Annotated in this window: 167 protein-coding genes, 7 pseudogenes and 3 riboswitches; of the genes and pseudogenes, 133 read left to right on the top strand and 41 right to left on the bottom strand. The window is 39.0% G+C overall.

The annotated features are described in order from the left end of the window. Positions 1–651: 651 nt before the first annotated feature. Positions 652–1,824 carry an MFS transporter gene (locus ACFX4X_RS05010; RefSeq protein ID WP_377382148.1) on the bottom strand — a complete coding sequence of 391 codons (1,173 nt, stop codon included), beginning with the start codon at positions 1,822–1,824 and terminating at the stop codon, positions 652–654. A gap of 308 nt (positions 1,825–2,132) precedes the next feature. Here ACFX4X_RS05010 and ACFX4X_RS05005 point away from each other — a divergent pair, with 308 nt between their 5' ends. Beyond that, positions 2,133–2,630, top strand: a complete 498-nt coding sequence (locus tag ACFX4X_RS05005) for an ester cyclase (protein ID WP_377382134.1) — start codon at positions 2,133–2,135, stop codon at positions 2,628–2,630. A 44-nt stretch (positions 2,631–2,674) separates the two neighbouring features. Further along, complete coding sequence (locus ACFX4X_RS05000) at positions 2,675–3,256, top strand: TetR/AcrR family transcriptional regulator (protein WP_377382131.1); 582 nt, start codon at positions 2,675–2,677, stop codon at positions 3,254–3,256. Positions 3,257–4,025: 769 nt separating this feature from the next. Here the strand turns inward: ACFX4X_RS05000 and ACFX4X_RS04995 are convergent. Further along, positions 4,026–5,300: an IS110 family RNA-guided transposase gene (locus ACFX4X_RS04995; protein ID WP_377382128.1), complete on the bottom strand. Its 1,275-nt coding sequence runs from the start codon at positions 5,298–5,300 to the stop codon at positions 4,026–4,028. 858 nt (positions 5,301–6,158) lie between these two features. Here ACFX4X_RS04995 and ACFX4X_RS04990 point away from each other — a divergent pair. Next, the gene (locus tag ACFX4X_RS04990) at positions 6,159–6,539 is read left to right on the top strand and encodes a hypothetical protein (RefSeq protein WP_250211678.1); all 381 of its coding nucleotides are present in this window, start codon (positions 6,159–6,161) and stop codon (positions 6,537–6,539) included. Beyond that, positions 6,529–6,999, top strand: a complete 471-nt coding sequence (locus tag ACFX4X_RS04985) for a hypothetical protein (protein WP_377382124.1) — start codon at positions 6,529–6,531, stop codon at positions 6,997–6,999. The genes ACFX4X_RS04990 and ACFX4X_RS04985 overlap by 11 nt, the downstream gene beginning before the upstream one ends. Before the next feature lie 146 nt (positions 7,000–7,145). On the opposite strand, the gene ACFX4X_RS04980 is transcribed toward ACFX4X_RS04985, so the two are convergent. Further along, positions 7,146–7,721, bottom strand: a complete 576-nt coding sequence (locus ACFX4X_RS04980; RefSeq protein ID WP_061463799.1) for a DUF2238 domain-containing protein — start codon at positions 7,719–7,721, stop codon at positions 7,146–7,148. 4 nt (positions 7,722–7,725) lie between these two features. Beyond that, on the bottom strand, positions 7,726–8,304 hold the full coding sequence (locus ACFX4X_RS04975) for a DUF2238 domain-containing protein (protein ID WP_377382120.1): 579 nt from the start codon (positions 8,302–8,304) through the stop codon (positions 7,726–7,728). Positions 8,305–9,274: 970 nt separating this feature from the next. Between ACFX4X_RS04975 and ACFX4X_RS04970 the strand changes: the two genes are divergently transcribed. After that, a complete protein-coding gene (locus ACFX4X_RS04970; RefSeq protein WP_377382145.1) occupies positions 9,275–10,294 on the top strand; it encodes a M14 family zinc carboxypeptidase in 1,020 nt (339 codons plus the stop codon). Between the two features lie 199 nt (positions 10,295–10,493). Here the strand turns inward: ACFX4X_RS04970 and speB are convergent, their stop codons facing one another. Continuing rightward, entirely contained in the window at positions 10,494–11,462 is a 969-nt protein-coding gene (gene speB / locus ACFX4X_RS04965) for an agmatinase (RefSeq protein WP_377382115.1), read from the bottom strand. Positions 11,463–11,867: 405 nt separating this feature from the next. Here speB and ACFX4X_RS04960 point away from each other — a divergent pair, with 405 nt between their 5' ends. From ACFX4X_RS04960 to ACFX4X_RS25530, 3 genes and pseudogenes are all read left to right on the top strand, one after another. Beyond that, entirely contained in the window at positions 11,868–13,214 is a 1,347-nt protein-coding gene (locus ACFX4X_RS04960; protein WP_377382112.1) for an APC family permease, read from the top strand. Positions 13,215–13,530: 316 nt separating this feature from the next. Next, positions 13,531–13,749 (top strand): annotated as a pseudogene (locus ACFX4X_RS25535) (transposase); the annotation flags it as partial. A gap of 64 nt (positions 13,750–13,813) precedes the next feature. Next, positions 13,814–14,292: pseudogene (locus ACFX4X_RS25530) on the top strand (transposase); the annotation flags it as partial. A 368-nt stretch (positions 14,293–14,660) separates the two neighbouring features. Here the strand turns inward: ACFX4X_RS25530 and ACFX4X_RS04950 are convergent. Beyond that, entirely contained in the window at positions 14,661–15,512 is an 852-nt protein-coding gene (locus tag ACFX4X_RS04950; RefSeq protein WP_377382109.1) for a MurR/RpiR family transcriptional regulator, read from the bottom strand. Positions 15,513–15,734: 222 nt separating this feature from the next. On the opposite strand from ACFX4X_RS04950, the gene ACFX4X_RS04945 reads away from it, so the two are divergent. From ACFX4X_RS04945 to ACFX4X_RS04915, 7 genes are all read left to right on the top strand, one after another. Next, the gene (locus ACFX4X_RS04945; protein ID WP_377382106.1) at positions 15,735–16,145 is read left to right on the top strand and encodes a PTS sugar transporter subunit IIA; all 411 of its coding nucleotides are present in this window, start codon (positions 15,735–15,737) and stop codon (positions 16,143–16,145) included. Beyond that, positions 16,145–16,615, top strand: a complete 471-nt coding sequence (locus ACFX4X_RS04940) for a PTS sugar transporter subunit IIB (protein WP_377382103.1) — start codon at positions 16,145–16,147, stop codon at positions 16,613–16,615. Before ACFX4X_RS04945 ends, ACFX4X_RS04940 begins: the two co-directional genes overlap by 1 nt. Positions 16,616–16,654: 39 nt before the next feature. After that, the gene (locus ACFX4X_RS04935) at positions 16,655–18,241 is read left to right on the top strand and encodes a PTS system mannose/fructose/sorbose family transporter subunit IID (RefSeq protein WP_284470376.1); all 1,587 of its coding nucleotides are present in this window, start codon (positions 16,655–16,657) and stop codon (positions 18,239–18,241) included. Between the two features lie 9 nt (positions 18,242–18,250). Further along, on the top strand, positions 18,251–18,952 hold the full coding sequence (locus tag ACFX4X_RS04930; RefSeq protein WP_377382099.1) for an N-acetylmannosamine-6-phosphate 2-epimerase: 702 nt from the start codon (positions 18,251–18,253) through the stop codon (positions 18,950–18,952). Between the two features lie 552 nt (positions 18,953–19,504). Beyond that, positions 19,505–20,764, top strand: a complete 1,260-nt coding sequence (locus ACFX4X_RS04925) for a Glu/Leu/Phe/Val family dehydrogenase (protein WP_284470378.1) — start codon at positions 19,505–19,507, stop codon at positions 20,762–20,764. Positions 20,765–20,798: 34 nt separating this feature from the next. After that, on the top strand, positions 20,799–21,089 hold the full coding sequence (locus ACFX4X_RS04920) for an SAV0927 family protein (protein ID WP_061463788.1): 291 nt from the start codon (positions 20,799–20,801) through the stop codon (positions 21,087–21,089). Between the two features lie 17 nt (positions 21,090–21,106). Further along, the gene (locus ACFX4X_RS04915) at positions 21,107–21,355 is read left to right on the top strand and encodes a biotin/lipoyl attachment domain-containing protein (RefSeq protein ID WP_089363481.1); all 249 of its coding nucleotides are present in this window, start codon (positions 21,107–21,109) and stop codon (positions 21,353–21,355) included. 75 nt (positions 21,356–21,430) lie between these two features. Here ACFX4X_RS04915 and ACFX4X_RS04910 read toward each other — a convergent pair whose 3' ends face one another. Further along, a complete protein-coding gene (locus ACFX4X_RS04910; protein WP_377382094.1) occupies positions 21,431–22,171 on the bottom strand; it encodes an IclR family transcriptional regulator in 741 nt (246 codons plus the stop codon). Positions 22,172–22,348: 177 nt separating this feature from the next. On the opposite strand from ACFX4X_RS04910, the gene ACFX4X_RS04905 reads away from it, so the two are divergent. From ACFX4X_RS04905 to ACFX4X_RS04870, 8 genes are all read left to right on the top strand, one after another. Next, positions 22,349–23,224 (top strand): dimethylarginine dimethylaminohydrolase family protein, encoded by an 876-nt coding sequence (locus ACFX4X_RS04905; RefSeq protein ID WP_284472037.1) that lies wholly within the window; start codon positions 22,349–22,351, stop codon positions 23,222–23,224. Next, a complete protein-coding gene (locus ACFX4X_RS04900) occupies positions 23,221–24,837 on the top strand; it encodes a M20/M25/M40 family metallo-hydrolase (protein ID WP_377382091.1) in 1,617 nt (538 codons plus the stop codon). Before ACFX4X_RS04905 ends, ACFX4X_RS04900 begins: the two co-directional genes overlap by 4 nt. An 80-nt stretch (positions 24,838–24,917) precedes the next feature. Beyond that, positions 24,918–25,094 carry a hypothetical protein gene (locus tag ACFX4X_RS04895; protein ID WP_377382088.1) on the top strand — a complete coding sequence of 59 codons (177 nt, stop codon included), beginning with the start codon at positions 24,918–24,920 and terminating at the stop codon, positions 25,092–25,094. Positions 25,095–25,210: 116 nt separating this feature from the next. Next, positions 25,211–26,401: an amidohydrolase gene (locus ACFX4X_RS04890; RefSeq protein WP_377382085.1), complete on the top strand. Its 1,191-nt coding sequence runs from the start codon at positions 25,211–25,213 to the stop codon at positions 26,399–26,401. 210 nt (positions 26,402–26,611) lie between these two features. Next, positions 26,612–27,373: a dimethylarginine dimethylaminohydrolase family protein gene (locus ACFX4X_RS04885; protein ID WP_377382082.1), complete on the top strand. Its 762-nt coding sequence runs from the start codon at positions 26,612–26,614 to the stop codon at positions 27,371–27,373. Positions 27,374–27,424: 51 nt separating this feature from the next. After that, positions 27,425–28,840, top strand: coding sequence for an amino acid permease (locus ACFX4X_RS04880; protein ID WP_377382079.1), 1,416 nt, complete (start codon positions 27,425–27,427; stop codon positions 28,838–28,840). Positions 28,841–29,013: 173 nt separating this feature from the next. Continuing rightward, the gene (locus ACFX4X_RS04875) at positions 29,014–29,370 is read left to right on the top strand and encodes an SRPBCC family protein (RefSeq protein ID WP_377382077.1); all 357 of its coding nucleotides are present in this window, start codon (positions 29,014–29,016) and stop codon (positions 29,368–29,370) included. Positions 29,371–29,532: 162 nt separating this feature from the next. After that, complete coding sequence (locus ACFX4X_RS04870) at positions 29,533–29,871, top strand: VOC family protein (RefSeq protein ID WP_061463771.1); 339 nt, start codon at positions 29,533–29,535, stop codon at positions 29,869–29,871. 233 nt (positions 29,872–30,104) lie between these two features. On the opposite strand, the gene ACFX4X_RS04865 is transcribed toward ACFX4X_RS04870, so the two are convergent. Continuing rightward, positions 30,105–31,937: a sigma 54-interacting transcriptional regulator gene (locus ACFX4X_RS04865; RefSeq protein WP_284470385.1), complete on the bottom strand. Its 1,833-nt coding sequence runs from the start codon at positions 31,935–31,937 to the stop codon at positions 30,105–30,107. Between the two features lie 185 nt (positions 31,938–32,122). Between ACFX4X_RS04865 and ACFX4X_RS04860 the strand changes: the two genes are divergently transcribed. The 6 genes from ACFX4X_RS04860 (at position 32,123) to ACFX4X_RS04835 (ending at position 37,907) form a co-directional block, all read left to right on the top strand. Beyond that, on the top strand, positions 32,123–32,326 hold the full coding sequence (locus tag ACFX4X_RS04860) for a hypothetical protein (protein ID WP_284470386.1): 204 nt from the start codon (positions 32,123–32,125) through the stop codon (positions 32,324–32,326). Between the two features lie 87 nt (positions 32,327–32,413). Beyond that, positions 32,414–33,826 (top strand): purine-cytosine permease family protein, encoded by a 1,413-nt coding sequence (locus ACFX4X_RS04855; protein WP_377382072.1) that lies wholly within the window; start codon positions 32,414–32,416, stop codon positions 33,824–33,826. A gap of 47 nt (positions 33,827–33,873) precedes the next feature. After that, positions 33,874–34,863 carry a heme-dependent oxidative N-demethylase family protein gene (locus ACFX4X_RS04850; RefSeq protein WP_377382070.1) on the top strand — a complete coding sequence of 330 codons (990 nt, stop codon included), beginning with the start codon at positions 33,874–33,876 and terminating at the stop codon, positions 34,861–34,863. 11 nt (positions 34,864–34,874) lie between these two features. After that, complete coding sequence (locus ACFX4X_RS04845) at positions 34,875–35,393, top strand: hypothetical protein (protein ID WP_377382067.1); 519 nt, start codon at positions 34,875–34,877, stop codon at positions 35,391–35,393. Positions 35,394–35,398: 5 nt separating this feature from the next. Then, complete coding sequence (locus ACFX4X_RS04840) at positions 35,399–36,364, top strand: PDR/VanB family oxidoreductase (RefSeq protein WP_377382064.1); 966 nt, start codon at positions 35,399–35,401, stop codon at positions 36,362–36,364. Positions 36,365–36,413: 49 nt separating this feature from the next. Further along, positions 36,414–37,907 (top strand): aldehyde dehydrogenase family protein, encoded by a 1,494-nt coding sequence (locus ACFX4X_RS04835; protein ID WP_377382061.1) that lies wholly within the window; start codon positions 36,414–36,416, stop codon positions 37,905–37,907. A 546-nt stretch (positions 37,908–38,453) separates the two neighbouring features. On the opposite strand, the gene anmK is transcribed toward ACFX4X_RS04835, so the two are convergent. Both anmK and ACFX4X_RS04825 read right to left on the bottom strand, forming a co-directional pair. After that, positions 38,454–39,620 (bottom strand): anhydro-N-acetylmuramic acid kinase AnmK, encoded by a 1,167-nt coding sequence (anmK, locus tag ACFX4X_RS04830; protein WP_289337404.1) that lies wholly within the window; start codon positions 39,618–39,620, stop codon positions 38,454–38,456. A 159-nt stretch (positions 39,621–39,779) separates the two neighbouring features. Beyond that, the gene (locus tag ACFX4X_RS04825; protein WP_377382058.1) at positions 39,780–41,390 is read right to left on the bottom strand and encodes a glycoside hydrolase family 10-like protein; all 1,611 of its coding nucleotides are present in this window, start codon (positions 41,388–41,390) and stop codon (positions 39,780–39,782) included. Between the two features lie 321 nt (positions 41,391–41,711). Here ACFX4X_RS04825 and murQ point away from each other — a divergent pair, with 321 nt between their 5' ends. The 10 genes from murQ to ACFX4X_RS25525 all read left to right on the top strand — a co-directional run bounded on the left by murQ (position 41,712) and on the right by ACFX4X_RS25525 (position 49,714). Continuing rightward, on the top strand, positions 41,712–42,596 hold the full coding sequence (murQ, locus tag ACFX4X_RS04820) for an N-acetylmuramic acid 6-phosphate etherase (protein ID WP_284470393.1): 885 nt from the start codon (positions 41,712–41,714) through the stop codon (positions 42,594–42,596). 269 nt (positions 42,597–42,865) lie between these two features. Beyond that, positions 42,866–43,171 carry a PTS sugar transporter subunit IIB gene (locus tag ACFX4X_RS04815; RefSeq protein ID WP_061463755.1) on the top strand — a complete coding sequence of 102 codons (306 nt, stop codon included), beginning with the start codon at positions 42,866–42,868 and terminating at the stop codon, positions 43,169–43,171. Between the two features lie 49 nt (positions 43,172–43,220). Further along, positions 43,221–44,510: a PTS sugar transporter subunit IIC gene (locus ACFX4X_RS04810; RefSeq protein ID WP_377382054.1), complete on the top strand. Its 1,290-nt coding sequence runs from the start codon at positions 43,221–43,223 to the stop codon at positions 44,508–44,510. Between the two features lie 70 nt (positions 44,511–44,580). Beyond that, entirely contained in the window at positions 44,581–44,865 is a 285-nt protein-coding gene (locus ACFX4X_RS04805) for a hypothetical protein (protein WP_289320175.1), read from the top strand. A 39-nt stretch (positions 44,866–44,904) separates the two neighbouring features. Further along, positions 44,905–46,284, top strand: a complete 1,380-nt coding sequence (locus tag ACFX4X_RS04800; RefSeq protein WP_284470395.1) for a 6-phospho-beta-glucosidase — start codon at positions 44,905–44,907, stop codon at positions 46,282–46,284. Between the two features lie 27 nt (positions 46,285–46,311). Then, the gene (locus ACFX4X_RS04795; protein ID WP_089363461.1) at positions 46,312–46,641 is read left to right on the top strand and encodes a PTS lactose/cellobiose transporter subunit IIA; all 330 of its coding nucleotides are present in this window, start codon (positions 46,312–46,314) and stop codon (positions 46,639–46,641) included. 15 nt (positions 46,642–46,656) lie between these two features. Next, on the top strand, positions 46,657–47,742 hold the full coding sequence (locus ACFX4X_RS04790; protein ID WP_377382048.1) for a DUF871 domain-containing protein: 1,086 nt from the start codon (positions 46,657–46,659) through the stop codon (positions 47,740–47,742). 52 nt (positions 47,743–47,794) lie between these two features. Further along, positions 47,795–48,691 carry an N-acetylglucosamine kinase gene (locus ACFX4X_RS04785; RefSeq protein ID WP_377382045.1) on the top strand — a complete coding sequence of 299 codons (897 nt, stop codon included), beginning with the start codon at positions 47,795–47,797 and terminating at the stop codon, positions 48,689–48,691. A gap of 25 nt (positions 48,692–48,716) precedes the next feature. Beyond that, positions 48,717–49,583 (top strand): MurR/RpiR family transcriptional regulator, encoded by an 867-nt coding sequence (locus ACFX4X_RS04780; protein ID WP_061463748.1) that lies wholly within the window; start codon positions 48,717–48,719, stop codon positions 49,581–49,583. Positions 49,584–49,600: 17 nt separating this feature from the next. After that, positions 49,601–49,714, top strand: a complete 114-nt coding sequence (locus ACFX4X_RS25525; protein WP_483878235.1) for a hypothetical protein — start codon at positions 49,601–49,603, stop codon at positions 49,712–49,714. Between the two features lie 125 nt (positions 49,715–49,839). On the opposite strand, the gene ACFX4X_RS04775 is transcribed toward ACFX4X_RS25525, so the two are convergent. Then, the gene (locus ACFX4X_RS04775) at positions 49,840–50,460 is read right to left on the bottom strand and encodes an NAD(P)-dependent oxidoreductase (RefSeq protein ID WP_089363457.1); all 621 of its coding nucleotides are present in this window, start codon (positions 50,458–50,460) and stop codon (positions 49,840–49,842) included. Positions 50,461–50,692: 232 nt separating this feature from the next. Between ACFX4X_RS04775 and ACFX4X_RS04770 the strand changes: the two genes are divergently transcribed. Beyond that, a complete protein-coding gene (locus ACFX4X_RS04770) occupies positions 50,693–51,052 on the top strand; it encodes a DUF1129 domain-containing protein (protein WP_377382041.1) in 360 nt (119 codons plus the stop codon). 210 nt (positions 51,053–51,262) lie between these two features. Beyond that, positions 51,263–51,852: pseudogene (locus ACFX4X_RS04765) on the top strand (transposase); the annotation flags it as partial. Positions 51,853–52,078: 226 nt separating this feature from the next. Here ACFX4X_RS04765 and ACFX4X_RS04760 read toward each other — a convergent pair. Continuing rightward, on the bottom strand, positions 52,079–52,774 hold the full coding sequence (locus ACFX4X_RS04760; RefSeq protein ID WP_377382038.1) for an ArsR/SmtB family transcription factor: 696 nt from the start codon (positions 52,772–52,774) through the stop codon (positions 52,079–52,081). Positions 52,775–52,871: 97 nt separating this feature from the next. Between ACFX4X_RS04760 and ACFX4X_RS04755 the strand changes: the two genes are divergently transcribed. Further along, positions 52,872–53,063, top strand: coding sequence for a hypothetical protein (locus ACFX4X_RS04755; protein WP_377382035.1), 192 nt, complete (start codon positions 52,872–52,874; stop codon positions 53,061–53,063). A 1,005-nt stretch (positions 53,064–54,068) separates the two neighbouring features. Here ACFX4X_RS04755 and ACFX4X_RS04750 read toward each other — a convergent pair. From ACFX4X_RS04750 to ACFX4X_RS04740, 3 genes are all read right to left on the bottom strand, one after another. Continuing rightward, complete coding sequence (locus tag ACFX4X_RS04750) at positions 54,069–54,623, bottom strand: hypothetical protein (RefSeq protein WP_061466121.1); 555 nt, start codon at positions 54,621–54,623, stop codon at positions 54,069–54,071. A gap of 540 nt (positions 54,624–55,163) precedes the next feature. Further along, the gene (locus tag ACFX4X_RS04745; protein WP_377382141.1) at positions 55,164–55,307 is read right to left on the bottom strand and encodes an ATP-binding protein; all 144 of its coding nucleotides are present in this window, start codon (positions 55,305–55,307) and stop codon (positions 55,164–55,166) included. Between the two features lie 664 nt (positions 55,308–55,971). Further along, on the bottom strand, positions 55,972–56,175 hold the full coding sequence (locus ACFX4X_RS04740) for a hypothetical protein (RefSeq protein WP_377382032.1): 204 nt from the start codon (positions 56,173–56,175) through the stop codon (positions 55,972–55,974). A gap of 342 nt (positions 56,176–56,517) precedes the next feature. Between ACFX4X_RS04740 and ACFX4X_RS04735 the strand changes: the two genes are divergently transcribed. After that, on the top strand, positions 56,518–57,483 hold the full coding sequence (locus ACFX4X_RS04735; RefSeq protein ID WP_377382029.1) for an MBL fold metallo-hydrolase: 966 nt from the start codon (positions 56,518–56,520) through the stop codon (positions 57,481–57,483). Between the two features lie 381 nt (positions 57,484–57,864). Here ACFX4X_RS04735 and ACFX4X_RS04730 read toward each other — a convergent pair whose 3' ends face one another. Further along, positions 57,865–59,064: an MFS transporter gene (locus tag ACFX4X_RS04730; RefSeq protein WP_377382026.1), complete on the bottom strand. Its 1,200-nt coding sequence runs from the start codon at positions 59,062–59,064 to the stop codon at positions 57,865–57,867. Between the two features lie 25 nt (positions 59,065–59,089). Further along, complete coding sequence (locus ACFX4X_RS04725) at positions 59,090–59,680, bottom strand: TetR/AcrR family transcriptional regulator (RefSeq protein WP_349817573.1); 591 nt, start codon at positions 59,678–59,680, stop codon at positions 59,090–59,092. 457 nt (positions 59,681–60,137) lie between these two features. Between ACFX4X_RS04725 and ACFX4X_RS04720 the strand changes: the two genes are divergently transcribed. The 3 genes from ACFX4X_RS04720 (at position 60,138) to ACFX4X_RS04710 (ending at position 63,238) form a co-directional block, all read left to right on the top strand. Beyond that, entirely contained in the window at positions 60,138–60,488 is a 351-nt protein-coding gene (locus tag ACFX4X_RS04720; RefSeq protein WP_377382022.1) for a hypothetical protein, read from the top strand. 230 nt (positions 60,489–60,718) lie between these two features. Next, positions 60,719–61,033, top strand: a complete 315-nt coding sequence (locus tag ACFX4X_RS04715; RefSeq protein ID WP_377382019.1) for a hypothetical protein — start codon at positions 60,719–60,721, stop codon at positions 61,031–61,033. Between the two features lie 1,005 nt (positions 61,034–62,038). Beyond that, on the top strand, positions 62,039–63,238 hold the full coding sequence (locus tag ACFX4X_RS04710) for a C40 family peptidase (protein ID WP_377382017.1): 1,200 nt from the start codon (positions 62,039–62,041) through the stop codon (positions 63,236–63,238). A 356-nt stretch (positions 63,239–63,594) separates the two neighbouring features. On the opposite strand, the gene ACFX4X_RS04705 is transcribed toward ACFX4X_RS04710, so the two are convergent. Further along, a complete protein-coding gene (locus ACFX4X_RS04705; protein ID WP_284470408.1) occupies positions 63,595–64,431 on the bottom strand; it encodes an RMD1 family protein in 837 nt (278 codons plus the stop codon). Between the two features lie 733 nt (positions 64,432–65,164). Here ACFX4X_RS04705 and ACFX4X_RS04700 point away from each other — a divergent pair. The 4 genes from ACFX4X_RS04700 to ACFX4X_RS04685 all read left to right on the top strand — a co-directional run bounded on the left by ACFX4X_RS04700 (position 65,165) and on the right by ACFX4X_RS04685 (position 70,245). After that, positions 65,165–66,508, top strand: coding sequence for a 2-hydroxycarboxylate transporter family protein (locus tag ACFX4X_RS04700; RefSeq protein WP_377382014.1), 1,344 nt, complete (start codon positions 65,165–65,167; stop codon positions 66,506–66,508). Positions 66,509–67,152: 644 nt separating this feature from the next. Next, entirely contained in the window at positions 67,153–67,344 is a 192-nt protein-coding gene (locus tag ACFX4X_RS04695) for a YolD-like family protein (RefSeq protein ID WP_061463718.1), read from the top strand. Between the two features lie 595 nt (positions 67,345–67,939). Continuing rightward, positions 67,940–69,541 carry a DcuS/MalK family sensor histidine kinase gene (gene dcuS / locus ACFX4X_RS04690; RefSeq protein ID WP_377382010.1) on the top strand — a complete coding sequence of 534 codons (1,602 nt, stop codon included), beginning with the start codon at positions 67,940–67,942 and terminating at the stop codon, positions 69,539–69,541. After that, positions 69,538–70,245 (top strand): response regulator, encoded by a 708-nt coding sequence (locus tag ACFX4X_RS04685; protein ID WP_089363443.1) that lies wholly within the window; start codon positions 69,538–69,540, stop codon positions 70,243–70,245. The genes dcuS and ACFX4X_RS04685 overlap by 4 nt, the downstream gene beginning before the upstream one ends. Positions 70,246–71,161: 916 nt before the next feature. Here the strand turns inward: ACFX4X_RS04685 and ACFX4X_RS04680 are convergent. After that, entirely contained in the window at positions 71,162–72,595 is a 1,434-nt protein-coding gene (locus ACFX4X_RS04680; RefSeq protein WP_284472039.1) for a DHA2 family efflux MFS transporter permease subunit, read from the bottom strand. 290 nt (positions 72,596–72,885) lie between these two features. On the opposite strand from ACFX4X_RS04680, the gene ACFX4X_RS04675 reads away from it, so the two are divergent. The 3 genes from ACFX4X_RS04675 (at position 72,886) to ACFX4X_RS04665 (ending at position 75,892) form a co-directional block, all read left to right on the top strand. After that, a complete protein-coding gene (locus tag ACFX4X_RS04675) occupies positions 72,886–73,482 on the top strand; it encodes a TetR/AcrR family transcriptional regulator (protein ID WP_284470413.1) in 597 nt (198 codons plus the stop codon). A gap of 680 nt (positions 73,483–74,162) precedes the next feature. After that, a complete protein-coding gene (locus ACFX4X_RS04670; protein ID WP_284470415.1) occupies positions 74,163–74,786 on the top strand; it encodes a fumarylacetoacetate hydrolase family protein in 624 nt (207 codons plus the stop codon). 521 nt (positions 74,787–75,307) lie between these two features. Further along, positions 75,308–75,892: an NAD(P)H-dependent oxidoreductase gene (locus ACFX4X_RS04665; RefSeq protein WP_284470416.1), complete on the top strand. Its 585-nt coding sequence runs from the start codon at positions 75,308–75,310 to the stop codon at positions 75,890–75,892. A 433-nt stretch (positions 75,893–76,325) separates the two neighbouring features. On the opposite strand, the gene ACFX4X_RS04660 is transcribed toward ACFX4X_RS04665, so the two are convergent. After that, positions 76,326–76,811: a peptidoglycan-binding domain-containing protein gene (locus ACFX4X_RS04660; protein WP_061463678.1), complete on the bottom strand. Its 486-nt coding sequence runs from the start codon at positions 76,809–76,811 to the stop codon at positions 76,326–76,328. Positions 76,812–77,001: 190 nt separating this feature from the next. Between ACFX4X_RS04660 and ACFX4X_RS04655 the strand changes: the two are divergent. Then, positions 77,002–77,325 (top strand): annotated as a pseudogene (locus tag ACFX4X_RS04655) (amino acid permease); the annotation flags it as partial. A gap of 79 nt (positions 77,326–77,404) precedes the next feature. On the opposite strand, the gene ACFX4X_RS04650 reads toward ACFX4X_RS04655, so the two are convergent. Then, positions 77,405–77,761, bottom strand: a complete 357-nt coding sequence (locus ACFX4X_RS04650; protein ID WP_371748431.1) for a Na-translocating system protein MpsC family protein — start codon at positions 77,759–77,761, stop codon at positions 77,405–77,407. Positions 77,762–78,003: 242 nt separating this feature from the next. Beyond that, positions 78,004–78,145, top strand: a riboswitch (cyclic di-AMP (ydaO/yuaA leader). A 391-nt stretch (positions 78,146–78,536) separates the two neighbouring features. Between ACFX4X_RS04650 and ACFX4X_RS04645 the strand changes: the two genes are divergently transcribed. The 7 genes and pseudogenes from ACFX4X_RS04645 (at position 78,537) to ACFX4X_RS04615 (ending at position 86,515) form a co-directional block, all read left to right on the top strand. Further along, complete coding sequence (locus ACFX4X_RS04645; RefSeq protein WP_377382003.1) at positions 78,537–78,905, top strand: hypothetical protein; 369 nt, start codon at positions 78,537–78,539, stop codon at positions 78,903–78,905. A 191-nt stretch (positions 78,906–79,096) separates the two neighbouring features. After that, on the top strand, positions 79,097–79,171 hold the full coding sequence (locus tag ACFX4X_RS04640) for a potassium-transporting ATPase subunit F (RefSeq protein WP_081109011.1): 75 nt from the start codon (positions 79,097–79,099) through the stop codon (positions 79,169–79,171). 25 nt (positions 79,172–79,196) lie between these two features. After that, positions 79,197–80,870 (top strand): potassium-transporting ATPase subunit KdpA, encoded by a 1,674-nt coding sequence (gene kdpA, locus ACFX4X_RS04635; protein ID WP_377382000.1) that lies wholly within the window; start codon positions 79,197–79,199, stop codon positions 80,868–80,870. Between the two features lie 21 nt (positions 80,871–80,891). Then, a complete protein-coding gene (gene kdpB / locus ACFX4X_RS04630; RefSeq protein WP_377381997.1) occupies positions 80,892–82,931 on the top strand; it encodes a potassium-transporting ATPase subunit KdpB in 2,040 nt (679 codons plus the stop codon). Between the two features lie 24 nt (positions 82,932–82,955). Continuing rightward, on the top strand, positions 82,956–83,513 hold the full coding sequence (kdpC, locus tag ACFX4X_RS04625) for a potassium-transporting ATPase subunit KdpC (protein WP_061463672.1): 558 nt from the start codon (positions 82,956–82,958) through the stop codon (positions 83,511–83,513). A 64-nt stretch (positions 83,514–83,577) separates the two neighbouring features. Continuing rightward, a complete protein-coding gene (locus ACFX4X_RS04620; protein ID WP_061463671.1) occupies positions 83,578–85,902 on the top strand; it encodes a histidine kinase in 2,325 nt (774 codons plus the stop codon). A gap of 119 nt (positions 85,903–86,021) precedes the next feature. After that, positions 86,022–86,515 (top strand): annotated as a pseudogene (locus ACFX4X_RS04615) (recombinase family protein). Positions 86,516–86,815: 300 nt separating this feature from the next. Here the strand turns inward: ACFX4X_RS04615 and ACFX4X_RS04610 are convergent. The 3 genes from ACFX4X_RS04610 to ilvE all read right to left on the bottom strand — a co-directional run bounded on the left by ACFX4X_RS04610 (position 86,816) and on the right by ilvE (position 91,254). Then, a complete protein-coding gene (locus tag ACFX4X_RS04610) occupies positions 86,816–88,339 on the bottom strand; it encodes an L-lactate permease (protein WP_377381992.1) in 1,524 nt (507 codons plus the stop codon). 63 nt (positions 88,340–88,402) lie between these two features. Next, positions 88,403–90,340, bottom strand: a complete 1,938-nt coding sequence (locus ACFX4X_RS04605) for a putative PEP-binding protein (protein WP_377381989.1) — start codon at positions 90,338–90,340, stop codon at positions 88,403–88,405. Then, complete coding sequence (gene ilvE, locus ACFX4X_RS04600; RefSeq protein WP_061463668.1) at positions 90,340–91,254, bottom strand: branched-chain-amino-acid transaminase; 915 nt, start codon at positions 91,252–91,254, stop codon at positions 90,340–90,342. Before ilvE ends, ACFX4X_RS04605 begins: the two co-directional genes overlap by 1 nt. 232 nt (positions 91,255–91,486) lie before the next feature. Here ilvE and ACFX4X_RS04595 point away from each other — a divergent pair, with 232 nt between their 5' ends. The 5 genes from ACFX4X_RS04595 (at position 91,487) to ACFX4X_RS04575 (ending at position 97,107) form a co-directional block, all read left to right on the top strand. Next, the gene (locus ACFX4X_RS04595) at positions 91,487–92,047 is read left to right on the top strand and encodes a helix-turn-helix domain-containing protein (RefSeq protein WP_289320195.1); all 561 of its coding nucleotides are present in this window, start codon (positions 91,487–91,489) and stop codon (positions 92,045–92,047) included. 464 nt (positions 92,048–92,511) lie between these two features. Then, the gene (locus ACFX4X_RS04590) at positions 92,512–94,686 is read left to right on the top strand and encodes a DNA topoisomerase III (RefSeq protein WP_289337424.1); all 2,175 of its coding nucleotides are present in this window, start codon (positions 92,512–92,514) and stop codon (positions 94,684–94,686) included. Positions 94,687–94,788: 102 nt separating this feature from the next. After that, the gene (mntR, locus tag ACFX4X_RS04585; protein ID WP_061463662.1) at positions 94,789–95,217 is read left to right on the top strand and encodes a transcriptional regulator MntR; all 429 of its coding nucleotides are present in this window, start codon (positions 94,789–94,791) and stop codon (positions 95,215–95,217) included. A gap of 499 nt (positions 95,218–95,716) precedes the next feature. Then, on the top strand, positions 95,717–96,412 hold the full coding sequence (locus tag ACFX4X_RS04580; RefSeq protein ID WP_377381984.1) for a class I SAM-dependent methyltransferase: 696 nt from the start codon (positions 95,717–95,719) through the stop codon (positions 96,410–96,412). Next, positions 96,412–97,107 (top strand): AIM24 family protein, encoded by a 696-nt coding sequence (locus tag ACFX4X_RS04575; RefSeq protein WP_061463658.1) that lies wholly within the window; start codon positions 96,412–96,414, stop codon positions 97,105–97,107. Before ACFX4X_RS04580 ends, ACFX4X_RS04575 begins: the two co-directional genes overlap by 1 nt. Positions 97,108–97,216: 109 nt before the next feature. Here the strand turns inward: ACFX4X_RS04575 and metA are convergent, their stop codons facing one another. After that, positions 97,217–98,125 (bottom strand): homoserine O-acetyltransferase MetA, encoded by a 909-nt coding sequence (gene metA, locus ACFX4X_RS04570; protein ID WP_061463655.1) that lies wholly within the window; start codon positions 98,123–98,125, stop codon positions 97,217–97,219. Positions 98,126–98,294: 169 nt separating this feature from the next. Between metA and ACFX4X_RS04565 the strand changes: the two genes are divergently transcribed. The 9 genes from ACFX4X_RS04565 (at position 98,295) to ACFX4X_RS04525 (ending at position 107,712) form a co-directional block, all read left to right on the top strand. Beyond that, entirely contained in the window at positions 98,295–98,828 is a 534-nt protein-coding gene (locus ACFX4X_RS04565; RefSeq protein ID WP_061463653.1) for a hypothetical protein, read from the top strand. An 86-nt stretch (positions 98,829–98,914) separates the two neighbouring features. Further along, the gene (locus ACFX4X_RS04560) at positions 98,915–99,391 is read left to right on the top strand and encodes a glutathione peroxidase (protein WP_061463651.1); all 477 of its coding nucleotides are present in this window, start codon (positions 98,915–98,917) and stop codon (positions 99,389–99,391) included. 139 nt (positions 99,392–99,530) lie between these two features. Continuing rightward, positions 99,531–100,376, top strand: a complete 846-nt coding sequence (locus ACFX4X_RS04555) for a DegV family protein (RefSeq protein ID WP_377381979.1) — start codon at positions 99,531–99,533, stop codon at positions 100,374–100,376. Positions 100,377–100,429: 53 nt separating this feature from the next. Beyond that, complete coding sequence (locus tag ACFX4X_RS04550) at positions 100,430–101,074, top strand: HD domain-containing protein (protein WP_377381976.1); 645 nt, start codon at positions 100,430–100,432, stop codon at positions 101,072–101,074. Beyond that, positions 101,071–102,948 carry an ABC-F family ATP-binding cassette domain-containing protein gene (locus ACFX4X_RS04545; RefSeq protein ID WP_061463645.1) on the top strand — a complete coding sequence of 626 codons (1,878 nt, stop codon included), beginning with the start codon at positions 101,071–101,073 and terminating at the stop codon, positions 102,946–102,948. The genes ACFX4X_RS04550 and ACFX4X_RS04545 overlap by 4 nt, the downstream gene beginning before the upstream one ends. Before the next feature lie 129 nt (positions 102,949–103,077). Further along, positions 103,078–104,214 carry a conserved virulence factor C family protein gene (locus ACFX4X_RS04540; protein WP_377381974.1) on the top strand — a complete coding sequence of 379 codons (1,137 nt, stop codon included), beginning with the start codon at positions 103,078–103,080 and terminating at the stop codon, positions 104,212–104,214. A gap of 323 nt (positions 104,215–104,537) precedes the next feature. Beyond that, complete coding sequence (ilvD, locus tag ACFX4X_RS04535; protein WP_317777022.1) at positions 104,538–106,223, top strand: dihydroxy-acid dehydratase; 1,686 nt, start codon at positions 104,538–104,540, stop codon at positions 106,221–106,223. A gap of 204 nt (positions 106,224–106,427) precedes the next feature. After that, the gene (locus ACFX4X_RS04530; RefSeq protein ID WP_089363415.1) at positions 106,428–106,865 is read left to right on the top strand and encodes a BrxA/BrxB family bacilliredoxin; all 438 of its coding nucleotides are present in this window, start codon (positions 106,428–106,430) and stop codon (positions 106,863–106,865) included. 67 nt (positions 106,866–106,932) lie between these two features. Continuing rightward, positions 106,933–107,712, top strand: a complete 780-nt coding sequence (locus ACFX4X_RS04525) for a class I SAM-dependent methyltransferase (protein ID WP_377381970.1) — start codon at positions 106,933–106,935, stop codon at positions 107,710–107,712. Here ACFX4X_RS04525 and ggt read toward each other — a convergent pair whose 3' ends face one another. Beyond that, positions 107,713–109,401: a gamma-glutamyltransferase gene (gene ggt, locus ACFX4X_RS04520; protein ID WP_377381967.1), complete on the bottom strand. Its 1,689-nt coding sequence runs from the start codon at positions 109,399–109,401 to the stop codon at positions 107,713–107,715. A 431-nt stretch (positions 109,402–109,832) separates the two neighbouring features. On the opposite strand from ggt, the gene ACFX4X_RS04515 reads away from it, so the two are divergent. Both ACFX4X_RS04515 and ACFX4X_RS04510 read left to right on the top strand, forming a co-directional pair. Further along, positions 109,833–110,450, top strand: a complete 618-nt coding sequence (locus ACFX4X_RS04515) for a YpjP family protein (RefSeq protein WP_284470428.1) — start codon at positions 109,833–109,835, stop codon at positions 110,448–110,450. 197 nt (positions 110,451–110,647) lie between these two features. Continuing rightward, a complete protein-coding gene (locus ACFX4X_RS04510) occupies positions 110,648–111,418 on the top strand; it encodes a TerC family protein (protein WP_284470429.1) in 771 nt (256 codons plus the stop codon). Between the two features lie 22 nt (positions 111,419–111,440). Here ACFX4X_RS04510 and ACFX4X_RS04505 read toward each other — a convergent pair whose 3' ends face one another. Continuing rightward, entirely contained in the window at positions 111,441–111,695 is a 255-nt protein-coding gene (locus ACFX4X_RS04505; protein WP_061463633.1) for a hypothetical protein, read from the bottom strand. A gap of 222 nt (positions 111,696–111,917) precedes the next feature. Here ACFX4X_RS04505 and ACFX4X_RS04500 point away from each other — a divergent pair, with 222 nt between their 5' ends. The 11 genes from ACFX4X_RS04500 (at position 111,918) to ACFX4X_RS04450 (ending at position 121,696) form a co-directional block, all read left to right on the top strand. Further along, positions 111,918–112,628, top strand: a complete 711-nt coding sequence (locus ACFX4X_RS04500) for an anthrax toxin lethal factor-related metalloendopeptidase (protein WP_286141010.1) — start codon at positions 111,918–111,920, stop codon at positions 112,626–112,628. A gap of 57 nt (positions 112,629–112,685) precedes the next feature. Then, the gene (locus tag ACFX4X_RS04495) at positions 112,686–113,480 is read left to right on the top strand and encodes a thymidylate synthase (protein ID WP_061463631.1); all 795 of its coding nucleotides are present in this window, start codon (positions 112,686–112,688) and stop codon (positions 113,478–113,480) included. Continuing rightward, positions 113,477–113,962 carry a dihydrofolate reductase gene (locus ACFX4X_RS04490; RefSeq protein WP_284470432.1) on the top strand — a complete coding sequence of 162 codons (486 nt, stop codon included), beginning with the start codon at positions 113,477–113,479 and terminating at the stop codon, positions 113,960–113,962. Before ACFX4X_RS04495 ends, ACFX4X_RS04490 begins: the two co-directional genes overlap by 4 nt. 149 nt (positions 113,963–114,111) lie before the next feature. Next, complete coding sequence (gene ilvA, locus ACFX4X_RS04485; RefSeq protein WP_125163544.1) at positions 114,112–115,380, top strand: threonine ammonia-lyase IlvA; 1,269 nt, start codon at positions 114,112–114,114, stop codon at positions 115,378–115,380. 192 nt (positions 115,381–115,572) lie between these two features. After that, positions 115,573–115,764: a twin-arginine translocase TatA/TatE family subunit gene (locus tag ACFX4X_RS04480; protein ID WP_377381961.1), complete on the top strand. Its 192-nt coding sequence runs from the start codon at positions 115,573–115,575 to the stop codon at positions 115,762–115,764. Between the two features lie 85 nt (positions 115,765–115,849). Further along, a complete protein-coding gene (gene tatC / locus ACFX4X_RS04475) occupies positions 115,850–116,602 on the top strand; it encodes a twin-arginine translocase subunit TatC (protein WP_377381958.1) in 753 nt (250 codons plus the stop codon). Between the two features lie 1,249 nt (positions 116,603–117,851). Next, the gene (locus ACFX4X_RS04470) at positions 117,852–118,202 is read left to right on the top strand and encodes a DUF2535 family protein (RefSeq protein WP_317777016.1); all 351 of its coding nucleotides are present in this window, start codon (positions 117,852–117,854) and stop codon (positions 118,200–118,202) included. 213 nt (positions 118,203–118,415) lie between these two features. Then, complete coding sequence (locus tag ACFX4X_RS04465; protein WP_061463620.1) at positions 118,416–119,258, top strand: DegV family protein; 843 nt, start codon at positions 118,416–118,418, stop codon at positions 119,256–119,258. A 150-nt stretch (positions 119,259–119,408) separates the two neighbouring features. After that, the gene (locus ACFX4X_RS04460; protein ID WP_317777014.1) at positions 119,409–119,999 is read left to right on the top strand and encodes an SCO family protein; all 591 of its coding nucleotides are present in this window, start codon (positions 119,409–119,411) and stop codon (positions 119,997–119,999) included. 273 nt (positions 120,000–120,272) lie between these two features. Next, the gene (locus ACFX4X_RS04455) at positions 120,273–121,115 is read left to right on the top strand and encodes an SGNH/GDSL hydrolase family protein (RefSeq protein ID WP_377381954.1); all 843 of its coding nucleotides are present in this window, start codon (positions 120,273–120,275) and stop codon (positions 121,113–121,115) included. Next, on the top strand, positions 121,112–121,696 hold the full coding sequence (locus ACFX4X_RS04450; protein ID WP_284470436.1) for a YpmS family protein: 585 nt from the start codon (positions 121,112–121,114) through the stop codon (positions 121,694–121,696). The genes ACFX4X_RS04455 and ACFX4X_RS04450 overlap by 4 nt, the downstream gene beginning before the upstream one ends. 54 nt (positions 121,697–121,750) lie before the next feature. On the opposite strand, the gene ACFX4X_RS04445 is transcribed toward ACFX4X_RS04450, so the two are convergent. Beyond that, positions 121,751–122,491 (bottom strand): DUF4397 domain-containing protein, encoded by a 741-nt coding sequence (locus ACFX4X_RS04445; protein ID WP_377381951.1) that lies wholly within the window; start codon positions 122,489–122,491, stop codon positions 121,751–121,753. Positions 122,492–122,661: 170 nt separating this feature from the next. Between ACFX4X_RS04445 and msrB the strand changes: the two genes are divergently transcribed. Continuing rightward, the gene (gene msrB, locus ACFX4X_RS04440; protein WP_377381949.1) at positions 122,662–123,621 is read left to right on the top strand and encodes a peptide-methionine (R)-S-oxide reductase MsrB; all 960 of its coding nucleotides are present in this window, start codon (positions 122,662–122,664) and stop codon (positions 123,619–123,621) included. A gap of 53 nt (positions 123,622–123,674) precedes the next feature. Here msrB and ACFX4X_RS04435 read toward each other — a convergent pair whose 3' ends face one another. Further along, positions 123,675–124,763 (bottom strand): SGNH/GDSL hydrolase family protein, encoded by a 1,089-nt coding sequence (locus tag ACFX4X_RS04435; protein ID WP_176431996.1) that lies wholly within the window; start codon positions 124,761–124,763, stop codon positions 123,675–123,677. A gap of 305 nt (positions 124,764–125,068) precedes the next feature. On the opposite strand from ACFX4X_RS04435, the gene ACFX4X_RS04430 reads away from it, so the two are divergent. From ACFX4X_RS04430 to ACFX4X_RS04380, 11 genes are all read left to right on the top strand, one after another. Beyond that, complete coding sequence (locus ACFX4X_RS04430; protein WP_081108834.1) at positions 125,069–125,221, top strand: YjcZ family sporulation protein; 153 nt, start codon at positions 125,069–125,071, stop codon at positions 125,219–125,221. Between the two features lie 355 nt (positions 125,222–125,576). Then, positions 125,577–126,551 (top strand): S66 family peptidase, encoded by a 975-nt coding sequence (locus tag ACFX4X_RS04425; protein ID WP_284470440.1) that lies wholly within the window; start codon positions 125,577–125,579, stop codon positions 126,549–126,551. 220 nt (positions 126,552–126,771) lie between these two features. Continuing rightward, a complete protein-coding gene (locus ACFX4X_RS04420) occupies positions 126,772–127,101 on the top strand; it encodes a hypothetical protein (RefSeq protein ID WP_061463606.1) in 330 nt (109 codons plus the stop codon). Between the two features lie 178 nt (positions 127,102–127,279). Further along, entirely contained in the window at positions 127,280–128,644 is a 1,365-nt protein-coding gene (locus ACFX4X_RS04415; protein ID WP_377381943.1) for an aspartate aminotransferase family protein, read from the top strand. 23 nt (positions 128,645–128,667) lie between these two features. After that, complete coding sequence (locus ACFX4X_RS04410; RefSeq protein WP_284472040.1) at positions 128,668–129,357, top strand: CoA transferase subunit A; 690 nt, start codon at positions 128,668–128,670, stop codon at positions 129,355–129,357. Continuing rightward, entirely contained in the window at positions 129,324–129,989 is a 666-nt protein-coding gene (locus ACFX4X_RS04405; protein WP_089364044.1) for a 3-oxoacid CoA-transferase subunit B, read from the top strand. Before ACFX4X_RS04410 ends, ACFX4X_RS04405 begins: the two co-directional genes overlap by 34 nt. A 9-nt stretch (positions 129,990–129,998) precedes the next feature. Continuing rightward, positions 129,999–131,270, top strand: coding sequence for a peptidase (locus tag ACFX4X_RS04400; RefSeq protein ID WP_284470442.1), 1,272 nt, complete (start codon positions 129,999–130,001; stop codon positions 131,268–131,270). 80 nt (positions 131,271–131,350) lie between these two features. Continuing rightward, on the top strand, positions 131,351–132,199 hold the full coding sequence (gene ablB, locus ACFX4X_RS04395) for a putative beta-lysine N-acetyltransferase (RefSeq protein ID WP_377381939.1): 849 nt from the start codon (positions 131,351–131,353) through the stop codon (positions 132,197–132,199). A gap of 82 nt (positions 132,200–132,281) precedes the next feature. Continuing rightward, positions 132,282–133,667 (top strand): sigma-54 interaction domain-containing protein, encoded by a 1,386-nt coding sequence (locus ACFX4X_RS04390; protein ID WP_377381936.1) that lies wholly within the window; start codon positions 132,282–132,284, stop codon positions 133,665–133,667. Between the two features lie 121 nt (positions 133,668–133,788). Further along, positions 133,789–135,192 (top strand): lysine 2,3-aminomutase, encoded by a 1,404-nt coding sequence (kamA, locus tag ACFX4X_RS04385; protein ID WP_289337432.1) that lies wholly within the window; start codon positions 133,789–133,791, stop codon positions 135,190–135,192. A 1-nt stretch (position 135,193) separates the two neighbouring features. Further along, the gene (locus ACFX4X_RS04380) at positions 135,194–135,475 is read left to right on the top strand and encodes a YokU family protein (RefSeq protein WP_377381933.1); all 282 of its coding nucleotides are present in this window, start codon (positions 135,194–135,196) and stop codon (positions 135,473–135,475) included. A 216-nt stretch (positions 135,476–135,691) separates the two neighbouring features. Here the strand turns inward: ACFX4X_RS04380 and ACFX4X_RS04375 are convergent. Further along, positions 135,692–136,667: pseudogene (locus ACFX4X_RS04375) on the bottom strand (amino acid permease); the annotation flags it as partial. A gap of 224 nt (positions 136,668–136,891) precedes the next feature. Between ACFX4X_RS04375 and qoxA the strand changes: the two are divergent. The 12 genes and pseudogenes from qoxA (at position 136,892) to ACFX4X_RS04315 (ending at position 149,696) form a co-directional block, all read left to right on the top strand. Further along, entirely contained in the window at positions 136,892–137,833 is a 942-nt protein-coding gene (qoxA, locus tag ACFX4X_RS04370) for a cytochrome aa3 quinol oxidase subunit II (protein WP_377381930.1), read from the top strand. 50 nt (positions 137,834–137,883) lie between these two features. Next, positions 137,884–139,839 (top strand): cytochrome aa3 quinol oxidase subunit I, encoded by a 1,956-nt coding sequence (gene qoxB, locus ACFX4X_RS04365; RefSeq protein ID WP_377381927.1) that lies wholly within the window; start codon positions 137,884–137,886, stop codon positions 139,837–139,839. Next, complete coding sequence (gene qoxC, locus ACFX4X_RS04360; RefSeq protein ID WP_061463593.1) at positions 139,830–140,426, top strand: cytochrome aa3 quinol oxidase subunit III; 597 nt, start codon at positions 139,830–139,832, stop codon at positions 140,424–140,426. The genes qoxB and qoxC overlap by 10 nt, the downstream gene beginning before the upstream one ends. Before the next feature lie 2 nt (positions 140,427–140,428). Beyond that, complete coding sequence (qoxD, locus tag ACFX4X_RS04355; protein ID WP_061463592.1) at positions 140,429–140,716, top strand: cytochrome aa3 quinol oxidase subunit IV; 288 nt, start codon at positions 140,429–140,431, stop codon at positions 140,714–140,716. A gap of 795 nt (positions 140,717–141,511) precedes the next feature. After that, positions 141,512–141,992: pseudogene (locus tag ACFX4X_RS04350) on the top strand (hypothetical protein). Positions 141,993–142,749: 757 nt separating this feature from the next. After that, on the top strand, positions 142,750–142,992 hold the full coding sequence (locus tag ACFX4X_RS04345) for a YozE family protein (protein WP_061463589.1): 243 nt from the start codon (positions 142,750–142,752) through the stop codon (positions 142,990–142,992). Between the two features lie 14 nt (positions 142,993–143,006). Beyond that, the gene (locus ACFX4X_RS04340; protein WP_377381922.1) at positions 143,007–144,773 is read left to right on the top strand and encodes an ATP-binding protein; all 1,767 of its coding nucleotides are present in this window, start codon (positions 143,007–143,009) and stop codon (positions 144,771–144,773) included. A gap of 176 nt (positions 144,774–144,949) precedes the next feature. Further along, positions 144,950–145,657 (top strand): hypothetical protein, encoded by a 708-nt coding sequence (locus ACFX4X_RS04335; RefSeq protein WP_061463587.1) that lies wholly within the window; start codon positions 144,950–144,952, stop codon positions 145,655–145,657. 173 nt (positions 145,658–145,830) lie between these two features. After that, positions 145,831–146,001 (top strand): YozD family protein, encoded by a 171-nt coding sequence (locus ACFX4X_RS04330; protein WP_064505166.1) that lies wholly within the window; start codon positions 145,831–145,833, stop codon positions 145,999–146,001. A gap of 242 nt (positions 146,002–146,243) precedes the next feature. Then, positions 146,244–146,948 carry a purine-nucleoside phosphorylase gene (deoD, locus tag ACFX4X_RS04325; RefSeq protein ID WP_061463586.1) on the top strand — a complete coding sequence of 235 codons (705 nt, stop codon included), beginning with the start codon at positions 146,244–146,246 and terminating at the stop codon, positions 146,946–146,948. A 294-nt stretch (positions 146,949–147,242) separates the two neighbouring features. Beyond that, on the top strand, positions 147,243–148,700 hold the full coding sequence (locus ACFX4X_RS04320) for a lmo1851 family serine protease (protein ID WP_284470449.1): 1,458 nt from the start codon (positions 147,243–147,245) through the stop codon (positions 148,698–148,700). Positions 148,701–148,808: 108 nt separating this feature from the next. Further along, entirely contained in the window at positions 148,809–149,696 is an 888-nt protein-coding gene (locus ACFX4X_RS04315) for an LCP family protein (protein ID WP_377381917.1), read from the top strand. A 176-nt stretch (positions 149,697–149,872) separates the two neighbouring features. Here the strand turns inward: ACFX4X_RS04315 and mtnA are convergent, their stop codons facing one another. From mtnA to ACFX4X_RS04300, 3 genes are all read right to left on the bottom strand, one after another. Beyond that, a complete protein-coding gene (gene mtnA, locus ACFX4X_RS04310; RefSeq protein WP_317777003.1) occupies positions 149,873–150,919 on the bottom strand; it encodes an S-methyl-5-thioribose-1-phosphate isomerase in 1,047 nt (348 codons plus the stop codon). A gap of 14 nt (positions 150,920–150,933) precedes the next feature. Then, entirely contained in the window at positions 150,934–152,136 is a 1,203-nt protein-coding gene (gene mtnK, locus ACFX4X_RS04305) for an S-methyl-5-thioribose kinase (RefSeq protein WP_377381913.1), read from the bottom strand. Positions 152,137–152,213: 77 nt separating this feature from the next. Further along, positions 152,214–152,368: riboswitch (SAM riboswitch) on the bottom strand. 71 nt (positions 152,369–152,439) lie between these two features. Beyond that, positions 152,440–153,222, bottom strand: a complete 783-nt coding sequence (locus tag ACFX4X_RS04300) for a carbon-nitrogen family hydrolase (protein ID WP_377381910.1) — start codon at positions 153,220–153,222, stop codon at positions 152,440–152,442. A 99-nt stretch (positions 153,223–153,321) separates the two neighbouring features. Between ACFX4X_RS04300 and ACFX4X_RS04295 the strand changes: the two genes are divergently transcribed. The 7 genes from ACFX4X_RS04295 (at position 153,322) to ACFX4X_RS04265 (ending at position 159,209) form a co-directional block, all read left to right on the top strand. Next, the gene (locus ACFX4X_RS04295) at positions 153,322–154,494 is read left to right on the top strand and encodes a pyridoxal phosphate-dependent aminotransferase (RefSeq protein WP_377381907.1); all 1,173 of its coding nucleotides are present in this window, start codon (positions 153,322–153,324) and stop codon (positions 154,492–154,494) included. Between the two features lie 129 nt (positions 154,495–154,623). Beyond that, positions 154,624–154,776: riboswitch (SAM riboswitch) on the top strand. Between the two features lie 104 nt (positions 154,777–154,880). Then, positions 154,881–156,113, top strand: a complete 1,233-nt coding sequence (gene mtnW / locus ACFX4X_RS04290; RefSeq protein WP_061463579.1) for a 2,3-diketo-5-methylthiopentyl-1-phosphate enolase — start codon at positions 154,881–154,883, stop codon at positions 156,111–156,113. A gap of 6 nt (positions 156,114–156,119) precedes the next feature. Continuing rightward, on the top strand, positions 156,120–156,779 hold the full coding sequence (locus tag ACFX4X_RS04285; RefSeq protein WP_284470454.1) for a 2-hydroxy-3-keto-5-methylthiopentenyl-1-phosphate phosphatase: 660 nt from the start codon (positions 156,120–156,122) through the stop codon (positions 156,777–156,779). Next, a complete protein-coding gene (locus tag ACFX4X_RS04280) occupies positions 156,776–157,405 on the top strand; it encodes a methylthioribulose 1-phosphate dehydratase (RefSeq protein WP_377381902.1) in 630 nt (209 codons plus the stop codon). Before ACFX4X_RS04285 ends, ACFX4X_RS04280 begins: the two co-directional genes overlap by 4 nt. A 23-nt stretch (positions 157,406–157,428) precedes the next feature. After that, positions 157,429–157,962, top strand: a complete 534-nt coding sequence (locus ACFX4X_RS04275; RefSeq protein ID WP_061463576.1) for a cupin domain-containing protein — start codon at positions 157,429–157,431, stop codon at positions 157,960–157,962. Between the two features lie 123 nt (positions 157,963–158,085). Then, positions 158,086–159,012 (top strand): CobW family GTP-binding protein, encoded by a 927-nt coding sequence (locus ACFX4X_RS04270; protein WP_284470456.1) that lies wholly within the window; start codon positions 158,086–158,088, stop codon positions 159,010–159,012. A 62-nt stretch (positions 159,013–159,074) separates the two neighbouring features. Further along, the gene (locus tag ACFX4X_RS04265) at positions 159,075–159,209 is read left to right on the top strand and encodes a hypothetical protein (RefSeq protein WP_284470457.1); all 135 of its coding nucleotides are present in this window, start codon (positions 159,075–159,077) and stop codon (positions 159,207–159,209) included. Between the two features lie 68 nt (positions 159,210–159,277). On the opposite strand, the gene ACFX4X_RS04260 is transcribed toward ACFX4X_RS04265, so the two are convergent. Then, on the bottom strand, positions 159,278–159,520 hold the full coding sequence (locus ACFX4X_RS04260) for a hypothetical protein (RefSeq protein WP_061463574.1): 243 nt from the start codon (positions 159,518–159,520) through the stop codon (positions 159,278–159,280). Between the two features lie 110 nt (positions 159,521–159,630). Between ACFX4X_RS04260 and ACFX4X_RS04255 the strand changes: the two genes are divergently transcribed. The 6 genes from ACFX4X_RS04255 to ACFX4X_RS04230 all read left to right on the top strand — a co-directional run bounded on the left by ACFX4X_RS04255 (position 159,631) and on the right by ACFX4X_RS04230 (position 164,720). Then, positions 159,631–159,897 (top strand): hypothetical protein, encoded by a 267-nt coding sequence (locus ACFX4X_RS04255; RefSeq protein WP_089364061.1) that lies wholly within the window; start codon positions 159,631–159,633, stop codon positions 159,895–159,897. 118 nt (positions 159,898–160,015) lie between these two features. Continuing rightward, positions 160,016–160,978 carry a YncE family protein gene (locus ACFX4X_RS04250; RefSeq protein ID WP_317776997.1) on the top strand — a complete coding sequence of 321 codons (963 nt, stop codon included), beginning with the start codon at positions 160,016–160,018 and terminating at the stop codon, positions 160,976–160,978. A 5-nt stretch (positions 160,979–160,983) separates the two neighbouring features. Continuing rightward, a complete protein-coding gene (locus tag ACFX4X_RS04245; RefSeq protein ID WP_061463571.1) occupies positions 160,984–161,670 on the top strand; it encodes a response regulator transcription factor in 687 nt (228 codons plus the stop codon). Next, positions 161,667–163,082 carry a sensor histidine kinase gene (locus ACFX4X_RS04240; RefSeq protein WP_377381894.1) on the top strand — a complete coding sequence of 472 codons (1,416 nt, stop codon included), beginning with the start codon at positions 161,667–161,669 and terminating at the stop codon, positions 163,080–163,082. Before ACFX4X_RS04245 ends, ACFX4X_RS04240 begins: the two co-directional genes overlap by 4 nt. 19 nt (positions 163,083–163,101) lie before the next feature. Further along, complete coding sequence (locus tag ACFX4X_RS04235; RefSeq protein WP_284470460.1) at positions 163,102–163,539, top strand: FixH family protein; 438 nt, start codon at positions 163,102–163,104, stop codon at positions 163,537–163,539. A 449-nt stretch (positions 163,540–163,988) separates the two neighbouring features. After that, a complete protein-coding gene (locus ACFX4X_RS04230) occupies positions 163,989–164,720 on the top strand; it encodes a CAP domain-containing protein (RefSeq protein WP_061463568.1) in 732 nt (243 codons plus the stop codon). Between the two features lie 202 nt (positions 164,721–164,922). Here the strand turns inward: ACFX4X_RS04230 and ACFX4X_RS04225 are convergent, their stop codons facing one another. Continuing rightward, the gene (locus tag ACFX4X_RS04225) at positions 164,923–165,390 is read right to left on the bottom strand and encodes an Hsp20/alpha crystallin family protein (protein WP_284470462.1); all 468 of its coding nucleotides are present in this window, start codon (positions 165,388–165,390) and stop codon (positions 164,923–164,925) included. Between the two features lie 159 nt (positions 165,391–165,549). On the opposite strand from ACFX4X_RS04225, the gene ACFX4X_RS04220 reads away from it, so the two are divergent. Next, complete coding sequence (locus tag ACFX4X_RS04220) at positions 165,550–166,323, top strand: SDR family oxidoreductase (protein ID WP_284470463.1); 774 nt, start codon at positions 165,550–165,552, stop codon at positions 166,321–166,323. 49 nt (positions 166,324–166,372) lie between these two features. On the opposite strand, the gene ACFX4X_RS04215 is transcribed toward ACFX4X_RS04220, so the two are convergent. Together ACFX4X_RS04215 and ACFX4X_RS04210 are read right to left on the bottom strand one after the other, a co-directional pair. Next, a complete protein-coding gene (locus ACFX4X_RS04215) occupies positions 166,373–167,728 on the bottom strand; it encodes an MATE family efflux transporter (RefSeq protein WP_284470464.1) in 1,356 nt (451 codons plus the stop codon). A gap of 127 nt (positions 167,729–167,855) precedes the next feature. Further along, the gene (locus ACFX4X_RS04210; protein WP_284470465.1) at positions 167,856–168,968 is read right to left on the bottom strand and encodes a mechanosensitive ion channel family protein; all 1,113 of its coding nucleotides are present in this window, start codon (positions 168,966–168,968) and stop codon (positions 167,856–167,858) included. 193 nt (positions 168,969–169,161) lie between these two features. Here ACFX4X_RS04210 and ACFX4X_RS04205 point away from each other — a divergent pair, with 193 nt between their 5' ends. Together ACFX4X_RS04205 and ACFX4X_RS04200 are read left to right on the top strand one after the other, a co-directional pair. Then, entirely contained in the window at positions 169,162–170,250 is a 1,089-nt protein-coding gene (locus tag ACFX4X_RS04205) for an undecaprenyldiphospho-muramoylpentapeptide beta-N-acetylglucosaminyltransferase (protein ID WP_284470466.1), read from the top strand. 52 nt (positions 170,251–170,302) lie between these two features. Next, on the top strand, positions 170,303–170,452 hold the full coding sequence (locus ACFX4X_RS04200; RefSeq protein WP_081108830.1) for a DUF2639 domain-containing protein: 150 nt from the start codon (positions 170,303–170,305) through the stop codon (positions 170,450–170,452). Between the two features lie 33 nt (positions 170,453–170,485). On the opposite strand, the gene ACFX4X_RS04195 is transcribed toward ACFX4X_RS04200, so the two are convergent. The 4 genes from ACFX4X_RS04195 to ACFX4X_RS04180 form a co-directional block, all read right to left on the bottom strand. Beyond that, a complete protein-coding gene (locus ACFX4X_RS04195) occupies positions 170,486–171,169 on the bottom strand; it encodes an LrgB family protein (protein ID WP_081108829.1) in 684 nt (227 codons plus the stop codon). Further along, positions 171,144–171,536 carry a CidA/LrgA family protein gene (locus tag ACFX4X_RS04190; RefSeq protein WP_377381885.1) on the bottom strand — a complete coding sequence of 131 codons (393 nt, stop codon included), beginning with the start codon at positions 171,534–171,536 and terminating at the stop codon, positions 171,144–171,146. Before ACFX4X_RS04190 ends, ACFX4X_RS04195 begins: the two co-directional genes overlap by 26 nt. 206 nt (positions 171,537–171,742) lie before the next feature. After that, positions 171,743–172,297, bottom strand: coding sequence for a GNAT family N-acetyltransferase (locus ACFX4X_RS04185; protein WP_061463563.1), 555 nt, complete (start codon positions 172,295–172,297; stop codon positions 171,743–171,745). Between the two features lie 352 nt (positions 172,298–172,649). After that, complete coding sequence (locus ACFX4X_RS04180) at positions 172,650–173,429, bottom strand: undecaprenyl-diphosphate phosphatase (RefSeq protein ID WP_377382137.1); 780 nt, start codon at positions 173,427–173,429, stop codon at positions 172,650–172,652. A 225-nt stretch (positions 173,430–173,654) separates the two neighbouring features. Between ACFX4X_RS04180 and ACFX4X_RS04175 the strand changes: the two genes are divergently transcribed. The 5 genes from ACFX4X_RS04175 (at position 173,655) to dapF (ending at position 178,284) form a co-directional block, all read left to right on the top strand. Beyond that, the gene (locus tag ACFX4X_RS04175) at positions 173,655–173,975 is read left to right on the top strand and encodes a DUF4870 domain-containing protein (RefSeq protein ID WP_061463562.1); all 321 of its coding nucleotides are present in this window, start codon (positions 173,655–173,657) and stop codon (positions 173,973–173,975) included. A 224-nt stretch (positions 173,976–174,199) separates the two neighbouring features. After that, positions 174,200–174,994: a hypothetical protein gene (locus ACFX4X_RS04170; protein ID WP_377381880.1), complete on the top strand. Its 795-nt coding sequence runs from the start codon at positions 174,200–174,202 to the stop codon at positions 174,992–174,994. Between the two features lie 88 nt (positions 174,995–175,082). Continuing rightward, positions 175,083–175,655, top strand: coding sequence for a beta-class carbonic anhydrase (locus ACFX4X_RS04165; RefSeq protein WP_061463560.1), 573 nt, complete (start codon positions 175,083–175,085; stop codon positions 175,653–175,655). Positions 175,656–175,812: 157 nt separating this feature from the next. Beyond that, a complete protein-coding gene (locus ACFX4X_RS04160) occupies positions 175,813–177,114 on the top strand; it encodes an NCS2 family permease (protein ID WP_377381876.1) in 1,302 nt (433 codons plus the stop codon). Positions 177,115–177,297: 183 nt separating this feature from the next. After that, entirely contained in the window at positions 177,298–178,284 is a 987-nt protein-coding gene (gene dapF, locus ACFX4X_RS04155; RefSeq protein WP_284470471.1) for a diaminopimelate epimerase, read from the top strand. The last annotated feature ends 96 nt before the right edge of the window (positions 178,285–178,380 follow it).

Genomic DNA, 178,380 nt, shown 5'->3' with positions numbered 1-178,380 from the left:
TAATATTACACACTGTGCTTCTTACTGTTGTCACTTTTACAAACTTACTTACAAGTCCTTTGAAAAGTGTACCTACTCTTCTTCAATATGGTGGTGTAGCAGTCTTAACAGTATTATTTTGTATAGTATATGAATATGAATCTTCCCGTGAGTAAGTAAAGAGAAGAATATTAATCAACAAATGATTTTAAGAAAAATGAACCCTTATATAGCAAAGAGTTTTCAAATTTATTGAATTAGTATCTTCTTCGTTTATCTTGGCATCTCAAGAATAAAGAAAACGACACAATAGTATAGACAGGCTGTCGAGAAAATCTATATAAAATGTGAAGATTTACACTTAAACTAACAGGTGCTTTAGTTCAATAACAGGGGTTGCTGCGGCAACCTTTTTCTTGTGGAACTAACAGGGCAGTTTAGTTTAAGAGCGCTGTTTGATCTTTGTTCAACAATTGGGCCATTTAATCGAATAAGTGTATATTTGAAATAAAGCTGCACTGCTTTGAAAAAACTCTGTATATAAGCGTGCGTTTGTTGAACAAGAAGTAAAAGGGGTGATACATATTATACATGACTAATATGTATCACCCCTTTTTGTAACTTTGTATGATTTTAGGTCTTGAAAAATTTCAAGCAACATAAAAATCGGTATTATTTCTCTCTAATCTGCTCCGTTAGACGGTAGGTTATTACCCAATACAAAAGGGACAAAGCGCTGACAGAGGCACCAAATAGACATACTCCGATCCATCCATAGTTTGCGTATATATTGGTTGAAACAATTGAACCCATGGCACTGCCGATGGAATAAAAAATCATGTAAGCAGCAGTAAGTCGGCTTCTCGCCTCAGGACGCACTGTGAAAATCATACTCTGATTGGTGACATGTACTGCTTGCACAGCCAGGTCAAGAAAGATAACGCCAATAACTAATGCGATCAGTGAGTGTTCGGTAAAGCTGATTAGGAACCATGATGCTAGCAATAAAACTAGGGCTATGCAGGTTGTTCGCTGTCCTAAACCTCGATCAGCCAGACCCCCAGCACGAGCAGCAGCTAATGCTCCGGCAACTCCAGCAAGACCAAACGCTCCAATAGCGGTATGTGAAAGAGAGTATGGTGGAGCACTGAGAGGAAGCACCAACGAAGTCCACAATGTACTAAACGCGGTAAAAATCAGCAGAGCCAGTACTCCGCGGATGCGTAGGATTCGTTCTTGCATGAACAATGTGAGCACCGAACGAAGCAGCTGCGGATAGGATAGTGACTCTCTTTCGCTTTCATCACGCGGGAGTACTCGGAACAACACGCCAGTCATGATGAGTATCATGGCGGCAGAAACTAGATAGACCGAACGCCAACCGGCGAGATCGGTTAGTACACCAGCGAATGTTCGTGCGAGCAGAATGCCGATCACGACTCCACTTTGCACCAAGCCGACTATACGTCCACGCTCGGCTGGGGCAGCCAAAGTCGATGCGAACGCTACGAGCACCTGAGTCACCACAGCAAGCAGTCCGACCGCAGCTAACCCCGTGATAAGCACTGTGATGATGGGGGCGATGCCAACCACAATCAGAGACAACACGGATAAAAGCATCTGACCGATGATTAGCCGACGTCGATTCAGTAGATCACCGAGCGGTACTAGCAGTAGCAGTCCTAGCGCGTAACAAAGCTGAGTAATGGTAATGACAACGCCGATGGATGAATGGGCGATACCGAACTCGGTCGCCAGAGAGTCTAGCAACGGTTGTGCATAGTATATGTTGGCGACAGCCATCCCACAGGCTGTTGCAAACAATAGTGCCATATAGCGAGTCATGGGTGATCCTGATACTATTTGTAACTGAACCGTTTTCGTATCATGATCTTCAACTTTAATTGTTGTTTTTTCTTTAACCTTCACCTTTACCATTACTTACATCCCCTTTTTGTACTTAAGAGTATAGTGTATCGTTCGGTATGAAATAATTCCTTGTAAGGATAACCAACAAAACGTTTTGATGTCAAGTAAGTTATGCAGTTATTTGAATGATGTCCTTGAAAGAATCATCACAATTTGACAATAGGACTTTAATTAAATAAAATCATAATATACCGATTGATAATTAAAAGGAGGATTAATTATCCATGAATCAAATACCGGGGAATAACGAATTAACTGAAATATCTGGGGGCGATTCACCATCTCCAAAATTCCTACAGACAAACGAACAGATTATAAAAAGCTTCTTTGAAGTTGTCAGATCAGGTTGCAATCCCGAACAAGCTAAGTTTTTTATGGCGAAAGAGGTAAGAGCACATCAAGTGAATTCAGAAAGCATGGTGACAATTAAAAGGTCACCTGAGAATTATGCTGATCATATAAGAGAAATGATAGATTCATGGGGGAAATTTAAAATTGAAATTCAAGAATTAATTTCTCAAAATCAAAAAGTTCATGTCAGATGGAAGCAGACAGGAATGCATATTGGAGAGTATGAGGGTTATCTGCCTACAAATAAAGAGGTTATTGAAATAGGTAGTGCCGTATACCTATTAGAGGATCGAAAAATAGTGGAATACTGGATTCAAGTGGACAGATTCGGAATCATTGAGCAAATAAAAAAGAATCAAGAACAAGATTAATTATCTAGTGAAGAAATTTTGTTTTTTGAAATGAGGGATTTATTATGGTTCGACAACGTGAATTTGATGAGGAAAAAGCGTTGGATGATGCTATGTTGCTTTTTTGGGAGAAGGGGTACAAGGCTACTTCGCTAAGCGATTTGACTGCCAAAATGGGGATACAACGACCAAGCTTATACTCAGCTTTTGGAGACAAAGAGAAATTGTTTGAGGCTGCATTACGCAAATATACAAAGCTACATGCTTCCCATATTCGAACAAAAATTCAAAACAATCTATCTGTAAAGGAAGCATTTCAAACATTTTTTGAAGATTTGGTGGAAGAGGAATATAAAGAAAGTCCGAACAAGGGATGTTTTTGCATTAATACAATGGTGGAACTTGCCCCTCACGATGAAAAATTTGAAATCCTTACAAGGGAGCATCAGATGTATCTTTCGATCATATTTCAAGAAACGATTGTCCGAGGTATTCGCTCAGGTGAGCTCGAAAGCAGCCTTAATGCTAAAGTTTTAGCACAGACACTAGTCGTTTCATTAATCGGACTTACCGTGTTAATGAAATCTCGTCCAGAGCGTTCATTTGTAGAAAATTCTGTAGCGATGATATTATCATTATTAAAATAAATTTATCAAAATTCCAGTTTTATCAATCATGTCAGTCTCTGTGAATAAAGGGGGTTTGTATAAAGCCCAATCTATAAAATCGATTGCAGCTGTAATGCTAATTTTTATTAACCAGTTTCGGCAAGTTTTTTTAATAAAAGAATGATTCATTAATTATATTAAAAGCGTATTTTGATCAATCTTTTTTCAAACACGCTTTTTCTTCGTTTATCAAGGTTATTAGTATCAATTTGATCAAACTTTATTTAAAGCAACAATACCATTGAGTTTTCACCTGATATTTTTGTAATTAGTTAACAGCGATACTAACTAATATTAGTAAAGTATTCTTCAATTAAAGGGAGCGATTCTTTAATAAAAATCGATTTTCTTAATGAACTCCCTCAGTTTAATAGATAATGCTCACGAATACTCGCTTATTCGCAGGATTTCATACCACATGGTATAGGTTGCTTTAGATGAACGAAAGAGATAGGACCGTTTTGATAAGATGAGAGCAGATTGAAATAGGGGATCTATTAAAAATCCCATATTATTACATATACTGCACGCATTTTCCACGCTGCCCTTGGAGGCTTTCCCTCCCATGTCTCAACGGGTCATAATCCTATGCCCTTTCATTCCTTCGTCATACCTATCCAAGGGGTGGAGGCCGGTTTTGCTAACGGAACGGGTCATTGCCCTTTTGTTCATTACATCCAGTACTTCGTGCTTTCTTTGAAATCCTACGAATAAGCCAACTTTCGTTAATCACAATGTGAATGTAAATTTACGCTGCTAGTTGTTCAAGAGGGAAGACCATTTCCGGTTTATAGGCAGAGCCATTACGAGCAATCCCTACTAGAACACGGGCAAGTTTTCCACATAGTTTCATGATGGATTTCATTTTCTTAATCTTCTTTCCTTTAACATTGTTCGAGTGTAGGGCTTTAAACTCAGGGTTATTCATCACCAGACTCATGGTCGCAAGGAAAAGGTAACGCCGCAGGCGTGATCTTCCACGTTTGGAAAGAACAATTTGGCCTTTCCACTTCCCAGAGCTTGCTTCAGCTAGATGCAATCCTGCATGACGAAGGAGCGCATTCCCGTGAGCGAACCCACTTAGATCTCCAGCTTCTCCTAAGATACCCGCTAGTGAAATCTCGCTGATTCCTTTAATGGCAAGTAATTGCTTAACGAATGGAATCTGTTCCAAGACGTTTGTGACTTCTTGCGTCACTCTTTCGAGTTGGGATGAAGCGAGATCATATTCCTCTAATAACTGTCCCAAGTGAAGTTTATACGCATCAAGGGCTTGTTTCGTACCAATTGAACGCTTGGCCAAGGCAAGCAGGGAATGGGCTTTTTTATGCCCGGAATGTCGCTTCATACATGATTTCCACCCGGTTACGATATCTTGAGGCTGTAAGGAACATAATTCAGCTGGGGTAGGAAAGAGGCGTAGAGTTGCGATTGCCCCTTTACATGATACGTCTTTAAACACTTCCCGGAACTCGGGAAAGACAACATCCACCCAGCGATTAATTTGGTTGATGGAGCTAACAAGACGCTTAACGATCACATCTCGGTTAGCCATAAGGACACGAAGTTTTTCAAATGATTCTGAAGTGGAACGAACGAAGGCATAGTAGCCATTCTTCACCATATCAGCTATGACAAGGGCATCTTTTTTATCACTTTTGGATTGCGTATTATCACGATTTTCTTTGTTTCTTTTGACATGGTGAGGATTGACCGTGACAACATCAATGTTTTGTTTGACTAGCCACTTTGAAAGGTTTATCCAATAATGACGGGTAGGTTCCATTCCGACTATCGTGGTGTCTAAGTTTTTCAAGTGTTTTAGTTCCTTGATCCAGTTTAGTAAGCTAGTAAAACCCTCTTCGTTATTTTGAAAAGACAAAGGTTTTCCGACCACAATGCCCCGATAGTTTACTGCACGGGCCACGTGTACGTGTTGGGCAATATCCACACCAACAACTAGATGTTGATCCGTAATTCTCTCAATTAGTTGATTTTGTTTGTTTTGCATTTTAAAATTCATAGTAGGGCTTCCTCCTTAAGATTTTGAGTTAGATTGGTCTCTATACTCGTATCTTACTGAGGGGCTCTATTTTTTTCAAACTTGATATTTAACGATCTACAGGAATGCTAACGGATGCTTTAGTTCATTAAGGATTACTAAAGAAAGTCATTTCCTAACGTACAGGAAACGGCTTTTTTTGCTGGGATTTGCTTAACGTACAAAATACCGAGGTTTGGTGATACCCCTTCTATACGTCTTTTTTCGATGATAAAAAAACCACAATAAAAATGAAAAGTAAATATACGTGCAAAATAGCACTTAAAATAAGTGCAAATTATCACCTAAAGTAACAGAGGAGCACCAAGACAGATATGATTGCCGTGTCCAAATGCAATCTGAGGACTTGGATTATGGTGAATATCAAATTCATGGTCGCGTTCAATTTCGTCTCGATTAGCTGATGCAAGCAGAGCTAATATTATTTGGCCTTTTTGTAAGTGTTTGCACCCTTTAAAGCTTAGTTTAAAAGCTACCTATTTCACTAAACTTATCAAAGGAAATTCTTCCTTCTGACAGGATTGTGCTGTTAGCGTGGGCCAAATACTAACATTATAAAAAAACTTCATCATTTTGACCTAACTGGCCCTAAATAGCGAGCTCTTTTTTTATGGTAATATTGTCCTCATATGGTATAATAGTTACAGAGAAGGAGTGTGTTAGCTATTGATAAACCCGAAAACATGCTAATTATTCCTTTTTTATATTTGTTACGTGACTATTATCGTATTTAGTACTTTTAAATCGAGTTTTTAAACAAATCAATATATAATTAGAAAGCGAGATAATAGATTTAAATTTATTAAGGAGGGACATAGAATGATGGAATGGGCTCTAATCATTTTGTTTGGTGTAGCAGTTTTACTGTTCATTTTATCGTTTATTAAAAAGGATTCTGTAAAAGTGGACAGTCAATTGGAACAGCTTGCTATCACTTTTGGAAATGAAATGAATGTATTACAGGAAAAAATCAGGAACATCGAGATAGATGCTGAAATTACGGTGCAAGAGGCAGGCATTCTTGCAATGTCTTCCGAAAAGCGGAACTTGTTGCGTGAAGTACTCGACCTACATAAGCGAGGCTATTCATTTGAAAGCATCGCACTGAAAACAAAACAGACGGAAAATGAGATAGAAGGCTTGCTTACTCCTTACATTAAAACGAAGAGTGAAAGGAGAAATGTGGCCAATGACATCTAAATCAATGCGCAGCTTTGCCGGTGGCCTTATTGTTGCGGCAGGATTGTGCGGTGCAGTGTATTTCTTTGGTCCAAGTGAAGCGACGGGCACTCCAGAGAAACTAACAGAAAATGAGATGAAAGAATCTCTGGCTTCTGAAGGGTATGTCATACATACAGAAAAAGAATGGGAAGATGAGATTGCTGAAGCAAAGTCGATTAAAGATAAAGCGGAAGCTGAAAAAGAAAATGTAAAAGAACCAACAGAGAAAGTCATATATCGTACAGTTCTGAGAGTGTCTAAAGGCTCGACAAGTATCGATGTGGGTAAAACCCTTCAAAAAGCAAAAGTCATTAAGAATGCCAATAAGTTTTCAGACGAGGTTGAAAAGAAAGGCAAGGCCAACGGGCTACGACCTGGAACATATGTGGTAGATAGTGAGATGACGACGGATAAGATCATATCCATCATATTTAAATGACCATAAAAACCGACCATCCATGTGATGGTCGGTTTTTATATGCAGTCAACTCAATGTTACCATTTCAATACTTAAGATTTTTTTGCATAAACCTTTAACAATTAAGATGAGATGAAATGGAAGATTGTTAAAACATGTGAACTTTTTCATGTTTTCCTTACCTTAACCTTTGTCCGCACTCCGGCCCACATTGCAATAATGAGACCTCCAACAGTATCGGCGATTAAATCTGTCATTGTATCTTTATTTCCTCCGCCTTGTAATGTCATTCCGAATAATTGATCAGAACTAAATTCGTAGATTTCCCATATAACACCACCAAGTGCTGCGAAAGAGAGGGTAAACAAAAAGACAAACCAGGGGGATATCCCATTACCTGCATTTCTGTGTACCAAACGTTCATATAAAGCAATTGCAGTAAAAGCAAGAAGGGAACCACTTAGAAAATGTAAGAATGTGTCCCACCACCCCAGTCCATACCAGCCTAAAATAGATCCTAAATATTGTGAACCGAACAAGAAGATTAAATAGGAAATGATAATGGGCAGATTGAATTGAAGCTTTGTAAATAGGGCCAATAGCAGGGGAATTGCTCCACAAACCACACCACCTATCGAAACAAGAGATTTGAAAGTTTCATCGGTTGTATAGTAAAAGATAGATAAAGCTGCCATGAAAAGTACATAGACCAAACTAAATGAAATAACTAACTTACGATTCATATGATTACCTCTGCAAATTATCATGATTTTTTTGTACACTAGAATAAATGGAGATAAGAAGACCGCCAGTAAGACCGAAAATCATATCGTACATAGTATCTTTATTACCGCCTCGCTGCATGGTTTGAGTAAAAGTCAGGTCTCCTGCGAACTCATAGACTTCCCAAAGAACAGTGGCAGTGACTGAAAGTGAGAGAACAAATAGAAAGATGACCCAACTTGAAATATCTTTTCGCGCCCCATGAGGGATGAAAAATTTATAGAGAGCAATTCCAACAAAACCGATAAAAATGCCCTTGTAGAAATGAAGGGTAGAGTCCCACCATTTAAAATCCACATAAAAATTTGCGATTGACCCTAAAAATGTCGTACAGAAAACAAAAACATAAAAACCAATAATGATCAGAATGTTAAAGGGATTATGTTTAACAAATAATAATGAAATGGGCAAGGCACTTACCAATATACCCCCAAGAGCTACCATCCATCGGGAAGAATCATCTTTAATGAGGTAAAAGATGAATAAAACAGTCATAAATACTACAAAAACTAAACTAAGAATAATGATTATTTTATGTTTCAACATACCACCTCATTCATAACATTCATTGGATCATCCTATTGTATTCGACCAACATGCAACGGTGAAAATGGATTTTTTCGAATTTCCAGCCTATTTTTATGATGATCTTTATTTGCCGCCAACTCGCATTATTATAATTACTTTGCTACCATAAGTGCTTTCTTTATAGTGGGCCCAAGAACCAACATATCCAGAATGATAACCAGAGTTAAAATGATTCCTCCGATCAATATCAGGTATAAAAAGCTTTATTCCTTTAGTGAACTTTGAAGAGAAAATCATTGAAAATATAACAGGTTTAGTGAGATTTACCAAAATTAGCTGGATGTTTTGTATATTGCTTAAGATAGAAATTTTTAAAAAATAGTAAGTAATATGAAGGAAATTTCCAACCTTACTTTCAAGACAACAACTACTACAGCTAAAGGAGAAGGGGTATGTAAAACAGCCTTTCCAACTAAATACAAAGGATTAAATGTTGAAACGATCAGGCATTCACCTTTTTGTTTGTTCCTTCCTTCTTAATACTTCTTATTTTTGGCCATTCATGTTCAAGTTATTCACATAGATAAATTAAATTGAACATGAATGGCCTTTCTTCTAGAATCCTACCTTTTTCATTATTCGGGCTCGTTTTCCTGGCTTTTTCCTAGTTATAATATCTAAAAAAGGGAGGAAGCACGCACCTTATAAAAAGTTGACCACGTTTTAAGCAGATACCCAACTCATAAAAAAAGCCATAATACGGCATCAAATTGATGGCTCCAAAATCAATCCGGAAGTCCTTTCAAGTTATATTGTGTGTAAAATGAAAAATTTTTCGGAAGAATAGTTATTTTTTACTATTAACACAAAGTGTTGGAAATGTCAGAATATTAGTAATAGTTATTTTTATGATTATTAAATGAAAAGGGAGGTTTTTTTTTTGAATTTTAAGAAGAAAGTTCTAACAGTTTCATTATCTAGTTTAATGTCTTTAAGCGCTGTAACAGCTGTTGCGCTACCAGTCGGAGCGGTTGGAAATGGCCCCAGTGCTGGAAATGGTCAAGTGACAACTTCAAATCTGCATACATATGAAAGCTTGGTAAGTTATCTAAAAACCCAGGATGCTAAACAAGAAAGGTTGGCATTGGAAGTAATCGGGGAAACGGTAAAAGGAAGAGATATTTATCTTGCGAAATATATTTCCAATCCTAAAAACCCAACTATACTATTTTTAACTCAACAGCATGGAAATGAACAGCTGACTACTGAGGGTGCACTGGAATTCATTAAACATTTAGGAACGAATAAGACTAAAGGGGTATTGGGAAATGTTAACATCCTTATCATTCCTATGTTAAACGCAGATGGGGCAATGGGAGATGTTAATTTCTCTCTTGATGACTATTTGGCAAAAGGTGATCGACATCTAACCCGAGCAAATGCAAACGGGGTCGACTTAAACCGGGAGCATGATAAAAAAACCAATCAAATGCAAGTCGAGGTAAAAGCTTTACACGAAAATGTATTTGCAAAATACGATATAGATTACATGATAGATTTACATCATCAAGGGACGCTAAGCGAAACAGATGGTGAACTTGTTTCAGGTTCAATACTTTATCCTACAAACGCAAACGTAAAGCCTGAAGTGCTAGGAGCTTCAAAAAAGCTGGGTGCTGTTGTATATAACTCAATTGAACCTACTGGTTGGGGCCATATTGGTAAATATGATGGCGGTTCAGGAGAAAATATAGGTCGTAATGGTGCGGCTGTTCGTTATGATATTGCAACTTTACTCTTTGAGATGCGGGGGATGTCTGACCACAATGTCGAGACAGTTGCACTTGGACAAAAAAGTAATGGCTATCTAATAAAGCAAACAGTCACCACTTTGGATGCAGCTGTTAGAGCTATTGCCGATCATTCAATTGAAACGGCCGATGCAAGCTTTTGGGACACCCTGCCAACACAAACGAATCGTTCTGGGGGAGAATCAGACGAATGAAATGATGACACATCCCATTCTGGGATGTGTTTTTTAAAAATTTCCGCATACCGATAGAAGCTCAAACTTGCTCATATTTATAGGAAAAGATAAAAGATGACATAGAAAAAAGGCATCTGCTTTCACTAAAAGCAGATGCCTTTTGAACGAAAACAGTATCGATCTGAAATGTCCCTTCTTCAATAGTTGATGTTTGTTCCTATAAACTATTTTGAGTAGAATTCTCCTTTTTTTGTTCTTCTTTTATTTTTAAGGCTACTAAACTGGCAAAGTCATGGATGATGGTGGCTGCCAATAGTGATGTGATTTGTGTTGGATCATATGGCGGGAGGACTTCCACCAGGTCGAATCCAATAAAGTTGAATCCTTTCAGAGAACGTATCATCTCTAGAGTTTCAAAGCTATTTAGGCCGCCGACTTCAAGGGTGCCAGTACCAGGGGCACAGGATGGATCAACAAAATCAATATCAAAGCTCAAGAAACAAGGTGTATCCCCAATGGTTTTCTTGACTTCCTTCACGACATCTTCGATTCCTCTTTCCTTGAGCTGGGGTGTAGTTATCACGTTGTAGCCTAGATCCGTACTGGAATCTATATCTCCTGGATGATTGAGGGTACCTCTGATTCCAATTTGGAAAACTTTATCCGTTTGGAGCAACCCTTCCTCATATGCACGGATAAAAGGGGAACCATGCCAATATTTCTCATCGTAATAAGTATCCCAGGTATCTGTATGTGAATCAAAATGGAGAAGTGCAACAGGACCGTGTATTTTTGCGGCAGCCCTTAGATTAGCCAAGGTTACTGAATGATCCCCTCCGATGCCAATTGGAATGATCCCGGTTTCCATCAAGTCTGACAGAGCCCCTTCAATTAATTCATAGCTTCGGTGTATATTATGGGGAATCACCGAAACATCCCCAATATCAATTGCATTACATTCATCAAACGGGTACACCTTGTGAATGGGATGGTAAGGAAACAAGGTCATGGATGCCTGACGTACTGCCTGTGGAGCAAACCTAGCTCCTACCCTGAATGAAGCAGCTGTATCAAAAGGCATACCTACCACTGCCAATCTGGCATTTTCTCTCGAAGAAGGTAAGCGCATAAATGATCCGGTCGTACAAAACTCGGGTTTAACATCGGGAGATAAAGGATATTTCATTTTTTATATTCCTCCATTTTCTTATAACTTTAATAGTCTTAAAACTTATATAGATATTAAACATGCAATTAACATGCCAAGTCACAGTAAGTGGTTTTTTGTGGCTTCTAACCAGATATCATCTGCATGGGATATGCAAGTGCGAATAATTTATGGGAAATTGAATCGCCAATTATAAGATGCTGAACGACTTCATTCCTATAAATCAATCCAATGCAGGTAAGAATGCAGGAATAAAAAACATTTCTAGCGTAATTCATTTATCGAAGTAAACCGAAATCAGATGGCACAAAACTTGCATTAAGGTATACAGTTGAAATTTTTATAAAGAGGGAGGTATTGAAATTTATCAATTTAAAAATATTGATCCTACAATTTGAAAGCGGTTTCAAGGAGGAATGATAGGTGGAAAATGAGGTAACATTGAAAAGAACGCTGAAATTATGGCAAATTGTTATGATGGGGTTAGCTTATATGACACCCATGGTCGTATTTGATACATTTGGCATTGTATCTGGGATTACGGGGGGCCATGTGCCGACTGCTTATATCGTCGCGTTGGTAGGGATGCTTTTTACAGCTGCAAGCTATGGAAAACTAGTAAAGGTTTTTCCCGCTGCAGGTTCTGCCTATACTTATACGCAAAAGGCCATTAACCGACATTTAGGATTCCTGGTAGGATGGTCTTCGTTGTTAGACTATTTATTTTTACCTATGGTAAATGCATTGTTGACCAAAATTTATCTCACTGCTTTATTTCCAGAAGTTCCATCATGGCTATGGGTAGTATTATTCGTAGCAATTGTCACCATTCTCAATCTCCGCAGCGTTAATGTACTTGCTAACTTTAATGCTCTTTTTGTTTTAATTCAGATTGCCATCATGGCAGTGTTCATCATTCTTGTTATCAAAGGTTTGCACAATGGAGAAGGTACAGGGGAAGTGTTTACAATAAAGCCTTTCATAAATGAAGGAATGGACTATTCGGCAATTATAACCGGAGCCACGATTCTTTGTTTTTCCTTTTTGGGGTTTGATGCGGTAACTACACTATCTGAGGAGACGCCAAATCCGAAAAAAACGATTCCAAAAGCGATATTTTTAACTGCACTTTGGGGTGGAATCATCTTCATTACCTCTTCTTTCTTTATTCAGCTCTTTTTTCCGGATATATCGCGTTTTAAAGAACCTGATGCTGCGTTACCGGAAATCGCCCTTTATGTAGGTGGAAAGCTATTCCAATCCATTTTTCTGTGCACGACTCTCGTCAATACGCTAGCATCAGGACTCGCATCACATGCCAGCGTTTCACGACTTTTGTATGTCATGGGTCGTGATAAAGTGTTTCCGGAAAAATGGTTTGGGTTTATTCACCCTAAGTGGAAAACGCCAGCCATTAATGTTCTCATAGTTGGAGTCATTTCATTGTCGGCTTTATTCTTTGATCTAGTCACAGCTGCATCACTGATCAACTTTGGTGCATTAATGGCATTTACCTTTGTAAATCTGTCAGTGGTCAGCCATTATATCATCCGGGAAAAAAAGCATCGTACTATAAAGGGATATATCAATTACTTAATTATGCCTTTAATCGGAGCTATTTCAATTGGCATTCTCTGGACCAATCTCGAGACAAGTTCACTAATAATGGGGTCAGGGTGGTTTATTATTGGTTTTTGTTATTTATTATATATCACAAAGGCATTCCGAACGGCCCCGCCTCAATATCAAGTTGAAGAGATTCAACTATGAGACTCGCAGGGAAAAACGCATCCTAAAAAGGATGCGTCAGACTGTAGACAAACTTTGAACTGCCCCGTAAATGTTAGACACCAAACTAACATTTATGGGGTGTTTTTTTATTGCTTGTACAATTTGAACGTTGACCTCGCTTACCGCGGGCGGTCCGCCCTCGGCTTGCGCCTGTGGGGACTCCCCTAGACGCGCTTTCCCCGCAGGAGTCTCGAACACCCGCTCCAATCAACTTTGTCTTACCTTTTAGATAAACACTTTTGCCTGGAGTCATTTTTGTTTTAAAATAGAAGTATTAAAACTTGAGGTGATGAGGATGCTTTCTAAACATGATTCTATTCAGCGAGATCAACTTGAAATGATTACGTTAGATCAACTGGTGCCAGCGAACTATTTGGTCCGAAAAGTGGAGGCCGCCATTGACTTCTCATTCCTATATGACTTGGCGAAAGATATGTATTCAGAGGTAGGACGCCCAAGTATTGATCCAGTTATTTTAGTTAAACTGACATTCATTCAATATACAATCGGTATTCTTCCTTATTAAGTTTATCCAGTGGAAAAGGTTTTTTTATTATGGTTTTCACGGTCTTGATTTATTTCTTCTTGAAGTCGTTGGTCATAAAATAACACCGGCTTTACCGTATACGTCCTCGAACAAAAGAAGGATTCTTCCGCAAACATGACTATGTTTACGATGAACATTTTGATTGTTACCTTTGCCCATCGGGAGAGATTTTTAAGTACTCCACAACGAATAAAGAGGGCATCGCGAGTAAAAATCACCAAAACACATTTGTGTGACATGTCCATTTTTATCAAAGTGTACCGAAAGTAACGACTATCAAAAAGTAGTGACACATCATATTTGGCAAGATTATATGGAAGAAGCAGATCATCTGCGTCATCATCAAGATGTAAAACCTATCTATGCGAAACATAAAGAAACGATTGAGCGTGTATTCGCAGATGCAAAAGAAAAGCACGGCATGCGTTGGACTACTTTAAGGGGACTTAAAAATTGTCAATGCAGGCGATACTCACTTTCGGTGCCATGAATGTAAAGAAAATGACCTAACATAGCGGGCCCGTAGAGACCCAATTCCTTAATATTGAGCAAAATTCAAAGGGGATTTCAAAAGGGGTTCGGTATGTTTTAATTCCGAACCCCTTTTGTCGACAAACTGACGCATCCTAAAAAGGATGCGTTTTTTTACTATTTGTATTTATTTTTTCCATATGCAAATGGATGCTTATGAATGAATTCATATGTCTGGAAGAGTGTATCTTTAACCATGATTGCAGCGGCTAGTAACAACCAGCAATAGTGTTCAAAGCGGTCACCAAATATTAGTAGGGTGATAGATAGGGATAATGTCGGACGACTAAATATTCTTGTTTACATGACGTTCTAAAGTTAGCAATACAAGGATGAGTTTGTCCTGGCTATCTTCTAAGACGAAGAATCTCTTCACGTGCTTTTTGATAATTATCTATGGTTTGTTTATCGATTCGATGAAAAACACTTAAGAAAAGAGCATCAACCACGTTAAGTTGCAAGATTCTAGATGCTATACTGCCGATTCGGTGATCATGTTCGATGTCAGGAAAACAAAGTTGAATACTAGCTATTTTCAATAAAGGAGACTTTGTATAAGCGGTTATTGCCAATACTGGTACGTTTATCTTTTTTGCATATGAAGCCATCTCCAATACATCTTTAGTTTTTCCGGATGTGGAAAAAAGGACTAATGCATCTTCTGATGTGAAATTGGAAACATAGGAAATCACTGTATGAAAGTCAGTGTTCATTCCTGTAGTAACGCCAAGTTTAGCAAATTTATTACTGGCATCTAATGCAGCTGTAGAGGAGCCCCCGACACCAAAAAAAGCAATTTTCTTTGCCTGGCTTAAGCATTCTACTGCTTTTTCAAACTCTTTTTTGTTCAGAGTTTGTCCTAAAGAGTCTAAAGCAAATTTATTGCTCATTGTTACTTTTTGGAAAAGCTGATATGGAGTATCATTTTCCCGTAATAAAGAAAGATCATTAATGTTGGCATTATTTGAACTCATTTCTTTCACCAATGTATGTTGAAAGGTTTTAAAACTTTCTATACCCATTCTTTTACAAAAACGGACAACACTGGCTTGGGAAACATTAGCGTTGATTGATATTTCTTGAATCGTGTAAGTTTGCACCAAATCTGCATGATCCAATATATATTTGGCTACTTGCCGTTCAGCACGTGATAAGGAATCGGCTTTTTCTTTGATTTTTTGTAATAAAGTTGAGCTCATAGTATGTCCCCTTTATTAAAGATTTTAATAACTGCATGAAAACTTCTTATTGTTTCATTATATATCATAAATGAAATGTTTTTTGCACATTTAGCAAAAAAAAATACCAATTATGAAATTTTATTTCTTATTTTTTCAATTAAACCTTGATTTATTAATTCTTTTTTAATAAGATAAGTCTATGAAAACATTCAAAAAATTCTGTTATCAGGAGGGGATAGTTTGAATCGGGCCATTTTACTTGTAAGTCATGGGAATTTAGCTTCGACTATGAAAGAAAGTGTAGAGCTTATAGCAGGGATACAGCAGCAACTCTTTGCATTGAGTATGGGTGACCAAGTAACGTTAGATTCATTTTCAAGAGAACTAGAAGCAGCAGTCAATCAATTGTTGGATCGGTACAAAGAAATAATCATTCTGGCAGATATTAAGGGGGGAACCCCATGCAATGCAGCTACACTTCAAGTGTTGAAAAATAGCCGGGTACAAGTAATCGCTGGTTTCCATTTAGGTTTAGTTATTGAATCTTGCCTTTCACCTGTAAGTCCCAAAGAGCTTTTGGATAATACTTCCCGGAGTATTTGCTATATAAACTCTACAGTTAACCCCATAAATATTAAGGAGGAATTGTAATGAGCATCGTTGTAACCCGTATCGATGAACGCCTTATACATGGGCAAGTTGCTTATTCATGGAGTGTTGCTTATCAAGTCACAGAATTTATTGTAATTGATGATGGCGTCGCAAACGACCCAACACAACTTTTGTTACTTAGCATGGCAGTCCCTTCAGGAAAAAGACATGCTATCCTATCTGTCGAAGATGCAGTGGAATATTTAGATGAGCAGTCAAATCTGGAAAAAACATTTATCGTAGTAAAAAGCCCTCGAGTCCTTTTATCTCTCATTGAAAAAGGGATCATTCTACCTTCAATAAATGTAGGTGGCATGTACTATAAAGAAGGAAAACAGGAAATTAGTAAAACCGTCTTTATGGATGAAGAAGATAAAGCTGTTTTTCTCAAGATTAGAGATCACGGAATCCCTTGTGAAATCAGGACCTCGCCTAATGATAAATCTATTAATTTATTTACCAAGATTTAGAAGTCGAAAAGGTAGTCAAAGTTAAAAGGAGGAGGAAAAGTGGAAATTGAATTAATATCAGCGATTTTGTTAAGTGGTTTTGTTGCAGTTCTCATGACCGAAAATTATGGGTATGGATATTGGATGATTAGCCGTCCCATTTTTGCTGGGCCATTATTGGGGCTAATAATGGGAGACCTACAAACCGGATTAATTGTAGGGGCCAGTGTGGAATTGATGTTTATGGGTGTGTTACCGATTGGAGGCAGTGTTCCTCCTAATGCACAAATTGCTGGTCTAATAGGGACTATATTTGCGATTAGCGCTGGGGGTAAGCCTGAAGTTGGAATTGCACTGGCATTACCAATCGGTATTTTAGCGCAACTTTTAATCATGCTAGCTTGGAATTTTAATATTTATCTAGTGCATCGGGCAGACAATGCTTTACAGGAACTTAATCTAAAAAGGGCAGAACGGCTACACCTTTCTGGAATAATCGTTTTTTTTACAGTTATGTTCATTCCCACTTTTTTAGCCATTTATTTTGGTAGTGGATTTGTAAATAATCTTGTAGACTTAATGCCTTCTTGGTTTATGGAAGGATTAAAGCTTACTGCAGGAATTCTACCTGCAATAGGGATGGCCATGCTCCTAAAAATGATGAACCTCAAGAAGTTTTGGTCATTTTTCCTAATTGGATTTGTTCTGGCAGTCTACTTGGAACAGAATGTACTTTCAATAGCCTTGTTGGGTCTTGGAATCGCGATTAGCATTTCAGCAGTGGGAACGAAAGGAAATGATAGTGAAATTTCCCGTCATTCCTCCCGACAGAGTGAAGCTAAAACGACGATCCTGACAAGGAAAGATTTAATAAAAACATTCTTACGTTCTTTCTTCAGTATGACGTCTATAAATTATGAGCGTTATGGCAGTTTAGGATTCTGCTATGCGATATTGCCGGCACTCAAAAAACTCTATCCAAATAATCAGGATTTAAAAGAATCAGTTGTTCGTCATAATGAGTTTTTTAACTGCCATCCCTATACTTCTAATGCCATCATAGGTGTTGCTCTTGCACTCGAAGAACAACGTGCGCTAGGAAACCCTATCACCTCAGAAACAATTTCTTCTACGAAAGCCGCATTGATGGGACCACTCTCTGGAATTGGTGATTCTGTTTTTAAAGCAACTTTTATGACTATTTTTGCAGCAATCGGCGCTGGTTTGGCGTTGGATGGAAATTTACTTGGACCCATTATATTTATCGTACCAAACGTCTTGCTAAATATTTTCTCTCGTTACTACGGCATTGTCTATGGGTACCAGTTTGGGATAAGCCTAATTCTAAAAATGAAAGACTCTGATATTCTAAATAAGTTTGTTCAGGGAGCTACCATCGTAGGATTAATGGTAACAGGATCTATGGTAGTTAATTTTGTTAAAGTAAGCGTGGCTGCTAAATGGAACTTTGGAGGCAAAGAAATAAATTTGCAAGAACTTCTTGATTCAATCTTACCTGGGCTTTTGCCCCTCCTCTTAACACTTGGTTTCTTATGGGCATTGTTTAAATATCAAAAGGCTATCTACTGGTTAATCTTACTTTCCTTTATTATAGGATTAGCTGGTAAATTCTTAGGAATTCTTTAGGTGGTAATTATGGATGAAAAAAACGTATTGGAAGCCATTAAGAATGGATTGATAGTGTCGTGCCAGGCTAGAATGGGATGGCCGATGTACGGGGCGGATATCATGGGCGCATTAAGCAAGGCTGCAGAAAAAGGAGGCGCCGTTGGTATTAGGGCTACCGGGCCTGAAAATATTAAAGCAATAAAAAAGGTAACAAAATTGCCTGTATTAGGTATTCACAAACAATGGATAGAAGAATGTGAAGTTTATATTACTCCTACCTATGAAAGTGCAACAAGCATCATTGAGGCTGGAGCGTCTATAGTAGCTTTAGATGGGACTCAACGAAAGCGCCCTCATGGAGAAACGCTAGAAAGTATCATAGGAAAAATCCATAGTGAGCATCCAAATATTTTAGTGATGGCAGATTGTGCGACTTTTGAAGAGGGACTAATCGCAGAAAAATTCGGTGCTGATATAGTAGCAACCACATTGTGTGGGTATACAGAGGAAACAAAATACGTGAAGGAGGTTGATTATGACCTTATTCGAAAACTCTCTTCTGCCTTAAAAATCCCCATCATCGCTGAAGGGCATATTCATACTAAAGATCATGCTAGAAAAGCTATTGAAAGTGGTGCTTTTGCTGTCGTGGTAGGAACGGCCATTACTCGCCCTGAAATTATCACAAAAAGGTTTGTAGATGAGTTAAACCTGTTGGCTGAAAAATAGAAGTTTCAATATAATATATTTTGAGTATTTATCTTTTAAGTTTAACAGTCGGTTCCTGACTGACTGCCTTTTGATTAGTCGGTACCATCGCCTGGCATCTGCTACATAAAAATCAACGACTCTTTATCAGGATAAGCAAAAAAAGAGCACCCAATGAATGTTTTTACATTTATCGGGTGCTCTTTTGGGTTTTGTTGGAATAAGGAGAAATCGACGTGTATGGATTTTTCTTAAATTGTGATCATCAGGAATGAGGTATAGATAATGATAGAGTATTTTGGGATCAGTTTTTAACATGAGAAACAAAAAAAGCTCAAAAGGAAGTTTTTCCATTTAATGAAATTCCTTTAGGTATTTAATCATCATTTTTTACATATGCAAACCTGAATTGCTTATGAATTAATACATATGCTTAATGATTGAATGTGTGGTGTTGATGATTGCAAATGGCGGTCTATTGCTATACACACTATATCCTCAAAGCTGGCATGAAAATTGCTTAATAAAGTTATAAGAATAAAAGTGAGGTGCAAAATGACAGGGGAAATTAAGATGATTGAAAAACGTCAATTGGATAATCCACTGCAAGAATTCCAGGATATTTTAAAAGAAGCCATTCAAGTTTTGGACTATCCAGATCTGGTTTTTGATTTTTTAAAAGCACCAATGCGTTTTCTGGAAGTCTGTATTCCTATTCAAATGGATACTGGGGAGACAAGGATGTTTCAAGGATATCGGGCCCAACATAATGATGCTGCCGGTCCAACGAAAGGGGGGATTCGTTTTCACCCGGATGTCACTCCTGAAGAAGTTAAGGCATTGGCGGGTTGGATGAGTTTGAAATGCGGAATAACGGATCTCCCATATGGAGGGGCAAAGGGTGGCATTGTGTGTGATCCCAGACAGATGAGTTCATCAGAGCTAGAACGATTAAGCCGAGGGTATGTCAGGGCGGTCAGTCAAATAGTGGGGCCTACAAAGGATATTCCGGCTCCGGATATGTATACGAATTCTCAAATCATGGCCTGGATGCTAGATGAATACGATCACATCAGGGAATTCGATTCACCCGGCTTTATTACAGGGAAACCACTCACATTAGGTGGATCGAAGGGCAGGGAAAAGGCTACTTCCAAGGGAGTATTATATACACTTCAAATGATAAGTGATTTAAAGGGGATTCCGATTGAAGGCATGCGGGTAATCATTCAGGGTTTCGGGAATGTCGGCAGTCATTTAGCTATGTATTTATATGAAATGGGGGCTAAGGTTGTCGGTATAGCAGATGAGCTTGGAGGTTTATATGACCCGAATGGCTTAGACGTTGCTTACCTTTTGGAGAACAGGGACTCTTTTGGGGTCATTTCGAATTTATACAAAGATACATTATCCAATCAAGAATTATTGGAAAAAGAGTGTGATGTGCTGATTCCCGCAGCTATTAGCGGGGTGATAAATAAAGATAATGCAAAACGATTAAAATGTGAAATTGTGATCGAAGCAGCAAATGGGCCGACAACAAAAGAAGCAATCAAGATTCTCGATGAAAAAGGCATAGTGCTAGTCCCGGACATTTTGGCGAATTCAGGAGGGGTGATAGTCTCGTATTTTGAATGGTGCCAGAACAACCAAGGTTATTACTGGACGGAAGAGCTTGTGGATGAACGATTGAAGGAAAAGATAACAGCCAGCTTTTTGAATGTCTATCATACTTCCCAAAAATATTCCGTGAACATGAAAGTAGCTGCATATATCGAAGGGATTCGCAAAACAGCAGAAGCATCCCGGCTTCGGGGGTGGGTCAGGTTCTAATGGAATTGGGGCTTACAAGAAAGGAGGCTATCCTTTGAATTTTGATATTCTATCCGAAAATAAAGAAAACCAAGCCATTCATCATTATTGCTTATTGTCACAAGATTATAGATATGATGTGACCATTGTATATTCGGCCCAATTTTTAGGTAAAGCAATGGTGACTTCCATTCAAAGCGGAAGAATGATCCTGTTGTGTGCCAATGATATTAATTTAGATCAGTACTGGGCTCCGACCCTTGGAATTGAACAAGAAGATATACCGGACTTCCAAGACTTTCTCAAGTTAGTTCTACAATCTCCATTTCATTTTGAAGAATACTGAAGGAAGGAATGATGTAAATGTACGTTGATGTGATTCTTAGCCCTTGTGATGGCTCGGTTGAAAAAATTTCAATATCCAAAAATTCCAGATTCTACGAATGGGAACCGTTATTTCAGATAAAGAAGGCAGATGGAGGTGTGGAAATCATTGATATTGGTGTCAGCGGAGAGGTGGAGTCATTGGAGGTAATGGAGGGGGAACCAGTTGTGGCTGGAGAGGTCCTCGCCTATTTTAAAGAAGATTCATTCGTGACAGGCAGCGATTAATTTAAAACGAAAAAGAAGATGAAATGATTCATCTTCTTTTTCCGCTTATCCGTTTATCCTCCGCAGCACCTTTATTCATTGACCCCTATATCCCAATTTTGACGAAACCCGATTGCCAGTTTCCATCACATTCTCAATGAGGAACTCAAGTCTATCCTCTGTCAGGTTAAAGCTCACAAAACCAATGCTCACTGCCCCGTGCACTTCCCCAAAATGGTTCAGTATCGGAACGGCTACAGAGCATGTTCCTTCTGTCCGTTCGCTGTGACTGATTCCATATCCCTTCTTTTTAGTCTCTTGCAATATATCCCAAAAAGATGCTCTTTCTTGAATAGGCAAAAGAGCATCTACGATTTTTTTAGCTTGATTATATGGCATATAGGCGAGCATCACTTTATTTGCAGCTCCAATATGCATAGGTACTCGTGAGCCAAGCTGGTCATAAACCCGGATTTGGCTTTTTTCACTGTCGATTCGTTCGATAACGAGTGACTCCATACCGATTGGCTGGCTAAGATACACGCTTTCCTCCACTTTGTTCATCAGCCTTTCTAGTTCAGGCCTAATTTGACTGATGTAATCCATTTTGTCATACATACGCAAACCATTTTCGAGCCAAATATTCCCTAAACCATATTGTTTAGATTGTCCATCCTGTTGAATTAATCCATGCTTGGACATTGCTTTTAATAATCGATGCATGGAACTGACAGGAAGCTCACATTCTTGAGAAAGTTCCGTAATTGATAGCCAGTTTTCCGATGAATTGGAAACTAGCACTTTTATAACGTTCATGGCACGGTCAATCGATTGCATAAACAAACCACCTATCTTTCATTACAAGTTGAATAAAACTTCGATTTATTTGAATATTTAAAACATATTGACATTATACCAAATTTAATTTTATAATAAAAGAAAAAATTCCTATTAGCGGAAACGTTTTCCGATGGGCGGAAAAAGGAGGGGGAGGCAGTGACATTTTGTTCGTCTATGTTCAAACCATTGGAACGTGTCATTGTAAAACATCCGAAAGAAGCTTTTATTAGTCAAGAGCATTTAAGCCAAGCATGGCAGAACTTCAACTTTGCGGAAGAGCCAGATTTCAACGAAGCCCTAACAGAGTATGGTGACTTTATTTCCATTTTGGAGAAATATGTTCCAAACATCGATTATTTGCCAGCATCTTCGCTAGTCGGCATTGACTCCTTATATGCCCATGACCCGGTCAAATTCACAAGCCAAGGAGCGATTATTTTAAAGTCCGGAAAAGAATTGAGGCAGCCTGAAGCTGATGTATATAAGGAATATTGTCTAGAAAAGAACATCCCGATTATTGGGTATTTAACGGGTGAAGCGGTCGCGGATGGCGGTGATATCATTTGGCTTGATGATAAGACGCTTGTTGTCGGACATGGTTATCGTACAAACGCTGAAGCCATTCGGCAATTAAAAGAAATGACCACTCATCTAGTGGATGAATTCATCGTAGTTCAGCTTCCGCATGATCAAGGTGAGGCAGAGTGTCTCCACCTTATGTCTTTCATCAGCATGATCGACCATGATTTAGCGGTAGTTCATTCTCGGCTTATGCCAGTCTTTTTCAGAAAACTGCTTATTGAACGAGGCATTCAGCTTATCGAAGTGCCGGATGATGAGTATGTGAACTTAGGCTGCAATGTGCTTGCCATTGCTCCGCGGGTTTGTGTGATTTCTTCTGGTAACGCTTACACAAAGCAAAAGCTTCTTGATGAAGGAGCGACAGTTTATGAATATAAAGGGACAGAAATCAGTTACAAAGGCACTGGCGGTCCAACCTGTTTAACCTGTCCGGTGGTTCGTACAAATATTGAAGGGGGATTGGAATGAGTCAATTACTATGGGGTACTCCAGAAACGCTCCGTACCTTGTTATGTGAACTTGTTAGCTGGGAGAGCCGTACTCTTACATTAGGGGAACGGATGTTTCCGTATAAGCTGCAAGATAAATTGAGGGAGCTTGATTATTTTAAAAGGAATCCGGAGCACTTATCACTTCATGAAGCTGATTTAGGGAGAAATTTTGTCACTGCCTTTTATAAACATCCTGCAGCAAAGGAGACCGTTGTATTAATTAGCCACTTTGATACGGTTCATACTGAAGAATATGGTGATCTTGAGACTCTCGCTTTTCAACCGGAGGAGCTCACGAAAAAACTTCATGACAGGAAAGATGAACTACCGGAAGAAGCGCGCATTGATCTTGAATCGGGAAAGTACCTGTTTGGTAGAGGAACGATGGATATGAAAATGGGGCTTGCCCTTCATATGGCTATCATCGAAAAGGCAAGCAGTGAACAATGGCCGATCAATCTCCTGCTGTTAACGGTCCCTGATGAGGAAGTGAATTCTGCGGGAATGAGGGCTGCGGTTAAAGAACTTGTGACTTTACGTGATAAATATGATCTATCCTATAAAATGTTTTTTAATAGTGAACCGTCCTTTTCACAGAAACCGGGTGATAATAGACATTATATTTATTCCGGAACTTTGGGGAAAATCATGCCGGCTGCCCTTTTTTATGGGAAAGAAACTCATGTGGGTGAGCCATTAAAGGGCATGACGGCTAACTATATAGCCTCGTTCCTCACGCAGCTCATGGAGTGGAACACTCTTTTTCTGGAAAGTGATCTTGGCGAGGAAACACCTTTACCCGTATCGCTTCAGCAAAAAGATCTAAAACTGCAATATTCAACACAGACACCTTATCGGGCAGCCGCGCTTTATAATGTGTTCATTATGAAAAGAACAGCTGCAGAAGTAATGGATTTATTCGAGCAAGTTGCAAACGAAGCAGCGATGAAATGCAATGAATCCTATAAAGAGCTTTGTCTGCGTGAACAAATCGAAGGTGTGGGCGAAGTGAAAGTATTGCGCTACGAAAAGTTACTTTCATATGCCAAGGGCAAATTTGGCGTGAGTTTTGTTGAGCAAATAAAGAGTGATGTTAAAGAAAACATGGATTTGGATGAGCGGGAAAAATCAGTGCGGATCGCCGAAAAATTGATGATACAATGTCAGGAGCTTTCACCCGCCATTGTATTGCTGTTCGCACCGCCATATTATCCAGCCGTAAATACGTCCGCTGATCCGCTCATTATGGAATCTGTGAAATTAATGAAGGAAACTGCCAGCATGCTTGATGAAGAAGTCAGCCAAATTCATTATTTTAATGGCCTTTGCGATTTAAGCTATGTTCAATATAGTGATGAGTCTGATGGCTGGACGGCTTTTGAAAAAAATACACCAGTCTGGGGCGATACTTACAGCATCCCTTTTGCTGATATGCAAAAACTTCAGGCACCTGTACTTAATGTGGGTCCGTTCGGCAAGGATGCACACCAGCGTACTGAGCGCCTTCACATCGATAGCGCCTTCGTCCATACGCCAGTTATGCTGGAGAGGTTAATAAAGAGTATGTTTAAGTGTTTGGTTGAAAAGTGAAAGAAGGGATCCTGCACCTCTGCAGGAAAAACCAGAAGATATCAGCTCATAAAGTATTAAACTTTAACTGGGGGCCTTTTATGAATAACCAGCCTGAAGGTCAAATCACTTCCGAGCCGCTTAATCAAAAAAAAAAGCCACTTAACCAACTAACGGAGTTACCGGAAAAAGGGATAAATCCTTTTGTCTTAATGTTCATCGTAATTGTAATAGTGACAGTTTTAACCTACATCTTACCTGCAGGCCCTATCTTTTGATTCAGATTGCGGTAGCGATTATCTTTTTGATCATTGCTCAAAGCATACAGTATGGCCCTTTTTAAAGGTTCGAGAAGTCTGAATATTGGCACTAAATTAATAGGGAGGAGGCAATCATGATGAAGTCAAAACAGGAGACAGTTGTGGGTGAAGTGATTTCATGGAGACGTCATTTTCACGAAAATCCGGAGCTCTCATATCAGGAGCACCAGACTTCTGAATACATCTACAAGAAATTAAAAACCTTTTCAGGATTAGAAGTGACAAGACCAACCGAAACGAGCGTTTTAGCGGTTCTCAAAGGAGCTAAAAAATCTGCCGGAAAATCGAATACGATCATCTTTCGTGCGGATATTGATGCACTTCCGATCGAAGAAGAAGCAGAAATTGAATTTAAATCAAAAAATCCTGGAATTATGCATGCGTGCGGACATGATGCACATGCTGCGATGTTATTAGGTGCGGCAAAAGTCCTTTCTGGAAAAAAAGAAGGGATTAGTGGAGAAATCAGGTTTATTTTCCAACATGCCGAGGAGGTTCTGCCAGGGGGAGCTCAGGAATTGGTTAAAAAAGGGGTTGTGGAAGGAGTAGATTATGCATTTGCACTGCATGTTACTCCTTATGAACGAACAGGAACAATATGTATAAGGGAAGGGGTATTCTGTGCAGCAGCTGATGATTTTGAAATTAAAATCATTGGTCAGGGCGGTCATGCGTCGACTCCGGAATTAACGGTAGATCCGCTAATCATTGGTGCAGAAATTACGACGAATATTCAACATATCGTTTCCAGAAAAATTTCAGCTCTTAGGACACCAGTCATTTCAGTCACTCAGTTCCATTCTGGAAGTGCGCTCAATGTCATTCCTGAATATGCAGAAATCGGTGGTACCATTCGTTCCTTAGACTCTGAAAGCCGAGTGAAAGCAAGGGAGTATCTAGAGCAAATTGTTAAGGGGATTTCAGAAGCGCATGGGGCAAATTGTGAAATTACTTGGTATTTAGGATATCCAGCCGTAGTAAATGATAAAGCTGCTGTTGATATTTCTAGAACGGTCATGGAAGGTATGTTTGAAAAAAATCATATCATCCATGTTGACGATCCTATGTTTGGGACAGAAGATTTTTCAGCTTTTTCCGAAATCGTCCCCTCTTCCATGCAATTCATAGGCGTCCATAATAACGAGTTTGGAAAAGCATATCCTTTACACCATCCTAAATTTAAAATCGATGAGAAGGCTTTAGAGTATGGAGTAAGATATTTTGTAGGGATAGCGGATAAATTATGCAGTCATCAAAATAACTGAGAAAGCATGGGCAAATAAGAGACACCCGTAATAGTTTAAGAGAGGCTTTCGGTTGTCTCTTCTCCTTCTCATACCTATATTTCTTAAGGGATACGCTTCAGGAATATTGAACAGTAAAAGGGAACAGAAATTTCATTTAAAGCAGGGGAGTTGAAACTATTAATTTCCCACATTTTAAAAAGATAAGCTACCTATTTAGGAGGAATATATATGTTTAAACACGCGATTGTAAGGAAGATTGGAAAAAGCTTTGTAAATGGCTTAACAACATCGGATTTAGGAAACCCGGATTATGAAAAAGCGCTTGTACAGCACGAGGCTTATGTAGAAGCATTAAAACGCTGCGGTGTGAAAGTAACCGTTCTCGAAACGGATGAAAGATACCCTGATTCTACGTTTGTAGAAGATACTGCCGTGTTGACGCCAAAATGTGCCCTTGTAACCAATCCTGGTGCAGAAAGCCGGAATGGTGAGATTGATGAAATGAAAGAAGTTTTAAAGGACTTTTATGACACAATCGAATATATTCAATCTCCAGGTATGTTAGATGGCGGAGATATCATGCAAGTTGAAGATCACTTCTATGTTGGCCTATCAACTAGAACAAATGAAGCAGGTGCTCTGCAATTCAAAGATATTATGGGTAAGTATGGTTATGATACGTCCATCATTCCCCTTAAGGAATTCTTTCATTTAAAAACGGGTGTCAATTACCTTGGAGACAATAATTTATTAGTGGCTGGAGAATTCATTAATCACGAGGCTTTTTCTGGCTTCAATCAAATAACCGTAAAACAGGAAGAAGGATATTCGGGTAACTGCGTCCGAATGAACGACTGCGTTATTGTCCCGAAAGGATTTGAAGGAACAAAGAAAAAAATTGAAGAGTTGGGATACACAGTGATTGAAGTGGAAATGTCAGAATTTCAAAAACAAGATGGCGGCCTTAGTTGTCTCTCATTGAGGTTCTAAGATGGTTAGCGAGAAGAACTAGGCTAATAGATAAGATAAGGACGTGATTTTATGGGGTATGGACTGGAAAATAATGATCAGCTGCAACGCTCAATGAAAAGACGCCATTTATTTATGCTCTCGCTTGGCGGCGTTATTGGTACAGGGCTTTTTTTAAATGCTGGATATACAATTAACCAAGCGGGGGCCGGAGGGGCCCTGCTTGGTTATCTTGCCGGCGGTCTTATTTTGTATATGGTGATGGTCTGTCTTGGCGAGCTAGCCGTTCATATGCCGGTAACAGGTTCATTCCAAAAATATGCTGCCGAATATATTGGGCCTTCCGCTGGTTTTTCGCTAGGATGGATGTATTTCGTCGGTTCAGCCGCAACTGCAGGAGTTGAGTTTACGGCAGCAGGAATATTGATGAAACAATGGTTCCCCCATAGTCCCACCTGGATTTGGTGTGCTGTGTTCATTGTGCTTTTATTTACATTGAATGCATTAACGACAAGAGGTTTTGCAGAGGCGGAATATTGGTTTGCCGGAATAAAAATCGTTGCAGTAATTTTGTTTATCGTGATTGGCATCGCTGGCATCTTTGGTTTTGTCTCTTTATCTGATCGTCCAACCCCATTCTTTGAGAATCTAGCTCCTTCTGGTCTTTTCCCAGCAGGGGGCATTACAATTATCTTTGTGACAATGATGAATGTAATTTTTTCTTATCAAGGCTCTGAACTGATAGGAATAGCAGCAGGGGAAAGTGAAAAACCTGAAGAGAACATACCTAAAGCCATTCGAAATGTACTTTTTAGAATCATTGTTTTTTACATTGCGTCCATTATTATCCTTTCTGCCATATTCCCTTCTTCTGAATTAGGCTTATTGGAAAGTCCCTTTGTAACTTTGATGAAGATAGCGGGGGTTCCTTATGCAGCAGGCATCATGAATTTCATTATTTTAACGGCTATTCTTTCTGTGGGGAATTCATGTCTTTATGCATCTACACGCTTGCTTTGGTCGATGGCCCAAGATGGAATGGCACCTAAGATATTTGGTGTTTTGTCCAATAGGAAAGTGCCATTGAATGCCCTTCTATTTACCATTTCTTTTTCACTTCTATCGTTATTAACCAGTTTCATTGCTGCTGATACCGTGTTCGTGATACTCATGTCAATCGCGGGGATATCCGTCACAATCTCATGGATGGGAATTGCTTTATCGCAATACATGTTTCGAAGGAAATTTATAAAAGCAGGTGGGAAAATGGAAGAATTACAATACAAAGTGCCTTTTTATCCATTTGTCCCATTATTTTGTCTAGGCTTTTGCTTGCTGATTCTAGTATTCCTTGCCTTTGATCCTACTCAACGAGTTGGACTGATTTATGGAATAGGATTTTTGGTAGCCTGTATATTATTCTATAAATTTAAATTGGCTAAGAAAGTAGAGTCAAACACTAACTTTGAAAATGAAAAAATATTGTAATAAAGTTCTATAAGATTGCCCGTTCGTATTAAAAGGTTAGCCAGTTTATTTTACTGGTTGACCTTTTTATTTTTTAGTTGCGGTCACTTGGATGATTATTACTGAATCGGAAGGAAAATACTTACATTGTGACGAAGTAGAAGGAATATCTTAATAAAAAAGCAGAAGGAGGAATGCCAGATAACAAAGTGACTAACAACATCACAACGAGCTTAGAGGGGCGGGATCTCGTCATGGAAGGTATATTTGACGGGCCGCGGGACCTTGTTTTTAAAGCGTTTTCGAATTCTGAGCGATTGGCTAGCTGGTGGGGACCGAGTGGGTGGCAAACGGAAAATCGGGAGTTTAATTTTAAGCCTGACGGCGTAAGGCATTATTGCATGCGATGCACAGATGAAAAACAAGGTGAATTTTATGGCCAAGAATCTTGGGGGAAAGCTGTTTATCAAGAAATAATCGTACCGGAGAAGATTGTCTACACGGACATGTTTGCAGGTGAAGAAGCCTTCTTGAAAAGCTTCAGCAGATAGGGTAACAAGTATAAGGTGCTATTTAACAACTTCGGTCATATAAGAAATGCGATTCTTACTTAAGCAGGATAGCTTTTTCTTACTAAGGGCAGTGAAGCATGTGGAAAATTAACTTTTTTTACTGCGTGACGGAAAAGAATATAATAAAGTAGGGGGGAAAGAATGAAAATCAATCACATAAATTTAACAGTTAATGATGTTGCAGCATCAAGGGAGTTTTTAGAAAGGTACTTTGGATTGACATGTGCAGGAAGTCGTGGAGATGGGTTTGCCGCAATGAGAGATGATGATGGATCCATATTGACACTAATGAAAGGAAGCGATGTACAATACCCCAAGACCTTTCATGTTGGATTCATACAAGAAAATGAAGAACAAGTTAACAGGATCAATCAGCGATTGAAAGATGATGGATTCATGGTAAAACCTCCAAAACACTTACACGGATATACTTTCTATGTAGAAGCGCCTGGAGGATTTAACGTTGAAGTACTGTGTTAACGACTTACCTGGAAAGAACAGGATTTAATATTCCCTACATAAGCGTGGTCAATATGGAAAAATCAGTTGGGGCTAGAAATTGGCTGGCGTTAATGCCATTTTAAATCCTTTATGACATTCATGTATGAAAAAGCTGACTGCAAAAGCCCGTTCAAGACGGCTCATGACATCAGCTTTTCTTTTTTTTACCCTAGTCACCAACCGGTTTGATAATGTATGGCTGCATCCTGAAATCAAACATGTATATTAAGCTGCTTACGGAGACGTTGCATTTCCGAATTGAAATAGGCTTTACTGTAATCACATCCAACAATAGCAACGATATTGCCGTCATCATCAATAATTGGCGCAAAGCTTGTTTTCCACTCACCGTATCTGTCTTCGTATATGGGAGTAACACCCGCTTTACCATTAAAAGCCTGGTAAGCGACATTAACCATCTCCGGGGGACCAATATATTCTTCCCCCGGTTCAATGACAAAGCCTTTGTCTGCAACGAGGTGAATCAGACGTCCATCCTCCGTCATGATAAATATAAAGACCCATTCAATTACGCCTTCCTTTTCTTGAATCATGGTAAGTTTTTGTTTTAATTTCTGGGAATAGGAAGTTTGCCGGTTCATATTTTTTTGTAGACTGATAACCTCTTCAGCTGGAATGATAGCTGCGGTTACAGCGGCAACGGAACGAAGCCGTTGATTTATTTGTTCTTCTAAAATGGCCCGTTTATTCACTGGTGAAAAGCTTGCTTCTTCAATTTTATTACGTAATTTTTTATATTTCCTGCTCATCGTCGGCTGACTGACTTCCAATACCTTTGCCGCTAGTTTTAATGATTTGTATTGTTCCATTGCCATGTTGATCAATTGTTCCTCCACAAGGTCGACTGCTTCTTGCAATGGCATCAGAAAATCGATAACAGGTATTGAAGTGGGTTTGGGCCCTTTAAAAGGAAGGACCTCTTTAACCAAAGCAACATCCACTTCCGGCATTCCACTTGTAACCACAAGCCTCTCAACTGTATTTTCAAGTTCGCGCACGTTACCGGGCCATTGATAGATACATAGTAAGTCGATTGCATCCGGGGCGAAAGCTACCTTTCGTTTGTACAGTGTATTGTACTTTTGTAAAAAAAATTGAACTAGATGAGGTATTTCATCTACACGATTCCTAAGCGGCGGAAGGTGGATAGGTACGACATGAAGACGATAATATAAGTCTTCTCGAAATTCACCTTTTTTCACCATTTTTTCGAGCGATTTATTTGTTGCGGCAATCACTTGAATATCAACAGGGTGTGAGGTCGTACTTCCAATTGGTGTAACAACGCGTTCCTGAAGGACGCGAAGCAGTTTTACCTGTACGTTAAGAGGTAACTCGCCCACTTCATCCAAGAATAAGATACCCTTATGGGCCAGTGTGAATTTTCCTTTGGCTCCGTCTTTCCTGGCGCTGGTAAAAGCCCCCTCTACGTAGCCAAACAGTTCGCTTTCAATCAAGTTTTCCGGGATGGCCCCGCAATTGACAGGTATAAATGGAAAGTCCCTTCTGTTACCCATATTATGTATGGCCCTGGCGGCTATTTCCTTTCCTACACCGGATTCCCCCAATAAAAGTACAGTTGCGCTGACATCACAAACCATTTGCATTTTATGCAGAACTTCAAGCATAGGTTTACTGCGGATCACAAATGGAAAAGATGGCTTCTTCGATTCCAAGAAGGGTCCCGATTGAGTCCTTGATGCATCTGGATAAGAGTCTTTAATTTCTTTGTAGGCCCAGACCCATTCGCCAGATTCAATCGGGTATGCCGTCATCAGCATCTCCGGACCCTGCCATGAGGACTGCATGAAAGATCTTTTTTCATTTTTGCCCATTACCTCTTCTGCCAAGCTTGTAGAAAATAAATCTTGTTCAACATCCTTGATGGAACCGCCGACATTAGCGGATTTGACTGTATGAAATAAGGAATTCCCTGTTCCGGTTGATTTCAGTATTGTGCCATTTTTATCTGTCACAATAAGCTGATCGTAAATAGACAAGAGTGCAGAGGTGAAGTGATCCATTATGTTTACCTGCCTTTCATTTAACTTCCTAGTTTTTATATTACAGAAATTTCACAATTGTTCAATAGTTTCAAGAATGAATATTCTTCCTATTGGGAACCCCTGTTAGCAAAGTGTTTCTGGTTGGCATGGTTATTGCAATAAAGTAAAGAGAAGGGACTAATGCAAAGGAGGGAAAAGCAATTTTGAATAAAGAGAATCAGTTTCAGCAGAATATCAATTCAGAAGATCCCTTTATTAAAAGTCTATATTCAGATTTGAATGAGCGGATCAATGCGTATGAACAGGAAGATGCCGTGAAAATCGACAAAATGAAATGGAAGGATGCGACAGGTTCTATTTTTCTCATGATTTTAATCATCTCTTACTTGGTCTATACACTTTTCTAAAGTAGTTTTTTGTTTAGCTCACCCAAAACAAATACAGTCTAGTTTCCAAGCGATACAATCATTATTTTATAGTTGGGAGAGAAGCGAGTGAGTAAAGAGAATTCCTCCATTTCAAAGGATGTGGCCTTTGGCTTTTTACCGGCAAGTAAAAGTGATCGGATTTTTAACCTTCGGGATTTAATTTTAGTACAGGTTGTTATTGGCCTCTCATCTTTTGGGCTGTTAACTGGTGGATACACAGGTACAATGCTTGATGCGAAGCAGTCACTTGCAGCGATTTTATTCGGTAACGCCTTCCCTATGCTGTTGATTGTTCCCACTACCCTTTATTTTGCGCGGTATGGCATAGATACTTTTGTAGGATTTCGAAGTTCACTGGGGTATCTAGGATCCAATATCTTTTTCTTTGTTTTTCTTATTCTGACTCTCGGCTACATTTCCATTGCGCTTTTCATGTCCGGCCAGGCTTTAGCAGAGGCTGCTAATTGGATGGGGATGCCCGCCATTTTCTCAAGCCAAGCAACTGGAGCGCCGTTTTTCTCGATTTTACTCTTCATCTGTGCATTCCTTGTAACGGTGAGGGGACCGATAGCGATTCAAAAATATACCGCAGTAGCCGTTCCGGTATTTATGGTTCTCATGTTTGGCCTTCTTGCAATAGTCTTGTTTGGCCAGGGTTTCACTAACGTTGCTCATATACTTCCTTCCGAGCCATTTGAATCGAATTCTCGTTCATTCGCGACAGCCCTGGAATTAAATATCGGTCTCGGCTTCTCATGGCTTCCATACCTTGGGCAATACAGCCGTTTATCTAAAACAGAAGGAGGAGCATATAAAGCAGGATTCTACAGCTATGGAATCATCGTATGTATCGCTGCTTTAGTTGGGGCCCTTGCTGCATTAGTCGCTGGTTCACTTAATCCTTCTGACTGGATGTTTTCCATCGCAGGAAGTTGGGGCGGATTCATTGGCTTGATTTTACTTTCGGTTGGGAATGTTGGTGCAGCCATTTTCCTTATGTACTCACAAGCTGTCAGCTTTAAAACTGTATTCCCGAAAAAGTCATGGAAGGTTGCGATGGGAACAACCGTACCGGCTATATTCTTACTTCTAAGCTCGACGTTCTACGATGCATTTGGTTCATTCATTGCTGTCATTTCCTTTATTATGGCTGTTCTTGGCGGCATTGTCATTGCAGATTACTTTTTTGTAAAGCGCCAACGCATTTCAATAAGGGATTTGTATGACACACAAGGCTCTTATACTTATTGGAAAGGCATTAACCCGTCGGCCGTTCTCACGGTGGTCATTGGAACGATCGTTTACTGGGCACTCTATAATCCATTGACTTTTGAAGCAAGTGACTTTTTCCTTCATACAGCTGCCGGAATTCCAACATACTTTGTCGCTTTAGTCACCTACTATGTTTCATCTAAATACATTTTCCGTTTTGAAGTTGACATGGAGCGTCCATCCGTTGAATTAAAGGAAGCTAAATAGATAAAAACTCACTTTAAAAAAACTAGGGAACGAGAGGAGATTGTTCAATGTTTACACAAAGTTTAGATTTCAAAACAACTGATTTAGATACATTCCCATTTCCATTCACTTCAGGTAACTATCGTTATTCAAACGATTTGAAAAGACTCTCAAACATTAACTGTATTGAAGTTACACCAGAATACAGACTCCAAGTGGAAACGAAGCGTCGTCTCCTTCAAGAACAGCCGCATATAAGGTTTCAATCTTTTTCACACACAATGGAAATGCAATGGGAAGTGTTGGAAATGCTCATCGATATGGCAACTGATCGCTATCCGGAGCATTTCGAGGTCATTAAAGATGGAGATAACTGGACTTTCAAGAACCACATTTTCGGGGAATCCGATTCTTTCGTTTATGGCGATGCCACCACGCTTCCAAATGAGCCGCTGGATTATATAGGCCGCCATTTCCACAATGATTTTGTTTTAATGGTTCATCGCGATAGTAATTTCTATTTGGAAGTGGGGCAAGTTTCATACGCCGCACTCTTCTCAGCTAACTGGAATAAAGGCATGTCCTTTGATGAGATCCATGCACCCGTTCCATTTGTATCGCGGAAAGGCGATGAACTGGCAGATCGCGTTCGTAAGTTTTTATTATCCATTGAGCCTGGAAAGCCATGGACACGCATCAACTGGAACCTGATGGCGGACCGTTGGGATGTCAACTATGAAACGATGGATGTCTGGGGACCGCAACGTTCTGAGATAACACCGGAAAATGCAGGTAAACTAGTACGTTTGCGTGTTGAAGAACAAAAATTTTATAACATGCCGCGAAGCAACGCCATTCTTTTCGTATTGAATACACAGTTCCTGCCACTGGAGGATTTGACATTGCGCCAGGAGTGGTTTGATCTGACATATAGCGTACTGCAGGATATTCCGGAACCTATGGCTGAATATAAAGGAATTGCCCCTTTTCTTCCGCAATCGGTCGAATATTTGAAGCGTATTGATGAAAAACAAAAAGCGAATCTAAACAAAAAGTAGGAGGATAGGGCATGTACAATAGTCCAGTATTGTTTGATAAATCCATTACGATCGTAAATCAATTTACTCCTCGGAATGAACGAAGAAAGTTTGTCATCATTTCTGATCAAGCTGGATATGAAAAGGCGAAACGTTTCACTTCTGAAATCGCAGGAACAGTGCCTGTTGAATGTCTTTCCATTAATAGAATGGAAGATAAAGAGGAGATTAAGAGATTCATCTTGGCACAGAAGATGGGCACCCAATTTTATATTGCGGCTGCATGGAACAATGCCGTAATGATCTTCTCGCTCGGGGTGGAAGCTGGCCTATCTGAAGCTGAGATACAGACGGTGATTATCGGGCCTAAACGGCGGTACGTATATTGCATGAAATGTTTTGAAGTGTCGGAAGTCGAAGAAGAAGCAAAGATTGCAGAATGTGACCATTGCAGTGCAAGTCTTGAAATAGGACCTTTTTATTCTATAGTAAGGGAAGGTTATATTGGTTACCCATTCATCCTAATCGGAAAAGAAGAAGTAGGGAGCTGATCTTCATGCGGGTAGTAGGAAATATTCAAATGAAAGTAAACAAGATCATTCAAGAAAATCCATTCGTAAAACAATTCGAGTTGATACCAGTTGATGGAAAACCATTGCCTGCTTTTACAGGCGGTTCGCATTTGACCACATTCATGCCGGCCGGGGATACGATATTCGAGAGAGAATACTCCCTTATCAGCAACCCAAGGGACCGTATAAAATATGCCATTTCCATTCGGCGAGATGGGGCGTCACGTGGAGGTTCCGCTTTCTGGCATGATCATGTACAGTTAGATTCCAGGCTGGAAGTCAGTTTCCCTAAAAACAACTTCCCTCTCAGCTTTCGAGCAAAGCATCATGCCTTTTATGCAGCTGGAATCGGCATCACCCCATTTCTGGCAATGATGGAAGACATGGCTGCCGAAGGGCAAACCTTCGAACTCCATTATGCAGCACGCACACCGGAGTTATGTGCTTTTTATGATTTGTTAAAAGCCAAATATCCTGATCAATGTACCTTTTATTTTTCGCAGGCAGAAGACAAACACAGAATGATGCCTGAGACGATGATGGATCATCGCATTGGCACACATGTATACTTTTGCGGACCTCTCGAGATGGTACAAGAGTATCGAAAAGCTGCCAGTTCATATGGTTATCCGGAACATGCGATTCACTTCGAATTATTTGGGACAAAAAATGATGGGCCTCAAGATCCTTTCATTGTCGACCTTACAGATAGCGATCGGTCCATTCACGTTCATGAAGGTGAAACTCTGCTTGATGCGCTTTTAAGGGAAGGAATTGATGCACCTTATTCTTGTAAAGTAGGCGGGTGCGGAAGTTGTGAGGTAGATGTTGCAGAAGGTGAAGTGGTACACCGGGATAACTTCCTTAGCGAAGAAAACCGTCAAACACGCAAGTCAATCTTGACATGCTGCTCACGTGCGAAGGACGGCAGACTTGTCTTAAAACTTTAAAGATACCGTATAGTTTAAATAAAAAAAATGAAAACCGGAGGCATAAAACATGACAATTTTAGAAACGGCAGTTATAGAACTGAAAAATTACATCAACGGTAAATGGCAGTCTGCATCTTCAAATGAAGTAATCAAGGTAATTAATCCTGCAACACAGGAAGTCATTGCAAGGGCTCCGCGTGCCACAAAGGAAGATACAGAAAATGCAATCTCAGTTGCGAAAGCAGCTTTCGAAAGTGGAATCTGGTCAGGCTTAACAGCACAGGAGCGTGCTTCCTACCTATATAAAATTGCGGATAAAATTGATGAACGTGCGGAAGAGTTAACGATTCTTGAAACAATGGACAACGGGAAACTTAAAGCAGAGGCGGGTTTCGATATTGCTGATGCCGCGGCGTGTTTCCGTTACTACGCTGGCTTAATCCTTCATCCAGAAGGTGAAACTTACCAAGTTCCCGCTCCCGTGCAGGCGATGGTTGTTCGTGAGCCAGTAGGTGTAGCCGGTTTAATTGTACCTTGGAATTTCCCTCTTTTAATGAGTGTCTGGAAAATCGCACCGGCACTTGCGGCAGGTAACACCATTGTTTATAAACCGGCTGAATTGACACCTGTAACAGCAATGAAATTATTTGAAATCCTAGAGGAAGTAGGCATCCCTAAAGGTGTGGCTAATATGGTGATGGGCCGCGGCACTGTTGTCGGTCAAACAATTGCAGAAAGCAAGGACGTTGACATTGTTTCATTTACGGGAAGTACGGATGTTGGCCGCTCTATCATGAAAGCGGCCGCGGGCAACTTAAAGAAAATTTCCCTTGAGCTTGGCGGTAAATCACCTAACATCGTTTTTGCAGATGCAGATTTAGAAACAGCCGTCGATTACGGATTATTTGGCATCTTCTTCGGTGCCGGCCAAGTATGTTCATCAGGTAGCCGCATTCTAGTTGAAGAAAGTATTTATGATGAATATGTCAAACAGTATGTGGAACGCGCAAACAAAATCAAAGTAGGGCCTGGCCTTGCAGAAGACAGCAACATGGGGGCAATTGTCAGTAAAGCGCAGATGAATAGCATTTTGAACTATATTGAAATTGGCAAACAGGAAGGTGCGACACTAGCAGCAGGCGGTTACCGTCTTGTTGATGAAGGCCTTGACAAAGGATACTTCATTCCACCGACTGTCTTCACCGATGTAACACCTGACATGCGCATCGTACAAGAGGAAATCTTCGGTCCAGTCGTTGTCATCCAAAAGTTTAAAGATGAAGAAGAAGCTATTAAACTTGCAAATGATACTGACTACGGCCTTGCAGGCGGCGTCTTCACTAACGATGGCGCAAAAGGATTGCGCGTGATCAAGAAAGTACGGGCAGGCATCACTTGGGTAAATGATTATCATCCAACATATGTCGAGGCGCCATGGGGCGGTTACAAACAGAGCGGAATCGGACGCAGTTTAGGAAAATACGGCTTGGATGAATACCAGGAAATTAAACAAATCAACATTAATCTCGATGTAAAACCGGTCGGCTGGTTCCCAAATTAATCATATATCAGAGAGGAAGCAACCTGCTTTCTTTAATCAAACTAAAAAACCTAATCCAAATACGGATTAGGTTTCAGAGTGTAGACAAACCCCTTTTCCAAAAGAATTGTTGGAGAAAAAGGGGGTTTTTTATCTTTTAATTAGCATATTTAGTTGTAAATTTGAAAGAAGGACACAATATATTGTTGCTAAACTTTTTATAAAAAACAGCTGTCGACTTTGTCGACAGCCTGAAACCTAATCCAAATACGGATTAGGTTTTTTCATACTGCCGAGAAACTTTTATAGCCCTAAAAAGGAATGTAAAGATGTTGTTTCTTAAGCTAATAATTACTGAGAAAATGGATTTGAGCATATAAAACACCATTGGTATGTTGAACTACCCACCACTTATCGGCTTACGGTCTGAGTGAAGTAGGTGATGCCTAAGAACATTAGACGGGGGGGCCATAGCTATCATACCGAGTAAAGTTATGACGATTAAATGAAAAACCCGCCTAAGACATTATTAAGGGGAAGGGAGGCTTTTATCTAACTTATTATATACTATGTTTCCTTACCAATTCGATGTGAAGGAGGGAAGGTCATGTTGCCAAGGATGACATCGAAGTCAGCTCCGGTAGCCTTGGGAACGTTACTTGTATTACCATGGAAAGTCTCATTTGCAAGTAAAGCGAAGGCCACCGCTTCTTTCGCTTCAGAAGAGTATCCCAACTCTTCTTGAGTCAGGACTTGTATATAATTTCCAAGAAGTGATTGAATCATATTTAATAACGTTTTGTTGTAGCTGCCACCGCCGCCAATAATCACTTCTTCAATATTGGTCTTTGGAAAGATGAATTTTCGATAGTTCTCCACAATGGACTTTGCTGTAAACATCGTTACAGTTGCTAAAATATCTTGACTAGGAAGTGATTCAAACATCTTTAATAGTTTTACTACATATTGCTTGCCAAACAATTCCCTGCCAGTTGATTTTGGCGGAGGGGTCATAATATAAGGATGACTGATACAATAAGATAAAAGTTCGTCATTAATTTTTCCTTGTTTAGCTATGTCACCAGCTTCATCATAGTTTATATTGAACAATTGGCGGCATACTTCATCAATGATCATATTCCCAGGCCCTGTATCAAAAGCATACATGTCATTAAGCGAAGCTTGCTTCGGTAAGACGGTTACATTTCCAATGCCCCCTATGTTTTGAAGTAATCTTCCCTTCCCTTCACTTCTATATAGAATGTATTCGGTAAAAGGAACAAGAGGGGCTCCTTGTCCACCAGCAGCCATGTCCATCGTACGAAAATCGGATATGACAAGAGTGTTTGTATCGTGAGCAATTACTGCAGCTTCCCCAATTTGCAAAGTGGAGGGTATATAATTTTGTTCTTTTAAAGGCTGGTGGTAAATCGTTTGGCCATGGGATCCTATAAGATCCAGTTTATCAATTGGAAATCTAGCTTTATGACAAACTTCCTTCACCGCATTGGCAAATAATTTTCCTAATTTAAAATTCAAACTGCATATTAACTGCACATTGGATGTGTCCGCAGATAAAGACTGCATAATTTCTTTTTCAATATCTTTTGGAAAGGGGCATGTCATGAACTCAATCACTTCCAGTTCAGTCTCGAGTCCACTATTATCCACCCGAACAAGTGCGGCATCAATTCCATCCAATGATGTTCCGGACATTAATCCAACTATGTACATCATCATTCCACCTACTTCGATTCTTTTATAATCCTGATTTAGCATGAACAGTATATGATACTAAGATAAGACCATTTCTAACATATTGTTTAATATATATCTTACGTCCATTGTTCACTGGACATGCGCCACTTGAACCGTAAAGCTATTTATTGAAGATTATTTTACGTTTATATTAATCTGTTTAGTTTGTTTACTTTCATTGTGGGTTCGGTCTAAGGCAGTCACAACATATGTGTAAGTCTTTCCTTTTTCTACACTGGGGTCATTAAACAATTGACGTTTATTTTCTTTATGCACTGTGGCAAGTAAGTTCGTTGAGTCATCTATATTTCCTTTTTTCTTCCCATCAAAACGATAAATGGCATAATAGGATGCATCTGATTGCTTGTGATCGTGAATTTCAAATTGTATTCCATCTCCAGCTTGTGTTGCCTTGCTCACCTTTGGAGCCTTTGGGGCATGATCATCAATCCAAGGCATTGCAGGAACCAATGCGGGATGCTTATAAATATCCTCGCTTAAGCGATTCTTTATCCCAAGGGGGTTTTTCCGTAAATCTTTGGCACTGAAATGCATGCTTCCATCAAATTCCTTATATGTTCGATTCAGTTTTAACTGGTTTGGCATTTCTTCAGGATTGAACCAGTTTTGGACACCATTGGACTCTGTATTAATTTTATAGTCTCCTTGTCCAATATAGAGTTGAACATTTTTACCCTCGACTTCTTTTGTCCACCAATCAAGAAGTTTGGCGTAGTCAGCTACTGGCAATCCTATATTCCAATATAATTGAGGGGCAATGTAATCAATGTATTCATTATTGATCCACGTTCTGGTATCCGCATATAAATCATCGTAATTCGTTTGTCCAGCGGCAGTGTCAGATCCTGTGGGATCAACTGCTTTGTTGCGCCAAACTCCAAATGGACTTATACCAAACTTCACATATGATTTTTCTGCCTTGATTTCTTCATTTATACTCTTAACAAGGTTATTTACATTATCCCTTCGCCAATCCTCCACATTTGTAAATCTATCTGCTCCATATTTTTGATAGGAAATTTCATCTGGGAAAGGTACTCCTGCAATCTTGTAAGGATAGAAATAATCGTCCATATGGACTGCATCAATATCATAATTTTTAACAACTTCCATTATTCCATCGATCACAAACCGTTGTACGCCAGGAATGCCTGGGTCAAAGTACAACTGTTGTCCATATGGTATGACCCAATTCGGGTGCTTTCTAGCAGGATGAGATTCTGGAAGATTATCAATATCCGATAATTCAGCTGTCTTACCTAAAGGCATAGTAATGCGATATGGATTAAACCAGGCATGAAATTCCATATTACGATCATGTGCTGCCTCTACCATGAATGCAAGAGGGTCATACCCAGGGTCTTTTCCTTGGACTCCTGTTAAATATTTTGACCAAAGACCGTATTCAGAAGGGTAAAAAGCATCTGCAGTTGGTTTAATTTGCATAACGATAGCATTCATCCCCATTGCTTTTTGTTCATCCAAATATTTTATGAATTCTTCTTTCTGTGCTGATATGGATAAACCTGGTTTGGACGGCCAGTCAATATTTAATACAGTTGCAATCCAAGTTGCGCGCAGTTCCTGTTTTACATAAGTAGTTTGCTGAGGGATAGTCCCCGTTTCTGCATGTGCAATCAAATCGGATGGAAGGAGAAGTGATCCTCCCACCAAAGCGGCTAGCGCCAGTGAACCAAATCTTGTCTTTGTAATTCTTTCATTCATCAATAGTACAACCTCATTTCATTACTAATATTTATATTTAATTATTTGTAAGCGTTAACAAATAATGAATATATGAATTTGTCACCTATCTGAATAGAATTAATGTCTAATCAATAAAAGGATCATAGGTTTGGTTCATGAAAATAGCGGTTTACATTTTTAGTAGAAAGTTAAAATTATTTTATGTATCTTACGTTTATTCTAAAATTAATTTTTAAAAATGTATACACAATATTGAAATTAATTTTTAATAATGATATATTCTCTATAGCTAAAAAAGTTTCACCACTTTCACCACTGAAATAAAAAAGGATGATATGTATGCTAGAGCATTTAACGACAGAGCGCCGTAATGAAAAGACCATGAGTTTGGATGAAATGGGAACACTTGAATTTTTAGAGGTAATGAACGAAGAAGACATTAAAGTTGCCCATTGTGTGAAAAAAGAACTTCCGCAAATTTCTAAAGCCGTGGAGATGATCGTCGAAGCCATGAATAAAAACGGCAGATTAATTTACATGGGTGCAGGAACAAGCGGGCGCATCGGTTTATTGGATGCAGTAGAATGTCCACCGACATTCAATACCGATCCGAGTGAAGTAGTGGGTATTATAGCTGGTGGGGAAAAGGCTTTCATTAAGGCAGTTGAAGGTGCTGAAGACAGTTTTGAATTAGGTCCTGAAGATTTGAAGAAAATCGAATTAACAAACAGGGACGTCGTAGTGGGCATTGCGGCTAGTGGACGCACTCCATATGTTATTGCTGGCTTGGAATATGCTAATCAAGTTGGTGCAGGAACTGTGTCGATAAGCTGTAACAAAGGTTCTGAGATAGGTAAGATTGCAAAAGTTGCGATTGAAGTTGTAAACGGGCCTGAAGTCCTGACGGGTTCTACACGTTTAAAAGCTGGAACATCGCAAAAGTTAGTATGCAATATGCTTTCCACCGCCTCAATGGTTGGAGTGGGTAAAGTTTATGGCAATTTAATGGTAGATTTACAGTTAACTAATGAAAAGCTAGTTGAACGCGCAAAACGCATTATCATGGATGCTACTGACTGTAGCTATGAAATTGCAGATGAATTTTTAGAAAAGGCACATGCCCAGCCCAAAATTGCAATTGTCATGATTTTAACGAATGTATCGTATGAAGAAGCCTCAAATCGTTTAGTGAAGGCACAAGGATTCATAAGAAAAACGATTTAATGCCTTTAATAAAAAGGCTCTTTTCGTAAAGATTGTTGTTTTTAAAACGAAACTATATAAGGTTGATTGGAGCGGAAGTGCGAGACTCCTGCGGGAGCAGCGGGACAGGTGAGACCCCACAGGCGTTTACGCCGAGGAGGCTCACCGCCCGCCCCGCGGAAAGCGAGCATCTGGAGGGGAAATCAACCACAACTCACTACCTGGTAAATAGCAACAAAGTATGTGAAAAAAGCCAATAAAAAAAATAAAAAAAATTGGAGGAACAAAGAATGAAGGTTTTATTCGTATGTTCAGGTGGAATGTCTAGTGCAATCGTTGTAAGCGCTTTAAAAAAGGAGGGGGAAAAACAGGGTGTAACTATAGAAGTATTGGCAGTCGGCACTCAAGAATTTGATGCAGAAGTACGAAATGGCTGGGATGTTGCAATGGTAGCTCCGCAAGTCAAACATCGTTTCGATGGCTTTAAGGCATCTGCAGATGAAGCGGGCGTCCCATGTGAAGCCATACCAGCTCAAGCTTACAGCCCTCTTGGCGGACCTAAGCTACTAAAACTGGTAACGGAACTAGCAAAATAATAAACTAATTACTATTTCTTTTCACTAAACGTAAAAGGGGAAAACACGAATGGACAAGTTTGTAGCTTTTTTAGAAAATAATCTTTCAACACCTATGGCTAAATTGTCTGAGCAAAAACATTTACGTGCAATTCGGGATGGTGTGGTTTCTGCGTTACCATTCATCATTTTTGGCAGTTTATTCTTGATCATTGCATTTCCGCCCGTTGCAGCAGATACTGCATTAGGTGAATGGTCTGCAAAACATATAGCAGAAATTTTAATACCATATCGATTAACGATGTTTATCATGACGTTATATATTACTTTTGGTATAGGCTACAGTTTATCTCAAAGCTATAAACTTGATCCGCTATCTGGAGGTTTACTATCATTGGCAGCCTTCTTGTTCACAATTGGTGTAAAGATGATGGATGATGTAGGGTTTGTTTTGCCAATGACAAATCTCGGGGGCCATGGTCTTTTTGTAGGAATGCTTGTATCCATTTTTGCAGTCGAAATTTTACGTCTTTGTAAGACAAAAAATATCACAATTAAAATGCCGGATTCTGTTCCAACTTCAGTAGCCCGTTCATTTGAAGCATTAATACCAGTTACAATCGTATTGCTTGTTATGACTTTAATTACAGTCGTTTTTGCTGTTGATTTACATTCACTCGTTGATAAAGCGGTTGCACCACTCATCAGTGCAGGCGACACATTGCCAGGTGTATTAATTCCAGTATTTTTGATTACATTCTTCTGGTCATTTGGTATTCATGGCGTTTCAGTGGTAGGTGCCGTAGCTCGTCCGGTATGGGAAGTGTACTTGGGGAATAACTCGGCGGCAGTTGCAGCTGGAAAGGCAATTCCCCACATCGCTCCTGAAACTTTCTTCCAATGGTTTATTTGGATTGGCGGGTCTGGTGCAACTTTGGGTTTAGTAATAGCCATGCTCTTAACGGCAAAGTCTACCTATAGTAAAGCAATGGGGAAAGCAACAATTGTTCCAAGCATTTTTAACATCAATGAACCTGTTATCTTTGGGATGCCAATTGTACTAAACCCGGTACTGATTATTCCATTTATCATTACACCGCTAATTGGTGCGACACTTGCATATATTGCAACATCCATCGGACTTGTGAACCCGACATATGTAATGGTTCCCTGGACATTGCCCGCTCCAATAGGCGCCTACCTTTCAACTGGTGGTGATTGGAGAGCCATCGTTCTCGTGATGGTGAATTTAACCATTTCCGTTATTGTTTATCTGCCATTCTTTAAGATGTACGATAAAAAGCTTTTAGCGCAGGAAAACATGGTAGAAACAACAGATAGTAAAAAAATTGCTTTATAAGGAATGCCTAAAAGGGAGTTTGGAACTAAATGCTCCAAACTCCTTTTATGAATTGAGGGGGGGAAAGGACATGAATTCAACTTCCAGAATCCACTTTTTTAGTTACAAAAGTGCCTTTCTATTTTTTAGCTTCATTCTTGTTTTTAATTTTATTTTTAACAGATTAATGGATGCCTTTGAGATAAATAAACAATTCTCACTATACTTGGGAAATACTTTTGCCATAAGCGCAGGATTGACGATGGTTGTTTGTTTTGTTGAAGGTAAGTTTAAAAACAAGAAACAAGCATCACTATTATTCTTGTCTTTATTAGCGGTAAGCGCACTAGTTTGTTATGCAATCATCTATAAATGAATGAAAAATTAGATTAGCTTACGATGAGGTGTTAGGGGAATGGAAATGAAAAACGGGTTGAAGATTGCCACAATCGGCGGAGGCTCCAGTTATACACCAGAATTAATAGAAGGATTTATTAAACGATATGATGAGTTGCCTATTAGGGAACTATGGTTAGTGGATATTGAGGCAGGAAAAGAAAAACTGGAGATTGTAGGAACCTTGGCAAAACGTATGGTTGAAAAAGCAGGACTTCCAATGGAAATACATCTAACGTTAGACCGCCGTCAGGCCTTGCAAAATGCTGATTTTGTCACAACGCAAATGAGGGTGGGTTTACTTGATGCACGAATCAAGGATGAGAGGATCCCGTTGGAATTAGGCTTAATTGGTCAGGAAACAAATGGTGCAGGAGGATTGTCCAAGGCATTACGAACTATCCCCATTCTTCTGGAAATTGCAGAAGAAATGCAGGAGCTCTGCCCTGATGCATGGTTAATTAATTTTACAAACCCAGCGGGGATGGTAACGGAAGCCCTTCTCCGCTACAGCAAGCATAAAAAAGTCATTGGTGTATGCAATGTTCCATTTAATATGCATATGTCTATTTCTAACATGCTTGGTGTTGATATGAAAAGAGTGCACATAGATTTCGCAGGGTTAAACCATATGGTATTCGGGATGCATGTGTTCGTTGATGATCAAGAAGTAACAGATAAAGTGCTTGAAATGCTGGGCAATCCTGAAATTCAGCTGACGATGAAGAATATTGCCCCATTAGCTTGGAACAGAAGGTTTTTGAAATCTTTAGGTGTTGTGCCTTGCCCGTACCATCGTTATTATTACAAAACTAAAACGATTTTAGAAGAAGAGTTGGAAGCATTCAAATCTGGGGAAACTCGAGCAGAAGTTGTGAAAGAATTAGAAGTAGGTTTGTTTGACCTATATAAGGATGAAACCCTTGACATCAAGCCTCCACAACTAGAGCAGCGCGGTGGAGCTTACTATAGTGATGCAGCGTGCAATGTCATTTCTTCTATTTATAATGATAAAAAAGATATTCAAGTGCTAAATGTACAAAACAAAGGATCGCTTACTGATATTGATTATGATTCAGCTGTCGAAGTAAGCTGCATTGTCACCAAAAATGGACCAATTCCTTTGGCTATGGGTAAATTACCCGTACAAGTGCATGGCTTGATCCAACAAATCAAATCATTTGAAAGAATTGGTGCAGAGGCAGCCGTTACAGGTTCTTATGATAAAGCATTATTAGCTTTAACGATTAACCCGCTTATTCCAAGTGATGACCTGGCGGAAATCGTTTTACAAAAATTGTTAAAAGTGCATCGAGAATACTTACCGCGATTCTTCAGTGAAAGTGCAGTATCGACATCAAGTTTCGTTGGATTACAGCAATCCAATGAAACTTCATAATCTAACATAAAATTGGAGTGTAGTGATATGTCAACTGAATTGAACAATAATGAAATGGAAATTTTTGAAATAATATCACATAGTGGAAATGCAAGAGGATTAGCATTCGAAGCACTAAAAGAAGCGGAAGAATTTAATTTTGAAAAGGCAGAGGATCTAATTAAACAGGGCCAGGAAGAATTGAACTTGGCCCATAAGACACAAACCAAGCTCATTCAAGCAGAATTGAATGGAGTTCCAAGTGAGAAAACTTTATTAATGATTCATGCACAGGATCACTTGATGACGGCAATGAGTGAACAAAAACTAATTGAACATATGATTCGCATTGTAAAAAAGCTAGCCCCACAACAGTAAAGAGGTGATTAAATAATGGGTAAACTCGGTATATCTATCTATCCAGAGCATTCAACCGTTGAAAAAGATATGGAATACATTGCACTTGCACACAAATATGGATTCAAAAAGATCTTTACTTGCTTGCTTTCTGTCGAAGGTGACAAAGAAAAGATTTTAAAAGAATTTAAAGAAACGATTCGTTTTGCCAATCAATTGAATATGGAAGTGATGGTCGATATTGCTCCCCGAGTATTCGGTTCACTAGGCATTTCTTATGATGACTTATCGTTTTTTGCAGAATTAGGTGCGTATGGAATCAGGCTGGACATAGGTTTTACAGGTAACGAAGAGTCGATTATGACACATAATCCATATGATCTAAAAATTGAAATAAACATGAGCAATGCAACAAAATATTTAGAAAATATTATCGATTACAAACCAAATAAAGAGAATTTAGTTGGATCGCATAACTTCTATCCTCATCGCTATGCAGGATTGGGCTATCCTCATTTTATAAAATGCTGTGAGTCATTCAAAAAGCATAATATCCGCACGGCAGCTTTCATAAGCTCCCATGCAGCAACGTACGGACCTTGGCCTATAATGGAAGGATTATGTACATTAGAAATGCACCGGGAATTACCCATTACAACTCAAGCGAAACACTTGTATGCGACAGGGTTGATTGATGATGTAATTATTGCGAATGCCTACGCATCTGAAGATGAATTGAAACAGCTTAGCCAGTTAAACAGAGGTCTATTAACATTTAATGTTAACCTTCACAAAACCATAACAGCTTTAGAGAAAAAAATAGTATTGGAAGAATTCCATTTTTACCGTGGAGATGTTTCCGATTATCTTATTCGCTCGACTCAATCACGCGTGAAATATAAGAGCGAGGAATTTAAACCAACATATACGCCTGATATTAGACGCGGTGATATTTTAATTGAAAATGAGCTCTATGGACAATATAAAGGGGAATTGCAGATTGCATTGAAGGAAATGAAGAATTCGGGAAAAACAAATGTAGTGGGCCGAATAGCAGAAGAGGAAATTCTTCTCCTCGATCATTTGGAACCATGGGGGAAATTCCAATTCAATATTAAATGATCAGGGAAGGAACGGTGATATTCCTTCCTTTTTTACTGAATAGGAGAATGATATGAATTATATTATCGGTGTTGACGGCGGGGGTACTAAAACTGAAGCAGCGGCTTATGATTTAGATGGTAATAAAATAAGTGAAGGCAAAGCTGGGTTTGGAAACCTGCTTATAAATGAAAAACAAGCCATCGCTAACATTATACAGGCAATTGAACAAAGCATAGCTCCTATTGATAATGGTAGCTGCCATTACATTTGCTTAGGATTAGCCGGGTATGGAGGAGTTGTGAATCCGCAGGGCATAAAAAGTGCATTAAGAAAGGCATTTAATGCCCCGTTCACGATTGTAAATGATGGAATTATCGCTCATGCTGCTTTACTAAAAGGAAATGATGGCATTTTGACCATATCCGGAACTGGATCTGTAAGTATCGGCATCCATAAAGGTATCGAGAAATCGGCTGGTGGCTGGGGACACATTCTTGGGGATGAAGGAAGTGGCTATTGGATCGCCATGCAGGCTTTTATAAAAATGACGAAAGAAGAGGATGAGGGAGATGAATATAGCCTTTTAACCGAGACAATACTTAAAAAACTTGGGATTCATAGTGTTATGGAACTGAAGAAATTCATTTATTCTGCCACGAAATCCGAGATTGCCGCGTTTGTTCCCCTAATTGTCCAACATGCGGAGGAGGGCGATGGTTCCTCGCAAAATATTCTGAATCAGGCTGGGTACCACCTTTCAAAACAAACGCTTAAGGTTATCAAGAAGTTAAAGTTAAGTGAGAATGTTACAATTGCAATAAAAGGTAGCATATTGACAAATATACCATTGGTGCAAAGCTCTTTCATCAATCATATTAAACTTGAAAACCCAAATGTGAAATTTGTTGTAGAAGACGTATCTGCTACCTTGGGTTGTTACTACATAGCAATGAAGCATTTAAAGTAAGTAAAGATCAAGGAGAGTAAATCATATGCCCGTCGAAAATATTATATTGAGAATTGAAAGTTTATTGAACCAGTTGCCCAAATCAGAAAGGAAAATTGCACAATATATCTTAGAAAATCCACAGGAAATTATAAGAATGACGATACATGAATTAGCTGACCATGCCAATGCCAGCAGTTCGGCCGTAACGAGATTTTGTCATTCTATAAAAGTTAACAGTTTTTCGGAACTGAAGGTATCCCTATCATCCCTAATTTCCCAACCGGAGAAAAAAGGTTTCCATGACATTGAGCCTAATGAAACAATAGCGTCCATTAAAAATAAAATAGTCTCCAACTCTGTACAAGCTATACAAGAAACGGCACATTATTTGGATGAGGCCGTTCTTGACAATATCATTGAAACCATGAGGGGTGCAGATGTAATTTATGTCTATGGTTTAGGAGCTTCATGGCTCGTTGCTGAAGATATTACACAGAAATGGCTACGGTTAGGAAAGATTGTAAGTGCCAATCAAGACCCGCATATTACGGCCACTGCGCTTGCTGCATCATCAAAGAACACCGTTTTTTTCTGTATATCCAATAGTGGCGAAACTGAAGAAATTCTGGAACTCGTTGATATTGCTAAAGCATATGGAATTAAAACAATTGGTTTATCGCGGTTGGGGAACAATGGACTAACTAAAAAAGTTGATATGTCCCTAAATCATGTACGTGCACCGGAGGCTAAGTTCCGAAGTGCTGCAACAAGTTCGCTTTTTGCACAATTTCTAACGGTCAGCATTATTTTCTATGCGTATGTTTCAAAATTTTATAATGAAAATAAAAATGAAATTGAACGTTCAAGGGAATCTGTATTGAAATTCACCAAAAGAAATTTGGATACTTGAAGGAAGAGGATTTAAAAATGAAGGAGGAGGGCATTCGCCTGGATTGTGAATGCGCAGATATATGCGGTAGAATCAAACATAGGATGTACGCTTTTTCAAGGAGTAAAGAAACGTTCCAGGATTTGGCCTAATTAAAACAGAGAAAAAGCCCTCCAAAAAGGTTTTGAAGGGCTTTTTGGCTGGCCAAAAATTAAAAACATGTTTTTCCATTAATCGGCTTTTTTGATTACTCATGGTGTTTAGCATAAGAAGATTATTAGTAGGCGATACCTACACGTGATTTTATATAATCGCTACTTTTTATTAGACTAAATGTAAACTCTGCTGTATCCGGCACGGATATTTCTACGCCGTCCTCCGGCAAAAAATTACCTTCTACACGATATTTACCTACACTTTCCCCATCCGGCAAATACGTAGGACAGACAATAGTCCATTCGAGTGGTGACTGTTTGAGCATATCGTAAACTTTATGATGTTCTACCGCTGCACGGGTAGACTTACGCTTTGATTCACTTGACTGATAACGCAATGAATTTGGGGTGGTTCTGCTTTGCAGGATACCTGCAGTTCCTATAGTGATAATTCGTTGTATTCCTTCTTCTTCCATTGCTTCGATAATTAGTGGCATACTTTCTGATAGAGTGGTTGTCCCATCAGTATTCAGCGCACTAATAACTACATCAATCCCATGCATTGCATGTGAGATATCACCTTTATTTAAAACATTACCTTGGATAATAGTTAAATTTTCACAATTTATTTGAAGCTTCTCTGGATTTCGAACTAATACAGTAACATGGTGTCTATCATGAAGGGCATAAGTAACTATTTGACCTCCAACTCGTCCAGATGCACCCAAAATTAAAATATTCATGAGAATGAACCTCCTTTTTACAAATATTACACTACACTTTAAAAGTTATTATATCGTCTTTTTCAACTAATGAAAGCCTTAGTGCAATAAGTCATCATATGGATAATCAAACTTTTTTATAAAGAAAAATTTAATACACCGAGTGATCGGGTTTTTTTTTTATTTCATTAAAAAAAAAGGGGATATTAGTTGAACGATAAAAATACATCAAAATGCGAAAGGAGTATGTTCTTTGGGGTTAACTTCGATTTTAATTGGACTTTTTGGAGCTATATTAGTTATTATCTTCGTTTTTCCGTTACTAATGGTTAGAAAATATGGGAAAGGTTCACCTCCGTATAAGTGGTCTTATTGTATATTTGGTCTATTAATTATCAATTGGATATTATACATTACAGGTTTATATACATTGCTTCCTGTTAATGTTGCAGACTTAATTTTTATCCCAATATGGTTTATTGTTTGTGCTTTAGGTGCCTTATTTACAATATTTGAGTTTAAGAACAACAAAGCCTTTGCCGTTCCGCTTGCTGGTTTTACTTTTATTAGCTTTGTTTTCGCTTTATTCTTAAACGGTATATCACAGATGTAAACAAAAGGGCGCGATTCTGGAAATAAGAATCGCTTTTCTTAACGAACTAACTTTATTATAAAAAATTGATATTTAATCAATAGAAACCCGTTATTTTGAATCCTTTTTCAAAATAACGGGTTTTTATTTGCTGTTTTTTTAAGGGGTAAAGGAGGATCTTTAATCAAACTTTATTTTAAATCAACACCTGATTTGCTAAGACAATTTTCGAAACTTAAAAGCCGGATTGGTTTAACCGATGATCAAACGCAAACACGCCTAAAAAACCAAGCGATTCGAGAAAAGAAGAAAGGCATTGTCATGAAGGAGAAAAGTAAGCACTTGATGGGTATGAATGTCTACATAACGAATACATCACCAGAAGAAGTTCCCACTGACTATGTTCATTCCCTCTATTCCCTGCGTTGGCAAATCGAAATTTTGTTTAAACATGGAAGTCATTCTTTGAAATCGATGAATGCAAACCAATCAAAAAAGAACGCCTTGAGTGCCATTTATATGGCCAACTCATTGGCATTTTCCTCTGTTCTTCTACCATGTTTCAAAGGCGACAGTTACTTCTTGAAAAGAAAAAGAAGGAATTGAGTGAATATAAAGCTATTTATATCATCAAAGACTATTTTTTACTGCTGTTTCAAGCGATACAAACAAGCACACAAGAGCCATCAAAGATTCTACTTCGCCTGTTTGTCCTCCTACAGAAAAATGGGCGAAAATCCCACCGTTATGAGAAAAAGACAGTCTTTGATATATTGGGTGTTGTCTATCAGTATACCGTGTGTCACAAGAGTGCAGCATAGCGCAAAAAAATGACCTATCGGAGGCTTATTTTGCATGTCTTTAGTTAATTGCATGAACGATTATCTTGTAGAAATAGATCTACTTTAAGTACTCATTGGCGTTAGCTTGAAGGGGATGGGGTATCGCCAGCATTTCGGAAAAAAACCACGTTAAGCATATTTCAACACAAAATAGCCGACTTTAACTCCCCCTTTAAGGCTAAATCGGCTGTTTTATATTCAAAACTTAGTTGTTTGTAATATCAAAAGAAAATGTTTCTTTAAGTCCTTTTTTCCCGTCAGAAGTGATTTTTATTGCTCTTGTTTTAGGTAAACGTTGAACCCAATTTAATTCTAATAGTCTTTCTAGAAGGGCATTTCCTAATGCTCCCGCAAGGTGGTGACGTCTTTCACTCCAATCTAAACATTTGTGTGTAAATGAACGACGCTTTTTCTTAACCCTTTCAAGATCAATTTGAAAAGTTGTAAAGAATGACTCTCCTTTTTCAGTAACAGTAAACCCGTCCTTTTCTTCATAAATAACACCTATTTTAATTAAATAATCTGTTAATTTTACTCCTAAATTCCCTGCAAGATGATCATAACATGTTCTTGCAAAACGCATCTCTTTTTCTTCCGAAGCCTGTTTTAATGATTTAATTTCAATTGGTGGAGCTATTGATAAAAATGACTCTATAACTTGAGCAACTTCTTGATTTCGAAGTCCATAATATCGATGTCTCCCCTGTTTTTCAACTGTAACTACATTCGCATCGACCATTTTTGTCAAATGGAAACTAGCCGTCTGTGGTTTGATTCCTGCCATATATGCTAATTCGCTTGCAGGATGGAATCTACCGTCTAATAAGACTGTTAATATTGCTGCACGAGAAGCTTCACTCACAAGAGTATAAATCATTACTACATTTGGGTTTGCGTTCACTTTAATTCCCCCTAATTTAATCCATATTTCGATGAAAATCGAAATGTTAATATTCTACAATAAATAAGGAAGAACCTATGAATAGGAGGAGAAATAGATGAAAAAAATGGCTCAGGTTCCAAACACAGAAATTATTAACGGTGATATAATGTTAGACTTTGGAGAAGAAGTCCCGATTGTTGGAATAGAGTTTGAAGGAGAAACGGCAAGGAAAATTGAACTGATTGCTAATAAAGTACACATTAGGAAGTTACTACTGATGGAAAGACTTATTATTCTTTTAGACTGAATGATAAATAATAAGAAAGTCAATTCCTCATCCTAATGTTGAATCAATAGTGTTTCATTTTTCGGATACTAATTGTGAAGATTTTTTAGGTATAGACCTTTTTGATTCTAAGTCTTATTCCGGGCAGTACCTAATTGGTAAATAAATAGTTCTTCTTTTACTAACGGGTGCCTGTGCGGCCGAGCCTAGGTCGTATCATATAGCGGGTGGATTCCCGTCGAGTAAGAACTAGCCATTCGTTCGTAGCGAGTCTTGGAGGGCTAAAGGTAACGTTAGTCTTTAAGCGTAGACAGTTAGGTGGCGGGCCGAAAGCCAAATGGTTGAAGGGATTGAGCTCCATAATATTAGTAAATCGAGAGGGCTGATGCTTTACGCACAGCAGAAAGCTATATTTTATCCTTCGTTAAGGGCAAGATGGATAAAACCTCTCTGGGGTCAGAGACCTTGGCACGTTATACACATCGATATGATACGGCAACTCAGGAGACCCTACCGATCCGTGTAGGGAGTTGGGTAGCAGCGTAGTACCAATGAAGTTGGGTAATGCCGATGGAGGAAAGGCTAGTTACCAGTTATCGCCCTTACTAGGGAAATATTTACTACACTTAGAGGCAGGGATAAATGGAAAAACGACTAAGGATAGCAGAATTAGCAAAATCTGAATCTGAGAGATTAGCTACATTTTGTGAATGGTAACTAGGAGGAGCCGTGTGCGTGAATAGCGCAAGCACGGTTCTGTGAGGTTCCCTTCTACTCGACTAGCGTCATAAGAAGACCGCCAATTGGCGGCCTTTTGAACGTGCGATTCTTTACATAATCATACGTTCACTACAATAAACAAAATTACAGTCAAAAATCCCTTAAAATTTTTCTTTACTACGGCTTGTGCTCGGTCGGCAGTTGCGACGAAACTTTTAAAAAATATCACTATTTTCCCATTTCTTCGAAATCAATGAGAGAATAGTGATTTTAAAAATCCTTCACCTGGTCATTGGCGATCTCCCGTTATTTGATTTCGATCGCCGAAGCCTTATTGTCCCAATCCGAAGCCATATTAGCAGTTTTACCATACCAATCGGAGTGTCTAAAGGAAACTCCTCTGCCATACCCTTGAGATGAAGTATGCTCCCACAGCGTCGTCGAATAGCTTGAAGAAGGTGACGCCGTACTTAAGGAGGAAATTCTGTCATTCCAGCTGGAAGACAAGTTTGTAAAACCGTCTCTCCAATAAATATAATTCCCACCTTTATTTTTATACTCATAGAAATCGGTACAACAAGAACCGCTGCCCATGGTAGTGACTTTGTTTTGAAGTCTCTGTTTATCTTTTTCGATAAATGCCAGCAAAGTTTCCCTGCTCGTAAATCCATATGCCAACCAATCGCCCTCGTTATTCTGTTTAGGAAGAACCATTGTTACTTTTATTTCTTTGTTAGATATGTTACTCACTTTGGCCTGGGAATCCACATCTTTTCCATCTACATTTAAATAATGGAACGATTTAATCGTATAATCCTTTTCTGCATTCGTCTCGGCCTTCGATACTGGTGTAAATCCCATGGCAACGAAAAGACAACATATTATTACGGAAAGACAAAGTTTTATTCGCAATTTCTCCACTCCCATATTATTGAAATTTAGATACTTTGGCCGGAAAAAGTGGAAGTTGACAGCCCCTGCGTAAAATCTTGACGGAATATCCGATACCGGCTTGTATACGAATGGCTGAATTCCACTTTTATTAATATTCCCTCCTTCCGGCTTCGCTCCCCAGCCGTTTATACGAAATGTGTCAAAGGATGATTCTCCTCTAGCCTACAGTGTATATTATTTCCATGCAAGGATATATTTTACTATATCGTTAATTTATCAGGAGGTAAATTCTCTTATTTTCAAAAGTGTTTTTTAAAGTATTTCACCATAACTAAGGAGTTATATAAAACTACTCTATATGGGTACCGCCAAGGGTCCTACCAAAAAAAACGAAAAACATACGCTAAGCAAATTTCGAAATAAAGAAAGCCGATTTTCCCTACACTAAGGAAATATCAGCTTTTATTCGTTAAATCACTTATACAATAATTCGTTAATTTCTTTTTTCTAGTTCGAATGAAATATAATACTACACTGGGTTCCTAGTTGAGGTTTACTATTTATGTGAAGATCTCCGCCATGAGCTATAATAATTTGTCTTGCAATAGCCAGCCCTATTCCAGTTCCAGAATTATTAGAAGATACATCGATTGTCGGTTACAAAAAGTTTAACTGAGGTGAAGGGGAGGACTTTTTATTAATATCAATGGGCGGTGAAAGAATGGGAAATACCATTTATCTTATTGAACTCCATCAGTTTGATACGAATATCTCTCGAATGCTCACTTATTCGCAGGATTTCATAACCCTTGTAATTGGATTTCCGGGTAATTGAAATGAGGTCAGATCATTTTGGCTTCATGAAGGCATAGGAGTCAGCACCACTCCATATTTTACCATGCAATGTACATCTCCACACCGTCCGTGGAGGCTTTCCCCCCGTGGGTCAATTGCCCTCTCATTCCTTCGTCATGCCTATCCAAGGGGTGGAGGCCAGTTATGCTAACCTGATGGGTCACAGTGCTCTTTTGTTCAAGAAACCTTGTACTCTGTACATATTTCAAATCTTACGAATAAGAAAACATTAAAAATTAAAGTAGTTAATCTAACCAACATTTTAGATAACAATACAAAAAGGGCCACCCAAAAGTTCATGAGTGGCACCTTGGAAAATTGAAATGATCTGACTTCCTTTGGTAAGAAATGACTCTGTCTTTGTCTTCTAGCTTTTTCTGAATCATTTAATCGGAGGATAGTTGAAAATGGTGGATTAGTTGGCTATAAAAACATCCCATTAGCGAGCACAATTCCTTCTCTAATATTCCTGTCCTTCTTTCGATTTTAGAAAAGAAACAACTGATTCATCTAATAATTTTTCCCGATTTGGATCTTCATTGACATCTGTATCCACTTCCATTTCTTGTTTAAGTATGCCGAAAGGATCATCTTCTGTATTTAATCGACTGTCCCGGCTTTTATGTAGGACTGGATTATGGTCATTATTTTTTTGATTTGGCATATAAACTCCTTCTTTAACATGTATTTTTTATTTTAGTATGAACAATTGATCCAAAATAAAATCCAATATTTTTTATGGATTATTTTAAATTTCAATCACGAACTGGGACCTGTAATTAATAATCTTCCGCTATCTTGTTGTTCTTGATGAAAGGTTGAAACAGCATTCAAATTGTAAATCCTAAATTGCTTTAGGTGTAGTTGAATGAATATTGAAAATACTGTAGTATTTATTTGTGGAAAATAATACCGAAACATCGTTTTCTATTCAAAACAAACACTCGGAAGGAGGCTGGGACAGATTCCCTAGAGTAAAGTCAAATATTTTAAGGAGGATTTTGCTATGAAGAAAAGAATAAGGAATACCTCTATTTGTTTTTTGTTGGTAGTTTCAATCATACTATCATTATCATTATTACTTCCTTCTTTTGGCCAATCTGCTGGAATGCAATCGGATTTTAAAGTAACTCTATTAGGAACAGGTTCTCCTATTTTAAGTACATCCCGGTCCGGTCCCGCTACCCTTGTGGAAGTTGGTAATGAAAAACTCCTCTTTGATGCAGGACGTGGAACTGCTTTGCAATTATATAAAGCTAATATGTTACCAGGCAGTATTGACAAGTTATTCCTTTCACACTTGCATTCGGATCATACGGTTGGCATCCCAGACATATGGCTTACAGGTTCTTTGCCAACAGGTGGGAAAAGAGAGCTAGCCTTTAACATTTGGGGACCTAAGGGAACAAAGAAAATGATGTTACATATGAATAAAGCTTATAAAGCCGATTTGGATGCAAGGGAAGACTCTGGAAATGGAAACGTTGAAGGAGCAAGTATTATAGCACATGATATCAAGGAAGGCGTTGTGTATCAACAAAAGGGAATAGAGGTAATAGCTTTCAAGGTTGACCATAAATCAATTGAACCTGCTTTCGGTTATCGGGTTAATTACAAAGGACATTCAGTAGTTATCTCAGGTGACACCCGTTATAATGAAAATCTAATTCAATTTGCTAAAGGTGCTGACGTAGTCATTCATGAGGTTGCAGCCGCAAGACCTGATAATGAATCAGAATCAATATCCAATATTCTTGACCTTCACACTACACCCGAGGAAGCAGGTAAAGTCTTTAGCCAAATACAACCAAAGCTTGCTGTGTATTCACATATTGTATTATTAGGTGGATTAACAGAAGAAAAAGCTAATTTGCCCGGAAGAACAAAAGAAACATATGAAGGAACAGTTGTAGTAGGTGAGGATTTGCTGTCCATTGAAATAGGCGATAAGGTACAAGTGCTGCACCCGTGAAACGATGAGCACTCAGGGAAAAAATAATAGACGAGCTTTTGCGGGCAAGTTCTTTAAACCTATTAATCAATGCGATAAGCGTTTGGAACTGTGCTACCGTAAACATTTTGACATATAGCCCAGGCTAAGACACTTTCAATAAAAAAACCGATATCCCTAGCGCACTGGCTCATGAATATCATGATATAAGGGCCTAAAAGTCCGCATCGAGTAAAAGCTTCTAACCCCTTGACGCATAAAGACCCCTTGCCCAAAATGGACAGGGGATCTTTGTTTAAAGGCAAAGTATAATACAAGTTTAAGAGTTTCCAGCTCGAAATGTACTTTGAAAAATCATATTAGGGCAATCTTGGCCTTTATTATTCAAATGGCGCCTCGTTATTAAGCTAAACTATCTGCTAATCGGTTTTCTTTCCAAATGACTGTAATACCTAGGCCAATGACCATAATGACAGCAGCAAAAAGATAAGGATAGTGGATGTTTACGTCAAATAGTATTCCTCCCATTGCTGGTCCGAAGATATTCCCTAAGCTCGTATAGGTTGAGTTCATTCCAGCAACAAACCCTTGCTCTTTCCCGGCGGCTTTTGATAAAAATGTCGTCAATGCCGGACGAAGTAAGTCAAATGCAAGAAAGATGAAGCTAGTTACCACCAGTACTGCCAAAAAGCTAGATATCAATGTGGAAGCCACCGCGAATATTGCCCCGATGACTAAACATAATTGAATCAGCTTCTTTTCACCAAGGATATCTACCAGTTTTCCAAACATGAATACTTGCACAACAACTCCGAAGATTGAGCTAATTGTAATGATAGTTGCAATATCCTTCGGCGTGAAGCCAAATTTATGATCAGAAAATAGGCTGAAAACAGTTTCATATGCTGATAAACCAAAAGCGAGTACAAATACGATGATAAACGCAATAAAGTAAAGCGGGTTAAGTGATCTTTTTAAATCGTCTATAAAGTTTGTTTCTTTTGTATTAGCAGAAACTTCTGCAAGCTGTTCCTTTGTTAGCGGTTCTTTTAAAATAAATATTGATGCAATGCATGCTAAAAAAGCAATGGCTGCCGCAAGAAAGAATGGCAAACGTATACCATATTCCGCAATAAAACCACCGATACCAGGTCCTATAATAAAGCCCAAGCTAATGGCGGCCGAAATATACCCCATTGCTTTTGGCCGTTCCTGAACTGATGTAATATCTGCAACATATGCAGTAACACCTGGCATAATAAAGGCGGCACTAATTCCCCCTAGGATCCTTGATATATATAACACGGATACGTTCGTGCCAATACCAAAGATAAGTTCTGAAACACCAAAAAGGAATAAGCCGATAATGATGATTTTCTTTCTGCCGTAACGGTCGACCCAACGACCTGCGAATGGTGACATAACAAGTTGTGATACTGCAAATACGGCAACAAGATAGCCCATCGTACTTCCTGATAAATGCATGATATTCATAAACGATGGCATTACGGGGATGATGAGTCCAATTCCTAGAAAGGCAATGAATATATTGCTTAGAAGAATAATTAATATCGCCTTTTGTTCATTAATTGGTTTATTCATGTATTAACACCTCTTTCTATGTGAATCATTTTTGTGAAATACCTCTCCAAAATACTTTCCAAGAGGATGCTAATTTATCGTTCAGCCGTTTCTCATCATTGCCGTATACAAGCTCCAGCATAATGGAATCCACTACTCCTAAGAAAGCAAAGGTCGGCGTAATTGCTGCTTCTTCGACGATTAATTTAGCATTGATCCAATCCTGAAATTTTCTTTCCAATATCGCCTGCACCTTTTCCTCGATATCCATGACTTCCTGTCCGATTGCTTTTTCAAGATGGGCTGGCGGAAAAAAGGACATACGCAGCCAAAACTTTAAATGCTCATTTTTTTGGAAGAGATCGATGATCAATTGTAGAAATCCGTATAAATCTTTTTCTGGATTTTTTGAATCAACTTTACTGAAATATTGGAGTTTTGAAGATAGCTCCGCCTCTTTCGCATCACGTAAAACTTTCAGAAAAAGATCATCCTTGCCTTTAAAATGGGCGTAAATGGATTGCTTTTTCATGCCGACTTCTTCAGCTATTAGAGATAGGGATGCTCCTTCATAACCATGGATCGTAAAATATTTTAAAGCTGCTACCTTAATTTCATCGCTTTTCAATAATATCACCTCTAATTTAACGAACGTTCGTCAGTTATATTAGCAAATTAAATAAATATAAGCAAGCGGTTTAGTTTATAGGAGGGTATTAAGCAACACTGTGGTGTGGAAAAAACCTCCATAATCAAGCGCTTTTTTTGAATGAGAAGGAGCACAAAAGTAATCAAACTGTTTTTTTTATAATTGAATACTTTTTACTTATAACAGAGGGTGCTGCGGCCGCTCTTGGGGCAGTTTAGTTGTATGCTGATATAATATGAATTACAACGAAGCGTTACTGAAAAGTTAATAGCAATTGGTGATTAAATGATTTAGGATTAAACCCAACACAATTTGAGTATCTTGTTGATTGAACGAGTGCAATAGTTCATTAAAGTGCTGTGAAGGTCACCTCTTTTTATGGAACTAAAGTGGAAGTTTAAAAAGAAGTGATAAAATAAGGGGAATTAGTTGTGAGGTATAAGAAATGAATACCATTTTAGAAGGGTTCTTGGAGTTAAAAGAAATATTAAACTCGTTCAACGGACTCGAAAAAGATTATAATTGGCTACTTACAGATTTAGATTGGTCATACCAAGAAAATTGCCTTGATTACTTTGAAGATTATCGGATTTTTGACGACCTTCATAATAACTTCTGGATTACAGGTGAAAATCTAAAGAAACTTGCTAATAATAAAGATTTTTATTTTATTTGGGGTGTATTTTCGGCATTTGATAAAAAGGAGAAAATTGATTTAGATGACATTAAAGTAGAACCATATGCAGACAGCAATCCAAACCTTTGGGGGGGAAACTCCAAATATCCAACATCCTAAGGCAAAAGTTGAATTGGTTTTGTGGGACTCTTCAGCAATTCTCCTTCTTAGTAAAGATAATGATTTATCAAGAAAATTCAGAACTACTTTTGAAGGTTGGAAAGATTTAAATTACTATAATCAGTCGTAAAACCTTATCCACTATACAGAACAATTAAGCCGTTTCCATTTCTGGAAAAATGGTTTTTCGTGGTAATATAAGCAGGAATAGAATAATAGGGAGGGTAACTATGGAAGGGTTGGAAATTTACGATTTTTTAAGATTAGTTTTTATTACTTTAATAATTAGTTTATTTATAATTTCCATTATTTTATTGGCTAAGAAACGAAGTAACCTTGTTAATGGATTCACTGTTAGTATCATTTCAATAATGTCAATAATTGTTTCAAGTATTAATCTTATTATTATGGGATACATAGCTGATGAATTAAATTTAGAAGGAGACGTTATTTCCTTATATATGTTTCTTATAATTTTAGGGTTAAGTATATTTAATTTGTTTATTTACTTTAAAAAAACAGTATTATTAGTGCCTAATAAATAAATTTTGTTCTTAAAGTAACAGGTATGCTTTTATGATTTTGTTCCACTCGAACTTATGTGTATGAATATAGGATTAGTAGACTGACGGGATGGAATATTGGTACTGTAAAGTAGCTATTGTTGTTGAATTTAATTCATTTTGGGTCAATCCTACTCTTTCTCCTGACAAAAAAGTGGTTAAATGGTCGAAACGCTAACTTTTTGACAGTTATCCTATAGGTTCCATATTTTGTGCTTTTTGTTTATATAATCGCACATCTATCCCCTGCTACATATGGAAGGCATGATTATAGGCCTTCTGGCAATAGAAGAGTGATTGTTTTTCCTAATTTATATTCTAATTACCAATTTCATAGGTTTCATAAGTGATGACAAAACAATAAAAACAGTCTAATTTAAAAAGTTTGTAAAGGATTGCATTTAAAGTAATGGGTACGTTAGCGCCCATAAGAAGGCCGCCAATTGGCGGCCTTTTGAATGTCAAGACAGAATATATGGTCGGATAGATAAATTATGTATATACTATAATTTTTTGTTAGGTCGAACAATCATTTTTTCAGATTTGATTGTTTATTTTCATTTCATTGTTACTAAATGAAATTTTTAATGATTTCAATGATCATAAGAATAGTTTTCACTCTAATCATAGCAAGTATTTGGATTGCGGGACCCTGAAATACTTCTTTTAGAAATCGCCCGATATCACCGCCCTAGATGCCATATTTAGTTCATTGAACGATAAATTATTTAACAAAGTATTTGGCGGCCTTTTGAAATGTATAATTCCTGCAATAATCATGCATTCAAATTAGAGGGGAAATCAATACGGATTTGCTCAATAAGAAAAAGTGGAAAGTAATCCAATTAATAGTATTTTTGTGTTAAAGTAGTACAGGGAATATTTATTATTGCAGAATTTTATAATTTCATTAAGAAGGAAGAAAATCTGCATGAGTGTATGACTCTATTTTTAAAAGATATTTTTGGTTATGAGGAAGGGATTAAAATGGGGAAAAAATTATTAGGTAGTATGTTGCTTTTATTGCTGGGGATGGTTAGTTTTACCTTTTTACCTGGCTTAAAAGTTGAAGCGGCAGAGCAAGTGCACATTGTATCCTCTCAGGAAACGGTAGAATCGATTGCAGCGAATTATGATATATCGGCAGAGCAATTAATGAAGACGAATGGTTTACCGGATGGTACGTTATATGTGGGCCAGAAGTTAATCATTCAGACGGTTTATACTCCTTCCATCTATCAATGGACAGAGAGAGGGAAACAAATTGGGAATTATGCAAAAACTTTTATAGGATTTAAAAAAGCGGCTGAAGAAGAGACACCGATAAATGGGTTCGATTCTAGCGGATTGATTTATTGGGTACTCTCCCGACAACAGGTGCCCATCGACCGTTTGTCAGTTGAAGGCTATTATAAGCAAGGTATGGTTACAGATACTCCTAAGGCTGGAGATGTTATATTTTTTCTGGAAAAGGAAAGCTCAAAAATCGTGACGGCTGGGATCTATCTGGGGGGGGATCAGTTTGTTAATTCTGGATATGGAGCAGAGACAGTTCAGGTGAGATCTATCACAGAAGAATATTTTGCACAATTCCAAGCCGAGTTTAAAACGTTTACACCTAAGGGAGAGCATGTCGTTAAAAATAATGAAACCCTTAAAAGCATTTCGGAAAATTACGGTGTATCTGTGGAAACAATCAAAAAGCGTAACGGTTTACCAACTGATAGTTTGATGCAGGGGCAGTATCTTCAAATATACAGCAGTCCCTTGTATCCATTTTATGCAAATCAAGAGGCTTCCTATGATAAAGCTCTTGATGTCATAAAGTATGCATATACTCTACGTGGATTTCCTTATGTTTTTGGAGAATATGACCCTATTATTGGAATGGATTGCAGCGGATTTATCTATTGGGTCATGAAGGAGCAGGGAATTTCCATTAAACGAAGTTCGGCAGCGGACTACTATTCCTTGCTGCGGAAACTCAAACATCCAAAGGCAGGGGACTTAGTATTTTTTAAAGAGTCAGATTTAAGTAAAGAGATAACCCACGTAGGTATTTATCTAGGGGATGGTCTCTTTATACATACAACAAAAAATACTGGCGTTCATATTTCTGATCTTACTTCAAGTTATTTTGAACAGAAGTTCGAAAGTTTTGGGCAAGTACAAAACAATATGGACTAAGATAAAACGAGAGAATTAAGACTGCTTGGATTTTCTATTAATAGTTTCCCTTTAAGATACAATGGTATCTTAAGGGGATTTTTAATGGCTTAAAAAGGGCTAAAGGTTGAGGAATATACAAATGAAAAAAATGAGCTGTCAAGATGTATCGGTAATGAATACATTGAGGATGTAAAATGTCTACTGCTTTTTAGTTCCGTAGGAAACAGGTTGACGGAGCAACCTCCCTTATTGAAGTAGTTTTTCATTTCGTTCTTATTTGTCACAAATAATACCTGTTTTCGGATACCCCATATCTATTATGGAAATTTGGTTTCCCTACTTCTTCAAAGTGTCTATGCCACTTAAATCAGGATTCATGGAATCCATCCTACAATTTCTAAAATCGTCAAGATAATCTCAAAGACAATGAGAATTACAATGATCCATTCAACGAATAGCCCCCTTATCGAATGGCTGATGTTAGAAAACCCATCCATAATGTTATATAAAATTTCTGTTTTACTTTTCAAGATTTTATACCGATCATTCAATTCAAAAAAATTCAGCATCCTGTCATAAAATTCGCCGGCAATGCTGCTTGTCCATGTAATATCAGGTTTATCCAGAATCATGATATACGCAAGGGTATTATACTCGTGACGTACGATTTTTGCCGTCGTCCTCGCTAGTTCCTTGTTGCCGATTCTTAGCTTGCCTTTTTCCAGTCGGTCTATCATGGTTTCGAGCTTGTCATGGATTTTTCCGAGCTGTTCCTCAGTTTTTTCGAGTGCCACCGATTTTGCGAGAACAGTGGAAATTAATTCAGGGTAGAAAAATTCATATTTAGGCACCGCTACATATTCGTCGGTCAGCTTGATGTTTTCAGTTTCTCTAATGTGAAGGCTGTAATCGTCCGTATATCGATCTACATGGACGAGATCAATATCAGGCTCGAACGATTGGATATAGGTTGAAAACTCTTTTATCTCATCAGCGTGTGAGTAATTAATGAAGACAATGCTGCCAAAGGAAAAAACCAGCACCTGTTGCGATTCATTCATCTTTTTATTAAGGATGGAATTTAGAATATCACCTTTGAGGATTAAAGGCTCTTCCCAGGTGAATTTTTTAGGAATGCCGCAATGAATGGCGATTTTGTTCAAATCAATTTCATTAGTGATTGCAAATGCTTTAAAGGTAATGGGTTTCATTTATATCACTCTCTTCGGCAAATTGGTCTTCATCTGAATTTATTCCATTCCTTACAAAAACATGCTTGAAGAATTCTTGAAGGTTGTTTTTCTTACAGCTAAACCAGCTAATAGTTTTTCGATGAAAAACTTAAAAAATTTCATGTTATGCTAAATTAGTGCATGCCTTCCACTGAACTATGTTTGGAAAGTTTCGTTCTATTATTTTTTATCCAAGAATGCTTGAACCTGACTTTCACCTTTTACCAAATCCAGACCAATGACTGGATTCTTCGCTATCTCCCCCTTTAAATTCAATTAACCGGTAACCCTATTTCATCCTTATGGTTAAATGAATTTTGAAGGAATGCTGTTAGTTTGTCGAGTTACTTCTCCCGCGTCTTCTTTACTTGTTCCCTTAACGATGATGAAAACGTAATACTTAGTAAGACTTTCATTTAAAGAATTCTCATTTAACTTAATACATCATCTTGAAATTGATTGATTTACAATATGGGCCAATTACAATAAATTGCCCGTTTTCAGGTTAAGCTAAATGGAACATAATGATTTTTTTTTATTCTTTTCCGTTTCCTCAACAATGCTGAATTCGTAATCATCTATTGTAAGTGGATTTGCTTACTTTTTTTAATTAAAAAACGCTTACAAAAGTTACATAAGCTATAAAGTTTTTTGAAAATCACTTAAATTAAGTATAGCAAATAATAGGAGTCAAATAACAGGAGGTTAAAAAATGAAATCAGCAAAGAAAATGAAACCGCTTCCTTATATTGAAGAAAAAGGAGATAACCAAAGCTTTTTATCCAAACTTAAAGAGGTGAAAGTAGGCGTTATTCCGCTACCTCTTTATATAGCCTTGGCGCTTATTATTTATGGTGCATCAGTATATAATCAACTCCCGCCTGATATGATTGGTGGTTTTGCCGTTATCATGGTTATGGGAATTTTACTTGGGGATATAGGGTTGAAAATTCCTATAGTGAAAGATATTGGTGGTCCGGCGATTTTAGCGCTCTTAATCCCGTCTATTATGGTATTTTATAATTTGGTTAATCCGGCTGCAATGGAAGCGGTAACAACCTTGATGAAAACATCTAACTTCCTTTACCTTTATATTTCTTGTTTAGTTGCAGGCAGTATTCTTGGTATGAACCGTCAAGTATTATTACAAGGATTTACGCGTATGTTTGTTCCACTCGTGGTAGGAACGCTTGTTTCTGTTGCAGCGGGAGTTTTAGTAGGTTCATTGTTAGGATACGATATAAAACATACATTCTTCTTTATTGTCGTACCAATTATTGGCGGAGGAATTGGAGAAGGAATCTTACCGCTTTCCCTGGCATATTCTCAAATTTTAGGTGCATCTGCTGAAACATTTGTATCCCAAATGATTCCGGCAGCTGTCATTGGAAATATCATAGCGATTATTTGTGCCGGTTTACTGAAACGTTTAGGGGAGAAAAAACCGGAACTTACTGGTAATGGTGTATTAGTGAAAACGAAAGGTGGCGACGGGATCACCCAAGAAACTAATATTAATAAACCTGTTGATTTTTCACTAATGGGTGCCGGATTATTGATTGCCTGCGGTTTCTTCATCTTCGGAAGCCTAGCGCATAAATTTCTTGGCATTCCAGGTCCTGTACTCATGATTGTAGCTGCAACACTTGTCAAATGTTTGAAAGTGATGCCTGCAAAAATGGAACAAGGCGCCTATCATTTATACAAATTTATTTCCACAAGTTTAACATGGCCTCTAATGGTTGGGTTAGGTATGCTCTATATCCCATTAGAAGATGTAGTCAAAATTATAACTCCAGCTTATGTTTTAGTTTGTTCTGTAGTTGTTATAACGATGGTAGGGACTGGGTATGTTGTTGGGAAATTTATGAATATGTATCCAGTTGATTCAGCGATTGTAACAGGCTGTCACAGCGGTTTAGGAGGAACAGGCGATGTAGCCATTTTATCAGCTTCCAACCGTATGTCATTAATGCCGTTTGCACAAGTTTCAACAAGACTTGGCGGTGCTGCCACTGTTATATTAGCAACACTCTTAATGAAATTATTAAGTTAAAAACTATAATAAAATAGTGTGAACGGATGATAGACTAAGTTTTTTAAGTCAAATGCGCCGATACTATATTGTTAAAATAACTCATTTTTGCCATAGCCAATCCGGTTCCGGAATAATGCCTTTAGAGGCAACAAAAGCGGGAGCACTTGTAGCAGGAACCGGACACTCGGGTTTCCCAAATCAGATCAATAATGTCCGCGCATTCCCTTGCATTTTGGTGGTACCTTTGACGTTCATGGGAAAACAATCAATGAGGATATGAAGCTTGTAGTTTATGCAATTGCTAGATTGAATTTCAGGACCTTTACGAGGAATATGTGATTCCAGATCTTTTTAATCGCCGAGTAGCAGCATATGTTACAGCAGCTGTTGCAAACGTCCAATGGAAACCGGTGTTTCACAAAAACAGTCAATTGGACATTGAATGCCATTAAACAGGAGTGGACTTAGTATATCCAAGCCAAATTTGTTTAAATGGAAGTTGTTCAAAAATCGATGTAAGCGTTCCCTAATTTCTGATATAAAAAGTAAAAAGACTTAATCCAAACCCTAAAGCGGATGCCCTTCTCGTCGTCTTTTATACCTAGTCAATCATTTTAGTATATTTTTTCATATAAACCACTAGTAAGAAAGGAGAGAAGTAAATGTTCTTAAAAGAATTATCAAAAAATTGCTTAATGACCATTACCTATTATCAGAATGAATCGTTACAAATATGTAAGGGCCGTATTTGTAACCTTGATTTACATCAACAAACCCTGTCTTTAAAAGTTGAACAGCAAAAGGTTCTGACCATTCGTTTATCCGGTATTAAGGAAATTCATGAATCGCTTTAATTGTGGTTCGAATTTTAAAGCTTGGAAATGAAATTGTTTGATTCTTTTAGAATCATTAACTAAGCAACCAACTCAATAATCCCCAAATGGTAAAAAGGGGATTGAAAAAGTCGATTTAAGTAAAAGGAGGCAAATCATCTGCCGTATGTAGATGATTCGCCTCTTTTTATTTTTAGTTATAGGCTCTTTTCGTAAAGATTGTTGTTTTTAAAACGAAACTATTTAAGGTTGATTGGAGCGGAAGTGCGAGACTCCTGCGGGAGCAGCGGGACAGGTGAGACCCCACAGGCGTTTACGCCGAGGAGGCTCACCGCCCGCCCCGCGGATAGCGAGCATCTGGAGGGGAAATCAACCACAACTCACTACCTGGTAAATAGCAACAAAGTATGTGAAAACAGCCTAGTTATAAGACTTATAAATCTTTAGGTTTTACCACTTTTGTATTATTTTGCTGGTGGGTATACTAATATGATTGAAGCTATAGGCCAATTAGGTATGGCTAACAAAAAAATATTCAGGATTATGAAAATGCTGGTAAATGACAGCTTGCAAGGGATACAGTGTCATGGGTTCCAAGAGAGTGGGGAGAGAAATTATGAAAGGAAGAAAGTGGACCCTACAAGCGACAATAACGATATTGGTTTGTAGTGTAGTAGCTCTTTCATTGCTCGTGACTGATTTATTAATCAGTAGAACAATAGCGGCGAGCATAGAAAAGGATCAGGAAGAAAAAGCAACCAATGTGGCGCGTATGGTAGCACATTCACAACTTGTAACGGAAACTTTGGGTAAGCAAGAAAAGGAAAGTTCTATTCAAGAGTTTGCAGAGGAAACCCGCCGTCTTACTAATGTACAATTTGTTGTGGTGATGGATATGAATAAAATCCGTAAGTCGCATCCCGATCCTGCCAAGATAGGAAAGCAATTCGTCGGCGGGGATGAGACGATTGCCTTACATGGAAAAGAACATATTTCTGTATCAAAGGGCACTTTAGGGACATCCCTTCGTTCCTTTACACCAATTTTCGACCGTAAGGGTAAGCAGCTAGGTGTTGTAGCGGTAGGTATTTCCTTAAATGACGTTCAAAAAGCAGTAAGTCAAGGTCGAAAAAATACCTATACGGGAACCTTATTTGGAATAGCAGCGGGTATTTTAGGTGCTATACTATTGGCAAGGTATGTCAGGAGAATTCTTTTTGGTCTGGAGCCCTTTGCTATAGCTAAGTTATTTCAAGAGCGAGATGCTATCTTGCAATCAGTAAGGGAGGGAATTATAGCCGTTGACCAGGAGTCCCGGATTACACTGGTAAACAAAACGGCTTTACGTTTATTCAATAAGGCAGGGTTAACTCAAGACCCGTTGGGAATGAAACTGGAAGAATACTTGTCGAACTCAAGACTGTGCTGGATATTGGAGACCGGGAAAACCGAGTTAGACGAAGAGATGGTTTTAAACGGTATCACTTTGGTGGTAAACCGTGTGCCGATCTTTTTAAATGACAAGATAGTGGGAGCAGTTTCGACATTCCGTGATAAAACAGAAATTCAACAACTGGCTGAACAATTGACTGGGGTACGTTCGTATGCAGAGGCGCTCCGTGCTCAATCTCATGAGTTTATGAATAAGCTGCATGTAATTTTAGGAATGTCACATATGGGTTATCATGATCAACTGTTAAATTATATAAAGGAATTGGTAAATCATCGAAACAATGAAATTGATGCTATAACCAGAAATATAAAAGATCCTGTCCTGGCAGGATTTCTGATAGGAAAATTAAGTCATGCTCGTGAAGCCGATGCGGAGTTAAATATAACGAGTGAACGTCAAGTGCCTGAGCCGCTTAATTCTTATATGTCCCACGAGCTAATTACAATATTGGGGAATTTAATCGACAATGCTCTAGAATCACTAACAAGCTGTCCGCGTAAGCAAATAGAAGTGCATTTTGATTACGGAGATGATATTTTAACAATCGAAGTAAAGGACACCGGAGTCGGGATGGAAAAGGGAACGCAAGATTATATGTTCGATAGAGGATTTTCTACTAAGGGAAAAGAAAGGGGATTAGGACTTTTTTTAGTCAGTCAAAGCCTGGAAAGGCTTGGTGGAGATTTAGAAATCTCCTCTAAGCCATCTCAAGGAACGAGATTTGTTGTTTATATACCATATGATTGCAAGGGTGATACAGAATGATACGTGTGCTCATCGTAGAGGACGATCCGATGGTAGCGGAGTTTAACAAACGCTATCTGGAGCAAGTAGAAGGATTTCAGCTAGTGTCTGTTGTTTCTTCTGTAAATGAAGCTTTAAACCTATTGGAGAAACAGACAATCGATTTAATTTTACTAGATATTTTTATACCTGGGATGAATGGATTGGATTTGTTGTTGCTTATAAGGGAAACAGGGATGAAAGCAGATGTAATTTTTATTACAGCTGCTTCGGATATGAATAGGATTCAAACAGCACTGCGGTACGGAGCAGTTGATTACTTAATTAAGCCCTTTGAATTTGACCGATTTAATGAAGCTTTATCAGCCTATCGAGAGAAATTCATGTTTATGAAAAATCAGCATGTATTAAGTCAAAAGGAGTTAGATCGGCAAATCCTTCACAAGAATCCTAGAGTAATGGCAGAAGAACTGCCGAAAGGATTGACACAAGGTACGTTACAAATAATATGGGAAACAGCACAAAGCATGGGTGGGTCTCCGTTTTCAACTGAAGAGATCGCAGGCCGTGTCGGCATCTCAAGGGTATCGGTAAGAAAGTATTTAAAATTTTTGAGTGACATGGATGCTCTTTATGTTCAAGTTCATTATGGAACCATAGGGAGACCGATTTACCAATATAAGTATAATGAAGCAAAAGAAAATATAATTAAAAAATTCCTTTAAGCGGTCAATATTGTCCGCTTACTTTTTTTAGTTAACATTCGGATATTTTGATATAGTAGGGTACCAAATGGACTCATTTAATATACGGGAATCAGGGGTTAAGAATCGGTGGACCGTGAATGACAGAATAACCGAATCCAAAAGGTGCTTGAAGGTGCAAATATCAAATTAGGCTCTGTCGTAGCATTGCAAGGTCAGTATCATCGAGGACAGATTAACTCACGACTTCGAGCAGATGGTTTTGAAACTGTTAATATTGACTTTATTCTTTTGTGAGATAGATGTATTCGGGGTAGCCTTGTTAAATATTAGTTTATGATATATGCGTCTATGTTCCCCTAACAGGTACGTTCGTATTATAAGATCGGCCATAACAAGCGAAGCTATGACACTACATGGAGTACTTGGGCTGCTGGTTAATTAGTAGCGGAGAAAAAATAATGAATTCAGGTAGTTGGTCTGGATGTGGATTTAGAACCTCATAAGATTAGAGGAAATCAGTTTTTAGACCTTCGGAATTTGACAAGACAACAGGAAATCGTAATAAATATGTATGTGGAAGCTAAACTTCCGTTTCATCCCACTTTAGATCAAGTGTTTCCTGAATATCGGAAAGTTTTTGCGATCTATATTCAAGGGCTTCTTTATTGATATAAAAGTACTTCTTTATCCATACTATTCCTCCTTCAAAATTGATACATACTTTATAAATAATCATGCTTATAGCAAATCAACTTTTATATTCAATACATGGAAACAACTATAGACATGGTGTCTGCTCAGTTCTAGGTGATTAAATCACATAGCTAATCCCATACTACCAATGAATATTTAGAACAGATTCACTACAAGCATGATCACTAATAAATTGTTCGGAATTCTTTATTTTTCATTCAGTGATTGACATTATGATTTCTTAAGTCTCTTTGATCATAACTTTTTGTATTTTAGCACCAGAATCTTCCTCAGAGACTTGCCCCACACGTTTTATAAAAAACGAAAGAATTAATCCAATTAGTCCAATTCCGATAATTACAACATAAGCATCATTAATGCCCTGAATGGTGGCTTCTGTTATCATATGTTTTTGACTTGCCATATTTCCGCCAGTGGACATCATTTCCTTAAAATGTGTTTCGGTGCGGTTCGTCATTACTGTTACAAGAAGGGAAGTACCAACTGCGCCTGCTACTTGCCTAATGGTATTGGAAATTGCTGTGCCATGAGCAGTCAAGCTTGAAGGCAATTGATTTAAACCTGCTGTTTGAATAGGCATAAGCATCAGCGCCATTCCAATTCGACGGCCCGTAGACATGAGAACTAAATAGGTATAGCTAGTTGAATCTGTCAAATCAATAAAGCCGATAGTTGTAATAATCGTAATTATTAACCCAATTATGGACAGCCATTTTGCACCATATCGATCAAACAGCCTACCTGTAATTGGCATTAAGAAGCCCATCACAAGCGCACCGGGGAGAAGTAACAATCCGGATTCTAAAGCTGTATAGCCGCGTGCACTTTGCAAGTACAGTGGAAGCAACATCATATCTGCATACATAACCATGGTAACCGCAATGTTGATAATGGTTGTAAGGGAGAACATATTGTACTTGAAGGCCCGCAGATCCAACAGGGGATTCTGAGAAGTTAACTGCCTCCGGGTAAAAAGTCCAAGTGCTGAGACTCCTACGGCAATAGATACAAGCACTTCACTGCTGGACCAGCCTTCACTGCCGGCTCGGCTGAAGCCATATAACAGAGTGCCAAACCCTATAGTAGAAAGGATTACACTTATAATGTCCATCTTGGTGATAACTTGTTCCGAGACGTTCTTCAGGTAAATGAAGCCGAAGATAATCACCAAAAGGGTAAACGGAATCATGCCGTAGAACATTAATTCCCATTCATAGTTTTCCAGGATATATCCTGCTAGAGTAGGACCGATGGCAGGCGCAAAAATGATTGCAAAGCCTACCATTCCCATGGCTGCACCTCTTTTATTGGGAGGATAGATTGTGAAAATGACATTCGTAAGTAGTGGCATAATAATGCCAGCTCCCGCTGCCTGAATCATGCGCCCAGTCAAAAGAACCGGAAAGGTTGTTGCTACAGCAGATACTATCGTACCTGCAAGAAAGATTAGCATCGAAGCTAGAAAAAGCTGGCGGGTGGTGAACCTTCGCATGAAATACGCTGTGATTGGAATTAGAATACCATTCACTAGCAAATAGCCAGTTGTCAGCCATTGTGCAGTTGCCGCCGAAATATTAAAATCAACCATTAGTTCTGGGGTTGCAACGCTCATGATTGTCTGATTTAGCGTGGCTAGAAAAGCCCCCAAAATCATAATGAACAAGATAGGTCCTTTTTTAATCGACCTACTAGTTGTATTGATACCTTTACTCAACCTACAAACTTCCTTTCTATTTCTCACTAGATTTATTTTACAATGTGTAAGATAATTAACACTGCATAAAACAGATTATAGTTAGGAATTCCCGTTCTTACAATTTACAATAAAATGCAAAATGTAAATTAGTTTACACTAAACCTAATTGTGTTGTTTATTTGGGGAATATAGTACATTACCTAAAGAAATTGTATATTTTAATACCAAGAGAAAGGAAAAGTAAAATGATGGATAATTACAAGGGTCATACAGATCCCCGAATTCTTCGTACGCGGCTTTTAATAAAAGAGGCTTTTATTGATTTGCTGCAGGAAATGGATATTGAGAGAATGTCTGTTAGCCGCATAGCGGAGCGCGCTACAATTAGCCGTGTTACGTTTTACCTCCATTATCGGGATATACCCGATATGTTAGAAAAAATGGCTGATGATATGATTGAAGATATTCAGCCCGCTGTGAACAGTCAGCCTGTGAACGAGGGTGCTGCCGACGATACGGATTTTGTAATGCTGGTGCGGATGCTTGATCATATTGCTAAACATGCTAAATTTTATAAAGTGATATTAGGTTCGAAGAGGGTACCTATCTTTACTGAACGCTTGTTAAATATGCTAACTGAAATAATAACTGCAAGGTTAGAGGTTTTGGGAAATGATTCTTTCTTTTATAAAGCAGGAATTCAAAAGGATATAGCTATTTGGCACGGATCTTCAGCATTGATAGGCACTATAGTTTCTTGGCTGCGAAACGACATGCCGTATACACCGCATTTTCTCGCAAAACAGCACTTCTTGCTCTACCATTTTCAAGATAAAAATTCTTAATTCGTTATAATTAGAATTCCTGGTATTTGTGGGCGATAAGAAAAGTCGTTCTTTTTAACGAAACAAGGTATGTAAAACAAATAATTTTTGGAAGATCTTCTTTACTGAATTTTTTCCAATATCGTGAGTTGGGTTATGATTTCCTGGATGCCTTCTTATTTGGTAAGTAAAGGGTTAGACTTGTTGTCAGTAAGTGCCTTGATGTCCATTCCATATCTCGCTTCCTTTCTTATGTTTAATGTGAACGGCTGGATTTTAGATAAATATATGACAGGAAGAGAAAATACCTGGAGCAGGATCCATATCATCTGACTCGAACTGCAACAATGTGGCAGGGAATGCATTGGCTACATGTTGAACAAGAGGAATAACAAGCTCTTAAGACTTTGAGCAGGCTTCCCCCTATGGGGAGTCTGCTTCATTTTATATATATGCATGGCTTCTACTCAGAAGCCATGGCCTTTACTTCTTGAAAAAATATAAATCCTAACATCGTCGAACATACTTGATAAAACGAATTATGTTATTCAATTTGGTCTTCTTTAATAGTTAGGACGGTTGTATAAAAAGTCAGAAAAATATAAAATATATTTAAGATTATTAGAGTATGTTCCTGTTACTATCGAATCATTACATTTTTTAGCATGAAATTACATTTAAAGAAAAGAGTGAGTTTAGTAATGAAAGACATTAAAAATATCTATTGTGTAGGTCGAAACTACGCTTTACATGCAAAAGAATTAAATAATGAAATCCCAACTTCCCCTTTTTTATTTTCAAAACCAACTCATTCACTTGCAGAAGCAAATGGCCAGTTAATTACGTTGCCAAGTAATCAGGGTTCCATTCACTATGAAACAGAACTTGTCATACATATCGCAAAGCAGTTCCAAACAGGAATGAAAGTAGATGAAATAGTTGATGCTATGGCCATTGGGTTGGATTTAACACTTAGAGATGTTCAAGCACAGTTAAAGCAAAAACAGCATCCTTGGCTTTTGGCTAAAGGATTTAAAAATTCAGCGGTTGTTAGTGATTTTATTCCATTTCAGGGTGTCGAAGCATGTGAACAATTAGATTTTTCTCTTTTAAAAAATGGAGAGCGTGTACAAGTCGGAAATATTAAAGACTTACTTTTTGATTTGCAAACGATAATCGAGTTTACAGCAGAGCATTTTGGGCTTGGAAAAGGAGATATTATTTTTACCGGAACTCCAAGTGGCGTCGGTCCTCTTTCAGATCAAGACAAGCTTTCACTAAACTGGGGTGGAAATGAAATTGGATCCTGTTCAGTCACACTATAACCATAAAGAAGAGCAGTCATTTTTGACTGTTTTTTTATTAAGTCCCCAGATGTCATTGCAACTAAATGGCAGGATAGAGTAGCTAATAAAGAGGTAATATCAGTACTCGGAAAATTAAATAAGGGAGCAAATGATGTAGAAAACCATTGGCTTTGTTGATAATAAGTCTAATATAGTAGTGAGGAATATAATTCACGTGATGGTATTCTAGTTCTAACGTCATTGGTCTGTTGTAATTATGTTTCCTGTATACAAAAATATCTGAAACAGTTTCTTCTGAATAGTCCATAAATCCTCTTTTTTTCATAAAGGCTCCCAGGCCTTTTATATTCCACGAACTCAATTTCCTTTGTTTGGATTGATAATAAAAACCATAATTAATGCATATCATTCTCAATGGTACTATTTTTGTGACTATGTTATAAGAAAATGACTACTTTTAAAAAAATGTCTAACACTATAATATTAGGTAAAGTTTAATAATCTAATGAAAATTATTGAATACTTGGAGGATATTTAAAATGAAGCACCTAGTTGTTTATGCACATCCAAACCCTGAAAGCTTAAATCACTCTATTTTGGAAACAGCAGTTCATGCATTAAAGAAAAATGGTCACGAAGTTGTTGTCCGTGATTTATATGCACTTGATTTTCAACCTGTACTGACACCAGAAGATACAGCAGCTATGAAAGCAGGAAATACTCCAAATGATATTAAAACGGAACAAGAATTTATTACGGATGCAGATGTTATAACATTTATTTACCCTATATGGTGGACTGGTCTTCCAGCAATTCTTAAAGGGTATGTAGACCGAGTATTTGCATTTGGGTTTGCTTATTCTGCTGGAGAAGAAGGTGTAATTAAGTTATTAAAAGGTAAAAAGGGTTTTATTATCAATACACATGGAGCGCCTAACGAGGTTTACGATAAGGTGGGTATGACAGCAGGCTTGAAAGTTACCTCCGACATTGGGATATTCGATTTCACTGGAATAGAACCTGTGGAACATTTACTATTCGGAAGTATTGGTTACCTTGATGAAGACTCATATAAAGGTATGTTAAAGAAAGTTGAAGATACAATTAATTCCCATTTCTCATGATCATATACAAATGTTGAAAAAAAGCCTGCTCACTACTGGGGAGTCTTGAAAGGTTTTGAACCACAGGTGCTTTATTAAAAGAAATTGCAGAGGCAGCTTTCTTTCTTTACAACAAAAGGGAAGCCCCCTCTTCAGAATGAGAAGAAGGGGCTTCCCTTTTGTGAAAAATTGCTTCATTAACCTTATGATCTCTTGTCTTAAGTAAAGGTTAATCTTATTTCCTTCAAATTAGGTTGGAGGAAAGCGCATAGTTCTGAATGAATAGAGCCGATGATTCTTTCGTAGGAATCATCGGCTTTTTACAATTAACCTGAAACTAATAGAAAGGAGAATTTTAAAAGAATTATCCCTCTCTCCTTCATTGACATCGCTTAGAAGCGGAGGACCTATCTTTTAGCCTCATTTAACTAATAAGGGCCTCCTACCTGAGTTTTTAATTCGCATACAGGCGATATTGGTCACTTAATGTATCTCCATTACCGTAAATATAGGCTTTTGAGCCTGATGTATAAGAAGAATCGTCGTACTTCCATTTGATTCTGAGACCCATGTACCCGCCTGCTCCATAGGTGTTCTCGCCATTCTTTTTAATATATTGCGAGAAACTGGTCCACGTCTTGGGGCCAACCACACCATCCACTATCAGATGGTTTTCTTTTTGATATTTCTTTACACCCGCTTCGGTTTTCGGCCCAAAAATCCCATCAACGTCAACCACTGCTGAATCAGTATAAAAACCCATGACATTGAGGATATACTGCATATTTTTGACTTCCACCCCATGAGTGTCCTTCCGCAAAATCGAGTTTTTATCCCAGCTTTGCGGGTGGTGAAATCCTCCGGCAGATGCTGAAGCAGTGGAAAAAGATATCCCCAGGACTATTGCTAATACTATCAAACAGGTAAGTAATTTCTTCAAAGCGCCATCTCCCTCTTTTTTATTTTCAATACACCTTACTAGTTCCCCTCAGATTTTATATTCCCCTTCCGACAAATGTCCTGTTTATTTTGAAACTGCTAAACAAACATAGTCACCAGTAGGACCACAAAATTGGATAAGTTGTACGAACAATAGAGAAAATCCTTAAAGCTTTAAAAGAAGATGCTAGCTCTTAATCATTGTGTTCAAAGGAGAAACAGATCATCTGATACCTTTTTACGCTGTTGGAGTATTTATCCCTTTTCCCTTATCCCAAACAGGAATGATGCTTAAATGGGTTAGAGAAAAACCTAAAGGTTGGATTCCAAAACTAATTATTAATTCAATTGGCGGGTTAATTAACTTTATCATCACAATGATGTTCTTTTTTTACTAAATTCCACAGGTTTTGTAGGTATTGGTATTTCTACCTATCATTATTTTAACCTTTCATCGAATTAGAAAGCACTATGAAGCTGTTGGCGATCTGTTGCGACTTACAACATGCGAGCCTTCTAACCTAAAATATATATATAAATTTTATAAAAATGATAATTCATGTAACTTAAACAGTATTATTTGATGGTTTCTAATTACCTCTCTAAATCTTTATCCAGTATAAAAACTTCAATTCTTTCACCTGTTTTAGTGCTAATATCACTATGGGAAGAAAGAACTTTACATCCAGTATGATCTTCAACTATTTTTTCGTAATCCTTAGTGTACATTTCACGAAGAAGCGAGCGCATTTTTTTTACAAGTTTTTTGCCGGAATTGTGACTGACAAGATGCTTTTCTTCCACAGTCAGGACCCCTTTAAAACGAGTAATCAACATGTCATTAATTATATATGTTTTTGCTTCCTGTGGTCCTCTGCCTATCAGATCACGCTGGAACTTAATAAATGCTGCACTTATTTCTGCTTCAAGTTTCTTTTTTGGATTTAACATAATGCCTCCATTTTATCTCGGGAATTTATGGGATTTATCATAATGCCCAACCTTAGTTATTGTCAATGTAAGTTTACAAACCTATAAAAAAATGTAATCACTAGAATTATTAAGTAAAGTTAGCTTTTGATGACTTATTCGGACTAAAATGACTTTATTTGGTCGATTTTGAATTAATATCGTGATTTTATGAGGTTTACAAACATTTAATGATGAGCGTAGAATAATCCACATAAATAACAATTTGATATCGGCCAAATCTCAAGAAATTGAGAACGGAGGACCCACTATTTTTGGGGTTAATTCTGCATTTGCAGAAGGGATGAGATACTCTTTCGCCATCCTACCCGTCAGCTAACTTCGTCGGCTAAAGCGAAGGAGGTCATAAGACCACCTTAATTCAGGAGGCTTTTTTTGTTATGTTTGTAGCAAGATAGCAACCTGTCATTTCCGTAGGTCTTTTTATTATGCCTATAAACGAAAAGGTGTCTTGGAAGACAGATCGCACAGAGAGCTGTAAAGCTTGCTGGGTGATAAGTAGACCAATGAGTACTTTTTCTCCAATTTTATATGTTTGCTTTGCAATTAATCCAATAACCGATGCGTGAATCGTATTTATTAACGCGGGGATATGGATAGCTACTGCATGGCTGCATACATGGGGAAAGAGTAAGCATTGGTCTATTTTTTTATGTTATCAACTGGCAGGCTTCTCTTCCCCAGAAAGAATGCAGATTGAAAATTAATAAGAGAAAGTACTAATGGGGTGGATTGTATGGGAAAAGTGCTGCTTGTTGGAAAAGGAAAATTATTTATATCTGTAAAGGAAAGTATAGGGGCCACCCACACGGATACAAGTAATGTAGAAACTGTAGACTATGATGAAGAATGGTTTAAGCCTACAAGAAACCTGAAGGAATGTGATGGAAAAATGGTTCATAAATCAGAGCAGGATAACTGTGTTTATCTATTCCCTAATTCTCTGTTTGATGGAATTAATCTTGTGAAAATATTTTCAGAGTTCAAATCTTATAGGTTTTTTGTTGTCACTCATGATCATCAATATTCTAGTCTATATAAAAAATGGGAGCTGATTTTGTCATCTTCAGTAAACCAGAATGTTACAGCTATAACTGGCTGCTAACAAGTGGAACCTAGTTTCTTTAAGAAACTCAAAGGGGGTGAGTACATTTTAGTTTGAAATTTTTATAGTTTGGAAGGAGAGACGTCAATGGATCTTATATCAGTTTCACTTACAGCTTTTTCATTCTTAACATTTTTTGGATTTATCCATTTTTGTAACAAAGTTATAGAAGAAAAAGGAGAGTAGAAACGATGTTTTTATTATTTATTGTTGGAGCACTTTCGTTGTATTTAATTCATGCTTTAATTTACCCGGAAAAATATTAATAGCTACAAAACGGAGGAAATGCAAATGGATTTTTTACAAATCGGTCTGGTATTGGCACTCGTCATTATCCTGGCAATACCACTGGCGAAATATTTAGCTAATGTTTATTCCCTTGAAACAACAAAACAAGATCGGATGTTTGGATGGTTAGAAAGGGGCATTTATAAATTATCTGGTATTAATACCGGTGATATGAACTGGAAGCAATATGTAAAGGCACTACTATTGAGTAATTTAGTCATGTTTATTATTTCGTACATGATCATTCGATTTCAAGGAATTTTACCGGGTAACCCAAGTAAGATAGACAACATGGATCCATTATTGGCATTCAATACTGCTGTAAGCTTCCTTACCAATACCAATTTACAGCACTACAGCGGGGAATCGGGACTTTCTTATTTATCGCAAATGGTCGTCATCATATTTTTGATGTTCACGACACCAGCTACCGGTCTTTCGTTATGTATGGCTTTTTTCAGAGGCCTGACCGGGCAGTTCAGTATGGGGAATTTTTATGTGGATTTAATTCGTTCCATCACCCGGGTACTACTGCCGTTATCTATCTTAATCGGTCTTGTCCTAGTATCTCAAGGGGTTCCGCAAACCCTTGATCCTACGGCCATTGCAACTACATTGGAAGGTGCGAAGCAGAATATTGCACGTGGGCCAGTAGCTGCGTTAGAGTCTATTAAACATTTAGGGACAAATGGCGGTGGATTTTTTGGTGTCAACTCGGCACATCCCTTTGAGAATCCTAATGGTTTCACCAATATATTAGAGATTTTATCAATGTTTCTGATACCTGTTGCCCTTCCATTAACGTTTGGATATATGGCAAAAAACAAGAAATTAGGTTGGATTCTTTTTTTAGCAATGGGATTAATGTTCCTTGTGTTCTTAGGTGTTACGTATTTCAGCGAACAAAATGGAAATCCAGCATTAGAGAGAATAGGGATTTCTCAAGAGAATGGAAGTATGGAAGGGAAGGAGGTGCGGTTTGGAATCGCACAGAGTGCCCTTTTTACAGCCGTTACGACAGCAGCTACTACAGGTACAGTCAATAATATGCATGATACGCTTACTCCACTTGGAGGATTAGTGCCATTGGCAGAAATGATGTTGAACTGTGTGTTTGGCGGTGATGGAGTAGGGACGGTCAATATTCTTATGTACGCAATAATGGCTGTATTCATTGCCGGGTTGATGGTTGGACGAACGCCGGAGTTTTTAGGTAAGAAAATTGAAGGTAGGGAAATGAAACTAATAGCGATTGCCATCCTTTTACATCCATTAATCATCTTAGTTCCGTCGGCCATAGCTTTAGCTACACAAATGGGCACTTCGGCTATTTCTAATCCGGGTTTTCATGGAATTTCGCAGGTTGTTTATGAGTTTACCTCTTCAGCAGCTAATAATGGCTCCGGATTTGAAGGTTTAGGGGATAACACTCCATTTTGGAATCTATCCACCGGCTTAGTCATGCTGTTTGGCCGTTACTTTTCTATGATTGCACTAATCGCTGTCGCAGGTTCATTACTTACAAAGAAACGAGTTCCCGAGACGATTGGAACGTTTAAGACAGATAATAGCACTTTCCTGGTCATTCTCTTAGCAACGGTATTAGTTATTGGCGCTTTGACGTTCTTCCCAGTAATTGCACTCGGACCAGTAGCAGAATGGCTCACAATTAGATAATGAAGAAAAGGAGTATTCTCAATGAGTACAACGCGTAAAGGGACTCTCAATAAGGAAATTGTCTGGCAAGCTATAAAAGATGCCTTTAAAAAATTAGATCCAAGAATAATGGCTCGAAATCCTGTCATGTTTGTAGTTGAAATAGGATTTGTAATCACTCTTTTACTATCCATATTCCCAAACTTTTTTGGAGGAACATCGGATAGGGGTTATAACATAGCCGTAAGCGTAATACTGCTTGTTACAATACTCTTTGCTAGCTTTGCCGAAGCATTAGCAGAGGGGCGGGGTAAAGCGCAAGCCGAAAGCCTGAAAAAGACGAAACAGGATACCAAGGCAAAGTTATGGCAAAAAGATGGTTCTATAATGGTTGTGGAAGCCACAGAACTCCGTAAAGGCGATATTGTCTTGGTGGAAACCAATGATTTAATCCCAACCGATGGTAATGTAATTGAAGGAGTAGCCGCAGTAGATGAGTCCGCAATTACTGGCGAATCAGCTCCTGTAATCAAAGAATCTGGTGGGGACTTCTGTTCTGTAACTGGAGGAACGAAAGTCATCAGTGACTTTATCAAAATTATCGTTACTTCAGACCCAGGTGAATCCTTTCTTGATCGAATGATTAACCTCGTAGAAGGAGCTAAAAGGCAAAAAACACCTAACGAAATTGCACTGAGTACCCTGCTTATTAGTTTGACCCTTATCTTTTTGCTTGTTTGCACTACACTAGTACCAATTGCTTCTTATATTAAAGTCACATTACCCATAGCAACCTTAGTTGCATTACTGGTCTGTTTGATACCAACAACCATTGGGGGCCTATTGTCTGCCATTGGGATAGCGGGTATGGATAGGGTTACTCAATTTAACGTCATTGCCATGTCGGGAAAAGCTGTCGAAGCAGCTGGTGACATTAATACCATAATCCTTGATAAAACAGGAACGATCACCCATGGGAACCGCATGGCTTCAGCTTTTTTACCGGTTAAGGGGATAAGCCAAGCTGAGTTAAATAAAGTGGCTGTTCATTCATCATTACACGATGAAACGCCTGAAGGCCGATCTGTCATCGAACTTGCTAAAAAAGCCGGTTTATCTGATAAAGAATTAGATAAAACCGGGACAGTAGGAATTGAGTTCACGGCTGAAACTCGGATGAGTGGTACAGACTTTTCTGATGGTAGAAAAATCAGAAAAGGTGCTGCTGATTCAATAAGACAATATTTACAGCAACAAGGTGAAAAAGTACCTGGGGATTTAGAGAGCATTACTAATGAAGTCGCATCTGCGGGTGGTACGCCACTAGTTGTTGCAGAAGGAAACCGTGTGCTGGGTGTCATTTACTTGAAGGATACAGTAAAACCAGGCATGAGGGAACGCTTTGATGAATTGCGGAAAATGGGAATTAAAACCGTTATGTGTACCGGTGATAACCCATTGACTGCTAATACCATTGCTAAAGAAGCCGGAGTAGATGATTTTATTGCCGAAGCCAAGCCTGAAGATAAAATTTCTGTCATTAAACAGGAACAAGCACAAGGCAAACTTGTGGCCATGACGGGAGATGGAACGAATGATGCCCCTGCATTGGCCCAGGCTGATGTTGGATTGGCGATGAATACAGGAACCGTCGCAGCGAAGGAAGCCGCGAATATGGTGGATTTGGATTCTGACCCTACAAAAATTATCGAGGTAGTGGCCATCGGGAAACAGTTACTCATGACACGGGGTGCCTTGACAACCTTCAGTATTGCGAATGATGTGGCTAAATACTTTGCGATCATTCCAGCTATGTTTATGTTGGCCATTCCGCAGATGAAGGCTCTAAATATTATGAATCTGGCTACACCACAAAGTGCTATTTTATCAGCTTTAATTTTTAACGCTGTTATTATCCCCCTTCTCATACCATTGGCAATGAAGGGTGTAAAATACGTTCCTATGAGTGCTTCAAGATTATTAACCAAGAATTTGTTCATATACGGATTAGGTGGAGTGATAGTTCCTTTCATAGGAATCAAACTTATCGATGTAATCCTAGTCATGTTTCATTTAGCTTAAAATCAAAAGTAAGGGTGAGAATCCATGTTGAAAAATATACGCGTAGTTCTGGTGCTACTTGTTATGTGTGGAATTGCCTATCCATTGCTAATGACAGGTGTTGCTCAAGTCATTATGCCTGCAAAAGCAGATGGCAGTTTAATAAAAAACGAATCAGGAAAAATCATAGGTTCTGAACTAATTGGTCAATCTTTTAAGGACCCAGGTTACTTTCATGGTCGTGTTTCTTCTATAGAATATGATGCGGCAGGCTCAGGTACACCCAATTATGCCCCATCCAATGAGGACATGATCAAGCGCACAAAAAAAGATTTGGCAACATTTTTAAAAGAGAACCCTACTGTCAAACAAGAGGAGATACCTGCTGATTTACTGACAAACTCTAGTTCGGGCCTTGATCCAAATATTTCACCCCAAGGGGCGAAAATTCAGGTATCACGCATTGCTAAAGAGCGAGGTGTATCTGAAAAAAGTATATTTAATCTTGTTGATAAATATACGGAAGGACGGTCATTAGGAGTTTTTGGAGACCCCCGAGTGAATGTATTAAAATTAAACATAGCATTGGACCAACTAAAATAACTTTTGAAAAGGAGAGTTTTTCACTCTCCTTTTAACCTTGAACTGGATTTAGGAGGTCAGTATTATGTTAGAACAATTCCGAAGAAAAACCCCAGATGAGATATTGAATTCCATATTAAAAATAAAAAAGGGCCGGCTGAAAATTATACTTGGCGCAGTCAGTGGTTCAGGCAAAACCTATCATATGCTTCTTGAAGGAAACGATTTGAAAAAGCGAGGTATTGATGTCGTTGTCGGTATTATTAGCGCATCTAATCGTCCGAAAACCTTGGAACAAGTGGGAGGTCTTGAAATCATTCCAGCTATCGAATGGGAAGTTAAAGGAGAGACTAAGCATGATTTAGACTTGGATGAAATATTCGCAAGAAACCCTGAAGTTGTGTTGGTAGACCTGCTTGCTCATAAAAACAGACCTTCTGCCAAAAACGCTACAAGACTAGAAGATGTACAGGAGTTAATTGACAATAAAATCAGTGTCATTACAACCATAAATATTTATGAACTTGCCGGTGTTAAAGAAGTAGCAGAACATCTCACGGGACTCCCAATTCATGTGAGTAATACTGTGCCAGAGGATACGCTTTCTCACGCTGATGAAGTGAAATTATTGGACGTAACCCCCGAAGCTATCCTAAAACGTCTACAAGAAGGAGATTTAGATGAAAAACATGAGCAAGTAAAAGGACATGCTCACCTTTTTAAAAGACATAACTTAGCTGTACTTAGGGAATTATCCCTTCGCTTCCTGGCAGGGGAGGTAGAGGATGATTTATACGAATATCGAGAGCGTAAAGGGTTATCTGGTCCCTCTGGTGCTTCAGAGCGAATCTTAGTATGTGCTCAATATCATTGGAATGGTTCCATTTTAATCCGAAGGGGAGATCAAATTGCCAAGCGATTAGGCAGTGATTTATTAGTTACTTGTTTTATCCCTAATCAAAAATCACTTTCCAAAGTAGAAGCCACATTTAAACGATCAATTGGGAAATTAATAAAAAAATTAGATGGGACGTTTGAAGAAATATCTATCAGTAAGGAAAACATTGCTGAAGAAATTGTGGCCTATGCTTTATTGCATAATGTCACTCGAATTATACTTGGTCAGTCTAAAAGAACTCGTTGGGAAGAGATTATTCATGGATCCATCGTCAATCGGATTTTACGTATAACAAAGAATATTGATGTATTTGTTGTTGCAGACCGAGCTGAAGTGGAAGGAGAACGGATCATACCTGCTATTCAAACACAGAGGAAAAAAGAAAATCCCTATCGCAGGCTATCTTCAACCGAATTAAAAGAGAAGATACAAAAAGTTAAAAGAGGTACCTTAAAAGTATATATTGGTGCTGCTCCTGGAGTAGGAAAAACATATACTATGTTAAGGGAAGCCAATCAATTAAGGAAAAATGGAATCGACGTAGTCATTGGCTTACTAGAAACACACGGGCGTAAGGATACGGGGAATCAGATAGGGTGTTTAGACATGATCCCTAGAAAAAAAGTGCAATATAAAAATGTAACCTTGGAAGAAATGGACCTTGATACTATCATTCTGCGTAATCCTGAAGTAGTACTAGTGGATGAGTTAGCTCATACGAACATTCCGGGTAGTAAAAATGCTAAACGGTATGAGGATGTAGAAGAGATACTAAGTGCAGGAATTTCTGTTATTTCCACTATGAATATTCAACATTTAGAGAGTTTAAATGACAGTGTCGAACAAATTTCTGGAGTCCGAGTAAGGGAAACTGTACCGGACCGGATCCTACATTTAGCAGACGAGCTGGAATTAATAGATATTTCGCCTAAGACATTAAGACAACGTATGCGAGAAGGTAACATTTATACAATGGATAAAGTAGAGCAGTCGTTAAGCAATTTCTTTAAAACTGGAAACCTAATTGCGCTCAGGGAGCTTGCATTACGTGAGTTAGCAGACGATGTAGATGATCGGTTGGAATCATATGAACGGAAAAATGGCGTAAGAGGACCTTGGCGAACAGAGGAAGTCATTTTTGTTTGTGTAAATTTACGTCAAGATTCAGAACGTTTAATACGAAGGGGATTTCGAATAGCGTATCGTTTGAAGGCCCAATGGTTTGTTGTTTATGTAAAAGACCATCAAAACTTGTCTAATGAAGAGGAAGTCATATTGAAAAGAGTCATGGTTCTAACGGAACGATTAGGAGGGATATTTGAAATATACCATGCCACACATCGGCGTTTAGTAGTAAAAGAAATAACGGGACAATTAAAAAATAAAAAAGCAACACAAGTAATTATAGGTCATTCAGCTAGGTCGAGGTGGCAAGAAATAAAAGAAGGCTCCATTGTTGAACGTCTTCTTCGCGAGACGAGGTATTTAGATGTACTAGTGGTAGCTGATTGATTGTTCAAGAAAGCTATCAAAAACCCGTTCGTAAAAGTACACTTTTACGAATGGTTATTTTTTTAATAAAATCCTCTTATTTTAACGTTCGTTAAAATGAAGGATGGCAACGTCAAGCTATGTTGGAAAATGGTCTCAATGAACGGGTTATCTTTTTAGAAAAACAAAGTGGAAAAATTTCAATCGAGTTCAATATCAATTATTAAAACGATTGATTCGTAAAGGTGATGTCCTTTACATTCATTCACTGGTGGTAGAAATAAAGAAGAGATCCTCCAGGAATGGAATGACATCACAAAAAATATTCAAGCAGATATCGTGGTGATGGATATGCCTTTGTTGGACACTACTCAATTTAAGGATAGTTTAGGGACCTTCATCGCAGATCTTGTTTTACAAATCCTCTCCTGGATGGCAGAAGAGGAATGGGCCGAAAACGGCAGCGTGAAGGAATTAATGTGGCTTTGCAAAACGGTGTACCCTTCGGCCGACCGAACGCCCAAGTAACGGAAGGGTTTAAAGAAGTGAAGTGTATGATCGTTGGAAAGCAAGTGAGATTTCAGCAGTTAACGCCATGGCGGAATTAGGCATTAAAAAGACGACTATTTATTAGTTAGTTAAAGAATACGAAAGAGACTTTTAATGTAGTTCTATATGTATAGAAGAAACTCGTCAAAAAGAAGCCTTTGCTCAACTGGAGCACAGGCTACTTTAGGTAGATTCTCTCATTTCCTATTATTAAAATGGCTGAAAGAACCTTTCATCAACAATATCTTTTTTAAAGTTTTCAAATGATTATGCTTACTATGCGAGATTTTATCTATAAAGTCGACCTATTTAGATGATAGTAACCTTTTTTTATCAATATAAACTTAAAGTTCCACTTATAAGTATGTTTAATGGTCTCTTGTATTTAAAACCAAAAATCAAAAACCAAAAAGCCAACAGTCAAAATGATTATTAATAATATTGCTCCAAGAACTATTATGGACATCTTTTTTAATAAACGATTTTCTTCGGATTCAATTCCACATAATGATGCACCTAACATAATTCTAGAGGGGCTGGCCATAGTTGAATGAGAAGAGCTCGTATTTTGAATACTAGCAATTAAATTTAATGGCAATCCGGTTTTCTTAGCAGTTTCAACTTGTAGTTGAGTAAACATAGCATTTGATCCTGTATTACTTCCCGTAAGAAATCCTCCAATTCCTCCAATAAAAGGAGAGACAAATATAAACATACTTCCGAAAATTAAACCTGCAGCATTAGCAATCGCAAATGTCATATTTGCTGTAGTCATTAGTTGAGAAATTGCTACAAATGCTGTGGTGGAAATTACAAAGGGAACCCATTGTTTTATAGAAATTTTAAGCGAACTCCAAATAATGCTTTTAGAGATTTTGAAAATGAATATGGTATATAAACATGTAATAAAAAGCCAAAATCCTGGTGAGTAAAGTAATGCTAATGAAAATGAAAAGGAAGGTAATTCAATGACAAAATGTGATTCTAGAAATTTTTTTATTGAAGGGATAAGTCTTGAAATGAAAATTAATAGGGTAAGTATTAAATAAGGACTCATAACCTTGATGATATTCAAATTTGTACCGTTATTTTCAGATACAGAGGTTTCGATAACGGTTTCATTTATCATTTTTAATGATGAAGAGTTTTTTATCTTTATAACCAGTAACCCGATACTACTAGTAACCAATGAACTGAGTACCCCGGCCAGTTCAACACTAACAAAAGCATTAAATAGAAATATTGAAATAGAAAAGATAACTGAAAGTAAAAGGATTTCCTTCCATCTATATTTTATTGCGTCTTTACCCCCAGCTAAATAAACAGCAATTAATAAAAAATAAATAAAAACAGGGATGCTTATAATTGCAGTTCCTGTACCAAGTTCCTGAAGGGGAATTCCCCCAATTTGTGCCCCAATTACTGTTCCCGTGGATAATGCTCCCCAGGGGACTGCAAGTAAACTAACAAGTCCAATAGATGCTGCTTTCATAGGACTAAACCCTAAAGCAATTAAAATGGGTGCTACAATCATAAATGCTATTCCAAAGCCACTCGTTGATTCTAAAAGTGGAGAAAGCCCTATAACTAATAGAATGACTTGCAAAATCTGATCAGTTGTTACTTCTGAAAGAAATGAAGCAATCGCCCGAATTCCACCAGTATTATTAATTAGATGAAAAAAGAGTATACCAAAGAATAAAACATACGCTGCTACAAAGGAAATTAAAAATCCTTTAAAGGAGGCATGTAAAGTACTTTCTACTGTTATATGGTAACTAGGATATACCAAAATAATAAGCAGTGTAACAATGTAAGATAAGAGTCCAGACCGGAGTGATGTTTGTTTAAAAACAAATAAAAGTACAAATATAGATATAAAAGGCAATAAGGCTATTATTAGATTCATAATGATCATCCTTTCGAAATTGAAAAAATACGTCTACGCTATATATAGCGTAAACGTTTAAATTTATGAAATGTCACTATATAAAGCTTGCAAAACTGATTGAGCGCTTGCAAATAGTGAAAATAATATTCTATCTGGTGGAGTTGAAACATAATTTAATCCATGAGGAGCCGCATGTTTAGATAGCCATTTTACTGATTGCCAAGAACCTGCTATCTCTCCGCCTAAACCCATTAGATATTCTCTTTCGTTCGATAGTTTTAAAAGTTTTGTCCTTCTTAGGCCTTGTACAATTGACTTTCCTACAATTTGTTCATTAATAATTTGAAATGGGCTACTTGGCATTATATTTAATTTAACGTACTCTGGAATAATAGACTTAGCTGAGTCTGCTCTATTCATATTAAGGCACGCTGCAGTAAAGTCGTTACCCCCAAATAATGCACCATTTAGTTCTATATTTGTTCCTTTAACGTCTAAAATATCTTCTAATACATGGAAAGAACCAGATGTTTCAATCATTATAGATACTCCACGAACTAAATCTTGAATACCGTATGATTGTACAAGTTTTTCAAAAGTTTCTATAAACATAGAAACCTCTTTTGGAAAGGTAACCATCGATAATAAAATTTGAAGTGTAACATCAATATCATTGGTTTGTGCTTTGTGTGCTGCTTTAATAATACCTTCGCACCAGATCTCACATATATCTTGTCTTTGGACGGTAACTCTCACTCCCCGACAACCGTGGTATGTTTCCGATTCATTCGCAAGAATGTTAACACGATCACTAACAGCTTTATTATTTAAATTATATTTTTCAGAGAAATTCTCTGTGTTAAAATCTTTCGTAAAGATCATGTTATAGGGCATACATAATAATCTAACAACAGCGATTTCTCCTGTCCCTACTTTAAACACGTCATAAACCATGTCGGTAAATCTTTTTAAATATTTCTCTCTATAATGAGAGAAATTTTCACCAACAATTTCTTCACCTAGAAATATGATTCTCATTAAATCAATATCAGTGGATTGATTCCACATCCGTTCATCTCTTAATAATCCTAATCCGTATCTTTTTGAATAACCCTTTAAGCAAATATCACCATTTACTAGTGAGATATCACTTCCATACATTCGGGTGAGAGTCATTGTTCTAGCAGTATGTGCTGTCGATAATACTTTGAGTTCCGAAACTTCGTATGCAGCCCTTAATAACTTTTGGAAACCAACAAACTCTGAAGACTCAATAGTTTCAATAAGAAATTGTTTATTATGTTGATATGTACTTGAATGAATAATATTTTGTTCTGCATTAGCTGGACCATAAATCTCTAATGACTCTAGAAAAGCTTTTGAAAGAATTTGATAAACTTTAATGATAGTTGAAGGATTAGCCGATAAATTACCTTTGAAAATTAATCCTTTATTAGCATTTAATGAAATGTAATCACCTTCATTTATCGTATCTTTTTCAAAAATGACTTCTCTTAATGGTTGTTCAATATAAAATTTACTACCATCATTAAATGTATAAGTTAACATTTTAGGTTCTATATTAAATTGGTATTGGCAGTTAACATCAACTAACGTTGGAATACCTTCACAACTAGCTTGAACAGGGCAAAATGTAGTACGTGCCTTCTGGTTAGTGAAAAAACCTTTAGATGATGTTAAAACATAAAAATCTTCTAAATCCCCAGTTGTTAGAGAATAGATTAAGTTAATAGTTGTGTTTCTACTTTGGGCTTCTTGTAACAATAGCTCCCCTAATTTTCTATCAAGAACTAGTTGACCGGATACATCCCCAGGTAGAATACTTTCCCCCTGTCCGATGGGGGATTGATCATTTTCCTTAACAAAGTTAGGAGAAAGGAGATCTGTTAACTGTTCTTCCTCGATTTCAAATAACACATCTCTTGGAGATAAAAAACCTTGTGCTATTTTATGTAACTTTTCATTTAATGTGTTTTTATTTTTAGTTAGCAATTGCATTAGTTTGTCACCTTATCCTTATTAATATTTTTATATACAGGCGTACTATATTTAGGGTTTAATGTTTTTTCTTGAAATTTATGTATTAAATTTCTTGTTATTTCTCCAATTTTACCTCCAGATAATTCAATGTTATTAATACGAGCAACTCCAACAATTTCAGCATGTGTTCCTGTTAAAAAAACTTCATCTGCATTAATCAATTGAAAGGGTGTAATATCACTTTGTTTAACTTCCATATTAATTTCTCTAGCGATATCCATAATCATTTGTCTCGTTATTCCTTGTAAGATTCCGTTTGATGGACTAGGGGTTACAAGTGTATTTTTATCTATAATAAAAACATTACATATAGTTGATTCTGAAACAAACCCTCGGGGGTCTAGTAAAATTGCATCATCTGCTCCATATTCATTCGCTTCCATTCTAGCAACAACACTATTAAGGTAATTAAGTGATTTAATCTCATGTGAGGTGGCATCCACAGCATCTCGGCGTGTAGAGGCAATTACTAGAGACAACCCATTCTCTTTAACAGACTTTCCATGGACATTTGGTAAATCTTCTACAATGATAATTAAACTAGCGCTCTTGCAAGTACTAGGATCTGGACCTATGTGACCTACACCTCTTGTAACAAGTAAACGAATGTAGGCATTCTGAAGTTCGTTGATTTTCAGTGTTTCTAAGATGAATTCACCTATTTGTTCTAATGAGTATGGAAGCTGAATTCGAAGACTATTGGCTGAACGTTTTAACCGATTAAGATGTTCCTTCATTTGGAATACATGTCCAGAATAACAGCGTAACCCTTCATATATTCCATCACCATATAATAAACCATGATCATACACACTGATTTTTGCATCATCTTTATTGTAGAAAGCACCATCAACAAATATTTTTGTAGTCATTTAAATAACCTTCTTTTCTTTTTATTAGAAATTAAAATCCCTATTATCTACTTTGAATATTCAGACTTTATTAAGTGAAGACATTTAGACTTAGTTGTGCAATAATGTCCCTTCTTTTTCCTTTCTTTGATTTTATTTCCAAATTCACTATAGTGAATTTGATTCCATGATAAATCCGTTATAAACTAAAGTCAAGAATTAAATTCACTATAGTAGAATGCAGGGGGCTTTTATGGAATTTTCAACTAATGTAAAAAATGTAAGGAAGTCAAAAGGCTACACACTAGAAGAACTAGCTAAAAAGTCGGGAGTTAGTAAGTCTATGTTATCTCAGATTGAAAGAGGTGATAAAAATCCAACAATTCATGTTGCTTCACAAATTGCGGAAGCACTGGATGTAACAATATCGTCTTTGTTGGGGGAGGATCAAAAAAGAAGTGTGTCTATTATTCGTTCGAGTAACAGATTAATATATAAGGACGAAAACACAAAGTTCGAAAGACATCTTTTATCACCGCCGGCTAATGATATTGAATTCATTTTAAATAAAATTCCTCCTTTAGAGGAAACCGGAATTTTTCCACCTCATAAAAAGGGTGTAGAGGAATACATCTATGTTTTAAAAGGAAAAATACAAGTTGAATTAGGTGAGGAACCTGAAATTTATAAGTTAGAAGAAGGGGATTCAATATATTTTGAAGCAGATATAGACCATAGGTTTCTGAATTTATCAGAAGAAGAGTGTAATTACTTTTTAATAATTAATTCAACTAAAAAAAATATGTATAGATAACTTCGTTAATAAACAGTGGTGTACTTAAAAAACTATAAAAAGAATACATGCTTATAAGCTGAACTGCCCCGTAAATGTTAGTTTGGTGTCTAACATTTACGGGGCAGTTCACTTTTGCCTACAGTCTTTTTTGTTTTAAAATAATTTCTTCATCTTCATCTAAACAGTGAAAAGCTAGGAAGGGCACATTTAACATCGCACTTGTTTCTTTTGTATATACTCCGATTCCCTCTAATCTATGCTGACCATCCATTAGTGAAGCTTTTTTTTTTGCATATTAATCTGCCTATATTTGGACGGAGTTTATCATAAGCCTGAAAATCCCATTATTCTCAGGATTTAAGCAATTATTTCAAGCTTTCTTAGATCAATTGAGTTAAACCGAAGTCATATCTAGCCGATTTTGATAATTAAGGTATAATAATAGGGTAAGATATTTTGTAACGGATTAGGTGAAGATGATCATGAAGCTAATCATTGCGGAGAAACCAGATCAAGGTTCAACGTTAGCAGCTCAATTTAAAACGAAGAAACAGCAAGGATATATAGAAATCATGCCGAATGAACTTTTTCCCGACGGAGCTTATGTAACTTGGGCCGTCGGGCATTTATGTCAACTCGTTTCGCCGGAAACCTATCATTCAAAATGGAAAAAATGGTCGATGGAAACGTTGCCGATGATTCCAGAGAAATTTCAATATGAAGTGACCCGACAAAAGGCAAAGCAATTCAATGTAGTGAAGACTTTGCTTAGGAAACCGGATGTCGATGAAATCATTCATGCAGGCGATGCTGGGCGTGAAGGAGAATTGATTGTACGTAATATCGTTAATCTATGTAATGTCAATAAACCGATGAAACGTTTATGGATTTCCTCTTTGACCCCAAAAGCGATTTATGAGGGATTCCAAAACCTGATGGGCGAGGAAAAAACCAGGCCACTCTATCATGAAGCGTACACGAGAGCTTGCGCAGACTGGGTTGTGGGAATGAATGCATCGAGAGCGTATAGTATTCTATTGAAACAAAGGGGTGTTTCGGATGTGTTTTCAGCTGGTAGGGTTCAGACACCGACTCTCGCTTTGATAGTGAAACGGGAAATGGAAATTGAACAATTCAAGACTGAACCGTTCTGGGAAGTGTTCGCTGACTTCAAGATGGATGGTAAGGAGTATCAAGGAAAATGGCAGCAGAACAATGATCCGAGAATCAAGACAAAAGAACTTGCTGATAAAATTGCCGCCTTTTGCAAGGGTAAAGAAGCTGAAATTGCGGAAATGGCTACAGAAAGAAAAGAATTTCAGCCACCTTTGTTATTTAATCTATCGTCATTGCAGGCAACCGTAAACAAGATTTATAAATATTCACCGAAACAGACGCTTGATATTGTACAAAGTTTATATCAAAAAGGGATCGTTTCTTATCCACGTTCAGACTCCAATTATGTTACGGAAGGGGAAGCCGAAACATTTCCTGATATATTGCAAAAACTAAGTGGATTTTCAGAATATGAATCCCTGTTTCCTTTACCACAACCGAGCATCATGAATAATAAACGGTTTGTAAATGAAAAAAAAGTGACTGATCACTATGCAATTATCCCGACGGAACAAGTGACCGACCCAAAGAGGCTTTCTGCTGAAGAACGGAATATTTATGACTTGGTGGTCCGCCGGTTGATTGCGGCACATTACGAGAAAGCCATTTTCGATTACACCACCATTAAAACGCTTGTCGATAAGCGTGCCGAATTCATTTCTAAAGGCAAGCAGCAGATCCAAGAGGGATGGCGCAAAGTGATTTTCCAAAATGAGAAGGATGATGAAGATATCCTTTTGCCGTCCGTTTCAAAAGGGGATTCTGGAAAGGTCGCCAAAATAAAGGTGAAAGAAGGAAAAACCCAGCCTCCAAAGCGCTATACAGAAGGTCAGTTGATCACTTTGATGAAAACGGCCGGAAAACACTTGGATAATGAAGAGTTAGAAAAAGTGCTGATGAAAACCGAAGGCCTCGGCACTGAAGCAACTCGAGCTGGTATCATTACCATGCTCAAAGACCGTAAATACATTGATGTCAAAAAAAATCAGGTGTTTGCGACGGATAAAGGGAAAGTGCTGATCACTGCAATCGGGGAGAAAATCCTGGCTTCACCTGAAATGACAGCTAAATGGGAACAGCGTTTAAGGGAAATTGGTGAAGGGAAGGCCTCAGCCGGCGTCTTTATGGAAGCTGTTAAAAAGATGTCAGCAAAAATTATCAGTGATGCCGTGGAATCATCTGAAAGCTGGGATTTTCAAGGGCTGGACACCGAGTCGATTCAACGGAGCGGCCCTAAAAAGAGAAGCTCGGCATCTGTGGGCAGCTGTAAGCTATGCGGTTCTAAGATTGTCGATAAAGGGGAATTCTATGGATGTGTAAATTATCAAAAAACCAAGTGTAACTTTACGATCTCCAAAAAAATCCTTAATAAGAAAATCAGTCAAGCAAATATAAAAAAATTATTGTCGAGCGGTGAAACGGATTTGATAAGTGGTTTTAAAAAAGGTGAAAAAACCTTTGATGCCATTTTATCTTGGTCCGATTCTGAAAAGAAGATCAGCTTTACATTCCAAACAGAACAGAACATCAAACAAACATGAGAAGAAACTTCATTTAAAAGCGCCCTGAGACGTTATCTTCTTGTTTCAGGGGCGTTTATATAGTAAAATTTTTAGATATGCGTTTGAATGGGAGGATTCCGAATGCCTACACCTAGCATGGAGGATTACATAGAACAAATTTATTTACTTATTGAAGAAAAAGGATATGCAAGAGTTTCGGATATTGCCGAAAACCTTTCCGTCCACCCATCTTCTGTTACAAAAATGGTTCAAAAACTGGACCATGAAAAATATTTGATATATGAAAAGTACCGGGGTCTCGTTTTAACTGCAAACGGGAAAAAGGTTGGTAAAAGGCTCGTATACCGCCATGAACTTTTAGAACAGATGCTTAGATTGCTTGGGGTCAAGGAAGAAAATATTTATCATGATGTTGAAGGGATTGAACATCACCTTAGTTGGAATGCCATCGATAGGATTGGCGATCTGGTTGAATTCTTTGAGGAGTCTCCCGATCGTGTCGAGGATTTACGAAAGATACAAAAAAGAAATGAAGAAAATTCAAAATAAGCTGCCTCAGGCAGCTTTCAGACTGTAGACAAACTCGATGAAAATCGAGTTTGTCTACAGTTTTTTTTGAGGGTTTTAAAAATTCGAACGTTGATTTCCACTTCAGGCACTCACTTTCCGCGGGCGGTCCGGGAGCCTCCTCGGCGCCTTTGCGCCTGTGGGGTCTCCCTTGGACACGCTTTTCCCGCAGGAGTCTCGCACCTTCCGTTCCAATCAACTCTGTTTTAACAATTAGATATAACCGCTTTTGCCTACAATCTTTTTTATTTTTATGTTAATTGAAATTTTTCAGATGACATCACCTGTTTTCTGGAACCGGGCATTCATCATTATAAAAGTATTTTAAAAAAGGATTTTTTAATTAAGAGCAGAATAGCTATAATGAAGCCCTGTATTTTGATTCGGGAAAACTGTGTGTTAGTTAACGAATGGGATTGTAATTTCCGTAATGCTTCAAGTACTAATATAATTTGAGATTAAATGGGAGGGGGATTGTTTAATGAATTTACATACTTGGCATAAAGAGTCGGAAAAGGAATGGGATGTCTTTGCACCTATGTGGGTGAAGAATTCGCAAGAAATGTGGGAATCGGGGAGCCGAAAAAACATTATTCCGTTCTTTTCTGAATATGTACCTTCGGGAGTGAAGGTAGCTGACATAGGCTGTGGAGATGGAGTTGGTTCTTTAAAATTGGCCGAAGCGGGATTTGAAGTAACTGGAGTCGATTTATCCAATGTCATGATTGAATTTGCAAAGGGGAAAACAGCTCTACTACCTGAACTTTCTTTCATTCAAGGAGATTTTTATGATCTTCCATTCAAGGATGAGGAAATGGATGCGGCATTGGTCATTAATTCTTTGGAATATACAGGTGAACCATTAACGGTGCTGAAGGAAATTCAACGGGTAATTAAGCCTGGCGGTTATGCCTGTTTTGGAATTCTTGGTCCGACGGCTGAACCACGAAAAAAATTCAGTTTTCAACGGCTATTAGGAGATAAAGTCATTATGAATACAATGCAGGCTTGGGAATTTGAAAAAATGGCAACAGAAACGGGATGGAAGGTGGTCGCTGACACCGGCGTTGCGAAGAGAGGGGTGGACTTTGCAAAATTGGGGCATTTATCAAAGGAACTAAAACAAGCTGTATCGTTCATGTGGCTGTTCCTCCTTCAAAAAAAGGTGGATCAGTGATGGAGAAGTATCAAATCGATCAATTCGTTGAAAAGACGAAACAGCAGGATAAAGGGCAAGGCTTATTTGAACTTGAAACGGAACGAATTCTGGAAATTAATCTGGAACAGCAGATCTGGGCAAAAATGGGGACGATGATTTCTTATCGCGGACAAATTAAATTCGAGAGGGAAGGTATCTTGGAGCATGGTCTTGGTAAACTCTTCAAGAAAGCCTTGACCGGTGAGGGTGCATCCTTGATGAAAGCGACCGGCAGCGGCAAGCTATACGTCGCGGATCAAGGGAAGAAGATATCAATTTTACAGTTAAATGGTGAATCGATCTGTGTTAATGGTAATGATTTGCTTGCCTTTGAGCCGGGTATTCAATGGGATATAAAAATGATGCGGCGCATTGCAGGGTTATTGGCGGGTGGATTGTTCAATGTAAGACTCGAGGGGAGAGGGATGGTCGCATTCACTTCCCATTATGAGCCACTCACTTTAATGGTGGAAGCTGGGAATCCAGTCTATACGGACCCGAATGCCACAGTAGCTTGGTCAGGGGAGCTTCAGCCTGAATTCGTAACGGATGTTTCATTAAAGTCGTTTTTTGGAAGGGGAAGCGGCGAATCCGTTCAAATGAAATTCGAAGGGAAAGGGTTTGTAGTCGTCCAACCTTTTGAAGAGGTATATTTCGGTAATAAAGAATCATGAAAGAAACAACCTGAGTCAAAAACTCAGGTTGTTTCCCATGATAGCCGAAAGTTGCTGCCTACAAAAAAGCTAGTCACTTAAAAGAGAAAGCTTCTTTTTCCTTACCCTTTCAATCCCACTCATATGGGGTTGATTGGTAAACATAATAGTTCAGCCAATTCGAGAACATCAGACTGCAATGGCTCTTCCAGCGGTGAAGGGGTACCTTGGTCGGATCGTTATCAGGAAAGTAATTTTCAGGGAGTTGCGTATTGATCCCACGCTCCCTATCACGCTTATATTCTTCACCGAGGGTATCGGCATCATACTCGAAATGGCCGGTCACCATGATTCTTTTTCCATCAACTGAAGCAGCTATCAATACCCCAGCTTGATCGGACTGTGCCAGAACCTTCAATTCTGGACGGTTAACTAATTTTTGATAGTCAATATCCGTATAGCGCGAATGAGGGGCCATAAAATAGTCATCGAATCCGCGGACTAGATTTTCAGTTGGTTCAAGTACCTCATGAGTGTATATGCCGAAGCATTTCACTGGCAGTTCATGTTTGCCTATTCCATAATGATGGTATAGGGCTGCTTGAGCTCCCCAACAGATATGTAGGGTGGATGTGACATTTTCTGTTGACCAATTCATGATATCCTGCAGTTCTTCCCAATAATTAACGTCTGAAAATTCCAGCTTCTCGACTGGAGCGCCCGTAATGATCAAGCCGTCATATTTCTTCGTGCGAATATCATTAAATGATTTATAAAACTGATCTAAATGAAATTTACTAGTGTTTTTTGATTCATGTGTGCTCAAACGCAGGAATGATATGTTTACTTGAATGGGAGTATTGCCAAGAAAGCGCAGTAACTGAGCCTCTGTTTTTTCTTTCTCTGGCATAAGGTTTAAAATTAATATATTCAATGGACGGATTTCCTGATTGGTAGCTCTATCCTCATCCATAACGAAGATATTTTCCTGTTCTAAAATTTCTTTAGCTGGCAGTTGTTCCGGAATTCTGATTGGCATGATTAGCCTCCTTCTCCAAAAATCATAATATTTTAATTATATAGAAAATTACTGAATAGAAAAGCTATTTTAATAATTTCTTCTAAATCCTGAGGGAAATGGCTCGGGGATGGTAAAATGGTGAGATCATGATTACATAAACTTATGAAGTTGGAGAGGTGTATGGAGATTGTTCGATCCTACAGCATTTGAGAACATGAAAGTGGTATTGGAAGGTGCGGTCTATGATCGTGACTTCATTGGAGATATATTGGTCATAAACCGTGATGATATAGTGAATCTCGCAAACATGTCCAGAACATATAAGATTGAAATGGAATTGAAAGAATCGCTGGCGCCTATTTCGGTTATCGGAGTCATCGAGTTACACGCTTCACTCCAGAATCTAAGTTCGGAGTTACTTGATTCCACTATTAATGAAACACATTCCGGTTGCACGGTTAATATTTTCATTTCTTTTCCTAAAAAGCTTGATGAAGTGACTGCTGAACAATTCTTGATCGATCTGGAAAAAATTTGGGGGGATCAGAGAATCATTACAGTGACGACCAGCGAAACGGTCAGTAAAAAAGTGCAACCCGTTCATTCTTCTTTATTTAAAGTTTCATTTGGAAGGCTTATAAAAGAAGAGCAAATGGAGGATTTGGAAGATATGGTAGAATATTTGATACAATCCATTCAAGCGATGAAGATTCCGGGATAATTGGAAAAGGTAAGATTATAAAAGTTGGTAAACGTACCTTTAAATACTGTAAAATGACATCATCATACTAAAGGGAGAGATCATACATGTCCATTTACGAATTTGAAGTCAATAAAATCAATGGCGAAACCATCTCGCTTGAGGAATATAGAGGGAAAGTGATGATTATAGTGAATACCGCAAGCAAATGCGGTTTTTCGCCACAGTATGATGATTTGCAAAGCCTGTATGTACAATATAAAGAAGATGGGTTGGCGGTGCTTGGTTTTCCATGTAATCAGTTTTTGAATCAGGAGCCTGGAGATGATCTGGAAATCGATTCTTATTGTAAGTTGAATCATGGTGTAACATTCCCGATGTTTGCAAAAGTGAATGTCAATGGCAAGGAGGCCCATCCTTTATTCAGCTATCTGACTGAAAATGCTCCTGGAGTGATGGGGTCTAAATCGATAAAATGGAATTTTACAAAGTTCTTGATTGACCGTGATGGAAATATCGTAAGTCGGTATGCCCCTAAAACAAAACCACTGGAAATCGAAGAGGATTTAAAAAAATTATTATGATGATATCGAGTTCAACGGAAGAGGTACTTTCTGTTGGGCTCTTTTTGTAAGGCAAGATATTTATCCACAACGCTTTCTAAAAGGGACAAATGGGGGGAGAGTTGAATATAATAGGAGACACCAATTGAGGGGGGAAACCATGGAACGAATTGCATGGGTAACGGATAGCACAGGAACTTTAGATGAAGAATTATCATTGAATGAACATGTTTACGTCGTTCCGATGATCGTTATCATCGATGGGAAGGAATATGAAGATGGTATCGACCTATCACCTGGGGAATTATACCGAAGAATGAGTGAGGAAAAGAAAAACGCGACTACATCACAGCCCTCGGTCGGTACATTCCAAGAGTTATATAAGAAGCTTGAAAAACGTTATGATCGAATCATTGCGGTTCATCTTTCAAGTGAATTGAGCGGGACCGTTTCCGCGAGCAGGCAAGCTGCACAAATGGTTACGATCCCCGTTGACGTTTTTGATACTCTGCTTATTTCCTTTCCAATGCTTTTAATAATGAAACGGCTCATGCATTATATTGATAATGGCCATTCCGTCAATGAGGCCTTCGTTAAAACGAGAATATATGCGGATAATCATGAAACCTATGTATTAATAGGTTCTTTGGATCAGCTGCATCGCAGTGGAAGGTTATCGAACGCACAGTATATTTTAGGAAGCCTATTGAGCTTTAAACCCATCATTTCAATCGAAAATGGCTTGCTTCATACTAAATCTAAACCCCGGAACCTTAAAAAAGCGGAAAAACAGATCTTCACTGATTTTCGCAGATCAGTCGAAGCAGGTAAAGTAAAAGAATGCACCATATTATATGGAGCTGTGTCGGAGCAGTCACAAAGATGGAAAAAGATGATTTCTGAAGAATTTCCTCATGTGTTGACACATGTATCCCCACTGGGCAGTGCAATCGGGGTGCATACCGGTGAACAGACGATTGGACTCAGTTGGTTCAATGAAGATTAAAGCACAACATTATTGAGAACCATGGTAAAATAGAAAGGACATGGAGTGGTGAAATGAATCAAACGATGATTGATTTAACGGAGAAGTATGTATATGACCAATTGAAATCTGATGCCAGCGGCCATGATTGGTTCCATATCGATCGGGTTCGTAAGCTGGCTTTACATATTGCAAAAGAAGAACGCAAAGGGAATGAGTTTATAATTGAATTGGCGGCACTGCTTCATGATATCCCGGATGATAAATTAAACCGGGATGCTGATGAGGGATCGAAAAAGCTGGACGAATGGTTTGATGAAATAAAATTGGAAATTGATAGCGTGAATGCCATTAAGCAGATCATCAACACAATTTCCTATAGTTCCGGGCAGTTGAAGCTTCCTTCCATCGAGGCTGAAATCGTTCAGGATGCGGACCGCTTGGATGCAATTGGCGCCATAGGGAGAGCAAGGACATTTGCATTTGGAGGGAAAAAGGGACAACCCATGTTTGATCCTTCATTGTCAATAAGGGGAAATATGACAAAAGAGGAATACAGGACGGGGAAAAGCTCTTCCATTCATCACTTTTATGAAAAACTATTACGTTTGCAAGATATGCTCAATACTTGTACAGCCAAGAGGATTGCAAGTGAAAGGCATGAATATATGGTTAGATTTTTAGAGGAATTTAATAAGGAATGGGATGTACGATTATGAAAGTTTTTAGCATGGAACATGTAATGAAAACCCAAGGGGAAAAGCTTCTTTTTAAAGATGTATCTTTTTCCATTACCGAAGGGGAAAAAATCGGGATCGTTGGTATAAACGGCACCGGTAAATCGACATTATTGAATATCATTGCAGGATTGGAAGACAGTGATTTAGGAACGAAGGATCATCCGAATGATTACACGATTTCCTACCTATCCCAAGATCCGCAATTTGATGAGAAATTGACGATCATGGAATATATGTATGAAAGTTCAACGCCTGTATTTTCATTGATTAAGGAGTATGAAAAGACGCTCGTCCAACTCCAGGTAGATCCACAGAATAGTGCAATACAGGACCGTTTGTTAAAACAGCAACAGGATATGGACACGCTTGGCGCCTGGGATACAAGTGCCAATGCCAGAACGATACTGACCAAGCTGGGCCTTCCTGATCACTCAAGGAAATTGGGGGAAATGTCAGGCGGCCAAAAAAAGCGGGCGGCACTGGCAAAAACCTTGATTGAGACTCCGGATTTACTGATTTTGGATGAGCCTACGAACCATCTTGATTTTGAAAGCATTACCTGGCTTGAAGAATATTTGGGAAAATATCAAAAGTCCGTTTTATTTGTAACACATGATCGATATTTCTTAGATCGGGTTTCTAATAAGATTTGGGAAATTGCCCAAACGAAGCTCTTCGAATACAAAGGAAACTATGCAGACTATTTAGAATCAAAGGCCATTCGTGAAGAGAATGAATCGACGGAAAGAACGAAAAAAGAAAGTCTATTCAAAAAAGAACTGGCCTGGATCCGTAAAGGTGCCAAGGCCCGTACAACGAAACAAAAGGCCAGAATCCAACGCTTCGAAACATTGGAATCAGGTGTAAAGGATAAGCAGAAAACCGAGAGCCTGGAAATGGAATTAAGCGGTGCCCGTTTAGGGAAAAAGGTACTGGAGATGCAGGATGTCTCTAAATCTTTCGGGGATCAGTCCATCATCAACCATTTTTCCTTCCTCTTCAAACCAGGTGATAGGATTGGAATTGTTGGTAATAATGGCAGTGGAAAGTCCACCTTGTTAAATATTTTGGCCGGACGGGAATCTATAGATGATGGAAATCTGGAAATAGGGCAAACCGTGAAAATAGGGTACTATACGCAAGAAAGCGTCGATATGGACGAGAATCTGCGCATGATAGAGTATATTCGGGAAACGGCGGATTCAATCGCCCTTAAAGATGGTAGCTACATATCAGCTGCCCAGATGCTTGAAAGGTTCTTGTTTCCAATGGGCTCGCATGGGACGCCGATTCGCAAGCTGTCCGGAGGGGAGAAAAGGCGTTTATATCTCCTTAACATATTGATGTCGGCACCTAATGTCCTGCTTTTGGATGAACCGACGAATGATTTGGACACGCAAACCTTGACCGTTCTTGAGGATTATTTAGAAACATTTTCAGGTGTAGTCATTACCGTATCACATGATAGGTATTTCCTGGATAAAACGTGCCATCAGCTCCTTGTCTTCAAGAATAAAGGTGAAATTGATTTCTATTACGGTAATTACTCGGAGTTCTTGGAGGAAAAGACGGAAGAGGCCGTACCAGTGAAAACACCAGAACCTCCACTCAATCGCACAGAAAAGAAAAAGAAAAAACTAACATATGCGGAAAGTAAGGAATGGGAAGAGATAGAAGGGAACATGGAACGGGCCGAGCTGCGTCTGAAAGACATCACGTCTGAAATGTCAGCTGCGGGAAGCGATTTTGAACAAGTCCGCCTGTTACTTGAAGAAGAAAAGGGACTAACGGATAAATTAGAGCATTTGATGGAAAGATGGACGTATTTAGCGGAAAAATTGGAAGAGGAATGAGCGGGGGACTGGTCCAAGGGAGCAAACTTGGACCAGTCTTTTTTTAGCCAATCTCAATTGCATGAGAATCTTTTGCCGTTGTGATAATATCTAGTACATGGAAACGTCTTGTAAAAGGAGAGAAACGCATTGAAAATCAAATCAATAGAACCTACACCAAGTCCGAATACAATGAAAATCAATTTAACTGAAGAGTTATTAGCAGGTAAAAGTAATAACTATAAGAAGGACCAAGCTGAACAAGCACCGCAGCTGATTAAAGATTTATTTAAGATTGATGGGGTGAAAGGGGTATATCATGTTGCGGATTTCTTAGCGGTTGAGCGCAATGCGAAATATGATTGGAAAGATATCTTGGTCCAAATCCGTCAGGTGTTCGGGGAAAAAACCGAAGAACAAAGTCAACAAACGGTTTTAAATGAACATTACGGTGAAGTAGCGGTTGCCATTCAACAATTCAAAGGCATTCCGATGCAAATTAAAGCAAGTGATAGCCAACACGAAAAACGTTTTGCCTTACCGGAATATTTCATAAAGGGCATTGCCGCAGCCCAAAAAGAAGATGATAATGTAGTCATGCTTCGAAAATGGAAGGATTATGGCGTAAGATATGGTGATATGGAAGATATCGTGAAGGAAGTATCGGATGAGCTGATTGCAGCATATCCGGAAGAACGAATTAATCGGCTAGTAGCTGCTGCTAAAGAAATGGTGGATACAAAAGAAACATTCTTGAAACGGCCAAAAATTAAACTGACTGCAGAAATGCTGAATGACGAAAGTTGGGAAAAGCGATATCAGGCTTTAGAACAAATGGAAGATCCAACTGTGGGTGATATTCCAGTATTGGACATAGCACTTTCCGACAATAAAGTCTCCATTAGAAGGCTCGCGGTTGTATACTTGGGTATGATCGAAGATAGAAAAGTGCTTCCGAGCTTGTACAAAGCAATGAAAGATAAAAGTGCAGCAGTAAGACGAACGGCTGGTGACTGTTTATCCGATCTGGGCTTTGAAGAAGCGATGGGAGAAATGTCGCAAGCACTATCGGATAAGAATAAATTGGTTAGATGGAGGGCGGCGATGTTTTTATATGAAGCTGGAAATGAAACGACCCTTCCTCTTCTAAAGCAAGCGGAACAGGACCCTGAATTCGAAGTGGCCCTACAGGTCAAGATGGCCATTGATCGTATAGAAAATGGGGAAGAAGCAAAAGGTTCAGTTTGGAAGCAAATGACAGAATCAAGGCTAGCGAATGAAAAGTGAAATTTAATTGGAATAACTTAATGGGCTTCAAAAAAGGCATCCGGGTGATTAAATCCGCATGCCTTTTTTGAAGCTGGTCAATTCCAATTGCTTGACCCCGTGGTCCGGTGGAACTCCGAAACAGCAAAATGGCTAATTTTCGATGAGATACAGTATTTTAAAGTAAATAAATCTGTTTTCTATTATTTTAGTAAAATGATATTTGCAGATATTTAACGTTGAAAGGTTGCATTTGTCTATAGATATGTTAGAATTTTTAGAGTATACTAAAAATTATATTATATTGAATTATCAAACATTAGTGAAAATTGGGGGTACAACGAATGTCTACATCAAATATGAGAAGTGACATGATTACTAAAGGAGTCGACCGTGCTCCGCACAGAAGTCTGTTGAGGGCAGCAGGGGTTAAAGAAGAAGATTTTGGAAAACCGTTCATCGCGGTTTGTAACTCATACATCGATATCGTTCCGGGTCATGTCCATCTTCAGGAATTCGGAAAAATAGTGAAGGAAGCGATTCGCGAAGCAGGCGGTGTTCCTTTCGAATTTAATACGATTGGGGTAGACGATGGAATTGCAATGGGTCATATTGGTATGCGCTATTCATTACCAAGCCGTGAAATCATCGCGGACTCCGTGGAAACTGTTGTATCTGCACATTGGTTTGACGGTATGGTTTGCATTCCAAACTGTGACAAGATAACGCCGGGAATGATGATGGCAGCTCTTCGTGTCAATATTCCTACAATATTCGTAAGTGGCGGACCGATGAAGGCAGGCAAAGACAAAAACGGTAAATCTCTTTCATTAACATCTGTTTTTGAAGGGGTGGGCGCCTATCAAGCTGGTAATATCAATGAAGAAGAACTGCAGGAAATCGAGCAAGTTGCATGCCCTACTTGCGGTTCTTGTTCAGGAATGTTCACTGCAAATTCCATGAACTGTCTGGCAGAAGGTTTAGGACTTGCGCTTCCGGGAAATGGTACGATTTTGGCGGTAGCTGAAGAACGCAAAGAATTCGTTAAGAAATCCGCTAAACAATTGATGGAGATAATCAAACAGGATATCAAGCCTCGTGATATCGTGACGATTGATGCAATTGATAACGCATTTGCCTTGGATATGGCGATGGGCGGTTCGACCAACACTGTTCTGCATACACTTGCATTGGCACATGAAGCAGGTTTTGAATATCCGATGGAGCGCATAAATGAAATAGCTAACCGTGTACCGCATCTAGCGAAAATTGCTCCGGCATCCGATTATCATATTGAAGATGTACATAATGCCGGAGGTGTAAGTGCCGTCATTAATGAGTTACTCAAAAAACCAGGCGCCTTTAACGGTGACTGCCTTTCCGTTTCAGGTAAAACGCTCCGCGAAAATGTTGCCGGTTGTGAAATTCTGGATAAGGATGTTATCCATCCGTTAGATAATCCGCATTCCGAGCGTGGAGGGCTTGCGGTATTGTTTGGCAACCTTGCACCTCAAGGTTCCATCATAAAAGTGGGAGCAGTTGACGAATCAGTTGGTGGCTACCATAGGGGTCCTGCCATTTGTTTCGATTCCCAGGAAGATGCACTTTCCGGAATCATTACTGGAAAAGTAAAAGAAGGGAATGTAGTGGTCATTCGTTACGAAGGACCTAAAGGGGGGCCGGGTATGCCGGAAATGTTGGCACCAACTTCCCAAATTGTCGGGAGGGGACTTGGAGCCAAAGTCGGTTTGATCACTGATGGCCGCTTTTCAGGCGCATCTCGGGGCATCAGCATTGGTCATATATCCCCCGAAGCAGCTGAGGGAGGCCCAATCGCTTTCGTGGAAGATGGAGATATCATCGAGTTGGATTTGAACAATCGTAAAATCGAATTGGAAATTTCCGATGAAGAATTCGAAAAACGTAAAGCAAATTGGAAAGGCTTCGAGTCAAAAGTTAGAACAGGCTATTTAGCACGTTATTCCAAACTTGTGACGAATGCCAGCTCAGGCGGAGTGATGAAAGTTTAATTCAAGGAAGATACTAAAACATGGTGGCAGAATGAAATGGATTCTGTTACCATGTTTCTTTTTGCGGCGTAAATGAATCTTTGATCATTGATACATAAACTTGAACGCCGAATTTGCAAAGCTCTAAGCGTCATTTTTGCATGTGCACATAAGAATATAGTATGATTAATCTAATTGAAGAATTGTAATCAAGGGGGTTTTTTTATGTCGATGGCATATGATGAATATATGAAACAAATGGTGAAGCCAATGCGTGCGGAACTGGTGCAAGCAGGTTTTGAGGAGTTGGAATCCGCTGAAGCGGTTGAAAACTTTATGGATTCAGTAGAAGGTACGACACTTGTCGTCGTAAATTCTGTTTGTGGCTGTGCTGCCGGGTTAGCCCGTCCAGCTGCTACCCAAGCCGTACTCCAGGCAGACAATAAGCCTGATCATCTCGTAACAGTATTTGCCGGACAAGATAAGGAAGCTACAGCTAAAATGCGGGAATACTTCAATGGAATCGAACCTTCTTCACCATCCATGGCTCTCTTAAAGGGCAAAGAGGTTTTACATTTCATTCCTCGCCATGATATAGAGGGACAGCCAATGGAAGCTATTATGGAAAATTTATTGGCAGCATTCAGTCAAGTAAATAAGTGATGAAGCGGAATGTCCTGGAAACAGGGCATTCTTTTCAAATTTATAAGAGTATGAAGGGGTAGGATTCATGTTTGTCACTACAGTAGGAAGAGCCGATAAAGAAACGATTATATTAGCCGAAAAGTTAGCTGAAGAATTACAGATCCCCTTTATAGCGCGAAGAAAACGATCGGTGAGAGCTATCCAATCGGAACATAATGAGGAGGATTGCCTCGTTTTTGGTAAAAAGCGGATGGAGTTATATCGGTACCAAGAAAAAGAACCATTCTTTTTTCACCCTAACCTTGCAATGATCCGTTTAAAAAGAATACTTCGGGGCGAAGGTGATCCATTTCTCATTGCCGGAGATATAAATGAAGGGAATTCTGTGCTTGATTGTACAATGGGCTTGGGCTCTGATGCGATTGTCGCAAGTTTTGCAGTGGGTGAAAATGGACAGGTTGTTGCATTGGAAGGAAATCAATATTTGGCCTTGCTCGTGGACCATGGTATGAAGACATGGGAGAATGCAGAAGAAAAGATGATTTCTGCGATGAGAAGAATAGAGGTCATTCAAGCGGATCATTACGAAATATTGAAGTCAATGCCGGATAATCATTTTGATGTCGTATATTTCGATCCCATGTTTGAGGAAACGATTCAGGAATCAAATGGAATCAAAGGATTGACTCATTTTGCGGAAGGTAAGGATTTATCAATGGAAATAATGAAAGAAGCCAAGCGGGTTGCGCGAAAGCGAGTCGTGTTGAAAGACCATTTCCGCAGCTCCCGCTTCGAGGAATTTGGGTTTGAGGTAGTAAAGAGAAAAACATCCAAATTTCATTTTGGCTTCATTTCCATTCTGTGATCAGGATTTATAATCTGTCTCGTCCAGACCCATGGCACAGCCTTCCCGGCTTGAATCTGCAGCACCATAATTCGAGCCATCAGGGTTGATTTGAATGGCTTGGACATTCCCTATAGAGTGGGGAACTTCATTAAAGGCAAAGCCCATTGCTTCCAAGTGACCTTTGCTGGTCATATCCATTCCTGCTTCCCATTCAATATGAGGGCCCATTGGAGTGAAAATTCTAGGTTCTTCAATGGCTGCTTTCAAGTCCATTTTTAAATCGAGTACATTGATGATTGTTTGAACGACAGAACTGATGATGGTTGGTCCTCCAGGGGATCCCAGCGTCAAGATCGGCTCGCCGTCTTTAAAGATGATGGTCGGGCTTTTACAACTGACAGGGCGTTTATTGGGCTGTACTTCATTCATGCCCCCTGGAATGGAATCGAAATCAGTCAGTTCGTTATTCAGCATGAAACCATAGTCGGAAACCATTATGCCCGAACCGAATGGATGCTCCACTGTAGAAGTGCATGCTGCGATATTCCCCCATCTGTCACGGACAGTGAAATGTGTCGTTTCACTGATATCTTCGTCATTTGGTTGTAGAATGACTTCCCTTTCTTTCACGGAATCATATATCCAAGGGTTTCCGAAGTCAATGGCATTATTCCTTGCTTTGAAATTAATGAACGAGCGGCGTTTAGCTATATATTCATCATGCATTAGACCCGCCAATGGCAATTCGGCAAATTCGGGATCAGCAAGAAATGCCTTTTTGTCTGTAAATGACAGGCGCATCGCTTCTGCAATTAAGTAATATTTTTCCCAAGAACGGACGTCATATTGTTCGATCTGGAAGCTCTCCAATATTTTTAGGATTTGGATGACCGTGAATCCGCCCGCACTAGGGGCCATAGATGATGCAATTCGATAATCCTTATAAGTCCCATACATTGGTTCATCAATGGTCGCTTCATAGTCCTTTAAATCAGAAAGTTCCATGAACCCTCCAAGTTCCTGGATACAGGAAATGATGCCCTCTCCGATTTCACCCTCATAAAAAGCGGAAATCCCTTCTCGTTGTAATATCCGATAGGTATTCGCCAATTTTTCTTTTATCAGTAAATCGCCATCCTGATATGGCTTTCCGTTTGGCATGAAGAACTTACGGGCTTCCTCGCCCAATCGGTATTCAAAGTTTTTAAGGGCATCGCAAAGAACCCAATTGACGGGAACCCCCTTTTCTGCGAATTCAATGGAGGGCTCGATAAGGTCAGCTAATGGCTTACTTCCATATTCGTTGAGTGCTTTATCCATAGCTTTCAGTATTCCAGGAACGCCAACTGCTGTAGCCTTGATCGAACGTTCTTTAAATGGGATGACTTCCCCTTTTTCATTTAGAAACATGTCTGGATGCGCGGCTTTAGGTGCCCTTACATGGCCATCGAATATTTTTGTATCCTTATCTTTAGCGTTATATACCATAAGGAAACCACTGCCGCCGATACCAGTCATCATGGGTTCTACAATATTTAGGGCAAATTGGATGGCGACCGCCGCATCGACTGCATTTCCACCTTCACGTAATATTTTTTCCCCGATGGAAGTGGCTACGGGATGAGCGGTAACGACCATTCCGGCCTTCCCTGTGGCGGTTTCCTTCTTGTAATCCTTATCTTTAGTGTTTTCATTGTTGTTTTTCAAAATGATTCCTCCAGTATTCAGTCCTTTTATCTGCCAAAATGTAAGCTTTATGTGAAAGAAAAACCTTGCCATTGGAGATAAATGACAAGGGATTTTTCGTAGGTATTTATTCTTAATCAGTAAATGTTAAATATACGAAAAATGCTAATGTTACAAGACATAAAGCCACCATGGCAGTCGTAGTTAAAGCCATATAAGACCCCTCCTTAAAAAGACTTGAATCTAATTATGTTCTCCAAATATCGTCAAAATCCTTCATCAAAATGTAGAATTGTTGATATTTAGTAAAAAGTTAGGGTTAATAAAGTTTATATAGGTATATATCCTTTTTTTTGATTTTTAAAACATGGGTACCTATATATTAGTAATTACTAAAAAATAAAAGTATACTAAATATAAAGATAATACAAAAAAAGGAGGGGGAGTGTGAGTTGAAAGCAGCGATTTGGATCAGGAAAAGTCTCGTCATTTTATTATCCGTTTTGACGTTTGGTCTTGTCACGCCTTCAGAGCTGGCGTGGCTTGCTGAAGCCAATTCGTTAAAGGATACTAAAAAAGGGTTAGTGGATGAAGAAGGGTTAGCCTACCTTTCTTCACAGCAACCGATTGAACTTAAGGAGGAATTCAACCGGGAAGAATTTTTATCGGGCATACTGAATAAAGCAGAGGTAAACGCATTTATGAAGTTTGGCGATAAGATCAATCCTAAAATTGGCGATGAGTTCAAAATGACCATCTTACCAAAAATGGAAGAAGCCATTACGGAAATGGCTGCCCAATTTCCAGATGAAAAATTACAGCAATTAACGATCACTGAGCAGCCGAGTGCGGGCAGGGCCGAGAAAATTTTTCATATTTATGATTCAAACAGCGGCAAGGATATTATCAGATTCCATGTCAGGCAGGAAAATCCACCAATGGAAGGGTATTGGTTCGATTTTCACTATCATACCCATCATGATTCATTTGCCACCCATTATGATATAGGGAAAATATATTGGGACAAAAATACGCCCCCAGAGTGGACGAGTAAACAAAGGCTCTCATAATGGATCGATTCTTTGATTTTATATATGTGTAAGAGTATGATGAGAATGAAAATTCTAATAGGCATTAAATGATACGTTGTCATGCAACGTATTTATTTTGTGTTTAAAATAAAGTAGAGTTTTTAACATTACTGGGAACAATGTTATTTTATACGGTTTTCTAATTATGCAGGTATAGTAGCAGAGGAGTCTTTATCATGTCAGAGTTGTTAAATAATATCATTCAAACATATGCCCAATTTTTTGACTGGCATATGTGGGTGGAGGTTTTATCCGACCCAGTAAGCTGGGGATTGATTGGAACGCTCGTTTTAATGGAAGGATTACTATCGGCGGATAACGCTTTGGTATTAGCTGTAATGGTCAGGCACCTTCCGGATAAACGACGGAAAAAAGCACTTTTTTATGGTTTATTAGGCGCATACGCTTTTAGATTTATAGCGATTGGAATCGGTGTTTTCCTCATTAAGCTTTGGTGGGTGAAGGTGATTGGAGCAGCCTACCTTGGTTGGCTCTCATTTAAATACTTTCGGGATAAAAGAAAAAAACAAGCTGGCATTGATGAAGATATCCAGGGAATGAGTAACAACAGCTTGTTGATCCGAATCTTTGGTACATTTTGGGGGACGGTTGCGGCAGTGGAATTGATGGATATAGCATTTTCCGTCGATAGTGTCTTGGCCGCTTTCGGGGTGAGTGAAAAAGTCTGGGTCCTTTTGGCCGGTGGGATGATTGGTGTCTTGATGATGCGGGGAGTGGCGGGGTTATTTTTAAAATTGATAGATAAGGTTCCTGAATTGGAAACTGCCGCTTACATTCTTATCGGATTCATTGCTATAAAAATGCTAATTGCCGTTGCAGGGATCGAAATCCCGCCTGCGATATTTTTTACCCTTATTTTAATGATTTTCGGCACCACGATTGTATTTCATTTGAAGAAAGGGAAAAAGCGTAAAGAACATGGTTGATCACCATTTAAAAAAGCAGACATCAAAAATGATGTCTGCTTTTTTTTTGGAGAATATCAAGTAATTGAAGAAGGGCGGTAAATGTAGTGAAGAAAAGCAAAGGCAATAAGAAGGTAAGCCAAAGAGAAGGGAGTAGTGGATGCAGTAGTAGGCCAAAGAAAATGGAGAACAGAAAAAGGTCGAGAATGATGAACACCTTCAAACTGTAAATATCAAGGACTTCATCAGCAAGTTCCCGGTTCTCATTCAAGCTGGCTTTTTTATTATTGGTTTCCATGCAATCACCCTAAACCTTATACAATTATATACTATTGATATATGAAAAGACTGGAAAAATGGTTCTTCTCAAGGAAGAGCTGCGACAAAATTACCATAAAAACATAGAGTTTTTACACTAAGCTAATATGTTATACTAATATAATAGTGTGGAAGATTCAGAGACTTTAAAATACATATACACTCTTAACGATTATGAGAAATGAAGAAAGGGGAGAAGATTGTGAAAAGTAAAAAATGGTTAACTTTACTTGCATTATTTGCCTTTCTCCTCTCAATGCTCTCCTATTCCCTAGCGAAAGATGAAGGAGTAAAATGGCGGAATTTGCCCAAAGATAACCTCTTAAGACAAGCTGAATTTTTTAAGGATAATAAAGAATTACAAAGAATATTTTTATTTCCAGAAGGGGAATACGATGAAAAGGAAGCACTGAAAATTGTAGGAACCATTGATAAATTGCCTCATTCCCTTTTAGTAAAAACTGCTGACAGCGGTGTAAGGATCAAACTCTTTAATGGTTCTTTAACTGAAAATCGATCTGCGGCTAAATTAAAGGGGAAAACGCCGCGTGGTTATTTGAATAAAAAAACAACTTGGGATGATGTGCCTGGGATGGGGGGATCTCATACTGTATTGGTTAAAATCGGAGCGAGCGATAAAGGTAAAGGGCATGGCTCCGTAAATCTGGAACTGCATGAGTTAGGGCATTCCATTGATAATATAGTTTATGGTGGGATTCGTGAAGACATGGATTACTTGAAGATTTGGGGTAAGGAAGTGAATGGACTGTTCCCTGGACAGTCGTATTTTTCCAATTACCCTGAGGAATACTTTGCAGAAACGTTTGCCATGTTTTATGTGAATTTCGAACAAAATCAATTACTTAAACAAAAAGCACCCGAGACTTATAATTTTATTAAACAATTAGATTAACCATTGGACTATAATACGTTAAAATAAGGAGAATGAAAGAAGAAAAGGTGGTTTATCATGAAGCAATATTTAGATTTATGTAAGCATGTGCTCGAGAATGGCACTCAAAAAGGAGATCGTACGGGAACAGGAACGATCAGTACCTTTGGATATCAAATGAGATTCAATTTAAAAGATGGATTCCCTGTACTTACAACGAAAAAGGTTAGTTTAAAAGCGATTATCCATGAACTATTATGGTTTTTGAAGGGCGATACAAATGTTGGCTACCTTCAGGAAAATAACGTGCGCATTTGGAATGAATGGGCTGATGAAAAGGGAGAATTAGGTCCGATTTATGGCCATCAATGGCGTTCTTGGGGAACGGCTGATGGAAGGCAAATCGACCAAATCAGTGAATTGATTGAACAAATCAAAACGAATCCAAATTCAAGAAGGCTGATAGTGAGTGCTTGGAATGTTGGGGAACTGGACGAAATGGCCTTGCCACCTTGTCATGCATTCTTTCAATTCTATGTGGCTGATGGCAAGCTTTCGTGCCAGCTATATCAACGTTCAGCAGACGTTTTTTTAGGTGTTCCTTTTAATATAGCTTCGTATGCGCTATTAACAATGATGATCGCCCAGGTGTGTGATTTGGAAGTTGGCGAATTTGTACATACTTTTGGGGATGTCCACATCTATTCTAACCACCTTGAACAAGTTGAACTGCAGTTGACACGTGATCCCAAACCATTGCCGATCATGAAAATAAATCCGGAAGTGAAAAATATCTTTGATTTTAGCTTCGAGGACTTCGTTCTGGAAAATTACGAAGCTCATCCCCATATAAAAGGTGAGGTTAGCATATGATATCGTTGATAGTCGCTATGGATCAAAACCGTGTAATCGGGAATAATAATCAACTGCCATGGCATTTACCGGCAGATTTGCAGTATTTTAAAAAAGTGACGATGGGCCATCCAATCATCATGGGCCGAAAAACATTTGAATCAATCGGAAGGGTACTGCCTGGCCGTGAAAATGTCATCGTTACCCGTAATCCGGAGTATAAAGCGGAAGGCTGTTTAGTTTTACATGATACTTTAGAGATCAAAACGTTTGCAGACAACAGTAGGGATGAAGTATTCGTTATTGGCGGAGCCGAAATCTTCAAGGAAATCCTTCCTTATACCGATCGCCTGTATATAACGGAAATTCATGAAACCTTTGAAGGTGATACGTTCTTTCCCGTGATTGATGAAAATGAATGGGATAAAATCTCCTCAAACCCAGGAAGCATCGATGAAAAAAATCGATATGCACATGATTTTATTATTCTACAAAAAAAATAAACGATAAATCCGATTATGGAAAAATGACCATAATCGGATTTTTTTGTATGGAACGAACAAAAGAATGAATTTTTAGAAAAATCAATTACATTAATGTCAGTAAAGTGCTATAATGATTGAATCGATTAGGAAGGAAATGAGGTATTGTTATGAATCAGACTGCATCCATGAATAGGGGGATCCAATTGGAAGATATTCTAATTGCCTATAGAGAACTAAAAGAGATCGTTTTACACACTCCTTTACAAAAAAATCAGAGGCTCTCTGAAAAATATGAATGTAATGTATATTTAAAACGCGAGGATCTTCAACATGTACGTTCCTTTAAATTAAGAGGGGCTTACTATAAAATGAAAAGCTTGACCGAGGAAGAGACGAAGAATGGAGTCGTTTGTGCCAGTGCAGGAAACCATGCACAGGGAGTTGCGTTTTCATGCAGTCAATTAGGTATCCACGGGAAGATTTATATGCCTGCTACGACACCAAGGCAAAAAGTCGATCAAGTTCAGCTATTCGGTAGGGATAATGTGGAAATCATCCTGATTGGAGATACATTCGATGATGCATTTGCCAAGGCGATGGAATGCTGTGAAAAAGAAGAACGTTCCTTTATCCATCCATTTGACGATGAAAAGGTAATCGCAGGGCAGGGTACAACGGCCGTAGAAATCCTGAATGATTGTGAAGATGGAATCGACTATGTATTTGCAGCTATCGGCGGTGGTGGTTTAATGGCCGGATTATCAAGTTATTTCAAATCGGTTTCACCAAAAACGAAATGCATTGGAGTGGAGCCGCTTGGTGCTGCTTCGATGAAATACTCCTTTGATGAAGGAAAAGTTTCTGAACTTGAAAGCATAGATACATTTGTTGACGGAGCAGCTGTCAAGTGTGTGGGGCAGATGACATATCAGCTCTGTAAGGAAAACCTGGAAGATATCGTTGTCGTTCCTTCAGGGCAAATCTGCACGACGATTCTCGATTTATATAATCAGCATGCGATTGTCGCTGAGCCGGCAGGGGCTATATCTGTAGCCGCTTTGGATTTGTACAAAGAACAAATCAAAGGCAAAACGGTTGTTTGCATGGTCAGCGGAGGGAATAACGACATTGGGCGCATGCAGGAAATTAAGGAAAAATCCTTATTATATGAAGGACTGCTTTATTATTTTATCGTGAATTTCCCACAACGCGCTGGAGCTTTAAGGGAATTCCTTGATGAGGTGTTAGGACCGAATGACGATATTAGCCGTTTTGAATATACGAAGAAAAACAATAAAGAAAGCGGGCCGGCCCTTGTTGGTGTTGAGCTGAAGGATAAGAATGATTATGAAGGTCTCATTCTAAGAATGAACAAAAAAGGATTCTCTTTCGTTGAAGTCAATAAGGACAGTAATTTATTTCATTTATTGATTTAATCATGGACAAAGTGTTAAATTAGGATAGAATAATACTTATGTTTTTACATTTTATTCTACCTCCCCGTCGATCCGGGCTTACTGTCGATAATTGTTACCATTCTATGACGAATTGCCAGTGCTCTTTCAATTGGTTGGAAGTGGTATTATAATCGGGGTAGGGATAATTACAACACCAAAGGGGATGTATCCATGTCGAACATTGGAGTACCTGGTCTAATTCTCATCTTAATATTGGCATTAATTATTTTTGGACCGAAGAAACTTCCAGAGATAGGCCGTGCTTTTGGACAGACACTTCGTGAATTTAAAAAATCCACGAGTGACTTAACAAAAGATGATTATGAAGAAGATAAAAAAATAAAACAAAAAAATCATGAATGATTGAATGCTGGGCGTAAGATGGAATCGTCTTGCGCCTTTTTGCTGGAACAAAGATACGGATTTTCAGATGAAGGCGTGATCAACTTTGGAAGATAAAGAATTAAATATTATCGATCATCTCGATGAATTGAGAAAACGGCTCATCATTACAGCTGTTGCTTTTGTCATCTTTTTTATTGCCAGTTTTATTTATGTAGAAGAGATTTATAAATGGTTCGTGAAGGATCTAGATTTTGACCTGATGGTATTGGGACCAAGTGATATTATCTGGATTTACTTTATGCTCTCAGGCGTCGTAGCCATTGCGGCAACGATACCGGTAATTGCTCTGCAAATCTGGTTATTCGTTAAACCCGCTTTGATGCCAAATGAAGTAAGGGCGACCCTTGCCTATATTCCAGCGCTTTTCTTGCTTTTTATCGGAGGGCTTGCTTTTGGTTATTTTGTCATCTTCCCGACCATTCTTCAATTTTTGATTCAATTGGGCGATGGGATGTTCATAACCAGTTTTACAGCGGATAAGTACTTTTCATTCGTATTTAATATGACGATACCTTTTGCTATTTTATTTGAGCTTCCTGTCGTTACCATGTTTTTGACCTCCATTGGAATAATTAATCCTTATGTGCTTCAAAAGCTAAGGAAGTATGCTTACTTTGTACTGGTTGTCATTGCGATATCGATAACGCCGCCTGACTTTATGTCAGACTTTATGGTAATGGTTCCACTGCTGTTATTATACGAAATCAGTATTTCATTATCTAAAGTTGTCTATAAACGCAGGGTGAAGCGTGAAAGTTTGCGGGAAGAATCATTAAACAACGAGGAAGGTTTATAAAAAAAGACCCTTGAATGCATTTGGCCTGCAGTATCCCGAATAATGGACACTTAAAAAAGATCCCTTATTGGACTTACCCCCTTCTAGTAGACAGTTTAAAAAAGACTAGGTAACCATCGAGATTCGATATTCAATCGGAGCTCGATGGTTCATTCGTTTTTGGAACCGTTTGCGTTATGGAAAGATGTAAATTTTAATTGCTAGAATCTGTTCTTCTTCTATTTGAAAATGATTGAGATAAAACATATTAGATATAAAATGAGAGCAGAATGATTCGACACAGGCGTTGTCATGGCAGTTTCCTTTGCGAGAGTGGCTGCAGATATGGGCACCTGCCTGTTGAAGTCTAGGATGATAAACATGAGATGTGTATTGGAATCCTTAATCTGTTCCGTATACATCTCTTTTTTTGTGGTTCACAAAAAAGCATTCCCTCGTAAGGGTAATTGTCATGCGAGGGTAACCTTATTCCTTGTGCTATATGTTAATCTGTTGTATCCGTTCACGAATATATCGTCCTTTGAAAGACGGAATTGTCTTTGAGTATTTGTTGAACGCCAATTATAGTAGCTGGAGCGATTTAACTGAGCAATGATAATAAGCCAGATTACTTTGAATGGAGAATGTAGTCCTTCAATAATCTCGTACTTATTCGTCTGAAAAAGGAGACCTCCTGATAGATTTGGATACTGCTTTTTTAAGTAAGGCACCTGGGCCTTAGTATTCCAATACTTCTTCCACGCTATCGAATTTTTTTTACGAGAAACCGACCCCTACAAGGTTTTTTTAGCCCTTGTTACCACTGCTTTTTCCCGTTGAGTCTAAAAAAACCGTCAGTATCTTGATATTTTCGCACCCAATCCATTAACTGCGTTTTACTTTTAGGCTCTTTTCGTAAAGATTGTTGTTTTTAAAACGAAACTATTTAAGGTTGATTGGAGCGGAAAGCGAGCATCTGGAGGGGAAATCAACCACAACTCACTACCTGGTAAATAGCAACAAAGTATGTGAAAACAGCCTACTTTTAAGATCATATTTCCTTCAATAGCAGATTGGCTGCCCCAATTATTTATATAACTTTGGACAACCTGGATCTTGAATTCCTTGGAATAAGTTAAAATTCATCCCCCTTTTTTAGCCATAATAAAGTCCCCTCCAAGTAATAGTGTAACATCCATGTTTTTTCATGGACTTTTTACACTTTCTACTTTAAGGGGATAATATCACTTATGGGTCTTTTTTTTAATCGATGTCAAGCTTGATTTGTCTGTTTTTTACACATTTGAATATTTATAATTTTGGATTTATTGTGTATAATGTAAGCAATCGGTTAAAAATGAGGATTGATATATTGATGTTCAAATGCTTGGAATTCAAAGATTGTTTTGGACATAAGGTCACCATTTCAGAAATACCTGTCTTACTGCCTAGTGATCCGAATTTTTTTATGTTGACCGTGCGTTTGGAAGTATTTGTAAAGAAAGTTTTTGCTAATAAAGATCATAAAGAAAATTACTCATTTAAGCATTACTTAGCATCCGTACTCAAATGGCCCGTTTATAACAAGATTTTCTTTGGGGGCTTACTCAATAATGCGTGATGCGGACTGACCCATAGCTAACTTCTCCGATAAAAGAGATACCACGAATGCCGTGTTAATCGGCATGCGTTCGGGTTAGCTCATGGGTCGGTTTTTTTTTGTGATCATTTCAATAGATGAGTATTCTCTCACTTGAAAAAGATAACATTTGGTTTGAATGCGTACCTTTAATAGGTATAATACAATAGATATGTTAATTAGGGATGTGTAATCATGAATAAAGTAAAAATAGTAACAGACTCAACAGTTGATATGACACCGGAAGAACTAGAATATTATGATATAACAATGGTTCCTTTATCGATCTATATAGATGGGGAAACTTTTTTGGATAAGGTTGAAATAGAACAAGAAGAATTCCTGAAAAGGATGAACCGATCAAAAGAACTTCCAAAAAGCTCACAACCAGCCGCAGGTACCTTTGTGGAGGTATATAATGAACTTGGAAAAGACGGCAGTGAGATTATTTCCATTCATATGACAGGTGGCATGAGCGGCACTGTACGCTCAGCGGAAAGTGCAGCAAGCATGTCTGAATCGAAGGTTACCGTTTTTGACTCGAAATTCATTTCAAAAGCAATGTCATTCCAGGTGATCGAGGCAGCGAAGATGGCGAAGGAAGGGAAATCCGTAGCAGAGATAATCGATCGCTTGAAACACATTAAAAAGCAGTCAAGTTTAATCATTGTCATAGAAACACTTGATAACCTCGTTAAAGGCGGAAGGATTGGCAAAGTTTCTGCATTTATCGGTTCACTGCTGCACATAAAGCCGATTGCACTTCTGGACGATGGTGTCCTGAATCCTGTATCCAAAGCCAGGAGCCAGTCACAGGTAGTGAAGTTCATCATTAAGAAATTCAAAGAAGATACACAAGGCAAAAAAATTAGCGGCATTGGTTTTGTACATGCAAATGGTTTTGAAATCGCAGATAAAGTCCGCCAGGCCATTGCAGATTTAACAGGGTATCAAGACATAAAGATAGAAGCAACCACTGCCGTTGTCAGTACCCATACAGGTGAAGGCGCCATGGCAATCATGTATTATTGGGACTGATAAGGATAAAGCTGCATGATTGCGTACTGGAGATGTCTTTCATTTGTAAAATTGTCTTAAATTCGTAAAAGTGTTGCTGTCCTCATTCCTATTGGTCTGTTAGAATAAATAAAGTAACAGAATATTTTATACATAAAGGACGGGGTAGGGATGAGAAAGCTGCGTTTGCGTATGGCAGCTATGGGGGCATCTATTTTATTGCTGTTGACAGCATGCGGTTCCAATGGTGTACCTGATGCCAAAAATTGGGATCTTGAGGATTTTAGTTACATTGATCAGGAAGGTAAAGCTTTTTCAAAAAGTGATCTAAAAGGTAAGGTTTGGGTTGCGGATTTTATATTCACCAGCTGCAAGACGGTCTGTCTGCCCATGACTTCCAATATGACGAAACTGCAGCAGCAATTGAAGGATGAAGGTATATCTGATGTTGAGTTCGTTTCATTTTCTGTCGACCCGGAGATTGACAAGCCTGATGTTTTAAAAAAGTATGGTGACCAATTTAATGTCGATTACAGCAATTGGCATTTTCTAACCGGTTATGGTCAGGAAGAAATTGAGCGGTTTGCACGGGATAACTTTAAACTAATCGTCAAAAAACCAGAGACGGGAGATCAGGTGATTCATGGGACCAGCTTTTTTCTAATTGATCAAAAAGGAAAGATCATGAAGGATTATACAGGTCTGCAGGATATTCCCTTTGATGAAATTATTAAGCATATTAAAATTTTACAGAATTATTGAACAGGTTAAATGACCTGTTCTTTCTGTTTTCATCTATTCATACGGATTTCTGGTAGGGCCCATTAACGCTGGTGAAAATGAGGTAAGTGGTTTTGAAGAATCAGGAGAAGTGAAGAATGATTTTACATGCTCAGTACATGCTAAATTTTATAGGACTAGCTTTTATTCCTTGCATTTTTCATATTGTATAGTAAGGAATGCTCAAGTAAGGTATATTGTTTGCAATTATTCGTTTTCTTCATGATATAATACATGGGTAGGAAGGTGAGGGTCATGAGGTACAGAATCACCTGTCTTTTCATATGCCTAGTTTGGATTTCAGGCTGCGGCCAAAGTGAAACGGCCTCAAATCAGCCAACTATTCAGCAGAAAAGCAGAGTTGAGCTGAGTAAAAAGGAAACAATTCCTGCCAGCTTTTTTCCGGACCCTGTGAAAATCGTATCGATAGGCGATTCCTTGACTCAAGGTGTCGGTGATAGTAAAGATAATGGCGGGTATCTTCCTTATTTACAAAATAAGCTGGTAAAAGAACCATCGATTACTTCCGTTGAGATGATTAATCATGGCATACGTGGAAATAGGACCGACCAACTATTGAAAAGACTGGATAAAGCTAGGATTAAAGAAGACATAAAACAAGCTGACTCGATTGTTGTCACGATCGGTGGAAATGATATCATGAAGGTCTTTAAACAGAATTTCTCCAATTTGGAACTGAATCAGTTTGATTCGGCTAAATTAGGGTATGAAAAAAGATTGAGGCAAATACTCGATAAGATCCGTTCCGAAAATGATCATGCCCAAATTTACCTGGTGGGCGTATATAATCCCTTTTCCAAATGGTTCGCAGATTTTTATGAACTTGATATGATCATGAATGATTGGAATGAAAGCGGGAAAGAGATTATTGAAGAATATGATTCAGCCTATTTTATTGAAATAGCAGATATTTTCAAGGATTCCAAAGAGGATTTGCTTTATGATGAGGATTATTTTCATCCAAATGACCGCGGATATGAATTAATCGCGACAAGAATCTACAATGATATGGATATTACCACTATCGGAAAGGACACATTGGAAGCGAGTGCCAAAGGAGATGATGACCAAGAATGACAAATATCAAATGGAAGACTATGTTTATTTCCCTATTAGCCCTAAACATCCTGGTCATCGTGTTTGTTTTGATTTTAGTTAATTTGCCGACTAAAGATAAAGAACTGATACCAAAAGTAAGCCACGAAGAAGATATCCAATTTCAAATTCACACGAATCGGGAAGATCTGACAAGATTAATTAACCAGTATCTTGATAAAGAAGGCCTGACGGGATCCTTTCATTACGAAGTATATTTAACGGATGAAGTCGAGTTATACGGTACAATGCCATTTTTCAATCGTGAAGTGGAAATGAAATTGACTTTTGAACCAATCGCCCAAAAGAATGGGGATTTGATCTTAAAGCAAAAATCAATTGCCATCGGACAAATGAACTTACCTGTTTCATATGTAATGAATATAATAAATGAGCGTTATAACATGCCGGATTGGGTAAGCATCAACCCAAATGACGAAAGTATTTATGTCTCATTACAGGATATGGAATTGAAAAGCGACATTAGGGTCAAGGCGAAAAAATTCGATCTTAAAAATGACGACATTTCATTTTTATTGACCATCCCATCATCATTACAGTGATAGGGAGTAAATGAATAAAAAACCAGGATCATTTCATCCTGGTTTTTTATTCATTTATGGAGAGAGTGTTACGGTTTCCAGCGTGGATGGTTCCCGATTCAATCCGATTAAATAAATGGTTGAGGGAGTATTTTTGCGGAAACTATTATTTGGCAAATGAAGCGCAATCTCTTTAGTCCCAGCTTTCCTCACTTCAAAGTCGACTATCATGGGATGTAAATTAAGATAATCGCTTGCTTTCCTGAAATGGAGATTTTCAAAAACGACATCACCATCTTTGACGGCAATATCTACCGAGGGTAAATCATCTGAAAGATGGATGAATCGAACCTTGGCTTCATTTTGAGGAACAAACGGATTATCTTCGAAAGTTAACATATTCAACGACCCGTTAGCCAAGGTAGCGGCTATGGTATAGGACCTCCCGCTTTCGAGCGTCACTTTACGGCTCAAAAGTGAGGTGCCTTGCCCGCTGCGGTAAATACCCAATTGGTAATTGCCGGGGGGGAATGTCGAATAATCATTGTTCTCTTTAAATGAGAAATTTTTAAGAATACGCATTTCATTTAAATAAACATCAAACGATGGAGCTGTTGGGGCAGCATGAATAATGCGAACTTGTGCAGGCAGTATGACATTCATTTGTTCAAATCTCAATTGTTGTGCTTCTTTTTCGAGACTTTTCAAATGCTTATGGTAATAATAATCATGCAAATGCGGATTGCTGTATTTATAATAAGACGATAGTAAATCATAAGTTATCGCTTTTTGTAAATATGATTGTTTATCGCTCATTTCTTACACCTCTCATTTTTCCATAATGATCTCATCATATGGTGATATGCTTGGACGTGTGTCTGGACCATTTTCGTTAATAGGGACTTATCGGCATATTATTTTACAGGGCAAAATAAAAGCGTTAAAATGCATTCAATGGTTTGTTTGTAAAAAAGGGGGATTTTCATTTGACAAAGCAATTAGGGAAAGCAACATTCGCAGGTGGATGTTTTTGGTGCATGGTGAAACCGTTCGATGAGCAGCCTGGCATCGAATCCGTTATCTCGGGTTATACGGGCGGGACTACGGAAAATCCTACTTACAAAGAAGTTTGTTCTGAAACCACGGGACATTATGAGGCTGTTCAGATCACCTTTGATCCAAGCGTATATCCATATGAAAAAATAATCGAGATGTTTTGGCAGCAAATTGACCCGACAGATGCTGGAGGGCAGTTTCATGACCGGGGAAGTTCTTATCAAACGGCCATTTTTTATCATGACGAAAACCAACGTGAAATTGCTGAAGGATCCAAAGCTAAGCTGCAGGCAAGCGGGAAATTTTCCAAACCGATTGTAACGCCGATTATACCAGCTCAAGCGTTTTATCCAGCTGAGACATATCACCAGCATTATTATAAAAAGCAACCTGAGCATTATGAAAGATATTCGATTGGCTCAGGCCGAAAAGCATTTATAAAACATCACTGGGGGGAAAAAATGAAAAGTAAAGAAGAATTAAAACAGAAACTTTCAGCGATTCAATTTGAGGTAACGCAAAATAATGGTACGGAACCAGCATTTAACAATGAATATTGGAACTTGAAGGAGGAAGGGTTATATGTGGACATCGTTTCAGGTAAACCTCTTTTCACTTCAAAGGAAAAGTTTGATTCAGGCTGCGGTTGGCCAAGCTTTACTAAACCGCTAAAGGAAGAGGAAGTGGTGGAAAACCTCGATACGAGTTACGGTATGAGAAGAATCGAGGTCCGCTCAAAAACTGCCGATTCTCATCTTGGTCATGTTTTTAATGATGGACCGGGACCATCGGGATTACGCTATTGCATCAATTCTGCCTCATTGAAGTTCATCCCGCTCCAAGATCTGGAAAAAGAAGGATTCGGAGAATACAAAAAGCTTTTTGATTGAATGGCACCCCCCTACCTGATAATGATAGGGGGGTCTTTATTATTGGATAGGATTCAATCGGTGATGATCGATGCGATCCGGACATATGGAATGATGGTAAGATCCATTGCTTTAGTTCTGCCAGTCACCTCAAAACGGACCTTATGTGAACCGGGAGGAAGCCCATTTGTGACAAATAAATATCTTTCACGGGCAAACGGCCACCACGTATTCAAAGTCGTGGTTTCATTTCCATCGATCCATACTTTAACTTCCCCGCCATCGGGACTCCTGAGCAGCTTCACTCCAAGCATACTTCCATTGAAGTTATATTCAATCACACTGCCCTTTTCACTACTAGTAAAATAGCCGCCCCTTGGACGGAAACCGTTCATTTTTTCATAGTGGTCAATCTCCGATAATTTAATATCAGAATGGGCATGAAGCTTAGATGGAAGGGCTGCAACAGTCTTCCCACGTTTTATATTATCCAGGAAGCGTTCATAAATTGCATTAGCATAAAATTGATAACCCAGCCCATTTGGATGAATCAGATCTCTGGTCAATTGCTTTTCCGTATATCCTGAATCTTTGAATATTGGACGCATATCCACATTAGTTGCACCATAATGTTTGGATAAAAGTCCGATGGCTGATGCAAATTCCTCATATTTCAAGGAACTCTCTGTTATTGTGAATAATTCGGCATTAGGGTTGAGACGTTTTGCCTTTCTCATTAAAGCTTCATATGTCATGGTAAAATCATCGACATTCATATATTTGCGGTCATTTTCACCGAAAATGAAGAATATCAAATCTTTATGATCATGCTGCCTTCTTTGGGAAAGCTTAAATAGACCTTCAAAAGCAGTGGATCCGCTTTGGACAACGTACTCTCCGTGTAAAGGAATATCATTGGTTTTGATCATCATATTTTCTAACTGTTTGAACCATGTTAGATTAGGATTTTCAGCTCCTGACCCTCTTCCGATACTGTCACCAATAACGAGATACTGAATGGGCTGGCCTGATTGGAATTTTTGATAAACATTTACTGAATCATCTGATCCATATGTTTTAGGAGCTTTCTGAAGGACATAGCAGATGAGAAGGATCGTGGCGATTGCAGCGAAAGGGATGAAGGATTTTGCGTTCTTTTTCAAAATTATGTTCCCCCGTATTAACCTTTTATGTATCTATATAGGAATGAGATAGCTTAAAGAGGCTAAGAAATGTTTTTTCCTTATTATATCCCAATTTTAACACAATAAATATAAAACGTTTTTTTGACATTTTTCATGTTGCTCTTGGTGGTTCGCCTATTGTATGTATAACGGTTCTGAAGGTGTTGATTCGAGAAGTTTTTTCTTAAATTCAAAAAAATAGGCAAATGCACAGACCGAGGCGGGCGTAATGACATATGGTAAGGTGTAAAGAGAAATCAGAATTCTAAAAGGAGTGGAACTTAATGTACGGATATGGTGGATATGGTGGAGGATTTGGTTATGGTGGTGGATTCGGTGGCGGCTGCGGTGGCGGTTGCGGATTTGGATCAGGCTTCGCATTAATCGTTGTCTTGTTCATTCTGTTGATTATCATCGGTGCTTCATTCTGTTGCTAATTGAATAACTAAAAGACCAGTTGATAAAGCTGGTCTTTTCTTTATGCAGGGAATTTGGTGGTTTGACTGGGAATCTTCACAGAATCCATAATTGTTTACTGATAGGATAAGGATATATACAGTACAGGCAATACATAACCATTCCTTTTTCCAATACGGTACAACGGGAATGACGAGAGGATGCCAATGATGAGGAAAACGGCGCCAAAAGGATTCGAAAGGAAATTATGACTCCCAGTTTTTTTGCAGGGAAGATTGGAAAAGGGAATTTCAGTACTTAAGAGTCTTGGTTGTTCTTTATTCACCATTTCTGCTAAAATAACGACAGATGTAATTAATTTAGGGGGATAAAGATATGAAACCTTCCCATTTACAAGCAGGGGATGAAATTCGCGTTATTGCTCCCTCAAGAAGTTTGGCGATTGTCAAAGGGGAACAGCGCAGATTGGCAGAAGAAAGATTGACTGAGCTTGGTTTTAAAGTGACATATGGTAAAACGGCTTTGTTCCATGATGACTTTTTCTCGAATTCGATTGAAGACCGGGTCGAGGATTTGCATGAGGCCTTCAGGGATCCGAATGTTAAGGGAATCTTTACAGCCATCGGGGGGTATAACGCTAACCAATTGTTACGATATATCGATTACGAGTTGATAAAGGAAAATCCAAAAGTGTTGATGGGGTATAGTGATATAACCGCAATTTTACTGGCCATTCATAAAAAAACAGGCTTAACTACATACTCAGGTCCTCATTTCTCGACGTTCGGGATGAAGGCTGGTCTGGAATATACAATGGAATATTTTAAAAAGGCTGTTATTGAAAATGAAGGCTTTTATCTTGATCCAAGTGAAACGTGGAGTGATGACTCTTGGCATTTAGAACAGGATGACCGAACTTTCCACCCGAATGCTGGATATATGGTCATTCAGGAAGGCGAAGCGGCTGGGACGATCATTGGGGGAAACCTTTGTACACTCAATCTATTGCAAGGTACAGAGTTTATGCCTTCTTTAAAGGACAGTATCCTTTTCATAGAAGATGACGAAGAAAGCCATCCATTTAGCTTTGACCGGGATTTACAATCCTTGCTGCATCAGCCAGATGCAAGTGGGATTAAAGGAATCGTCATAGGCCGTTTCCAAAAGGATTCGGGAATGACTGAATATGCTTTGCAGGAAATCATTGCTTCCAAAAAGGAGATAAATGGGATACCCGTGATTGCTAATGCCAATTTTGGTCATGTACATCCATTTGTGACGGTGCCGGTTGGTGCAAATGCAGTAATGAAGGTGGAGAACGGAAAAGCAACGATCCAGATCCATTCATGATACAATTTGATGACGCCGTTCAAAAAGTGGACGGTGTTTTATCTGTTCAGGGTATGTAAAATGTATTTTTCATTTTGGAGTATTTTAGGAGTCTTTCCGCTTACCAACACTGGAAATAGTCCTATTTTACAAGCATTATTAGGGAATATGAGTCTAATTGTTCAAATTCTATATTTTTCTGATATAATACTAAGAGATTTAAAATAGAAAAGGTGATTATGTGTTATTAACAATTCCCGCATCCATTCGTTTAGAAGGGGCTTTGGCCGAGTATAATAAAAAAGGCCGTGTGAGCCATACATGTTTCGTCTGTAACGAAGACACTTCTAATGGGGATGCAAGTAACTTGAACTACTATAAGTTAGGAACCAAAAAAGTTTGTCATTCCTGCATGAAAAATGTTTTGCGTCATCCGTCTTTAAAAGAGTATGAATATGTACATACTTCAGTTATCGATAAAACTGCTTTTTATAAAAATGTGCTGGCTGTTTTAAAGGATGAAAGTTTTTTGGAGTCAATTCGTGAAGATAAACTAAATAGCGTATTGTAAGAAAAAAGTGTATCTCTTGTGGATACACTTTTTTTGTTCCTATTTTTTTCCTGAACATGAAACCAAGAAATTTATCCGTTTACATGCATAGGTCAATTTCCTTAGCAAGATTGCCTTCATCTGGACATACACTTTACAATAATGCATTTGTTTATAAAGAGAAGGAGTGTGTGGGTTTATGGAGCAGTCTTCATTGATAAAGCCGGTCCTGGGAGGAACCTACCCGACTATCAGTCATGGTCAGGGTGTGTTTTTATACGACAAAGAAGGAAAGGATTACCTTGATGCTTCTTCCGGTGCTGTTACTGCCAATATTGGCCATGGCGTCCAGGAAATCATGGAGGCGATGGTAAAACAGGCTCAACAGGTTTCATTTGTATATCGTTCCCAATTTACCAGTGAAGCTGCAGAGAATCTTGCCGGAAAAATTGCTGAATTGACCAAAGGGGATCTGACATATAGCTTTTTTGTAAACAGCGGCTCCGAAGCGACTGAAACTGCATTGAAAATTGCCATCCAGCATTGGCAGGAAAAAGGGAAGCCCAAGAAACAGAGAGTCATATCGAGGTGGATGAGCTACCATGGTATCACGATGGGGGCTCTTTCAATGTCTGGCCATCCGATTCGCCGGGAACGATTTACTCCTTTACTTGAATCATATCCTTCTGTATCTCCTCCATATTGTTACCGGTGTCCACTCCAACTTGATCCCCATACGTGTGGTATGGCCTGTGCTTCTGAATTGGAAGCGTCGATCCGGCGTATTGGCAGTGAAAATATAGCGGCTTTCATCGCAGAACCTGTTATTGGAGCAGCCGGAGGTGCCATTATCCCTCCTGATGGTTATTTTCAAAAACTCAAGAAAATCTGCGAAGAGAATGATATTTTATTCATTGCCGATGAAGTCATGACTGGATTTGGACGTACCGGTAGGATGCTTGCTTCCGAATATTGGGATGTGGAACCTGATATCGTAACATTTGGTAAAGGTATGAGTGGCGGGTATACCCCGATAGCGGCCGCAGTAATGACCAAAAACGTGATGGAGCCAATAATCAAAGGCTCGAAGTCAATTATCGGAGGCCATACGCTTAGTGCAAATCCATTATCGTGTGCGGTTTCTTTGGCCGTTTTAGAATATGTCGAGAGGAATGAACTTGTCGAAAAATCAGCCGATAGGGGAAAGGACCTAATTAGGGGCCTGAAGAAGTTAGCTGGGAAGTATTCCTTTATCGGTGATATACGTGGCAGGGGTTTATTGATTGGCATCGAATTTGTTCAGGATAAAGCCACGAAGTCCCCATTTCCGAAGGAGGCCGATGTGACCAATGAAATCATTGAATTGGGAATGAGGAATGGAATACTGCTGTATCCCGCGGCGGCAGGCCTTGACGGTGTGACCGGGGCAGCCATCATCATCTCCCCCCCGTTAACTATATCGGAAGAGGAGTGTGCAGAATTGTTAATGAGGATCGATATAACTTTTCAGCAATTCAATGAATTCAAAGGAAAACGGCCAGCACAACAAGGAAGTGAGTCATAGTGCCGGAAAATACATTCCAGAAGATTTGTCATTTGGAGGATGTCCGCCATCTCTTTAAAGATAATCAGTCCATCCTGTATGGGGGGTTCGGTGGCATAGGGACACCCCCAGGATTGATCAATTTGATTTTGGAGTCAGGTATAAAGGGTTTAACCTTGATTGGGAACGATACAGGTTTCCCTGATATAGGAATTGGAAAACTTGTCACCCAACGCCGTGCGAAAAAAATCATCGTTTCCCATATCGGTTCCAATCCAAATGCAGGACTATTGATGAACAATGGAGAGCTCGAAGTGGAGTTCTCTCCGCAAGGGACGCTTGTCGAACGCATCAGGGCCGGGGGGATGGGGCTAGGTGGGGTATTGACTGATATTGGAATTGAGGCTGATTTCGTCCGGGACGGCAAGCAAACCGTAAAGCTAGGTGAGAAAAATTATCTGGTGGAATCTGCATTAACTGCCGATATTGCCATTGTTTATGCAGAAATGGCAGATCCTTATGGAAATCTCATCTTTGATAAAAGCGCCAGGAATACGAATCCACTTGTAGCTACGGCCGGACAAATCACTATAGTCGAAGCCATGCAAATCGTTCCGCTTGGCTCTTTGGATCCAGAGGACATCATTGTACCGGGTGCCTTTGTGGATTATATCATTCCATCAAAAGGAGTCGATTGGAAATGGGTTTGGGAACCGAAGATAGAAATCGAATAGCGAAACGGGCAGCATCAGAAATAAGCGATGGGATGCTGGTCAATTTGGGAATTGGCATTCCATCCCTTGTACCGAATCATCTTTTGAATGACCATAAGGTTATGTTTCATGCTGAAAATGGCCTTGTAGGTATTGGCAGTTCTCCTGAAAAGGGTAAAGAAGATGCCCATCTTTGCAATGCTGGGGGGCTGCCGATCACCATTAGAGCGGGGGCTTCCTACTGCGACAGTACGGTTGCATTTGGGATGATACGGCGCGGCAGGGTGGATATCACGATTCTTGGAGCCCTTCAAGTAAGTGAAGTGGGGGATCTCGCTAATTGGATTGTCCCGGGAAAGCGGGTGCCAGGCATGGGCGGTGCCATGGAATTGGCTGCAAAGGCAAAAAAGGTCATCGTCTTAATGGAACATACCGATAAAGCGGGCATGTCTAAATTAGTCAAAAAATGTACGTTGCCGTTAACCGCCAAGAAATGCGTACATATGATCATCACTGAGCTAGGGGTGTTTTCTGTAAATTCGGAAGGCCTTTTATTAACTGATGTATTTGAACCGTTCAGTATTCAGGAAATCAGGAATCGGACCGAAGCCTTGTTTACCGTCTCAGAAAACATCCATATTTTAAAAGAATGAGAGAGGAGAATGGATATGTATGAGGAAAAAATAAGAAAATGGTTGAATGATTCAAGGACGAATGGGATTCAGCTTTTGCAAAAGCTGGTTCAAGAACCGAGCAAAAGGGGGCAAGAAGGAAGTGCACAAGCCATAGTGGTCGAGAAGTGCAGACAACTGGGTCTTGAAATAGATCTATGGGAAATCGGGGATGAACAATTAAGGAAACATCCCCATTTTTATTGTGACCGCAGGGATTTTAAAGGGAATCCGAATCTTGTGGCTATTAAAAGAGGAACCGGCAAGGGGAAATCCCTCATTTTAAACGGCCATATTGATGTAGTTCCTGAAGGAGATCATGCAGCATGGCATGATGATCCGTATAGCGGCAAGTTAATGGACGGAAAAGTGTTCGGGCGGGGAACGACAGATATGAAAGGCGGCAATGTTTCTTTATTGCTAGCCATTGAAGCGATTGTCGAATCTGGAATCCAATTAAAGGGGGATTTGATTTTTCAGAGTGTGATTGAGGAGGAAAGCGGTGGTGCCGGTACACTTGCGGCAGTCATCCGAGGGTACGAAGCTGATGGGGCAATCATTCCGGAGCCTACCAATATGAAACTATTTCCTTTACAGCAAGGTTCGATGTGGTTTCGACTGAAAATAAAGGGCAAGTCTGCACATGGAGGCACGAGGTATGAAGGAGTCAGTGCAATTGATAAATCGGTTAGTGTAATGAAAGAAATCAAGAGGCTTGAACAAGAACGGAATGAGTCACTCCGTCATTCACTCTATAAAAATGTACCCATCCCCATTCCGATCAACATAGGTAGCATTCAAAGTGGGAATTGGCCTTCTTCCGTGCCGGATATAGCCGTACTTGAAGGAAGATTCGGTGTCGCACCTAAAGAGACCATGGAAGAGGCACAGAAATCACTAATACAGCGAATAGATGCTTTAAACCAGAGTGATGAATGGTTCAAAGAAAAACCTATTGAATTAGAATGGTTTGGGGCCAGATGGCTCCCTGGCAATCTCGAAATGGATCATCCGCTTATGAAAACCATTGGCACATACTATGAAAAAGTGGTGGGGAAAGCCCCGCTTGTCGAAGCGTCCCCTTGGGCGACGGATGGAGGGTATCTTTCAGGGGTTGGTTCGACTCCCGTAGTTGTATTTGGACCAGGGGAAACGAAAATGGCACATGATTCCAACGAATATATAGAAGTGGATAAAATGATGGAGGTTGCAGAAATCATCGCATTGACCATAATTGAATGGTGTGGCGTGGAACCGCAATAATTATTTTCCCCGGGGTCTGATTCTAGAAGGGGTCAGGCCTTCTTTTACAATGATCGATTGATGTGAAAGGAGCGAGACAAATGGAGACGGGAATGATTGAAAAAAGAATTCAAAAGCAAAGGTGCACAATACATATCACGATCGACCAATTTAATAAGCGGGTCAGGGTTGATGATTATCTAGGTCATTTTCAGGAATGCGTAGAGGAGTCTCTGAAGGTGGCTAAAGGTATGTCAGCGGAGAAAATCATCTTCAAGTCACGCAAGGAAAACGTTCTGGAATTACTTGCCCAGGGCTTTTTATATGAAGGAAGCATTGATAAATTCTTTTTGGGAAGCGATTGTTTCTTCCTTGTTAAATATAAGAGGAATGAAAGGCGAAACAGTGAAGAATGGGAAAAGGAAGATCAAATCCTCTCGGATATTCAGAGTCTGCCGATAAAAACCGGACAAGATGATCCACCTTCAGCTTATCAAGGCCGTATGGCGGAAGTTACCGATGCACTTCAGCTGTCACAATTGTATGGGAAAGTCTTCGAAGTGTATCCTACTCCGATGAATGATCCGTCATATGTTAAAAAGTGCATGGAAAAGGGAACGGTTTTTTATGTTTTTGTTCATGAAGGGAGGATCGTCAGTGCTGCTTCCGCAGAAATTGATTCTTTTTATCATAATGCGGAAATCACTGATTGTGCAACATTGCCGGAACATCGGCAGTATGGTTTGATGAAACACTTGATTTCCGCACTAGAAGACTATCTTATTTCGCATGGGATTTTTTGTATCTATTCAATTGCCCGGTCGCTCTCATTCGGTATGAATGCTGCATTGCATCAGCATGGATACTCGTACCGCGGACGTTTGGCCAATAATTGTTATATCTTCGATAAACTGGAAGATATGAACCTTTGGGTGAAAAATTTTACTTGAATGCTCATTTTTAGGCGGTTCATGACAAGTTTTTGGCATTTCCTCATATACATCTAGGAATAAGGTCTAGAGGAGGGATATCTTGCCAAGTGAATTTTTTAATACAAGTGAAGTGTTGGAAGCGATATTAGAAACCATTGATGAAGGCATTCATGTGATAGATCCAAAAGGACAGACCATCTTTTATAACGGAGTGGCGGCCAATCATGATGGGATGAAAAGAAGTGAGGTGCTTGGAAAACCGTTGCTTGAAGCCTTCCCTTCTTTGAATCACAAATCATCGACATTACTCCGGGTCATTAAATCTGAAAAACCAATCTATAACCATAGTCAATCATATGTAAATGCACATGGGCGAATCATTGAGACGCTAAATACGACGCTCCCCATATATGTGGATGGGTTTATGATAGGTGCAATTGAAATTGCCAAGGATTATTCAAGCTTGAAGCAATTATCTGAAAGATTAGCTGACCTGGAAAGCTCGCTCAAAACAATCAAAAGTCCTGAAAAAAAAACGCCTGGGAACGGCCGATTGTATTCTTTCACTGAAATCCTGACAAATGATACGGGGTTTAAAGGTTTGATATCACAAGGGAAAAAGGCTGCCCGCTCCTCTTCATCGGTATTGGTTTATGGGGAAAGTGGTGTAGGAAAAGAGCTTTTTGTTCAAAGCATCCACCAGGATTCGAGCCGCAGTAAAGAACCATTCATTGCGCAAAATTGTGCTGCCTTGCCAGAACATTTATTGGAATCTCTCCTATTCGGTACCGCTAAAGGAAGTTACACTGGTGCCATGGAACGCCAGGGATTGTTTGAATTAGCCAACGGCGGGACCTTGTTTTTGGATGAATTGCAATCGATGCCGATTGACTTGCAAGCAAAGCTTCTGCGTGTGCTTGAAGATGGATTCATAAGGAGGATAGGCGGTACAAAGAGTGTTCATGTGGATGTCAGGATCATGGCAGCGATGAATATAAATCCTATAAAGGCGGTATCGGAAAACAGGCTGAGGCCAGATTTATTTTACAGATTAAACGTATTGAGCTACGAGCTGCCTCCGCTAAAGGAACGGACTGATGACATACCCCTTCTTACAGAACATTTCATTTCCATTTTTAACAGTAAATTAGGACTGTCCATTAAGGGCATCGATGAGAAGGCAAAGGTTTTTTTTCAGGAATATCATTGGCCTGGAAACGTAAGGGAGCTAAAACATACGATTGAATTCATGATGAACCATACCGAGAAAGATGTTTTGAACATGGAAGATCTGCCCCAGTTTTTAAAAAAGCGTTCCCCTTCCTCATCAGAAAAAATAATTCCCCTTCGTGAGGCCATGATTGAAATGGAAACAAAATTGATTACCGAGGCCCTTCTTCAAACGAACGGAAATGTTTTTCAGGCATCGAGGCTATTGCAGATTCCAAGGCAGACCTTACAATATAAAATAAAAAAACATATTTGAATCTGAAACAACCGGATGCAGCCAGCTGTCCGGTTTTTTTTTTAGGTGCCTTCGAATTTTGGTGTCATTTTGGCACACTTCTTGCATTTAATACTACTATCATAACTCAGGAGGTATAACCATGTTATTTGACTTATATAAGCCAGATCGCAATTGGAAAGATATAGAGCTCTGGAAAGATGTAACCGATGAACAATGGAACAACTGGCTGTGGCAGCTTACGAATACGATCCGAACTGTTGATGATTTGAAAAAAGTGATAAACCTGACTCCGGATGAAGAGGAAGGTGTGAGGATTTCCATAAAAACCATCCCATTGAATATCACCCCATATTATGCTTCGTTAATGAATAAAGATGACCCAAGGTGTCCAATTAGAATGCAATCGGTTCCCATCTCGGAAGAAATGCATAAAACCAAATATGACATGGAAGACCCCCTTCATGAGGATGAGGACTCCCCTGTACCGGGACTGACCCATAGATATCCGGATCGTGTCCTTTTTTTGGTGACGAATCAGTGCTCCATGTACTGCCGTTATTGTACGAGAAGACGCTTTTCAGGCCAAATTGGAATGGGCGTGCCCAAAAAACAATTGGACGCTGCAATCGGTTATATACGTGACACACCGGCAGTTCGGGATGTCCTTATTTCCGGCGGTGACGGATTATTGATCAATGATACGATCCTTGAATATATCCTCAAAAATTTAAGGGAAATTCCTCATGTGGAAATAATCAGGATAGGTACACGGGCTCCGGTTGTTTTTCCTCAAAGAATCACTGAAAATTTATGTACCATTTTAAAAAAGTATCATCCGGTTTGGCTGAATACTCATTTCAATACCTCGATCGAAATTACCGAAGAGTCAAAGAAAGCATGTGAGATGCTTGCCGATGCAGGGGTACCTGTGGGTAATCAGGCCGTTATTTTAGCGGGGATAAATGACAGTGTCGCTATCATGAAAAAGCTGATGCATGACCTTGTCAAGATTCGGGTTCGACCTTACTATATTTATCAGTGCGATCTATCGGAAGGCATCGGTCATTTCAGGGCTCCCATATCAAAAGGGATTGAAATCATCGAGGGACTACGTGGCCATACATCCGGGTATGCCGTTCCAACCTTTGTTGTCGATGCACCAGGGGGTGGCGGGAAAATCACATTACAACCGAATTATATCCTTTCACAATCACCGACAAAAACAGTGCTTCGTAATTTTGAAGGAGTGATTACAACATATCCCGAACCTGAGCATTACACACCAGGGCTTGCAGATGATTATTTCAAAGGGATATACCCTGAAATGGAAGAAAAACGGTCAGATATAGGAATTGCTGGTTTGATGAACGACAAGCAATTTAATTTGGTCCCTGAAGGACTGAAGCGAATGAATCGACGGGAAAATTATGGGACCAACCCAGAGCATGCTTCATTGAAAAACCAGCGTGAAAAGAGAGATCTGTTAAAAGAAAAGAAATTCCAGGCACAGCAAAAAAAGAGCACTCCAAAGGGAGATGAATAGCATGGAGACGTGTCCATGGTGTGAGAAAGGGAAGCTTGCATCGGTAAAGGGGACGGTGTATTGGGAACTGCCGGATGGTTCGAGGGCTGTTGAAATTGATGAAACGCCATCGTTCCATTGTGATAATTGCCATGCGCTATTTCAGAGTGATGAAACGACTAAAGAGATTGAAGACCAGCTGTTTTTAATTGATAAGAAACAGTTAGGGAAACAGACTACGTATGACGGGTTATTGAAGATGAAGCGGGTGTTAAAGCGGAATTATTTTGACTTTGGGGAATAACAAAATAATTAGAAGTTGCCTCATCTACTTTTTTTGGTGAGGTTTTTCTGTGCGCCCGGCGGTGCGGTCTATAGGGTGCACATCTCGAACGGTGAAGGCATTAGTAGCGGTGGCTTTCCGTGGTGACGCGGAATTCTGAAGTGAATTGAGATGGATTATTTAGAAGCCCCTTTTGGAGAGGTCTTTTGAAATTTCTTCAATAAAACAACTAATTTTTATTTTCAAAATACGAAGAGCAGAAATAATAATGAAAGGCTAATTAACAAAATTAAGATCCATGCGGCTGTCGTAATGTTCTTGTAAATATTACCAGGTAACAGCAACGCAGTGATAATAGTCACCGCCATCTGCGAGGTTCAAAAGGAGTGTTGTTACCCTAAATAAATGAAACGGTCATCGTTGAAAAACCAGCCAAGATAATAGTTGCGTTATTTATCCAGTGCCGTTACAAAAGGACTTTCCTTTTATTAAACGCCCCATGTGCAGCCATATAAACTGCAAGTCGGAGTGAAATGATATAAATCACCACTAGTACTATTAACATAATGATAACCGCTTGGGGAGCATCTTCCTTCATTTTAAGTCTCATGGCCATAAGTCCAATTACTTCTATTCCTCCATAATCGTAAAAGTCATAGATTAAGAATGACCAAAAACCTTTCCAACCTTTCGGGAAATAGTTCATTGACTAAAATTAGGCAACCCAGCATGTTTTACATCCCCGTGAATCCATCCGACACGGCAGCCGCTGCAAGAATAATAAAAATAACAATAGCCGCCGTTTTGATAACGGTCAGTAAATAAAACCCTCATTGCCGATTAAAACGACAATAATCGTGAGAATGGCGTATCCAGCTGCAAAGAGCCAAAGAGGAACATTTGGAAACCAAAATCTTGATAAGGTCGAAAGAGCCGTTAATTGGCCACCCAAAATGAGGATGTTTGAACTCCAATAGTTCCAGCCGCGCTAAATTTGACCCAACGCCCATAAGCTTTGTTTGCATAGTAGCAGAAAGATCCAACTTGAGGATCTTCAGCCGTCATTTTAGCTAATAAGCTGTATACAATATAGGTTCCAATAGCTGCGAAAAAAATCCAGTACAAATAGTGCAGCCAACCCCTATTAAGGACAATTGCACCTTTTTAAATTTTCTTCTTCACTACCCTTATTATGACCACTAGGAAAAAAAATCCATGCAGTAACTCCTCACATATTCAAATTCCTTTTCAAAGCAAGTAGGTATTTAGATTACCTGTTTCTCTGAACATTCTCTAATTGAATTCATACATATTCATCCCACCTAAAAATGTAATTGTGAGAAATTACCATTCTTAATACACATTTTTTGGGATAACTTCATTTTTTGTGGATAACTTAAAAATGAAATCTTAAATCTTAAATGAAAGGATACATATATGAAAACAAAATGGGTTTTATTTGCTATTCTTTCTTCCATAGTCAATCTGCTTTCTGGCTGTGAATCATTAGCGGTCTTAGATCCTAAAGGACCTCAAGCCCAAACGCAAGCCAATGTGATTTGGCTATCAATTGCGATCATGACGGTTATTGTTATTGTTGTTTGTGCTATTTTAGTCTTTGTGTTAGCGAAATACCGTGACTCTAAACTACCTAAAGATTATGAACCACCCTACATTGAAGGGAATCATGTTGTTGAATCGATTATTGTGGGGGTGCCAATTTTAATCGTCATTTTCTTCTCCGTTGTTTCTGTAATTTCCAACAATAAAGTGGAAGCCACTCCGGAAGGGTACAAAGGTCAAGATCCATTAGTTATTTACGCTTCGTCATCTGACTGGAAGTGGCATTTTAGTTATCCAGAAAACGATATCGAGACAATAAACTACTTGTATATTCCAACAAATCGACCACTTGAATTTAAACTTTATTCATTCGGACCTATCACGAGTTTCTGGATTCCACAACTTGGCGGTCAAAAATATGCCATGTCTAACATGGTGACCACATTACACTTAGCAGCGGACGAATCAGGGGAAATGATGGGACGAAATGCAAACTTTAGTGGGAAAGGCTTCGCAGAAAATACGTTCCACGTCGAAGCGATATCTCAAGATAAGTTTGATGAATGGGTAAAGGAAGTTAAAGAAACTGCGAATCCTATTACTGAAGTAAGATTCAATGAATTATTAAAACCGGGTCATGAGGGACAGTTAACGTTTACTGGAACACATTTAGGCTTCTCACCAGCTCCAGAAGGTGAAAATGCTGGACATCATCATGGCTCAAGTGACTCTAACGCGAATTCAAAAGGTGAACATATGGAGCATGATCATAAGTCAAGTAATAGTGAAGAAAAATCAGCACACAATCATGAATAATTTCTTAGTCTATCTCAAGAAAAATATTTTCAGAAAGGAAACACAATAGTATGGGTTTTTTCTCTAGATTTCTTATACCTAATCCTAGTCCCGTTCTTTACTCATCAATGGTGGCCATTGGTGTTACTGTTCTCTTGATCATTGTTGGTTTAACCCACTTTAAAAAATGGTTTTATTTATGGAGTGGCTGGCTAACAACAGTCGATCATAAAAGAATAGGTATTATGTATCTAATATCTGCTTTGTTGATGCTATTTCGTGGTGGGGTAGATGCTGTGATGATGCGTGCGCAACTTGCCGTACCGGATAACAAATTATTAGATTCACAGCACTATAATGAAATTTTTTCAACACACGGGGTTGTGATGATTCTCTTTATGGCGATGCCGTACATTATGGCCTTAATGAATTTCGTAGTGCCATTACAAATTGGAGCCCGAGATGTAGCATTCCCACGTTTAAATGCCATAAGTTTCTGGTTATTTTTTATGGGTGCGATGCTATTCAACATCTCTTTTGTAATTGGTGGTTCGCCTGATGCAGGGTGGACATCTTATTTCCCGCTTGCAGGTAATGAATTTAGCCCGCATGTTGGAACGAATTATTATATGATTGGTATTCAGATAGCCGGAATAGGTACATTAATGACGGGGATTAACTTTTTGACGACTATTCTTAAAATGAGAGCACCCGGTATGACATTAATGAAAATGCCAATGTTTACATGGTCTGCTTTAGTCACAAGCATTATTATCATTTTCGCATTCCCTGTATTAACAGTGGCGCTGATCATGGGAACAATGGATCGACTATTCGCAACCAAGTTTTTCACAATGACTGATGGCGGTATGGATATGCTTTGGGCTAACCTGTTCTGGGTTTGGGGACATCCTGAAGTATATATCTTAATCTTGCCTGCATTTGGTCTATTTAGTGAGATTATCCCAACCTTTTCACGGCGTAACCTATATGGCTATCGATCAATGGTTGCTTCAATGGTATTTATCTCTATATATTCATTCTTCGTTTGGACGCACCATTTCTTTACAATGGGGCAAGCAGCATATGTTAATAGTATTTTCTCGATTACAACGATGGTCATTGCTATTCCGACTGGAATCAAGATCTTTAACTGGTTGTTCACGATGTGGAAAGGTAGAATCAGATTTACCGTACCTATGCTTTATTCAATAGGTTTCATACCTCTTTTCACAATCGGTGGAGTTACCGGGGTTATGCTTGCGATGTCAGCGGCGGATTATCAATACCATAATACAATGTTTTTAGTAGCTCACTTCCACAATGTCATTATTCCGGGTGTAGTATTTGCTGTGCTTGGTGCCGGAACTTACTACTGGCCGAAAATGTTTGGTTTCATGTTGAATGAAAGGATTGGGAAATGGGCGTTCTGGTTTCTAACCATTGGTTTTTGCTTAGCATTCTTCCCTATGTATATCACTGGTTTAGATGGTCAAGCACGTCGTATATACACATACTCTGAATCGACTGGATTTGGACCATTGAATATGATTTCGTTTATCGGGGCAGCTTTAATGGCAATCAGCTTTGTATTAATCGTATATACGATTTATTATAGCATTCGCCATGCTCCAAGAGATGTTAGTGATGATCCGTGGGATGCACGTTCCCTTGAATGGGCTACTCATAACCCCGTACCAGAATATAACTTTGCTATTATTCCACAAGTGAACTCAAGGGAAACGTTTTGGGATGCTAAATATAAGGGTCATGAATTATTCAAGGGTGACTATGAAAAAATTCATATGCCCAATAACACCGGCGGACCGTTTATCATGTCCTGCATCTTCTTTGTCTTTGGGTTTGCGTTAGTATTCAGCATCTGGTTTCTTGCGATTATTGGGTTAATCGGTATCTTTGTTTGCATGGCTTATCGTTCATTCGAAATAGATCATGGGCATTACATTTCTGTAGAAGAAATTAAAGAGACAGAAGCAAAATTTGGGGGTGTTAGTAAATGGAAATAGATCACTCGCAACCTCTTGAATATAGTACGGAACAAAATCGTCTAAATATTTTAGGCTTCTGGATTTTCCTTGGAGCCGAAATTATGCTTTTTGGAACACTCTTTGCATCATATTTTACATTAGTTGATCGTACGGGTAACGGTCCTATTGGAGCAGAAATTTTTGAAATCACTCCAGTACTTGCTGAAACATTTTTGCTCTTAACAAGCAGTTTTGTCATCGGGCTTGGAATTCATGCAATGCGACTTGGCAACAAGAAAGCCATGTTGACATTCTTCGTAATCACTCTTCTTCTTGGAGTAGGATTCATAGGATTTGAAATTACTGAGTTCATTACCTATTATCGCGAAGGAGCTACACTGCAAACTAGTGCATTTACATCGATGCTCTTTACAACATTAGGGACACATGGAGCACATGTTACATTAGGACTTTTCTGGGGGTCATTCATTATCCTTCAAGTGAAAAACCGCGGATTGACACCTGAAACAGCCAATAAATCCTTCATTTTTTCTCTTTACTGGCATTTCCTGGATATCGTTTGGATCTTCATCTTCACCTTTATCTACATGAAAGGAATGACATAAACATGAAGGAATTTTTCCCGGCTAAACAAGTATGGGGTTTTGTATTTTCATTGATTTTGACGGTTGTAGCTCTTTTGGTTTACTTCTTCAATATGTCAAAAGCAACAGGCATGACGATTTTTATATTGACAGCATTCATACAAGCAGCTGTTCAACTAGTTGTGTTTATGCACGCTCGAGAAACTGATGATAGCAAATCAATTTTTATGACTCTATATTGCGCTATATTCCTAGCTCTAATTACTGTCTTCGGTACAATATTATGTATGATCTGGGGTTGGAGTTATTGATATGAAACAGTTGGGAAACAGAAGGCGAATGATGAGTAATTGAAGTTGGAGATAGGGACAATGAGCCATGAATAGGGAAAAGTTTAGAATGCACTATCACAATATAACTGCTGATAAATTCCAATTTTTAAAAAGCGACCTTCATTTAAAGGGTATGGCTTTTGTATTCCCTTTTAAGGTTATTTCCAACGTTTAAACATTCTCGCTATTCAAATTAAATAATACACTCTACTCTAATGGATGCATTGTTATTTTAGTATTTGTATTTAATGTTTTGCTTATGGAATCTAACTAATGGGGGTCTTTAGTGACAGAAACAACCGATTTGCTGGGGGAAATAGCCACTGATAGTGCTTGGGGAAAAGTAATAGCAAGGTGTTTGATGTGGGGAAAGGGTATCAAATAGAAATTACTATTTCTCCAGATGCAATGAAGCTTATCTAGAACTTCATCGTGAAAATCCTACTCGTGAGTTATATGTTCTTCATACTAATCGTAAGAACCCCAATATCAAAAAATGTGTAGGTGTAAGGCGATAGTGAAAAGACTGGATTTATTACAGCAAATAAAAGCAATAAATAATATGGAAAAACTAACAATAGGTCCAATTGAAAGGCAAGTAGAGATGATTATTCTATACTTGCCTTTTAATTTATATGTACTCACTTATAAATAAGTTAAACAATAGCTAAGTTCTTTTTGCTTATTAAAGTAACAGATGGTGCTAGCAAAATAACTAAGGAATCAGTTGAACAACCGGGTGTCTTTTGGCTTCTTTTCGCATGTTTTCTTTAGATAAGACACATATCCCATACTTACAATAAAAAACGGCGTCCCTACATTCGTGTTGATGCTCCAGGGGGAGAGGGAAAATCACACTGCAGCCGAATTATATCCTCACAATCTCCAACAAAAACGGTGCTGCGAAATTTTGAAGGTGCGATAACAACATATCCTGAACCTGAGCATTATACTCCTGGACTTGCGGATGATTATTGGGGTATATCCTGATATGGAAGATAAACGATCAGATATAGGTGTATTCGGTTTAATGAACGACAAGCAATTCAATTTAGTGCCTGAAGGACTGAAACGTATGCATCGACGTGAAAATTACGTGACTAACCCAGAGCATGCTTCATTGAAAAACCAGCTTGGAAAGAGAGATATGTTAAAAGAAGAGAAATTCCAGGCACAGCAAAAAAGAGCACTCCAAAGGGAGATGAATATCATGGAGATGTGTCCATGGTGTGAGAAAGGGAGCTTGCATCGGTAAAGGGGACGGTGTATTGGGAACTGATTCGAAACAGTTTGAAACAAACGAAGTACAGTGAGCTAATGAACATGAAATGGCTGTTGAAACTTAACTACTTTGACTTTTAGAATGGCTCTTTTCGTAAAGATTGTTGTTTTTAAAACGAAACTATTTAAGGTTGATTGGAGAGGAAGTGCGAGACTCCTGCGGGAGCAGCGGGACAGGTGAGACCCCACAGGCGTTTACGCCGAGGAGGCTCACCGCCCGCCCCGCGGAAAGCGAGCATCTGGAGGGGAAATCAACCACAACTCACTACCTGATAAATAGCAACAAAGTATGTGAAAACAGCCTTTAGAATAAAGGATAAATTACCAATCCCCTCATTTTAGGCAGAAAAAGCGTAAATCGCTTTTTCTATCTTTGATGAAGGGGATTTTCCCAATCACTAAAAGTAAACAATCGGGTCATTGAATATTTGAAGTAATACCGCCCATTATGCGGCATGAATGACCATGCTTTTAATGATGAACATAAAAGGCTAAAGCGTGAATGAGTACAAAAAATTTCCCGTCTTTACAAGGATGGAATTAATAAGGAATGAGAAGGATATTTATATTGTATTTTCAGCTTATATCGAATGCGGTTCTTGTAGAAAAATCGTATATTTTTATAAATTGAGGAAGAAAAAACCAAATTGATTTCTAAAAAAGTGGACGGAAGCGAAAGTTTCCGATATATTAAAGCAGAAATCATAGTTATTTTAGGGGGGCTCGACATTATGAGACCATTTTATTTATATTTAATGAAATTTCGACAACCAAAGGAAATTGATTCAATCACTAAATTTGCCAATCATGCCTATCAGGATCATGGCTTTCCAAAACAGTCGACTGATTATAATGAAGTGAGCAGTTATTTAGAATTGAATGCAGACTATCTCGAAAGTATGTCAGTATTCGATCATGCATGGGAACAATATGTCCAAATAGAAGAAGGACTCCTATTGGGAGATCAGGAATAGGGAGGATCGGAAGGATGCTTAAAAGCCTTCAAACCCGAATTTTGCTTTATTCTTTACTTATAGCAAGTGTTCCTGTTCTGATATTGGGAATCATATCCTATGAATCACAACGGTCCCTGCTGGAAAAGGAAGCAAAAAATGCCTTGAATGCAGGTTCGATGAATATTGTAAATGAAGCATATAGCTATTTGAACGAACGGATCAGTGATGTGAAGTTAATGAGTACGAATTCGGTAATCATCAATCCTGACTCTTCAAAAGAAGAGAAGTCAGTTGAACTAAAAAAGTTTATCGATGCAAAAGGAAATTATTACGGTGTCTTACATTTGGATATGGAAGGTAATGTCATTGCAGATACCTCCAATAAAATGATCGGGGATAACCTCGCGAAGAGAATATGGTTCAAAGAGGCCAAAGAAGGTCATGAATTCCTTTCTGACGTATATAAAACCCAGGCTTACTCAGAACCCATAATTGCTTTAAGTGCGCCGGTATATGATAGTACAGGGAAGATGACCGGTGTTGTGTCTCCAGCTTTCCGGTTGGAAGGGCTTTGGGAGATGATGGAGAAAAAGGCTAATGAAATTAGCGATAAATACCCAGTGGACTTATTCATGATTAATCAGGACGGTACCATGATTTCGAAAAAAAAACCACATGGCGTCATTCAGGATTCAGCCTTGGAGGAAATGGGATTAACGAAGGAACAACTGATGGAAGCTTCGTTATCGGATGAATTGTACAGTGCAGAGAATGGGGAAAAAATCCATTCTATCCAGCCTGTCCATACGATAGCACAAACGGAGAATAAGTGGTTTGTTGTTGTTGGGGCAGATAAGAAACAGGTGTTTCAGCCTTTGAATGACCTTTTATCACGGTATCTGACCATATACAGCATCGTATTTGTTTCTATCATTCTGGCAGTCTATTTACTTACAAAGACTCTTGTGCGTCCAGTTCAAGATCTTGTCGAAGCGACTGAAGATTTCATTGAAGGGAAGGAATTCGTCGTTTCCCATAAAAGAAGCTTCGAAGAAATGGAAAAATTGAATCTCGCCTTTCTAAGAATGATGGAAACGATAGAAGATCGTGAAAAGGAAATCGTCCGTACAGAAAAATTAAAATATGTTGGCCAGCTTGCTGCCGGGGTCGCCCATGAAATCAGGAACCCGCTGACGACAATAAAGGGCTTTTTCCAACTATTGAAGAGCCAGGATCATGATAAAACATTAATAGAAAAATATAGTGATGTCATGCTGCATGAAGTGGATCGGGTCAATGTATTCGTGACACAACTTCTTGATTTGGCTAAACCTCATCAATTAGAATGGGAGAAAATAGATTTAAAAGATTTCCTTGATGAAATTATAGATACCTATACTTCTTCAATTCCTAGTTCTCCTGTAAAATTAATTAATGGAGTGACACAATCCGTCTTTGTTTATTCAGACAAAAACCGGTTAAGACAGGTCCTCTTGAATGTCCTGAATAATTCTTCTGAAGCTATCGAAGCAAAAGGCCAGATTGAACTACACCTGACTGCCGTGTCCCAATATGTAAAATTAATGATCAGAGATGATGGAAAAGGCATCAGTCCCGAGAATTTTAAAAAAATCGGCATGCCCTTTTATACCACTAAACCTGATGGAAACGGCTTAGGTGTAGCGACCTGCATCCAGATAATGGAGGAATTAAAAGGGAGATTCCAAATTGAGAGCGTTTACGACGAAGGAACGAAAGTGACGCTCATAATCCCTACTACGAACCGTCTCATAAAATGAGACGGCTTTTTGGTTGTAGTAAAATAATGTACAGGGTTTTTTCATTCCTCTTTAATAAAATGGCAAGTTACTTATCTAAATGAGCAAAATGCCCTCTCTTTTCCATTAACCTCCATGTTTGTTTGTGCATATAATTTACTAATCAACGATAAGGACCATATTGGGGGATGTCTCTTATGGGCAAAAAAAAACAGCCGAAATATAAATTAGGCGATACAGTCGTAATAACAATGTATGGGACAGTCGGGAAAATAACCGATGTCAAATTTCTCGATGGTGCTTATGTGTATGAAGTGAACTATAGTGAAGGTCTTTATATCGAAAAAACATTGCAATCCATAAATGAATATGAAGGAGAAATCCTTTATCAAAAAGAACAAATCGATATTGAATATAAATATTTATTAGGTGACTTAGTCCAGGTAGATGGATATGAACAGGATTATTTCAAGATAATCGGTTATCGAACGGAGATTTGGCGCTATAAGGAAAATGCCTGGGAGGATGTAATCTATGAGTTATCAAGAATCTCGGATGGTGAATGGCTTGAAGCGCATGAAGAAGAACTGACTTTGATAGCCGATGCTAAACGTGCAGATGGGATCATTAAAAAGTTAGGACTGCTCCTTTCTAAAAAGAATAATGAGCTTGCTATCATTGCTAAACAAAACAACCCTGGTAAAGGTGAGCGAGAAATGACAATGACAAAAAATGAAAAAAAGGAAATGATTGATGGACTGTTGGATTTATATAATGATTATTGTAAGCTCTATGAACATTTTGGCGATGATGAATATCGTCATATCATGAAGATTGCCCTTGCTAAAATTGAAAAAGCGGCAGAGGAAATTTACCCAGATCATAAAAAAAAGCAAACGAAGTGAAAAGTATGCCAAACTTTAAAGGGTCAATTTCCAAGTTTCTTAAAAAACCATATAATTGGCCGAGAAGGGACCATGGTAAATGTAGGTCCTTAAAATGATTTTCCATAATGGAATGCCTTACTGGAATATTTGTCTCTACACACTCATAGACCTTTAATTAAGGGGGCGATGATTTGCGAGAAATTGAGGTTTTTATTGATACAGAAGAGATAGCGGAATTCTTTTTTCAAGAATTGATAAGACGGGGCTATCTTCCAACAGAAGCTGAAGTTGAAGATCTTGCTGACATCACATTCGAGTATCTTCTTGAAAAATGCATAATTGATGAAGAAGTCGATGAGTAACCTGTCATACGACGGTTAGCAGCTTCCTTTCCCTTAATTTTAAAAACCATTAAAAAAAGACGGCGGACCTCCGCCGTTTTGTTTGCAATTTAGAAGAGGGTGCCAAAAGCCTTTTCTTGATTACCAGTTTTCCTTATCTTTTAAGTCTCTAGGATAAGGTTCAATTTTCCTAACTTGTGGCTGATATGGTATAGTAGTTTTTGAATATCATTTCAACCACAAGTTAAGGAGGACATAGTTGTATGAGCGTACATATTGGTGCAAAAGAAAATGAAATTGCGGAAACGGTCTTACTTCCTGGGGATCCGTTGCGTGCAAAATATATTGCTGAAACATTTTTAGAAGATGCTAAACTTTACAATGAAGTTCGTAACATGTTTGGATATACAGGAACGTATAAAGGGAAACGAATTTCTGTCCAAGGCACAGGCATGGGTGTCCCATCCATTTCCATCTACGTAAATGAATTGATGAACAGCTATAATGTCCAGAAACTGATTCGTGTGGGAACTGCAGGGGCCATTCAAAAAGATGTAAAAGTCAGGGATGTAATCCTTGCGATGAGTGCTTCCACCGATTCCCAAATGAACCGTATGACTTTCGGAGGAGTGGACTTTGCCCCAACCGCGGATTTCGATTTACTAAGAAAAGCTTATGATGCGGGTACAGCTAAGGGCTTGCAATTGAAGGTCGGCAATGTATTTACGGCCGATCAGTTTTATAACGATAATAGTGAATTGGAAAAATGGGCAAAATACCAAATCCTTGCGATAGAAATGGAATCAGCAGCCCTATACACGCTTGCTGCTAAATTTGGCCGCCAAGCTTTATCTGTATTAACCATTTCCGATCACATCTTAACCGGTGAGGAAACATCGTCGGATGAGCGCCAGTCAACTTTTAACGAAATGGTTGAAGTGGCATTGGAAGCAGCTATCCAAGACTGATAATTGGCTGTGTTACGGCGGGTGACCAGGAATAAGTGATGCTGGATAATGAAAGTTGGGATAGAGGCTCATTCATTCCTTGGTATCCGCATTTTTGTAATGTCGAGGCTCATTCAGGAATTGCCTGGGTGTCCTTAGTGTTCCATTTGATTTACCGTTTACTGAGGGTTAAAAAAATACATATGATCATAAGTTGTTATTTTTGATAACAATTATTTATCGATTGGCATGAAAGCTGATAAAATAGAATGAAATCGTTTATATCGTCATGAAGAATGAAAGTGGTGAGGCTAAGTGGAAGAAGAAAATCAAAAACAGCCAAAAGAGGCAGGGAAATTCATTAAAATAAAGAAGTTTACGTTCATTATGGGGATTTTCTTAGTCATATTTCTAACAGCAGGGATTACTACAATAGCCTTGACCTTTGGAGATGAAAAAGTAGAGTCATTAGCACCTGATAAACATGCGGAATTTGAAAAGCTGTATTCTACATACGATACAATAAAGGGTAATTACTATGAAAAGATTGATCAAGACAAGCTGGTTGACGGGGCAATTAATGGAATGATTAAATCATTGGATGACCCTTACTCTGCATATATGGATAAAAAGGAAGCATCTAGTTTCCATGAGAGCATCTCTTCATCTTTTGAAGGAATCGGTGCAGAGATTCAGGAGCAAGATGGAAAAATCATGGTCGTCTCACCAATAAAAGGGTCCCCAGCAGAAAAAGCAGGGGTAAAGCCGAATGATATCATTTTGAGTGTGAACGGTAAAAGCGTTGAAGGACTAAGCTCTTCTGAAGCTGTCCTGAAAATCAGGGGCAAAAAAGGTACGAAAGTGGATTTGTCCATCTCAAGAGCTGGTGAGTCGGAACCGATTGAGCTCACGATTAAACGTGATACAATTCCGATTGAAACAGTTTATGCGGAAATGCTTGATGATGGAGTTGCAAAAATTCAAGTGACCAGTTTTTCCGAACATACAGTCCAAGAGCTGAAAACGTCGCTTGAAGAGATGTCGAAGAAGGATATGAAGGGTCTGGTATTGGATTTGCGAGGAAACCCAGGGGGACTGCTTGACCAAGCAATAGAAATGGCAAGCCTGTTCATACCTAATGGGAAAGTGGTCCTTCAAGTTGAGGATCGCAACGGGAAAAAAGAAGTCTATAAATCGAAGAATGATGGAGAGCTGAAGATACCGGTAGTCGTGTTGATTGATGATGGCAGTGCCAGCGCTTCTGAAATTGTTGCGGCCGCTGTCAGTGAATCTGCGGACATTCCTTTGATCGGTGTCAAATCATTTGGAAAAGGGACTGTGCAGACTGCCCAAGACTTTGATGATGGGTCTAACTTCAAATATACGGCAGCCAAATGGTTGACTCCTAAAGGCAATTGGATTCATAAGAAAGGGATCAAGCCGGATATTACTGTGAAGCTTCCTGATTATGCCAGCCTTCCGTACATTTCGCCTGATAAGGAATTGAAAGCATCTGATTCCTCCAGTGAAGTGAAAGCAGCCGAAGAGATGCTGAAGGTAGCAGGCCATGATCCTGGTAAGATAGATGGATTCTTTGATGAAGCAACTACAAATGCGGTTAAAGCGTTCCAAAGGGAACAAAAAATTAAAGAAACTGGTACCATCAAAGATGATACTACCGTGAAATTGATGCAGGTCATACGGGAAAAAATACTAAAAAACGACACACAAGTGAAAAAAGCGGTTGAAGTATTAAAGAAAGAAATCAAATAAATGGAAAAGCCTGTCAGCGATTATCGATGGCAGGCTTTTTTGTCGTTCAATGAATAGTATTCCAATATAAGGTAAAAGATATGGTTAATTTTCCGATGAGGTGAGGTAATGAAAGAAAAGGTACTGTTCATATATCTAATGGTCTGGATTCTGGCAGGTTGCACCTATGCGCCTTTACCCAAACAAAATGGAAATGCAGGTACGGAAAAAAAGATAACCAAAGAAATGATCCAAGAAGGCGTGAAAACATTTCTGTTAATTGGTGTTGATTCTCGCGGGGAGGAAAAATCTCGATCAGATGCGATTATACTGGCAAAATACTTTCCAGAGCAGGAAAAACTAAAGCTGGCTTCCATTATGCGTGATAGTTATGTGAAAATCCCTGGGGATAAATCAGCATATAACAAAATAAATGCTGCTTATTATTATGGTGGAAAGGAGCTGCTAAAGAAAACCATTCAGGAAAACCTTGATGTCAAGGTCGATCATGTTGCAGTAATTGACTTTCAGGGATTTGTGAAGATGGTGGATTTGCTTGCCCCTGAGGGGGTAGTGGTGGATGTGGATCAGGAAATTATTGATGATATGAGTATTCAAGCAAGCGTTGGTAAAAATGTTTTACATGGTGAGGAAATATTGAAATATGTCCGTTTTAGACATGACGATGAAAGTGATTTTGGAAGGGTAGAGCGTCAACAGGAAGTATTGGTTCAATTAAAATCAGCGTTTATAAATCAAATCTCGTCCTTCGAAGGTATAGCGGCCCTTCCTAGTATAATCGAACAAGGACTTTCCTATTTAAATACTGATATTGGGGTGAAAACGATAATGGAAATGGGTCCAGAAGCCGTCTTCCATACACCGGACACCGTTGAAACTCTAAGGATCCCCGTAGAAGGAAGCTATAAAGATGAAATATATCCCCATACCGGAGCCGTGTTGGAAATGGACTATACTAAAAATAAGAAGGCACTTCAAGAATTTTTTACAAAATAAGAATAACTATTCATCATTTGTTATCGAAAACATCAATCGAAAGAGGTGATTTGTTCAAATCACTTAAATTATTTTATAATAGACCTCGCAAGAATATTACTATTTGATCTTCTTTTAAAAAACGAGAGGGATACTTAAATCCGTCTCGTCTTTTTATATCAATAAAATGACCTGGATCACTTAACAAAATGCGGAATGTTTTTTACAAAATCAGATCCAATGATGCCGTTTTCTGTAATGATGCCGGTAATTAGCTGATTCGGTGTAACGTCAAAGGCTGGATTGAATGTCTTCACGTTTTCCGGAGCGATCCGTACACCTTGAATGAAGGTGATTTCCGCTTCATCCCGTTCTTCGATCGGGATGGATGAGCCGGATTTGATAGAAAGGTCGAATGTGCTTGATGGAGCAGCCACATAAAAAGGGATACTAAAGTGCCTAGCTAATATGGCCAATCCCAATGTCCCGATTTTATTGGCTGTATCACCATTAGCCGCAATTCTGTCGGCCCCAACTATAATTCCATTGATCCGTTTCTGAAGAATCGTATGTGCAGCCATATTATCAGATATTAATGTGACGTCAACCCCTGATTGCATCAGTTCCCAAGCAGTCAAACGCGCCCCTTGCAGGACAGGTCTGGTTTCACAAGCGTACACTTTTAGCGGAAAGCCCCTTTCTTTTGCAAGGTGGAATGGAGCCAAGGCTGTTCCATAACGGGCTGTGGCAATCCCACCAGCGTTGCAATGCGTTAGGATGGAATCACCTTTAGCGAATAAGGATAAACCATGTTCCCCAATTTTCCTGCACATTTCTTCATCCTCAGTAAAGATGGCTTTGGCCTCGGTTACAAGTGCTTCCTTGGCAGCTGAAATGCTTTGTGCTGCTTGCAAGGTGCTTTCCATCCTCCGTAATGCCCAAAAAAGGTTGACCGCAGTAGGCCTGGAAGAGGCGAGCTTTTCAATATGCCCCGTTACATTCTTCTTGAATTCCCCTAATTCAGTGGTTGTTTCCTGTTTGGCACCAAGTGCAACGCCAAATGCTGCCGTCAGTCCGATTGCTGGGGCGCCGCGTACCTTTAATGTCAAAATGCTGTCGTATACATCATCAACTGAATGAAGTTCAATGAATTCAGTTAAGGAAGGCAGGGCCTGTTGATTTAATAATGTAATATGGGTATCATCCCATTGGACTGAATATGGTAAGGGTGCTAGTGTCGTCATGTACAGGTCTCCTTTTAAAGGGTTGAATAAAATGGAAGTGTATGGTTTTTCAACGCATCAATGACAGCTGGAACATCCAATTCTTCCCGTTTTTTAATTAAAAAAGCACCAATCTTCAATGTTGTCGTTTTCGCAGCGATTCTAGATTCTTTATCTTCAATGACATTTAGATCGGCAACATGGGAAAGGCCAATGGTTCGCCGAATCAATTCGCATCCGGCAAAACCGAATGCGTCCCTTTTGAATTTAGCCAGTAAATAAGGTAGATAACCCTTCACATTGCGGAATGGGCTTATATTTTGGGTGTTCCATAGTTCAGTATATGCTTCTTCAAAGGCATTCCAAAATTGATGGAGGTGTGTGAAAATCTCTTCCTTTCCAGGGCCATTACGTGTGACTGCCTGAAAAAGAAGGTTGGCTGTGTATTGACCTAGGTCAAAACCAACTGGGCCATAAAAAGCAAATTCTGCATCAATAACCTTTGTTTCAGTTTCACTTGCAAATATACTTCCTGTATGTAAATCTCCATGAAGCAAGGATTCCTGCTCGGTTTCAAAGCTTTGTTTCAGCTTGGCGACTTCAAGTATCACATCTTGATCATTCCAAATACTTTTGGCGGCATCAGTCAATTCCACCTCGAAATCTCCGGGGAGCTCCTCGAAAAAAGGATCCGTGAAAATGTAGACTTCAGTGATTCTGCAAAGCTCCGGATTCGTGAAGTGTCGGGCCACTTCTTTTTTCGCAGAGGGTTCTAAATGATAATCGGATGTATAAAATGCCGTCTTCGCTACATACTCACCGATATGCTGTGAAAGCAATGGATATGGATCACCATCGATTAATCCTGTTCTAACGATTTTCAAGTGCGATAAATCTTCCATGACTGTGATCGCAAGCTGTTCATCCGAATAATAGACTTGCGGTACGAATTCGGGGCAATAGCTTTTGAAATGAATAAGTGCATTCGCTTCAATGGCAGCCCTTTTCAATGTCAGCGGCCAGCTTTCGCCAATTACCTTGGCATATGGGACAGCCTGTTTGATTATTATTCCTTTATTTGTATCAGTTTCTGTAATATGAAAAACATAATTTAAGTTACCATCTCCGATTTCTTTACAGTTTAAACTGGCATCCGCATTGACCAACCCAAGTTTTTTTGCAAAGGTTATAGCTGTTTCGTTTGTCAATCTTTTAAAATTCGAATGGTTTTGAGTCATTTTTTTCCCTCCAGGTTCAAAATAAGAATAAAAAAGCCTCTTTCATATAGAAAGAGGCAGAAGTTTTGGCTTCGGACCTCTCATCTCCCAGAAAAATGAATTCTGGTGGAATTAGCACCGTGCTCTGTGGATTTTATAATCCGGCGGTGGATCCGCCCCATTTCACAATGGTATTACAGTCGGTTGCTGGGCTTCATAGGGCCTTTATCCCTCAGCCTGCTCTTGATAAGAGTATATGTATTCTGAAATTTTAATCTTCGGGAAAATAATATCAACTTTTTAAATAGTTTGTCAATGGGGAAATTAATAAAAGTCCGGCCGGCGATCTTCGAATACAGGTATTTTGTTACGTGCTTCCGTAACTTTAGTGAAGTCCAAGGTGCCTGTCAATAGTTCGTTTTCTTCTCCCGCTTCACTTACGATAACTCCCCATGGATCAATAATCAAGGAATGACCAGCAAATATATTATTGATATCCGAACCTGAACGATTAACGGCTACAACATAGGCTTGGTTCTCGATGGCACGACTAATCAATAAGGCTCTCCAGTGATCGAGTCTGGGCTTAGGCCATTCTGCGGTTACGAATAGAACTTCGGCACCTTGAACAGCATGGGCTCGCTGCCATTCCGGGAAGCGGATGTCATAACAAATGAATCCAGCACATATTTTTTCATCAAGAGTGAATAAACCTTCTTTTTCACCTGGCTGCAGGTAGCGATGTTCATCCATCAATTGAAATAAGTGAAGCTTATCATACTCTTTAATGAGTTTTCCATCCTTATTGATGATGATCATGGTGTTATAGATACCCATGCTCGTTTTTTTGGCAATGGAACCGCCTACGATGTGAATCTCGTGTTTCCTTGCCTGTGTTTTAAGGAATTCAATCGTTTTTTCCGCCTCTTGATCAGCAATCTCATTTAACCTGGTCAAGTCGTATCCAGTTGTCCAAAGCTCTGGTAAAATGACGATATCGGGTTCTGACCGTGCTGCTTCTTCCAACCATTGTTCCGCAACCTGAAAATTGATATCCGGTTGCCCGAATGCTATATCCATTTGAATACAGGCTATTTTCCACTTCATCGTTTAAAACCCCCACATGTAAAAAATGCTTTACAAGACTATGATAAACATATATCATTTGTGACTAGAATTTCAAGAAATTTCAGAGAAGGTGTATAAATGTTGCAATTCGAAAAATCCGGAAAGCTTCAGGACCTGCCAAAGCAGTTTTTTGCCTCACTTGTCGCAAAAGTCAATGCGATTACGGCGCAAGGACATGATGTCATTAATTTAGGCCAGGGAAATCCTGATCAACCTACGCCTGAACATATCGTGAAAAGTTTACAGACTGCTGCTGAAAGATCGATTAATCATAAATATTCACCATTCCGGGGACATCAATATTTAAAGGATGCCGCTGCCGTCTTTTATGAACGTGAATATGGAGTCAAGCTGGATCCAAATAGTGAAGTGGCGATTCTCTTTGGAGGAAAGGCAGGTCTTGTCGAACTGCCGCAGTGTTTATTAAATCCAGGTGATACGATCCTGGTTCCTGATCCCGGCTATCCGGATTATCTTTCAGGTGTAGTGTTAGCCCAGGCAAAAACCGAATTCATGCCCTTGACAGAAGAAAATGGTTTTCTTCCGAATTACAAAGTTATACATAAAGACGTGCTTGATAAAGCCAAAATGATGTTCTTGAACTATCCGAATAACCCCACTGGTGCTTCTGCAACTGAAAGTTTTTTTTATGAAACCGTCTCCCACGCAAGAGAGCATTCAATTTGTGTGGTCCACGATTTCGCTTATGGAGCGATAGGGTTCGACGGAAAAAAACCGACAAGCTTTCTCCAGGCAAAGGGAGCGAAGGATGTAGGAATAGAAATATACACACTATCGAAAACATACAATATGGCAGGGTGGAGAGTTGGCTTCGCAATGGGGAATAAAAGTGTCATAGAGGCTCTTGAACTATTACAAGACCATCTTTATGTGAGTCTCTTCCCGGCGATACAGGAAGCAGCGGCAAGTGCATTGCTTGACTCGCAGAGCTGTGTAGAGGAATTAGTGAAGATGTATGAGGGGCGCAGGAATGTTTTCATTGAGGGATTAAGGGCAATCGGCTGGGAAGTCAAAGCTCCTGAAGCATCGTTTTTTGCCTGGCTCAAGGTACCAAAAGGCTTTACGTCAGAGAGTTTTGCAGACTATTTATTAACGCATGCCCACGTAGCTGTTGCCGCAGGAAATGGATTCGGTGAATTTGGCGAGGGTTACGTAAGGGTAGGGCTTCTGACTTCGGAAGAGCGGTTAAAAGAGGCTGTGGAACGAATTCGCACACTAAACTTGTTTTAACGAAGGATTGAGGTATCCAATGTATCCCACCGTTAAATGGTTAAAAACGTATTGACAAAGTATGGAATACCTGTCAGAATACAAAATAAATTCTAAATCTTTCGATATTTGTAACTATATATCAGCGTTTTCTTATTTTGAGCAGGTGGAGGGACTAGCCCTATGAAGCCCAGCAACCGACCGTAATTCCATTGTAAAATGGGGCGGAATTCTTCGCCGGATTTTCATGAAATCCACAAGGCACGGTGCTAATTCTTGCAGCCAATGGCTGGGAGATAAGAAGATGGCTTTTTAAGCCTCTTCTTATATGAAGGGGCTTTTGCCATTTAGAGCAATGCCAGGTTAATGACTTCGAGAGTTTACTAACGTGTAATAGGAGTGATCAGATGAGCGAGATAGTCGCTACTTATTTAATTCATGACTTTAATGGAAATCATGAGAAAAAAGCAGAGAGCATTGCCTTAGGTTTGACTGTGGGGACATGGACGGACCTGCCCCAATTGGTCCAGAAGCAACTGGAAAAGCATAAGGGACGTGTAGTATCCGTAACGCCACTATCTGAAGAAGAGAGGGCAAACGGCTACTTTAATCGTAAAGTGTACCGTTCGCTAATTAAAATTGCCTATCCGGCTGGGAATTTCTCTAATGATTTACCTGCAATCCTTACGACGGTCTTCGGCAAACTTTCATTGGACGGTGAAATAAAACTGATCGACCTGGATTTTGTCGGTGCTATTCAAAAAGCGTTCCCGGGACCGCAATTTGGCATTACAGGCATAAGGGAAAAGATTGAGGTATTTAACAGGCCCCTGGTGATGAGCATCTTTAAAGGTGTATTGGGAAGGGATCTAACCTTCCATAATGAGCAACTGAAGCAACAAGCGTTAGGAGGTGTTGACCTAGTTAAAGATGATGAGATTCTCTTTGACCAGGAACAGACTCCATTTTTCGATAGAATAAAAACGGGAAAAAGAATTTTGAATGAAGTCTTTGAAACGACTGGCCACCGAACTTTATATGCTGTCAATCTATCAGGGAAAACATTTGATTTATTGGATAAGGCGAAGCAAGCGGCTGAAGCAGGGGCAGATGCTTTATTGTTCAACGTTCATACATATGGTTTGGATGTATTGCAAGCCTTAAGTGAACATGATCATATCAAACTACCGATCATGGCGCACCCCGCATATAGCGGGGCATTGGCATCTTCATCATTTTATGGGATAGGCTATCCATTATTGCTTGGTAAATTAGTGAGGTTATCAGGAGCGGATTTATCCTTGTTCCCATCACCTTATGGAAATGTCGCACTTGAAAAAAAGGAAACATTAGCGATTGCTGAAGCTCTTACAAAAGATGAATTTTCATGGAAAAAGGCCTTCCCTGTACCTTCTGCAGGCATTCATCCAGGCATGGTTCCCGACCTGATCAAGGATTTTGGGCTGGACAGTGTCATTAATGCCGGAGGTGGAATTCACGGACACCCTGACGGAGCAGAGGGCGGGGCCAAGGCTTTCCGTTCTGCTGTTGAAGCCGTACTAGCAGGAAAGGACCTATCAGAAGCGGCGGCTGAGGAAGAAGGACTAAAAAAAGCTCTTGTTTTATGGGGAGGCTTGTAAGAAATAATGAAACCGATCATCTTTTGCGATTTCGATGGAACGATCACCAACACAGATAATATCATTTCTATCATGAAAAAATTTGCGCCACCGGAGTGGGAAAAGTTGAAAGACGATGTCCTTCAGCAAAAAATCAGTATATCTTCAGGGGTCGGTGATATGTTTTCCTTGCTTGATAGTGGCTTGAAGGATGACATCATTCAATATGTATGCGAGACGGCCGGCATTCGTCCAGGATTTAATGAATTCGTTGAGTATACGAAAAAAGCCAACATCCCTTTATATATTGTAAGTGGAGGCATGGATTTTTTCATTGCACCTCTTTTAAATGATATCTTGCCAGCAGATTCCGTTTATTGCAACAATGCATTTTTCAATAAGGAAAAGATTTATATTGAGTGGCCCCACGCTTGTGATGACCAATGTAATAAGGATTGCGGTTGCTGTAAGCCATCAATTATGAGGGGAATTGCGAGTGCGGGTGATTTTAAGCTCGTTATTGGAGATTCAGTAACGGATTTTGAAGCGGCAAAACAGGCCGATTTTGTCATAGCCCGTGACATGCTGCTTGAGAATTGTGATAGAGAAGGGATTCCTCATCAAGGTTTTGAGACGTTTTATGATGTAATTGATATTTTAAAGCGGCGGGAGGAGGTAAAGGCGTGAACACACATACTGAAGAATGGCTGGAGCTAGCCGATATTAAAGCTGAACTGGCCCAAAGGGATTGGTTTATGGGAACAAGCGGGAACTTGTCCATCCGCGAGCCCAAAAGTCCTTTCTTTTATATTTCGGCAAGCGGTAAGGATAAAAGGAAGCAATCGGATTCGGACTTTTTATTGGTGGATTTAAAAGGAAAACCAGTTGAAGAAACGGAGCTAAGACCATCGGCCGAAACTTTGCTTCATACCGTTATTTACGGGAAAACCAATGCGAACTGTGTACTCCATGTCCATACAGTTGAAAATAATGTGATATCCGAATTGTACGGAGATGAAGGTCAGGTTTCTTTTCATAATCATGAAATCATAAAAGCGACCGGACGGTGGGATGAAGATTCAGAGCTTCGGATTCCAATAATATATAATCACGCTGACATTCAACAGTTATCCGATAAGTTCAAGCAACATGTCGAAGAAGACTCTGGCGCCGTGCTGATCCGCAATCATGGAATTACGGTTTGGGGTATAAGCGGACTCGAAGCAAAAAGAATACTTGAAGCTTGCGAATTTTTATTTCAATATCAACTGTTGCTTAATCAACAAAAGGCGTTTGCAGGTTCTTTAAGATAAAAGATCCTAGAGGAGGATGAATGATGGCGATGATTAGGTTCCATGAAACAAACGAGGTTATTGAAAACGGTGAACAGGTAAAAGGCTTTTTAGAAACACAAGGGGTTATTTATGAACAATGGGACATTTCGAAATTACCGGCCCATCTTGTGGAAAAATACGATCTGACAGATGCTGACAAAGAGGAAATCCTTTTAACTTTCAAATCTGAGATAGCGGAAATTTCCGAAAGAAGAGGCTATAAAGCTCAAGATATCATCACATTATCCGATGCAAATCCAAACTTGGATCAAATGCTTGAAAACTTTAAGCAGGAACACCACCATGAAGATGATGAAGTGCGTTTCATAGCAGGCGGAACCAGTATTTTTGCCATTGAGGGCAGCGATAAGCAGTGGTTTGATGTACGGCTTAATCCAGGAGATCTTATTAGTGTACCAGAATCCACACGGCATTATTTCACGCTGGCAGAAGATAGAAAAACTGTAGCTGTCCGTATTTTCGTTACAGCGGCAGGATGGGTGCCGATTTACGAAAAAGACGAAGTTCAAGCATGAATCATTGTCGAAAAACCAGCTTACGGGCTGGTTTTTTATGTGGTTCGGGCAAGTGCTTTTAAAAGATAAGTATGATAAAATTTAACGGAATCGAATTTTACAGGATCATGGGAGCAGATACAAATGAAAACAACCGAAGTTTACATATTAGGAGGATTTCTCGGCAGCGGGAAAACGACGCTTCTACGAAATATATTAAAACAGGAAAGTGAAGCAAATAGGAAAGTGGCCGTCCTTTTGAATGAGCTCGGCAGTGTATCGGTGGACAGCGGCCTGATTGGTGATGAAGTGCCATTGAAGGAGTTGTTTGACGGGTGCATTTGCTGCACCATTCAGGATAAGCTGGAGGTTCAGCTTCATGAATTGCTAACTGAAAACAACCTGGACGCCGTTTATATTGAAACGACGGGCGCAGCCCATCCAGTTGAAGTATTGGATGGCATCATGTCGCCGCTTTTCGCCAAAAGACTGGATTATAAAGGGATTATAACGGTCGTCGATTTACTACGGTGGCGCGATCGGGAAGAACTGTCTCCGCAGCTTCGGCAGTTGCTTGCTGAGCAAATCCACCATGCGGATTTCATATTATTGAATAAAGTGGACCTTGTAAGTGAGATGGAGGCCGCACAGCTGATATATTCGATACAGGCGCTTAACACCGATGCTGTTTGTTTATTGACGGAGTATGCGGCCATTTCCTTGATATCGTTGCAGCAGATGCAAAGAAAACGGCAAAATGGCCATCAAAAGCTTGATGTACACGACCATTTGCATTTAACTGCAGTGGTCCACACATTTGAGGGTGCCGTGGCACAAACTGACTTTGAAGATTGGCTTAGGGGCCTTCCGGAAACGGTCTATCGAATGAAAGGATACATTTCCTTTACACATTCACAACTCCCCCATTTATTCCAATACTCATACGGAATGCCGATGTATATGAATGAAATGATGAAAATGCCATTGAATATCGTCATTATCGGTGAAAAGTTGGATAGGGAAATTATCATCGGCCAGTTGAAGGCTTTGGAAGCGAAAGCGGCCCAATAAACGTCTGCCGTCCATTAAAGAGAAACATAAAAGGAGACTTTCTTATCAAGGAGGCGGTAATATTGCCATGGAATAAGAATGATTATCCGAATTCGATGAAAAATCTAGATGAAGATTTAGGGAAAAGGCCATTGAAATCGAGAATGCATTATTGGATGATGGATATGGGGATGGAAAAGTCATTCCAATTGCCATAGACCGCAGCTAAAATGTCGGTGGGAAAAGATTGAAAAAATGGTCAGACCATAAATGGGTCTGACCATTTTCATTGTTGCAATCCAAAGGCGGCAAATGTCTTTTCGTCTTCAATTAATCCGCACGCAGCACATTGCACCCGAATTTCTGGACCATTATATGCTAGATGGAAAGGCTGAAGCGAATCGTTCGAATATTGTTCAACGATCTCACCGGATTGCGGATCCTTTTTAATGGGGGTTGATACTTGCTTAATGAGATTGAAGCGAGATTTATTTGTCCGGCAATTCGGACAGCGGTATACTTGAGACAATTTACTCACTCCTTTTTTTGAATTTTTTATTGCGTAATCGTAATATTAAGTTAGTCTTTACAAACTTGATTAATAATATGTATAAATTAGTGATGGATGGAAGGGATAATATGAAAGATAATGTCAGGCAAGAAGCAGTACTGGAGGCTTATTTAAGTTTATGGAATAATCGTAAGGTGCCGGATGGAGGTGGAAGGGAAGTATTATCGGAACTAATTCGCCGCGAGCTTTTAGATGAAAATGCACACCCCCGTGCCCGGAAACCAGTACTGGAAAAGTTTTACCTCTGTATTAAACGCGTGATGGGTTCTGCGCTTTCAGAAGAAATGAAAAACGCGATCGTCATATCCTATGTCACTGAATTGGAAAGGTTATGATTCCAGTTGTGATACGGATGCTTGTTTAGAGAATATTCTTTTCCGCTTCATACTTTTTTCACAAATCATTGTTAAAATTTAAAAAAAATAGATATTTAATGAATAAGGAGCTTAAAATATGAAGTGGGGCATTGGGCTTTTTCTTGCCATCTTACTGCTTACTGGGTGTAATGGCAGTAATACATTTACAAAAATAAATAAAAGTAAATCTTTCTTGGCGACAGTCAATATCAAGGATACCTCCCTGACTTTCATAGATGAAAACTATCATCCATTTGCCAAATGGGATATTTCAGAACCATTTACCGGAGCCCTGCTCCTGGCAGACAAAGATACTATCTTGCTTTATGGAAAGGATATGGAGAAAGTCCAAGTGTACTCTTTATCAGAAGGAAAACTGATAAACAGTTGGGAAATTGGGAAAGGGATCGTCAATATGCAGTTATTACATGATGGAAAAAGCATCGTGGCAGTCAATCAATCGAATCACTCCATTTATTTTTTAAATGATGAAGGTGAGGAACAGGATATAGTCAGTGTCGGTAAAAGCCCTTTGACCGTTCTTCAGGGTGTGCAAGCGAATCGCTTGTATGTAATTAATTTTGGGGATACCAAATGTTCAGTGATAAATCTTGAAACGAAAAAGGTTGAATTCGAATTTCCCATACATAGTTCCAGCACTGGCTCATTATTGAGGGAAGAAAAGGATGAAATATGGATCGGAGGACACGGTCATGGAGATCAAGTGGAAGAAGATCTATATATTTATTCGGCAAAAACGGGAGAGTTGAAGAAAAAGTTGAAGGCTCCCACCATGCCGATAAAGTTCCTGGAGAATGCTGAAGGCATTTTTGTCCTTAGTCATGGCACAAGCTCCTTATATAAATTGAATGATCAATATGAGGAAGTGAAAAGCAAGGTGGTCGGCGTCAACCCTTTTGAAATGGCAAACTTTAACGAAGATGTGGTCGTAGCTGGATATGATAGTGATGAAGTGTATGTAGTGGATGCTGGAACAGTCGATGTTAAAAAAACGATCAAAGTCGGCGAAGGTCCATTCCAATTGATGTTGAGGGAGTAGTTGACATGCATGTTTACACCATTTTAGTCGTGGATGATGAAGAGGATATGCGGAATCTAGTTGAAATGTATTTGCTGAACTCAGGTTATCGATGCCTTCAAGCTGCGAATGGAAAAGAAGCCATTAGTATGGTTGAAACACATGAAGTGGATTTAATCCTACTGGATATCATGATGCCAGGTATGGACGGTTTCTCGGTATGTGAAAAGATTCGTGATAATTGGGAGATCCCTGTAATATTTGTCAGTGCGAAAGGTGAAGAGTGGGATATGGTGAAAGGGCTGAAGCTCGGCGGGGACGATTATATCGTCAAACCGTTCAATCCAGGAGAATTGGTCGCTAGGGTCGAAGCGGTATTGCGAAGGACAGGCAAACTATCATTGAAAGAAGAGGATCTAAACCAAGTGCGATTCGGTAAAATTAGCTTAAACTTACAATCCAGAACGGTTTTGGTGGAAGGGACCCCTATCAATTTAACCTTGAAAGAATTCGAGTTGCTCTTATTCCTCATGCGTCATAAAAGTCAGGCACTTAGCCGTGAACAACTGCTTGAAAATGTATGGAGCGGGGAGTATGGGGGGTCTTTACGTACCGTGGATACCCATATCAAAACTTTACGAATGAAATTAAGCGCGGCCGATTACATTCAAACCGTCTGGGGAATCGGGTATAAGATAGAGGAAAAGAAATGATTAATAAATGGAGGTCCCTCTCTTTTAAATTATGGCTTACCATCATCACCGCCATCATCCTGTCCGTGCTGTTCGCTTACTCCCTTTCCCAATATTATTATAAAAACCTTTATGTGGAGAAGCTTAAAACAGATTTAGTCAATGAAGCGTCATTGCTTGGTGAGGATTATACCGGCGGTGAAATCAGTGAAGACTTCAAGCAAAAAGTTGAATGGTTTAACAGTAAGAATGACAGCGAGGTCTTTGTCGTCAGCAATCCCAGGGAATTGAGTGCCTGTCTCCCTTTTGAAATCAATTATGACACCCTCATTTCTGAAGAGGAACGGCAAATGCTTTTAGACGGGAAAGCCGTTGAAAAAGAGGGGTACGAGAAAAGGTTTAAAAAGAACATCGTAGCGGCCATCATACCCCTGATTGACGGAGATCGCCTCGAAGGCATCATCTATACGTATATTCCAGTGGATTCTATTACGGTCTTGCTTAAGGAATTTGCTGCAAAGTGGATGGCAGCGGTTCTTTTATTCTTGATTGTCGCGATTTTTTTTACTACGAAATGGTTGAAAAAGCTAATCAGTCCAATCAAGGACATCGAGACTGCTGCCCATCGAGTCTCAGAGGGCAATTATGACATACAGGTTCAGGTAAGGAGTCATGATGAAATAGGTAAACTGGCAAAAGCCTTTAATGATATGGCTAACTCCATCCATTTGGAAGAAGAAAGAAAAAAAGAGTTTCTTGAAAATGTTGCACATGAGCTTAGAACCCCGCTTAGTTACGTAAAGGGATACACGCAGGCCATTTTGGATGGTGTAGTGAAAAATGATGAAGAGGAACGTAAATACCTTCAACTAATTTCAAGGGAAGCTCTTAGGCTGCAGCGGCTTGTAGGAGATTTGATGGATTTATCAAAAATGGATAGTGATCCACTCATGTTATTTAAAACCCCGATTGCCTTTGCTCAATTCATTGAAGATGTGCTTGTGATTTATGAACCTATAATAAAAGAAAAGCAATTGGACTTGCAAATTGATCTGGATCCGGACCCGATTATTATTGGGGATGAAGGCAGGATGGAACAAATCTTACATAACATTTTTGACAATGCCATTCAGTATACGGAGCCTGGAGGATCAATCAATATTACCTTGATTCAGCATAAAGAAAATTGCGAACTGGTGGTTACTGACACGGGTAATGGGATTCCTGAAGCGGATCTACCATATGTAATGAATCGCTTTTACCGGGTGAACAAAGCACGCAGCCGTTTTGATGGCGGGTCAGGGCTTGGGCTGTCCATCGTCAAAAAATTGGTGGAATTGCAAAATGGCAATATCGAAATAGAAAGTAAAGAAAAAATAGGAACAAAAGTCAGGGTAGTGCTACCTATAATAGGAGAAGAATTGAATTCATAAAAAGGGGATACGTTCAAAAATGAAAAGAATCATGTTATTTTGCATGACGTTAATTTTATTGGCTGGATGCGGCAAGGAAGAGGAAATTCCGAAAATGTTGAATGTCGATTTAGCTGTCGATCCAATTCATGGCAAAGTGAATGAGCCTGTGAAGTTTCAGGCAAAAGTTACTTATGGGGATGAAGAAGTGACAGATGCGGATGATGTCAGCTTTGAAATTTGGCTTGCAAATAGCAAAGACCATGAAAAGATTCCTGCAAAACATAAAGAAAACGGCATTTATGAATTGGAAAAGACTTTTGAAGAAGAAGGAACCTATTATGTATATGCCCACGTAACAGCAAGGGATATGCACAACATGCCAAAGGAAAAATTCGTCATAGGCAAACCAAGCCCTCCTGAACAAAATGGTGGAAAAAAGGATATGGACGAGATGAATGATGATGAAATGAAATGATGAATGCAAAATCCAAACCAAAACAATTCGGTGGAATCCGGATTGTTTTTTTATTTGTAAAATCCTCATGGGGGGATAGGGGTGAATGATGAAGTCTAATGTCGAATTTAAAACGAAAAAAATGTAACATAAAAGTAATGAAAGTCATAATAAGTAGCTTGGAAACGATATGTCAACGAAAAGTTATTAGTATTCCATGGAAATGGTTCTATGTAACTACCATTGACAAGGAGTGGCTAGGAAAATATGGGTATTTATACTACTTACAGAAACATAGATAGTTAAAGCATTTTTGCAAGACTTCTCTGAAACTTGGATAAAAATATTTTCTCATTCGCATCCTGTGAATTTGATGGAAATTGATGGTGCATATATTACGAAAAATGCATGATATGATAATTCCAGAAGCAAAACACAACACAAAATGAACATCACAGGAGGAAATACGAATGAAAAAGAAAATGTTTATGTCAGCAGCAGCAGCTGCAGCTATTATATTCACAGGAGTAGGAGTTAACCAAGCAGAAGCAGCCAACTGTGATACTGTAAAACAAGTAACTTATCAAACTATGAATAAAGAGGATATGCAAAATGTCCTTAACCAATACTTAACTAAATACAATTTCACATTACCTGCAGCACAGGCACAACAAACACCAGTTCAAACACCAGTTCAAGAAGTTGGAACAACGAACCAAGCAAAACCTGAAGCAAAACCTGAAGCAAAACCTGAAGCAAAACCTGAAGCACCAGAAGTAACACCTGATAAATCTACTGATAAAAAAGCAGAGACAAGCTCTGAATTAAGTGCTTATGAACAAGAAGTTGTTAAATTAACGAATGCAGAACGTGAAAAACAAGGTTTGGCAGCACTTAAAATCGACACTAAGTTGAGCAAAGTTGCCCGTATCAAGTCTCAAGACATGAAAGATAAAAATTACTTTGATCACAATAGCCCAACTTACGGCTCACCATTCGATATGATGAAACAATTCGGAATCAGCTATACATCAGCTGGCGAAAACATCGCACAAGGTCAACAAACACCTGAAGAAGTGGTACAAGCTTGGATGAATAGCGAAGGACACCGTGAAAACATCATGAATCCTAGCTTTACTCATATTGGAGTAGGTTACGTAGCATCTGGTAACTACTGGACTCAACAATTCATCGGAAAATAATAGATTAGTAGAAGAGTGCATCCCATTAACATGGGGTGTGCTTTTTTTGCACGCAATTGATCAATTACTTCTAATGGAATAGCATGATTTGTGCCATTGATTTTTGTAATGTGCCGAAACCTAATTGTATGGACTGGTGGTTGTTGGCAACAAGAGAAAGAAGGACCGCACCAGAAAATTAGTGTGGTCCCTTGAAGCCAAATCAAATCTCGGATACATCGATTTCTGAATACTGGGTATTGAAACTTTTTTGAAGGCGTATTTCCAATGTTGATTCTTTATATTGGGCAGATGCCCCTTTTTTCTTAACAAGAGCGGGCAGCGTTATGACATGCCGATCTGACTCCTCTGGAATCCCCTCAATGATGGATTGGTTAGAGGTATGGTAAAGTTTCATTTTCTTTAGCCAAGATTCATCTTCTATGGGAATTCTTACAAAGACATTTAAATGGGTTTCAAAAACATCTGCATGTAAAGGATGTTCGGATTTGGCATGTTCTTTTTGTGCCCCGCCTTCACTATGGTTCATCATACCTTGCATATTGTCAGGGATGACCTGTGAAAATACTTTTTCAATGAACGATTGTACATCACTTTGCTGCATATTTTTCATGAAGTCCTTTTGGTTCGGGTTATTTTTTAAAGAAAAAAGTGAATTCCAGGGAAACATATTGAATTCCTCTCTCCTGCTTATTGGCTGACAGGTTTATTTCTTATATTTTATGCAGGCTAAAGCCTATAGGTTCGTTTTTATAATTACTAAATTATAGAAAACGGGTCAAACTTATGTATAATTAAGTAAAATCCATTAGATAAAGAGGGTAATCCTGTGGATGAAAAAGTAGCTTTTATTACTGGTGGAGCAACGGGAATCGGCAAAAGGATGGCAATTTCACTTGCGGATAATGGTATGTCCATTATCATTACTTATCGAAAAAGTAACAAGGCAGCCCTAGCATTAGTGGATGAATTGCAGGAAAAGTACAATGTAAAGGCACTTGCGATTCAAGGTGACTCGTCGAGTGAGAAAGATTGCCGAAATATTTTGCAGTTGGTCTTGGAGGCTTTTGGCCATGTTGATATCTTCATTCATAACGCAGGGCCTTATATGCATGATCGCAAGCCCATGTCTGAATATGGCAGTGATGAATGGAAGTACATCATGGATGGAAATTTAAATGGTTTTTTCTATTTTGCCAAGAAGCTTATTCCGCAAATGCGCAGTAGAAGATGGGGCAGAGTCATCACTTTAGGGTTTGAGAGGTGTGAAACTGCACCAGGCTGGATATATCGTTCTGCTTTTGCCGCTGCAAAGAGCGGGTTGACCTCCTTAACTAGAACTTTGGCTGCCGAAGAAGCTAAACATGGGATCACCGTGAATATGGTCTGTCCTGGAGATATCATAGGTGATTGGAAAGAAGAGGAAATTAGGGTCGCAAGAGGAGAAAAGGATGATACGGTTCCAGTCGGAAGACCAGGTACAGGGGAGGATATAGCGAGGGTCATCACGTTCCTATGTGATGAAAAATCAGATTTCATTACCGGTAGCGTCATACCGGTAACTGGAGCTAAGGATGTACTTGGGAAATTATATAAAGCCTAGTGGTTTAGGGTAAAAAGGTGGGGCCGGTGTAATCCAGCCCCACTCTTTATTATGCCATTTTTTTATACTTTACTTGCTGTATGAACCTTAAACGAGCAGCCAACCCTATCGCTCCGAGGGCCAAGCCGGAAATTAAGCCGATCCAATACCCAAAGGCTCCCATGTCCGTATACTGTGCAAAGAAATAGCCAACGGGAAGCCCAAGAATCCAATATGAGACAAGGGACATCGCAAACGTGACATTTACATCTTTATATCCACGCAATATACCCTGTATAGGTGCCTGCAGGGCATCTGATATCTGAAAGAAGATGGCATAGATTAAAAAATGTGATGTCAGCATCATTACCTCATGATCTTTAGTGTAAACAGAGGCGACAGGTTCGCGGAAGAGGAATAGGATGGTCGACAAAACGAGCGACATCGTCAATGCCATCGAGATGCCAATCCAGCTGTACTCTTTGGCATCTTTATAACGGGATGCCCCAATTTCGAATCCAATGACGATCGTCAATGCCATGGATATACTTAGCGGCATCATATAAAGCAGTGACGCAAAATTCATGGCAATCTGATGAGAAGCAATTGTCACGGTATCATACTTACTCATCAAAAGGGTAACGGCCGAAAAAATGCTAGTTTCAAAAAAGATGGCCAGACCGATAGGCACCCCAATCAATAATAGGGCACGCCATTCTTTCCAGGAAACCCGGAAAAATTCATTGAAAACCTTATATGTCGAAAATGGGTTGATTTTCACCACTACAATGATGGCAACCAGTGCAATTAACCAATAAGTAATGGCAGTAGCGTATCCGGAACCGACTCCTCCAAGTTCCGGGAATCCAAACTTCCCGTATATTAACAGGTAATTAAATATGACGTTAATTGGAAGTGCACACAAGGTAATGATCATGGAGATCCTCGTCTGCCCGAGTGCATCTATGAATGACCTCAACGCATTATAAACGAATAAAGGAATGATCCCGATAGAAAGGGCGATCAAATAATCATGCGCCACCCGGTGGACATTATCTTCAAGATCCATGGCATTCAATATGGGATTCAATGAAAACGCCCCAATGATTAAAATGACCAAGGCTAAAGCGACAGCTAAATAAATGGCCTGCATCACAGAATAGGAAACGGATTTGGACTGCCTGGAACCAACGAGCTGTGAAACCACCGGCGTTAAGGCAATCAATATCCCACTTAGCCCCGTGTACACGGGTGTCCAAAGCGAACTGCCGATCGAGACGCCAGCAACGTCCTGCGTACTGTATTGCCCTGACATCATTACATCAAAAAAAGTCATGGCATATAGGCCGATTTGAGTTATCAGGATAGGTATCAATATATAAAATAACATACGGATCTTTTGCGATTTAGTATAAGTCTGGTTCATCAAAGTACCTCAATATAAATATTTGAAATTTTCAACACAATGAAAGAATTATATCACAGAAGCGCGTGATGTTTTAAGCTTTTATTTGAAATGAAAAAGACTTGCCGTTTTAGGGCAAGTCTTTTTGTCAGTCGCGCATGGATTCAAAATCATTCATGGCTTCTATATTTGAATCTTTTTGAAGAATGAAAGCCTGGGAAGGGATGGCAATTTGCACATCTTCCTGCTCTAATATCTCCATTATTTTAAAGTTCACATCTTCTTTAATTGATAAATATCCTCCAAAGTCAGTCGCATTCGTGAAGAAATAGAGGTAAAGGTTGAAGCCGGAATGACTAAACTCATCAAACTTAACAAGAATCGTTTCCGGATGTACTTCTGAATGATCAATCAGCATTTTTTCTATGCCTCTAATGACATTTTCCAATTTTTCTTTTGGCGTTGTAACATTCACATCCAAATGGAAGGCAATCTGTCTTTTACCCATCTTTGACCAGTTAATGATCGGTTCATTCGAAAGGGTCGCATTTGGAACCGTAACTAAAGCTTGGGCGAAAGTCCGAACTTTGGTGCTTCGGAATGTGATGTCTTCAATGGTTCCCTCCACACTTGGAGTTTTGATCCAATCCCCTATTGTAAAAGGTTTTTCGGTGACGATGACGATACCCCCGAAAAAATTGCTGACGGTATCTTTAGCAGCAAGAGCGAAAGCCAATCCGCCCAAACCAAGCCCTGCAACAAATCCATCGACATTAAAACCCCATTCCTCCGCAATAATGGAGGCACCAAAAGCAATGATGATTAACTTTATGATTTTCGTAAAGAACGGCATGACGATTTGATCGACTTCAAGTCCAAATTTACTTACTAATTTCGGAAATAAAATAGTTAAGATCGAACTGATATTGAAAATCGTCCAAAAGAATAAGAAGACAAAAAATGATCTGTATATTTTCAATCTTAATTCAGTCGAAGGCGAGTCAAGCGGGAAATAATGCATCGAAATAATAACACCAATCAAAACGATAAGCAATCTTACCGGCTGTTCGATAGCGAGCATTAAGTTGGCCGCAAATTCAACTTTACGTTTTTCTGCCATTCGAAGAAAGAATTTGAATATATATTTAGTAAATACTTTCCGAAGCAAAAGGAAGATTAGAAAAATACCTATGGAAATTCCTAATTGGGTCCAGGCTTCGATTCCATCAAATTGATGGAGAGATTCAGAAACTTCTTGCAATGTATTACTCCTCCAATGTATCTTGTAGTATTGTAGAATACTAAGATTATAATATATTCATGTTAAAAAAGGAAAAAATAATCGATAATTACATTCATCATGGTATTTTAAGGTTCACTTACTGCTTTTTCAAGTTATTAATGGCATGGATATATGGTAATATGGATGCAAAGTGATTTTTTAAGTTTGGAAGGTGGAAATATTGACTAAGAAAATAGTATTTACCGGAGGCGGTTCTGCCGGTCATGTATCTGTTAATGCAGCAATCATCCCGGAATTTTTAGAGCATGATTGGGATGTTACTTATATTGGTTCAAAAAAAGGCATTGAAAAAAATATCATCGAAAAGGAATTTCCCGAGGTCCGTTATGAAACGATTTCAGTCGGGAAATTCCGACGTTATCTTTCTGTCGAAAATATGAAAGACCCTTTCCGGGTCATAAAAGGGATTTTTGATGCACGAAAAATCCTAAAAAAGACCAAGCCGGATTTCATTTTCTCTAAAGGTGGATTCGTATCCGTTCCGGTCGTTTTGGCAGGCAGAATGCTGAGAATTCCGATTGCAATCCATGAATCGGATTATACACCTGGACTGGCCAATAAAATTGCCATGCCACTTGCATCGAAGATTTTCACTACCTTCCAGGAAACGGAAAAAGATCTTCCGAAGGAGAAGGCCATGTATCTAGGAGCTGTATTGCGCGATGGGATTTTTACGGGAAATCCTTCCGCTGGAAAGGCATTTTGTGGATTCACGAATAACAAACCGGTTTTACTCGTTATGGGCGGCAGCCTAGGAGCTGTAAAAATCAATAACTTGATTACAGATAACCTTGATGCCCTACTAAAGGAATACCAAATTATTCACATTTGTGGTAAGGGAAATGTGAAAAACGAATTGAAACAAAGGGGATATGCTCCCTTTGAATTCGTACATGAAGAATTATTCGATCTATTGGCTGCTGCTGATGTCGTCGTATCAAGGGCAGGTTCAAATTCAATATTTGAATTCCTAGGTTTACAAAAGCCTATGTTGCTTATCCCTCTAAGTGCCAATGCATCCCGTGGAGATCAAATCTTAAATGCTTCAAGCTTTGAAAAACAGGGATTTTGTAAAGTCATTCAAGAAGAGGATCTAAATGAGGGGATCTTTCATGCTACATTAGCGGATTTAGTGAATCAATCGGAAGGTTATCAGGAGAAAATGCGTCAAAAACGCCCATTCAAAACGGCAGCGGAAATGTATGAATTATTACTTGAAGTAATGACTGCAAAAAAATAAGTATCAATCCCCTCATTGAAGCATATCTTTTTCGAACAGAGGAGGGGGTAGAATGGCTTATGAATATTCTAAAGGATGGTTCATTCAGCAATTAAAAGCCGCAGGGATTAACTATCATCCAATCGAGAAAAAAAAGCTGGAGCTGTATAAATCATATATTCTAAGACGTTTATATGAAGACCTGCAAAAGGATAAATCATAAAAGAACCGCAACGTCATTGACGTTGCGGTTCTTTTATAGGAAATGACTTATAAACGGAAAGAAACAGGAAATGAGGATACCTGCAATAGCCATTGCCGCACCTGCGACTGCCCCAGTAAACTCACTTTCCTGAGCGGCTTGAGCCGTTCCAAGGCCATGAGCGATCGTACCGTATGCGATACCACGCGCAAAGGGCATCGTAATGTTTAATTTATCCATCATTTTTGGAGCGATCATCGTACCCAGCACCCCAGTCAAAATGACGAAGGCTGCTGAAATATTAGAATTACCACCATAAAGTTCCGTGATTTCTACTGCGATTGGCACTGTAATTGATTTAACCGCCAATCCTTGGAGTATGAACTGCGGAAGTGAAAATGCTTTAGCAATGGCTAAGGCAATGATCAATGTGACCATAAGACCAAAAATCATGCCGCTGATTGCCGGCATTGCATATTTAACGATTATCTTCCTGTTTTTATAAAGTGGTACGGCCAAAGCAACGGTAGCTGGCCCCAAGAAATAGGTGATGATGTCTTTTCCCGGTGAATAATCTTCGAAGTTCAAACCGCTGATCAGCAGTACGAGAATGATTGTAACCGTACTGAAAAATACTGGCGTAGTAAAAGGTGATGGATGTTTAGCATATATTTTCCTTCCTATGTAATAGGAAAGGATGGTTATCAAGATGCTATATGTTGTGATGAGCGCTGTCATGCCGCTTAACCTCTCCTCTATTGGATAACTTTTGAACAGCCCAAGCCGAAACGATGAATCCAAATATCAGGCTGACTCCCAATGTAAGTGCCAATGGCAAACCGAATTCAATGAAAAGCCATCCCATGGTCATTAAACTGATTGAAATTGGAATGAAGAAAAAGGCTAGGTGCTTTACCAAAAATCCTGAAGTAAGATCGATCCACTCAACTTTTATAACCTTCATCTGTAATAAACTAAATAACAGAATCATGCCGATGACGTTGCCTGGAATAGGTAAATGAAGTAAAGGGGCTAAATAATAGCCGAGCTTGCAAATGATGAGCAGCATGATAAGCTGCACGATAAAAGCAAATGTTTTTTTCATGATTAGGTCCTTTCAATGACTCTTTGAATATATTTTGGAATGGGTCAATTGTATTCATTATAAAAAAATATCCCTGAAATGAATAGGGAATTGTAGTAATCTTTCCTAAACATCCTGTGAAAATGGAAAAAAGAGCTTTCCAATATTGGAAGCTCCTGACCATTATATGAAAAGATAAACAAAGCCATCTTAAAATGCTTTTCGTTTTATGCTTCAAGTAACTGCTGTTCGTCATCATCATGCTGTCTAAGGATATGAAAGGTGTATAAATCTTTCGGGATTTCATACAAATCGAAGATATCTCCTTCATGATTGATCTGATCATAGAGGGACTTTCTTGTTTCGTTGGCATTAACAGCATAGGGAAGCTTTTCCGCGGCTTTAATCGAGCGAATATTTTTTTTGCGAATACGCATGAATACTGTTTCCAAACCGAGCTCGAAAAAAAGCTCTTTAAAGAAAGCGTCCTTTGCAATGGCATTATACCCTTTCCCGTGAAAAGGCTTGCCAAGCCATGTGCCTAAGAAACCTGCACCATCTTCAATATCGTATAAAGAAATACAACCGATGGGATTTTCCCATTCATCCAAGATTGTTCGTGAAATGAGTTCCCCAGAATCTTCTGCCTCGATCGTTTGCTTAGTAATGAAAACATATTCTTCATATGAATCTACTTTATGGCGCACGAAAGGGAAGACATCTGGATGCGTCATTTGTTCATAAAGAGAAAAACAATCTGTGAAATCTCTCTTTTTTAACATTTCCGTCCCTCCGTTTGAGGGCAGTTCTTATGCGTAGTCGCTGCCCACCCTCGAAATTTTTTAAGTCGTTCATCAAAAAATTTCGGGGTGGGAATCGAACCCACTAGAACCGGAAACCGGTGGCGCACCATTTGCCTTCCCTATTTTTATTGTCAGAAATTATACAAATCAAAAGACCCTTACGAAGGTATAATACTAAAAAAAAATCGGTTTGGGAATAGGTTTTTTGCCTTTTTTTTTCGTCAAATTTCAACTTTTTTATGAAGGGTGAAATTTGAAGGCAAACGCTTGCTTTTTTTCATGAAAAACTGATTTCTTCGCCCGATTTTTCAAGGGTAACTTGATGCTTCCTTTAAAACTTCCCTGTGAATTGCATGAATAAAATGATTGCCCCGAGGGCCCATACATAAATGGAGAATATTTTCAGTGAACGCTTTTTTAAGAAATCAATCATCCATACTACAGCAATATAACCAAAGATTGCTGCGGCTAGGGTACCAACGAAAAGCGCAGTGACTGGAAGCCGTTGAACTTCTCCTGTAATTATTGGTTTCATCTGAAATACAATGCCCCCCGTAATGGCTGGAATTGAAAGCAAGAAGGAAAAATAAGCTGCCGTGGCCCTATCAAGCCTGCAGAAGAGCCCTGCGGCTATCGTTAGGCCGGAACGCGAAAGAGCAGGCATGATGGCAGCAGCTTGGAAAGTACCGATGATCAGGGCATCCGTAATGGAAATTTCATTAATTGACTTGCCACCTTTTTTTACACCGTCCGCTACCCATAAAATCAGCCCGGTCACTAAAAATTCCCAGCCAATGGTCACCCCTGTTTTTGAAAGGCCATCAAACCAATCCCCAAGTAAAATGCCGGCAATCACTGCAGGGATCGTCCCTGCAATGAGAAGCAGAGTCATTTTGGAGAAAGGGTTTTTCAAAACCGAAATAATGTCATTCTTGTAGACGACCAATAATGCCAGCAATGTACCGATATGGAGCATGGTATCAAGAAAAATGCCGGCCTCGTCAAGATGGAATATATGCCGTCCTAAATATAAATGTCCAGTACTTGAAATAGGTAAAAACTCAGTCAAGCCTTGAATGATTCCAAGGATGAAGGCTTGAAAATCGTTCAGCAAAAAAACATCACTCCATTCTAGAAGGTATGGGACAATCCATTATTTAATCTGTATGCACAAGACGGATGAACATGTTCGGATTTTTCGTTAAATGTATTGCCAATGGGGTTTCATGAAGAAAAGGCAGTCCATTTTTACTTTTTTCGAATATAATGAAAGGAAAATGAAACTATTTTTCAACTGATTCGTAATTATTAATATGAGAGAGGAGGAGAAGACACTATGCCTACTAAAGATGAGAAAGTGTTTGCTGCCCTTATTTATGTAATCAGCTTTTTTACAGCATTTATCGGTCCTTTAGTGATTTGGTTATTGAAAAAGGACTCGTCACAATTTGTGGATTATCATGGAAGGGAATACCTGAATTTTTTCATTTCCTACACTGTATATTCAATAGTTGCAGGGATACTTACTATAGTATTGATTGGATTCTTGCTATTGCCGGTTATCGGGATAGCTTTAGTCGTATTCACCATCATTGCTGCTGTAAGGGCCTATGAAGGAACGGATTACAGGTTCCCCTTAATTTTTAGGATTTTATAGAATGATGTAAAAGGATTCCGTATTCGGAGTCCTTTTTTATATGAACCATGTTGGGAATTGCCCTTCATTAAAAAGGGAATAGATCATATTAAAGCGAATAAAGTAATATGATAACAACTTCAATGCACTTTATTAAGTGAAAGACGGGCGGCTTGTAGTACTGCTAATTAATGTTCGCTTAAGGCGGCAAACTTTCTTGTAAGGGGTGAGGAAAAGAGCAGAATATGAATATACGTGAATATTATCAAAAAACGAGCAATTCAAATTTCAATGCCTCTTGGATATCTCTTGTTTTGGCCGTTGTATTTTTCATTTGCCATATTTTTTCGTTGATACCTGGCAATATATTATTGATAACGTTTCCTTTTATTTTATTTAGTATTGTCCAATTTATCAGTCACAGGATATATGAAAGTAGAATTAAGGAATTGCCTGATGAATTCGTCGGGACGAATGACGGGTTATTAAAAAATGAACATGTTTTATTGACTTTTATGCCAGCACCGACATTGCGGCTGCTTCTCTTTGCACCTGATGGGTCTCTAATGGGCGAGATACGTGATTTGAATATGAAGTGGTTCATGTGGATGATTCCCAATTTCTTGTCGATGCTCCTGGCCAAGCGATATGAACTGGTGGACAATGAGGGGTGCTTGTTAGCCAAGTACCATATCAAAAGAGGGCTTTTCAATAAAATGACGATCATGGATGATCAAGGCGGCCTTATTGGATCGTATCAAGAAAATCGTTCATTCGTGAAGATCAATGGAATGATATATAAGGAAGACGGCACAGAATGGATGCCCATTCAAACGCCGGGGAGTGTGAATTCTTTTGAGATAGCCACAAAAGATGGGGAAAAGATCGTTTCATACCAAGAAGGTTGGATGCCTATGGAATGGGGGAGACGATTCAAGACAAATACCCCCATACTTTCTTTTTCATCCAATGTTGATGAAATCCCTAAAATCATCGTCTTTGGGTTTTGTGCAGCCACTCTAAATCATCGTTCAAATTGACTAGTGTTATCCTTTAGCAAATCCTTTTAATATTTGATATAATTATAGAAGGATACATAGATTGATTACATAATAAAAGGTGGTAAATATGAGTTTACTTAATGAGATTCTTAATTTTAATGAACAGTTTGTAGAAAAAGGTGATTATGTTAAGTATAGAACGGATAAGTTCCCTGAGAAACGTATGGTCATCATAAGCTGTATGGATACTCGGCTCGTTGAACTATTGCCAAAATCCTTGAATATCAAAAATGGCGATGTCAAAATCCTGAAGACTGCCGGGGCAATCGTCTCCCATCCATTTGGAAGTGTCATGCGGAGTATCCTGATTGCCATTTATGAGCTAAAGGCAGATGAAGTATTCGTCATACCTCACCATGACTGTGGAATGGCATCAGTAGATGCAGATTCTGTAGTAGGGAAAATGGTTGAACGTGATATTCCACAGAGCACCATCGATACCCTTGGAGCTGCAGGAATAGATATTCGCAGTTGGCTTCGCGGATTTGATGATGTTTATGAAAGTGTTAAGAAAAGTGTGGAAGTGATTAAAGGACATCCTTTAATACCTAAAAATATTCCTGTACATGGTCTTATCATTTCACCCGATACAGGGAAGCTGGAATTGATAGTCGATGGGTATGCGGAAGAACAAAAATAATATATTTATCGAAGCTGTCGGGATTATTTTCCGGCAGTTTTTTTCAAATTTTAAGCAATACTATTTATTTTTATCCTTTTTTTTGATAAAATCGCGAAGTGTAGTTTGTCACTAATACAAACGGGTGGGCGAGGGATAAATTTTATAAGGATACAACATGAAGAAATTAAACTTGGAAGCGTTTTTCCATTTTTCAGACTATGGAACGAATGGAAAGCGTGAAATCCTTGCTGGAGTCGTCGGCTATTTTACGATAGTCTATATACTCATCGTGAATTCCCTGATTTTATCGGAAGCAGGCATACCAGTTAATGGTGCAGTGATTGCCACGATTCTTTTATCTGCTTTAAGCTGTGTCATGATAGGAATTTGGGCGAATGTCCCAATCCTCCTCGTTCCAGGAATGGGCGTAAATGCCCTTTTTGCTTATACCATGGTTCAAGGGATGGGTCTATCTTGGCAATCGGCGCTTGGTGCTGTGTTTATCTCAGGGGTTATTTTTGTAGTCATTGCTTTTACAAAATACTCTAAGTTAATCAGTGAGTCAATTCCAAGTTCGATAAAAGAAGCCATATCTGTTGGTCTTGGCTTGTTCTTGATGCTAATCGGTCTCGAGAAGGGCGGGATAATCACGGGAGGTTCATCATCTATCGTCGCATTGGGAGATTTAAGCGATCCAGCAGTGTGTGCAACGGTGTTAACCTTTTTACTGGCAATCACGCTATTCATCAAGAATGTCCCCGGTAACTTCATGATTACCATCCTGGCAGGTAGCCTTATTGCCTATTGTTTCGGGACGGTTCAACTATCGGAAATCCATTTTTCAGGCATAGACACAGCTTCCTACGGCGATCTCTTCTTTTCATTATCGTTCATGGAAGCGGACCGAATTGAATTCTGGATAAGTGTATTTGCGATGACGATGGTTCTTGTTTTTGAAAATATTGGTCTTGTACACGGGCATGTAGACAGTATCAATCGCCAGGACGCCTATAAAAAGTCGCTGCAGGCGACAAGTGTTTCCGTTTTATTTTCAGGTATATTCGGATCGAGCCCTACCGTTGCAACAGTTGAAACCGCAGCAGGAATCGCATCTGGAGGCAGAACCGGTTTTACTTCAGTGGTGACGGGTTTGCTATTCATTCTATCATTGCTGTTTATACCAGTGATTAAAGTGATCCCTGATAGCGCCATTGCCCCCATTTTAATTATTATTGGCATTTTGATGCTCGGAAACATTAAAAAGCTGGATTTCAGCGATATAACCGAGAGTATACCTGCAATCATGATCATCACGATCATTCCATTCACATACAGTATCGCGGATGGAATGGCATTCGGTTTCATTCTGTACCCGTTCTTGAAGCTTGTTACCGGAAAGGCGAAAGAGGTGTCAGCCCCGATGTATGTGAGTGCTGGAATGTTTATCGTCTATTTCATCATCAGTATGCTTGGTTAATATTATGGAAGAGCGGTTGGAATGAGTTCTCTCTTATTCCAACCGCTCTTCTTATTGTATATTTTTGACGAAAAAAATGGATTTATTGTGAATTACTCGATGACACATCCATTCTGAAAATGCTATGATATAGAATATTAAAAAATGATAAATGACTAGCAGCATATTAGAGGATGTGACAGGATGATTATTGAAGGTTTAAAAAGCCATGGATCAGGTAATGATTTCTTAATAATTGATGAATTGACTACGGCCTTGACGTTTACTGAAGAAGAGCGAAAAAATTTCGCGAAGGCCCTATGCAATAGGGAAAAGCTTGGAGCGGACGGTATTTTGTTTGTAATGGAAAGTGAACAGGCCGATTGCCGGATGCGTGTCTTTAATGCGGATGGATCGGAAGCTTCGATGTGTGGCAATGGACTTCGCTGTGTTGCGCGTTATGCGAACGACGTTCTAGGGCTCGATAAAATGATTGTGGAAACGATGAAGGCAAATCTACTCGTGGAGAAAACGGAAGATATTTATGAGGGCATCCCGACTTTCAAGGTGGAAATTTCCCCGGTAAGTTTTAATGTAAAGGATCTTCCTCTTGTATTAGCAAAAGAACAATTGCTAAACGAACCAATGCCGGAACTTCATGATACCCTTTTATTTTCGGCATTGGCGGTTCCTAATCCACATTTAATCACGCTCATCGATAGTGACGTTTTGCAAAGTGATTTGCAGGCAGACCTTTCGACAAAGGTCAATCAACCGAATGCGCTTTTCCCTGATGGTGTCAATGTCAGCTTTGTGAAAGAGCTTGAACCAGGGAGCATTTATGTGCGGACATTTGAACGGGGAGTAGGCTTCACTAATGCATGTGGAACGGCGATGTCAGCTTCAAGCCTAGTAACATGCTCTGTTGGAATTAACTCGTTGGAAAGTGAAATATCTGTCTATAATAACGGTGGAAAAGTTAAATGCGTCGTCCATCATGATGAAGAAAGCCAAAAGTATTCAATAGATTTAATCGGGAATGCAACATATGAATTCAAGGTATTGATTGAAATAAACTTAGATCAGCCTGAAAAATTCAAAATGCTTGAAAAACAGGTTTTTGAATCGGAAACAAGCTTATATTCCAAGCTGCAGGATGAAGTTCAAAGTTATTTGAAAACGACATTATAAACTGGAAAGACCAACAATTAGTTTGTCTATTTTTTATGAGTTGTACAATTTGGCCGTTGATTTTCCACTCCAGGCACTCGCTTTCCGCGGGCGGTC

Origin of the sequence: Peribacillus sp. YIM B13481 (genome assembly GCF_042787985.1) — a bacterium.
In the GTDB taxonomy this organism is placed as follows: Bacteria; Bacillota; Bacilli; order Bacillales; family DSM-1321; genus Peribacillus; species Peribacillus simplex_A.
The sequence above is the reverse complement of the archived record's forward strand: the minus strand, read 5'-3'. Positions and strand labels throughout refer to the sequence as shown.

Excerpts from the sequence above, each read along its gene's own strand:
- deoD (WP_061463586.1), top strand. The coding sequence starts at position 146,244 with ATGAGCGTACATATTGGTGCAAAAGAAAATGAAATTGCGGAAACGGTC.
- ACFX4X_RS04750 (WP_061466121.1), bottom strand. The coding sequence starts at position 54,623 with ATGGGATTTACACCAGTATCGAAGGCCGAGACGAATGCAGAAAAGGAT.
- ACFX4X_RS04875 (WP_377382077.1), top strand. The coding sequence starts at position 29,014 with ATGCCAGATAACAAAGTGACTAACAACATCACAACGAGCTTAGAGGGG.
- ACFX4X_RS04460 (WP_317777014.1), top strand. The coding sequence starts at position 119,409 with ATGAGAAAGCTGCGTTTGCGTATGGCAGCTATGGGGGCATCTATTTTA.
- ACFX4X_RS04580 (WP_377381984.1), top strand. The coding sequence starts at position 95,717 with ATGAATTTACATACTTGGCATAAAGAGTCGGAAAAGGAATGGGATGTC.
- kdpB (WP_377381997.1), top strand. The coding sequence starts at position 80,892 with ATGAGTACAACGCGTAAAGGGACTCTCAATAAGGAAATTGTCTGGCAA.
- ACFX4X_RS04915 (WP_089363481.1), top strand. The coding sequence starts at position 21,107 with ATGTACGTTGATGTGATTCTTAGCCCTTGTGATGGCTCGGTTGAAAAA.
- ACFX4X_RS04980 (WP_061463799.1), bottom strand. The coding sequence starts at position 7,721 with ATGAATCGTAAGTTAGTTATTTCATTTAGTTTGGTCTATGTACTTTTC.
- ACFX4X_RS05010 (WP_377382148.1), bottom strand. The coding sequence starts at position 1,824 with ATGACTCGCTATATGGCACTATTGTTTGCAACAGCCTGTGGGATGGCT.
- anmK (WP_289337404.1), bottom strand. The coding sequence starts at position 39,620 with ATGTACATAGTTGGATTAATGTCCGGAACATCATTGGATGGAATTGAT.
- ACFX4X_RS04805 (WP_289320175.1), top strand. The coding sequence starts at position 44,581 with ATGAATTCAACTTCCAGAATCCACTTTTTTAGTTACAAAAGTGCCTTT.
- ACFX4X_RS04740 (WP_377382032.1), bottom strand. The coding sequence starts at position 56,175 with ATGCCAAATCAAAAAAATAATGACCATAATCCAGTCCTACATAAAAGC.
- ACFX4X_RS04575 (WP_061463658.1), top strand. The coding sequence starts at position 96,412 with ATGGAGAAGTATCAAATCGATCAATTCGTTGAAAAGACGAAACAGCAG.
- ACFX4X_RS04795 (WP_089363461.1), top strand. The coding sequence starts at position 46,312 with ATGTCAACTGAATTGAACAATAATGAAATGGAAATTTTTGAAATAATA.
- ACFX4X_RS04990 (WP_250211678.1), top strand. The coding sequence starts at position 6,159 with ATGATGGAATGGGCTCTAATCATTTTGTTTGGTGTAGCAGTTTTACTG.
- ACFX4X_RS04165 (WP_061463560.1), top strand. The coding sequence starts at position 175,083 with ATGAGTTTACTTAATGAGATTCTTAATTTTAATGAACAGTTTGTAGAA.
- kamA (WP_289337432.1), top strand. The coding sequence starts at position 133,789 with ATGTTATTTGACTTATATAAGCCAGATCGCAATTGGAAAGATATAGAG.
- ACFX4X_RS04470 (WP_317777016.1), top strand. The coding sequence starts at position 117,852 with ATGTCAAGCTTGATTTGTCTGTTTTTTACACATTTGAATATTTATAAT.
- ACFX4X_RS04590 (WP_289337424.1), top strand. The coding sequence starts at position 92,512 with ATGAAGCTAATCATTGCGGAGAAACCAGATCAAGGTTCAACGTTAGCA.
- ACFX4X_RS04705 (WP_284470408.1), bottom strand. The coding sequence starts at position 64,431 with ATGAAACCCATTACCTTTAAAGCATTTGCAATCACTAATGAAATTGAT.
- ACFX4X_RS04910 (WP_377382094.1), bottom strand. The coding sequence starts at position 22,171 with ATGCAATCGATTGACCGTGCCATGAACGTTATAAAAGTGCTAGTTTCC.
- ACFX4X_RS04170 (WP_377381880.1), top strand. The coding sequence starts at position 174,200 with ATGAATATACGTGAATATTATCAAAAAACGAGCAATTCAAATTTCAAT.
- ACFX4X_RS04735 (WP_377382029.1), top strand. The coding sequence starts at position 56,518 with ATGAAGAAAAGAATAAGGAATACCTCTATTTGTTTTTTGTTGGTAGTT.
- ACFX4X_RS04400 (WP_284470442.1), top strand. The coding sequence starts at position 129,999 with ATGGATATGTATGAGGAAAAAATAAGAAAATGGTTGAATGATTCAAGG.
- ilvA (WP_125163544.1), top strand. The coding sequence starts at position 114,112 with ATGAATCAGACTGCATCCATGAATAGGGGGATCCAATTGGAAGATATT.
- ACFX4X_RS04235 (WP_284470460.1), top strand. The coding sequence starts at position 163,102 with ATGAAAAGAATCATGTTATTTTGCATGACGTTAATTTTATTGGCTGGA.
- mtnA (WP_317777003.1), bottom strand. The coding sequence starts at position 150,919 with ATGACGACACTAGCACCCTTACCATATTCAGTCCAATGGGATGATACC.
- ACFX4X_RS04430 (WP_081108834.1), top strand. The coding sequence starts at position 125,069 with ATGTACGGATATGGTGGATATGGTGGAGGATTTGGTTATGGTGGTGGA.
- ACFX4X_RS04230 (WP_061463568.1), top strand. The coding sequence starts at position 163,989 with ATGAAAAAGAAAATGTTTATGTCAGCAGCAGCAGCTGCAGCTATTATA.
- kdpA (WP_377382000.1), top strand. The coding sequence starts at position 79,197 with ATGGATTTTTTACAAATCGGTCTGGTATTGGCACTCGTCATTATCCTG.
- qoxA (WP_377381930.1), top strand. The coding sequence starts at position 136,892 with ATGAAAACAAAATGGGTTTTATTTGCTATTCTTTCTTCCATAGTCAAT.
- ACFX4X_RS04755 (WP_377382035.1), top strand. The coding sequence starts at position 52,872 with ATGAAAAAAATGGCTCAGGTTCCAAACACAGAAATTATTAACGGTGAT.
- ACFX4X_RS04925 (WP_284470378.1), top strand. The coding sequence starts at position 19,505 with ATGATTGAAAAACGTCAATTGGATAATCCACTGCAAGAATTCCAGGAT.
- ACFX4X_RS04950 (WP_377382109.1), bottom strand. The coding sequence starts at position 15,512 with ATGAGCTCAACTTTATTACAAAAAATCAAAGAAAAAGCCGATTCCTTA.
- ACFX4X_RS04685 (WP_089363443.1), top strand. The coding sequence starts at position 69,538 with ATGATACGTGTGCTCATCGTAGAGGACGATCCGATGGTAGCGGAGTTT.
- ablB (WP_377381939.1), top strand. The coding sequence starts at position 131,351 with ATGGAGACGGGAATGATTGAAAAAAGAATTCAAAAGCAAAGGTGCACA.
- ACFX4X_RS04790 (WP_377382048.1), top strand. The coding sequence starts at position 46,657 with ATGGGTAAACTCGGTATATCTATCTATCCAGAGCATTCAACCGTTGAA.
- ACFX4X_RS04865 (WP_284470385.1), bottom strand. The coding sequence starts at position 31,937 with ATGGATCACTTCACCTCTGCACTCTTGTCTATTTACGATCAGCTTATT.
- ACFX4X_RS04730 (WP_377382026.1), bottom strand. The coding sequence starts at position 59,064 with ATGAATAAACCAATTAATGAACAAAAGGCGATATTAATTATTCTTCTA.
- ACFX4X_RS04720 (WP_377382022.1), top strand. The coding sequence starts at position 60,138 with ATGAATACCATTTTAGAAGGGTTCTTGGAGTTAAAAGAAATATTAAAC.
- murQ (WP_284470393.1), top strand. The coding sequence starts at position 41,712 with ATGCTAGAGCATTTAACGACAGAGCGCCGTAATGAAAAGACCATGAGT.
- ACFX4X_RS04895 (WP_377382088.1), top strand. The coding sequence starts at position 24,918 with ATGAATAACCAGCCTGAAGGTCAAATCACTTCCGAGCCGCTTAATCAA.
- ACFX4X_RS04680 (WP_284472039.1), bottom strand. The coding sequence starts at position 72,595 with ATGATTTTGGGGGCTTTTCTAGCCACGCTAAATCAGACAATCATGAGC.
- qoxC (WP_061463593.1), top strand. The coding sequence starts at position 139,830 with ATGGAAATAGATCACTCGCAACCTCTTGAATATAGTACGGAACAAAAT.
- ACFX4X_RS04650 (WP_371748431.1), bottom strand. The coding sequence starts at position 77,761 with ATGTTAAATCCAAAAAAGAAACTTGAAGCAGAAATAAGTGCAGCATTT.
- ACFX4X_RS04995 (WP_377382128.1), bottom strand. The coding sequence starts at position 5,300 with ATGAATTTTAAAATGCAAAACAAACAAAATCAACTAATTGAGAGAATT.
- ACFX4X_RS04185 (WP_061463563.1), bottom strand. The coding sequence starts at position 172,297 with ATGTTAAAAAAGAGAGATTTCACAGATTGTTTTTCTCTTTATGAACAA.
- ACFX4X_RS04710 (WP_377382017.1), top strand. The coding sequence starts at position 62,039 with ATGGGGAAAAAATTATTAGGTAGTATGTTGCTTTTATTGCTGGGGATG.
- ACFX4X_RS04505 (WP_061463633.1), bottom strand. The coding sequence starts at position 111,695 with ATGGAAACCAATAATAAAAAAGCCAGCTTGAATGAGAACCGGGAACTT.
- ACFX4X_RS04905 (WP_284472037.1), top strand. The coding sequence starts at position 22,349 with ATGTTCAAACCATTGGAACGTGTCATTGTAAAACATCCGAAAGAAGCT.
- ACFX4X_RS04415 (WP_377381943.1), top strand. The coding sequence starts at position 127,280 with ATGGAGCAGTCTTCATTGATAAAGCCGGTCCTGGGAGGAACCTACCCG.
- mntR (WP_061463662.1), top strand. The coding sequence starts at position 94,789 with ATGCCTACACCTAGCATGGAGGATTACATAGAACAAATTTATTTACTT.
- ACFX4X_RS04555 (WP_377381979.1), top strand. The coding sequence starts at position 99,531 with ATGGAACGAATTGCATGGGTAACGGATAGCACAGGAACTTTAGATGAA.
- ACFX4X_RS04835 (WP_377382061.1), top strand. The coding sequence starts at position 36,414 with ATGACAATTTTAGAAACGGCAGTTATAGAACTGAAAAATTACATCAAC.
- ACFX4X_RS04250 (WP_317776997.1), top strand. The coding sequence starts at position 160,016 with ATGAAGTGGGGCATTGGGCTTTTTCTTGCCATCTTACTGCTTACTGGG.
- ACFX4X_RS05000 (WP_377382131.1), top strand. The coding sequence starts at position 2,675 with ATGGTTCGACAACGTGAATTTGATGAGGAAAAAGCGTTGGATGATGCT.
- ACFX4X_RS04195 (WP_081108829.1), bottom strand. The coding sequence starts at position 171,169 with ATGACAGCGCTCATCACAACATATAGCATCTTGATAACCATCCTTTCC.
- ACFX4X_RS04295 (WP_377381907.1), top strand. The coding sequence starts at position 153,322 with ATGTTGCAATTCGAAAAATCCGGAAAGCTTCAGGACCTGCCAAAGCAG.
- speB (WP_377382115.1), bottom strand. The coding sequence starts at position 11,462 with ATGAAATATCCTTTATCTCCCGATGTTAAACCCGAGTTTTGTACGACC.
- ACFX4X_RS04525 (WP_377381970.1), top strand. The coding sequence starts at position 106,933 with ATGTTTGTCACTACAGTAGGAAGAGCCGATAAAGAAACGATTATATTA.
- ACFX4X_RS04605 (WP_377381989.1), bottom strand. The coding sequence starts at position 90,340 with ATGCAATTGCTAACTAAAAATAAAAACACATTAAATGAAAAGTTACAT.
- ACFX4X_RS04890 (WP_377382085.1), top strand. The coding sequence starts at position 25,211 with ATGATGAAGTCAAAACAGGAGACAGTTGTGGGTGAAGTGATTTCATGG.
- ACFX4X_RS04665 (WP_284470416.1), top strand. The coding sequence starts at position 75,308 with ATGAAGCACCTAGTTGTTTATGCACATCCAAACCCTGAAAGCTTAAAT.
- ACFX4X_RS04315 (WP_377381917.1), top strand. The coding sequence starts at position 148,809 with ATGAAAGAAAAGGTACTGTTCATATATCTAATGGTCTGGATTCTGGCA.
- ACFX4X_RS04545 (WP_061463645.1), top strand. The coding sequence starts at position 101,071 with ATGAAAGTTTTTAGCATGGAACATGTAATGAAAACCCAAGGGGAAAAG.
- ACFX4X_RS04340 (WP_377381922.1), top strand. The coding sequence starts at position 143,007 with ATGCTTAAAAGCCTTCAAACCCGAATTTTGCTTTATTCTTTACTTATA.
- ACFX4X_RS04530 (WP_089363415.1), top strand. The coding sequence starts at position 106,428 with ATGTCGATGGCATATGATGAATATATGAAACAAATGGTGAAGCCAATG.
- ACFX4X_RS04900 (WP_377382091.1), top strand. The coding sequence starts at position 23,221 with ATGAGTCAATTACTATGGGGTACTCCAGAAACGCTCCGTACCTTGTTA.
- ACFX4X_RS04845 (WP_377382067.1), top strand. The coding sequence starts at position 34,875 with ATGTACAATAGTCCAGTATTGTTTGATAAATCCATTACGATCGTAAAT.
- ACFX4X_RS25525 (WP_483878235.1), top strand. The coding sequence starts at position 49,601 with ATGAAGGAGGAGGGCATTCGCCTGGATTGTGAATGCGCAGATATATGC.
- kdpC (WP_061463672.1), top strand. The coding sequence starts at position 82,956 with ATGTTGAAAAATATACGCGTAGTTCTGGTGCTACTTGTTATGTGTGGA.
- ACFX4X_RS04675 (WP_284470413.1), top strand. The coding sequence starts at position 72,886 with ATGGATAATTACAAGGGTCATACAGATCCCCGAATTCTTCGTACGCGG.
- ACFX4X_RS04495 (WP_061463631.1), top strand. The coding sequence starts at position 112,686 with ATGAAGCAATATTTAGATTTATGTAAGCATGTGCTCGAGAATGGCACT.
- qoxB (WP_377381927.1), top strand. The coding sequence starts at position 137,884 with ATGGGTTTTTTCTCTAGATTTCTTATACCTAATCCTAGTCCCGTTCTT.
- ACFX4X_RS04985 (WP_377382124.1), top strand. The coding sequence starts at position 6,529 with ATGACATCTAAATCAATGCGCAGCTTTGCCGGTGGCCTTATTGTTGCG.
- ACFX4X_RS04405 (WP_089364044.1), top strand. The coding sequence starts at position 129,324 with ATGGGTTTGGGAACCGAAGATAGAAATCGAATAGCGAAACGGGCAGCA.
- ACFX4X_RS04645 (WP_377382003.1), top strand. The coding sequence starts at position 78,537 with ATGGGAAAAGTGCTGCTTGTTGGAAAAGGAAAATTATTTATATCTGTA.
- ACFX4X_RS04380 (WP_377381933.1), top strand. The coding sequence starts at position 135,194 with ATGGAGACGTGTCCATGGTGTGAGAAAGGGAAGCTTGCATCGGTAAAG.
- metA (WP_061463655.1), bottom strand. The coding sequence starts at position 98,125 with ATGCCAATCAGAATTCCGGAACAACTGCCAGCTAAAGAAATTTTAGAA.
- ACFX4X_RS04940 (WP_377382103.1), top strand. The coding sequence starts at position 16,145 with ATGAGCATCGTTGTAACCCGTATCGATGAACGCCTTATACATGGGCAA.
- ACFX4X_RS04465 (WP_061463620.1), top strand. The coding sequence starts at position 118,416 with ATGAATAAAGTAAAAATAGTAACAGACTCAACAGTTGATATGACACCG.
- ACFX4X_RS04160 (WP_377381876.1), top strand. The coding sequence starts at position 175,813 with ATGAAGAAATTAAACTTGGAAGCGTTTTTCCATTTTTCAGACTATGGA.
- ACFX4X_RS04970 (WP_377382145.1), top strand. The coding sequence starts at position 9,275 with ATGTCTTTAAGCGCTGTAACAGCTGTTGCGCTACCAGTCGGAGCGGTT.
- ACFX4X_RS04785 (WP_377382045.1), top strand. The coding sequence starts at position 47,795 with ATGAATTATATTATCGGTGTTGACGGCGGGGGTACTAAAACTGAAGCA.
- ACFX4X_RS04275 (WP_061463576.1), top strand. The coding sequence starts at position 157,429 with ATGGCGATGATTAGGTTCCATGAAACAAACGAGGTTATTGAAAACGGT.
- ACFX4X_RS04225 (WP_284470462.1), bottom strand. The coding sequence starts at position 165,390 with ATGTTTCCCTGGAATTCACTTTTTTCTTTAAAAAATAACCCGAACCAA.
- ACFX4X_RS04850 (WP_377382070.1), top strand. The coding sequence starts at position 33,874 with ATGTTTACACAAAGTTTAGATTTCAAAACAACTGATTTAGATACATTC.
- ACFX4X_RS04190 (WP_377381885.1), bottom strand. The coding sequence starts at position 171,536 with ATGAAAAAAACATTTGCTTTTATCGTGCAGCTTATCATGCTGCTCATC.
- ACFX4X_RS04200 (WP_081108830.1), top strand. The coding sequence starts at position 170,303 with ATGGCTTATGAATATTCTAAAGGATGGTTCATTCAGCAATTAAAAGCC.
- ACFX4X_RS04780 (WP_061463748.1), top strand. The coding sequence starts at position 48,717 with ATGCCCGTCGAAAATATTATATTGAGAATTGAAAGTTTATTGAACCAG.
- ACFX4X_RS04825 (WP_377382058.1), bottom strand. The coding sequence starts at position 41,390 with ATGAATGAAAGAATTACAAAGACAAGATTTGGTTCACTGGCGCTAGCC.
- ACFX4X_RS04480 (WP_377381961.1), top strand. The coding sequence starts at position 115,573 with ATGTCGAACATTGGAGTACCTGGTCTAATTCTCATCTTAATATTGGCA.
- ACFX4X_RS04285 (WP_284470454.1), top strand. The coding sequence starts at position 156,120 with ATGAAACCGATCATCTTTTGCGATTTCGATGGAACGATCACCAACACA.
- ACFX4X_RS04215 (WP_284470464.1), bottom strand. The coding sequence starts at position 167,728 with ATGAACCAGACTTATACTAAATCGCAAAAGATCCGTATGTTATTTTAT.
- ACFX4X_RS04715 (WP_377382019.1), top strand. The coding sequence starts at position 60,719 with ATGGAAGGGTTGGAAATTTACGATTTTTTAAGATTAGTTTTTATTACT.
- ACFX4X_RS04840 (WP_377382064.1), top strand. The coding sequence starts at position 35,399 with ATGCGGGTAGTAGGAAATATTCAAATGAAAGTAAACAAGATCATTCAA.
- ACFX4X_RS04255 (WP_089364061.1), top strand. The coding sequence starts at position 159,631 with ATGAAAGATAATGTCAGGCAAGAAGCAGTACTGGAGGCTTATTTAAGT.
- ACFX4X_RS04700 (WP_377382014.1), top strand. The coding sequence starts at position 65,165 with ATGAAATCAGCAAAGAAAATGAAACCGCTTCCTTATATTGAAGAAAAA.
- ACFX4X_RS04775 (WP_089363457.1), bottom strand. The coding sequence starts at position 50,460 with ATGAATATTTTAATTTTGGGTGCATCTGGACGAGTTGGAGGTCAAATA.
- ACFX4X_RS04930 (WP_377382099.1), top strand. The coding sequence starts at position 18,251 with ATGGATGAAAAAAACGTATTGGAAGCCATTAAGAATGGATTGATAGTG.
- ACFX4X_RS04300 (WP_377381910.1), bottom strand. The coding sequence starts at position 153,222 with ATGAAGTGGAAAATAGCCTGTATTCAAATGGATATAGCATTCGGGCAA.
- ACFX4X_RS04490 (WP_284470432.1), top strand. The coding sequence starts at position 113,477 with ATGATATCGTTGATAGTCGCTATGGATCAAAACCGTGTAATCGGGAAT.
- ACFX4X_RS04345 (WP_061463589.1), top strand. The coding sequence starts at position 142,750 with ATGAGACCATTTTATTTATATTTAATGAAATTTCGACAACCAAAGGAA.
- ACFX4X_RS04800 (WP_284470395.1), top strand. The coding sequence starts at position 44,905 with ATGGAAATGAAAAACGGGTTGAAGATTGCCACAATCGGCGGAGGCTCC.
- ACFX4X_RS04455 (WP_377381954.1), top strand. The coding sequence starts at position 120,273 with ATGAGGTACAGAATCACCTGTCTTTTCATATGCCTAGTTTGGATTTCA.
- ACFX4X_RS04595 (WP_289320195.1), top strand. The coding sequence starts at position 91,487 with ATGGAATTTTCAACTAATGTAAAAAATGTAAGGAAGTCAAAAGGCTAC.
- ACFX4X_RS04335 (WP_061463587.1), top strand. The coding sequence starts at position 144,950 with ATGGGCAAAAAAAAACAGCCGAAATATAAATTAGGCGATACAGTCGTA.
- ACFX4X_RS04870 (WP_061463771.1), top strand. The coding sequence starts at position 29,533 with ATGAAAATCAATCACATAAATTTAACAGTTAATGATGTTGCAGCATCA.
- ACFX4X_RS04670 (WP_284470415.1), top strand. The coding sequence starts at position 74,163 with ATGAAAGACATTAAAAATATCTATTGTGTAGGTCGAAACTACGCTTTA.
- ACFX4X_RS04880 (WP_377382079.1), top strand. The coding sequence starts at position 27,425 with ATGGGGTATGGACTGGAAAATAATGATCAGCTGCAACGCTCAATGAAA.
- ACFX4X_RS04245 (WP_061463571.1), top strand. The coding sequence starts at position 160,984 with ATGCATGTTTACACCATTTTAGTCGTGGATGATGAAGAGGATATGCGG.
- ACFX4X_RS04175 (WP_061463562.1), top strand. The coding sequence starts at position 173,655 with ATGCCTACTAAAGATGAGAAAGTGTTTGCTGCCCTTATTTATGTAATC.
- ACFX4X_RS04620 (WP_061463671.1), top strand. The coding sequence starts at position 83,578 with ATGTTAGAACAATTCCGAAGAAAAACCCCAGATGAGATATTGAATTCC.
- ACFX4X_RS04815 (WP_061463755.1), top strand. The coding sequence starts at position 42,866 with ATGAAGGTTTTATTCGTATGTTCAGGTGGAATGTCTAGTGCAATCGTT.
- ACFX4X_RS04550 (WP_377381976.1), top strand. The coding sequence starts at position 100,430 with ATGAATCAAACGATGATTGATTTAACGGAGAAGTATGTATATGACCAA.
- ACFX4X_RS04695 (WP_061463718.1), top strand. The coding sequence starts at position 67,153 with ATGTTCTTAAAAGAATTATCAAAAAATTGCTTAATGACCATTACCTAT.
- ACFX4X_RS04560 (WP_061463651.1), top strand. The coding sequence starts at position 98,915 with ATGTCCATTTACGAATTTGAAGTCAATAAAATCAATGGCGAAACCATC.
- ilvE (WP_061463668.1), bottom strand. The coding sequence starts at position 91,254 with ATGACTACAAAAATATTTGTTGATGGTGCTTTCTACAATAAAGATGAT.
- mtnK (WP_377381913.1), bottom strand. The coding sequence starts at position 152,136 with ATGACTCAAAACCATTCGAATTTTAAAAGATTGACAAACGAAACAGCT.
- dapF (WP_284470471.1), top strand. The coding sequence starts at position 177,298 with ATGATTATTGAAGGTTTAAAAAGCCATGGATCAGGTAATGATTTCTTA.
- mtnW (WP_061463579.1), top strand. The coding sequence starts at position 154,881 with ATGAGCGAGATAGTCGCTACTTATTTAATTCATGACTTTAATGGAAAT.
- ACFX4X_RS04450 (WP_284470436.1), top strand. The coding sequence starts at position 121,112 with ATGACAAATATCAAATGGAAGACTATGTTTATTTCCCTATTAGCCCTA.
- ACFX4X_RS04610 (WP_377381992.1), bottom strand. The coding sequence starts at position 88,339 with ATGAATCTAATAATAGCCTTATTGCCTTTTATATCTATATTTGTACTT.
- ACFX4X_RS04810 (WP_377382054.1), top strand. The coding sequence starts at position 43,221 with ATGGACAAGTTTGTAGCTTTTTTAGAAAATAATCTTTCAACACCTATG.
- ACFX4X_RS04445 (WP_377381951.1), bottom strand. The coding sequence starts at position 122,491 with ATGAGCGATAAACAATCATATTTACAAAAAGCGATAACTTATGATTTA.
- ACFX4X_RS04270 (WP_284470456.1), top strand. The coding sequence starts at position 158,086 with ATGAAAACAACCGAAGTTTACATATTAGGAGGATTTCTCGGCAGCGGG.
- ACFX4X_RS04885 (WP_377382082.1), top strand. The coding sequence starts at position 26,612 with ATGTTTAAACACGCGATTGTAAGGAAGATTGGAAAAAGCTTTGTAAAT.
- ACFX4X_RS05005 (WP_377382134.1), top strand. The coding sequence starts at position 2,133 with ATGAATCAAATACCGGGGAATAACGAATTAACTGAAATATCTGGGGGC.
- qoxD (WP_061463592.1), top strand. The coding sequence starts at position 140,429 with ATGAAGGAATTTTTCCCGGCTAAACAAGTATGGGGTTTTGTATTTTCA.
- ACFX4X_RS04510 (WP_284470429.1), top strand. The coding sequence starts at position 110,648 with ATGTCAGAGTTGTTAAATAATATCATTCAAACATATGCCCAATTTTTT.
- ilvD (WP_317777022.1), top strand. The coding sequence starts at position 104,538 with ATGTCTACATCAAATATGAGAAGTGACATGATTACTAAAGGAGTCGAC.
- ACFX4X_RS04425 (WP_284470440.1), top strand. The coding sequence starts at position 125,577 with ATGAAACCTTCCCATTTACAAGCAGGGGATGAAATTCGCGTTATTGCT.
- ACFX4X_RS04240 (WP_377381894.1), top strand. The coding sequence starts at position 161,667 with ATGATTAATAAATGGAGGTCCCTCTCTTTTAAATTATGGCTTACCATC.
- dcuS (WP_377382010.1), top strand. The coding sequence starts at position 67,940 with ATGAAAGGAAGAAAGTGGACCCTACAAGCGACAATAACGATATTGGTT.